At 46.6% G+C, this 230,686-nt stretch carries 210 protein-coding genes, 1 tRNA gene and 7 pseudogenes (2 of these 218 only partly in view); 127 read left to right on the top strand and 91 right to left on the bottom strand.

Annotated elements, in window-relative coordinates; translation table 11 throughout:
- The 4 genes from ACOMG9_RS15690 to ACOMG9_RS15675 all read left to right on the top strand — a co-directional run.
- On the top strand, window positions 1–301 hold the final stretch of the coding sequence (locus ACOMG9_RS15690; protein ID WP_448217572.1) for an F-box/WD repeat-containing protein. The gene continues 1,511 nt to the left of window position 1, outside the view; only the last 301 of its 1,812 coding nucleotides appear in the window; its start codon lies off the left edge, out of view; its stop codon occupies window positions 299–301.
- Between the two features lie 161 nt (window positions 302–462).
- Window positions 463–1,416 carry an F-box/WD repeat-containing protein gene (locus ACOMG9_RS15685; protein WP_448217571.1) on the top strand — a complete coding sequence of 318 codons (954 nt, stop codon included), beginning with the start codon at window positions 463–465 and terminating at the stop codon, window positions 1,414–1,416.
- A complete protein-coding gene (locus ACOMG9_RS15680; RefSeq protein WP_448217570.1) occupies window positions 1,406–3,247 on the top strand; it encodes an F-box-like domain-containing protein in 1,842 nt (613 codons plus the stop codon). The genes ACOMG9_RS15685 and ACOMG9_RS15680 overlap by 11 nt, the downstream gene beginning before the upstream one ends.
- 151 nt (window positions 3,248–3,398) lie before the next feature.
- Window positions 3,399–5,285, top strand: coding sequence for an F-box/WD repeat-containing protein (locus ACOMG9_RS15675; RefSeq protein ID WP_448217569.1), 1,887 nt, complete (start codon window positions 3,399–3,401; stop codon window positions 5,283–5,285).
- On the opposite strand, the gene ACOMG9_RS15670 is transcribed toward ACOMG9_RS15675, so the two are convergent.
- The 6 genes from ACOMG9_RS15670 to ACOMG9_RS15645 are packed head-to-tail and all read right to left on the bottom strand — an operon-like array spanning window position 5,263 to window position 12,525.
- Complete coding sequence (locus tag ACOMG9_RS15670) at window positions 5,263–6,990, bottom strand: BatD family protein (protein ID WP_448217568.1); 1,728 nt, start codon at window positions 6,988–6,990, stop codon at window positions 5,263–5,265. The two genes, ACOMG9_RS15675 and ACOMG9_RS15670, sit on opposite strands and share 23 nt — an antisense overlap.
- Window positions 6,984–9,065, bottom strand: coding sequence for a VWA domain-containing protein (locus tag ACOMG9_RS15665; RefSeq protein ID WP_494529080.1), 2,082 nt, complete (start codon window positions 9,063–9,065; stop codon window positions 6,984–6,986). Before ACOMG9_RS15665 ends, ACOMG9_RS15670 begins: the two co-directional genes overlap by 7 nt.
- On the bottom strand, window positions 9,062–10,096 hold the full coding sequence (locus tag ACOMG9_RS15660) for a vWA domain-containing protein (protein WP_448217566.1): 1,035 nt from the start codon (window positions 10,094–10,096) through the stop codon (window positions 9,062–9,064). Before ACOMG9_RS15660 ends, ACOMG9_RS15665 begins: the two co-directional genes overlap by 4 nt.
- Window positions 10,089–10,616, bottom strand: coding sequence for a DUF4381 domain-containing protein (locus tag ACOMG9_RS15655; RefSeq protein WP_448217565.1), 528 nt, complete (start codon window positions 10,614–10,616; stop codon window positions 10,089–10,091). Before ACOMG9_RS15655 ends, ACOMG9_RS15660 begins: the two co-directional genes overlap by 8 nt.
- Window positions 10,613–11,548 carry a DUF58 domain-containing protein gene (locus tag ACOMG9_RS15650; RefSeq protein WP_448217564.1) on the bottom strand — a complete coding sequence of 312 codons (936 nt, stop codon included), beginning with the start codon at window positions 11,546–11,548 and terminating at the stop codon, window positions 10,613–10,615. Before ACOMG9_RS15650 ends, ACOMG9_RS15655 begins: the two co-directional genes overlap by 4 nt.
- A gap of 14 nt (window positions 11,549–11,562) precedes the next feature.
- Window positions 11,563–12,525, bottom strand: a complete 963-nt coding sequence (locus ACOMG9_RS15645) for an AAA family ATPase (protein ID WP_494529079.1) — start codon at window positions 12,523–12,525, stop codon at window positions 11,563–11,565.
- 626 nt (window positions 12,526–13,151) lie between these two features.
- On the opposite strand from ACOMG9_RS15645, the gene ACOMG9_RS15640 reads away from it, so the two are divergent.
- The 3 genes from ACOMG9_RS15640 (at window position 13,152) to ACOMG9_RS15630 (ending at window position 23,652) form a co-directional block, all read left to right on the top strand.
- The gene (locus tag ACOMG9_RS15640) at window positions 13,152–17,981 is read left to right on the top strand and encodes an NAD-glutamate dehydrogenase (protein WP_448217562.1); all 4,830 of its coding nucleotides are present in this window, start codon (window positions 13,152–13,154) and stop codon (window positions 17,979–17,981) included.
- A gap of 80 nt (window positions 17,982–18,061) precedes the next feature.
- Window positions 18,062–20,815, top strand: coding sequence for a DUF445 domain-containing protein (locus ACOMG9_RS15635; protein WP_494529078.1), 2,754 nt, complete (start codon window positions 18,062–18,064; stop codon window positions 20,813–20,815).
- Between the two features lie 92 nt (window positions 20,816–20,907).
- Window positions 20,908–23,652, top strand: coding sequence for a hypothetical protein (locus ACOMG9_RS15630; protein WP_448217560.1), 2,745 nt, complete (start codon window positions 20,908–20,910; stop codon window positions 23,650–23,652).
- Here ACOMG9_RS15630 and ACOMG9_RS15625 read toward each other — a convergent pair.
- Window positions 23,645–27,628, bottom strand: a complete 3,984-nt coding sequence (locus tag ACOMG9_RS15625; protein WP_494529077.1) for a hypothetical protein — start codon at window positions 27,626–27,628, stop codon at window positions 23,645–23,647. The two genes, ACOMG9_RS15630 and ACOMG9_RS15625, sit on opposite strands and share 8 nt — an antisense overlap.
- A 154-nt stretch (window positions 27,629–27,782) precedes the next feature.
- Between ACOMG9_RS15625 and ACOMG9_RS15620 the strand changes: the two genes are divergently transcribed.
- On the top strand, window positions 27,783–28,859 hold the full coding sequence (locus tag ACOMG9_RS15620; protein ID WP_422134368.1) for a quinone-dependent dihydroorotate dehydrogenase: 1,077 nt from the start codon (window positions 27,783–27,785) through the stop codon (window positions 28,857–28,859).
- A gap of 115 nt (window positions 28,860–28,974) precedes the next feature.
- Here the strand turns inward: ACOMG9_RS15620 and rmf are convergent, their stop codons facing one another.
- Window positions 28,975–29,190, bottom strand: a complete 216-nt coding sequence (gene rmf, locus ACOMG9_RS15615; protein WP_448217558.1) for a ribosome modulation factor — start codon at window positions 29,188–29,190, stop codon at window positions 28,975–28,977.
- A 269-nt stretch (window positions 29,191–29,459) separates the two neighbouring features.
- Here rmf and rlmKL point away from each other — a divergent pair, with 269 nt between their 5' ends.
- From rlmKL to ACOMG9_RS15595, 4 genes are all read left to right on the top strand, one after another.
- Window positions 29,460–31,646: a bifunctional 23S rRNA (guanine(2069)-N(7))-methyltransferase RlmK/23S rRNA (guanine(2445)-N(2))-methyltransferase RlmL gene (rlmKL, locus tag ACOMG9_RS15610; protein WP_494529076.1), complete on the top strand. Its 2,187-nt coding sequence runs from the start codon at window positions 29,460–29,462 to the stop codon at window positions 31,644–31,646.
- Between the two features lie 273 nt (window positions 31,647–31,919).
- Window positions 31,920–32,429, top strand: a complete 510-nt coding sequence (locus ACOMG9_RS15605) for a hypothetical protein (RefSeq protein ID WP_448217556.1) — start codon at window positions 31,920–31,922, stop codon at window positions 32,427–32,429.
- Between the two features lie 1,073 nt (window positions 32,430–33,502).
- Entirely contained in the window at window positions 33,503–33,664 is a 162-nt protein-coding gene (locus tag ACOMG9_RS15600; protein WP_494529075.1) for a hypothetical protein, read from the top strand.
- Window positions 33,639–33,956: a DUF29 family protein gene (locus tag ACOMG9_RS15595; protein WP_448217555.1), complete on the top strand. Its 318-nt coding sequence runs from the start codon at window positions 33,639–33,641 to the stop codon at window positions 33,954–33,956. The genes ACOMG9_RS15600 and ACOMG9_RS15595 overlap by 26 nt, the downstream gene beginning before the upstream one ends.
- A 210-nt stretch (window positions 33,957–34,166) precedes the next feature.
- Here ACOMG9_RS15595 and ACOMG9_RS15590 read toward each other — a convergent pair whose 3' ends face one another.
- Window positions 34,167–34,538, bottom strand: a complete 372-nt coding sequence (locus tag ACOMG9_RS15590) for a hypothetical protein (RefSeq protein ID WP_494529074.1) — start codon at window positions 34,536–34,538, stop codon at window positions 34,167–34,169.
- Window positions 34,539–34,719: 181 nt separating this feature from the next.
- On the opposite strand from ACOMG9_RS15590, the gene ACOMG9_RS15585 reads away from it, so the two are divergent.
- The 3 genes from ACOMG9_RS15585 to ACOMG9_RS15575 all read left to right on the top strand — a co-directional run bounded on the left by ACOMG9_RS15585 (window position 34,720) and on the right by ACOMG9_RS15575 (window position 38,212).
- Window positions 34,720–35,964 (top strand): lipoprotein-releasing ABC transporter permease subunit, encoded by a 1,245-nt coding sequence (locus tag ACOMG9_RS15585; RefSeq protein WP_494529073.1) that lies wholly within the window; start codon window positions 34,720–34,722, stop codon window positions 35,962–35,964.
- Window positions 35,957–36,652, top strand: a complete 696-nt coding sequence (locus ACOMG9_RS15580) for an ABC transporter ATP-binding protein (RefSeq protein WP_448217552.1) — start codon at window positions 35,957–35,959, stop codon at window positions 36,650–36,652. The genes ACOMG9_RS15585 and ACOMG9_RS15580 overlap by 8 nt, the downstream gene beginning before the upstream one ends.
- 195 nt (window positions 36,653–36,847) lie before the next feature.
- Window positions 36,848–38,212, top strand: a complete 1,365-nt coding sequence (locus ACOMG9_RS15575) for a leucyl aminopeptidase family protein (protein ID WP_448217551.1) — start codon at window positions 36,848–36,850, stop codon at window positions 38,210–38,212.
- A gap of 72 nt (window positions 38,213–38,284) precedes the next feature.
- On the opposite strand, the gene ACOMG9_RS15570 is transcribed toward ACOMG9_RS15575, so the two are convergent.
- Together ACOMG9_RS15570 and ACOMG9_RS15565 are read right to left on the bottom strand one after the other, a co-directional pair.
- A complete protein-coding gene (locus ACOMG9_RS15570) occupies window positions 38,285–39,493 on the bottom strand; it encodes an MFS transporter (protein WP_448217550.1) in 1,209 nt (402 codons plus the stop codon).
- A 34-nt stretch (window positions 39,494–39,527) separates the two neighbouring features.
- Window positions 39,528–40,154 (bottom strand): hypothetical protein, encoded by a 627-nt coding sequence (locus ACOMG9_RS15565; RefSeq protein WP_448217549.1) that lies wholly within the window; start codon window positions 40,152–40,154, stop codon window positions 39,528–39,530.
- A 453-nt stretch (window positions 40,155–40,607) separates the two neighbouring features.
- Here ACOMG9_RS15565 and ACOMG9_RS15560 point away from each other — a divergent pair, with 453 nt between their 5' ends.
- Window positions 40,608–41,150: a hypothetical protein gene (locus ACOMG9_RS15560; protein WP_448217548.1), complete on the top strand. Its 543-nt coding sequence runs from the start codon at window positions 40,608–40,610 to the stop codon at window positions 41,148–41,150.
- 9 nt (window positions 41,151–41,159) lie between these two features.
- On the top strand, window positions 41,160–41,456 hold the full coding sequence (locus tag ACOMG9_RS15555; protein WP_448217547.1) for a DUF6482 family protein: 297 nt from the start codon (window positions 41,160–41,162) through the stop codon (window positions 41,454–41,456).
- Here the strand turns inward: ACOMG9_RS15555 and ACOMG9_RS15550 are convergent.
- The 3 genes from ACOMG9_RS15550 to ACOMG9_RS15540 form a co-directional block, all read right to left on the bottom strand.
- Complete coding sequence (locus ACOMG9_RS15550) at window positions 41,422–41,715, bottom strand: hypothetical protein (protein ID WP_422441882.1); 294 nt, start codon at window positions 41,713–41,715, stop codon at window positions 41,422–41,424. The two genes, ACOMG9_RS15555 and ACOMG9_RS15550, sit on opposite strands and share 35 nt — an antisense overlap.
- Before the next feature lie 220 nt (window positions 41,716–41,935).
- On the bottom strand, window positions 41,936–43,267 hold the full coding sequence (locus tag ACOMG9_RS15545; RefSeq protein WP_448217546.1) for an acetyl-CoA hydrolase/transferase family protein: 1,332 nt from the start codon (window positions 43,265–43,267) through the stop codon (window positions 41,936–41,938).
- A 196-nt stretch (window positions 43,268–43,463) separates the two neighbouring features.
- Window positions 43,464–44,510: an AraC family transcriptional regulator gene (locus tag ACOMG9_RS15540; RefSeq protein WP_494529072.1), complete on the bottom strand. Its 1,047-nt coding sequence runs from the start codon at window positions 44,508–44,510 to the stop codon at window positions 43,464–43,466.
- A gap of 1,012 nt (window positions 44,511–45,522) precedes the next feature.
- Here ACOMG9_RS15540 and sstT point away from each other — a divergent pair.
- On the top strand, window positions 45,523–46,773 hold the full coding sequence (sstT, locus tag ACOMG9_RS15535) for a serine/threonine transporter SstT (RefSeq protein WP_422134353.1): 1,251 nt from the start codon (window positions 45,523–45,525) through the stop codon (window positions 46,771–46,773).
- A 72-nt stretch (window positions 46,774–46,845) separates the two neighbouring features.
- Here sstT and katG read toward each other — a convergent pair whose 3' ends face one another.
- The 3 genes from katG to ACOMG9_RS15520 all read right to left on the bottom strand — a co-directional run bounded on the left by katG (window position 46,846) and on the right by ACOMG9_RS15520 (window position 51,090).
- The gene (gene katG, locus ACOMG9_RS15530; protein ID WP_448217545.1) at window positions 46,846–49,026 is read right to left on the bottom strand and encodes a catalase/peroxidase HPI; all 2,181 of its coding nucleotides are present in this window, start codon (window positions 49,024–49,026) and stop codon (window positions 46,846–46,848) included.
- Window positions 49,027–49,366: 340 nt separating this feature from the next.
- Window positions 49,367–50,017, bottom strand: coding sequence for a DJ-1/PfpI family protein (locus ACOMG9_RS15525; protein WP_448217544.1), 651 nt, complete (start codon window positions 50,015–50,017; stop codon window positions 49,367–49,369).
- Window positions 50,018–50,151: 134 nt separating this feature from the next.
- A complete protein-coding gene (locus ACOMG9_RS15520) occupies window positions 50,152–51,090 on the bottom strand; it encodes a hypothetical protein (RefSeq protein WP_448217543.1) in 939 nt (312 codons plus the stop codon).
- A gap of 292 nt (window positions 51,091–51,382) precedes the next feature.
- Between ACOMG9_RS15520 and zigA the strand changes: the two genes are divergently transcribed.
- The 3 genes from zigA to ACOMG9_RS15505 all read left to right on the top strand — a co-directional run bounded on the left by zigA (window position 51,383) and on the right by ACOMG9_RS15505 (window position 53,528).
- A complete protein-coding gene (zigA, locus tag ACOMG9_RS15515; RefSeq protein ID WP_448217542.1) occupies window positions 51,383–52,582 on the top strand; it encodes a zinc metallochaperone GTPase ZigA in 1,200 nt (399 codons plus the stop codon).
- Window positions 52,579–53,010, top strand: a complete 432-nt coding sequence (locus ACOMG9_RS15510) for a TraR/DksA family transcriptional regulator (RefSeq protein ID WP_448217541.1) — start codon at window positions 52,579–52,581, stop codon at window positions 53,008–53,010. The genes zigA and ACOMG9_RS15510 overlap by 4 nt, the downstream gene beginning before the upstream one ends.
- Before the next feature lie 149 nt (window positions 53,011–53,159).
- Entirely contained in the window at window positions 53,160–53,528 is a 369-nt protein-coding gene (locus ACOMG9_RS15505; RefSeq protein WP_448217540.1) for a SpoIIAA family protein, read from the top strand.
- Window positions 53,529–53,592: 64 nt separating this feature from the next.
- Here ACOMG9_RS15505 and ACOMG9_RS15500 read toward each other — a convergent pair whose 3' ends face one another.
- Entirely contained in the window at window positions 53,593–53,976 is a 384-nt protein-coding gene (locus tag ACOMG9_RS15500; protein ID WP_448217539.1) for an antibiotic biosynthesis monooxygenase family protein, read from the bottom strand.
- Between the two features lie 172 nt (window positions 53,977–54,148).
- Complete coding sequence (locus ACOMG9_RS15495) at window positions 54,149–56,323, bottom strand: carboxy terminal-processing peptidase (protein ID WP_448217538.1); 2,175 nt, start codon at window positions 56,321–56,323, stop codon at window positions 54,149–54,151.
- A gap of 464 nt (window positions 56,324–56,787) precedes the next feature.
- Between ACOMG9_RS15495 and ACOMG9_RS15490 the strand changes: the two genes are divergently transcribed.
- The gene (locus ACOMG9_RS15490; RefSeq protein WP_448217537.1) at window positions 56,788–57,765 is read left to right on the top strand and encodes an NAD(P)H-quinone oxidoreductase; all 978 of its coding nucleotides are present in this window, start codon (window positions 56,788–56,790) and stop codon (window positions 57,763–57,765) included.
- A gap of 81 nt (window positions 57,766–57,846) precedes the next feature.
- Here the strand turns inward: ACOMG9_RS15490 and ACOMG9_RS15485 are convergent, their stop codons facing one another.
- The 4 genes from ACOMG9_RS15485 to minC form a co-directional block, all read right to left on the bottom strand.
- On the bottom strand, window positions 57,847–58,023 hold the full coding sequence (locus tag ACOMG9_RS15485) for a hypothetical protein (RefSeq protein WP_422134341.1): 177 nt from the start codon (window positions 58,021–58,023) through the stop codon (window positions 57,847–57,849).
- Window positions 58,024–58,449: 426 nt separating this feature from the next.
- Window positions 58,450–58,707, bottom strand: coding sequence for a cell division topological specificity factor MinE (gene minE / locus ACOMG9_RS15480; protein ID WP_422134340.1), 258 nt, complete (start codon window positions 58,705–58,707; stop codon window positions 58,450–58,452).
- A complete protein-coding gene (minD, locus tag ACOMG9_RS15475; RefSeq protein WP_317142193.1) occupies window positions 58,704–59,519 on the bottom strand; it encodes a septum site-determining protein MinD in 816 nt (271 codons plus the stop codon). The genes minE and minD overlap by 4 nt, the downstream gene beginning before the upstream one ends.
- Window positions 59,520–59,566: 47 nt before the next feature.
- Window positions 59,567–60,349, bottom strand: a complete 783-nt coding sequence (minC, locus tag ACOMG9_RS15470) for a septum site-determining protein MinC (protein ID WP_448217536.1) — start codon at window positions 60,347–60,349, stop codon at window positions 59,567–59,569.
- Window positions 60,350–60,624: 275 nt separating this feature from the next.
- Here minC and lpxL point away from each other — a divergent pair, with 275 nt between their 5' ends.
- From lpxL to ACOMG9_RS15455, 3 genes are all read left to right on the top strand, one after another.
- Window positions 60,625–61,572: an LpxL/LpxP family Kdo(2)-lipid IV(A) lauroyl/palmitoleoyl acyltransferase gene (gene lpxL, locus ACOMG9_RS15465; protein ID WP_422134338.1), complete on the top strand. Its 948-nt coding sequence runs from the start codon at window positions 60,625–60,627 to the stop codon at window positions 61,570–61,572.
- A gap of 84 nt (window positions 61,573–61,656) precedes the next feature.
- Window positions 61,657–61,926, top strand: coding sequence for a CopG family ribbon-helix-helix protein (locus ACOMG9_RS15460; RefSeq protein WP_422138372.1), 270 nt, complete (start codon window positions 61,657–61,659; stop codon window positions 61,924–61,926).
- Window positions 61,926–62,201 (top strand): type II toxin-antitoxin system RelE/ParE family toxin, encoded by a 276-nt coding sequence (locus tag ACOMG9_RS15455; protein WP_422138371.1) that lies wholly within the window; start codon window positions 61,926–61,928, stop codon window positions 62,199–62,201. Before ACOMG9_RS15460 ends, ACOMG9_RS15455 begins: the two co-directional genes overlap by 1 nt.
- Before the next feature lie 98 nt (window positions 62,202–62,299).
- Here the strand turns inward: ACOMG9_RS15455 and rapA are convergent, their stop codons facing one another.
- From rapA to ACOMG9_RS15420, 7 genes are all read right to left on the bottom strand, one after another.
- Window positions 62,300–65,170, bottom strand: a complete 2,871-nt coding sequence (gene rapA / locus ACOMG9_RS15450) for an RNA polymerase-associated protein RapA (RefSeq protein WP_448217534.1) — start codon at window positions 65,168–65,170, stop codon at window positions 62,300–62,302.
- A gap of 370 nt (window positions 65,171–65,540) precedes the next feature.
- Window positions 65,541–65,828: a YebG family protein gene (locus ACOMG9_RS15445; RefSeq protein WP_422134334.1), complete on the bottom strand. Its 288-nt coding sequence runs from the start codon at window positions 65,826–65,828 to the stop codon at window positions 65,541–65,543.
- 154 nt (window positions 65,829–65,982) lie between these two features.
- On the bottom strand, window positions 65,983–66,894 hold the full coding sequence (rluB, locus tag ACOMG9_RS15440) for a 23S rRNA pseudouridine(2605) synthase RluB (protein ID WP_422138369.1): 912 nt from the start codon (window positions 66,892–66,894) through the stop codon (window positions 65,983–65,985).
- A gap of 124 nt (window positions 66,895–67,018) precedes the next feature.
- Entirely contained in the window at window positions 67,019–67,942 is a 924-nt protein-coding gene (scpB, locus tag ACOMG9_RS15435; protein WP_494529071.1) for an SMC-Scp complex subunit ScpB, read from the bottom strand.
- Entirely contained in the window at window positions 67,942–68,805 is an 864-nt protein-coding gene (locus ACOMG9_RS15430) for a segregation and condensation protein A (RefSeq protein WP_422134331.1), read from the bottom strand. Before ACOMG9_RS15430 ends, scpB begins: the two co-directional genes overlap by 1 nt.
- Window positions 68,806–68,947: 142 nt before the next feature.
- Entirely contained in the window at window positions 68,948–70,162 is a 1,215-nt protein-coding gene (locus tag ACOMG9_RS15425) for a tryptophan--tRNA ligase (protein WP_448217532.1), read from the bottom strand.
- Window positions 70,163–70,530: 368 nt separating this feature from the next.
- Window positions 70,531–71,154 carry an L-threonylcarbamoyladenylate synthase gene (locus tag ACOMG9_RS15420; RefSeq protein WP_422137123.1) on the bottom strand — a complete coding sequence of 208 codons (624 nt, stop codon included), beginning with the start codon at window positions 71,152–71,154 and terminating at the stop codon, window positions 70,531–70,533.
- Between the two features lie 768 nt (window positions 71,155–71,922).
- On the opposite strand from ACOMG9_RS15420, the gene ACOMG9_RS15415 reads away from it, so the two are divergent.
- The 5 genes from ACOMG9_RS15415 (at window position 71,923) to ACOMG9_RS15395 (ending at window position 75,936) form a co-directional block, all read left to right on the top strand.
- Window positions 71,923–72,159, top strand: a complete 237-nt coding sequence (locus ACOMG9_RS15415) for a type II toxin-antitoxin system RelE/ParE family toxin (protein WP_494529070.1) — start codon at window positions 71,923–71,925, stop codon at window positions 72,157–72,159.
- On the top strand, window positions 72,143–72,472 hold the full coding sequence (locus tag ACOMG9_RS15410) for a helix-turn-helix domain-containing protein (RefSeq protein WP_494529069.1): 330 nt from the start codon (window positions 72,143–72,145) through the stop codon (window positions 72,470–72,472). Before ACOMG9_RS15415 ends, ACOMG9_RS15410 begins: the two co-directional genes overlap by 17 nt.
- 179 nt (window positions 72,473–72,651) lie before the next feature.
- A complete protein-coding gene (locus ACOMG9_RS15405) occupies window positions 72,652–72,855 on the top strand; it encodes a hypothetical protein (RefSeq protein ID WP_494529068.1) in 204 nt (67 codons plus the stop codon).
- 529 nt (window positions 72,856–73,384) lie between these two features.
- On the top strand, window positions 73,385–74,056 hold the full coding sequence (locus ACOMG9_RS15400; RefSeq protein WP_494529067.1) for a hypothetical protein: 672 nt from the start codon (window positions 73,385–73,387) through the stop codon (window positions 74,054–74,056).
- A gap of 315 nt (window positions 74,057–74,371) precedes the next feature.
- Window positions 74,372–75,936 (top strand): IS3 family transposase gene (locus ACOMG9_RS15395; RefSeq protein WP_448215008.1). Its coding sequence is split into 2 segments (ribosomal slippage): window positions 74,372–74,825 and window positions 74,825–75,936, totalling 1,566 coding nucleotides; the frame shifts between segments, so codons are not numbered across the junction.
- A gap of 378 nt (window positions 75,937–76,314) precedes the next feature.
- On the opposite strand, the gene ACOMG9_RS15390 is transcribed toward ACOMG9_RS15395, so the two are convergent.
- Both ACOMG9_RS15390 and ACOMG9_RS15385 read right to left on the bottom strand, forming a co-directional pair.
- Window positions 76,315–76,944, bottom strand: a complete 630-nt coding sequence (locus tag ACOMG9_RS15390) for a GNAT family N-acetyltransferase (RefSeq protein WP_494529066.1) — start codon at window positions 76,942–76,944, stop codon at window positions 76,315–76,317.
- 105 nt (window positions 76,945–77,049) lie between these two features.
- Complete coding sequence (locus ACOMG9_RS15385) at window positions 77,050–77,253, bottom strand: hypothetical protein (protein WP_494529065.1); 204 nt, start codon at window positions 77,251–77,253, stop codon at window positions 77,050–77,052.
- A gap of 546 nt (window positions 77,254–77,799) precedes the next feature.
- Here ACOMG9_RS15385 and ACOMG9_RS15380 point away from each other — a divergent pair.
- Window positions 77,800–78,162, top strand: a complete 363-nt coding sequence (locus tag ACOMG9_RS15380) for a WD40 repeat domain-containing protein (protein ID WP_494529064.1) — start codon at window positions 77,800–77,802, stop codon at window positions 78,160–78,162.
- Window positions 78,163–78,319: 157 nt separating this feature from the next.
- Window positions 78,320–79,156 (top strand): WD40 repeat domain-containing protein, encoded by an 837-nt coding sequence (locus ACOMG9_RS15375; protein ID WP_448217524.1) that lies wholly within the window; start codon window positions 78,320–78,322, stop codon window positions 79,154–79,156.
- A 57-nt stretch (window positions 79,157–79,213) separates the two neighbouring features.
- Here the strand turns inward: ACOMG9_RS15375 and ACOMG9_RS15370 are convergent, their stop codons facing one another.
- Entirely contained in the window at window positions 79,214–80,134 is a 921-nt protein-coding gene (locus ACOMG9_RS15370; protein ID WP_494529063.1) for a PHP domain-containing protein, read from the bottom strand.
- Window positions 80,135–80,314: 180 nt separating this feature from the next.
- Between ACOMG9_RS15370 and ispZ the strand changes: the two genes are divergently transcribed.
- From ispZ to ACOMG9_RS15355, 3 genes are all read left to right on the top strand, one after another.
- Window positions 80,315–80,890: a septation protein IspZ gene (gene ispZ / locus ACOMG9_RS15365; RefSeq protein ID WP_494529062.1), complete on the top strand. Its 576-nt coding sequence runs from the start codon at window positions 80,315–80,317 to the stop codon at window positions 80,888–80,890.
- A complete protein-coding gene (locus ACOMG9_RS15360; RefSeq protein ID WP_494529061.1) occupies window positions 80,891–81,190 on the top strand; it encodes a YciI family protein in 300 nt (99 codons plus the stop codon). It abuts the gene before it with no gap.
- A 101-nt stretch (window positions 81,191–81,291) separates the two neighbouring features.
- Complete coding sequence (locus ACOMG9_RS15355; protein WP_494529060.1) at window positions 81,292–81,990, top strand: TIGR04211 family SH3 domain-containing protein; 699 nt, start codon at window positions 81,292–81,294, stop codon at window positions 81,988–81,990.
- Between the two features lie 68 nt (window positions 81,991–82,058).
- Here ACOMG9_RS15355 and ACOMG9_RS15350 read toward each other — a convergent pair whose 3' ends face one another.
- The gene (locus ACOMG9_RS15350; RefSeq protein ID WP_494529059.1) at window positions 82,059–82,337 is read right to left on the bottom strand and encodes an Rdx family protein; all 279 of its coding nucleotides are present in this window, start codon (window positions 82,335–82,337) and stop codon (window positions 82,059–82,061) included.
- Between the two features lie 207 nt (window positions 82,338–82,544).
- On the opposite strand from ACOMG9_RS15350, the gene ACOMG9_RS15345 reads away from it, so the two are divergent.
- A complete protein-coding gene (locus tag ACOMG9_RS15345; protein ID WP_448217522.1) occupies window positions 82,545–83,180 on the top strand; it encodes an O-methyltransferase in 636 nt (211 codons plus the stop codon).
- Between the two features lie 174 nt (window positions 83,181–83,354).
- Complete coding sequence (locus ACOMG9_RS15340) at window positions 83,355–83,975, top strand: phosphoadenosine phosphosulfate reductase domain-containing protein (protein WP_448217521.1); 621 nt, start codon at window positions 83,355–83,357, stop codon at window positions 83,973–83,975.
- 64 nt (window positions 83,976–84,039) lie between these two features.
- On the opposite strand, the gene ACOMG9_RS15335 is transcribed toward ACOMG9_RS15340, so the two are convergent.
- The 9 genes from ACOMG9_RS15335 to ACOMG9_RS15295 form a co-directional block, all read right to left on the bottom strand.
- Window positions 84,040–84,726, bottom strand: a complete 687-nt coding sequence (locus ACOMG9_RS15335) for a DUF3313 domain-containing protein (RefSeq protein WP_422134319.1) — start codon at window positions 84,724–84,726, stop codon at window positions 84,040–84,042.
- A 179-nt stretch (window positions 84,727–84,905) separates the two neighbouring features.
- Window positions 84,906–85,397: a hypothetical protein gene (locus ACOMG9_RS15330; RefSeq protein ID WP_448217520.1), complete on the bottom strand. Its 492-nt coding sequence runs from the start codon at window positions 85,395–85,397 to the stop codon at window positions 84,906–84,908.
- Window positions 85,398–85,454: 57 nt separating this feature from the next.
- On the bottom strand, window positions 85,455–85,769 hold the full coding sequence (locus ACOMG9_RS15325; RefSeq protein WP_422134317.1) for a BolA family protein: 315 nt from the start codon (window positions 85,767–85,769) through the stop codon (window positions 85,455–85,457).
- A gap of 94 nt (window positions 85,770–85,863) precedes the next feature.
- Window positions 85,864–86,796, bottom strand: a complete 933-nt coding sequence (locus ACOMG9_RS15320) for a 2Fe-2S iron-sulfur cluster-binding protein (RefSeq protein ID WP_494529058.1) — start codon at window positions 86,794–86,796, stop codon at window positions 85,864–85,866.
- A gap of 394 nt (window positions 86,797–87,190) precedes the next feature.
- The gene (locus tag ACOMG9_RS15315; protein WP_448217518.1) at window positions 87,191–88,036 is read right to left on the bottom strand and encodes a CPBP family glutamic-type intramembrane protease; all 846 of its coding nucleotides are present in this window, start codon (window positions 88,034–88,036) and stop codon (window positions 87,191–87,193) included.
- 785 nt (window positions 88,037–88,821) lie between these two features.
- Window positions 88,822–89,322 carry an RING finger protein gene (locus tag ACOMG9_RS15310; RefSeq protein WP_448217517.1) on the bottom strand — a complete coding sequence of 167 codons (501 nt, stop codon included), beginning with the start codon at window positions 89,320–89,322 and terminating at the stop codon, window positions 88,822–88,824.
- Window positions 89,323–89,428: 106 nt separating this feature from the next.
- A protein-coding gene (locus ACOMG9_RS15305) for an IS3 family transposase (protein WP_448215008.1) occupies window positions 89,429–90,993 on the bottom strand; the annotation gives its coding sequence in 2 pieces (ribosomal slippage) (window positions 89,429–90,540 and window positions 90,540–90,993; 1,566 coding nt in all).
- Window positions 90,994–91,030: 37 nt separating this feature from the next.
- Window positions 91,031–91,603: a hypothetical protein gene (locus ACOMG9_RS15300; protein ID WP_448217514.1), complete on the bottom strand. Its 573-nt coding sequence runs from the start codon at window positions 91,601–91,603 to the stop codon at window positions 91,031–91,033.
- Between the two features lie 150 nt (window positions 91,604–91,753).
- On the bottom strand, window positions 91,754–92,431 hold the full coding sequence (locus ACOMG9_RS15295) for a hypothetical protein (RefSeq protein WP_422138360.1): 678 nt from the start codon (window positions 92,429–92,431) through the stop codon (window positions 91,754–91,756).
- A 222-nt stretch (window positions 92,432–92,653) separates the two neighbouring features.
- On the opposite strand from ACOMG9_RS15295, the gene ACOMG9_RS15290 reads away from it, so the two are divergent.
- The gene (locus ACOMG9_RS15290; protein WP_448217513.1) at window positions 92,654–93,877 is read left to right on the top strand and encodes a hypothetical protein; all 1,224 of its coding nucleotides are present in this window, start codon (window positions 92,654–92,656) and stop codon (window positions 93,875–93,877) included.
- Between the two features lie 107 nt (window positions 93,878–93,984).
- Here the strand turns inward: ACOMG9_RS15290 and ACOMG9_RS15285 are convergent, their stop codons facing one another.
- Entirely contained in the window at window positions 93,985–94,734 is a 750-nt protein-coding gene (locus tag ACOMG9_RS15285) for a hypothetical protein (protein WP_448217512.1), read from the bottom strand.
- 942 nt (window positions 94,735–95,676) lie between these two features.
- Between ACOMG9_RS15285 and ACOMG9_RS15280 the strand changes: the two genes are divergently transcribed.
- Together ACOMG9_RS15280 and ACOMG9_RS15275 are read left to right on the top strand one after the other, a co-directional pair.
- Window positions 95,677–97,194 carry a fumarate hydratase gene (locus tag ACOMG9_RS15280; RefSeq protein WP_448217511.1) on the top strand — a complete coding sequence of 506 codons (1,518 nt, stop codon included), beginning with the start codon at window positions 95,677–95,679 and terminating at the stop codon, window positions 97,192–97,194.
- Window positions 97,195–97,426: 232 nt separating this feature from the next.
- A complete protein-coding gene (locus tag ACOMG9_RS15275) occupies window positions 97,427–97,786 on the top strand; it encodes a hypothetical protein (protein ID WP_448217510.1) in 360 nt (119 codons plus the stop codon).
- Window positions 97,787–98,089: 303 nt separating this feature from the next.
- Here ACOMG9_RS15275 and ACOMG9_RS15270 read toward each other — a convergent pair whose 3' ends face one another.
- The 5 genes from ACOMG9_RS15270 to ACOMG9_RS15250 form a co-directional block, all read right to left on the bottom strand.
- Window positions 98,090–100,945, bottom strand: a complete 2,856-nt coding sequence (locus ACOMG9_RS15270; RefSeq protein WP_448217509.1) for a valine--tRNA ligase — start codon at window positions 100,943–100,945, stop codon at window positions 98,090–98,092.
- 103 nt (window positions 100,946–101,048) lie between these two features.
- The gene (locus ACOMG9_RS15265; RefSeq protein ID WP_448217508.1) at window positions 101,049–101,444 is read right to left on the bottom strand and encodes a hypothetical protein; all 396 of its coding nucleotides are present in this window, start codon (window positions 101,442–101,444) and stop codon (window positions 101,049–101,051) included.
- Window positions 101,445–101,500: 56 nt separating this feature from the next.
- A complete protein-coding gene (locus tag ACOMG9_RS15260) occupies window positions 101,501–101,932 on the bottom strand; it encodes a DNA polymerase III subunit chi (RefSeq protein ID WP_422134306.1) in 432 nt (143 codons plus the stop codon).
- Between the two features lie 136 nt (window positions 101,933–102,068).
- Entirely contained in the window at window positions 102,069–102,641 is a 573-nt protein-coding gene (locus ACOMG9_RS15255; protein ID WP_494529057.1) for a hypothetical protein, read from the bottom strand.
- A 140-nt stretch (window positions 102,642–102,781) separates the two neighbouring features.
- On the bottom strand, window positions 102,782–104,263 hold the full coding sequence (locus tag ACOMG9_RS15250; protein WP_448217505.1) for a leucyl aminopeptidase: 1,482 nt from the start codon (window positions 104,261–104,263) through the stop codon (window positions 102,782–102,784).
- A 507-nt stretch (window positions 104,264–104,770) separates the two neighbouring features.
- On the opposite strand from ACOMG9_RS15250, the gene lptF reads away from it, so the two are divergent.
- Window positions 104,771–105,880, top strand: coding sequence for an LPS export ABC transporter permease LptF (gene lptF / locus ACOMG9_RS15245; protein ID WP_422134303.1), 1,110 nt, complete (start codon window positions 104,771–104,773; stop codon window positions 105,878–105,880).
- Window positions 105,873–106,931, top strand: a complete 1,059-nt coding sequence (lptG, locus tag ACOMG9_RS15240) for an LPS export ABC transporter permease LptG (protein WP_448217504.1) — start codon at window positions 105,873–105,875, stop codon at window positions 106,929–106,931. The genes lptF and lptG overlap by 8 nt, the downstream gene beginning before the upstream one ends.
- A gap of 124 nt (window positions 106,932–107,055) precedes the next feature.
- Here lptG and ACOMG9_RS15235 read toward each other — a convergent pair whose 3' ends face one another.
- Window positions 107,056–107,538 carry an RDD family protein gene (locus ACOMG9_RS15235; protein WP_422134301.1) on the bottom strand — a complete coding sequence of 161 codons (483 nt, stop codon included), beginning with the start codon at window positions 107,536–107,538 and terminating at the stop codon, window positions 107,056–107,058.
- A 153-nt stretch (window positions 107,539–107,691) separates the two neighbouring features.
- Window positions 107,692–108,225, bottom strand: a complete 534-nt coding sequence (locus ACOMG9_RS15230) for a methylated-DNA--[protein]-cysteine S-methyltransferase (protein ID WP_448217503.1) — start codon at window positions 108,223–108,225, stop codon at window positions 107,692–107,694.
- 380 nt (window positions 108,226–108,605) lie between these two features.
- Between ACOMG9_RS15230 and ACOMG9_RS15225 the strand changes: the two genes are divergently transcribed.
- A complete protein-coding gene (locus ACOMG9_RS15225) occupies window positions 108,606–108,827 on the top strand; it encodes a DUF433 domain-containing protein (protein WP_448217502.1) in 222 nt (73 codons plus the stop codon).
- Window positions 108,827–109,156, top strand: a complete 330-nt coding sequence (locus tag ACOMG9_RS15220) for a DUF5615 family PIN-like protein (protein WP_494529056.1) — start codon at window positions 108,827–108,829, stop codon at window positions 109,154–109,156. The genes ACOMG9_RS15225 and ACOMG9_RS15220 overlap by 1 nt, the downstream gene beginning before the upstream one ends.
- A gap of 301 nt (window positions 109,157–109,457) precedes the next feature.
- On the opposite strand, the gene yghU is transcribed toward ACOMG9_RS15220, so the two are convergent.
- Complete coding sequence (gene yghU / locus ACOMG9_RS15215; RefSeq protein WP_448217500.1) at window positions 109,458–110,297, bottom strand: glutathione-dependent disulfide-bond oxidoreductase; 840 nt, start codon at window positions 110,295–110,297, stop codon at window positions 109,458–109,460.
- 196 nt (window positions 110,298–110,493) lie between these two features.
- Here yghU and ACOMG9_RS15210 point away from each other — a divergent pair, with 196 nt between their 5' ends.
- Window positions 110,494–113,850: a hypothetical protein gene (locus ACOMG9_RS15210; protein WP_448217499.1), complete on the top strand. Its 3,357-nt coding sequence runs from the start codon at window positions 110,494–110,496 to the stop codon at window positions 113,848–113,850.
- Between the two features lie 129 nt (window positions 113,851–113,979).
- Complete coding sequence (locus ACOMG9_RS15205) at window positions 113,980–117,330, top strand: hypothetical protein (protein ID WP_448217498.1); 3,351 nt, start codon at window positions 113,980–113,982, stop codon at window positions 117,328–117,330.
- A 149-nt stretch (window positions 117,331–117,479) separates the two neighbouring features.
- On the opposite strand, the gene ACOMG9_RS15200 is transcribed toward ACOMG9_RS15205, so the two are convergent.
- The 4 genes from ACOMG9_RS15200 to ACOMG9_RS15185 all read right to left on the bottom strand — a co-directional run bounded on the left by ACOMG9_RS15200 (window position 117,480) and on the right by ACOMG9_RS15185 (window position 120,514).
- On the bottom strand, window positions 117,480–118,022 hold the full coding sequence (locus ACOMG9_RS15200) for a DUF3833 domain-containing protein (protein WP_448217497.1): 543 nt from the start codon (window positions 118,020–118,022) through the stop codon (window positions 117,480–117,482).
- Window positions 118,009–118,758 carry a hypothetical protein gene (locus tag ACOMG9_RS15195; protein WP_494529055.1) on the bottom strand — a complete coding sequence of 250 codons (750 nt, stop codon included), beginning with the start codon at window positions 118,756–118,758 and terminating at the stop codon, window positions 118,009–118,011. The genes ACOMG9_RS15200 and ACOMG9_RS15195 overlap by 14 nt, the downstream gene beginning before the upstream one ends.
- Window positions 118,752–119,270 (bottom strand): DUF2878 domain-containing protein, encoded by a 519-nt coding sequence (locus ACOMG9_RS15190; RefSeq protein ID WP_448217495.1) that lies wholly within the window; start codon window positions 119,268–119,270, stop codon window positions 118,752–118,754. The genes ACOMG9_RS15195 and ACOMG9_RS15190 overlap by 7 nt, the downstream gene beginning before the upstream one ends.
- A gap of 299 nt (window positions 119,271–119,569) precedes the next feature.
- On the bottom strand, window positions 119,570–120,514 hold the full coding sequence (locus ACOMG9_RS15185; RefSeq protein ID WP_494529054.1) for an integron integrase: 945 nt from the start codon (window positions 120,512–120,514) through the stop codon (window positions 119,570–119,572).
- Window positions 120,515–120,791: 277 nt separating this feature from the next.
- Here ACOMG9_RS15185 and ACOMG9_RS15180 point away from each other — a divergent pair, with 277 nt between their 5' ends.
- The 3 genes from ACOMG9_RS15180 to ACOMG9_RS15170 all read left to right on the top strand — a co-directional run bounded on the left by ACOMG9_RS15180 (window position 120,792) and on the right by ACOMG9_RS15170 (window position 122,859).
- A complete protein-coding gene (locus ACOMG9_RS15180) occupies window positions 120,792–121,361 on the top strand; it encodes a ComF family protein (RefSeq protein ID WP_257294222.1) in 570 nt (189 codons plus the stop codon).
- Window positions 121,358–122,110: a hypothetical protein gene (locus ACOMG9_RS15175; RefSeq protein ID WP_257294221.1), complete on the top strand. Its 753-nt coding sequence runs from the start codon at window positions 121,358–121,360 to the stop codon at window positions 122,108–122,110. Before ACOMG9_RS15180 ends, ACOMG9_RS15175 begins: the two co-directional genes overlap by 4 nt.
- 260 nt (window positions 122,111–122,370) lie before the next feature.
- A complete protein-coding gene (locus tag ACOMG9_RS15170) occupies window positions 122,371–122,859 on the top strand; it encodes a hypothetical protein (RefSeq protein WP_494529053.1) in 489 nt (162 codons plus the stop codon).
- 51 nt (window positions 122,860–122,910) lie between these two features.
- Here the strand turns inward: ACOMG9_RS15170 and ACOMG9_RS15165 are convergent, their stop codons facing one another.
- The 4 genes from ACOMG9_RS15165 to istA (ACOMG9_RS15150) all read right to left on the bottom strand — a co-directional run bounded on the left by ACOMG9_RS15165 (window position 122,911) and on the right by istA (ACOMG9_RS15150) (window position 125,878).
- A complete protein-coding gene (locus tag ACOMG9_RS15165; RefSeq protein WP_422138330.1) occupies window positions 122,911–123,153 on the bottom strand; it encodes a hypothetical protein in 243 nt (80 codons plus the stop codon).
- Between the two features lie 196 nt (window positions 123,154–123,349).
- Window positions 123,350–123,457 carry a hypothetical protein gene (locus ACOMG9_RS15160; protein ID WP_494529052.1) on the bottom strand — a complete coding sequence of 36 codons (108 nt, stop codon included), beginning with the start codon at window positions 123,455–123,457 and terminating at the stop codon, window positions 123,350–123,352.
- Between the two features lie 98 nt (window positions 123,458–123,555).
- Window positions 123,556–124,314 (bottom strand): IS21-like element helper ATPase IstB, encoded by a 759-nt coding sequence (istB, locus tag ACOMG9_RS15155; RefSeq protein WP_317146525.1) that lies wholly within the window; start codon window positions 124,312–124,314, stop codon window positions 123,556–123,558.
- 10 nt (window positions 124,315–124,324) lie between these two features.
- Window positions 124,325–125,878 (bottom strand): IS21 family transposase, encoded by a 1,554-nt coding sequence (istA, locus tag ACOMG9_RS15150; RefSeq protein WP_494529041.1) that lies wholly within the window; start codon window positions 125,876–125,878, stop codon window positions 124,325–124,327.
- Window positions 125,879–126,329: 451 nt separating this feature from the next.
- On the opposite strand from istA (ACOMG9_RS15150), the gene ACOMG9_RS15145 reads away from it, so the two are divergent.
- Together ACOMG9_RS15145 and ACOMG9_RS15140 are read left to right on the top strand one after the other, a co-directional pair.
- Window positions 126,330–126,638 carry a DUF1272 domain-containing protein gene (locus ACOMG9_RS15145; RefSeq protein WP_494529051.1) on the top strand — a complete coding sequence of 103 codons (309 nt, stop codon included), beginning with the start codon at window positions 126,330–126,332 and terminating at the stop codon, window positions 126,636–126,638.
- 588 nt (window positions 126,639–127,226) lie between these two features.
- Entirely contained in the window at window positions 127,227–127,931 is a 705-nt protein-coding gene (locus ACOMG9_RS15140) for a hypothetical protein (protein ID WP_448217487.1), read from the top strand.
- 81 nt (window positions 127,932–128,012) lie between these two features.
- Here the strand turns inward: ACOMG9_RS15140 and ltrA are convergent.
- Window positions 128,013–129,215, bottom strand: a pseudogene (gene ltrA, locus ACOMG9_RS15135) (group II intron reverse transcriptase/maturase); the annotation flags it as partial.
- A gap of 1,313 nt (window positions 129,216–130,528) precedes the next feature.
- Between ltrA and ACOMG9_RS15130 the strand changes: the two are divergent.
- The 4 genes from ACOMG9_RS15130 (at window position 130,529) to ACOMG9_RS15115 (ending at window position 134,356) form a co-directional block, all read left to right on the top strand.
- Complete coding sequence (locus tag ACOMG9_RS15130) at window positions 130,529–131,227, top strand: hypothetical protein (protein ID WP_494529050.1); 699 nt, start codon at window positions 130,529–130,531, stop codon at window positions 131,225–131,227.
- A gap of 77 nt (window positions 131,228–131,304) precedes the next feature.
- Window positions 131,305–131,832, top strand: coding sequence for a restriction endonuclease (locus tag ACOMG9_RS15125; RefSeq protein WP_494529049.1), 528 nt, complete (start codon window positions 131,305–131,307; stop codon window positions 131,830–131,832).
- A 57-nt stretch (window positions 131,833–131,889) separates the two neighbouring features.
- Window positions 131,890–133,454, top strand: a protein-coding gene (locus ACOMG9_RS15120; RefSeq protein WP_448215008.1) for an IS3 family transposase whose coding sequence is annotated in 2 segments (ribosomal slippage) — window positions 131,890–132,343 and window positions 132,343–133,454 — 1,566 coding nt in all. Because the reading frame shifts where the segments join, the coding sequence is not laid out codon by codon here.
- A 203-nt stretch (window positions 133,455–133,657) separates the two neighbouring features.
- The gene (locus ACOMG9_RS15115; RefSeq protein WP_494529048.1) at window positions 133,658–134,356 is read left to right on the top strand and encodes a hypothetical protein; all 699 of its coding nucleotides are present in this window, start codon (window positions 133,658–133,660) and stop codon (window positions 134,354–134,356) included.
- Between the two features lie 97 nt (window positions 134,357–134,453).
- On the opposite strand, the gene ACOMG9_RS15110 is transcribed toward ACOMG9_RS15115, so the two are convergent.
- A complete protein-coding gene (locus tag ACOMG9_RS15110) occupies window positions 134,454–134,882 on the bottom strand; it encodes a hypothetical protein (RefSeq protein WP_494529047.1) in 429 nt (142 codons plus the stop codon).
- A 97-nt stretch (window positions 134,883–134,979) separates the two neighbouring features.
- Between ACOMG9_RS15110 and ACOMG9_RS15105 the strand changes: the two genes are divergently transcribed.
- The 5 genes from ACOMG9_RS15105 to ACOMG9_RS15085 all read left to right on the top strand — a co-directional run bounded on the left by ACOMG9_RS15105 (window position 134,980) and on the right by ACOMG9_RS15085 (window position 140,264).
- Window positions 134,980–135,444, top strand: coding sequence for a GIY-YIG nuclease family protein (locus ACOMG9_RS15105; protein WP_494529046.1), 465 nt, complete (start codon window positions 134,980–134,982; stop codon window positions 135,442–135,444).
- A gap of 744 nt (window positions 135,445–136,188) precedes the next feature.
- On the top strand, window positions 136,189–136,824 hold the full coding sequence (locus tag ACOMG9_RS15100) for a reverse transcriptase domain-containing protein (protein ID WP_494529045.1): 636 nt from the start codon (window positions 136,189–136,191) through the stop codon (window positions 136,822–136,824).
- 77 nt (window positions 136,825–136,901) lie between these two features.
- On the top strand, window positions 136,902–137,987 hold the full coding sequence (locus tag ACOMG9_RS15095) for an IS630 family transposase (protein ID WP_448218589.1): 1,086 nt from the start codon (window positions 136,902–136,904) through the stop codon (window positions 137,985–137,987).
- Window positions 137,960–138,619 carry a reverse transcriptase domain-containing protein gene (locus ACOMG9_RS15090; RefSeq protein ID WP_494529044.1) on the top strand — a complete coding sequence of 220 codons (660 nt, stop codon included), beginning with the start codon at window positions 137,960–137,962 and terminating at the stop codon, window positions 138,617–138,619. The genes ACOMG9_RS15095 and ACOMG9_RS15090 overlap by 28 nt, the downstream gene beginning before the upstream one ends.
- Window positions 138,620–139,802: 1,183 nt before the next feature.
- On the top strand, window positions 139,803–140,264 hold the full coding sequence (locus ACOMG9_RS15085; protein ID WP_494529043.1) for a hypothetical protein: 462 nt from the start codon (window positions 139,803–139,805) through the stop codon (window positions 140,262–140,264).
- Window positions 140,265–140,290: 26 nt separating this feature from the next.
- On the opposite strand, the gene ACOMG9_RS15080 is transcribed toward ACOMG9_RS15085, so the two are convergent.
- From ACOMG9_RS15080 to ACOMG9_RS15065, 4 genes are all read right to left on the bottom strand, one after another.
- Complete coding sequence (locus ACOMG9_RS15080) at window positions 140,291–141,112, bottom strand: transposase (protein ID WP_494529042.1); 822 nt, start codon at window positions 141,110–141,112, stop codon at window positions 140,291–140,293.
- A gap of 75 nt (window positions 141,113–141,187) precedes the next feature.
- Entirely contained in the window at window positions 141,188–141,946 is a 759-nt protein-coding gene (gene istB, locus ACOMG9_RS15075) for an IS21-like element helper ATPase IstB (RefSeq protein ID WP_317146525.1), read from the bottom strand.
- A gap of 10 nt (window positions 141,947–141,956) precedes the next feature.
- Window positions 141,957–143,510, bottom strand: coding sequence for an IS21 family transposase (gene istA, locus ACOMG9_RS15070; RefSeq protein WP_494529041.1), 1,554 nt, complete (start codon window positions 143,508–143,510; stop codon window positions 141,957–141,959).
- Between the two features lie 219 nt (window positions 143,511–143,729).
- Window positions 143,730–144,191, bottom strand: coding sequence for a transposase (locus ACOMG9_RS15065; protein WP_494529040.1), 462 nt, complete (start codon window positions 144,189–144,191; stop codon window positions 143,730–143,732).
- 814 nt (window positions 144,192–145,005) lie between these two features.
- Here ACOMG9_RS15065 and ACOMG9_RS15060 point away from each other — a divergent pair.
- From ACOMG9_RS15060 to ACOMG9_RS15020, 9 genes and pseudogenes are all read left to right on the top strand, one after another.
- Window positions 145,006–145,536, top strand: coding sequence for a hypothetical protein (locus ACOMG9_RS15060; protein WP_494529039.1), 531 nt, complete (start codon window positions 145,006–145,008; stop codon window positions 145,534–145,536).
- 262 nt (window positions 145,537–145,798) lie between these two features.
- Window positions 145,799–146,224 (top strand): hypothetical protein, encoded by a 426-nt coding sequence (locus ACOMG9_RS15055; RefSeq protein WP_494529038.1) that lies wholly within the window; start codon window positions 145,799–145,801, stop codon window positions 146,222–146,224.
- 210 nt (window positions 146,225–146,434) lie between these two features.
- On the top strand, window positions 146,435–146,797 hold the full coding sequence (locus tag ACOMG9_RS15050) for a HEPN domain-containing protein (RefSeq protein WP_494529037.1): 363 nt from the start codon (window positions 146,435–146,437) through the stop codon (window positions 146,795–146,797).
- Window positions 146,776–147,189 carry a hypothetical protein gene (locus ACOMG9_RS15045; protein ID WP_448217483.1) on the top strand — a complete coding sequence of 138 codons (414 nt, stop codon included), beginning with the start codon at window positions 146,776–146,778 and terminating at the stop codon, window positions 147,187–147,189. Before ACOMG9_RS15050 ends, ACOMG9_RS15045 begins: the two co-directional genes overlap by 22 nt.
- Before the next feature lie 103 nt (window positions 147,190–147,292).
- Window positions 147,293–147,922 carry a hypothetical protein gene (locus ACOMG9_RS15040; RefSeq protein ID WP_494529036.1) on the top strand — a complete coding sequence of 210 codons (630 nt, stop codon included), beginning with the start codon at window positions 147,293–147,295 and terminating at the stop codon, window positions 147,920–147,922.
- Between the two features lie 166 nt (window positions 147,923–148,088).
- Entirely contained in the window at window positions 148,089–148,406 is a 318-nt protein-coding gene (locus tag ACOMG9_RS15035) for an antibiotic biosynthesis monooxygenase family protein (RefSeq protein WP_448217481.1), read from the top strand.
- 235 nt (window positions 148,407–148,641) lie between these two features.
- Window positions 148,642–149,109, top strand: a complete 468-nt coding sequence (locus tag ACOMG9_RS15030; protein WP_448217480.1) for a hypothetical protein — start codon at window positions 148,642–148,644, stop codon at window positions 149,107–149,109.
- Between the two features lie 104 nt (window positions 149,110–149,213).
- Window positions 149,214–149,666 carry an IS200/IS605 family transposase gene (gene tnpA / locus ACOMG9_RS15025; RefSeq protein ID WP_448217479.1) on the top strand — a complete coding sequence of 151 codons (453 nt, stop codon included), beginning with the start codon at window positions 149,214–149,216 and terminating at the stop codon, window positions 149,664–149,666.
- A gap of 57 nt (window positions 149,667–149,723) precedes the next feature.
- Window positions 149,724–149,897: pseudogene (locus ACOMG9_RS15020) on the top strand (DUF4019 domain-containing protein); the annotation flags it as partial.
- 111 nt (window positions 149,898–150,008) lie between these two features.
- On the opposite strand, the gene ACOMG9_RS15015 reads toward ACOMG9_RS15020, so the two are convergent.
- Both ACOMG9_RS15015 and ACOMG9_RS15010 read right to left on the bottom strand, forming a co-directional pair.
- Window positions 150,009–150,536 carry a hypothetical protein gene (locus ACOMG9_RS15015; protein ID WP_448217478.1) on the bottom strand — a complete coding sequence of 176 codons (528 nt, stop codon included), beginning with the start codon at window positions 150,534–150,536 and terminating at the stop codon, window positions 150,009–150,011.
- 8 nt (window positions 150,537–150,544) lie between these two features.
- A complete protein-coding gene (locus ACOMG9_RS15010; RefSeq protein ID WP_448217477.1) occupies window positions 150,545–150,877 on the bottom strand; it encodes a phage integrase N-terminal SAM-like domain-containing protein in 333 nt (110 codons plus the stop codon).
- Between the two features lie 240 nt (window positions 150,878–151,117).
- Between ACOMG9_RS15010 and ACOMG9_RS15005 the strand changes: the two genes are divergently transcribed.
- The gene (locus tag ACOMG9_RS15005; RefSeq protein WP_448217476.1) at window positions 151,118–151,405 is read left to right on the top strand and encodes a DUF4160 domain-containing protein; all 288 of its coding nucleotides are present in this window, start codon (window positions 151,118–151,120) and stop codon (window positions 151,403–151,405) included.
- Entirely contained in the window at window positions 151,386–151,631 is a 246-nt protein-coding gene (locus ACOMG9_RS15000) for a DUF2442 domain-containing protein (protein ID WP_448217475.1), read from the top strand. Before ACOMG9_RS15005 ends, ACOMG9_RS15000 begins: the two co-directional genes overlap by 20 nt.
- 305 nt (window positions 151,632–151,936) lie before the next feature.
- Here ACOMG9_RS15000 and ACOMG9_RS14995 read toward each other — a convergent pair.
- The 5 genes and pseudogenes from ACOMG9_RS14995 to ACOMG9_RS14975 form a co-directional block, all read right to left on the bottom strand.
- Window positions 151,937–152,155: pseudogene (locus ACOMG9_RS14995) on the bottom strand (IS91 family transposase); the annotation flags it as partial.
- Window positions 152,156–152,212: 57 nt separating this feature from the next.
- Window positions 152,213–152,407: pseudogene (locus tag ACOMG9_RS14990) on the bottom strand (phage integrase N-terminal SAM-like domain-containing protein); the annotation flags it as partial.
- Between the two features lie 103 nt (window positions 152,408–152,510).
- Window positions 152,511–153,284, bottom strand: coding sequence for a hypothetical protein (locus tag ACOMG9_RS14985; RefSeq protein WP_494529035.1), 774 nt, complete (start codon window positions 153,282–153,284; stop codon window positions 152,511–152,513).
- A 1,105-nt stretch (window positions 153,285–154,389) separates the two neighbouring features.
- Window positions 154,390–154,668: a hypothetical protein gene (locus tag ACOMG9_RS14980; protein ID WP_494529034.1), complete on the bottom strand. Its 279-nt coding sequence runs from the start codon at window positions 154,666–154,668 to the stop codon at window positions 154,390–154,392.
- Window positions 154,628–154,858, bottom strand: coding sequence for a phage integrase N-terminal SAM-like domain-containing protein (locus tag ACOMG9_RS14975; RefSeq protein ID WP_494529033.1), 231 nt, complete (start codon window positions 154,856–154,858; stop codon window positions 154,628–154,630). Before ACOMG9_RS14975 ends, ACOMG9_RS14980 begins: the two co-directional genes overlap by 41 nt.
- A gap of 167 nt (window positions 154,859–155,025) precedes the next feature.
- Between ACOMG9_RS14975 and dhiT the strand changes: the two are divergent.
- Together dhiT and ACOMG9_RS14965 are read left to right on the top strand one after the other, a co-directional pair.
- A pseudogene (gene dhiT, locus ACOMG9_RS14970) lies at window positions 155,026–155,295 on the top strand (type II toxin-antitoxin system toxin DhiT).
- Between the two features lie 8 nt (window positions 155,296–155,303).
- Window positions 155,304–155,561, top strand: coding sequence for a DUF2442 domain-containing protein (locus tag ACOMG9_RS14965; protein WP_494529032.1), 258 nt, complete (start codon window positions 155,304–155,306; stop codon window positions 155,559–155,561).
- A 157-nt stretch (window positions 155,562–155,718) separates the two neighbouring features.
- Here ACOMG9_RS14965 and ACOMG9_RS14960 read toward each other — a convergent pair whose 3' ends face one another.
- Window positions 155,719–155,994, bottom strand: a complete 276-nt coding sequence (locus ACOMG9_RS14960; protein WP_494529031.1) for a hypothetical protein — start codon at window positions 155,992–155,994, stop codon at window positions 155,719–155,721.
- 1,173 nt (window positions 155,995–157,167) lie between these two features.
- Here ACOMG9_RS14960 and ACOMG9_RS14955 point away from each other — a divergent pair.
- Window positions 157,168–158,181, top strand: a complete 1,014-nt coding sequence (locus tag ACOMG9_RS14955; RefSeq protein WP_448217469.1) for a hypothetical protein — start codon at window positions 157,168–157,170, stop codon at window positions 158,179–158,181.
- 393 nt (window positions 158,182–158,574) lie between these two features.
- Here ACOMG9_RS14955 and ACOMG9_RS14950 read toward each other — a convergent pair whose 3' ends face one another.
- A complete protein-coding gene (locus ACOMG9_RS14950; RefSeq protein ID WP_494529030.1) occupies window positions 158,575–159,564 on the bottom strand; it encodes a hypothetical protein in 990 nt (329 codons plus the stop codon).
- Between the two features lie 1,177 nt (window positions 159,565–160,741).
- Here ACOMG9_RS14950 and ACOMG9_RS14945 point away from each other — a divergent pair.
- Window positions 160,742–161,167 (top strand): hypothetical protein, encoded by a 426-nt coding sequence (locus ACOMG9_RS14945; RefSeq protein WP_494529029.1) that lies wholly within the window; start codon window positions 160,742–160,744, stop codon window positions 161,165–161,167.
- Between the two features lie 68 nt (window positions 161,168–161,235).
- Here ACOMG9_RS14945 and ACOMG9_RS14940 read toward each other — a convergent pair whose 3' ends face one another.
- Entirely contained in the window at window positions 161,236–161,766 is a 531-nt protein-coding gene (locus ACOMG9_RS14940) for a hypothetical protein (protein WP_448217466.1), read from the bottom strand.
- Between the two features lie 713 nt (window positions 161,767–162,479).
- Between ACOMG9_RS14940 and ACOMG9_RS14935 the strand changes: the two genes are divergently transcribed.
- A complete protein-coding gene (locus ACOMG9_RS14935) occupies window positions 162,480–163,241 on the top strand; it encodes a DUF6309 family protein (protein WP_448217465.1) in 762 nt (253 codons plus the stop codon).
- 71 nt (window positions 163,242–163,312) lie between these two features.
- On the opposite strand, the gene ACOMG9_RS14930 is transcribed toward ACOMG9_RS14935, so the two are convergent.
- Together ACOMG9_RS14930 and ACOMG9_RS14925 are read right to left on the bottom strand one after the other, a co-directional pair.
- A complete protein-coding gene (locus ACOMG9_RS14930) occupies window positions 163,313–163,516 on the bottom strand; it encodes a hypothetical protein (protein WP_448217464.1) in 204 nt (67 codons plus the stop codon).
- Window positions 163,504–163,863: a hypothetical protein gene (locus ACOMG9_RS14925; protein ID WP_448217463.1), complete on the bottom strand. Its 360-nt coding sequence runs from the start codon at window positions 163,861–163,863 to the stop codon at window positions 163,504–163,506. Before ACOMG9_RS14925 ends, ACOMG9_RS14930 begins: the two co-directional genes overlap by 13 nt.
- 343 nt (window positions 163,864–164,206) lie before the next feature.
- On the opposite strand from ACOMG9_RS14925, the gene ACOMG9_RS14920 reads away from it, so the two are divergent.
- A complete protein-coding gene (locus ACOMG9_RS14920) occupies window positions 164,207–165,109 on the top strand; it encodes a hypothetical protein (RefSeq protein WP_448217462.1) in 903 nt (300 codons plus the stop codon).
- A 174-nt stretch (window positions 165,110–165,283) separates the two neighbouring features.
- On the opposite strand, the gene ACOMG9_RS14915 is transcribed toward ACOMG9_RS14920, so the two are convergent.
- The 8 genes from ACOMG9_RS14915 to ACOMG9_RS14880 all read right to left on the bottom strand — a co-directional run bounded on the left by ACOMG9_RS14915 (window position 165,284) and on the right by ACOMG9_RS14880 (window position 175,508).
- On the bottom strand, window positions 165,284–166,153 hold the full coding sequence (locus tag ACOMG9_RS14915) for a hypothetical protein (RefSeq protein WP_448217461.1): 870 nt from the start codon (window positions 166,151–166,153) through the stop codon (window positions 165,284–165,286).
- 714 nt (window positions 166,154–166,867) lie between these two features.
- Entirely contained in the window at window positions 166,868–168,043 is a 1,176-nt protein-coding gene (locus ACOMG9_RS14910) for a Wadjet anti-phage system protein JetD domain-containing protein (protein WP_448217460.1), read from the bottom strand.
- On the bottom strand, window positions 168,027–171,443 hold the full coding sequence (locus tag ACOMG9_RS14905) for an ATP-binding protein (protein WP_494529028.1): 3,417 nt from the start codon (window positions 171,441–171,443) through the stop codon (window positions 168,027–168,029). The genes ACOMG9_RS14910 and ACOMG9_RS14905 overlap by 17 nt, the downstream gene beginning before the upstream one ends.
- A 3-nt stretch (window positions 171,444–171,446) precedes the next feature.
- A complete protein-coding gene (locus tag ACOMG9_RS14900) occupies window positions 171,447–172,193 on the bottom strand; it encodes a DUF4194 domain-containing protein (RefSeq protein WP_448217458.1) in 747 nt (248 codons plus the stop codon).
- A 4-nt stretch (window positions 172,194–172,197) separates the two neighbouring features.
- Window positions 172,198–173,694: a DUF3375 domain-containing protein gene (locus tag ACOMG9_RS14895; protein ID WP_494529027.1), complete on the bottom strand. Its 1,497-nt coding sequence runs from the start codon at window positions 173,692–173,694 to the stop codon at window positions 172,198–172,200.
- Between the two features lie 260 nt (window positions 173,695–173,954).
- The gene (locus tag ACOMG9_RS14890; protein ID WP_448217456.1) at window positions 173,955–174,188 is read right to left on the bottom strand and encodes a hypothetical protein; all 234 of its coding nucleotides are present in this window, start codon (window positions 174,186–174,188) and stop codon (window positions 173,955–173,957) included.
- Window positions 174,189–174,732: 544 nt separating this feature from the next.
- Window positions 174,733–175,017 (bottom strand): hypothetical protein, encoded by a 285-nt coding sequence (locus ACOMG9_RS14885; protein ID WP_448217455.1) that lies wholly within the window; start codon window positions 175,015–175,017, stop codon window positions 174,733–174,735.
- Window positions 175,014–175,508, bottom strand: coding sequence for a hypothetical protein (locus tag ACOMG9_RS14880; RefSeq protein ID WP_494529026.1), 495 nt, complete (start codon window positions 175,506–175,508; stop codon window positions 175,014–175,016). The genes ACOMG9_RS14885 and ACOMG9_RS14880 overlap by 4 nt, the downstream gene beginning before the upstream one ends.
- A gap of 673 nt (window positions 175,509–176,181) precedes the next feature.
- Between ACOMG9_RS14880 and ACOMG9_RS14875 the strand changes: the two genes are divergently transcribed.
- Both ACOMG9_RS14875 and ACOMG9_RS14870 read left to right on the top strand, forming a co-directional pair.
- Complete coding sequence (locus ACOMG9_RS14875; RefSeq protein WP_448217453.1) at window positions 176,182–176,472, top strand: hypothetical protein; 291 nt, start codon at window positions 176,182–176,184, stop codon at window positions 176,470–176,472.
- Window positions 176,473–176,580: 108 nt separating this feature from the next.
- Complete coding sequence (locus ACOMG9_RS14870) at window positions 176,581–177,093, top strand: hypothetical protein (RefSeq protein ID WP_448217452.1); 513 nt, start codon at window positions 176,581–176,583, stop codon at window positions 177,091–177,093.
- A gap of 13 nt (window positions 177,094–177,106) precedes the next feature.
- Here ACOMG9_RS14870 and ACOMG9_RS14865 read toward each other — a convergent pair.
- Window positions 177,107–177,193, bottom strand: a tRNA-Leu gene (locus ACOMG9_RS14865).
- Window positions 177,194–177,487: 294 nt separating this feature from the next.
- Between ACOMG9_RS14865 and queA the strand changes: the two genes are divergently transcribed.
- The 6 genes from queA (at window position 177,488) to ACOMG9_RS14835 (ending at window position 183,955) form a co-directional block, all read left to right on the top strand.
- A complete protein-coding gene (queA, locus tag ACOMG9_RS14860; RefSeq protein ID WP_448217451.1) occupies window positions 177,488–178,513 on the top strand; it encodes a tRNA preQ1(34) S-adenosylmethionine ribosyltransferase-isomerase QueA in 1,026 nt (341 codons plus the stop codon).
- A 140-nt stretch (window positions 178,514–178,653) separates the two neighbouring features.
- Complete coding sequence (tgt, locus tag ACOMG9_RS14855; RefSeq protein WP_422137121.1) at window positions 178,654–179,766, top strand: tRNA guanosine(34) transglycosylase Tgt; 1,113 nt, start codon at window positions 178,654–178,656, stop codon at window positions 179,764–179,766.
- Between the two features lie 67 nt (window positions 179,767–179,833).
- A complete protein-coding gene (gene yajC, locus ACOMG9_RS14850; RefSeq protein WP_448217450.1) occupies window positions 179,834–180,172 on the top strand; it encodes a preprotein translocase subunit YajC in 339 nt (112 codons plus the stop codon).
- A gap of 219 nt (window positions 180,173–180,391) precedes the next feature.
- Entirely contained in the window at window positions 180,392–182,254 is a 1,863-nt protein-coding gene (secD, locus tag ACOMG9_RS14845; RefSeq protein ID WP_448217449.1) for a protein translocase subunit SecD, read from the top strand.
- A gap of 10 nt (window positions 182,255–182,264) precedes the next feature.
- Complete coding sequence (gene secF, locus ACOMG9_RS14840; protein ID WP_448217448.1) at window positions 182,265–183,215, top strand: protein translocase subunit SecF; 951 nt, start codon at window positions 182,265–182,267, stop codon at window positions 183,213–183,215.
- Between the two features lie 200 nt (window positions 183,216–183,415).
- Window positions 183,416–183,955 carry a hydrolase gene (locus ACOMG9_RS14835; protein WP_448217447.1) on the top strand — a complete coding sequence of 180 codons (540 nt, stop codon included), beginning with the start codon at window positions 183,416–183,418 and terminating at the stop codon, window positions 183,953–183,955.
- Between the two features lie 49 nt (window positions 183,956–184,004).
- Here ACOMG9_RS14835 and ACOMG9_RS14830 read toward each other — a convergent pair whose 3' ends face one another.
- Entirely contained in the window at window positions 184,005–184,820 is an 816-nt protein-coding gene (locus ACOMG9_RS14830) for an inositol monophosphatase family protein (RefSeq protein ID WP_448217446.1), read from the bottom strand.
- 411 nt (window positions 184,821–185,231) lie between these two features.
- On the opposite strand from ACOMG9_RS14830, the gene trmJ reads away from it, so the two are divergent.
- From trmJ to iscX, 10 genes are all read left to right on the top strand, one after another.
- A complete protein-coding gene (trmJ, locus tag ACOMG9_RS14825; protein WP_494529025.1) occupies window positions 185,232–186,032 on the top strand; it encodes a tRNA (cytosine(32)/uridine(32)-2'-O)-methyltransferase TrmJ in 801 nt (266 codons plus the stop codon).
- Window positions 186,033–186,087: 55 nt separating this feature from the next.
- A complete protein-coding gene (cysE, locus tag ACOMG9_RS14820) occupies window positions 186,088–186,894 on the top strand; it encodes a serine O-acetyltransferase (RefSeq protein ID WP_422475667.1) in 807 nt (268 codons plus the stop codon).
- 402 nt (window positions 186,895–187,296) lie between these two features.
- Window positions 187,297–187,773, top strand: a complete 477-nt coding sequence (gene iscR / locus ACOMG9_RS14815; RefSeq protein WP_422134239.1) for a Fe-S cluster assembly transcriptional regulator IscR — start codon at window positions 187,297–187,299, stop codon at window positions 187,771–187,773.
- Window positions 187,774–187,857: 84 nt separating this feature from the next.
- A complete protein-coding gene (locus ACOMG9_RS14810; protein ID WP_422134238.1) occupies window positions 187,858–189,072 on the top strand; it encodes an IscS subfamily cysteine desulfurase in 1,215 nt (404 codons plus the stop codon).
- 27 nt (window positions 189,073–189,099) lie between these two features.
- Window positions 189,100–189,486, top strand: a complete 387-nt coding sequence (gene iscU, locus ACOMG9_RS14805; RefSeq protein WP_422134237.1) for a Fe-S cluster assembly scaffold IscU — start codon at window positions 189,100–189,102, stop codon at window positions 189,484–189,486.
- Between the two features lie 66 nt (window positions 189,487–189,552).
- Window positions 189,553–189,864, top strand: coding sequence for an iron-sulfur cluster assembly protein IscA (iscA, locus tag ACOMG9_RS14800; protein WP_494529024.1), 312 nt, complete (start codon window positions 189,553–189,555; stop codon window positions 189,862–189,864).
- Window positions 189,865–190,070: 206 nt separating this feature from the next.
- Window positions 190,071–190,613 (top strand): Fe-S protein assembly co-chaperone HscB, encoded by a 543-nt coding sequence (gene hscB, locus ACOMG9_RS14795; protein WP_494529023.1) that lies wholly within the window; start codon window positions 190,071–190,073, stop codon window positions 190,611–190,613.
- 9 nt (window positions 190,614–190,622) lie between these two features.
- A complete protein-coding gene (hscA, locus tag ACOMG9_RS14790; RefSeq protein ID WP_448217444.1) occupies window positions 190,623–192,488 on the top strand; it encodes a Fe-S protein assembly chaperone HscA in 1,866 nt (621 codons plus the stop codon).
- A gap of 3 nt (window positions 192,489–192,491) precedes the next feature.
- Complete coding sequence (gene fdx / locus ACOMG9_RS14785) at window positions 192,492–192,830, top strand: ISC system 2Fe-2S type ferredoxin (RefSeq protein WP_422134234.1); 339 nt, start codon at window positions 192,492–192,494, stop codon at window positions 192,828–192,830.
- Between the two features lie 83 nt (window positions 192,831–192,913).
- On the top strand, window positions 192,914–193,108 hold the full coding sequence (gene iscX, locus ACOMG9_RS14780; RefSeq protein ID WP_422413458.1) for a Fe-S cluster assembly protein IscX: 195 nt from the start codon (window positions 192,914–192,916) through the stop codon (window positions 193,106–193,108).
- Between the two features lie 46 nt (window positions 193,109–193,154).
- Here iscX and ACOMG9_RS14775 read toward each other — a convergent pair whose 3' ends face one another.
- Complete coding sequence (locus ACOMG9_RS14775) at window positions 193,155–194,732, bottom strand: serpin family protein (RefSeq protein WP_494529022.1); 1,578 nt, start codon at window positions 194,730–194,732, stop codon at window positions 193,155–193,157.
- Between the two features lie 113 nt (window positions 194,733–194,845).
- Here ACOMG9_RS14775 and ndk point away from each other — a divergent pair, with 113 nt between their 5' ends.
- From ndk to ACOMG9_RS14715, 12 genes are all read left to right on the top strand, one after another.
- Window positions 194,846–195,277 carry a nucleoside-diphosphate kinase gene (gene ndk / locus ACOMG9_RS14770; RefSeq protein WP_422134231.1) on the top strand — a complete coding sequence of 144 codons (432 nt, stop codon included), beginning with the start codon at window positions 194,846–194,848 and terminating at the stop codon, window positions 195,275–195,277.
- 289 nt (window positions 195,278–195,566) lie between these two features.
- Window positions 195,567–196,715, top strand: coding sequence for a dual-specificity RNA methyltransferase RlmN (rlmN, locus tag ACOMG9_RS14765; RefSeq protein ID WP_422134230.1), 1,149 nt, complete (start codon window positions 195,567–195,569; stop codon window positions 196,713–196,715).
- Between the two features lie 143 nt (window positions 196,716–196,858).
- Complete coding sequence (pilW, locus tag ACOMG9_RS14760; RefSeq protein WP_422134229.1) at window positions 196,859–197,617, top strand: type IV pilus biogenesis/stability protein PilW; 759 nt, start codon at window positions 196,859–196,861, stop codon at window positions 197,615–197,617.
- On the top strand, window positions 197,607–198,560 hold the full coding sequence (locus ACOMG9_RS14755; RefSeq protein WP_494529021.1) for a RodZ domain-containing protein: 954 nt from the start codon (window positions 197,607–197,609) through the stop codon (window positions 198,558–198,560). Before pilW ends, ACOMG9_RS14755 begins: the two co-directional genes overlap by 11 nt.
- Before the next feature lie 192 nt (window positions 198,561–198,752).
- Window positions 198,753–200,033 (top strand): histidine--tRNA ligase, encoded by a 1,281-nt coding sequence (hisS, locus tag ACOMG9_RS14750; protein ID WP_448217440.1) that lies wholly within the window; start codon window positions 198,753–198,755, stop codon window positions 200,031–200,033.
- Between the two features lie 3 nt (window positions 200,034–200,036).
- Window positions 200,037–200,702, top strand: coding sequence for a YfgM family protein (locus ACOMG9_RS14745; protein ID WP_448217439.1), 666 nt, complete (start codon window positions 200,037–200,039; stop codon window positions 200,700–200,702).
- A 3-nt stretch (window positions 200,703–200,705) separates the two neighbouring features.
- Window positions 200,706–201,860: an outer membrane protein assembly factor BamB gene (gene bamB / locus ACOMG9_RS14740; RefSeq protein ID WP_494529020.1), complete on the top strand. Its 1,155-nt coding sequence runs from the start codon at window positions 200,706–200,708 to the stop codon at window positions 201,858–201,860.
- A 224-nt stretch (window positions 201,861–202,084) separates the two neighbouring features.
- Window positions 202,085–203,551: a ribosome biogenesis GTPase Der gene (der, locus tag ACOMG9_RS14735; protein WP_448217437.1), complete on the top strand. Its 1,467-nt coding sequence runs from the start codon at window positions 202,085–202,087 to the stop codon at window positions 203,549–203,551.
- Window positions 203,552–203,766: 215 nt separating this feature from the next.
- Complete coding sequence (locus tag ACOMG9_RS14730) at window positions 203,767–204,228, top strand: PaaI family thioesterase (protein ID WP_422134223.1); 462 nt, start codon at window positions 203,767–203,769, stop codon at window positions 204,226–204,228.
- On the top strand, window positions 204,225–204,674 hold the full coding sequence (locus ACOMG9_RS14725; RefSeq protein WP_448217436.1) for a PaaI family thioesterase: 450 nt from the start codon (window positions 204,225–204,227) through the stop codon (window positions 204,672–204,674). Before ACOMG9_RS14730 ends, ACOMG9_RS14725 begins: the two co-directional genes overlap by 4 nt.
- 478 nt (window positions 204,675–205,152) lie before the next feature.
- Window positions 205,153–206,160 carry an Asd/ArgC dimerization domain-containing protein gene (locus ACOMG9_RS14720; RefSeq protein WP_448217435.1) on the top strand — a complete coding sequence of 336 codons (1,008 nt, stop codon included), beginning with the start codon at window positions 205,153–205,155 and terminating at the stop codon, window positions 206,158–206,160.
- A 401-nt stretch (window positions 206,161–206,561) separates the two neighbouring features.
- Entirely contained in the window at window positions 206,562–208,970 is a 2,409-nt protein-coding gene (locus tag ACOMG9_RS14715) for a motility hub landmark protein FimV (protein ID WP_494529019.1), read from the top strand.
- A gap of 247 nt (window positions 208,971–209,217) precedes the next feature.
- Here ACOMG9_RS14715 and ACOMG9_RS14710 read toward each other — a convergent pair whose 3' ends face one another.
- Window positions 209,218–210,486: a hypothetical protein gene (locus ACOMG9_RS14710; protein WP_494529018.1), complete on the bottom strand. Its 1,269-nt coding sequence runs from the start codon at window positions 210,484–210,486 to the stop codon at window positions 209,218–209,220.
- Between the two features lie 383 nt (window positions 210,487–210,869).
- On the opposite strand from ACOMG9_RS14710, the gene truA reads away from it, so the two are divergent.
- From truA to accD, 7 genes are all read left to right on the top strand, one after another.
- Window positions 210,870–211,673: a tRNA pseudouridine(38-40) synthase TruA gene (gene truA / locus ACOMG9_RS14705; protein ID WP_494529017.1), complete on the top strand. Its 804-nt coding sequence runs from the start codon at window positions 210,870–210,872 to the stop codon at window positions 211,671–211,673.
- Window positions 211,674–211,786: 113 nt separating this feature from the next.
- Window positions 211,787–212,710 carry a hypothetical protein gene (locus ACOMG9_RS14700; protein ID WP_448217432.1) on the top strand — a complete coding sequence of 308 codons (924 nt, stop codon included), beginning with the start codon at window positions 211,787–211,789 and terminating at the stop codon, window positions 212,708–212,710.
- Between the two features lie 146 nt (window positions 212,711–212,856).
- On the top strand, window positions 212,857–213,798 hold the full coding sequence (locus tag ACOMG9_RS14695) for a KTSC domain-containing protein (protein WP_494529016.1): 942 nt from the start codon (window positions 212,857–212,859) through the stop codon (window positions 213,796–213,798).
- Between the two features lie 269 nt (window positions 213,799–214,067).
- Window positions 214,068–214,679 (top strand): phosphoribosylanthranilate isomerase, encoded by a 612-nt coding sequence (locus ACOMG9_RS14690; protein ID WP_494529015.1) that lies wholly within the window; start codon window positions 214,068–214,070, stop codon window positions 214,677–214,679.
- Complete coding sequence (gene trpB / locus ACOMG9_RS14685) at window positions 214,676–215,890, top strand: tryptophan synthase subunit beta (protein WP_448217429.1); 1,215 nt, start codon at window positions 214,676–214,678, stop codon at window positions 215,888–215,890. The genes ACOMG9_RS14690 and trpB overlap by 4 nt, the downstream gene beginning before the upstream one ends.
- Before the next feature lie 17 nt (window positions 215,891–215,907).
- On the top strand, window positions 215,908–216,711 hold the full coding sequence (gene trpA / locus ACOMG9_RS14680; protein ID WP_448218648.1) for a tryptophan synthase subunit alpha: 804 nt from the start codon (window positions 215,908–215,910) through the stop codon (window positions 216,709–216,711).
- 88 nt (window positions 216,712–216,799) lie between these two features.
- Window positions 216,800–217,729, top strand: coding sequence for an acetyl-CoA carboxylase, carboxyltransferase subunit beta (gene accD / locus ACOMG9_RS14675; RefSeq protein WP_494529014.1), 930 nt, complete (start codon window positions 216,800–216,802; stop codon window positions 217,727–217,729).
- Between the two features lie 75 nt (window positions 217,730–217,804).
- On the opposite strand, the gene ACOMG9_RS14670 is transcribed toward accD, so the two are convergent.
- A complete protein-coding gene (locus ACOMG9_RS14670; RefSeq protein ID WP_448217427.1) occupies window positions 217,805–218,239 on the bottom strand; it encodes a DUF29 domain-containing protein in 435 nt (144 codons plus the stop codon).
- Between the two features lie 101 nt (window positions 218,240–218,340).
- Here ACOMG9_RS14670 and folC point away from each other — a divergent pair, with 101 nt between their 5' ends.
- The 13 genes and pseudogenes from folC to ACOMG9_RS14605 all read left to right on the top strand — a co-directional run.
- Window positions 218,341–219,639 (top strand): bifunctional tetrahydrofolate synthase/dihydrofolate synthase, encoded by a 1,299-nt coding sequence (folC, locus tag ACOMG9_RS14665; protein ID WP_494529013.1) that lies wholly within the window; start codon window positions 218,341–218,343, stop codon window positions 219,637–219,639.
- A gap of 593 nt (window positions 219,640–220,232) precedes the next feature.
- Entirely contained in the window at window positions 220,233–220,553 is a 321-nt protein-coding gene (locus ACOMG9_RS14660) for a nucleotidyltransferase domain-containing protein (RefSeq protein WP_494529012.1), read from the top strand.
- A 3-nt stretch (window positions 220,554–220,556) separates the two neighbouring features.
- Window positions 220,557–221,063, top strand: coding sequence for a hypothetical protein (locus ACOMG9_RS14655; protein ID WP_494529011.1), 507 nt, complete (start codon window positions 220,557–220,559; stop codon window positions 221,061–221,063).
- A gap of 11 nt (window positions 221,064–221,074) precedes the next feature.
- Entirely contained in the window at window positions 221,075–221,356 is a 282-nt protein-coding gene (locus ACOMG9_RS14650; RefSeq protein ID WP_494529010.1) for a nucleotidyltransferase domain-containing protein, read from the top strand.
- Entirely contained in the window at window positions 221,353–221,844 is a 492-nt protein-coding gene (locus ACOMG9_RS14645; protein ID WP_494529009.1) for a hypothetical protein, read from the top strand. Before ACOMG9_RS14650 ends, ACOMG9_RS14645 begins: the two co-directional genes overlap by 4 nt.
- Window positions 221,845–222,120: 276 nt before the next feature.
- Window positions 222,121–223,235: pseudogene (locus ACOMG9_RS14640) on the top strand (ISAs1 family transposase).
- A gap of 18 nt (window positions 223,236–223,253) precedes the next feature.
- A pseudogene (locus ACOMG9_RS14635) lies at window positions 223,254–223,649 on the top strand (hypothetical protein); the annotation flags it as partial.
- Window positions 223,650–223,680: 31 nt separating this feature from the next.
- Window positions 223,681–225,255 (top strand): IS1182 family transposase, encoded by a 1,575-nt coding sequence (locus tag ACOMG9_RS14630; protein WP_494529008.1) that lies wholly within the window; start codon window positions 223,681–223,683, stop codon window positions 225,253–225,255.
- A gap of 279 nt (window positions 225,256–225,534) precedes the next feature.
- The gene (gene gmd / locus ACOMG9_RS14625; protein WP_494529007.1) at window positions 225,535–226,623 is read left to right on the top strand and encodes a GDP-mannose 4,6-dehydratase; all 1,089 of its coding nucleotides are present in this window, start codon (window positions 225,535–225,537) and stop codon (window positions 226,621–226,623) included.
- Between the two features lie 14 nt (window positions 226,624–226,637).
- The gene (locus ACOMG9_RS14620) at window positions 226,638–227,720 is read left to right on the top strand and encodes a DegT/DnrJ/EryC1/StrS family aminotransferase (protein WP_494529006.1); all 1,083 of its coding nucleotides are present in this window, start codon (window positions 226,638–226,640) and stop codon (window positions 227,718–227,720) included.
- Between the two features lie 193 nt (window positions 227,721–227,913).
- Window positions 227,914–228,693, top strand: a complete 780-nt coding sequence (locus ACOMG9_RS14615; protein WP_494530393.1) for an ABC transporter permease — start codon at window positions 227,914–227,916, stop codon at window positions 228,691–228,693.
- Window positions 228,690–229,442: an ABC transporter ATP-binding protein gene (locus tag ACOMG9_RS14610; protein ID WP_494529005.1), complete on the top strand. Its 753-nt coding sequence runs from the start codon at window positions 228,690–228,692 to the stop codon at window positions 229,440–229,442. The genes ACOMG9_RS14615 and ACOMG9_RS14610 overlap by 4 nt, the downstream gene beginning before the upstream one ends.
- Window positions 229,443–230,686, top strand: the 5' portion of a protein-coding gene (locus ACOMG9_RS14605; RefSeq protein ID WP_494529004.1) for a glycosyltransferase family protein. 1,048 nt of this gene lie beyond the right edge of the window; only the first 1,244 of its 2,292 coding nucleotides appear in the window; its start codon is at window positions 229,443–229,445; the stop codon falls past the right edge of the window.

Below are 230,686 nucleotides of genomic sequence, written 5' to 3'. Positions count from 1 at the left end.
AATCTCTGGCAGGAAGGCTGACGGATCATGGGTTGAGAAAGCCATTATTTTCCACAAAGGTTCGGTCACCTCGGTCACCTTCAGCGCTGACGGCCGCCATGTGTTGACCACCAGTGCAGATGGAACGGCAAAAATCTACGGTCAGGAGACTGATGTGTCCTGGGTAGAAAAAGCCATCATTTCCCATAATCATTCGATTGGATCGGCCACCTTTAGCGATGATGGCCACCACGTGATGACCCTCTGTAGTGATAACAAGGTACGAATTGATAGACTTCGGGGGAATGATTGTTTGCTGTGAAAATAAAAGGGATGCCATTCTGCATGCGCTGAAAGGCAGAAATTTCTTTGCTGGCATTCAATAACACATTATGAACTTTTATTTCAAATCCGAGTCTAACCGACTTCATCAATTTTGAACTTCCTTGTTAATCGGGGTTAAAAACTTAAGAGAAACCAGATATGTTTTCTGACGTTAATCATTCCGTCATAGCCGGTTCGCCTTCGCTACCAACCGTGAGCACTTCATTGGGAGAAGAATCCTCAGGTGTCAGTGCAGGCATGTCCGTCACTGTACCTGACAAAGAAATAAAGAAAACAACTTCACTGCACGATTTGCCCGAAGAAATAATCGTCAAAATTGCGTGTTTGTTGGAGTTTCGGGATATCGTCAGTTTACAACAGGTATCTACTCACACTTACACTGCCATTAAAAACGATCCTGCACTGGAAAAGGCATGGTATTGCCGGTTTTCTTCACTGCACCAATATCAACTAAAGAAAATTCTTCCTATAGAGGATAAAGAACAGCTCCGTAGTTGGCTGCGACCGTTTACGAAGGATGAGGCGTTAGTTGAATCAATCATAGAATGCCGAAAGAGTGATTACTTTCCTGCTCTATTCTATTTCTCCAAAGCCCGGCTGATGTCTCAATACAAAAAGTATATTGCAGATACAGAGGCCGTCATTACCCATGTTGACCGGGTGAACTCAGTCAGCTTCAGCATCGATGGTTGCCGGGTGGTGACGGCCAGTGACGATAACACGGCGATCATCTATGGCCAGAATGCCAATGGGTCATGGGAAGAAAAAGCGACCATTTTCCATAATGGTTCGGTCACATCAGCCAGCTTCAGCGCCGATGCCCGTCATGTGTTGACCACCAGTCAGGATGGAACGGCAAAAATCTATGGTCAGGAGACCAATGGGTCCTGGCTCGAAAAAGTCATCATTTCCCATGATGATTCGATCAGGTCAGCTACCTTTAGCGCCGACGGCCACCACGTGCTGACGAGTTTTAGCCAACACGTGATTATTAATAAGCTACGGATGGATCATTGTTCATTTGCTGCAGCAAATAAAAAGGGACGCCATTTTGCAGGCAGTAACTCAGGAGAAAGCAGGCATGCATTCTAAGCTTAATAACTTCGCCAAAGGTGATTCACCCTCGCTACCACCTATGAGCACTCCATTGGAGAGAGAACCATCGGGTGCCAGTGTCGGCAGGTCCATCACCATACCTGACAAAGAAGCCGGGAAGACAGCTTTATTGCAGGATTTGCCCGAGGAAATAACCATCAAAATTATTCGCTTGTTGGCGTTTCGGGATATTGTCCGTTTACAACAGGTATCTACTCATTTACACGGGGTTATCAAAAGCGATCATGCTCTGGCGAAGGCCTGGTATCAACGCTTTTCTTTATCACATCAAAATCAACTAGAGAAAATTCTTCCTGCTGAAGATAAAGAACAACTTCGTCATTGGCTGCGACCGTTTACGAAGGATAAAGCGTTAGTCGAAGCAATCATAGAACGCCGGGATAGGCATTACTTTGCTGCTCTATTCTATTTCACCAAAGCTCGACTGATGTCTGAATGCAAAATATTTAACGTAGATACAGAACTCGTTATTGATCATGATTACTTTGTCAGTTCAGCCAGATTCAGCACCGATGGACGCTATATGGTGACCAGCAGTTCTGATCACACGGCAAAAATCTTTGGCCAGGAGGATGATGGAACATGGGACCGAAAAGCCATCATTGAACATGAAGGTTCAGTCGAGTCAGCGAGATTCAGCCCTGAGGGTAGCCATGTAGTGACCGCCAGCAATGATGGCACAGCGAAAATCTATGTCCAGAAGGACAATGGATTATGGGAAGAAACGATCACCATAACCCATGATGATCAGGTTAACTCAGCCACTTTTAGTCCCGATGGACGCCATGTGTTAACACTCAGTGACGATGACAAAGTAAAAATCTGCAGTCAGGGTTTCGGTGGTTCATGGGAAGAAAAACTTATCATTTCTCATGAAGCTAAAATCAACACAGTCAGATTCAGTGGCGATAGCCGTCGTGTGGTGACAGCCAGTGACGACTATGATGCGAAAATCTTCGCTCAGCAGGATGATAAATCATGGGAACTACAAGCCACCATTTCTCATGATAACGATGTCAACTTTGCCAGGTTTATTGACGATGGCCGCCTTGTGCTGACCGTCACTGAAGATGATGAGGTGAAAATCCATGCCCAGGTGGCTGATGGGTTATGGGTAGAAAAAGTCACCATTTTCCACAGTGGTGCAGTCAACGCAGTGAGCACCGGTGACGGCCTTGTGGTGACGGCCAGTAGCGATAACACGGCGAAAATCTTCGGCCAGAAGAGCGATGGATCATGGGAACAAAAAGCGATCATTTCCCATGGTTGTCAAGTCAGGTCAGCCGATTTCAGTCCCGATGCCCGCCATGTGGTAACCGCCAGTTTTGACAACACGGCGAAAATCTATGGCCAGAAGGCCGATGGATCATGGGAAGAAAAAGTGACCATTCCCCATGATGACTGGGTTACAGAAGCCTCTTTCAGCCCCGATGGCCGTCATGTGGTGACGGCCAGTGTAGAGGGTGTATGCACACTCTTTGATAAGAATAAAGGCGGCACGGCGAAAATCTATGGTATCAGGGCTGATGGATCCTGGGTCGAAAAAGCCATTATTTTCCATAAGCTTTCGGTCAACTCAGCTACCTTCAGCGACGATGGCTGCCTTGTGCTGACCACCAGTAACGATGGAACGGCAAAAATCTATGGTCAGCAGACCGATGAATTATGGGTCGAAAAAGCGATCATTTCCCATGAAGATCCAATCAAATCAGCCACCTTCAGCACCGATGGACACCATGTACTGACTACCAGTAGTGGTAATAAAGTGCGAATTAATAAATTGCAGATGAATGATTGTTTGCTGTGACAAATAAAGGGGATGCACTTGTAAATGTGCTGAAAGTCAGAACTTTGTTATTTGCACTTAACAACATGTTATGAACTTTTATTTTAAAAACACTTCTAAGTTACATATCAATTTTAAATGTCCTGAAATGGTCATTTAGGAGAAACCACAAGTGCATTCTTCAACTAATAAATCCGACATGGTTGGTTCATCCATACCCCCAACCAAGGACGCACGATTGGAGGAAGAACCATCGGGTGCCAGTTTGGGTAGATCCATCGCTATACCTGATACCGAGATAAAGAAAACAGTCTTATTGCAGGATTTACCCGAGGAGTTAACCCTCAAAATTATTCGCTTGCTGGAGTTTCGGGATATTACCTGTTTACAGCAGGTATCTACTTACTTACACAAGGTTGTTAAAAGCAATCATGCTCTGGCAGAGGCCTGGTATCACCGCTTTACTCCAGAGCACCGATATCAACTAAAGAAAGCCCTTCCTGCAGAGGATGAAGAACAACTCCATAACAGGCTACGACCGTTCACGAAGGATGAAGCATTAGTCAAATCACTTATAGAACTCCGGGAGAGTACTCATTTTCCTGCACTATTCTATTTCACCAGAGCACGACTGATGTCTCAGTGTGAAACGTTTAATTTGGAGCCAAAAGCCACCATTGTTCATCGTCATTATGTTGTCTCAGCCAAATTCAGTGCCAATGCCCGCTATCTGCTGACGGCCAGTCTTGATGGAACGGCAAAAGTCTACGGTCAGAAGGCTAATGGAACATGGGAAGAAAAACTCACCATTTCTCATGAGGATGAGGTTCATTCAGCTACGTTCAGCCCCGATAGTCGTCATCTTGTGACCGCCAGTAGAGATAATACGGCGAAAATTTATAGTCAGAAGGCTGATGGATCATGGGACAAAAAAGCCGTCATTTCCCATAAAAGTACAGTCATCTCAGCCACCTTCAGCCCAGATAGTCGCTATGTGGTGACTGCCAGTAAAGGTGGCAAAGCGAAAATCTATGGTCAGAAGAACGATGGCTCATGGGAAGAAGAAGCCATCATTTCCCATGATCACTATGTCAACACCGCCACCTTCAGCTCTGATAGCCGTTATGTGATGACCTCCAGTAGTGATAAAACGGCGAAAATCTATGGCCAGAAGGACGATGGATCATGGGAAGAAAAAGTCACCATTTGCCATGAAGGCTGGGTGGCGTCGGCCATCTTTAGCCCCGATAACCGTTATCTGTTGACCATCGGTCTCGATAACAGGGTGAAAATCGTCTATGGATCATGGGAGTCAGAAGTCACCATTGACCATGATGACATTGTCAACACAGCCACCTTTAGTGCTGATAGCCGCCGTGTGTTGACAGCCAGTGACGATAACACGGTGCAGATCTACGGTCGGAAGGACGATGGATCATGGGGAAAAGAAGACGAAGACAGTATTTCCCATGGTGACCATGTCAACACAGCGGCCTTCAGCCCCAATGGCCGCTACCTGGTGACGGCCAGTGATGATGACATTGCGCTAATCTGTGGTCAGAAAGACGACGGATCATGGGAAGTAGAGCGTACTATTAATCATGATGACGCTGTCATCTCAGCCATTTTCAGCCCCGATGGTCGCCATGTGGTGACGGGATGTGTGGATGGCTCGGTGAAAATCTATGGTCAGAAGGCTGACGGATCATGGGTCGAAAAAGCCAACTTTTCCCATAAAGGTCCGGTCATCTCAGCCACCTTCAGCCCCGATGGTTACCATTTGGTAACCGCCTGTGAAGACAGCAACACGGTGAGAATCTTTGGCCAGAAGGCTGATGGATCATGGGTCGAAAAAGCCACCATTGTTCATGATTATCGGATCATTTTCGCCACCTTCAGTGGCGATGGCAGCCATGTGGTAACCGCCTGTTGTGGTAACAAGGTCCAAATTAATAAACTTTGCATGAATGATTCATTGCTTTCACTCACGCGGCCAGAATCACCTGGCCAACAAGAGTTTTCAGAGCTCAGAACTACTAGCCCGGATAAAGACTGTTAAGGCCATTGTTTGTTTCGCTGCTCTTTTGCTCTTTACGCAGTTGCGTGCACACCATAATCAGCTCCCTTGCATCAAGCTTTTGTTCCTGACCTGAATAAAGGCTGGCTTCAAGCTGGTTGAACGAAGCCACTAATGGATCACTGTTGAGTTTTTTCAAACATCTGTCCATGGTCGATAATCCTGAGTTGCCAGACAGAGCTTGAACCCATTCAATAAAACATCGGCGGATCTGAATCAGGTCATCGGCATTGCAGGCATTTTCAAATTTTTGCCAGGCTTCTTTCTCATTGAATCCCTGAGGCTCTGTGATGGCGGAAGACTCAATCGCTGGTTTTCGGGAAGACCGGCATCGCCATAATGCCAATAAAGTGATCAGCCAGAGTACTCCAAACAGGGCAGATAAAGAAGGCCAAAGCCAGCCTGGCCCCTGGGTGGTGAGATTAGCAACCACAGGTGGACAAACTGTTTCTGCATTCTTTTCGGTAGTCTGGGTTGGAATCTCTGGAGTCATTGTTAATACTTCGCCGTTTTCCGATGGCAGCACGGTAATGGTTTTGGCAGGAATGGTAGCGACTTTCTCGGTCCGGGTTTTGGTATCAAACCATTGATAATGCACCGGAGGGAGTTCAATCTTTCCGGGGCGGGTTGGAATCAGGGCGATGGCTTCTATTCGGCTGCCAATAACCCCCGAGTCTGTTGCCTTGTCATCGGTCGCAGACTTGTCCGGGTAAGCGTTGATGCCGTCGAGTCTGGGCATGGTAATGGCAGGCAACTGAACACCGGTCAGTCCTTCAGCTTCTACAACAATGGTTCGAGTGATGGCGTCGCCCACTTTGACCTTGTCCAGTGGTGCACTCCAGCCATCGGTCAGGGTCAGTTTTCGGGCAGGCAGCCAGACCGGACCTTTAAAGCTGTCTGGTTGTGGCCGGACATTGAGGGTGATTTCAGCAGATCGGGCTGCAACGGGCTTGCCACTCATTGAAAAAATACTGCCAAAAGTATCCCGGCGGTCTGGCATGGTGGCTGAAAAAGTCAGGCCCGGAATGTCCATCGGACCTGGTTTTTGCGGGTGAATCGAGAAGTTCAGTTCAAAGACACCGTATCGGGTACCGTCCATAACCGTATCATAGTTCCGGGTTTCCCCCAGTTGTTGCACAATAGCACCGTCGATATTTACGGGTGAAAGTCGACGGTCGTCGTAAAGCTGGACCCGATAGTAAATCTTCAGGGTCAGGATCACTTCTTCCTGAACATAAGGTGTTTCATTACTGATTTCAGTTCGGATGAAAACCGGGCCGATCCCACCTGATCCGGCTTTTTGTTCAGTGGGCGTGTTGGATACTTCCAATCGTATAGCTTTTGAAGTCATACCTTCTAATTGCAGGCTGGGTATCAGCAAACGACCGGACTTTTTAGGTGAAAGCGTGATAATCCAGTCACGCCAGGATTCATTTTTACCATTAATAATTCGAACCTGACGACTTTGGCGGGTCCCCAGTATGTCAAAGTCATTTTCCAAGGGTGACAAATCGGGGGCAGCACTGGTATCACTGTCTGTTCTGAGGGTGAGTTCCAGAGTCTCGTATTCTGCCAGATGAGTCCGGTCAACAGAGGCAGTCAGTGCAGCCATCCCCTGTGCAGTGAGAAACAACCCTGTCAGCAGGATCAGTACTTTACTGAGTTTGAAAAAAATTGACTTCACCATGACTGCTCCTGTTGTCTTTTTTGCTCTCTCTGTTGTTGAAGGAATTTGCGCCTGAGTAGGCCACCGGGGTCGTCCGGTATGGTTTTTAACCAATTTTCAATGGCTTGCTGGTCCGGGCTGGTGGTTTGCTGTTCTTCAGGATATCGCAGTGCTTGCTGCGCCTGATCACCCTGTTCCTGAGGCTCTCCGGCACTGGCTTGTTGTTGCTTGCTCTCAGCTGGATTCTGTTGTTCAGACTCCTGATCCTGCTGACCAGAGTATGAGCGCTCTTTCTGATCTTCCTGTTGCTGCTGTGCTGACCGGGATTGAGAAGATTGTTCTTGCTCCTTATTCTGCTGACCAGAATTTTGCGGGTTCTGCTGTTGCTGATTTTCCTGACCCTTGTCGGAACTTTGTTGTTGATTATCAGAGTCTTGTTGCGGATTCTGTTGACTCTGACCCTGCTGGCTCTGATCTTTTTGTTGATTCTGCTGATTCTGCTGATTCTGCTGATTCTGCTGATTCTGTTGATTCTGCTGATTTTGCTGATTTTGCTGATTCTGTTGATTCTGTTGATTCTGTTGATTCTGTTGATTCTGTTGATTCTGTTGATTCTGTTGATTCTGTTGATTCTGTTGATTCTGTTGATTCTGTTGATTCTGTTGATTCTGTTGATTCTGTTGATTCTGCTGCCGGTTGTTGTTCTGAGCCTCTTGCTGTTGCTGCTGCTGTTGCTGCTTTATCAGTTCTTCAATCAGCTTTTTATTGGCGGCGGCATCTTCCATGGCAGGGTTTAGCTCAAGGGCTCTGTCGTAGGCTGCTACCGCTTCATCGAGTTTACCGGCTCGGGAAAGAGCATTGCCCTGATTGTAAAAGCCGTCAGCGGTATCGGAACGGGCAAACTCAGTGGCTGCTTCTTCGTACATACCTGCCTGATAGAGAGCTTCAGCTTTCCAGTCCGGTTGGGTGAATTTTTCAGCGGCCTGTTCGGGGTTTTTGTTGTTGAGTGCTTCCATAGCCTGTTGGTTACTGTTTTGCCAGAGACTGTTCCATTCCACAGCTTCTGCCGGGGGAGAAGGGAGTAACGCAGCCACCAGAAAGACGGTTAACCAGCCTTTTCTGAAACCGGCCATTGCCAGAGGCAAAATCAGCAGCACCAACCAGAAGCCGACATCCTGCCATTGGTCAAACTGACTCTCAACTCTGACTGAGTCGTCATTCAGTCCCGCTTTTGGCAGAACGGTTTGCAAATCACTATCATCCAGAGTCATGTCGGCGTAAACGCCACCTGTCGATTGTGCAAGCTGACGCAGTTGCTGACGTTCCTTCTTCGGAATAATAATGGTGCCTTGTCTGTCTTTAAGGAAGCCGCCTTCGGGCAGGCTGATGGGAGCGCCTTCCTCGCTGCCAATGCCCAGAATTGAGAGAGTGCTGCCACTATCCTTCAGCAGTGAGCGTATCTCGCTGACCTGTGTATCTGGAACCTGGTCGGTGATCAGGAGGATATCGCCTGTTTCCCCCGCCCCTTGCTTGAGTAATTCAACGGCCTGCTCAAGGCCCTTCAGGGCGTTATCTCCTTGTTCCGGCATAATCTGGGGGCTCAGCGCCGGAACCAGATTGGCTAAAGTACGATTGTCGTCTGTTAAGGGAGCCGCAGTGTGGGCTGAGCCTGCGTAGGCCACCAGAGCTGAAAGCCCGTCCTTACGCATTTTAAACAGGTCCAGCAGTTTGTAACGAACTCTGGAAAGTCGATTGGGTGTAACGTCTTTAGCAAACATTTTGTGGGACATATCCACTACGACTACCATGGGCTGAAGGCTCTTGTTGACAGGAGTGGGGATTTTTTGCCAGGTTGGGCCTGCCAGTGCCAGAACAGCCAGTGTCCAGCCTGCCAGAAGCAGGTAGACTGGGAGTCGGTTCTGTTTCTTATTGCGACCCTGCAAAAGGTGTTGCAACAATTCAGGGGCGATAACCCGTTTCCAGTCTCCGGACTGCAGCTGTTGACGCCAGAGAGCGATCAGCAGAATCAGACACGGGATGAAGGCCAGCAACCACAGTGGGCGTAGAAAATGGAATTGACTGATAAACGCATTCACTGGCGATTCCTCCCTGTCTGGCTAATAGATGCTTCAGGAAAGACTCTCAGTGTTGCCATAATCAGGCTGAGAATCAGGGCCAGTGCCAGAGGCCAGAAAAACAGCGCTATGCTGGGCCTGAAGCGTTCTTTGTTCTGCTTTACAGGCTCCAGGTTGTCGAGTTCGTCGTATATTTTTTCAAGCCCTTCGGTATTTTTTGCCCGGAAATACTGTCCACCCGTGAGCTCTGCAATTTCTTTCAGGGTTTTTTCGTCCAGGTCTTCAGAGGGGTTGATCCGACGTGCGCCAATGGATGAACCAAAGAGGCCGGGCTGAATCATTTCATCCGCTCCCAGGCCAATGGTATAAATGCGAATGTTTTCTGAAGCGGCCAGCTTTGCAGCCTGGACAGGCGTAATCTCTCCAGCGGTGTTGGCACCATCGGTCATTAGTATCAGAATCCTGCTGTCCTGGGGGCGTTTACGAAGATGCTTTACTGCCAGACCCAGGGCATCACCAATGGCGGTTTTGTTGCCTGCCATGCCAATCGTAGATTCATCCATGAGAGTGCCAATGGTTTTCAGGTCAAAGGTAAGAGGTGCCTGCAGGTAGGCCTGGGTTCCAAATAGAATCAGTCCAAGTCGGTCGCCCTTGCGTTGGTCAATAAAGTCGTTGAGGACGTGTTTGGTCACCACCAGACGATTCACTGCCTGGCCATTCAGTTCCATGTCGGCGATTTCCATACTGCCGGAGAGGTCGACGGCGATCATCAAATCTCTTCCTGATCTCTCTATTTGAACCGTTTCTCCCAGCCAGGCCGGTCTTGAAGCGGCGAGCACCAGCAGCATCCAGATCAGCCAGGGGATCAGGCTCTGCCAACGCTTAAGTGTTTCCCGGTGCTCAGAATGTTCACCGGCAATATCGGCCAGATCTCGATAAAAAGGGACTCTTAAAGCCGCGCCAGCGGCACGGGGGGCAGGGCTTACAAAACGATAAACCAGCCAGGGCAGGGGGGCGGCCAGTAACATCCAGGGCCATTGCAACTCAAGCATGGTGTTTCCTGATCCAGCGGACTGTGAGTTTATGGAGCTGGTTCACATCAACCTCTGATTTGTCTTTCGCGGTGGACGTTTCTTTTTCTGTGGACATTTCGTTTGCCACAGGCATTTTTTGAAAACGGGCGTCGCCCAGAGACTGTCCGGGTTTCCCGCTGAATGCAAGGATGCCACTCTTTCGGGAGAGAAACTCCAGCCAGGGGGTCCCGTGAAGAGAAGCAACCTTTTCGGCCGGGTAGGCATGCAGTGCTGTCTGTTTTAGTAAACGGTTACAGTCGTTGGCAAACTGTAGCGAATTCTGGTGATTCTGATAGGCGCTGAAAATAATATGGGCCTGTTTGCGTGCCTGCCTGCGGTAACGATTTCGACGAATGTAGCGAACCACAAATAAGGTCGTCAGGGTGACAACCACTATTATCAAAACGGCGGATAGCCACCAGCCGGGAGCCAGCGGCCAGAAACTGACCGGGTCAGGCAGATGATTGGGTTGGAGTTGATCCAGAGGATTGGGTGTCATACCGACCTCCGGGGGGTTATACGGGAGCCAAACCAGGCTTGAAGTTGAGAGCCGGTATCCTGGTCAGCCCCAAGCTCCAGAAGCGGCACCTTGAGACTGGCAAGCTGGCTTTTCAGGGAGTTCTGAAAGTGATGATGCCGGGATCGGTATTGCTGGCGAAGGTTTCTGGAGCGGGTGTTGATGGTTTGCTGATGCATCCCATTGGTGATGTCATAGCGTCCGGGTCTGGGCAACTCAGATTCCAGCGGGTCTGTCACTTGTATGGCCATTAACTCACAATGTCCTGAAAGCCGGGAAAGGTGGCGAAAGCCTTCTTCGTCAAGCTGCTGAAAATCACTGATTACGAAAATATGAGTACCCGGATGAGCCACCCTGCGAGCGTGTCGCAATGCTCTGCCCAGATAGTTGTCCTGTGGTTGGTGAGGGATGGTTTCAGCCTTGAGACTTCTATTATGATGTTCAAGCTTGTTGAGCAGGTGCATCAGGGTTTTTTTGGAACGCTTGGGACGAATCTCACTGAGTCCCTGCTCATCAAAAATTAAACCTCCGATACGGTCACTGTGCTGGAGCGCGGCCCAGGCCAGCAAAGCACCGGCTTCGACAGCAGTGACAGACTTGAAGTTCAACTGACTGCCAAAAAACATCGAATGACTCTGGTCAACCAGAACCAGAACCGGGCGTTCTCGTTCTTCCCTGAAGAGTTTGGTATGGGGTTTCATCCTGCGGGCTGTGACGCGCCAGTCAATAGACCGGATGTCGTCACCAGGTTGATAAGCCCGCACTTCCTCGAAGTCGATCCCTCTGCCTTTGAAAGGGGAATAACCTGTGCCTGCCAGCAAACTGCGGGCACGGTTTTGACGGAAAATGGCCAGTTCCCTGGCCTGAAAACGCAGGCCGACCAGCTCTTTCAGTTGCGAGTATGCTCCACTCATTCTTTGCTCCCGGCTCAGGCAACAGGAACCAGATTCAGTAACTGATCAATGATGTGATCAGCGTCTTTTCCTTCGGCCTCTGCCTCAAAACTCAGCAGAAGTCGGTGCCGAAGGACATCGTGGGCAACCGCCTGTACGTCATCCGGGCTGACAAAATCCCTGTCGTTAAGCCAGGCTCTGGCGCGGGCACAGCGGTCCAGGGCAATCGTACCACGGGGACTGGCACCGTAATCGAGGTATTCACCCAGACGATCATTGTAGAGGGCCGGGTGGCGGGTGGCATTGATCAGCTGAACGATGTATTCCTCAACCACGGGTTCCATGTGAACGGCCAGGGTTTCCTGTCTCGCGGCCAGAACGTCAGCCTGGCTCACGGGCGTAACCGGTTTTACCGGAGACTGTTTCATGGCTTCACCGCAGGCGAGCTTGAGAATCAGTCGCTCGGACTCTACATCGGGGTAACTGACCCGGACGTGCATCAGGAAGCGGTCCAGCTGAGCTTCCGGGAGAGGGTAAGTACCTTCTTGCTCAATCGGGTTCTGGGTGGCCATGACCATGAATACTTTAGGGAGTGGATAGGTTTTTCGACCCACGCTGACCTGGCGCTCAGCCATGGCTTCCAGCAAAGCGGATTGGACTTTGGCCGGAGAGCGATTGATCTCATCGGCCAACACCAGATTCTGAAAGATAGGACCAGGCTGGAAGTGGAAGCTGCCGTCTTCAGGGGTATAAATATCGGTACCGGTAACGTCTGCCGGCAGCAGGTCCGGTGTGAACTGGATACGGTGAAATCCAGCCTCCAGACCATCGGCCAGAGCCTTGACGGCCCGGGTTTTTGCCAGGCCCGGGGCGCCTTCGACCAGCAAGTGTCCATCGGCCAGCAGGGTAATCAATAAACGATCTACCAGATGCTCCTGTCCGATAATACTGTTACACAGGTACTGCCTGAGTTCATTCAATACTGAATTGTTAGACATAGAATCTTGAATCCCGGATAGCTTCTGGCGGCTGAGCGGTGGACATGCCTGACAGCTGCCTGTGATTATATGGGTTTGTTACCGTACCCTAACAGCGACAACAGATACCTTATTCATATTGCGTTATAAGATGCCTCTATATGGCTTCGATGGTGTTAGCCGGTTCGGTTCACCCTGTTCTACCTGTTGCATTCGGCTTCATCGCTGGGTCCATCCATCATTGTCCATGTTGAGAGTCCGGTTGGGCAAAGCCCACAGCCTTTACCTATAGTCAGGTAGAGAATCTGTAATATAGGTTCAGTAGCCGCTCAGGTCTAGTCGTCCGAGGGAAGCTGTCCGTTATCTGACAACTTCTTTTCGAATTCTGGACAGAGAGACTCCTGACTCTTTTATAAGAGTGCAAAGGCCGATAAGTTAGTAACAGCTTGGGTGAATTTGTTTTAGACAGCGTCTTTCCCTGAAAAGTTTCCTTTCAGGCTATAAACCTGTTTGTTGTGCCCATCCCTGCCAAAAGATTTCTTAAACGGAACCGTTAATATTCAAAAGCTGTTGACGTAGTCATTTTCAGGCTGACAAGGACGTCAACGGCCCTTGGCAATACATTTTTCTTAACCGGAGATGCCAGCATGGGTCATCACGAGACTTTGGAACGAAAGGAGTATTTGGACAAAATTATTGAGGAGTTAAGCGCCCAGATACCCGAACAGCAGAAAGAAGCTCTTCGTGAGTTTGTATACCAGTACTATTTCATGGATATCCGACGGGAGTTGAACAAATGCCGACGCCGGGACCTTCTGGGCTCAACCCTTTCGTTCTGGAAGTTTATCCAGCACCATGATCCTGACCGTCCGGAAATAGAGGTATTGAATCCGGATTATCCCCATCACGGCTGGCACTCAACCCATACCATACTCAGACTGATTCATCGGGATATGCCTTTCCTGGTGGACTCCCTGAGAATGAAATTGAATGAGCGCGGCCTGACCATACATAACCTGCGCAATACCGTCATTCATAACCGCAGGGACAGCCAGTTTAATCTGGTGTTCGATACGAACACCGAGGCCACGGTTCACAGGGAAGCGATTATCTTCGTAGAGATTGATCGCCAGGATAATGAAGAGGAACTGGAGGCTATTGCCGAGCAGGTGGCTGCGGTAATGGCTGATGTGGCCAGGGTGGTTGAAGACTACCGGTCCATGTCGAGTCGTGTCGAGCAGTTGGCAAGCTCTATGGTCGGGGGGCAGGCAGAGCAGGTTAAGGAGTTTCTGAACTGGCTGTTAAACAACAACTTCACGTTTCTCGGTTACGAAGAGCTCAAAGTGTCAGAAAGTGAAGGTCAGCGCCAGATTATTCGTCCTTCCGATTCATTGCTGGGACTTTTGAGAACCACCCACAAGGGGGAAATCGGTCAGCACGAACTGGAGCCTTTTATAGAAAAGGACTTCTTTGAGCAGAAAGACTGGCTTTCCTTCTCCAAGGCGGCTGTCCGATCCAGTGTTCATCGTCCCGCTTATCCCGATTTCATCACGGTAAGACAATTTGCAGAGGATGGCTCGGTGGTAGGTGAGACCAGAATTGTGGGTCTGTATACCTCTCCGGTTTATCGTCAGAGCCCTTTCTCGATACCTTACATTAATCACAAGGCCCGGGAAGTGATTGAGCGTTCCGAGCTGGATCCCAAAAGTCATCATGGTAAGGATCTGGAACAGGTTCTGGAAGTTTTCCCCCGTGATGAACTGTTTCAGACACCCAGAGAGCAACTGTTCACCACGGCAATGTCCATCCTCAGGATTCAGGAGCGCAAGAAGATCCGGATCTATATCCGTCAGGATCCTTATGGCACTTTTTGTTCCGCACTGGTGTTTGTCCCCCGAGATGTCTATAGCACCAGCCTGCGGCTCAAGATGGAAGAGATTCTCTGCCGGCGGCTGTGTGCGGTTGACTCGGAGTTCACCACGTATTTTTCCGAGTCTGTTCTGGCCCGGGTGCATTTTATATTCAAGCTGCGTGGGCGCATTGAGTATGATCTGGAGGCGATCAATGATGAGCTGACCCTGGCCACCCGCTCCTGGATTGATGAGTTTCGTTCAGCACTGCTGGAATCCAATGGCGAAGCCAAGGGCAATCAACTGGTTGCCAGATATGCCTCAGGATTTTCTGCCGGTTACAAAGAGGCATTTTCGCCAGAGTCAGCGGTTGTTGATGTTGAACACTTTGAGCGCATCAATGAAAAATCATCACTGTCTATGGGATTCTACCGCTCTCTGGACGATGAGCCTGGCCGCATTCATTTCAAGCTGTATCACTATATCGAACCACTGCCACTGGCTGACCAGATCCCGATTATTGAGAACCTGGGGCTGAGGGTGCTGGCTGAGTATCCCTACCTGATTCGCAAGAGCGATGGTCAGCTCATCTGGATTCATGACTTTCTGTTGTGTTATGACCCACAAAAGTCGATGGATATTCAGAAAGTTGACAAGACCTTCAAGGAGGCATTTGAAAAGGTCTGGTTCGGGGAAGCTGAGAATGACCGGTTTAATCTGCTGGTGCTGGCCTGTGGTATGAGCTGGCGTCAGGTAGCCATGCTGCGATCCTATTCCCGCTACATCAAACAGATTCGGATGGGGTTCAGTCAAACTTATATTGCTGAAACCTTATGCAACAATATAGAAATTACGCGCATGCTGGTGGCCTTGTTCGAAACACGCTTTAACCCTGAGTTGTCTCTGTCCAACTCCCAACGGCTCGGACGACAGCAGCAGATTCAGCAAGGGATTCTTGAGGCTCTGGATCAGGTGACGGTGCTCACTGAAGACCAGATTGTTCGCCGTTTTCAGAGTGTGATCATGGCCACCCTGAGAACCAATTTCTACCAGCTTGATTCTGATGGTAATACAAAGTCGTATATTTCCTATAAATTGTCACCACGGGAAATTCCCGATATTCCAAAGCCGGTGCCACTTTACGAAATTTTTGTTTACTCGCCCAGGGTAGAAGGTATCCATCTCCGGGGTGGTAAAGTCGCGCGGGGAGGGCTGCGCTGGTCTGACCGGGTGGAAGATTACCGGACTGAGGTTCTGGGTCTGGTCAAGGCTCAGCAGGTCAAAAATGCCCTGATTGTTCCGGTGGGTGCCAAAGGCGGTTTTGTTGCCAAACAGCTGCCGGTAGATGGTCATCGGGAAGCCATCGTGGAAGAAGGGGTGGCCTGTTATCAGACGTTTATTCGTGCTTTGTTGGATATCACTGATAATCTTTCTGAATCCGATGTTATCCATCCGAAGTCTGTCGTATTTTATGACGATGATGATACTTACCTGGTGGTGGCAGCTGATAAGGGAACCGCCACTTTCTCAGACGTTGCCAATGAGATTGCTCACGAATACGACTTCTGGCTGGGCGATGCTTTTGCCTCCGGAGGCAGTGTCGGTTATGACCATAAGAAAATGGGTATTACCGCCAAAGGGGCCTGGGTTTCGGTACAGCGTCATTTCCGTGAGCGGGGAGTGAATGTTCAGGAAGATCCCATCTCGGTCATTGGCGTCGGGGATATGTCCGGGGATGTTTTTGGTAACGGTATGCTCTCTTCTGAAACGTTGGAAATGGTCGCTGCCTTCAACCATCAACACATATTTGTGGATCCAAACCCTGATGTAAATCGCAGTTATCTTGAACGGCTGAGGTTATTTAATCTTCCCCGTTCCAGCTGGCAGGATTATGACAAGTCTCTGATTTCCAAGGGCGGTGGGATCTTCTCCCGCAACGCCAAGTCCGTGACGATTTCAAACGAAATGAAGGAGCGCTTTGATATCAAAGCAGGCCGAATGACGCCCAATGAATTGATACGTTCGCTGTTAAGGGCTCCCGTCGATTTGATCTGGAATGGTGGTATTGGCACCTATGTGAAAGCCATTAATGAAAGTCATGCCGATGTCGGTGACAAGGCTAATGACCCACTGCGTATCAACGGCTGTGAGCTCAGGGCCAAAGTGGTAGGTGAAGGTGGTAATCTGGGTCTCAGCCAGTTGGGAAGGGTTGAGTATTCCCTGCAGGGTGGCGCACTGAATACAGACTTTATTGATAATTCTGGCGGGGTTGACTGCTCTGACCACGAAGTAAATATCAAGATTCTTCTCAACGATATTGTCGCCAGTGGTGACATGACCGTGAAACAGCGCAATGCATTATTGGAACGCATGACCGACGATGTTTCCAGACTGGTTCTTTCCAATAACTATCGCCAGACTCAGGCGCTTTCCCTGGCAGAACTGGAAGTCCGTAATCGCATGGATGAATACCGGCGCTTCATGGAGTACCTGGAAGGGGAAGGCAAACTTGACCGGTCTATTGAGTTCCTGCCTGATAATGAAGCCCTTGCAGAACGGTTGTCAGCGGGTCAGGGGTTAACCCGTCCGGAATTGTCGTTGCTGATCTCATACAGTAAAGCGGACCTCAAGGAAGCACTGATCAGTTCGGATGTGATTGATGAGCCCTACATGACCCGTGAGTTGCATACCTCTTTCCCTGATACTCTGGTAGAAAAGTTTTCAGAACAGATTGATCAACACCGTCTGAGAAGGGAAATTGTAGCAACCCAGACAGCCAATCATATGATTGACATGATGGGGATCACTCACGTGCTCAGGGTTCATCAGACCACCGGTGCCAGTGCGGCGGAGATTGCCCGGGCCTTTATGGTCAGTCGGGAGGTTTTCGGTATCTCTGATTACTGGCAGGCCATCGAAAATATGGATAACCAGATTCCCAGCAGTGTGCAGCAGCAAATGATGGTGTCGCTGATCAAACTGACCCGTCGTGCCAGCCGCTGGTTTATCCGGCTCAAACGTCAGGATCTGGTAGCAGCAGAGTGTATTGAACATTTTGGTCCACTGATCAGTAGCTTTATCGAGTCGTTTACTGAATACCTCAGTGAGTCCGAGAGAGAAGAGCTGGATAGCAAAATGGCTGAGATGGTCAGTCATCAGGTGCCAAAAAATCTGGCCAAAGTCGTTTGTAGCCTGAGACACCTGTTGAGTGCCCTGTCAATTATTCAGGCCGCCGATCAGACCGGGCAACCTATAGAAAAGGTCGCCCGGACTTACTTTGCAGTGGGTGAGCGGCTGGAGCTGAACTGGTACAGCGTACAGTTGGGCAATATAGAGGTGACCAATCACTGGCAGTCATTAGCCCGTAACAGTATTCGTGACGAGTTGACCTGGCAGCAGATCGCTTTGACGGTTGCATTACTCAATACCGGCAGTGAAGAGGAAGATCTTACTCTGAAGCTGGATGAATGGGTGGTGCAGCACCAGGGGCTGGTGGCTCGCTGGCAGGCTATGTTATCCGAAATTCGTAATGCCAGTGTGCACGAAATGGTGATGTTTACTGTGGCTAATCGGGAACTGATGGGACTGGCTCAGGCGAGCAGCCTACCGGTACAAACTATTAAGTGAATGATTAAGTGAGACCTATACCAGAAATATTATTTTATCGTCGTGTATGATCTATCACTCAGACATGGAGGCCAGGAGCAATGAATATAGAAGGCACGGGTGCACCAGGATCGGGTTCTCAGTTCGCTGATTTAATGAAAAATGTCTCAGAGCTTGAGGCGATTCATAAAAAAGGAGGAGTGGGCCGGATTGAAGTGACTGAATGTCCTGAGAGAACAGAGCAGGGCTCTTTGACGACTTTCAGAGGGAGAAAGGTTGTCAAGGTCAAACCCCGTAAGAACCTGTTCAAAAGGCTGCTTGACTTTTTTACTCTCAGAAAGTCAGTAAGAGAGATCAGAGCCATACAAAAAAGAGATGCCGAGGCTGTGTTGCACGACCAGGTCTTGATGGCGCTTCGTGACAAACATCTGGATACACAGGATAGAAGCCGTCTTATCAATGCTGTTGCCACTGGTGTTATCCCCGGGTTCAGCCAAGAGGAGAGGCAAGGGATGAGAGAAAAAACTCTCAGCCACCTCGAAAGCCTCAACGTGTTTCAGGGGCCTGAATCCATAGGAATGATGCTCAATGAGGCAGAAGACGGAGTAAAAGCCTTTCCAAAACTGATTGACACCATTTCGTCCGTCTCTCTTTATGATGCCCGCGAGGCTATTAAAGGTTATTACACGACTTTGCTCCTTGCCCCTGAGCGAATACCGGATAACAGCAGACTGCATCAGGATATTGCGAGGCTGGAAGAGCATTTTAAAGTTACCCGCCAGTTAGATGGTTTTCGGGATTTGGTCAATGAGGTCATTGAGGAGGTTATACACTCTTTGCCTGAACGCCTGTCAGACGATGAATATACGCAGTTATTGGCTAACTGGAGTCACTTTCCTGATACAAACCGTGACAGGGCCCTGGCTAGAGTTATCGATAAAACGTTCATTAATGTCACCCGCAAAGAACCTTCTATTCACGGCCACCCACGAGAGTTGGTGCAGGAGAAAACTGCTCGCTTTATTGACGCAATGCGCCGTGATTCTGAACTCGAATCGCGATTCGGTCTTGACAGGATTCAGCAGTTGATCATGCAGTTAGCTCAGGATAAAGCTCAGGTGACAGAGGAGCTGGAGCGTTTGAGTGATGAAGTAACCCGGTTAAATGTAGAAGCCATCAGAGAACGCTTGAAAGCTGGTGAGGCGTTGACCAGAGAAGAAAGAGAGCTGATAGCGGAATCAAGACGTGTACTGCTGAATATTCAGTTGACGGCGGGCAGGCGGTGGGACATGGCAATGCTCCTGCAGCCTGACATCTGGATAGCTCAGGAGGAGGAACACGAAAAACTATTGAAGATTCAGGAAATCGGTACTCTGAGGGGAGAAGAGGTTGATCTGGCGCAGCTCGACTGGCTGATCAGGCAGCATGATGAGGCCAGAACTCATCCTCGGGTAGCTATTGAAGGAGCCGGCCCCACAGGGCTGACGTTGGCCTTGTCACAGTTCGAAGCCGGTGCCAATGTTGCCATCTTTGAGAAGAGAAGTACTGAATACGACAGAGTTCAGGTGGTCAGGCTGGACCCCAAATGGTTGGATATGCTGAAGTTTTATCTGGGTGAGCATTATTACGAGCTTTTTGGTGCAGGTGAAGAAAGCAAGGGCATCATTCGTCCCGATGGCTTTGGCGAGATAACCATTCATCGGTTGGAGGAAGCATTACACGACCGACTGACTGAGCTGATGGGCAGGAATTATGATAAGACCAGTGAGACTGACCAGCCTCTCAGTCTGGAAAGAATGGCTGCCTATGAGCTTGAAGAGGTAGAGTCGGGGGAGGAGGGTTTCAAAGTCAGGGCTCGTTATAATCCCGAATATGATGTGGCGCAACAGGGCAGGGCAAAAGATCACACTCCGGAGGAAGCGGTCAAGTATCGGCCTGTAGATATGCTGATCTGTGCTGGAGGTAAAAACACCCAGCTGCGAGGCAAGTTCATGGAGGACAAAGTGCTTGTCCGTGCCGAGCCTTACGGTGTCTGTAGCTGGGAAGGTAAAAAAGGTGCAGAGTTACCCAGCCAGAAGCTGGACAGGTTTCAGGATTTCAGGGAGATGGTGGTTTTTGACAAGGAATTTCATGAGCACTTCAGGGAGAGCCTTTCCAAAGAGATGCTTCTTTTATCAGAACCTGCTGACTCAAAAAAGAGTGTCGTCGACCCTAAGGATCTGCTGGAGCTTGAGTTCAAGACTATGAATCGGGTTATGCAGACTCGCTGTTTTGAGAACAAGAATCTGGTTTACATTGGCATGGAGTTGCCAAAGCCCTTTGGTCAGTATTGTAAAAAACTGGAGGGGAAAATTAAGCGGAATCTGTCGGTCAGTGTGACTCCGGGATCGGGTATTGTTAATCCGGAAGAGGCTAATAAACAGGCTGAGAAAAAAGCCAGAGAGGCTGTCAAGGCCGTTCAAAAAGCCTGGTTCCAGGCGGTTGCCCATTATTACGGAATCGACGACTCCAGATCACTGGGCGCCACATCGGACAAAATCAATCACAAGTTTGCTTCGGCCTTTTCGGTGCAGCAACACAGGGTTGAGAAAAGTGTTGTAACCAGGCAGGCAGACGGACATGAATTGACAGTAACAGTAGCCGGTGATGCCGCAGTCAGCCCTCATTTTATGAGTTACAGCGGGCTGACCGGAGCCAGAGAACATGTTTTGCAATTGCAGGAATTTACCCAAAAAACGGCCAATGATGTCAATCCTTCTGATAGGCGTTTGCACCGGGAAGAGCTTGAGCAGAGGCAGCAGAGAACCGCTGACTTTGTGATTCAGCGAGGCAAAGCGTTCCTGGGTCGCAACTGAAGACCTGATTTTGACGGTTGCATTGATCAATAACGGAATTATCTGGTTATTGATGTATTTATTTAATCACTCAGGCAGGGAGGCCTATAACTATGAGCGTTGGAGGTGCAGGTGGACGAACACAAGCGAGTTCTCAATACGCTGATTTAATGGACAATGTTGGGAAGCTTGAGACGTTTTGCAGACAACGAAAAACAGCCCGGCTTGAAGTGACTAGCGAGTCGGGGGCACCAGGGCAGGACACTTTGGCTAGTTTCAGGGGGAGAAAGGTCATCAGTGTCAAACCCCGTGGAAACCTCTTCAAAAGGCTGATTGCCTTTTTTTCTCCCACTCGCAGCGCAAAAGCGCAAAGGGCCATGGAGCGTGAAGCAAAGGTTTTGTTGCATGATCAGGTGATGAAGGCTATTGAGGGCGGGGAGCTTAGTAAACAGGACAGAAAACGTCTGGTAGATGATGTGTCTGATGGGGTTATTCCGGGTTTCAGCCGTTTGGAAAGAGAAAACATACGGGGTAGAATTCTCCACGCTGTTTTGAGGTCTGAGAACATAAACACGATGCTCAGTGAGGCAGAAGAGGGAATAAAATCCTTGCCAGCACTGATTGACAAGATTCCAGCGGTATCTCTACAGGATGCTCGTGAGGCCGTTAAAGGCATCTACAAGGCTTCACTCCTCAAACCAGGTCGAATATCGAATGACAGCAGATTGCAGCAGGATCTTGGCAGGTTGGAGCGGCATTTTGCTGGTAGTGCTCAATCAGGGGATTTTCGGTGTCTGGTCGAAGAGGTGATTCGGGAAACGCTTCATTCGTTGCCCGAACGGCTGTCACAGGATGAGTATGACGATCTATTGTCTATCTGGGGTGAGGAATCAAATAGTTTTAGAATTCCAGACCATGAGTTGCCCCTGCGCACAGCGGTAAAACAAATATTTTTGAGTGCCGCAAGCGCAGAGTCTTCCGTTCACAGCTACCCAAGAAATTTAGTACTGGAAAAAGACTACCGTCTTGTTCAAGACCTGAAGCGTTATCCGAAACTGAAAATTCTAGTCAATCGTCGCAGCGAATTTTCTTATCTGAAGCGACAGTTATCTGAGGATAAAGCCAAGGTGAGAAAAGCATTGAATCAACTGAGTGCTGAAGTCACCAAGTTAGATGTAGATAACATCAGAGAACGCCTGAAAACCGGTGAAAACCTGACCAAAGAAGAGGGGCAGCTGATAGCAGAATCACGACGAGCACTGTTGGATATCCAGTTGACAGCGGGCAGACGATGGGAACTGAGCATACTCTCGCAGCCTGAACAATGGCCAGGTCAGCAGGACACTCTCACCAGGCTGTTAAAGATTCAGGAAATCGGCACTTTGAGGGGGCAGGAAATTGATCTGGCACAGCTCGACTGGTTGATTAAGCAGCATGATGATGCCAGAACTCACCCCCGGGTAGCGATTGAAGGGACGGGACCCACCGGGTTGGCTCTGGCCTTGTCACAATTTGAAGCCGGTGCCGATGTTTCCGTCTTTGATAACAGAAGTACTGAATACGACAAGGGTCAGGTGGTCAGGCTGGACTTCAAATGGATGGATATGCTGAAGTTTTATCTGGGTGAGCACTACTATGAGCTCTTTGGTGAAGGTGAGGAAAGCAAGGGCATTGTTCGTTCCGATGGTCATGGTGAGATAGCGATTCAGCATCTGGAAGAAGGCTTGCACGATCGACTGAACGAGTTGAGGCAAAGGAATAATCAAATCCATGAGGGTGGCGGGCCTTCCAGTCTGGAAAGAATGGCTGCTTTTGAGCTGGAAGGCGTTGAGTCGGGAGTGGAGGGCTACAAAGTCAAAGCACGTTATAACCCTGCTTATGATATGGCGCAACAGGGCAGGGCAAAGCATGACACCCTTGAGGAAGCGGTTGTGCACCGACCTGTGGATATGATCATTTGTGCCAGCGGGAAAAATAGCAGGCTCGGAAACAAGTTCCTGAGGGATGGCAAGGGCAACTATGGCAGGTCATACGCTGCTTGCAGCTGGGAAGGTAAACAAGGTGAGGAATTAGCCAACCAGGAGCTGAATACCTTTCAGGATTTCAGGAAGACGGTGGTCTTCAACAAAGATTTTCATCAGCACTTCAAGGAACAGCTTTACCAGGAGTTGCAGATGTTAAAAGAGTCTGATGACCCTATAAGGAACGTCGTCTTCCGAAAAGACCTGGTAGAATTGGAGCGCCGGACACTGGATCAGGTTATGCAGACCCGCTGTTTAGAAAACAAGAATCTGGTTTACATTGGTATGGAGTTGCCAGATCCCTTAAATCAGTATTGTCACAAACTGAAGCGAGACATCAGGGATCAGCTACTGAATAGCTCGACTTCAGGATCGGATCCCGGCAATTCAGAAGAGGCTTTTCAACGGGCTACAAAAAAAGCCCTGGAGAGTGTCAAAAAGGTGGTTCACAAAGCCTGGTTGCAGGCGGTTGCCCACTATCATGGAATTGATCAGTCCGGATCAATAGGGGCTACATCGGACAAAATCAATCACCAGTTTACTTCAGTCTTGTGTACGCGGCGTCAACGGCTCGAGAAAAATTTTGCCATCAGGGAAGCCCATGGGCATCAGTTGGCGGTGACGGCAGCTGGTGAAACTGCAGTCGGTGATCATTTCATGCTTGACAGTGGACTGAGCGGTGCCAGAGAAAATGTTCTGAGTCTGCAGGACTTTACCCATAAAACAGCCAAACATACCGATCCCTTTGATCCAGACTTGCATCGGGCAGAGCTTGAAACCAGACACAGCAGAATCACTGACGATGTCAGTGAGCACGCCAGGGTATTTCTCAGGTGAAGGCCGGGGTTGATTCTCCGGGCATGGCAATAACAGCCTGATCAATAATCAGAGCCTGCTCTTCTTCGGTCATATTCTGAAAATCAGGGTTCTCTTTCAGTTGCTGTCGGAAACGGGCAACCCTGAGCCTTTCAACGTCTTGCATGGTCCGACCCTGATCTTCCAGCCGGTTGGCCAGTGCTGTACTCATCTGTTTAAGGTTGACTTTTCGACCCTTGCCAAAGTCGTCCTCAACGCTTTTTGCGGCCGTGTGAACCGCCAGCTGCAGTCGCTCCAGCGCCGCCGATGAAATGTCCTTCTCCAGACGATTATAGAGCTGACTCATGACATGGTTTTTGATGGTCAGCAGGTCATCACGACTGAGAGATCGGTGCGAAACACTACCATCTTCGTCTAAAACCCTTTTGACCGGTCTGCCAAGAGCAGCCATTTTCAGCAAATAGTGACCCCTTATCGTTTGCCTCAAAGTGTCTTCCAGAGTCTTCTCAATGGCTGGCAAGGTGGTGCCGGGGGTGGGGGTACCACAATGGCGGTTGATGGCCAGAGGAATCTCCAGTAATTGATCCTGAATGTAATAACCAATGCCACGGCTGATCTCTGGAGGATGAAGCCCCAATTCCCTGAGTTTTCTTCTGAAGGTGTTAAAGGCTTTGAGATCTTTGGTCAGGGTATCGATCCTGTCTTTATAGCTTTGGAGGATCATCAGGGCTTTGTGGTTTTTCAGAATGCTTCCTGCCAGTTCTTTCCTGGAGTCAGCTAATTCGCTGACTTCCATTTCCACCCCGGCGTTAACGCTATCAACCAGATGTTTGTCCTCTTCGGTTTGACACCATGGCTGCCAGTAAGTATTAGCTACTTCGGCGGTGATTGTTTCCCGCAGGTATTGCTTGAACGAGCTCTGGGCGGTCATTTTAGCCATCATCCGTTTTGATGATTCCATGCAATGAGCTTCAATACGGGCTCTTTCATCGGAGCCTTCCGGCAACAGCATCTGGTAATAGTGAAGGCCGTCTTTGTACGTATAAACCAGGGCTTCGACATGATCCAGAGAGTTAGATAGTCGACTGATGACGCTGCCGACAGTCAATGTCGTGACAATCAGTTCGAAGCTGGAGGCGACTATGGGCCATAATGCCGCACTCAGAAGGCTCCCGTAGAAAGCGCCTCCGGCTATCAGGGCTCCGGTTGTGACTGAGCCACCCAGAACGACCAGGCATTTGGCACCTTCAGCGGCGAGCCGACTAAAGGCTCCGGCTTCCTTTTTGTTGTAGGCATGGATCGCTTCTGTCAGTCGGTTGTAACGGACTCGAAAGGGGTTGAAGTAGATGTTACAGAAGCTTTTGGCCAGACCGCCCTCTTTAGAAACGCCTCTGGCAATCTGTGCCAGCTGATCCGTGGGGCTGGATGTGTTGGCAAAGGCTGGTCCATAGTTGATCAAACGATTCAGGACTCGAACCTGACGACCATCCAGTTGATTGACGCCTTCACGGATCGCAACGGCTCCCGTTGCATGAGTTGTTGCGGTAGCAACCGCTCCAGCCAGTCCGCCAACGGTCCAGCCCATTACGCCACCTGCGGGTCCGGCAAGCAGGGCGCCTGCTGTCAGTCCGAGAAGGTTACCCAGTCTGGAACCTGCCGTATGATTGGCAAGGTCGGCAAAGAAGTTCAGGGCGATAGAGCCTTTCAGAGCCAGGTCTGATACCTGCAGCAGAAATTGGAACCGTTTTAACAATGCCGCCTGTTCAGGGTGGTTGGCATAGCTGTCTGTAGGGTCGAATGTTTCATTAACGGCTTTATCTCCTGCAAAGCAGGAGGCTGCTGATTCAGCCGACATTCTTGCCTGAAGTTGTGAAACCAGTCCTGAATTGCCGGCGCCCACCAGTATTTTTAACTGCTCAATAGTCTGGACAGAGTCTCCGACCAGACGACGGAACATTCGTGGATGACTCTGGGCGATTGCCACTACGCCCGAAAGTGTCTCACAGGCCTGCTTTTCCAACTCTGTGTAACTGCCTTGTACTCCAGTCAGTACACTCCAGGCACTGCCTTTACCGCTGTACCAGTCCTGAATCGTGGTCGCGGTGGGCTGCACAATATTGGACACTCGGTTAATAATACCAGTGGTAGAACCGGGAATGGCCTCGCAGGTTTTCAGAAGCTCTTCACTGAACGAGTAGCCAACGGCTTTCAGATCTTTAAGGTGCTGAAGTTCGGCCAGTTTGTCATCAAAGGATTTTCTATGAGGCCAGATGATCTGATACCCCACCGCCATCATCGCTTCTTCGCCCGAATTGACGGGCCTGACCGGGGCAGTTTCCTGCAGTGCCTGATCCATCACTTTCAGTAGTTGCAGGTTTTCCTGATAATCACCGGAACTCATAACGGGAGGCATTTGAGGGTGTTCTATCAAGGCTCTGGTCTCTGCCATCAACTGCTCTTCCTGAGCCAGCCTGAGGTCATGATGTTTCTGCTGATAAGCGACTATGGATGAGTAGCTTGGGTTTTTATGATAAGCCTGCAGGTGATCACTGTATTGCTGGATGGCGTGATACAGCTTTATTTCTGCATCGTCCTTATGCCTGCAGTTATTCAGCTTGTACATGAGATGCCGGGTGGCAGGGGGCTTGAGCATAAAGATCCGTTCTGAAACTGGAATTTCCAGCTCCAGTTTCATAAAACGAACCAGTTGAATGGCGTGATGGAAATGCTCTAACTGTGTCAGCATGTCAGCAGGTATTTCCTCATGCTTTTCCATCGCCAGCATATGGCCAACCTGCTGCTCTGTTTCATTCAGCTCGTCGATGGAGAGTTCCGATAACTCTATCGACATTAAGTGTTGGTAGCGCTGTTCGAAGTAGAGCTTTCGGCATTCCATTTCCAGAAAGTCCTGAACCTCTTTATGATCGGGGTTTTCAATGAAGTCCGTCAGTTTTTCGGGCGTGCAGGGCATCTCGGCAAGGCACTTGAGACGGTTTGATAATAACTGCAGTTGCTGACGACTTTGCCACTGCCCACGGCACATCTTTTTTCGAGCTTCAATGATGTCAGTGCTGCAGCGATCCAGCAGCAGTTCGTGAATAACTTGTGGTATTTTCCAAATCATTGTCCCGGTTAACTGTGAGTGGTTATTCCAGTCACCCGGTGGTGGAAAATAGAGCCCCTTCAGCGCTTTTTGAGCGTTCATTTTTTTCAAGGACCCGGCAGCTGGGTTGATGCCGACATTCTCTGGTTTGAAGGGGTCGGTCTTTAGGTTCTGCACGAAGCACTCTTGAAGCCCGAGGTAAAAAGGCGTCTTGCCATGCTGTGTTTCAAATTCAAGTAACTTTTCAAACAGAGCATCGAAATCACGAGCTGCCAACAGGTCGAATAAAGCCTCCAGCTGCTTTCTGGCTTCCGGTCTGCTGGAAGTGATGCCCCACCAGTTTTTTTCTATGTCCTCAGCCAGTGCCAGCAATCTCTGTTGTAACAGGGCAAAACCGCTTTGCGGGCACTCATCCAGAATCCGTTCGAGAATGCCATAGGGATGCAACATAGAGATGACTTCAGCAGCCATACCTTCTTGTCTGAACCTGTCCAGCAAGTCGGGATACTCACGAATCAGGGTTTCCCGGTCGTGAGCCGAGAATTGCCAGTGATCCTTTTGGGGGATGGGAGGGGGATTTGCAGTTTCCGCCATTCTGGTATCGTAATCTTTCATCCAGTCCGGGTTGTCGTCGGCATCCTCAAAGAGTTCATTCTCGTCATCAATATCAGGCGCAGAAATGGACGTTTTTCCGATGAATGCGGTGGGGTTAGATTGAGTGACCTGGTGTTCAGAGAGAGGTCTGGAGAAAGGTGTAGCATTGCTTCCGGCCTCCTGGCGGGGAATATAGGTTCCTGCATCCGCCAGAGGGTTCTGCGCAAGGCTCAGGCAAGAGTGAGGCTTGCCTGGGCAACCTGTGTTTTTTGGAACACTTCCCATCAATACTTCTAACATATCTGGCCTCCTGCCAATATCAGTTAAATGGGTCCCTTATTAAGTAAGACCCTCGGAATGGCAGAAAATTTCCATTTTGGTCAGAATAACTGTCCGTCTTGTTAGTGCCAGTCAATTCGGAATTATAAAAAACCCTGCGACACTGGTTTTCAAAATGAAGCTGCGTATAATTTCGCAGGTTTATCTACATTATCCGGGGCTTTTCATGTACCAACTGGGCCGAAAGTTGTTATTTTGTCTCTCTGCTGAAAATGCACACGATGTGGCACTAGAGATGATAGGTGCGGGCCAGCGGCTTGGCCTGACCGGTGCTTTTGTGCCATCTGTGCCTTCCCGTCCCAGGGAAGTTATGGGGCTGACCTTTGAAAACCCTGTCGGCCTGGCAGCAGGTCTTGATAAAAATGCAGATTGCATTGATGGTCTGGGCAGTCTGGGTTTTGGTCATATTGAGCTGGGCACCGTGACACCCCGCCCTCAACCCGGCAATCCAAAGCCCCGGTGCTTCCGGATTCCAGAGCGTCAGGCGCTGATCAATCGTATGGGGTTCAACAACAAAGGGGTTGATCACCTGGTTGAAAATGTCCGCAGGTGTCATTACCAGGGCATCATTGGCATTAACATCGGTAAAAACTTTGATACTCCAGTAGAAAACGCTGAAAGTGATTATCTGACTTGCCTGCGAAAAGTGTATCCCCATGCCAGCTACATCACGGTTAATCTCTCATCCCCTAACACTCCGGGGCTGCGTAAATTGCAGTTTGGTGATGCCCTGAAAAGTCTGCTGGATGCCCTGAAAAAAGAGCAGGCTTTATTGACCGACAAATACGGTCGCAGGGTTCCGGTAGCGATCAAAATTGCACCGGACATGAATGAAGATGAAATTGCTGACATCGCCCGTGAACTGGTTTCCTATGAGATGGACGGGGTTATAGCGACCAATACCACCTTGTCGAGGGATGCTGTTGAGGGTTTGGCCAACGCCGATGAACAGGGTGGGCTCAGTGGTGCGCCGTTAAGCGATCGCTCGACAGAAGTGATTAAACTCTTGTCTTGCGAACTGTCCGGAAAACTGCCTGTTATTGGTGTGGGCGGTGTCATGGATGCCAGAACCGCAGCGGACAAGATCAAAGCAGGGGCCAGCCTGGTTCAGCTCTATTCAGGTTTCATTTACAGAGGTCCTTCCCTGATTCGTGAAGCGGCAGAGGCCGTTTATTCTTGTGATCATGGTTGAAACACTTTTAAGCAGGCTCTGACTCAGGGATATGCTTCTGCGTTCATGGTTGTTGCACGAGATGAAAGAAGCCCCGGAGATCCGGGGCTTATATGGGCTTTAACAATAGGGTAACTTATAGAAAGGAGGCATTACTGGCCCGTTGCAGGCCGGAAATGCCAATCAAGCCATCCCAGTTGTCTACGCGACCCTCCCGCCAGCCCGTTAGCCAGGCCTGGCGAAGTTGGGGGTCCGTATGTGGGCAGATATCCTTCGAACGTCCAGACGCACCTGTCCGATATCCTTTGGTAAAGGCTCTGTCTGTCATATCCCTTTTTTGTCTTTTCATCATGTGGTACTGCCTCTTGCTGATTCGTTTATCAATGCCTCCCTGGCACCCTGTTACAGCACTTGGAATATTCCCCGATCCGGTCTGTTGTGATAACTCCGGAAGCCCACCAGGTCATATGCAAGTTGCATGTAACGAGGGAACTGGGAAAAAACCAGAGAGCAAACGTACAGGGAAAGTCTACGGTCTAATTTCTAACGAAGTTTGAACAGGCTGTCGAGAAATCAATCCTAATAAGTATTGAGTTTTTAAATTTTTTTGGAATATAAGTTATGAATACGCCTCTTACAGAGCGTTCTCTGGAACTCTTCGCCAGCTGCCCCAAGGGGCTGGAAATCCTGCTGGCCAGAGAGTTGACGGATCTGGGTGCTGAATCTGTCCAGGAAACTGTCGCTGGCGTGAGTTTCAGGGGCAGTCTTGAGGTTGCTTATCGCAGTTGTCTCTGGTCCAGACTGGCAAGCAGGATTTTATTGCGGCTGGGTGAGATCCGATCTGAGAATAAAGACAGCCTGTATCAGGGTGTCAGAACGTTTGAGTGGGATGATCATCTCGACAGGCAGAGCAGCTTTCGGGTCGACTTCACCGGCTCCACGCCAGATATCAATCACACCCGATTCGGTGCCCAGGTCGTTAAAGACGCCATCGTTGACCAGTTAAGAGATGACTATGGCTGGCGACCCTCTGTGAATGCCACTAACCCCGATTTAAGAATCAATGTTCATGCCAGGGGAAAAACAGCGTTTGTGTCTATTGACCTGTCAGGCCAGAGTTTGCATCAACGGGGCTATCGTCAGGAATCAGGTGAAGCGCCTCTGAAGGAGAATCTGGCTGCGGCGATTCTGATAAGGGCTGGCTGGCCTGAAATGGCGGCACAGGGCAAACCGTTAATGGACCCCATGTGCGGCGCCGGTACTCTGCTAATAGAAGGAGCCATGATGGCGGCTGATATTGCCCCCGGTCTGCTCCGGACCCGTTTCGGTTTTGACCGTTGGATGGGGCATGTGCCAAAGGTGTGGATGAAAGTGCTGGAGGAAGCCAGGGAGCGTCGGCAACAGGGGCTGGCTACCCTGAGTTCGGATATTACTGGCTTTGAAGGTCTGGGTTCTGTTGCTCATCGTGCCAAATCCAACCTGGAAAGGGTAGGGCTGTCGAAAAGGGTCAGGATACGACAGCAGGAGCTCAAGGATTTGGCGATGGATTCAGACATAGGTGCCGGATTGGTGGTTTGTAATCCTCCCTACGGTGAACGTATGGGCGATGAAGCCAGTCTGGTCTACCTCTACAAACATCTGGGTGAAAAGCTGAAGGAGCATTGCCCGGGTTGGCAAGCAGGCATATTTACCGGCACGCCCAGTCTGGTGAAAAATCTCGGAATGGGGCCAAAAAAGAGTTATTCACTCTTTAACGGTGCACTGCCCTGTAAGCTCTTTCTTTATGATATTCGCAGCCGTGAAGCGAGAGAGCCCGTTGCAGAAAAACAGGAACGGAATCAACCAGAGGCCAGAACAGTTACCTATATTTCTGAAGGGGCTAACATGTTTGCCAATCGGTTGAAGAAAAATTTCAGGCAGATGAGCAAATGGGCCAGAAACAACAACATTGACTGCTATCGTCTCTATGATGCCGACATGCCGGAATACGCTGTAGCGGTAGATGTGTATCGTGACTGGGTGCATGTTCAGGAGTATGCAGCGCCTAAATCCATTAACGAGGAAAAAGCTCAGGAGCGGTTAATCGAAGCCCTGGCAGTGACGCCTGAGGTGCTGAATATACCGGATGAAAATATTGTCCTCAAACGACGTGAGCGGCAATCAGGTTCCAGTCAGTACGGACGACAAGACGAACAGAAGCAGATGATGGAAGTTGAAGAGGGCGGATGTCGTTTATTGGTTAATCTGCATGATTATCTGGATACGGGTCTGTTTCTGGATCACCGACTGATGAGAATGAGACTGCAGAAAGAAGCGGCGGGCAAACGTTTCCTCAACCTGTTCTGTTATACCGCCACAGCAACCGTTCATGCCGCTATGGGGGGAGCCGTGTCTTCTACCAGTGTGGATCTTTCCAATACCTATCTCGACTGGGGTAAAAAGAATCTGGCCCTGAACGGTCTGAGCGAGCGGCGTCACCGAATGGAGCGGGAAGATTGCCTGAAATGGCTGGAAAAAGATATCAGCGAGTATGATCTGATTTTTATGGACCCTCCCACCTTCTCCAACTCCAGAAAGCTAAAAGATGTTTTTGATGTTCAGAGAGACCATTTCAGGTTAATTGAACTGGCAGTAAAGAGGCTGAGCAAGGGCGGTGTTCTCTATTTCTCAAACAATTTTAGAAAATTCAAACTGGATGAGCGTGTTGGGTCAGAATTTGTTGTCGAAGAGATCACCCATCAAACCATTGATCGTGATTTTCAACGCCGAAAAGGTATTCATCGAAGCTGGAAGATTATGAAAAAGTAAATGGCACTGATCTTTGGCAAAAACGCCGTGATTCCACAGATTGCCTGAGATGGTTGGTAAAGGATATCGGAGAGTATGAGCTGATTTTTATGGATCTCCCCATTTTTTCCAACTCCAGGAAACTTAAAGGTGTTTTTGATATTCAGGAAGATCATTTCAGGTTAATCAGGTGGTAGTAAATCAGAGCTATAATTTCCGGTACGATGCAGGCGACAAAAGGGTATGAGGCCTCATACCCTGTCTGCTTGGTTAACTCATCAGTAGGTGAGAAGTATGAAGCTGATTTTCAGACTGGCAGGGTCAACGATTCTTGCGCTCGCGTTCGGAAGTGTGCACGCACTGGACCGGGTTATTTATTTTATAAGAAACTATGATTCCGACCATAGCGTGTCCTACTCTTTCAGGGCTGGGTCAGACAGTTCTTGCATGTACGGGGTTTATACTCCGGGTACTGACTCAATGCCTCCCGGTTACTTAAACATCAGCAAGCTTGGCCTCCATTACAGGGATGTCATATTTACAGACTGTGGCGATGGCGATAAACCGCGATATCAGGATATCGTCATATCCCGGGACACCCCGCCCAAGGCAACCGCTGTCGTTAGATGGCATATGCCAGTATGTGACACATGTGGACCCTATGCCAAGACGAAATCTGATCCTGCCAACCTATTGAAGTGTCCCTTTGACCATTACGGATATAGCACTGATGTAATGCTCGTTGTGGGTCAGGATGTGCCCGGTTCAGGTGGCAGTTGCAGGCACGACAATTTTCGGGATTGATAGCGGAAGAGATCACTCGTCAACTCATCAGTAGGAGAGAAGTATGAAGCTGATTTCCAGACTAGCAGGGTCAACGATTCTTGCGCTCGCGTTCGGAAGTGTTCACGCACTGGATGGAGTTATTTATTTTGTAAGAAATTATGATTCCGATCATAGCGCGTCTTACTCTTTCAGGGCTGGATCAGACAGTTCTTGCATGCACGGGGTACATAATCCGGAGACTGACTCAATGCCACCCGATTACTTAAATATCAGTAAACTTGGCCTCCATTATAAGGATGTCATGCTTACAGAATGTTCTACTGGCGATAAACCGCGATATCAGGATATCTTCATATCCCGAGATACCCCGCCCGATGCAACCGCTGTCGTTAGATGGCATATGCCAATATGTGACTTCTGTGGACCCCATGCTGAGACGATATCTGATCCTGCCAACCTATTAAAGTGTCCCTTTGACCATTACGGACATAGCACTGATGTGATGCTCGTTGTGGGGGAGGATGTGGCCGGTTCAGGTGGCAGTTGCAGACACAACAATTTCCGGGAATGACAGCGAAACAGTTTATGGTTGACTTATAACTGAAGGCTCTCTGAAGGTGGTGTTCTCTGTTCTTCAAACCATTGATTTTGATTTTCAACACCAAAGATGTGTTCGTCGAAGCGGGAAGGTTATGTAAAAGTAAGCAGCTCTGATATCCCCTTGTCGGGCTATGCGAACTACAGGTGTTGCAACGGTTCTTAACAGGACTTAGTAAAAAGGGTAAGGGCATTCTTACCGTGACTTGATTCTTGTCCACAATTTAGCCACTAACGTCAGGGAAACGAACTGTGAAGGGTTTGGTTATTTGAAGCTGAAGATTAAGTACTCAGCCATGCGGAATCGAATATTTCTGGCTTATTGGGCAGGTGCTCTGCAAGGCGCAACGACGGGAACATAGCAAGCTATGTGACCAGAGTTGCAACGCATCACGACTGCATGGATGCAGGAGCTAGAGCAACGCAGGAGCAGTTGCCGCGAGTGCCTGAACAATAAGTCAGAAAATATGATTTCGTATGGTTGAGTACTTAAGTTGCTGGAGGTCTGGGACAACTTTCTTACCGGCATTATTAATCTACCCTGTGAGGAAGTGCCCGACGTTGAGCCCAGAGATGAAGAGCTTGGCAGGGCCGAAATCGACGAGCTTGAACAGGATTTTCAGGAGGGAAATGATGAAAAGTTTGTACGAAATTGATTACTACAAGTGGTTGGAGCAGCAGGTATTTTTACTCAAAAATCGGGATTTTGAGCAGCTTGACCTGGACAATTCGCTTGAGGAGTTGGAGTCGAGCTTAATGAGTTGTAAGCGTGAATTGCGGTCTTACTTGAACGTATTGTTTTTGGATTTGCTCAAATATCATTACCAGAAAACCGTTTTGAATGACCCATGGGTGGAGGACAGGGTGGCCCATCTTTGGCTTGTTAGACAAACCTATTTTTCAATGAAAAGAAGAATAAAAAAGAAGCTTTGTTCTACAGTGCCATGATAAGACTGGTGATAAGTGTTCGATAACTGCTGAAGATAGTCAAAAAATCGTGTAAAACGATAGTGCATGATTATTGCTATCCACATGAAAAGATTGATAAACCCACAAGATAAAAGCCGGACGAAATTATAGCCTGATTATGCAGGCCTATTGGTGATATAAAAAGACGACTGTTTAAACACGGTCGCCAATTTTAGTGGTTTTCTCTGCTCAGGGCTGTCTGACAGCCGAATCAGTGGCGACAGCGGTTGGCTCGGCTTGTTGGAAGTTGGGGTGAACAACCGCTCGCAGAACGGTTTTACCTTCAAAATAAACGGTCATGTCCTGGTACTTCCACTTGGTAATTGCGGGCTTGCCAACCGTTTCAGATATTTCAGGTGGTCCCAGACGATCCTTGACGGAATCCATGCTTTGACCTCTTTCTGGCAACAGAACTGTGCTGCGAAGTTCAGCCGACTGACTGCCAACGGGCACCGCAATGGTGTCGGCGGGTTCTGCTGCAAAAGCATGCTGGTTGAAACTGACAAGACCCAACAAGGTCATGGATAGGGCTAATGACGATATTGTTAATAGATGTTTCATAACAAGCATACTTTTCTCGCTACTTTCTTATTCTCATGGGTTGGCTGCAACAGCTCTGCAGCCGCGGTTATCGTTATGGGAGACTGTCGCTTTTGCAAGGAAATGCAAACAGCCTTATTGTACCGGGCCATTGGGGTTATAATAGCGAACTTTGTAACTATTGACGCCTCATAAAATTTAAATGTTCAGACCATTACCGTTTTTTGTCGGCCTCAGGTATACCCGGGCCAAACGAAGGAATCACTTTATTTCCTTTATTTCACTCATGTCGATGGTTGGGCTGACCCTGGGGGTCTGCGTACTGATTATTGTCATGTCTGTCATGAACGGTTTTGACCGGGAACTGAAACAGCGCATTCTGGGTATGGTTCCCCATGCCACCATTACGTCAGCATCGGGCGGTATGCAAGACTGGCAGAATATTCTGGAACAGGTCTCCGGACAGGATGGGATTGTTGCTGCAGCTCCTTTTGTGGATGGTCAGGGGATGCTGACCAGTGGCAGCCAGGTTCGTGGGGCCATGGTTTACGGGATTGATCCGGCCTACGAAGAGCAGGTTTCAATTGTTAATCAGCATATGGAGCAGGGATCTCTCGACAACCTGAAACCCGGAAGGTTTGGCATAGTGCTGGGTGAAATCATGGCCCAGTCTCTGGGGGTCACAACCGGTGACAAGGTGACCATGGTTCTACCCGAGGCGAATGTGAACCTTGCCGGTGTTTTCCCCAGACTCAAGCGTTTCACTGTGGTCGGTATCTTTTCGGTAGGTGCTGAAGTGGACGGCAGTCTGGCTTATATCAACATTCAGGATGCTGCACGATTCATGAGAGTCCCTGAAGGTGTTGAAGGCATTCGGCTGAAAATGGAAAACCTGTTTGCTGCACCCAAACTGGCCTGGGATGTTGCCATTCAGCTGCCAGGTCGTTACTACGTGCAGGACTGGACTCGAACCCAGGGGCAACTGTTTCAGGCGATCCAGATGGAAAAAACCATGGTGGGCCTGCTGTTGACATTGATTGTTGCGGTAGCAGCATTCAATATCGTCTCTACTCTGGTGATGGTGGTGACTGACAAGCAATCAGATATCGCTATTCTGAGAACACTGGGCGCCAGTCCGAAGACTATCATGGGTATCTTTATGGTACAGGGCTCTCTCATTGGCGTTGTGGGAACATTATTGGGGGTCGTGCTCGGTATTATTGCTGCCTTGAATGTTTCTGAAATGATCTCAGCTCTGGAGTCCTTTCTGGGTATCCAGTTCCTCAGTCCGGACGTTTATTTTATCAGTTATCTGCCTTCTGAATTGCAGTGGCGCGATGTTGCTGCCATCAGTATTGCAGGTCTTTCCATGAGTTTCCTGGCCACTCTGTATCCCGCCTGGAGAGCCTCTAAAACCCAGCCAGCAGAGGCACTTCGCTATGACTGAGTCAGTAAGAGCAATATTGGAGTGCAGGGCGCTTGCCAAAAGTTTTGATGAAGGCCCTGAAAAACTGGAAGTCTTGAAAGACTTGAACCTGGTCGTCGGTCCATCTGAAAGGTTAGCGGTGGTGGGCAGCTCCGGTTCAGGGAAGACGACATTACTGCAACTGCTGGCCGGACTGGATTGTCCTTCTTCCGGTGAAATCAAAGTCTGCGGCCATGACCTGTCGACGATGAAAGAGGCCCGGCAAAATGAGCTGAGAAATCGCCACCTCGGTTTTGTGTACCAGTTTCATCATCTGTTACCCGAGTTCACCGCCCTGGAAAATGTCTCTATGCCGCTGCTGCTGAGAAAGAAAATGCCCATCAGGCAGATTAAGGAGAGCGCCGAACGGCTGTTGGAAGCAGTGGGGTTGCTGGCAAGGGCCAAACATAAGCCCGCAGAATTATCCGGAGGTGAGCGTCAGCGTGTAGCCATTGCCAGAGCCCTGGTCGGCGAACCTGATCTGGTGTTTATGGATGAACCAACGGGTAACCTTGATCCTAACACTGCTGAAAAAGTGCACGGTTTAATGGCGACTCTCAGCAGAGAGTTCAAGACCAGTTTTATTGTGGTAACCCATGACATGAATCTTGCCAGGCAGATGGATCGAGTTTTTCGACTGGAGTCTGGCAGGTTGATTATGGATTCTTAAGCCTGCCGCAGCTCCAAAAACGCTATGCCCACTGGCATGGTTAATGTGGCTCTGATAGCATGGGGCAAACGGCAATATTGCGGTTTGCCCCATGCATCTGCTACCGCACAGGGTGTGCAGGCTGCCTCGATACTGAGTACCTTCTTTCGATATTGTTGTCTTTTAATTCCTTTTATTCCCAAATGGTAGAGACCTATGCTTTCCTATTTGCTGGCTGGTGACCACGGTATTCCTCTGACTCTGATTGAAACTTCAGATTATGATCGTTGGTTTGATGAGCAGTCAGAGCCTCTTCAGAACTGGCTGACCTGCACAGACTACAAAGGAAAAGGCATCAGTCTGATCCCCGGTGAAGAAGGTGTCATGGGGCAGGTCATTGTGGGGGTTGAAGATCTCTCCAGTCACTTTATCTGCGGTGATCTGGTCAATCAGCTGCCAGCCGGAGACTACAAACTTCAGGGGGATGAAAACCTGCTCAAACTGGCTGCATTCAGCTGGGGACTGGGTGCCTATCAGTTTAACCGCTACAAAAAAACTGATCAGAAAGAGTGTCCAAGGTTGATTCTGCCGAGCCAGGCTCAGGTTGAAGAAGCTGAAAAGTATGTTAAAGCGGTGGCTAGCGTTCGTGATCTGGTGAACACCCCGGCAGGTGATATGATGCCTGAGCATTTGGGCGAGGCAGTGGCAAAGCTGGCTGAAGAGTTCGGTGGCAAAGTCAGTCAGATTGTAGGTGATGAGCTGTTGGCCCAAAATTACCCCACCATTCATGCGGTAGGCCGTGCCAGTAGCCATGCGCCACGACTTATCGATATGACCTGGGGTGACGAGAAGCATCCATTGATTACTCTGGTGGGTAAGGGCGTCTGCTTCGACAGTGGTGGTCTGGACATGAAAGGCTCAGCGGGTATGCGCTTGATGAAAAAAGATATGGGCGGTGCCGCTCACGTCATTGGACTGGCGCGTTTGATTATGGACTTCAATCTGCCTGTTCGTCTGAGAATGCTGATTCCAGCCGTAGAAAATGCGGTTGCCGGCAATGCCCTGCGTCCCGGCGATGTTGTGAAAACCCGCCAGGGTCTGACAGTAGAAATTCACAACACCGATGCAGAAGGTCGTCTGGTTTTGTGTGAGGCTCTGACCGAGGCCAGTGCCGAAAATCCTGAAATGATTGTCGATTTCGCCACGCTGACTGGCGCCTGCCGTATAGCCCTGGGTACTGAAGTGGGTGGCTTTTATACCGACGATACGGCTTTGGCGTGTGAACTGATGCAGGCAGGTGATAAAACGGAGGACCCGGTCTGGCGCCTGCCGTTGCACAAGGGCTACAAATACATGCTTAAAAGCGAAATCGCTGACATGACCAACTGTGCCAGGGAGCCTTATGGGGGTTCTATTACTGCGGCACTCTACCTGCAGGAGTTTGTCGGCAAGGACATTCCCTGGGTTCACTTTGATATCATGGCCTGGAATATTCGTAATCAGCCAGGTCGTCCTGTAGGTGGAGAAGCTTTCGGGGTTCGTGCCATGTTTGAAGTACTGCTGGATCGCTACGGCCATTAATCTGACTGTTTGTCCCGTCCTGCAATCAATTGATTCAGGACGGGATAGCGGACGAGGCAATCTTTATTTTATTCAAGGCGAGGCTATCGTCGGTGTTTGACGCCTGGAGTCGTATTTTTTTAGTCTGAAACAGATCCAGTACATTAATCCGTAGAGCGTCATTGAACCCATTAATACTCCTTGCCAGGCGGCCTTCTGCCAGCAAGCGATCAGTAGAAATCCTCCCAGACTGCCTCCCAGATAATAAGCAACAAGATACAGTGCGCTAGCCGTAGCTTTGGCACGGGTTGCATGATGACTGACCCAGCCATAAGCCAGAGAGTGAACAAAGAATGCACCGGAACTGATCAGCAGCAATCCGATAATTACCGCCGTTAATTCCTGCAGGCTGGCGACCCATACGCCACTCATGCTCATAAATGTTCCGATCAACAGGCCCTGAGTAGTGGTGTGTTGCTTACGCCAGTGCCCACTGAGTCGGGAAGAGAGGGTGCCGCTCAGGTAGCAGAGAAAAATCAATGCAGTCCAGCCTGCGGGAAGAGAGTAGGGGGGAGCAATCAGTCTGAGACCTGTTACGGTGTATAGATTGACGAACAGGGCAAAGTTCAGTCCACCCATTAATACAGCCAGTGACAATTTCGGGTTTTGCAGGTGCCCGGCAATATTGTCGATGGCTTCCTTAACACTGAACCCGGGTTCTTGTTGAAAATGAACCGCCCTGGGCAATAACGCATAGACAATCAGCGCACACAGCAGGCTGAACAGCGCCATGGTCGCAACGGCTGTTTCCCAGTTCCACTGTTCGCAGACCAATCCCCCAAAGATACGACCACAGATTCCACCCAGGGAGTTAGCGCTGATATAAGTGCCGACAGCCATCGTAAGAGCGCTTTGGGTGAATTCTTCTGCCATATAGGCCACTGCTACGGCCGCAAAACCGGCCAGGGCGATGCCCAGAACTGCCCGGGTAACAATCATAACAGTCAGGCTGTTTGAAAGGAGGATACCCAGTCCTGTCAGAGGGATCAGCGCCAGGCTGATCATCATCACGGGGTAACGGCCCAGCTTTTCTGAAAGAATGGCCCAGGGCAACAGGGTCAGCGCCAGACCCGTAGTGCTTGCCGCCAGAAGGCTATTGGCCTTAAGTACAGAAACCGAGAATTGATCGGCCATGACCGGAATCAGTGGCTGAAACAGATACAGGTTGCAGAATATCAGGAACGATCCCAGTGCCAGGGCAAAGCAGGCTTTTCGATAAGCAGGTGTGGCAAGATCGATCATGTTATTACTTCTGTCAGGTGCTCAATCGTTCATTCTACAAGTCAATTTCTTCTGAGCTTATAGATTTCTGGAATGCTAATTTATCTGTATTTAACCAAGCTGTTGATTCACAATTCCATCCCGGAATACAAAAATCTTCTGTGCAATGCACAGCATCAAACTCGGTAGCTACTCGTTCCCAGTCGATATAATCATCATTTTCTGCATGGGGGAAGTTTTTCACTAAATTTTCATATTTTTCAAAGGAATCAATCTTTAATATTTTTGCCGTTTCTGAAACTTTAAACTGAGCAGCATCGTTTCCTAACCAGAATCTCAAACTATTTTCTCTACACCACTCTATCCAGGCAGTTGTACTTTTATTGTTTGTGGCGTCTTTTTTTAGAGTGGAGGTCCAAAAAGCATTATCAGGTTTATCTGATGGTATTCTCAGCCACAATGGGAATGCGTTATCTTTAGTGGTAGAAGAACTAAGTATGTGTCCGTTTTTTACTTTTGCCACTTTTCTGGTGGTGATTAATCTTTGCAAATCAAAGTATTCATTACCTCTGGGTATAAACACCTGAGATGAATGATAATCTTCAGACGTCGTAACTTGACTGGTTGCAGCACAGGCTTGAAAGTTTGTTGACCCAAAGGGCTGGATAGGGGCTGAATTCACAGTATATTCCTTTCATGTTTTCTCTCTAGAGTGCTCATTCATCATAAAGTTCATAACAATCTTGTTAGCGCATCTAACGTATGCTTCCAGTTCGTTCCGGTGCTTCGCCTTCATCACCCGACGCCCCTCTGGCTCAGGTTTGAATTGAGCGTTGAATTTGAAACCAGTGTAAGAATGAAGACGATCGTGCTATAACCCCAATGTCTGAGCCCATCACGCAAAGTAAATACCAAATTTTTGTGACTTTCACTAAGTCGGTAAAACTGGAAATTGTCATGGTCTGGCGAAAAAAAGTGACCTCTCTGGCCGACCGAACCTTCAGGGAGTTTGTCAAGGAAAGGTGCGCCAAAAAGCCCTGATGCTTTCTAAGTGATCTAAATTCGCCAATCATCCGTAATAGCTCTAATATTGAGTTTTGAGACCTTACTTAATCACCGCAAGAAGGTGTTTTGTATGTTAAGAGTACTCTATCGTCTGCCTGACCTCGCCTTCGCCCAAAAGCTGAACGACCTTGCCGAAGCTGAAGGGGTCTCTCACAATCGAATCCACATCGCTCACAAAGATCATCTGGCGACGCAGAAAAAGCATTTGAATGATCTGTCCTTTATCGAAGAATACGACACGGTTCGTTCAGGTGAGAGAGGTTTTCTCATTGGTATCCTGCTGACAGTACTGACCGGCCTTGCGGTCCATGAATTAATGGCTGCGCATCCGGTTGCCCCGGTGGTCACTTTTTTCGCATGCATGGTGGTACTGGGTTACTCGACTTGGCTGGGGGGGTTGATCGGCGCTTCCAGTGACAACTTCAGGCTCCAGCCTTTCCATGATCACCTTGAACAGGGTGGCTCTGTAGTCATGCTGGATGTTGAATCCAATTCTGTTTCTAAACTGATGCGCGTCATCGCAATTCACATTCCTGAGGCGGAACCGGCTGGCAGAAGCCAAAGGCTGGACAACCCCTTCATGGGATCCTGGTTACTCAGAAAACATTCGTGAGGCAAGGTTATGAATCTGAAAACACTGACTGCCGTTGTTCGCCAAAAGCAGACACATCTGGAGCTGATTTCGGCTGAAGGTGACATCTATTTGTGCCGGATTAACGACAGGGAATGGCTTACCGAGCATGCAGAAAATAAGCCCAAAGTCTTTCACAGCATTTTCGAGGCCAAATACACTTTAGGCAAGGATCTGTCGGATCAACTGGATATGGTGATGTCTTCAGCCTATGACGAAATGATCAGCTCAGGCGATTCCGGTGAAGGTAAAACTATCCGTCATGGGCTTTTAAAAATTGATCGATAGCCCGACACCATTGATCGCTTGATCGATCAGGCAACAGGTTCTGATCTCGTAAGTTGAGTCTGAATTCCACAACGGAGCGCCATTCCGTGGAGCCGGGATCAGGGCCGTGTCCCATGCCATCGCCTGTGGGTACTCTCGACTCTGCATACTCATACCAGCTTTCGGTACACATCGACTTTTCTTCTGGTCGACCATGATAAGAACACCCCGTCAGAAACAAGCCGATGACTAGCCCTGCCAGAAGATTGTGAGACTGCATCGCCTGCCCTCCTCCGTTTATTGAATCCCCGCTAAAAACCCCGTAATCATCACCGAGGACGTGAAGGCGGGGATCTGAGCCAGGCTTGCAAAGCAAGCCTCTGGAGCTATTCTACAATGGTCGTCTCTTCAGAGACGATAGCATTCTCCAATTTAAAAGCCTAAGCATCGATCGACCTTTGCAGAATTAATCAAGGTTCGCAGAAGAGAAAATGTCCGTTTTAGTCGATCAGACCTGCTTCACGTGCCTGGGCAGTGAGGGGCTCGCGGAAATCCGGATGAGAGATGGCAATCAGGGCTGCAGTACGGTCTTTGAGGGGTTTGTTGTGCACGTCGGCAACACCGTACTCTGTGACAATGAACATAGCGTCACTGCGTGGTGTGGTCACCGGTGTTCCGGCGGGCAGGGTCAGTTGAATGCGGGATTCCAGGCCGTTTTTGCCTTTGAAGACAGACGACAGGGCGATAAAGGACTTACCACCTTTGGACATGCCAGCGCCGCGAACAAAATCAAGCTGACCACCTGTGCATGAAATCTGGTTCAGACCAACACCTTCAGCCGCAATCTGGCCGGTCAGGTCGCACATCAGAGCTCCGTTGATGGAAATGAAATTATCCTGTTTAGCTATTTCTTCCGGCCTGTTCAGCGTTGACAGGGGCATGACATGGGTGTCGTCGTTGTTATCCAGAAAATCCAGAAGGTCCCGACTTCCTACAGCCAGTCCGTAAACCAGTTTGTTTTTGTCAATGGTTTTATTGCTGTTATCAATAGCGCCAATTTTAATCAGGTGCAGCAGGGAGTCTGTCATCATTTCCGAATGCACGCCCAGATTCTTTTTGTTTTCCAAACCATAGGCAACCGCATCTGAGAGTCCGCCAAAACCGATCTGAATGGTGTCTCCATCATTAATGTAAGGCAGAATGTGGCTCGCAATACTCTGTTCCAGTTCGCTTGGCTGGGCCTGTGGCGCGAAGGGCAGTTCGTGATTGCATTCAACCAGTTTGTCAATCTGGTCTACATGAACAAAGTTACTTTCACCTTTAAGATAGGGTACCTGGTCGTTAACAACCACGATCACCTTTTCGGCATTTTCGACCACGCTGTCGCCTAACAGGGCACCGATATGACCCAGACTCATAAAGCCATTTTCATCAGGTCGGGAAACTTCCATCAACAGAACATTCGGCTTCATGATGTTTTTCATAAAGCTCTGCGTCTGGGAAAAATGCACAGAATTAATCTTTATATTGCCATGAGGTCCCAGAAATTTTCTCTCCAGTGGCCCGGTAAATAAACAGTTGTAATTGATGTGGCCTTTAAATTGTGCCTTGAGAAAATCAAAAGGAAACATTAATAGTGCGCCGAACAATTCAACGTCTTTCAATTCATCTTTACGATGACAAAGCTGTTTAAGAACCGGGATAGCAACACCATTGGCACCACCAATCCAAACCCTGTCCCCGGACTGGATTTCATTTGCCGCACTTTCCAGGGGTGACCATTTACGATCGTAGGTTGATTGCCAGTTTTTGATATCAAATTGAGCAGTCATAGTGACTCCTTTTTTATTTGCACAGAGTGACCCGCCCCGAAAATATCTGTAACTCAGGGTCTTGTCTGGTAACGTTGAGGTCTTCACTTTACATCAATGTTCCATCAAAAACTTGGCAGAGTGCGCCATGTACTTGTTTGTTACCGACTGTCAATAAAGGGTTTGATTTGAGCCATATTTCGTACCGTTTTTATTTTTAAACGTTGAAGGATTGGACATTGTGGTACTGCCTTGGCGACAAACCTGTCCAGCTTTTAAACGCTCTGGAAAAACTGCTCAAATCGCCAAACCCTAACTCATAGGCGACAGTGGAAAGGGGCGTATCGCCGGACTCAATCAGGGCAATCGCTTTTTCATGGCGTATTTTGTTAACCAGTTCCCGGTAACTCAGCCCCAGCTCTGTCAGTTTTCTCTGGAATGTACGACTGCTCATATTCATCAGGCTTGCCATTTCACCAGTCGTTGGCGGTATAAGCGGGCTCAACTCCAGGAGTGAGCGACTGACTTTTAAAACAAGGTTGCTTTTTTCGATCATTAACAGCTTTTTCTGAACCAGTGATTCATTTGCCTGAAGCAGCTCTGGGTCAGAGGTGCGCAGAGGCTGATCCAGTGCATCAACACTGAATTCTATGCGAAACTGAGACATGGAGAATTTCAGAGTACTTTCCAATTTCCCCTCAAGTCTTTTGTGGTATGTCGGTTGTTCAAATGGCAGGTGTATCGTGATTTTGGCTTCATTGTCCCAGCGTATTACCGTGGTAACAGCTGAAACCAGGGCCATCATGCCATGTGTGGTCAGGTTGACCTGTTTATCGAGAGCATCACTGTCAATTAATAATAATGTGGCTGTCCCGGCTTTTTCATTGAAGATGATTCGGGTAGTTGTCGTGACCAATGATTGATACATCTCCAGTTTTTCAATTCGTTGCCTGAGTGATGCAGCACTCCATAAGACGATACCCAGCGACTTGATATCAAGCGGTTGGAGTGAAAGCCCCAGATCGACCGGTAACAGCGGGTTATCAGTTTGCTCCACGGCCCAGTAGAGCAGCCTGCGAGCGCCATCAACCGGGACTGGCCTGTCGCAGTATGACCAGCTTTCAAGAGGAATATTGAAATGCTCGGGAGGTAATGGATCCACCCCATGTTTCTGTAATTGCAGATTAATCAGGTCAAACCAGCGTCCACTGACCGTTCCGCGGTATTTATTAATCACTTCCGATGATGAATCGTTAAAAGACATTTTACGGTACATAAATTTCCGGTTCGTTGAAGAGGTGTGCTGGTAAACGTGCAAACTTGATGGATTAAACTTTCAACCTGGTCTGGGGGGCGACTGGCAGTCCAGCGACGAAAGGCGCATGAAGTTCCGGCGTGTTTGCCATTGTGGTAATGTTTGCATCACTGTCGTTCGGCACTTTTAATGCCTGTTTCAGATTATACCGCTCAAAAAGAGACTTGAAACGGATACTTTCGTGATTCAAACAACGAGCTAATTTCCTTTGGCTGTGATTGCTTTTTCGGCAGAAGACAGTGTCAGAGAGCGAATATACCTATTGTTCATGTGATTTACTGATTAATGTCTCGAGGGAAACCCTTCCCATTACCGTTCAATCCACAATGACGTGTCATCCCGGACTCTCTATCCTCACTGCTGAGTTCAATAAATGAACAGGAAAAAAGCTTTAAAGGCCAATAAACGATGGGTAAAGCTGATTTTTATCCCACGCATAAAGATCAACAGGGTCAGGGGCAAAGTGACTCAATGCCTCCACTGAAATGACCACTGAGCCAGCTGGCGGAAAAGTAATAGTGAACTTACTCTGTAGAATAACGGTCTAAATATATAACTTATATCAATAATGCAGAGGACCTGATCCATTAGTTTTGGGCACTTGATTTGTGTGAACTGCTTATAAAATGATCGCCCGATAGGTGATTTCCGTTATATCTAGGAGCCTGACCGAGAATAGCGCCCGTAGCGAGGACGGCAGAAAATTGAGGATGAAAATTCGGTTTTGTGAGGAGAATAGCGAGCTATTTGACGAACAAAAGCGGATTTTCAGACCAATTTGCTGCCGCCGCAGTAGGGCAGTCTATTCTCGGTCAGGCTCCTAGGGGCCTTTCAGACGAGGGGAATGGTACGGAAAGATTGATGAGCAAACAGCCAAAAGCCGGGAGCTCAGCCTTTCCCCGATCGTCAACTGATTGTCTGAAAGGGCGTCAATTTCATTATAAATAAAGTGGGGTATGGTATGGGTGAAACTCAATCTCTATTCGAACGCATGGCCAGCACGAGCCTGGTTCTGAGGATAATCGCAGGTATTGTAATGGGGGCAGGCCTTGGGGTCGTCGCTCCTGATACCGCTATCTCTTTCTCTTTGCTGGGTTCTCTGTTCGTTGGTTCCCTCAAAGCAATAGCACCTGTTCTGGTCTTTGTGCTAGTGGTGGCTTCTATTGCCAACCAGAAGAAAGGTCAGCACACCAACATGAGGCCCATCATCAGCCTCTACCTGATCGGCACCCTGGCGGCCTCTCTGACGGCCGTTGCCATGAGCTTTGCTTTTCCGGTTACTCTCACTCTGGTCACTAATGAAGCCAGTGCCAACCCGCCCCAGGGCATTGGTGAAGTTCTGAACACCCTGTTGTTCAACATTGTCCAGAATCCCGTTGAAGCTCTGATGACCGGTAATTTTATCGGTATTCTGACATGGGCTATCGCACTGGGGCTTGCTCTGCATCGTGCTTCTGATAGCACCAAGCGTTTTATTCATGACCTTTCCGATGCGGTATCCAACGTCGTTCGGTTTGTTATCCAGCTGGCACCTTTTGGTATCTTCGGTCTGGTCGCCAACACCATAGCCCAGACTGGTTTCTCTGCTCTGGCTGAGTACGGGCAGCTGTTGATGGTTCTGATCGGTTGTATGCTGATTATTGCGCTGGTCGTGAACCCGCTGATCGTGTTCGCCAAACTCAGGCGCAACCCATACCCACTGATTTTCCAATGCCTGCGTGAAAGTGGTGTAACCGCATTTTTCACCCGTAGCTCCGCCGCTAACATTCCAGTGAACATGGAGCTTTGCAAAAAGTTGAACCTGCATGAGGATACATACTCTGTATCCATTCCTCTGGGAGCGACCATCAACATGGCGGGCGCTGCCATCACCATCACTGTAATGACTCTTGCTGCTGTCAATACTCTGGGTATCCAGGTGGACATGCCAACGGCTCTGATTCTGAGTCTGATTGCTGCTGTGTCTGCCTGCGGCGCCTCAGGTGTGGCAGGTGGCTCTTTGCTGCTGATTCCTCTGGCTTGCAGCCTGTTCGGCATCTCTGCTGATGTGGCTATGCAGGTTGTTGCCGTTGGTTTTATTATCGGTGTTATCCAGGATTCTGCTGAAACGGCATTGAACAGTTCAACCGACGTTTTGTTCACTGCTGCAGCCTGTATCTCTGCTGAAGAGAATGGTCAGGCTGTCGATGTCATCCGGCAAGCTAATGCCTGAGACTGAAGTATTTTTCAGTACTTAAAAAAAACCGCCAGCTGATTCTGGCGGTTTTTGTATTGGTTGAAGCAATCAGGAATCCCTGAGGTCGAACCGGTCAAGATCCATCACTTTCAGCCAGGCGGCAGCGAAGTCGTGAACAAACTTCTCACCGGCGTCGTCCGAACCATAGACTTCGGCTACTGCACGGAGTTCGGAGTTTGAGCCAAAAATCAGATCTACCCGGGTTGCGCTCCACTGACTGGCTCCGGTAGCACGATCATGGCCTTCGAAAATATTTTCATCCACCGATGTAGCTTTCCACTCAATGTCCATATTCAGCAGATTGATAAAGAAATCATTGCTCAGGGCATCTGATTTTGAGGTGAAAACCCCATGCTGACTCTGGTCGCTGTTAGTATTCAGAACACGCATGCCACCAACAAGTACCGTCATTTCAGGGATAGTCAGGGTCAACAGCTGCGCCTTGTCGATTAAAAGTGCCTCTGCAGAAACATCCGTGGTATTTTTCTGATAGTTTCTGAAGCCGTCTGCTGTCGGCTCCAGTAGCCGGAAGCTCTGAACATCCGTTTGTTGCTGCGACGCGTCCATACGACCAGGGTTGAATTTCAGGTCAATAGCGTAGCCTGCATTTTTAGCAGACTGTTCAACAGCGGCACAACCACCCAGGACAATCAGGTCGGCCAGGGAAATCTTTTTGTTACCTGATTGAGAACCATTGAACGCTTGCTGGATATCTTCAAGCTGCTGCAGAACGCGAGTAAGTTGTTCTGGCCTGTTGACCTCCCAACTTTTCTGGGGCTCCAGCCGGATTCTGGCGCCATTGGCGCCACCACGCATATCCGAACCTCTGAAGGTTGAGGCAGAAGCCCAGGCGGTTGATACCAGTTCACTGATTGAGAGAGTAGAACCCAGAATCTGTTGCTTGAGCGCAGCCTGATCCTCCCTATTGATCAGTTCATGATCAACAGAAGGAATGGGGTCTTGCCAGATCATTACTTCGCTGGGCACTTCCGGACCCAGGTAGCGTGAAATGGGTCCCATGTCCCGATGAGTCAGCTTAAACCAGGCTCGGGCAAAGGCATCGGCAAACTGATCCGGATGTTCATAAAAGTTTCTGGATATCTTTTCATAAGCTGCGTCAAAACGAAGTGACAGATCGGTAGTCAGCATGGTGGGCTGATGACGTTTTGTTGGATCATGGGCATCAGGAATAGTGTCTTCACTGTCTTTGGCCACCCATTGATAGGCTCCGGCCGGACTTTTGGTCAGTTCCCATTCGTGTTGGAACAGATTTTCAAAATACAGGTTGCTCCACTGGGTTGGCTGGCTGGTCCAGGTCACTTCCGGACCACCCGTAATGGTATCGCCGGCTTTTCCAGATCCATGGCTGCTGCTCCATCCCAGTCCCTGCTCGGTTATGTCTGCTGCTTCGGGTTCAGGACCGACCAGAGATGGGTCACCCGCCCCGTGACACTTGCCAAAAGTATGGCCACCTGCAATCAGGGCAACGGTCTCCTCATCGTCCATCGCCATGCGTGCAAAAGTACTCCGGATTTCCATAGCAGCAGCTTTTGGGTCAGGATTGCCATTAGGACCTTCGGGGTTAACATAGATCAGGCCCATCTCGACGGCGGCCAGTGGCTTTTCCAGATTACGTTCACCGATGTGGCGCTCGTCTCCCAGCCAGGTTTTCTCGTTGCCCCAGTAAATATCTTTTTCTGATTCCCAGATATCTACTCGCCCGCCGGCAAAGCCAAAGGTTTTAAAGCCCATTGTTTCCAGAGCCACATTACCTGCCAGAATCAGCAGGTCAGCCCAGGACAGTTTTCGGCCGTATTTCTGTTTAACAGGCCAGAGCAAACGACGGGCCTTGTCGAGATTGGCATTATCTGGCCAACTGTTAAGGGGGGCAAAACGCTGGCTACCCGTTCCTGCACCACCACGGCCATCAAGATTGCGATAGGTTCCGGCACTGTGCCAGGCCATCCGGACAAAGAGAGGACCATAATGACCAAAGTCGGCGGGCCACCAGGACTGGGAGTCGGTCATCAGTGATGTGAGGTCGGTCTTGACCGCCCCGAAATCCAGGCTGTTGAACTCAGCCGCATAATCGAAATGCGCACCCATCGGGTTTGAAGCACTACCGTGTTGACGCAGGATTTCCAGATTTAATCGATTGGGCCACCAATCCTGGTTGGAAGTACCACTGCCAGCGGCATGATGCATAATAGGACATTGATTAACAGACATACAAAGCCTCCGATTCGTTCCTGTAGAAACGCAGAACAAACTTCTTAAGGTCAAGGTAGCCGTTTAGAAAGTGTCAGAGAGGTCGCCTGACTAGGACGAGGCCACCCAGATGCAGTCGGACTTAAGTCAAAAGGATCGGATGGTTGTGAAGTTTAAGAGCCATTGGCTGTGTAAGCAAATGAAACAGTGACTTCATTTGAGTAAGGTTTTAGTCTCAGTCAATCACTGCTTCAATAAGTTCCGGATCAATGATCAAAGTCCCTGAGCAAGCTGAACTGACCGAGGCATGAAACTTTGCGATCAAACGACCAGATGGTTTTGCATCGAAACCCGTAAGTACTCAACCATAGGAAATCATATTTTCTGACTCATTGCTCAGGCGCTCGCGGCAACTGCTCCTGCGTTGCTCTGGCTCCTGCATCCATACAAAGTCCATCTGTCTTGCAGTTTTCTCGGCAAGTTCCTGACTGTGCAGCAAACTCACCAGGGAAAGACTCATATCGATTCCGGCTGTAATACCGGCTGATGTCATGATAGAGCCGTCTTTTACCCAGCGCTGGTCAGAGACCACAAGCAGTTGTGGATAATGTTGCCTCAGGTCAGGAATATCTTCCCAGTGAGTAGTGACTTTCTGATCGGTTAGAATGCCCGCTTCGGCCAGGATAAAAGCGCCAGTGCAAACGGATGTTGTCATGTGTGCACTGGCTGAAAAAGTTCGAAGCCAGTCCAGTACCTGAGGCTTTTTCAATTCAGCATGATGGACACCGCCAACCACCATCAGTAAGTCAACAGGGGGGTGATTGTAGAACCCATAGTCAGGGTTCACGCTGTATCCGGCTCGGGCAGTAACGGTTTCACCAGTCTCTCCTATCAGAAAGACATTAAAAGGCTCGCCGTCTGCACAGACCCGGCTGGCTGTTGAAAACACTTCATAAGGACCGGAAAAATCCAGTACTTCTGCATTGTCGTATATATAGATGGCAATGTTCATGGATTCTTATTCTTGATTTGAGTGCTATTCAGTTTCTCGAATATAAAGAGGCCCGGCCAGCGAGACAAGCGATAAAATAAAAAAATATGTCTTGGAGAATTTCGAACCCCTCGCAGCACTCAAAGTCACTGACTTCAAAGCCCATCTTTTGTCACCAGATTTTTGTCTGAATTTCGGCTCAAAAAGGACATCAGTTGTTCTAAATTCGGATTTGCGAACAGGGTAAACAGGACGCGTTCACAGGATTCCCCTGCAACCAGACTCATCTTGTTCACTTTGTGTTCCGACCAGAGGTTCTCGAAAAAAAAGCAGCCACTTTCTGGATAGGAATACGTTTTGACCGTTTCAGGAATGTAGCTTGGCGTATAAAAAAACTTAGAATAAAGTCTGGAAAAAAACGTTTCTTGTGCGCGTTCAGCAAAAGACAGCTCTCCGCCGGAGTATGTACCGTTTTCCTGCTCGCATGGCGAAACGACTGTTAACATTGATAAACTGGTCCAGTCATAATGCCAACCCAGATGCGATATTTCCGGGAAGTCTGAATTAAGCGTATATTTTAGTATGCTGGCGTGAAATGGCACTCTCTGATCGGACCAATTGCCTAGTTGAGCCATTTTTTCCAGGCTGGAACAGGTGAGATCAGCCACTGATTCAGTGACATTTTTTTTCTCAAGATAGGCTCTCACCTGATCTTCGTCAGCTAATTTACAAGACCTGTCAAATGCGATAACGGGTGCCAGCATTTCACCTGAACAAAATGCCCCGAGCACTGGCACATTATAGCGATCCTTGTGGGGACTGCTGTCCAGGAAATTTGGGTAGTATTTCATTTCTTTTTCATGGGCCAGATCCTCTAATCTGTTATCGACAAAGGCATCAAAGCTTCTGGCTTCTTTTGCGTCCTTGCATACCTTAAGCATTAAGTTTTTATCTAAAAAGTTATCGTATCTGGCAATAAACCGGCCACTAAATGTTGGTTGAGTGGTATCCCCTGTCTCTTGACCGATTTTAGCGCGCCATTGGTCGAGCAGTCTGTTATTGTTTCCTGGCTGAATCCTTGCTTGTATCATCATCAAGTCCTCCTTGAAAAATTAAATGGTCAACCTCTCTAACTTGGTACAAATGTTCTGATCAGTCTTAAAATTAGACATTGGCAGTTATGAAAAAGTTCCATGCTGATTTCAACGGCGTTTTGCATCTCTTCCATATCTTTTGGAGATAGGTTGTCATTTCCCGATCATCATGACCGGGCTCAGGTTAAAACAAGCATTCAGTGGTAGTTGACTAAATTTAAATAGTTATAATATAACATAACAATTCAGGGCGTACTCAACCGCATATTCACTTGGACCGGAACTATCCGTCATGACTCAACTACCCGTCACTGTGCTGTCAGGCTTTCTTGGCGCAGGAAAAACCACTGTACTGAGCCACATTCTTAACAACCGTCAAGGTAAAAAAGTGGCCGTTATCGTTAACGATATGAGTGAAATCAATATCGATGCAGCACAGGTAAAAAACGAAGTCTCACTGAGTCACCAGGAGGAGAAGCTGGTGGAGATGAGTAATGGCTGTATTTGTTGTACCTTGCGCGAAGATCTGTTGCTGGAGATCAACAAACTGGCACAGGAGGAACGTTTTGATTACCTGGTGATTGAGTCCACCGGCATTTCCGAGCCTTTACCCGTCGCTGAAACCTTTACCTTTGCTGATGAAAAGGGTGAATCACTGTCTGATGTCGCCACGCTGGATACAATGATCACTGTGGTAGATGCGGTGAACTTCCTCAAGGATTATGACGAGGCGAAATACCTTCAGGAAACCGGGGAGTCTTTAGGTGAAGAGGATGAACGCAGTGTCGCTGATTTATTGGTAGATCAGGTTGAGTTCGCCGATATACTACTAATCAGCAAAACCGATTTGATAGAACAACCCGAACTGGAACGTTTGACCGCGATTCTGAAAACGCTTAATACCAATGCCCGAATCATTCCCATTGCTCATGGTCAGGTAAATGTTGACGAAGTATTAAACACTGGGCTGTTTGACTTTGAGCGCGCACAATCAGCGCCAGGCTGGCTTAAGGAAATGCGCGGGGAACATGTGCCGGAAACCGAAGAATACGGCATTGGAAGTTTTAGTTACACCGCCCGCCGACCCTTTCATCCAGAAAAGTTTTACCAGTTTCTCCACTCGGCGAGAGACTATGGAAAACTGATTCGATCCAAAGGCTACTTTTGGTTGGCCTCCCGTCCGGAATTTGCAGGCCAATGGAGTCAGGCTGGCGGTATTGCACGTTATGGTTTCGCAGGGATGTTTTGGAAAGCTGTCCCGAAAGAGAACTGGCCTACCGATGAAGATTACCTCGCCTCCATCAAGAGTAACTGGGTAGAACCTTTCGGCGATATGCGTCAGGAGCTTGTTTTCATTGGTCAGGGTTTGGATCAACAGGCCATCACTAAAGCCCTCGACTATTGCCTGTTAACAGAAGACGAGGTTCTCAAAGGTAAAGAGTACTGGGCAAGTTTGAGTGATCCTTTTCCTGGTTGGGGAGAAAGTCAATGAAGACAACATCACTGGGACAAGGCACGTTGACTGAAGATCAGATCAAACAGGCTGCAGAGTCTGACTACATGAATACTGAGCAACTGGATTTCTTCAAGCACCAACTATTGCTGCTTCACAACTCGACAGAAGCTCGAATTCAAGAGGCCAAAAGTCAAATGGCCAGCCCACCGGAATTGAACGATGACAGTGATAGAGCATCCTGGGAAGAAGAGTGCAGTACTTCGTTGCGGATTTTAGATCGAGAACAAAAATTGCTCTCCAAGATCAGACAGTCACTGGAGCGTATACGATCAGGTACCTATGGTTACTGTCTTGAATCGGACGAGCCCATAGGCATCCCCCGCCTTCTGGCAAGACCCACAGCCGAATACTGCGCTGAAGTGAAAGCCCGGATGGAATACAGGGAGCAGTCATACCGGGACTGAAGGTGTCAGTCATTGAAATAAGCTGCCGTAAAGATTCCACAAGAACGTTGATTTCATGCCATCCGGACATGGATTGGAGAAGACGGTGATCCGACCTATAGTGATTGCAGTACAATTCTATTTCATTCATGCGGAGGCTGGGATCGAATATGCTTTCTATTGAAATGGGCAGGAAAGACGGCATTGCTCTTCTGGAACCTCATGGACCTCTTTCAAAAGAGGATTTTGTTTCTGCCGCTCGACAAATTGATCCTTTGATTGAAGAGAGAGGAGGGCTGGCCGGGTTGATTATCCATACCGATCATTTTCCCGGCTGGGAATCCTTTGGTGCACTGGTCAGCCACATCCGGTTTGTGAAAAATCATCACAAACATCTGAGAAAAATTGCCATTGTGACGGATGCAAAAGAGGTGGGGGCAAGGGAAAAAATGGCCAGCCACTTTATTGCCGCAAAAATCAGGCACTTCAAATACGAGCAGCTGGAGGCGGCAAAGCTCTGGATTCAGGAAGAGGATTGAGGCGCAATTGAGCAAATCGATTTGTGCGAACATTACACTTCAGAGGTGTCCGGGCATTTGATTTTTAGCCATGGTATTTGTGAAGGACTTCAACAATTTCCACCTGGTAATCATGGTACCAGAGTGCTTTGCCTTTTTTTTGGGCTGTCAGGTGTTCGGGGTTGTTCTTCCAGGCATGGATGCTGTTTTTGTCTGGCCAGTATGAGATAGCCAGCTCCTGATCGCCTTCAGTACTGGCTATAAACTCAATACAACCGTATTCATCCAGGGCCAGCTCACGCATGCGCTGGGCCAGTTCAAGGTACTCTTGATCCAGTTTTTTGACTGTTGCTCTGAAAATGACAGCGTACATGGTTGTTCCCTGATTGGAGTTTTTAAAAGTCTCCTGCAGAGACTGGGCGTTATTAACAGAGAGCACAGCAGAAGAGGCCAGGCATTCAGTATTCACTAGACATTGCAACAAATCCCGGAATAACTTCCTGTTTAGGGCGCTTCTATTTTATTAAGCGACATTGTACCAGTGTTTTTTATCGGAAGGTAGATATTAGTAGCTGTCCTGAGATTCAGGAGGCTGAACTCTTGAGGCTGGCAGGGCCTGACAATCAGGCCCTGAGAGGTTATTAACGGTTGGCTGTTTTTTGTTTTGTCTGAATTTGAACCAGATCCACCAGAACCATTCCGGCTTCCTTGATAAAGGCGTCTGTTTCTTTCTTTTTGTTTTTGGTTTCTGAAGAAGACTCTTCCTGCTCGGCTGCTTCCAGTTCATCCAGATTATTCAACAGGGGTTCCCCTTTGGCTTTTCTTAGCCTGTTCTCAATGGCCAGCCTCTGGCTACGCATGGTCTGGATTTCGTGCTTGCGCTTTGCTTCGTTCAGCGACACTTTTTCCTGATTTTCGTAGCGGGACAGGTACTCCTTCATTTCGTTCAGATAGACGAAATCCGGGTCCTCATCTGTTCGCTTGCGGTGCTTATCATCGAGAGGTTGCAGATAAGGTTTCATATCTGAATACTTTCTGTAAGGGATTGGCTTGATGGTGTCCCAGGGCAGGGCGTCAGGCAGTTTGCTTTCGCCGATATCACGTCCGTCATACAGTGACGGAAAGGCAATGTCGGGCAACACACCCTGGTTCTGGGTACTTTCACCGGAAATACGGTAGAACTTGGCGAGGGTCAGTTTCAGCTGTCCATGGTTAAGCGGCTGAATGCTTTGCACGGTACCCTTTCCGTAAGTCTGACCGCCAATCACCAGTGCCCGTCCATAGTCTTGCATGGCACCGGCAAAGATTTCCGAAGCAGAAGCACTCAGGCGGTCAACCACAACGGCCATGGGGCCATTGTAGACCTGAGTCGGGTCCGGGTCCTGCTGACGCTCGGTGCGACCTCTGCTGTCCCTTACCAGAACTGTCGGGCCCTGATCAATAAACAGGCCTGTTAGCTCATTGGCTTCCTGCAAAGAGCCACCACCATTGCCACGAAGGTCTATGATCAGGCCGTCCAGGTTTTCTTTCTTGAGCTTTTCAAGCAGCTTGCGCACGTCGCGCGTCGTGCTCTTGTAGTTGGGATCACCGGACTGAGCCGCTTTAAAGTCTATGTAAAAGGTAGGAATTTCGATAACCCCTATACGCTTGTTTTTATTATTCTGTTTAAATTCCAGAATGTGACTTTTCGCGTCTTGTTCTTCCAGCTTGACCTTGTCACGAACAATTTCGTAAATACGGGTGTTGCTGCTTTTGCTGGACCCCGGAATGACCTCCAGTCTGACCAGGGTTTTCTTTTTACCACGGATCAGTTTAACCACATCATCCAGACGCATTCCTACGACATCTTCCAGGGCGCCTTTCTGGCCCTGGCCTACGCTGATGATTTTATCGCCGGGCTTCAGCTTGCCTGCTTTATCGGCAGGACCACCGGGAACTATGCTGACCACTTTTGTGTATTCATCCTCGGCAGACAGTACTGCACCAATACCTTCCAGAGAAAGGCTCATATTAATGTCGAAGTTCTCGGCAGTCTGAGGCGAAAAATACTGGGTATGGGGATCGAAAATCCCGGTGAAAGAATTAATGTAGGTCTGGAAAACGTCTTCACTTTTACTCTGATGCAATCGGCGTAAGAGGTTGGTGTTACGTCGTTTCAGTTGATCTGCAATTTCTTCATCGGTTTTGTTGTTCAGCTTTAAGGTCAGTACGCTGTCCTTGAACTGCTTTTTCCAGAGGTCACGCTGGGCCTTTTTATTGGCCAGCCAGGGCTGCTCCTTGCGGTCAACAATCAGGTCTTCGTTCTTTTTCAGGTTCAATTTGTCGACTCCCTGCTTGACCTGAGCCAACATGTAGCGGGCACGTTCTTCTGCCCTGACTGTGTAGCGATTGAATATTTCAAAAGCAGGTTTCAGGTCGCCGCTCTTGAGTGAGCTGTCGAGCTTTTCTTTGTAGGGGGCAAACTGATCAATATCGCTTTGCAGGAAGAAGCTGCGGTTGGGGTCCAGACGATCGAGATAGCGCTGAAATACTTTTTCACCACTCTCTTTGTCCAGCTCAATTTTACGGTAATGGTTACGTGAAAGCAGTTGCACCACATTAACACTGGCAATGGCCTGCTGCAGGCTGGGCTTAAGTTCTTCAACCGGGCGCTCAAGATTCTGGTCAGCGGCAAAAACCGAGCTGGTGGTTAAACAGAGCGCGGTGAACAGGGCAAAAAAAACCGATGGTATTTTCCTGGCGTTTAGCAGGGTCGGTATCATGGATTGTGAAGCTCCGTGTCGTTTTTCGATATCGGGTGTGCCGCCTCGGCTCATGAAGGATTACGTCCTTATTACAGAGTGCCTAAGACGACGTTCATCGACTATAGGACACTCCATCCCACTGTGCCTGAAACACTTGTACCAAAATATTCAGAACGTTCGTTACAGCCTATTTTGCACCGGAAATAGTCCAGAGCCTGTCAAAGCTTTGTTACCGGGTGATACTGCGTTTGGCGCATTTGGCACTGCTGGCTCCCAGACAGTTGGTCCATAGACTCATCCCAAAGCATTGGTTGACCTCTATTTTTAAGTTACCAGTGCTTTGGGGGCTTTCTCAATCAGTTTTCTTTTGTGATTGTGAATATCCCCTGAGACATAATACAGTCTATAACTGAATGCAGCCAGTCAGTGGACTGTCAGAGTCGCTTCAGGTTGGTAAACCCTCATTCAATGAAGCTCGATAATGGAGGTATTTTCATGATACCTGTATCGGCTTGATCAACGAGGATTGAGTAAAGATGCAAGAGAGCAAAAACTTTCACGGACTTATGGCTATTGACAAGGCGTTGCAATGGCGATCTTTTCCCGATAAGCCTCCGGGTAAAGATCAGGTAAAAGTTCGCGTAGTGGCCGCAGGTCTTAACCGTGCCGACCTGTCGCAACAGGCCGGAACTTACAATCCACCAGAAGGTGTAACGCCCGTTATGGGACTGGAATGCTCCGGGATTATTGAGACGGTTGGAGCCAATGTCAGCCAGTGGTTGCCGGGTCAGCAGGTGTGTGCGTTGTTGCCGGGTGGAGGACTGGCGACCAGCGTAGTGTGTGATCAGCGGCTGTTGCTGCCGGTTCCCGGGTCACTGAGCCTCGTTCAGGCAGGTGGCATTGTTGAGGTTTACACAACCGCCTGGCTAAACCTGTTTCATCGTGGCAAGGTCAAAGCCGGAGACAAGGTTCTGCTGATGGCGGGTGCCAGCGGTGTGGGTACTGCAGTTCTTCAATTATGCGACCATTTGGGCATTGATGTAACGGTAGTGGTCGGCAGTGATGAGAAGCTGCAATTCTGCAGAGAGCTGGGAGCAAAAAATGGCCTGAACAGACATCGGCAGGATTGGCAAGTTCTTAATGCCTTTGGCCCCTTTGATATGGTGTTGGATTGCTGTGCCGGAGACTGGCTGGAAAGATACCTGCCTTTAATGAATAACGGCGGAAGAATTGTCACTATAGGTTTAATGGCAGGCCGAAAAGCACAATTGGATATGGGGCTGTTGTTAATGAAAAGAATTCAGGTGATGGGATCAACCCTGCGCTTTCTGCCAATTACCGAAAAAGAAAGGTTGTTAACCGAATTAGTGGAAAAGGTTTGGCCTTTATTTGCTCTGGGCCAATTAAAACCGATTATTGATACAGTTCTTCCCATAGAACAATATCAGAAAGCGTATGATTTAATGGCATCCAATAAAACAACAGGCAAGGTGATTCTTTCCTTGCCTGCGTAATGATTTTGAGTCGCTTTAAAACAGTCATAAAGGCCTATGATTATTCTGCTTTGGGCTTTGGAAGGCGCTCGGCAGAATGTATCAGTTATACCCGAGCTCAAAGCATTCGTTGCCTTCAGGCTTGCTGGCTGGCAGCTGGCTGCTGTTTTTCATCAAAGGCTTCAGGTTTTTTGGGTAGGCAGTTGCATTGTATGCGCGAACCTGTGGGCGAATAGTGGTTTTCCGACTTTTAAATGGCGCAGAGTAGTGATGTTTCATAGTCTTTCCTGACCGTGCTGGCTTTTGCATGGATACCATTTAAGAATAACAGCAACTCAATCATTCGGTTAGTCTGAATTTGTACTTAAGTGAGAGTTTCAATTGCAGTTTGCAACGCTGTGTTATTAAAACGTTGCAAACTGTTGGAGGCGTCAAATTCTGGTGAGTTATACCAATCGTGCTTTCTAACTCCTGTGATGAGCATGGAGATTTGAGCCTTAAGACAAGGAGGTGTGAGGAGTCATAGCCTTAGCTGTGGCGACGATCGCCAACGCAGGATTAAGGCTCAAATCTTCAGCGCAATGGGGAGTTAGAAAGTTTGATTGGTATTAAACAGCTGTTTGATTCAACGCTGGAAAGATACTGGCATAGAAGTAATCTATGCCAGTACTGTATGTGCGCAAAGATAGGTGGTGGCTCTGACTGTCAGGAGCTTTCAGGAAGCTGAACGTTGACTTCCAGGGTGGAGCAGTCACCATCTTTGTCCAGTCGGACGGAGATGGTGTTTTCAGCTACCTGAAAATACTTTTCTACGACTTTCAGTATGTCCTGTCTCATAGCCGGAAGAAAATCGTGGCCAGAACGGTTCAGTCTTTCGTGAGCAACCAGTATCTGAAGACGTTCTTTGGCCACTGATGCACTGCCTTCGGATTTGCTGGATTTAAAAAATTGCAGCAGACTCATGCACGACTCCCAAAAACTTTCTGGAGAAAGCCTTTTTTCGGAGGTTCAATAAACCGGTGGGGTAATTCAGCGCCCAGAAAACGAGCGACCATATCATTGTATGCCTGGCCGGCATCGGTGGTCTGCTGATGAATAACCGGAACACCGTGATTTGATGCCTTCAGTACATCTTTGGATTCAGGAACAACGGCCAGCAAAGGGATGGCAAGGATTTCCTGAACGTCTTCAACATTAAGCATATCGCCCATTTCTACCCTCGTCGGGTTATAACGGGTCAGCAACAGATGCTCTTTAACAGGATCAAGCTTTTTTTCAGCTCGCCGGGATTTGCTTTGCAAAATACCCAGAATCCGGTCTGAATCCCTGACGGAAGAAACCTCGGGGTTCGTCGTTATGATAGCTTCGTCTGCGAAGTACAAGGCCATGAGCGCACCATGCTCAATGCCGGCAGGTGAGTCGCAGATAATGTATTCAAAATCTTTTGCCAGCTCGTCAAAAATTGCTTCAAGGCCTTCGAGAGTCAGTGCTTCTTTATCCCGGGTCTGTGATGCCGGTAATACGCTCAGATTTTCAGTGTGCTTGTCTTTAATCAGCGCCTGATGAAGAGCTGCTTCGCCATTAATAACGTTCACAAGATCATAAACGACTCTGCGCTCACATCCCATGATAAGATCGAGATTTCGCAGCCCGACATCGAAATCAATCACGACGGTTCTGTGTCCTTTCATGGCCAGACCCGTGGCAAATGAAGCGCTGGTTGTGGTTTTACCAACACCGCCTTTTCCTGACGTTACAACAATTATGCGTGCCAAGTTCAAATCCTGTGAATAGTAAGTGGTGGTCAATGTTCAAGTATTTATTAAAGCCTGCTGATGTGCAAGTGATCCTTAGTAAGCCTTATTAAGACAGACTTACCCCAGTGGCGGCTCCAGGATGATTCTTCCGTCTGATCGGTGAGCTTGTACTGACCGCTGATGGAAATCAGTTCGGCTTCGAATCGATGGCAGAAAATTCTTGCCTCAGGATTGCCATTAACCCCGGCAAGCGCCTTGCCTCTTAAAAGTCCGTAGACGTGTATGTGCCCGCCAGCCAGTAATTCTGCACCCGGACTGACCTGTGATAGTACAACCAGGTCGCCCGGGGCATAGACTTGCTGACCAGAGCGAACAGGTTGATCGATAATTTTTGTTTCTGAGTCTGAGGTGGCTGAGGTTTCTTCTTTTTGCTCAAAGCGAGCTGGCTCATGACGTTCGACCGGCATCGGTTGACCGTTCTGTTGCATCATGACCACATTTTTCTCTGACTTTGTCTTCTGAAAGGGTAGCCAGGCTATGCCTGCACGCTCCGCCGTATATCTGAACTGCTCGCTGCCACGGACGGCTACCAGAATCATACCGGACTCCCTTAGTCGCCCGGCAATAGCCCTCAGATCAGAGGCATCAATGGTTGCTGGTAACTTCTCCAGGGCCAGTACCACCGGTGTCTCCTGAAAGAAGTGGGGGGCTTTTTCCGACATCGCCTGCAACTGCCTGCTAAAGCTGATCAGACAGCTGTTGTGCAATTCAAGCGTAGTCAGCGTATAAATGCCGCCTTTGAGCTGGAATGCGGCTTTTGATGGCTTTGAGGTCAGAGTTGAATTCATGGCGGCCATGTTATTTACGGAAGTTAGGTCAGCAATGTTCTTGCTGTATCTGACGGATAATAGGAAAAAGTTACAATGCCTTTCATTTTCTGGCCTATCGCTCCGCATTGCTTGTCAGGCTACGATCAAAAGCAATATTTCTCAAGTCATTTTACAAGCTAGCCCCTGAGAAACATGACCTCGGTCCCGGCAGCTGAGATAATAGTGCCGGACAAGGGCAGGCTGATGCTTCGCTGATTATGCAAGTTTATTGAAACAGGGTTTCTGGTGAATAGATGAAGTCGGATGAATTAAGTAATACTACGGAAGCCGATCGCTTTCAGTGGTCCTACCTGAAACCAAAGTTCTGGCCAGTATGGCTGGGACTGGGGTTCACCGCTCTGGTGGCATTGCTTCCTTATTCTGTCATGGTGCTCCTCGGGCGTCTGGTAGGTCGTCTTTTATTGCGTTTTGGTGGTAGCAGGGTGCGTATTACCCGGGTCAATCTGGAAAAGTGTTTTCCCCACATAAGTGAGGCGGAAAGGGACGCCCTGTTGCAGAAAAACTTTGAGTCGGTTGGCATCGGTCTGATGGAAGTCATCATGGCCTGGTGGTGGCCAAGAAAGCGACTTGAACGACTGGTGACCTATAAAGGTCTTGAAAATCTCAATTCAGAGACTGGCCAGGGTAACCTTTTGTTGATTCTGCATTTTACAACCATAGAAATATCGGGCGCTCTGATTACGCTAAGGCACAGTGTCGACGCGACCTATCGTGAACACAAGAATCCTGTTTTTGAATACATGCAGAGAAGGCAACGTCTGCGTTATGACCGGGGGAGTCGTCTGTTAGGCCGAAGGGATGTAAGGGGTATGCTGAGATCCCTGAGACAGGGAAAAACCGTCTGGTACTCTCCCGATCAGGATTATGGTCCCAAGCAAAGTGTTTTTGCTCCTTTCTTTGGTGTTCAGACCGCATCGGTGACTGGCACTTCCAGAATGACCAAAATGGGTAAGGCCAGAGTGGTGCCCATGGTGGTCACCCGAAAACCGGGTTCCGAGGGGTATGTTCTTGAGGTGTTTGAGGCCTGGAAAGACTTCCCCCGGGGCGATGATCTTCAGGATGCGATCCGGGTCAATCAATTTGTAGAAGAGCAGGTAAAGAAAAACCCGGATCAGTATATGTGGTTGCATCGCCGATTCAAGACCCGGCCTGAGGGTGAGGTGGGTTTTTATAAAAAGTAATTGCTATGATCTGATGGCTTCTGGGTCTGAAACCATTTTTGACTTAATCATAATTAATAATATTTAATTAAAAGTGAGGTTGTCATGGCTCAAACAGACACGAAGGTACTAACTGCCCATGTGCCAATACCTTTGGCTGAAAAAGTGGAACTGCTCGCACAGAGACTTGAGCGATCACGTGGGTGGATCATCAAGCAAGCTCTTTCCGCCTGGATTGACCAGCAAGAAGAGCGTGACAGGCTAACCCGGGAAGCGCTGTCAGACGTAGACGCAAATGCTGTTATTGATCATCAGGCTGTGCAAGAGTGGGCAGAAAGTCTTGGGACTGATAACCCCTTGCCGGTTCCACCCTAGTGGAAATTAAGTGGACGAGCAAAGCCCTTTCTGATTTGTCGTGGCTGTATGATTTTTTAGCTCTGGTAAATAATCAGGCTGCGGCTAAAACGGTTCAGTCTTTGACATCCTGTCCAGACAGTCTGCTGGAAACCCCAAGGCTTGGTGAACGGCTTGAAACTTTTGGGCCTAGAAAAGTCAGAAAGATACTTATAGGGCAATATGAAATACGCTATGAAATCCAGAACTCAACCATTTATATTTTGAGGCTCTGGCATACTCGTGAAGATCGATAGAAGCAGTAACCTGTTGTTACCTTATAAACAGGACAAAAAAGACACAACAACCAATGGCACTGAACACGAAAAAAATCGCGCCAGTGCCCTATGCGTTGTTAACCGGCGATCATCAATCGCAAACCATCCAGCCTGAGCATCGCTTTCTGAAGACATTGATGACCCAGGGCGGCACGCAGTTTGAGGTGTTCAATCTCTTCATCACGTACGTTCGGGTTCACTGCTTTCAGGGCAGCCAGCCGCTTGATCTCTTCCGTAACATGGCTCAGCAGGTTTTTGCAGGCTTCGGTCACAATGGGGTTAACCTGTTCCTTCGCCGCTTGCTCTGCTCTGGCCAGCATGGTCAGAATTGGCTCCCGTTGCGCTTTCACCAGTTTCTTCGCCATACCTTTTTTGATGGGCTGAAGTTGGGCGTTCAGGGTGTCGAAGGCCACTTTTTCCGAGAGGTTGTTCATGCCGGGATCGATCAGGCAGCGAATCGGTGTCGCAGGCAGGTATCGATCCAGCTGCAGTTTTTTCTCTCCTGAAGCTCCGACGACATAGATTGCTTCCAGCAGCATGGTGCCCGGTTTCAGAGCTTTGTTTTTCAACAGAGCCACCGAGGTATTGCCCATCTCACTGGTGAGAAGCATGTCCATGCTTTCACGAACCATGGGGTGCTCCCAGGTGAGGAAGTGCATGTCTTCCCGGGAAAGGGCCATATCCCGATCAAAGGTGACGGTAATACCGTCAGCCGGAAGGCCCGGGAAGGAGGTCACCATATGGCTGCCCGGACGCACAACAAGACAATGTTTGGAATGATCTTCTGACTCGACGCCAAATCCTTCAAACAGCTTTTCCATATAGCGCTTGAGCTGCCTGGGTTCTTCCTGTGCTTCGATGTCGTTAATCAGATCTTCACTGGAGAGGGTGCCACGGGAGTTGATTTCCAGCAGGCGATCCCGACCATTGTGAAGGTGTTTATTCATTTTTGCATTGAGATCTGCGGTTTCTTCGATCAATGGTTGAATGTCTGCCAGTGTCGTTTTCTTTTCAGGCGCCAGTGCTTCAGTGAATGCTTCACCCAACTTTTCAAAGACCATGCTGCCAGACGGGCAAGTATCGGCGAAGGCATTGAGGCCCTGATCATACCAGTGAAACATTAATTCCTGTCCGGTGCCCTCTATAAAGGGAACATGGATTTTGATGGTCTCAGTCTGGCCAATGCGATCGAGCCGTCCAATACGCTGTTCCAGCAGATCCGGGTGAGCAGGCAGATCAAAGAGCACCAGGTGGTGGGCAAACTGGAAATTGCGACCTTCACTGCCAATTTCGGAGCAGACCAGAACCTGGGCACCGTATTCCTCATCAGCAAACCATGCAGCCGCTCGATCCCGCTCTACGATAGTCATGTTCTCGTGGAACACTGCCGTGGGTATACCAGACACAATTCTGAGAGCGTCCTCGAGATCCAGAGCGGTATTGGCATTGGCACAGATCACCAGCACTTTCTGTTTTTTAAGCAGCTTCAGCAGGTTAATCAGCCAGTCGATGCGTGGGTCTACCTTCCACCAGGGGTCCATATCATCAACACAGATATGGGATTGGTAAGCCAGTTCGGGGTAGAGCGAACCACGGGCTTCGGTTTCTTCTTCCTGGGCAATCTGATAAAGCTCGGGCAGCTTCTGGGCGTACCCCTGAACAACACGGCCGGGGAATCCTCCCACCGCTGCACGGGTATTTCTGAACAGAACCCGGCCAGTACCATGGCGGTCCAGGAGGGTTTTTAGTAGCTGTTCGCGGGCCGTTTCTTTTTGTTCAGAAGAGCCATTATTGATCAGGTCGATCAGAGGCTGACAATCGTGACCCAGGAAACCGGTCAGGTGCTGACAGGCGACTTCCGGCAGGTGGTTATTTTCCAGCAGCTCTTGAACCGCTTCGGCCACAGGCTCATAGTTTTTTTCCTCTTCCTGATAGGTCACCAGATCGTGGAAACGATCAGGGTCCAGCAGACGGAGCCGGGCAAAGTGACTTTCGGGTCCCATCTGTTCAGGTGTTGCTGTCAACAGCAGCAGGCCGGGAATTTGTGACGACAATGTTTCCACAACCTGATATTCACGGCTGGGGTTTTCTTCTGACCAGACCAGATGGTGAGCTTCGTCGACGATCAATAGATCCCAGTCGACCTCAAGAGCTTGCTGAAAACGATGTTCGGACTGGCTCAGGAAGTCCAGGCTGCAGAGAATCAGTTGCCCCGTGTTGAACGGGTTTTCATCTTCAGTCGCACGGCAACGCTCTTCATCAAACAGTCCGAAGTGCAGATTGAAACGACGCAGCATTTCAACCAGCCACTGATGCTGAAGTGTTTCCGGTACCAGAATCAATACCCGACTGGCTCGTTCAGTGATCAGTTGCTGATGCAGGATGAGACCGGCTTCAATGGTTTTACCCATGCCGACTTCGTCAGCCAGCATCACTCTGGGAGCATGACGTCCAGACACTTCACGCGCTATATGCAGCTGATGAGGTATCAGGCTGGTACGGGCACCGAGCAGCCCTCTCACAGGAGAGCTTAGTAGTCGACAATTGTTCAACAGAGTTTTGTATCGCAGGGAAAAGTTGCTGTTTTGGTCTATTTGACCCGCCAGCATTCTGTCCTGCGGTTTGTTGAAATGAATAAAGTTGCCCAGTTCCGATTCGGGAAGCTCTTTGGGCTTTCCGTCGGGAAGAACGCCTCTATACAGTAGCAGACCATTCTCTTCGATGACTTCTGTCACCGTCATGGTCCAGCCCTCGTGACTTTCTATCTTGTCACCAGGATTAAATTGTACCCTTGATAGCGGGCAGTTATTAATGGAGTAGAGCCGGGTTTCACCGGTGGTGGGGAACAATAGGGTTACCATGCGACTATCGAAAGTCAGAACGGTACCCAGCCCTTGTTCAGTTTCGGTGTCACTGATCCAGCGCTGTCCAGGAACGAAGCTCGTCATGTCGTGACTACATACCTTGCCAGACAAAAAGGCCGATATATTAGCGGAATTCGCTGTATTAGCAACCAGTACAAGTGCTACTTGGCGGGTTGCTTCACTAGTGTCTTGGTCTGATTATGGGAAAAATGACCTTTAGAACCGCTGTTTTTGGTAAAAAAAAGGGTTTCTCTATCAGGAATGAAAGAAAGACTTTTTTTCACAAAGAGCTATTTTAAAGCTGAACCTGAAGTGAGTCAGAGGGAAATGGATGATTGTTTTTACCCATGCTCTTTATTCCTGATTCGTTCTAAATGGGAGGGGATAAAAAAGGGTTTGTGGCAGAGCGGATCAGGGCTTTCCGCTCTTGGTTATCGGATATTGGCAGGCCAGCTCAGGCCGAAGTCTGATCCTCATTTGGGTCATTGTCTTGCTCAGCAGTCTGGCCTATCTCGAGCACCAGGTCCGGTTTGCCTTTAAAGGCTTTGGCGAAGGCTTCCTTGTTTTTGGCGAACATCAGGCCGATCTCTTCTGCCAGTTGCTCATCAATTTCAAAGTGATCTTCCAGCAGGCTGGTGATATTCCCGGCCAGTTCCAACATGCGATCGTATTCTTCAGCGGCTTTTTTATCTGTAAACATGCTTCCGTCCCGGTCAACTCGCCACATGGGGGTAATAGACATGGGCCTCTCCTGTCAGGTGTGGTTTAGATTAACTGTATATAAGTACAGTTAATCTGTCCAGTGAGAACCCGGTCAGGGCCAGCATGGAAACTCATTAAAGCATATTCAGGGTATCACCAAGAGCTCCAACTCGATGGCTGGAGCTCAGATAACATCAGCGATGCCTGTTCTTTTTGAAAGCACCAGGCTTTTTGTGAGGCGAGGGCCGCTTCTTGTTGATAGCAGGTTTACCACGGGTGCCTCTGGTTTTCAGGCCGGTTTTGGTGTGTCTCGGATCGACTCTGCGAGTTGGTGTGTTGGGTGCGGGTGATAGCTGAACGGCTGCCGCCAGTTCGTCGATGTCAGTTTTTTCTACTTCTTCCCATTGACCCATGCGCAGGTGGTCAGGAATGATGACATTGGCAAAACGAACTCGTTTCAAGCGGCTTACTGTCAAATCCTGTGATTCCCAGAGTCTGCGCACTTCACGGTTACGGCCTTCCAGAAGGCAGACATGAAACCAGCGGTTGATACCCGAACCGCCTGAGTCAACAATATCGGTGAAACGGGCAGGGCCATCTTCCAGCTCGACGCCATCGAAGAGGTTTTTAACTTTCTGCTCTGTTGTATTACCCATCACTCGAACAGCGTATTCACGTTCAACCTGGTAAGAAGGGTGCATCAAGCGACTGGCCAACTCACCATCGGTGGTGAACAGCATCAGTCCGGAAGTATTGATATCCAGACGGCCAATGGCAATCCAGCGTTCGCCCTGTAGTCTGGGCAGTTTGTCAAAAACGGTCGGGCGGCCTTCCGGGTCGTGGCGGCTGCAAATCTCGCCTTCCGGCTTGTTGTAGGCGATGACACGACGGATTCCGGAAGCATAGGTTTCCAGTTTGACCGGGCGGCCGTCGACAGCAATCTTGTCTTCAGCTGAGGCTCGGTCGCCGAGGCTGGCCTGTTCTCCGTTGACGGAGATTCGACCTTCGCTGATCCAGCGTTCCATCTCACGGCGCGAGCCCAGGCCGGCGCCCGCCAGGATTTTTTGCAATTTCTCACCCTGGGGAGGAGTGGTTTCAGTTGTCATGGTATTTACGGCTATGCCGCTCTGTTTCTCAATCAAAGGGGCCAAAGTATAGCGATTCAGGATAGGTTAAGACAGCGTGGATTTCCGTGGCTGTTCCATCGGGTCATCAGGCATTGCTCAGGGGTTAGTTATTTTCGTTTGATATTTCCACGGGTGTTTCTACTTCGGAAGCAGGCTCTTCTTCAAAGGATGGATTTGTCGCCTGGTGTGCGACTTGATCCTCTTCAGCGAAAAGTCCTACCGACGAATCCGATATATGGGTGTCCTGTTCAGCCTCCTGTTCAGCCTCCTGCTCAACCAACGGTTGTTCAGGTTCTGGTTCATCAATGTTCTTTTTACGGATCAGATCGTCAAAGTTATCTGGCAGATCAGCTTCCAGTTCATCCAGTTCGGCAAATAGCTCATCAGAGGATTGCTCTTCCACCTCAGTGTCCTCCTGAACTTCAGCGTCCTCTGCCACTGGTCTGCTCTGATCGTTAGCTTCTGCCAGTTCCCGGGCTGCTTCTTCCAGATTACGAATCTCGGACAGGGGGGGCAGTTCATTGAGATTTTCCAGATTAAAATAATCCAGAAATTGGCGGGTAGTGGCAAACATGGCCGGACGCCCCGGGACATCCCGGTGACCTACCACCCGAACCCATTCGCGGTCCTGAAGGGTTCGTATAATGTTGCTGCTGACGGCCACCCCGCGAATGTCTTCGATTTCCCCCCGGGTGATGGGCTGCCGGTAGGCGATCAGGGCCAGGGTTTCCAGCAGTGCCCGTGTGTAGCGCTGTGGTTTTTCTTCCCAGAGTCTGCCAACCCAGGGTGACAATTCCTGTCTGACCTGGAAGCGGTATCCCGATGCCACTTTTTTGAGTTCAAAGCCCCGTCCTTCACAGGCTTCAGAGATAGCTACCAGAGCCCCACGAATCTGGTTGTCATCCGGGCGCTCTTCCTCAGAGTAAAGGTCTTCGGGGAACAGTGCGGCCAGCTTTTCTTCAGTCAGGGGTTTCTGGCTGGCCAGCAGAGCTCCTTCCAGGATACGTTGCAGTTGTTCTGCTTCCATCAGTCAATCCGTGCCTTTACGTGAATGGGGCCAAAAGGTTCATTCTGAATGAGTTCGATCAGGGATTCCTTGATCAGTTCCATCACCGCCATAAAAGTAACGACAACGCCGAGTTTGCCTTCCTCAAGCCGGAACAGGGCAACAAAGGGAGTGAAACGCTCAGAGGTCAGCATGGAGAGAACTTCACTCATCCGTTCACGGGTGGACAGGGCTTCCTGTTCAACCTGGTGACTGACGTACATTTCTGAGCGGCGGAGTATTTCTCCCATGGCCAGCATGATCTCTTTGAGATCCACTGTCGGATGGGGGCGTTCCTTTTCCAGGTCGGGTGGGGCCGCACTGGCTTCGTGCAGATCCCGGGTCATTCTTGGCATTTGATCAATATCTTCTGCGGCTTTCTTGAAGCGCTCATATTCCTGCAGTCGACGAATCAGCTCGGCACGAGGATCTTCTTCCTCGTCTTCGTCCTCAGAGACCCGGGGCAGCAGCATTCGTGATTTGATTTCGGCCAGTGTCGCGGCCATGACAAGGTATTCAGCTGCCAGCTCAAATTGTCCTGATTCCATCAATTCTACATACTGCATGTATTGCTCTGTAATGACTGCCACCTGAATGTTCAGGATGTCCATGTTGTTACGCTTGATCAGGTAGAGCAGCAGGTCAAGAGGCCCCTCAAAGGCTTCCAGAAAAACTTGCAGGGCATCCGGTGGGATGTAAAGGTCGTCAGGCAACTTGGCCATGGGCTGACCCATAACCCGTATCTGGTGTTCAATGAGTTCAGGCTCAGAGTCCGATTGAGCTGGCGTTGTCAGCTCTTCAGGGGGTTGTTCTCCGGGCTCAGCCACGGTTTCCGTGGAGGTCATTGATGCTTCACCCTGTTTCGAATCCTCTAACTGAAAAAAAGCAGTTTGACCGACAAACGGTAAAACTGCTTTTTATGACGATCAGACTCGAAGAACCTGACCTGTAGTTTGTAATAGCTGATACTTCACTGAAACACAGTGTTCAACGATAGTCCAGTCCTATGGCTTCCCGAACCTCCCTGAGGGTGTCCTGGGCTTCGTCCCGGGTCTTTTCGGTCCCTTCGGCGATGATACTTTTTACGACATCGGGATTGTTTTCCAGTTCCCTGGCTTCTGAACGAATAGGCTCCAGTTCAGCCTGTACCGCTTCGATCAGGGGCTTTTTGCAGTCAAGGCAGCCGATACCTGCTGAGCGACAGCCTTCCTGAACCCAGTCTCTGCGTTGTTGATCTGAATAGACCTGATGCAGTTGCCAGACCGGACACTTTTCCGGCTCGCCCGGATCATTCCTGCGAATGCGAGCCGGGTCTGTGGGCATCTTTTTCAGTTTTGACGCTACGCTGTCCTGGTCTTCCCTGAGGCCGATGGTATTGCCGCAGGACTTGGACATTTTCTGACCATCCAGACCCGGCATGCGGGGCTGTTCAGTCAGCAAAGCCTGAGGTTCCGGCAAGATAACCTTACCTGTCCCTTCCAGATAGCCAAACAGTCTTTCCTGGTCGCCCAGGGTGATATTGCTCTGTTCTTTGAGCAGCGCCTTGGCCGTGGCAAGAGCTTCGTCATCCCCGTGTTCAAGGTAGGCGCGACGGAGCTTGCGGTAGAGGTTGGCAGTTTTTCTGCCCATTTTGCCGATAGCGGCCTCGGCATTATCCTCAAAGCCGGGCTCCCGACCATAAAGGTGGTTAAAGCGTCTGGCGATTTCCCGGGTAATCTCCACGTGGGCTTCCTGGTCAGCACCGACAGGAACCAGACCTGCACGGTAGGCAAGGATATCGGCGCTTTGCAGGAGTGGATAGCCAAGAAAGCCGAAGGTAGAGAGATCCCTTTCCTTCAGTTTTTCCTGCTGATCCTTGTAGCTGGGCACTCTTTCCAGCCAAGAGAGCGGGGTAATCATGGAGAGCAGCAGATTCAGTTCTGCATGCTCCGGAACTCTGGATTGTATGAACAGGGTGGCCGAACCGGGATTGATGCCAGTCGCCAGCCAGTCAATGACCATGTCCCAGACTGAATCTTCGAGTTTTTCCGGCTCTTCATAGTGAGTGGTCAGCGCGTGCCAGTCAGCTACGAAGAAAAAACATTCATACTCATGTTGCAGCCGAAGCCAGTTTTTTAATACCCCATGATAATGGCCAAGATGTAATCGGCCAGTAGGTCGCATGCCAGATAGAACACGCGACTGTGAGTCTACAGCGCTCAAGAGGCTCTCCCGTTAGAATCCTGAGTGAACAGGGTACGACAGTTTGCACGACGGTAAAAGCGTGTTTTTGCCAGCAGTGAATAAATCAGCCATGGTGACTGAAACAAATTTTTGTCGCCCCCGAAGATGAAAAATGTTTCACAGTAAAAAAAATCTGTCATGAAGTCGGATTTCTCTAGCAGCCTGTCGGACTTAAGCGTCCGTAGCGAGGATTGCAAGAAATTGAGGATAAAAATCTCTGTTTCTGAGGAGAATAGCGAGCTATTTGACGAAGAAACAGGGGTTTTTAGACCAATTTATTGCAACCGCAGTAGGACAGTCTTAAGTCCGACAGGCTGCTAGCAACAGATTAGTGCATTGGATCGGATTCAGTTGAGAAACGGTTCCGGATTGCCTTTACCTTTCCGTAGGACTTCAGGCGTTTCTGCCAGCAAACTGATCACGGTGGTTGGTTCCATACCTCGATAACCTCCATCAATGACCAGGTCCAGCTGGTTTTCAAGTGTTTCACGAATGTCGTATGGGTCCAGCATGGGTTCATTGTCACCTGGCAACTGCAGAGTACTGCTCATTAAGGGCGCGTCCAGTTCATTGAGCAGGGCGCTTACAATACTGCACTCTGGTACTCGTAAACCCAGGGTTTTTCTCTTGGGATGCATCAGGCGGCGAGGCACTTCACGGGTGCCTTTGAGAATGAAAGTGTAAGGGCCGGGTGTATGATGTTTCAGTAGACGGTATTGAACATTGTCGACCTGAGCGTAGGTGGCCAGTTCAGAGAGATCTCTGCACACCAGTGTGAAGTTATGCTTTTCGTCCAATCGACGAATCTGGCGAATGCGCTCAACCGCTTTCTTGTCACCGATCAGGCAGCCCAGGGCATAGGCTGAGTCAGTAGGGTAGGCAATCACCCCTCCAGCCCTCAGAATTTCTGCGGCCTGGCGAATCAGACGAAGCTGTGGCGTCTCGGGGTGGATCTGGAAAAACTGACTCATGGCTGTTGTATACATGGAACCTGCACCTATTGAACCGTCTTTTGGACACTGTGTTCAAAGGGATGTCGACAGGTTGCCATTCTCTTGCAGTAAAATTGGAGTGCGCATCATACCACCGAAGCAAGCCGGTGCAACGTTTGCGTTCAATTCGGGACGATACCAAGGGCTTTGGTTTAGTGATAAGGTTTCACGATCCTCAGTAAGCTGCGCAAGGGTTATGAGGAAGAAAAGTATAGATTTATGGGTATAAAATGATTTTTGTTTTCAGAAGAGTAGTAATAAGTACTTTCAGTATTAATGAGCTTTTTATCAAAATCGGTGTTTTTAAAAGAGTATGCAGAATCTTTTCTGCGGTCAGTGATGCGAAACTGGTGACGCCCTTTGTTTAATAGTTGCAACTCGTAAATAACGCCTTCCTTGCTATCAAATATTAAATCGGTATGTCTTTTTTTATTGCCCGGAAAAGTTTGTTTAACAGGAATGCTTTTTTCAGCAAGATATTTTTCAGCAAAATCAAAAAATTGCCAGTGTCTCTCATCCGTTCAACAATGCTACCAACAATAAATGTCTGTCTATCTTTAACGGGTGCGTACTGGGTTATTTTCGCAAGCATGAAGTCAAAAGAGGGCTTGCACATATCGTTTTGCAAAAAATGAGTCATTATGGCCGTTTGCGTTTTTTGATCCCAGAAGACTTCAGTATGACAATCATTATACGTTTTACAGCAAGAAGGTAGGGGAAGAGACCCTGAGCTTCCCCGAGGGAATCTTGGCTAACTTCATCCATCTAGCTGAAATGATTGAAGAATTTGGCCCTGCTTTGGGCAAGCCATATACAGCTCCAATGTGCGATGGTCTCTTCGAGATCAGAGCAAAAGGCAAAGAAGGCATAGGTCGTTCTCTGTTTTGTCAGGTCAAGGGGCAAGAGGTCGTCATCCTCAACTCCTTCATCAAGAAAACACAGAAAATGCCTAAAAAAGAGCTGGATCTTGCCAAAAGCGGATGAAGGAGGTCAAAAAATGACAAGACCAACATTTTCTGATTTCAAGAAAAAAGCTCTTAAAAATCCAAAAGTGAGGGCAGAGTACGAAGAGCTTGAGCTTGCTTATGAATTACGTAAGCAGCTTATTGCCCTTCGTAAAGAAGCAGGCTTAACCCAGGAAGAACTGGCTGAAATTCTGCATACGCAAAAAAGTAATATTTCACGTTTGGAGAATGTAAATTCTAAAACATCTCCAAAGTTGTCAACTATCGAAGATTATGCAAAGGCGATTGGGTATAAAGTAAAAATCAGTTTTGTGCCACAAGCTGCAACATAACAATGGTTCCAGTTCTCTCCGAGGCTGCGCCCCTCAACCAGACGTCGCCGTCGGCGATGAGAATGAACCAGACATTATGTTAACAGTCGACGAGGATGTCCCGTAGGCACTATGTTAGGTGTCTTTGTGCCAGTCTCTGCTATGCTGTTCTTCTTTGACATTTTATCAAGGAGTAACCCATGAGTGCGAAACCCAAACCCGAACCTCAGTCGACAGAGATTAATCATATCCGTAACACCCTGACTGACTTAGTTGACGGCCTTGGTCAAACCCGTGGTGAAATGCATCAAAGGTTCGATCAGCAGGACAAGGAAATTGCTGCATTAAGAGCAGACAATGTAGAAATAAAGGAAATGCTCAAAGCCTTAATCTCACGTCAATAACCATGCCACCTACCAATAAAATCCAGTGGATTGCCTGTCGGCAACCACTGATTTAAAGGGTTATGCGGCTATACTCAGCTCGGCAAGTCAATCCTGTTTATTTTTCATTGCTTGTTTGTAGTTGGTCAGGGCATTTATTATGAAAACTCCTTGTCTCTGTGTTTTATTACGAATTGTAATTATTAGTTCATAGGCAGTTACCTCATTGCTTGCTGATGAGTCTTACCAATCTGTTAATACTACCAAAGATGGAGTTATAAAATGTCCATCTAACATTTTATTTAGTTTTCAAGACACTGCTAATGTTTTTTTGATTGTAAAGATCTAACGTGGTATCCCATTAATAATGTTTGTCAAGATGCTACATGTTTTGTTCCACGCACACAGACAATATGTGACATAAGTGTTTATGAATCTGAAATAGATACGAATTGCCCGTCTGATTGTGAAGATGATTGTAAATGTAAAATTGATCATCCTCCTGGATCTGACTATTTTCTGCCTACGGATCCATGCATTCCTTACGTCAATGACAAAAATTGCCCTGTATCTTTTACACATTAGACATGAAAAATTGACTTGGACGTCTTGTCATGAGGGTAATGCGGTTGGCACTTTTACTAACCCAAAGAATAAAGAAGTTTGTGTTGTTGCTGTTGGCTCTTGGGGAATCAGAGGTTCGTTTTTGTGCCCATCTTGGGGTGTAGGCAGCGATTATTGTTTTTATGGTAGGGACGATGATGGGTTTCTTGAAATCTGTGTAACAAGCAATTCTCGGCCATTGTTACCTAATGACGGATCATGTGCCATTCCGCACTTTAAATACAAAGGGTTATTGTGGGACTTTTGTACAAAAGGCGATGGTGCTGGACAATGCACAAATATTTTTCTAGATATACCAGAAAAATGCACTGTCAAAATAAGCTCTGTTTGCGAAACTGCTGCTGAAAGTTGCGGGATAATTAACTGTGGAGAGAATAATGATTGTGTCGCCAGCTGGAATATGCCTAATAAACCGCAGTTTTACGACTTTCCGGAAGGGTGTATGGGCAAATCTATTAATTTTCCCTCTGATAATAATAAAATCATTATTCCTGCTGTAGTTGGAAGTGTCGCTTTTGTTGGAACGGCGTCAGTCATCGGAGCAGCCTGCTATTTTTATCACCGATATAAGCGACAAGGTTATCAGTCTGTTCATTGATCAGAACAAACAGGGGCAATGCCGCATCACAAATACTCCCGGTTCTTTCGTTTCGCTCACCAAACTCCGTTCACCCTGAGCGCCCTTCGACTCCGCTCAGGATGCACGGTCGAAGGAGAGTGGGGGCATTCTATTGCTTTCTGAATATTTGAAGGACAGTAAACAGTGAAGATTGATTTTTTTTAATTTCTCTATCAGATGTGATTTTAAATTCAGTGGATAAATGGTCTTCATCAGTTGCCCGCTGTGTCAGGATAGTTGTCCCGCTCACTGATTAACCAATAAAAGCTAGACAGTGGGCGATGGACGTTGAATATGCCTCGTTTTTCAGAGGAACGTAAATCAGCTGTTTTGAAAAAACTGTTACCACCACACAATCGCTCTGTGCCGGATGTTGCCAGAGAGGAAGGTATCAGCGAACAAACCCTGTATAATTGGCGTAAAAAACTACGGGACAAAGGATTACCTGTGCCAGGGAACGAACAAAAATCAGAACAATGGTCTGCTGAAAGCAAGTTTGCCGTGGTCGTCGAAACCGCTGCTTTGTCAGAAACAGAGTTAAGTGAATACTGCCGTAAAAAAGGGCTTTATCCTCAACAAGTCAAGGAGTGGAAGCACGCTTGTATTTCAGGTGCTGTTCAGGCTTCTCAGCGTGCAGACCAGGAAAGCAAGCAATTAAAACAAGAGCGTAAGCGCAATCAGAGCCTTGAAAAAGAGCTTCGCCGTAAAGACAAGGCGTTGGCAGAAGCTGCAGCCCTGCTGGTGCTATCAAAAAAGCTCGATGCCTTCTACGGGATAGACAGCGAGGACAACTGACACCTGTCGATAAGCGCCGCCAACTGCTGACATGGTTTGATGAGGCTATAGCAAACGGCGCTTCTCGCTGGAAGGCTGCTGAACAATTGGAAATATCCCTGAAAACACTGAATCGCTGGCGCGATGACAATGGTGCAGTGTTAACGGACAAACGCCCGGATGCCTTGCGCCCGGTACCCTCTAACAAACTGACTGAGGAAGAGGAGCAACGTATTCTGACTATCAGTAATGAAGATGAGTATGCGAGCCTGCCACCATCGCAGATCGTGCCAGCCCTTGCAGACAAGGGAGTATACGTTGCTTCTGAATCTAGCTTTTACCGTGTGTTGAAAAAGTATGGTCAGTTGCACCACCGCGGTCGTTCAAGAAAGCGATCGAAAAGCAACAAGCCGACAACCTATGTTGCTACTGGCCCTAACCAGGTCTGGTGTTGGGACATCAGTTACATACCTTCCAGGGTACGCGGCCAGTTCTGGTACCTCTACCTGATACTGGACGTTTACAGTCGTAAGATTGTTGGTTGGGAGATTCATAGCCGTGAGTCTGGTGAGTTAGCCAGTGAACTGATTAACCGGACAATGGTGGCTGAAAAATGCACTAAAACACCGCTTGTACTGCACTCAGACAATGGGGCTCCAATGACGTCGAGTACCTTTAAGGCCAAGCTTGAGGAATTGGGCATTATTCCCTCTCATAGTCGCCCAAGGGTGAGTAATGATAACGCATTTGCAGAATCGATCTTTAAAACGGTGAAGTACTGTCCTCAGTGGCCATCTCAAGGTTTTCTGACGTTAGAACACAGTCGACAGTGGATGCTGAAGTTTGAGCGCTTTTATAACAATGAACACCGCCATAGCTCAATCCGCTTTGTGACACCTGCGCAACGGCATGAGAAAAGAGATCAGGAAATCCTGAATCACCGGAAACAGGTGTATACCAAAGCGCGAGAAGCTAATCCAACGCGCTGGTCAGGAGTTATCAGAAACTGGGAGCCTGTAGGTGCGGTTGCACTGAATCCTGAGCGGTTGTCTGAAGCAAGAATTAACGAGAAAAAGGCAGCCTAAAATTCAGTTTTCGGGACAACTATCTTGAAAAACTCCGGTTGAGGGTTCAATCAGTAGCTAGCTATGGCGGAGTTGATATTAAATATTGCAATCTTCTAAAACATTAATAACTCTTGGGTTGAAACAAGTGGGCGTCTCTACCTCCTTTGTCTCTACCTCTTTTGGTTTTAACTGCACAGAAGTCAGCTTTGAGATTTCTTTAATTTTCTGAGGGATATGGCCTGGTTGATAAAGTATTAGTAAAATATTGAGCATCCATGCTAGGTAACCTCTTCCTGAACTAATTATTATGGCAGACAATATTAGAAATAGTTCATAACACATATGTTACTCTTTCTTACTTTTTCATAAGTACCGACTTATGTGGCTTTTGTGGGATTAAAAAGAAGAAACATGAAAATAGCCTTTTTCCTCGGTTTGTATAAGCTTGAATTTTGAGAGTACTGGGCTGAAGTGTGTTTTGATATCGTTATATCTTGGATGAGAATACTCTAATTCAGAATTATTATTTTCAATCATTCCAATTTTTTTGATATAAAACTGTCTCGCACTGCCCTCAGGGTTAAGTTTAACAGTTGTAATATTTCTTTTAATTGCAACATCAATGGCGCAGCGCATAAGAAATTGACCAGCTCCACGACCTTTATATTCATCCTGAGTAGCCAGCATTTTCACAAACAAAGATTTTTTGTTATCTTGCATAGATATAAAAGCTATAAGATTAGATGTTTGAGAATCTAATAACTCAATAATGACCAAATTGCATGCCCTATCAGAAAGCCTTGTGTTAGAAAGTTTTTCAAATTCTTCTTTCATCTCTTCTATTGGGTCAATGGGAGTAATTTCTTTTAGAGAAGAAAAATACATTGGTAAATATGGGAGGTCTGAGCAATTACATATCACTTTAACCTTGAAGTCCATAAAAGCTGAAGCTTCTTTTAAAGTAGGAGAAATACTAATCTTAGGCTTATTCTGAACGCTTGCTGAATCTATCATTCCATGAATCATAGGAAGACTCCTTTTTAAATACAGAAATTGGACATTCCTAAACCTTGATAGTTCAATTTTGCTGTAGTGTGTTTCCGAGAGTGCCACATAACCCAGGGATAGAACTCACACGGACATACAGGTTCCGGTAATTCTTGACCAGCGCCATGAAATTGAGTTGCGCGTTGGGGTATTCTGAACAGATGGCCTGGACGTGTCTTCATTGAGTGCCGAAACAATCTGTATCACGGCCAGGAAAAAAGCAACAAAAATACCCAGCCCATAATAATAGTTGGCCGTTTTTTTAAGGGGCGTTGACGGTGTGCTCATGGTTAACCTATTGCATTATAACCAGGCGCTAGCTTACCGAAAAACACCGAACCGTTCATCCGCACAACCACCCGCCCTCCAGCGGTTGCAAAAGATAGTCTTCGGTCGTGTACCCGCCACTGTCCAGGGGATGGCTGACCTTGTTCAGTATCGATACGGGTTCGACGAGCTCCGGCCACTAATGAAGCGTTGCCCGGCAGGCCAATAAAGATTATTCAGCCCTTAGTCACTCAAATATATGGATTTTCCCCGAAAATGGAGCACTCGGCTACCAGGGCCAAGTTCTGATGGCAGACTGACTTTTCCGATGTTTTACTTTTGCAGTAGCCTGTGGAATGTGTGAATGAGTTAAAAAAATGTTAATTGCAGTTAAGAAAATTTGAACTTTTATTACTATGCAGGTTCTAAGTCACATGGTGAAATGTTGATTCTTTTGACAATCGATAGTAGTTGGTGACTTTGGAGAAATTTCATTATATCCAGCTTTGCAGGTATAACAGCCAGGAAACAAGTGTATCAGAGGCTGTCAATGTTTTAGGAAAAACAATGCTTCCGGTGACAGTATCCAGTGTTGCTCACAAATCCTGGATCAACTCAGCCAGCCTTGGCCCTGATGGCCGCCATATGATCACCGCCAGTGACGATGGAACGGCGAAAATCCACGGTGTGAAGGCCGACCAATCATGGGCGCAAGAAGCCATCATTGTTCATGATGATGTTGTCAACTCAGCCAGCTTCAGCCCTGATGGCAGCTATGTATTAACTGCCAGCATGGATCATACGGCGAAAATCTATGGCCAGAAGGATGATGAATTATGGGTAGAAGAATTCGTCATTACCCATGGTGATGGTGTCAACTCGGCCAGCTTCAGCCCCAATGGCTGCCATCTAGCAGCCTGTCGGACTTAAGACTGTCCTACTGCGGTTGCGATAAATTGGTCTAAAAATTCCTGCTCCCTCGTCAAATAGCTCGCTATTCTCCTCGGAATCAGAAATTTTTATCCTCAATTTCTCGCAATCCTCGCTACGGACGCTCAAGTCCGACAGGCTGCTAGTCACCGCCAGTATGGATCATACTGCGAGAATCTATGGCCAGAAGGATGACAAATCATGGGTAGAAGAAGCCATCATTGCTCATGACGATGTTGTCAACTCAGCCACCTTCAGTCCCGACAGTTGCCATGTACTGACCGTTGGTGAGGATCCTACGGCAAAAATCTATGGGCGAGCGGACGATGGATCATGGGAGCCAAAAATGTTCATTAACCATAATGATTCGATCAGTTCAGCCACCTTTAGTACTGATGGACGCCATGTGGTCAGTGTCGGTAACGATAATACGGTGAAAATCCATGGTCTGCAGGCGGATAAATCATGGAAAACAGAAATCGTCATTGTCCATGATAACTCTGTCAACTCTGCCAGCTTAAGCCCGGATGGCCGCTATCTGGTGACAGCTGGTGATGATCATGAGGCAAGAATCTATGGCCGGGAAGACGATGGAACATGGAAAATAAAAGCGATCATTTCCCACGAAAAAAGTGTTATCTCAGCCGTCTTTAGCCCAGATAGTAGCCGTGTGGCGACCGTTGGTAGAGATGACAAGGTGCAAATCACTGGTAAGAGGACCGATGGATCATGGTGGAAAGAAACGACCATTCATCATAATAATTCGATCAGATCAGCCACCTTCAATGCCGATGGCGATCATTTGCTGACTGCCAGTTTTGATCGCAGAGCTCAAATCATTGGTCGGAAGGCTGACGGATCATGGCAACGAAAAGCCACCGTTTCCCATTCTGAAAAGATCTTATCGGCCAGCTTTAGCAACGATAGTCGCCATGTGGTGACCAGAAGTTCCGGTCACTTAGCAAAAGTTACCGAACTATGGAGGGATGGTTAATTGAGCAAGGGAGCGTGAGAATCAGTGTTTTCTGGCACTCAGGCATTAGAAAATCATCTACCAGTTTTCCCAGACAGGCAGAGTACCCTTGGGAAGTTCTGGCGCTCTGCCCAGTTCTACCCAAGGTTTGGTGGGGGTATGAAAGTCACTGGCCCTTGAGGCTCTGAGTTCAAAGTCCTGGCAAAGGCTTGCCAGTGCTTCCCGCTGTCCGGGAGGCTGTTGGCAGCCACTGACTTCCAGGGCATGGCCGCCAGCCAGTTTGAAGTCTTTGACCAGAGCTCTGAGCTTGGTGCGGGTCATTTTGTATTTTCCGGGGTGAGCTAACACAGCCGTACCATTCAGGGCTCTGATCCAGGCTACGGCCTGACCCATGGGAGGCCAGAAGGCCTTCAAGTTGCCTATTTTCTGGTGCGACAGATGCTTGTCAAAAGCTGCTTGCATCTCTTTGACGTAGCCTTTTTCAATCAGCCATTGGGCGAAATGAGGTCGGCCTGTCTGGATGTTTTCTCTGGATAAAACAAAGCCGTCAGGCGATTGTTTCTGCCGGTTCAATGCCAGATCAATGACTTCATTCATCAAAGTGTCAGCGCTGATCTTCAGTTTCAGTTGTTTCATCAGACGGCTGGCGATCATCAGAGATCGCTGCTTTCTGGCAGAACACTGGTGATGGATGATTCGTTCAAGATCCGGGTTAGACAGGGAAAAGTTAAGACCGACAATATGGATTTCCATGGCAGACCAGGTGGTTGATAATTCCGTCCCGGTGATCAGCCTGGGGCCAGAGAGTGTTTTATTGGAGAGAAACTGGTGTGCAGCCACCGAATCATGGTCCGTAATAGCCAGTATATCGACACCTTTATCACGTGCTCGTTCATAAACTTCCAGTGGTCCCATGGAACCATCGGATGCGGTGGTGTGACAATGGAGGTCGACATTCAGGGTCATTGCGATACAAATAAGTAGTAACTGTCTGTACACTCTACCACCAATGGAACTGTAAAGGCTTTTAAAAAGTTGGCAGGGTGGAGTCGACCAGACATGGCAATGCAGCCGTTCCATAGTAAACTACAGGATGATTTAACGAGCTCTGAACTTGGTTAGTGAGAAACCCTGAGCGAAATATCGAAGTAAATCACAAGGTAACCCGACTGGTTTAATATGAAGCAACTGATTGATTTTATTCCACTTATTATCTTTTTTACGGTCTACAAGATGGACCCCAGAATGGTGGATGTAGCCGGATATTCCCTTGAGGTCGGAGGTGCTATCAGTGGCACTTTCTTCCTGATCATTGCCTCTGTCATTGTTTATGGTGGCAGCTTCATCAAGAACAAAACCCTTGAAAAGAGCCAGGTGATTACGCTTATGGCCGTGGTTTTATTCGGTGGCATGACCCTGGCCTTTCAGGACGAAAACTTCCTGAAATGGAAAGCGCCGATTGTAAACTGGATCTTTGCTGCCGCCTTCCTGGGCAGTCAGTTTGTTGGCCAGAAAAGCCTGGTTCAGAGAATGATGGAGCATGCCATCAGCCTGCCGGATGAGATCTGGATTCGTATGAATCTGAGCTGGGTTGTATTCTTTGCACTACTGGGTGCCGCTAACCTTTATGTGGCTTTCACCTTCCACGAGTTCTGGGTTGACTTTAAGGTGTTCGGTAGCCTGATTCTTACTTTTGTCTTTGTTGTCTTGCAGTTTCTGGTCATCTCAAGACATATACAGACTGAGGAAAAATAAATGCTTTACGCAGTCATCAGTGAAGATGTTGACAATAGTCTGTCTCTGCGCAAGACAGCCAGATCTGCTCACCTGGAAAGGCTTGAGGTATTGAAGTCTCAGGGTCGTCTGATCCTGGCAGGCCCCTGTCCTGCTATCGACAGTAACGATCCGGGCGAAGCCGGATTCAGCGGCAGTATTGTTATTGCTGAATTTGACAGCCTCGAAGCCGCACAATCCTGGGCTGATGATGATCCCTACGTGGCCGCCGGTGTTTATCATTCTGTAAGTGTGAAGCCATTCAAGCGAGTACTGCCCTGATTTTCCTTCCGGAAGTCTGTCATTTTTATAATTAAGTTTTGCAGGATGCGGCCCTGTTCGAATAATTCTGATAACAGGGCAGCCTGGTTAAGAGAGAAAACGTGAAACAAACCTTACCCAAACTGTTTTTATCACTCACTGGTTTAGTACTGCTGGGTTCAATGGTTCAGGCTGAACCAGTACAGGCTGAAACACGTTATGTTACGGATGTCGTTTATGTGCCAATGCGGTCAGGGCCTGGTAATCAATACCGGATTTTGCACCGGGGCCTGAAAACAGGGCTGAAAATGACTGTTCTCGAAGCTGATGCCGGAGAAGGGTTCAGCAAGGTCAGAATGGCCGATGGATCAGAGGGTTATATCCCCCGTCAGTACCTGGTGGCCGAGCAGCCTGCCAGAGAGCGTCTGCCAAAAGTGCTGGCAAACGTTTCGCGGCTGAGCAAAGAAAATACGGCTCTGAAGTCTGAGCTATCTGCCACTGAGAATGAGCTGAAAAGTGTAAAAGGTTCTCTTCAGGAAACTGCCGAATTGCTGGATGACAAAACCTCTCAGTTTATTGCCCTGAGAGAAGCCACCGCCGACCCTCAGGCACTGGATCGTCGGAACAAACAATTGATGGAAGAAAATTTGCAGCTGAAAAACCGGATTGAGGTGGTTGAGGCTGAAAATAACCAGCTGATTCGCAGCAGCACTATGCGTTGGTACCTCTATGGGGGGGGTACGATAATCATAGGGATTCTGCTGGGGCTGTTCCTGCCAATGATCCGATTCCGCAAAAAGCCGGCGTCAGACTGGGTTTAAATGTCGTAAATATTTGAAAAAGGCTCTGGTTGATCGTCAGAGCCTCACTTTGATCGGAGTAACATAAATCAACGGTCGTTGTGACCGAGATCCCGTTCCGGATCTATCAGGTCACGGACTTTCTGTTTGATCTGCTTGGGCTGAGGAAAGCCGCCGTCCTGTTTTCTCTCCCAGATCTGTTCACCATTCAGGGTGATGATAAAGATACCACCTGTTCCGGGCTTCAGTCTCACCTCTCCCAGGTCAGTACTGAACGTACTGAGCAGTTCCTGAGCTAGCCAGGCAGAGCGAAGCAGCCACTGACACTGGCTACAATATTCTATTTCTATAATGGGTTTTTCTGTCACAGTCTACTGCCTTGGAGGAGTTGGGTGAGTGATGGATTTTTTTTATTTTTTTGATTGAGCCCCTTGTTCCTGTCTGACTTGTTCAGAGGGTTCGCGAAGCTACTTCAAATCCTACCATGAGTTTATCAACCGGGCATGGTTAAAAGGCATTTTTTACTGAGCAGGCTGCTGATAGAATCTGCCCGTTAATGCAGTGAAGGAAGGGCCATGACGGTCATTGTAAATCCCGATATTGAACAATATTGCCATGACATTACCGGCGGTGAATCGTCACTTCTGAAAGAGCTGGCCCAGGCGACGGAGGACCGGACCCGCTACCCGGGGAACATGTCAGGAAGAATGGTGGGACAAACCCTGAAACTGCTGGTGGCCCTGAGCAATAGCAGAAGAGTGTTGGAAATCGGCATGTTCACCGGCTACGCGGCTTTATCCATGGCAGAAGCACTGCCAGAGGATGGGGAAATTTACTGTTGTGAAACCAACCCGCGAGCCATTGCTATTGCAGAGGAATTCTTTGATCGATCACTTCATTCTCATAAGTTGAAAGTACTGTTTGGCAAAGCGTTGGAAACCATCCCTACCATCGAGGGTGAGCTCGACTTTGTTTTTATTGATGCCGACAAGAAAAAGTACTTTGAATACCTGGAGCTTATACTCCCCATGCTCAAGCAGGGGGGGCTTATTGTCATTGACGATGCCCTCTGGAAAGGTGGTGTTTTGAATCCTCAGGATGAGCGGGACGAGGTGATTGCAGAGCTTAATCGTTATCTGTCTTCCAGAGAGGATCTGGATAATGTTCTCTTACCTGTCAGGCATGGTCTTCATGTGGTACGGAAGATCTGATTTTTATCATTCTTTTGCAATTGTCTTAATTCTGACCTGGGGCATTAGTCCAACTCACTATTTGCAAAGAAAGATATGTTCTAGACGATGCATTGCTTCCCGGGAACTTCATCACCTATAGTTCGAATGAATCAAGACATAAGTGTTAAAGAAGAAACATTTCGGGGGAAGTCAATGGATCTGGAGACCATAAACCGTGAGCTTGCCGAGCGCTCGCCACAAGAGATAATCCGCTGGGCTCTGCAAAAGGCCGTCAAGCCGCTGGTTACCACCAACTTTGGTCCCCATGAGGCTGCCATTCTGCATATGGCTACCCGGGTTCAACCTGATTTGCCGGTTATCTGGATTGATTCAGGCTACGGGACGCATGCTACGTACCGCTTCGCCCGGGGTTTAATCCAGAAGCTGGAGTTGAACATTCAGATTTATCATCCAGAGTACAGTCGTGCTTACCGCGATGCCATTATGGGCGGTGTGCCGGAGGTGGATACGCCTGCTCATGACGAATTTACCCGTCAGGTCAAACTTGAGCCTTTTGGACGGGCCATGCAGAGTTTCTCTCCGGACTATTGGTTGACGGCCATCAGGAAAGACCAGACCGCTTTTCGTCAGGGGCTAGAGGTCGTCAGTGAAACCAAAGATGGTTATTACCGGGTGGCCCCTCTGTTGAACTGGTCAGAGCTGGATGTTGAAGAGTATCTGGTCATGAACGACCTTCCTATTGAAGAAGATTATTACGACCCTACCAAAGTGATTGGTAATCGGGAGTGTGGGCTGCACACCTCGGTGTCCTGAGTCGTTAAGGGGAATAAAGGGCTGGCTGCCTGATGTTTCTGACAGGCAGCCGTGTTGGTGGGTTTTACTGCTCTTTGTTGGTTAGCTTGTCCAGACCACGGTTGTAGAATTCCAACCAGTCATCCAGAACCGCTTTGACATCTTCCTTTGTGACTTCATCATTATCCGATTGCTTATTGATTCCTTTACGCAGCACTTCACCCTCAAGCTTGCCCGTTTCGCCGTCTCTCAGTTGTACTTCCAAATAGAGGGCTACTATGTAATCCAGTCGGTCGGTGGCTGTTTTGATCAGTGTTCTGGCAACTGCGACGGGGAGAACGAATTGTCTGGGTCTGAGGTCCTGCATTTCTGACACAATGCCGGTAATGGCAGGCTGAATGACCAGGACGCCCGGTCCCGGCTTTTCTGCCAGCATCCCACGCTGCTTCAGACCTTCTCTGAAACCATTGTTCAGGTAGTCAGCGACTTTAGTAGCTACTTCCCGCTGGGCATCATTGGTTGCATTGTAATTCGGGAACAGATTAACGGGTTCAACATAGACCTTTTTATACTTTTTCAGATCACCACTGACCCAGCGCATGGCAGTATCGTCATCAAAAGCAGTCAGTCTTTCATAGTTTTCCAGATAGCCGCTGAAGGGTTGTTCTTCAGTATCAATTTTTTGCTGCGTTGAACAGGCTGTTAGAAACAGGGCGCTGACCAACATAAAGGGCAGGGCAAAAAGTCGGCGAGTTTTTTTATAAGCTGTCATGGTTCGTGTCGTCGTTTGATTAAGGTATTTGCTTTAACTGAGGTAGAGTGTCTATCAAAGTTTGTCTGCTGAAAAGTATGATTTACCGAGATAATCATTGCACTAAAGTGTATAACGCAGTGATGAGCTGAACTGATGCCAATAATCGAGACAAGAAAGGAGGGTGGTGCGGGCTGCTGCTAAAAAAGTCCCCCTGATGCGGTTCTGAGGGGTTCCGGTGCATCCATTACTCTGGGCCAACGGTGACTCTTGTGGCAACTTTGTTCGTTCTCTTCTGTTACGACATAAAGCCGGGTAAAAGGGCCATCAGTAGCGATCAGCCCTTGTATAAACTGTTGGTTTTCCAAGAGAAACCAATGACTCTCGCCTGCTTCATCTTTTTCCATAAAGGCATCGACACTTATTTTGACAGGTTTGGGGCTAAACCGATTCCAAATACCCTTTTTAATGGATTCCAGTCTTGCCCAACCTCCTTGTGGTGTGTGACCAGGCTGACCCTCACGGCGTCCCCAGGGAACCAGAATCTGCTGGCCCTGCAGGCTCAATACCGGCAAACGGGCTTTGGGATTTGGGAAAAAGGTTTTGATGGTCAGGCCATCCAACTCGAACTGAACACCGCCGCACACGTCCTGGGGTTCTCCATTACCAATTGTGAAATGCCTTTCATCCATGAAGGTGGCAAAACTTACTTTTAGCGGCCTGCTCTGGTTGTGGCCGTTTGAGAGAGTTCAGTGCTTGCTGCCGCCTTTGCAGTCCGGACTGACAGGTGCCAGGCCCTTACGCTCGTACCATTCACCGGGGGTATAAGTATGAAGGGCCAGAGCATGAATGCCCCCTTGCATCTCATCAGACAGAATTTTGTAAATCAGCTGATGGCGTTTAACCGGCATCTGCTCCTCAAACGACTGGCTAACCAAAACCACTTTAAAATGAGATTCAGAACCCGGCGGCACATTGTGCATATGGCTTTCATTGAATATTTCAAAGTGTTCAAGCTCCAGGGCAGTGGTCAGTTTGTCACTGACACGATCTTGCATAGTCATACTTCCATTTCCACCTTTTAAATCATGCTTGGACGATCAGATATATGATTTTAGATTAACAGGAAGACGCGAGGGTTGCGAAGAGAAAAGTGGATCAGGAAAATTCACTGTTCAAGGCCGTGTAGTTAATACCTGGGCGCTGTGAGCAAGATTCCTCAATAGGTTTACAGAATGATGCCTCGCCGGCACAAATAACTCTAATCGATGAAGCTTCTGGTAAAGCCGAGTCCAGCCATTGCCCATAATCCTGTCTTCCGGTTGTCAGGGCATAACTGAATTGATCCATTTGTGAAAGTGCTTCCAATCGTTCTATACCGAAGTGATCGTTGCTGTTGGATGCCTCGTGGATCAGATGAATTCTAAGTTGTGATGAGGACCCGGTATTGTGCAAAGCTTCACGGACATAAGCCAGTATGGGGGCCAGTGCCACTTCCTGAGCGATCAGTATCTGGTCAGGGATATCCAGCAGGCTTCCACATAGATTGATTCCGCGGGGGCTGCTGATGCTGATTTTTTGTCCTGTTTCGGCAGAATCGTGCGCCCAGGTGCTGAAAGGATCTGCCACCTTGCGCTGGACCTGGATGACCATCGTCTGATCCAGTGATGGCACTGAGGCCAGATAGCACTCTTTATTAACTTGTAGCCCTATATCGATAAAGACATGCTGGCCGGGAAAATAGTTCATCGGATGCCTGGGGGCGAGAGTCAGAGCCACAACGGTAGGGCATAAGAACTGTTTTTCGGTAATGATGGCCTGGGTGTGGCTCCTGCCGGGCAGGGAGACAGTCATATCATTTTCAGGCAGACACTGGCAGGCAAGAAAATACCCCTCACGAACTTTTTCACTGCTCAGCCCAGCCTGGCTCCGCTCGCTGAGATGACCTGTGTCAGCTTTCATCATGCAGGCATGACAGATACCTGAACGACAGGAGAAAGGTATTTTTTCACCCTTTGCCAGTAAGGAGTCCAGCAGGCTCTGGTTTTTATCGACCGGGTAGGCCCGGTTAGACAGTGTGATAACAGGCATGGTGGTATCTTACCTTAATGCTTTTTACTACGGAAACACCCATGTTTTTTCGTGGGTGCTGTTGTATTTAAGCAATAACGAACTTGTTGTGTCCCCGTGTCCTATCAAATTATAACAAGATCTTCAAATATAGATCGCCTGACGGCAGTGTGGGAAAAATACTGTTTTATAGAGGAAAATAAAGTGCATCTGTAACGATGCAGTTTGCTCAACCTAAAAGTATGCAAACCAAAAAATAGGAAAAATAGCTAATAGCCTATTGGTTATTAATGGCTTTATGACAAACTGAAAGGTTTGGGTATACTCAAATGAGTTTATTCTCCCTTGCTTAGGGGGGAGACGCGTCTGAGTCATAACTAATGTCGCTCGTTTGACTGCTAATAACTGTTAGTCGCTAAAAGTGCTCTCGTCTGCTATAGATGTAGACTAAATAACCCATAGAGTTTAAAGAAACATGAGCTACAATCGCACTTAGTAAACCATAATGTTTAGTAAATTGTCCTCTTGCGAATGAGTTGGTCATTGATATCAGGACTTGTGCCATTAATGGGTTCTTGTTGGCAAGGTGTAAAAGTCCAAATGCTGTGGATTTGATGATGTTACTCATAATAAATATTTTTTTATCATGATGGTTGTAACTTAAAATAAATATTTCTTCATCAAACTTGGTGCTACTGTTAGTTGCCAATTCTATAGAGTAATTGATTAAAGGGAGCAACAAACCATTAAATATAGCCTCTTCAACGATAGCTCCTGAAACAGCCTCTAAAAATGTTAATTTTCCATCGTATGGGTCATGTACTAATGACAGAGGGCGTAAAATGCAAAAATACAAAATTCGATACTCTGTAAAATGTATTGCACCTAATAATAATCCATAATAAATTTGCTTATCAATATTATATCTCTTTATAAAACCGACTGTTTTGTAAGGCTCTTTATCTTCAGTATTCACTGAATCTGAATCTGAATCTGAATCTGAATCTGTGAGGCTCATATTTGTTACTGCGTGTAAAGTGCTCAATTCATCCTCTGTTTTTAGCAGAGGTGTATCTGACTTTGTAAGAACGACCGTTATATTAGATTCTTTATCTTCAATAGTTGCTGAATCTGTGAGGGTCATATTAATTAATGCGTGCAAAGTGCTCAATTCATCCTCATTTTTTGGGAGAGGGGCTGACTTTGCATATTGAGTTACTAGTGAGCAACATATTGCGATTATTAAAGTATATTTTTTCATTGTACTTACTCCCTAAAAAAACAAGCATAGATGCTAACAAATGATTCCAGTTTCTTCCGAGACTTCGTCCATCCACATGTCTCGCCTTCGGGAAGTGGCTGAAGCAGGCTTTATAAACTTCGATCAAGATGCTCATCTGACTTAAAATTATCTGTATTTAAAGTAAACTTTTTCCATATCATTGCACTCAGGGATTTGTATAGCGCTGCTTGAGCTATCCCTACTATTTTTATTTTGTTCTCTTTAAGAGAATCGATTTGATCGTTAATAATTAGTTTGACTGTTCTGTTGTCAAAGAGTTCAATGAATAGTAACAACTGTGTTAGGAATACTTATTGTTCGCGACCAGTAAAAATAAAAATACCAGCAGGGTGATAGAAGTGCCTACCGCTTCTCTGTTGGGATAACTGTTTACTTATCGCATAAAATGTCAGGCAAATGGCTTGGCACAAAGCTGTATTCATTACTGCTCCAAAGACTCAAAGAATCTGGGGTTCGTATGGCGATCAGTGGGATTACCCTTCCAAATGCTTCCAGCGTCAAGCTCCATGAGAAGCTTCGAACGGTAAAAGTAGCACACTTTGAAAAAGTTGGTTTTAAATTTAACCAATGGCTTGATGTTGGCTACTGGCAGATAGATCTGAACGCATACTAAAGGTTCCAAAAGACTGAGAAGTTGGGATAGCTCCAAGTGAATTTATTATTCCTGATTCAGAGGGTATAAACTGCATGAGTGTAATATCCAATATCAATTACTGGGGTTCTGATAGCTGTTAGGCTTGGCACTACCTATTGCAATATGGACACCTTCCAGAGCCATGTTGTGCCCATTGACGCAGGCATAAGGTACAAAAATAATGCCTATGACAGCCAGCCATCGAAACTTTTCCTACGATCATGTTTTTATGGCAAATAGCGCACTCTCCTAGAAAAAAATCTTCAAACAACGCATCAATTGTCATGATAAGAAAAATATGTTCAAGCTGTTTAAAAGCTAATTTTATGGTATATGCAAGCCATCCTTCAGGCTGAAAAGATAATTTTTCTTTAAATTCGAAAACTAAAGTTTCATTAGAGAAGTTCAGTTGGTTGCTTTTTATTTGCAAAGTATCAGTTTGAGTATTACATATAGAATAAGAAAAGATGTCGGACTCTATCCGTTGTATTTTTGCTACAACAAACTCTTCACTAATTGAAAAGTCAATCCCTTTGGCTCTGTTAAAATTGCTGCTTGAAGCCAGAAAATCATAGTTGCCATCTAAAAAAATGACTAACTCACCGACCACTTCTTCTGACAGTACACTTAATGGAGTTGAAGAAAAAATATTACAATCAATATATTTGTTGCAACAAAGCGGAGTTTTTCAAGATAGTTGTCCCGAAAACTGAATTTTAGGCTGCCTTTTTCTCGTTAATTCTTGCTTCAGACAACCGCTCAGGATTCAGTGCAACCGCACCTACAGGCTCCCAGTTTCTGATAACTCCTGACCAGCGCGTTGGATTAGCTTCTCGCGCTTTGGTATACACCTGTTTCCGGTGATTCAGGATTTCCTGATCTCTTTTCTCATGCCGTTGCGCAGGTGTCACAAAGCGGATTGAGCTATGGCGGTGTTCATTGTTATAAAAGCGCTCAAACTTCAGCATCCACTGTCGACTGTGTTCTAACGTCAGAAAACCTTGAGATGGCCACTGAGGACAGTACTTCACCGTTTTAAAGATCGATTCTGCAAATGCGTTATCATTACTCACCCTTGGGCGACTATGAGAGGGAATAATGCCCAATTCCTCAAGCTTGGCCTTAAAGGTACTCGACGTCATTGGAGCCCCATTGTCTGAGTGCAGTACAAGCGGTGTTTTAGTGCATTTTTCAGCCACCATTGTCCGGTTAATCAGTTCACTGGCTAACTCACCAGACTCACGGCTATGAATCTCCCAACCAACAATCTTACGACTGTAAACGTCCAGTATCAGGTAGAGGTACCAGAACTGGCCGCGTACCCTGGAAGGTATGTAACTGATGTCCCAACACCAGACCTGGTTAGGGCCAGTAGCAACATAGGTTGTCGGCTTGTTGCTTTTCGATCGCTTTCTTGAACGACCGCGGTGGTGCAACTGACCATACTTTTTCAACACACGGTAAAAGCTAGATTCAGAAGCAACGTATACTCCCTTGTCTGCAAGGGCTGGCACGATCTGCGATGGTGGCAGGCTCGCATACTCATCTTCATTACTGATAGTCAGAATACGTTGCTCCTCTTCCTCAGTCAGTTTGTTAGAGGGTACCGGGCGCAAGGCATCCGGGCGTTTGTCCGTTAACACTGCACCATTGTCATCGCGCCAGCGATTCAGTGTTTTCAGGGATATTTCCAATTGTTCAGCAGCCTTCCAGCGAGAAGCGCCGTTTGCTATAGCCTCATCAAACCATGTCAGCAGTTGGCGGCGCTTATCGACAGGTGTCAGTTGTCCTCGCTGTCTATCCCGTAGAAGGCATCGAGCTTTTTTGATAGCACCAGCAGGGCTGCAGCTTCTGCCAACGCCTTGTCTTTACGGCGAAGCTCTTTTTCAAGGCTCTGATTGCGCTTACGCTCTTGTTTTAATTGCTTGCTTTCCTGGTCTGCACGCTGAGAAGCCTGAACAGCACCTGAAATACAAGCGTGCTTCCACTCCTTGACTTGTTGAGGATAAAGCCCTTTTTTACGGCAGTATTCACTTAACTCTGTTTCTGACAAAGCAGCGGTTTCGACGACCACGGCAAACTTGCTTTCAGCAGACCATTGTTCTGATTTTTGTTCGTTCCCTGGCACAGGTAATCCTTTGTCCCGTAGTTTTTTACGCCAATTATACAGGGTTTGTTCGCTGATACCTTCCTCTCTGGCAACATCCGGCACAGAGCGATTGTGTGGTGGTAACAGTTTTTTCAAAACAGCTGATTTACGTTCCTCTGAAAAACGAGGCATATTCAACGTCCATCGCCCACTGTCTAGCTTTTATTGGTTAATCAGTGAGCGGGACAACTATCCTGACACAGCGGGAAAGTTCAAGCCAATAATAGCTGTCAGAATTTAATTTGGGGAAAAAAATATCAAAGAATATTTTATCGTTTTTGCTAATTTGTGTTAACTCTCCTAAAAGATGTATTTCGTCGTCTATTATGGAGGAGGTGAATATAATGCTGTTAACACCACGACTTAGTAATGGTTTTGATATATTCTGTAGAGCACTGTTTTTTGATAAGCTCGAAAGCTCTATTTTAAAAGCAGGGGAACCATTAATTTTACGTGTTTTTATTTTAGGAATATCACTATCACCTGAGGCTGTTCTATCTTCTAAAATATCATAAATAAAATTCGCAGGTATAATTGCAAGCGAAAATCTTAAAAGCCAACGAGTTATTCTATCATCAGCTCTTCGATGTAAATAAAATTTATAATAGTTTCTGTATCCCATTGCTAATATTGATGACAAACGAAAGATACCTCTTGGACTTATGTAATAATCCACTGGTATATAGATGTAGTAATACAATGACTCTTGAAAAGTGTGATACCAAAAATTTTGATCTTCCATAGTTACTTCACTCTCATCATGTCCTTCATAATTCGAGAAGCAAGCTGATGAGAGACATAAGATTGTGATGGATAGTAAAATTAGCCTCGTCCAAGATTCAAATTTATTCTTCAATTAAGGACCTTCATTTAATCGGACAGAATTAGAATGCTACGAATGTACCGAAGTAGATTCAAGAATGGTGTATTCGTATGTGCCAAGATTTCTTATTTCTAAAGTCCCCTGACCAGATAAAGTCAGATAGGGGATCAGAAAGGTTGCTTGATATCTATTGGTTATTTTCTTGCCTCTGCGAAAGCCGGATTCCTTGAAATTTTGATACGAGGATGAGGGCAGTGACCACAAATGAGACTCTGTTGAGCCCTGAGCCAACATACCGACTCCTGTAGCATGTTTGGAGATAAGTGACATTAACCTATTTCCTGCTTCGGCTTGATCGAAGCTACTCGCAACCTGGCCTGGTGCGGACAAAAAATCAAAACTAAGGAGAGCTGTTCCATCATTCAAAATGACAATAAAACCAATGTTTTCAATCTGGTCAACAAGGCCATCGGGATCAGCTGAAAACTGAATAACGTAAACTTTACTTATAATTCTCTCTTTGAGATTTTTATCAACTCTCAGGGTGGTTTCAGACATGGAAGTAGCCAGTTGTAAATATTGATCAACATTCTCAGGCCTGGTGTGGCCAAGAATTTGTCGAGTTTTTGTACTACCTGTACTATCTGTATAGGTGAAAGTGTTTGGCCCAATGACTTCTACGGTCGCCCAAGTCAAGGAACAGAAAGAAAATATAAAAAATAGTAAAAGATACAGTGTATTAAACATGATCTTACTCCTGTAAAAATATTTTTAGTATTTTGTGGCTGCAAAGTACAACAGGTAAACCATTCCAATATAGTCATAATCCCGCAAACTAACAAATGTTTCCAAAGGAATGCGCTGATGCGCAGCACTTGAACCAGAGGTTATGTGCTATTATAAGTGGCCAATTGGTCATCATGGATCAGCCAGAATGTTTCTGTCTGGTAGTAAATCAGGTATCAAACGATGCTTTTCTCTAGTCTTTTTGCAAGAACATTCTTTACACTTACGCTTGGGTTTACAGTAATCAATGCTTGTGCAGATGATGATTTTGTTGATAGCACCACCGAATATAGCATTGTTATTAATGAAATATATGACGAAATTGTCGTCGCACATCGGCAAGGGGATAATTGCCACCTTATTATTTCACATACTCTTGGTCCCTCACTTAATCAACAGCCACCACAACCAAGTGCTGCAATTATCTTTCCTGAGTCTTTTTACAGTCAAAGTCCACATTTTGTTGCAGAGCTCTGGCCGCCTTCTTACTCCTCAACTCCGGATCGCTTGTTCTCTCCTTCTTTAGAGGAAGGGGTAATGGCTCTTGATGCTCTTCAGATGCTTACGCACGAGAATTTAATTCAAATGGCCACTGGGGCTGGCCAACAATCTGGTTTCGCAATCGCTCTCCCGATAGGGCCTATTGAAATTGAAATTGAAAACCGGAATCAGTTGTATGTGATTGATCCAATACTTCATGATCCAATAGTCACTACTTGCGGAAGCACTGCTTCATCCAGCACTGAAAATAAACCAGCACCAGAAGAACAACCAGCTTCCGACAGAAGCGCCAACAAGGAGACCTCGCGATCAAAGCGGAAAAGAAAAGCGCCTTCTGCCAACACATTGGCTGAGACCACCCCACGGCCGCCACCTGCAGAAGAAGGACCCTCCAATGCAGCTGCTGCCTCTGAAAGCCCCGCTACGAATGAGCAGGATCACTACCAATTTCGTATCACAGGGCATATTAATCTGGGCATCGAAGTCCCACGTACATCAAGAGCAAAGAACAACAGGAAGAGAAAAGATACGGTTGATGTTCCAGTAACAATGCTTGTCAGCACCAACACTACAGAAGGCAAAGTCGAGATAGACTCTCTTTCATCCAGAAACTCAAAATATGCAATTAATATATCTCGCAAACCGTCTCAAGCCAGCTCGTCAAACAAGGCATTACCAGATAAAAGCCTCCGGGAAGTTTGGGAGATAATACAAAGGCGGGCAATACAAAGAATCATAGGTGAGCTTGAGGGCCCACAAATTTATGGTGTAAGGCAGATAATAAATTCCTCACCACCATCAGACGCCAAAACACTACCGTGGATTCCAAAAATAAATTTACAGGTAATCGATCAAGCTGATTCCAAGGTCCCATCAGTAGATATGTACATAGAATCCAGCCCCTGACTTCACTAGTGCGATGTTGCGGTGTTGAATCAGCTATTTGATCGCTTCGATATAAGGCCAGAATCCAATAGCTCTCTCGGGTGTTGCCAGATCAGATCCTTATTTATTCAGTGAAATCCATAAATACGCATTTTTTCAAGATTGTCGGGATTTATTTTCTGTTTCAAGTTCTTCCAACAATATAAAAGTAAGCTGTATGCTTCTGCATTTTCAGAGTTACAAGTTATAGCTATCACTGCTGAATTTACTGCAGAATTTACAGTCGATTGATTTATTCCCCTATCTTCTCTGTTTGTAAAAAATAAATAATAATAATGAATTGCATCGTTATGGTTGCCCATCAAAGAGTGAACAAATGAAAGTTCATAGTAAATTTGCAAATTTCTGAGATTTGTTGGGTGGGAAAACTTTGTTTTTACCAGGCATGTATTTAAAGTGCTCAACGCTTGTCCTAGTTTTCCCATATTTCTTAAAGCTACTGCGTGGGCATACAAAAAGAATAAATCATCCTTATGTTCTGAAAATTTACAGAGGTAATCAATATCACGCCATAAGGCTGAAAACCTTCCTTCTTTCCTTGCTCGTTCAAGCAATCTTCTCAAATGATAATGTAGAGATGTGTTGTGTTTATTATTTGTACTGATTCCAGAACTGATATTTTTTCCAATTGCCATTCTGGCGACAGAGTCTTCTCCCCTTAGGCGACCAGTTGGTAAAAGTTGTAATGAAATTTGAAAACCACAATTAGGGCAAAAGTTGCTTGCTGCATTAATTTCAAATTTACAATTATTGCATCCTACTGACCAAGCTTGACCTGTAATGATGACTGGTATCAAAGTTATAAATAAATATCGCATAACGAAATACTAACGTGAAAACTTCGATAATTTGGCAAACTTTTTTGATCTGCACATTTAAGGTAGCCAAATGATAGCTGTCAGGTGAAAAGGTGCAAGTATCATTTTCCATTTGTGAGTTCAGAGTTTCTGGTTATTGGTTTGAGAACGATCAATCAGAACTGATAATGAATACTATCTCTGTCGTTTAGATCAAGGTCTCAGAAGGCCGGACAGGTGTCTTTCAGTAAGAAGAACTTAATGACTTTTTATGTTCTCAGCAGTGGTAACAATCTCTGCTTCTGTGCAGAAATAAATCATGCTCTGGTCTCGACGTGGTCCAAGTTTTTCAGATTTGTACCCTGTCAGGCTTGAAACAGTGCAGCTGACAACTAACAGCCGACTGGGTATTATGACTACCGATGGAAGATAAGGTAGACCTCTGAGTCGGTAACCGATTCAATTCCAAAATATCAGCCTATTGCACTTGTCGTTTTTTTCCAGTCTGCTCTGTTCTGAAGAGAAATCTGCTTTGCAATGCTGTTGTGTTTTTTACTTTTTTGCGTATTAACCGAGAGCATTATTCAGTTGTGGCTCGTGTTATCAGGTATTGTCTGTCGTTTTGTTTCGGTAATCCGTGACAAAAAGTGATAGATCCTGTTTTCAATCCATGTTTTCTGATGCAAAGCATTGATATACTGGCAGGACAAATGAGGAGGGGAAGCTCATGGGAAACCGATAAAACTGTCGTGTTTCGAAGGGTTCTTCATTGATGTTCTGATCTATATGACAGAGGTTTCTGTTCAGATCAGAACCAAACAACAGAGCCGGGGAACCGGCCAGGGTCCTGAAGGCTGTTCTTCAGAGATCGCAATAGATTGAAGCTTGCAAATCCGGGGTCTGTTGGAGCTGTGCTTTGAGTCCGACAGGTTTCTGGACCGAACATGGGAGTTGGGGAGCGCAATGTCACTAATTCGTGAAGAGGATCTGATTGAGAGCGTAGCTGACGCTCTGCAATTTATCTCCTGTTATCATCCACTGGACTTTATTCACGCTGTTCATGATGCCTGGAAAAAAGAGCCCTCCAAGGCTGCCAAAGACGCCATGGCCCAGATTCTGATTAATTCCAGAATGTGTGCAATGGGCAAGCGACCCATTTGTCAGGATACCGGTATTGTTACGGTCTTCCTGAAGATCGGTATGAATGTCCGCTTCGAAAGTGACCGAAGTGTCGAGGATATGGTGAATGAAGGTGTTCGCCGTGCCTATACGCATCCGGAAAATGTTCTGCGTGCCTCTGTTCTGGAAGATCCGGCAGGTGCCCGCAAAAACACTAAAGACAACACACCTGCTGTCATTCACATGACTCTCGTGCCCGGAGATACTGTTGATGTCCAGGTGGCAGCCAAAGGTGGTGGTTCCGAGAACAAGTCCAAGCTCGCCATGCTTAACCCCTCTGATGATATTGTTGAGTGGGTCAGGAAAACCGTACCGACGATGGGTGCGGGCTGGTGTCCTCCGGGCATGTTGGGTATTGGTATTGGTGGAACAGCTGAAAAAGCCATGGTGCTTGCCAAGGAATCTCTGATGGACCCCATTGATATCCATGAACTCAGAGAGCGTGGACCCAGTAACCGGGTTGAAGAGCTGCGTTTGGGGATCATGGATGCTGTCAACAGTCTGGGTATTGGTGCACAGGGTCTGGGTGGTCTCACCACGGTGCTTGATATCAAGATCAAGGACTATCCTACTCATGCCGCCTCTCTGCCCGTGGCGATGATTCCAAACTGTGCTGCCACACGACATGCGCACTTTGTACTGGACGGCAATGGCCCTGTTATTCAGGAAGCTCCGAGCCTGGATGATTACCCTGAAGTCGCTCTGGATATGAGTGAAGGGGTGCGCAAGGTTAATGTTGACGATATCTCCAAAGAAGAGACCAAGAGCTGGAAGCCGGGCGACACAGTATTGCTGTCAGGAAAAATTCTGACCGGTCGTGATGCTGCCCATAAGCGCATGGTTGACATGATGTCCCGTGGCGAAGAGTTGCCTGTTGATCTGAAAGGTCGTTTTATCTACTACGTAGGACCTGTTGATCCGGTTCGTGACGAAGTGGTGGGTCCGGCAGGTCCAACCACTTCTACTCGTATGGACAAATTTACCCGTACTATGCTGGAGCAGACCGGTCTGGCTGGAATGATTGGCAAGGCTGAACGGGGTGACGCTGCGATTGAGGCGATCAAGGATAACGAATCTGTCTATCTGATTGCTGTAGGTGGAGCCGCTTACCTGGTTTCCCAGGCTGTCAAGAAAGCAGAAGTCGTTGCTTTCCCTGAACTGGGTATGGAAGCTATCTACGAGTTTGAGGTTAAGGATATGCCTGTGACCGTAGCAGTCGATCACACTGGTAATTCTGTCCACAAAACCGGACCACAAATCTGGAAACAAAAGATAGAAGAGCAGGTTCTGGATATTAAATAAGTTTCCAAGAGCCTGTATCGGGTCAGCCTCTCGGGGCTGGTCCGGCTTTATTCGCTAGTTTATTCAACTGTTACCTCTTTTTTGATGGCCTTTTTTCTCCTTTAGTGGGTTCTTGTAACGCTCCTTCCTGCCTGATTAAATGGACATAAACACTGCCAAAATCTGGATATTCGGCGAGATATAATCAGGCTTCTATAATCAGTTTATTAGAACAGGCAGTAAGGACGCACCAATGGTTGACGATTCTGATCAGGGTCAGGAGCCCGCCTCCGGCCGGAACAATCCTGAAAATACTGAGTTTCTTTTTTTCTGGCAAAACCTTTTTGCAAGGATTAGACGCTTTGTCTCAGACAGGCAAGATGTTATCAGGATGGATTCTGATGCCAGAATCGTCCGGTCTAATCTGTTGAACCTCCAGATTGAAGGTCGATTCGAGCATTTCTGGATTGCAGAGCATCCGGAGGAGGTTGTAGAAGACAATCAATGTGAGTCGATCGTTGATGATGAGCTGTTTTCAGAGTTACTGGCTATTGAAGAAGAGTGGATACGCTTGCAGCAGTTCAGGGATCAATTTCGGAGAAACACTGATTAGATGCCCCCACAGGAATATTGTTAGTCAGACTGACGCTCTGGTTAGTTCTTATTCAGTTTTATCGAATAAGCATAAAGCCCCGTACTTTGAGGACGGGGATGTAAGCTCGGCTTGCAAAGCAAGCCCCTTGTGCTAGTTTCCTATCCGTCAGGTGTTTTTAGCGATTACGCTACCTGACAGGAAAAGTAATAAAGGCATATCAACAGCCCCTTAGAGACCCGTAAAAAGGCCTGGCTGCTATTCGCACCCAGGCTTTTTATGTTTTCAGAACTCAATAAAATATAAACTCAACAGCTACCGGATTCACAGAGCCCGAATCGCTTTGAGCTGTTCATCGAGCCGTTCTCTGGCAGCCAGCGCTTCTGTCAACTTTTCGCGTTCCTTAGCAACTACTTCAGGTTTGGCGTTGTTGATGAACTTCTCGTTGGCCAGTTTGCCTTCAAAGCGCTGAACTTCTTTATTCAGTCGTTCAACTTCTCTGCTCAGACGAGCTAGTTCCTTGTCTTTGTCGATCAGGCCCGCCATAGGCACCAGAACTTCCATCTTGCCGACCAGTTGAGTCGTCGACATAGGTGCTTCCTCGTCAGAGCCCAGAAGACGAATGTCTGACAATTTCGCCAGAGACTTCAGAAAAGCGCTGTTTTCATCAAGGCGACGTTGGTCGTCAGAAGAGAGGTTGCGCAGCAGAACATTTAGTTCACGGCTGGGGCCAATATTCAGTTCAGCACGAATATTACGGATACCGGTAATGAAGCCTTTCAGCCATTCGATGTCTTGCTCGGCAGTTTCGTCCAGCTTGCTTTCGTCCAGAGTCGGGTAACTCTGCAGCATCAGGGTTTCACCTTCAACGCCAGCTTCTTGCTTGATGTTCTGCCAGATCTCTTCAGTAATAAACGGCATGAATGGGTGAGCCAGACGCATAATGGTTTCCAGAACCCGGACCAGTGTTCGACGGGTACCCCGCTTCAGGGCTTCGGAAGCATTTTCACTCCATAGAACAGGCTTGGACAGTTCCAGGTACCAGGCACAGTATTCATTCCAGATGAAGTCGTACAGATTCTGGGAAGCGTGATCCAGACGGAAGTCTGCCAGATTCTTTTCAAGCTGGGCTTCAAGACGTTGCAGCCGGGAAATAATCCACTTGTCCGCCAGAGTCAGCTCAACGTCGGTATTGCTCTGACCACAGTCTTCACCCCTGGTGTTCATCTGAACATAGTTGGCTGCATTCCAGATCTTGTTACAGAAGTTTCGGTAACCTTCCAGGCGCTTCATATCCCAGTTGATGTCACGGCCGGTGGAAGCCAGTGAATATAGGGTGTAACGCAGGGCATCCGTACCGTGCGCCGCGATACCTTCAGAGAAGGTTTTACGGGTTCGTTTTTCAATTTTTGCCGCCAGCTGTGGCTGCATCATATTGCCGGTGCGTTTTGCAACCAGATCTTCCAGGCCGATGCCGTCGATCATATCCAGCGGGTCCAGTACGTTACCTTTGGACTTGGACATCTTGTCACCATTCTCATCTCGAATCAGACCGGTCATGTAGATATACTTGAACGGTACCTGGGGGTTGCCGTCTTCATCTTTGATGAAATGCATGGTCATCATGATCATCCTGGCAACCCAGAAGAAAATGATGTCAAAACCGGACACCAGAACATCTGTCGGGTGGAAGGTTTTCAGGCGCCCGGTGTTTTCAGGCCAGCCCAGGGTGGCAAAAGTCCAGAGGGCAGAAGAGAACCAGGTATCCAGTACGTCGTCTTCCTGTTTAAGGCTGACTTCGGCCGGGATGTTGTTTTCCTGTCGTACGTCTTCTTCACTGCGGCCTACATAAACATTGCCCTCTTCATCGTACCAGGCAGGAATGCGGTGGCCCCACCAGAGCTGGCGGGAAATACACCAGTCCTGAATGTCCTGCATCCAGGAGAAATACATGTTTTCGTATTGTTTGGGGACAAACTGAATGCGGCCATCTTTGACGGCTTCAATGGCGGGTTTTGCCATAGGCCCTGCACGGACAAACCACTGGTCCGTCAGCAGAGGTTCAATAACAACGTCAGAACGGTCGCCGTAAGGCACCATCAGTTCGTGATCTTTAACTTCTTCCAGCAGCCCGGCCGCTTCAAAGTCGGCGATAATGGCCTTACGAGCAGCAAAACGCTCCATGCCACGGTATTTCTCGGGGATGGGGGCTTCCATGTCGTGATTGCTGGAACCATCAATGTTGAAAACTTCACCCTGTTCACTGATATGACCTTCCAGAGTCATGACATTAATCATGGGCAGACCGCAGCGCTTGCCGACCTCGTTATCGTTGAAGTCGTGAGCCGGAGTGATTTTTACACAACCTGTGCCTTTTTCCATGTCAGCATGTTCATCGGCAACGATAGGAATACGACGGTTGACCAGTGGCAGGATAATGTCTTTTCCGATCAGGGCCTTGTAGCGCTCGTCTGCGGCATTAACGGCAACACCTGTGTCACCCAGCATGGTTTCGGGACGGGTTGTGGCTACGACAATGTAGTTTTTGCCTTCAGCGGTTTTTTCGCCGTCAGCCAGAGGATAACGCAGGTGCCACATGTGCCCTTTGATTTCCTTGTTCAGCACTTCCAGGTCAGAGATGGCGGTATGAAGTTTGGGGTCCCAGTTGACCAGGCGCTTGCCACGATAGATCAGATCGTCTTCATAAAGGCGAACGAAGACTTCCTGAACGGCTTTGTAGAAGCCTTTATCCATGGTGAAACGTTCATTGTTCCAGTCAACAGAGGCTCCAAGACGACGCAGCTGACGGGTGATGTGACCGCCGGACTCTTCTTTCCATTCCCAGATCTTGTCGGTAAAAGCTTCACGGCCATAATCGTGACGTGTCTTGCCTTCTTCCGCCTGGACTTTACGCTCTACCACCATCTGTGTGGCAATACCGGCATGGTCAGTACCCACCTGCCAAAGAGTATTGCTGCCTTTCATGCGCTGGTAACGAATCAGGGCGTCCATAATGGAGTCCTGAAAAGCGTGACCCATGTGCAGACTGCCGGTGACATTGGGCGGTGGAATCATGATGGAGTAGGGAGAACCTTCGCCGGAGGGGGCAAAGTAGCCTTTTTCTTCCCAAGTCTGATACCAGCTGCGCTCAATCGCGTGAGGGTTAAACGTTTTTTCCATAACTACAGAGTTCTGACAGGTTCTGATCTAAACGACGCAGTATACACGGAACCGACAGGGCAGTGTTAATAGGAGAAGCCACCTGTCTGAATGATATCGGACGTTAATCCGATAGACCGTCGGGCATCTGATCGAGAAGGTGATCCAGATAGTTGTTAAGCTCACGGTTCAGCTGAGCCTCGACCCTGACCAGCTCTTCATCGATGATCTCCTGAATCAGCAGTCGGGCCTGTTTGCGTAGCCGGGTTTTCAGTTCAGACTCCGTGACACCGGGGTTAAGCAGGGGGCTTAGAATAGGCGGTTCTTGCGGGTTATTCTGTTGATAATCACCGGTGACATTCAGAACTGTGATGGTCTGTCTGGCCCCTTCATGCTCAGCAAGGTCGGTAAGAACAGGAATGTGTTGGTTGAGATGATCATTGCGGTCTATCTCTTCCTTCAGTAGGCTTTTTAATCTTTCCTGTTCATTCAGCAGACCTTTCGTCTTTTTCTGACTCATATTTTCTACCTGCTCATTTTTTTTGCCAGCGGATGGCTTTTTGCCAGCTAATGGCTTCAATCCCGGATTTGATGGGTTTCCGGCTGGATGCCATCCGCAACATAAGTCCTGAATTTTTCACGGAGAACCTCAACCGGGCCCGGACTCTGGTCAACAATTTCACAAGTTCGGACAAAATTTTTGTAAAAGTTCGGAATTTGGCTGGACAGATTGATCAGCAGGGTGTTGTCGTGCAACGATTCCGGTGGTTTATATCCCAGCGTGATTGGCGCTATTACTGCTTCGCTGTTGATGATCTGGTGTGGCAGAAAACTGTCCTCACGCCACTCCCAGAGCAGTCGGTCCAGAGTTTCGCACTGGATGTCATTATCCGTATGAATATGTACAGGCATACCACTACGCCATGCCTTGTCGGTCAGTCGACAGGCGAACTTTTTAACGGCTTGGGCAGACTGCTGTTGCAGTAAATAGAAAGTAACTCGAGACATGACGTTGAGTGTAATGGGAAATGATGCTGGTTTAAAGGTCGTTAACTGTCAACGCTTGGGTTAGCTGCGCGCCGAAGGCGCGTCGGGTGGAGCCCTTAAGGACGGAGCCTACGCCACCACTTGTCAGGCAGCCTGGTTATTGGCGGGAAAGGAAGGTCTGGAGCATTTCTTTGATTTCACTGATTTCAGAGCCTTGCCGGTCAACTTTCTGTTCGAGGCCGTCAAAACGGACTTTAACCTCATGAACCTCATGTTCGAGGCCGCCAAGACGCGCTTTAACCTCATGAACCTCATGTTCGAGGCCGCCAAGACGCGCTTTAACCTCATGAACCTCATGTTCGAGGCCGCCAAGACGCGCTTTAACCTCATGAACCTCATGTTCGAGGCCGCCAAGACGCGCTTTAACCTCATGAACCTCATGTTCGAGGCCGCCAAGACTCGCTTTAACCTCATGAACCTCATGTTCGAGGCCGCCAAGACGCGCTTTAACCTCATGAACCTCATGTTCGAGGCCGCCAAACCGCTCATTAAACTCGGCAAACTGCTGATTAACTTCATGTCTGAATTGATTATGTTCTTTTTCTTGCTGGTCAAACCTTTGGTGCATTTCACCACGGGTCTGACCCAAACCATCAACTACGTCAGTCAAGGTGTTGCGAATATGATTAATCTCTGTCGGCTGAGGCTTTGCTCTTGTATTCACTGGCATAACTCCAATCAATATGAGTGAATGACACATATTAGTAGAGATTTACGGCAAGACACCTGACAGCGGCTTCACGAATGTTGCGTTGATGATTTTCGGAAACAGGGGTTGTGAGCCTCCAAAGATCCACAACCCTGAGAATATTACAGCTGGTTCAGCAGATATTGAATCAGCATGGGTACAGGGCGACCGGTAGCGCCTTTGGCTTTACCGGAGTTCCATGCCGTTCCGGCGATGTCCAGATGAGCCCACGGGTAGCTTTCTGTAAAGCGCGCCAGGAAGCAGGCCGCAGTGATGGTACCAGCCGCACGGCCACCGATGTTGGCCATATCAGCAAAGTTGGAATCCAGCTGGGCCTGATACTCTTCACCCATTGGCAGCTGCCAGGCCAGATCGGAAGCGTCTCTGGAAGCTTTCAGCAGTGCTTCGGTCAGCTCATCATTGTTGCTCAGAAGACCGGTGGTGTGGTGACCCAGGGCAATGACACAGGCACCTGTGAGAGTGGCAACATCGATCACTGCTTTTGGCTTGTAACGCTCGGCGTAAGTCAGAGCATCGCAGAGTACCAGTCGGCCTTCGGCGTCAGTATTAAGGATTTCAATGGTCTGGCCCGACATTGAAGTGACGATGTCTCCCGGACGGGTAGCGTTGCCACTGGGCATATTCTCGGCGGCGGCAACCATGCCTACAACGTTGATGGGCAGGTTCAATGCCAGAATGGTCTGCATGGCGCCAAAAATGCTGGCTGCACCACACATGTCGAATTTCATCTCGTCCATGGCTGCACCGGGCTTCAGGGAAATACCACCGGTATCGAAGGTAATGCCTTTACCCAGAAGTACAACGGGCTTCTCACCGCGCTTGCCACCTTTGTAGTCCATCAGGATCAATTTGGATTCCTGGTCTGAACCCTGGCCTACGGAAAGTAGGGAGTTCATACCCAGATCGGACATCTGTTTTTCACCCAAAATCTTGGCAGTCATCCTGGCATGGGTTTTTGCCAGAGCTTTAGCCTGATCTGCCAGATAAGTCGGGTGGCAGATATTGCCCGGCAGGTTGCCCAGAGTACGAGCCAGGTTACGACCTTCACCAATGGCCTGACTTTCAGCAATAGCTTGATTCAGAGATTTTGCCTGCTTGCGATCAGCCAGAAAGGTGACCTTCTTCAGTACCAGTGCATCGGCGCTTTTACTCTTGAATTCGTCGAACTGGTAGAACGCATATACAATGGCTTCTACCAGCTGACGTACTTTCCAGCTATGGTCCTTGCCGTGCACATTGATATCTTCCAGGGATACCAGGGCGTCTTTGACAGAGGTAGCTTTCAGTTCACCAGCAACGGCTCTGGCCAGTTTGATGAATTCACTTTCCTTGAGGGCGGTTTTTCCTTCGCCGGTCGCACAGAGCAGAATCCGCTCAGAGGGCATTTCCGGAACATGCTGGAGCAACAGGGTCTGACCTGCCTTGTACTTGAGGTCGCCTCGTTTGAGGATGCTGTTGATGGCACCCTTGCTGGCTTCGTTTACGGCTGCGGCTGCGGCGGTAAGCTCTTTCTTCTGCACACCCAATACCAGGCAGGCAGTTTTCTGCTTCTCTACCGCTCCGCTTTTTACGATAAATTGCATGGTTGCTCCCATAGGACACTTGTCCGGTTCTAACTCTCGGGGATGACCCGATTTCCTGTTAATCTTTCTGACAAATTCCTGATAAATACTCTTAATCGGGCTTGTGGCTCTGGTAACCAGGAGTCGGGATTTCGAGGGAACCGACGGACACCTGAGTCAGCACTGAATGCCCCTGGGGGACACACCCTTTTTTAGCAAAAGGCACGTAAATGATGAGACTTCTTTCATCCGGGCTATAAACTCGAAGAGGTTTGTTGGATAATTGTCAGATCGGGTATTTGAACAGAGCTTGCACGAGAAGTGAATTCCCGCAAGGCTTTCAGAGATAGATTTTAGTCCGTTTATTGTATCAATGTGTCGACAACTGATTTTTCGGGCAGAAAAATCATGTTTTGATGGTCGACAAATGGTCAGGATTACTGTCTGTCTTGAAGCGTCATACTTACCGGACCTCTCGGGTAAGTGAGTTTTACTTTTATGAACTATCGGAAACAGTAACTCAAGATCATGCCTTCGATCCTTTTTCGATACCTGGCCAAAGAAATGCTCAAGGTCACATTTGCTGTGACCGGCGTTGTGCTCCTGATTATCATGAGTGGCCGTTTTGTGAACTATCTTGCGCAGGCTGCCAATGGCACGCTGAACGCCGATATCCTTTTTGCCATTATGGGCTATAGAATGCCCGAATTCCTGGTAATGATTATTCCCCTGGGGCTGTTTCTGGGCATTATCATGGCATATGGCAGGCTCTATGTAGAAAATGAAATGACGGTTATGGGGGCCTGTGGTGTCAGTCAGGGCCATCTGCTGCGCATGACCATGATTCCGGCGCTGGGCGTTATGCTAGTGGTGGCTCTTCTAAGTATTCTGGTCGCCCCCTGGGGGATAAAGAAGGTAGAAACCATTCTTCATCAGCAGGATTCCATGACTGAGTTCGACACCCTGGTACCGGGTCGTTTTCAAAAGTTTGAGGGGGCAAATCGGGTTACTTACACCGAATCGCTGACGGATGACAATCAACAGATGGAGAAGGTGTTTATTGCTCACCAGTCATCCGGGCGGGGCAGTTCAGAGATGTCTCTGGTGCTGGCAGAGCGTGGTCGTATATCTACCACAGAGGAAGCCGGTCAGCGCTATCTTATCCTGAGTGATGGTTATCGCTACGATCTGACACCCGGTGGCAAAAAAGTCAGGGTGACTCAGTATGGAACCTATGGCGTTCGAATGGAAGAGAATGCAGTCGCAGATGAAATCAGCAAAGAGCAGGCGCTGCCGACTTCTACATTGTTAGGCTCTGATAATCCCACCTATATAGCTGAGTTGCAGTGGCGTATCTCACTGCCATTATTGATTCCAATTATTGTGTTGCTGGCTGTACCGCTCTCAAAAGTGAGCCCCAGACAAGGACGCTTCGTCAAACTCTTGCCCGGTGTATTGCTCTATCTGCTGTATCTGGCGTTACTGATTTCAACCCGTGGAATGGTTGATGATGGTCGCCTTTCTCCAAAGGTCGGTGTCTGGTGGGTGCATGGGGTTTATCTGCTGCTTGGATTGGTCGTTTATTTTCAGGAGCCTTTGCGGGTCATGATTGCCAAAAGGAAAGTTGCTCATGCGTAAGCTGGACCGTTACATCGCATGGAACGTATTGGCTTCCATGGTCGTGGTGCTTTTGATTCTGGTGGCGCTGGAATCCATGTTCGCGTTTTTGGGCGAGCTGGATAATATTCGTGGCAATTATCAGATGGCGGATGCGGTCGTCTATATTTTGCTTCTCATCCCCAAGAAGATTTATGAGTTCATCCCGGTGTCAGCCTTGATTGGATGTCTTGCTGGCCTCGGCAGTATGGCCTCAAACAGCGAGCTGGTGGTCATGAGAGCCGCAGGTGTTTCGCTGTGGCGGATGGTCTGGTCTGTGATGAAGCCGGCCCTGGTGCTGATTTTCATAGGCATCGTATTGGGTGAATATGTGGCGCCCGCCACAGAGCAGATTGCTGAAAGCCGGAAGAATATCGCCCGATCCCACAATGGCGAGTATTCCGGAGAAGGGGTCTGGCATCGTGAAGGCAATGAATTTATGTATTTTAATGCCGTTGAGCCAAATGGTGTGCTCTACGGTGTGAGTCGATATGTTTTTGATGATGATATGAGACTCAAGGAGAGTTCGTTTGCCAGAAGGGCGATCTATCAACAGGACCACTGGCTGCTTGAGGATGTCACCCTTAGTCGTATGGAAGGCGATAAAGTCGTTTCAGAAACAGTGAATACAGAGCCCTGGGATACCAACCTGACAACAACGCTTTTGAAAGTGGTGGTGGTTAAGCCCGATGGCTTGTCTATATCAGGCCTGAATACTTATACCCTTTATCTGGAAGAGCAGGGACTGGATACGGGTGAATATGCGCTGGCGTTCTGGACAAAAGCACTGCAACCCTTGTCTATTTTCTCCCTGGTGCTGGTGGGAATCTCTTTTGTCTTTGGTCCTCTGCGCTCGGTCAGTATGGGGCTGAGAATCTTTTCGGGCGTGATTACCGGGGTTGTATTTATGATTGTGCAGAACCTGCTGGGGCCTTCCAGCCTGGTGTTTGGTTTTCCGCCAGTCTTCTCTGTTCTGCTGCCGGTTCTGATCTGTATTGGTATAGGGTCATTGTTGCTACACCGGGCTGCCTGATGACAGAGTGCTGTCTTATTTCGGAAGATGGCTGGCTGTATTGAGAGAGTAAGAATGGTGTTAAATCCAGGTGCCTGAGGCAGTCATTGAGCTAACATAGGCTGACTGCCTGTGATTTATTCGGTCAGGACTTTTGTTTAGGAATATACAGCGTTCTGGATCGGGACAAGCGATCTTGCCAGCTGAGATGTTCCCGATCCCAGAGACACCAGAAGACTCCCAGTCCGCAGAGTAACAGGGCAGGGATAGCGGTCAGTGTGCGAATCAGACATTGGCCGATAGAGATATAACCTCCTTCCCGATCCACAATCTGAATATTCCAGGCCTGCATGCCCAGTGTCTGGCCTCGACGAGTCCAGAAAAAGGCAAAGAAGCTGAAAATACTCAGAAAAAGCGCAGCATAAAAGAAGGGCCCGCCAATGGATTGCCCATTCTCTGTCATGGCCTTGAGTTCTTCAGCTCCATATACCTTCATTTGAATGCCCAGGTTGATAAAACCCACCAGAAACATAATGGCCAAAACCAGAAAACTGTCGTAGATCATGGCAGCCAGTCGCCGCCAAACGGGTGCGGGTTGAGCCTGCTTCTTTTGAGATGTGCCTGACATAAAAACTCCTGTAACAGGCTGCGGAGTTTATCAGTTTCTATCTTGTTGGGCAGCTATGGCATAACAGGATTCAACCAGTGCCAATTAAGTTCCAGGTATGTTATTGATCATAAGGGCTTTATATTGAGTTGGAGGTTTTGTGCATCCTGCCTGTTAATCAAACAGCGAACCCTGTTGATCAGGTAAGCCACCTTCGAGATCAAGTAGCTTTTGTTTAGCCGGTTTACCGCCGGCATAACCTTGAAGCTCACCGTTGCTGGCAATAACCCGGTGGCAGGGAATCAGTATTGAAATGCCGTTTGCACCATTGGCATTGGCTACGGCTCTCAGGGCGTTCCTGTCTCCCATGGATTCTGCCAGTCCGGCATAGGTGGTGGTCTCTCCATAGGGAATATCCATAAGAGCTTGCCAAACCTGCTTTTGAAAGGCAGTGCCAACCAGAAGCAGAGGCACTGAAAAGCTATTCCGCTCTTTACGAAAATACGCTTCCAACTGCTGCCGGGTGAGTGCCATCACTTCGTTGTCCTGCTCGACGTACTCAGCTTTGAGCCCATTTCTGACACGCGCGTCAACTTGCAATCTTTTCTTTCGATAGCGCCAGTCACACAGGCAGAGCTGCTGGTCATAGGTGCCCAGCATCAGCTCGCCAACGGGTGATTTGTAGTATTGGATGTTGATGTTGTTCATAGTGAAGGTTTATAACATATTTTGGGCTGAGGTTGTTTGGTTGAGGTGGAAAATATGTCACTGGCTTGCTCCTATGCTTCGCACTGGAGTATATACATCCCGATAAGCGGACCCCGAAACTCAAGACAAAGTGCTGGTTTCCAGGTCTGGAACCAAAGGGCCTGAAGGCGAGGAAACCAGGATTATTTGGCAGCCTCCATACTATGGGAACAAGCTAAAAAACTGGGTGCATAATATTCGCCAAGAAAATTAATTCCCTGGAAGTTACTGCTAGAATGATGAAGCTGTGTAGATGTGTAGAAGTGTGTTTTAAATATATAGAGGAAATACACGCTACTGGCCCGTTGTAGAATGTTTACGGGCTTATTCGGGAGAGAATTATGAATAAAGAAGACTATTTGAAGCATATTGAAGTTGATCAGGCAAAACGTTTTGGAAAACCTTGTATAAAAGGGACCCGAATAACGGTTACGGACATACTGGAAATGCTGGCAAGTGGTATGACGCAAGCAGAAATACTTGATGAACACCCTAATCTTCTGGCTGAACATATTAAGGCTGCATTGCTCTATGCAGCCAATCAGCTATCTGGTGCCGCCTGATGCTATTGTTGGATGAAAACCTTTCACCAAAACCTGTTGCCAGAATCAATGATACATACCCCGGAAGCTTGCATGTTTTGCATTCAAAGCTGGATAACTCACCTGATATTGAAATCTGGTGTTATGCAAAAAAACAACAGTTAACCATTGTCACCAAAGACAAAGATTTTCTTCGCTATGCAATTCAGTACGGCCATCCACCAAAATTGGTTTATCTGACAACAGGAAATGCAAAACTGGCTGTTGTAGAAGCCATTCTTTTAGAAAATGAAGCGATCATAAAATCATTTGCCACATTGGACAAAGAAGGTGTCTTGAAAATGGGCTAGTGATACAAAAGTTTAGCCACCACCTTACAGGTAAATTATCATGCTACATAGATTCTGCTTCAGCTCCCACTTCAGAGCGACGCATTGTAGGTCTGTTGTGCGCAGGACTGACTTTGTCATGCCACAGGTCATATCCACCTGAAGCAGAATCTTTGACTGCACTTTTTACCCCCCCCCATATCTTCTCTATCTTTTGGCCCGTATCCAAGCTCCTGTGTGAGAGTGCATTTGGGACTAAGAGAGTGAAAATTATAAGACCGGCCTCAACTTGCTGAATTTATTAATGACAAACAGCTCTCAATTATTCGAAGTCAGTCTTATCATGTCGTTCAGGCAATTGTTCCTCGGGTTCTCCCCAGGTTCTGTTGACCATCTTGCCGCGTTTAACTGCGGGTCGTGAAGCCATCTGTTCTGCCCAGCGTTTAACGTTTTTATAAGAGTTCACACTCAAAAACTCTGCCGCGTTGTACAGCTGACCCAAGACCAAAGCACCGTACCAGGGCCAGATAGCGATATCGGCGATGGAGTATTCATTGCCTGCGATATGATTGTTTTTCGCCAGTTGCTTATCCAGTACATCCAGCTGGCGTTTTACTTCCATGGTGTAACGATTAATCGGGTATTCAAATTTCTCGGGTGCATAGGTATAAAAATGGCCAAAGCCTCCACCTAAAAAGGGTGCACTGCCCATCTGCCAGAATAACCAGGACATGATTTCTGCACGACCCTCTTTTTGCGGCAAAAATTCGCCAAACTTTTCTGCCAGGTGAACCAGAATGGCACCGGATTCAAAAATACGAACCGGCTTCTCGCCACTGTTATCGATCAATGCCGGAATCTTCGAATTGGGGTTGATATCGACAAACCCGCTACCGAATTGCTCTCCTTCCATGATCTTGATTGGATAAGCATCATATTCGGCTTTATCAATGCCTTTCTCTAACAACTCTTCGAACATGATGGTGACTTTTACTCCGTTGGGAGTGGCTAGTGAGTAAAGCTGGAAAGGATGCTCTCCCCTGGGCAGTTCTTTATCGTGTGTTTTACCAGATACCGGACGATTGATATTGGCAAATTGACCGCCGGATTCATCGTCCCAGGTCCAGACCGCCGGAGGGGCGTATTTGTCTTGTTCGCTCATGTTCTAAATCCTCAGATTAGTGGACCCATACTAGCTTTGAATGCTTTTCTTGAACAGACAGTGCAGCGGATAAGGCTATTTCACAGAGTGAGCAGGGGTTATACCGCAATTTGTCGGTTGCTGCCCGGGAATTGGAATTTTTTTTCGTTCTCATTGTCAAAAGGTAAAAAGGACATTTTGATAAGGGTGCGCATATATGGATGTAAAAGGCAAAAATACCAATACCATGACCGGATCTGGCCTAATTTCCAAAGCCAGTGATAGTGAAGGAATAGGGAATTATAAATCGCTCTCAGTAAGATCCACTGAAGGCAACGAGAGACTCTTCAATCCTGGCAATGTTGTATCTGGCAACACCGGAGTATCTGGAACCGGATTTCAACGCATTGACAGCTCGTTTAATCTTACCGACGGTAATGTCAGTCATTCCAAGCCTTGCAGCCCGAAAACCTTCGGTATAGAAGGTGGGGCAGAAGACAACCACAAAGTAGCAACCAGTTTTGGCCATAGTCAGGTAGAGCAAAAAAAGTTGTTGGAATTACTTACTTCAGAAAATGATAACGAACAATGTGTAAAAGAAGAATTAGAGAAACTTGTCCAACAATTTGATAAATTACATGTCGGTATCAGTTTAATGGCTGAAGTTAATGAGCTGAAAAAAGAGATTAAGGAATACATTGATACGGGTACTTACAGCTACATAGGGAAAGAATTTGAAACTATAAATGATGCTCAATCAAGAAAAAAAATAGCGGATAAAATTAAAAAAATAGTACGGGATATCGCTATTTGGTCGGGGGTCGAAAAAGACAATCTGAAAGTGCTCACCTATATTATTGAACAAGGGGTTCCTATCGAAAGAAAAGCTGGCTGTATTGATCTTGATCCTGAGTCTACTGTATACCTCCCTTTTGACACGATGAGAAAGCTGGTAGATAACTGCAAGCCAGACTTTCCAGATCTGTTATTTGTCAAGGGTATTTTTGCTGGTACTGATCCTCGCTTTGACGTTCTTTCCGAGGAGATTTTAACTTCCAGATACATTAAAGATGAATTATTTCAGCAGGCAATCGCACAATCAATACCAACGGTTTCATTTAGAAGGTTAATGATTTTTTTTAACTACCTTCGTCGTGAATGTAATGCCAGAGACATGATTAAAGACCTTAATAGGCATAGTTTCGAAAATCACCGCATTACCAATTGTCACAGGATGGAAAGATACAGTAAAAGCATAATAATGGTATTTGTTCTTGAAGCCATGGCTCAACAATCACAAAAAGAAGCAAAGGAAGAAGTCTGTAATCTTATTGGATCATTTTATCAGGATGAGCAGCAGATGATTGCAATGATTGCACTTTTGGGAGGACTGCACCAATGCTCCGAACTATTGACTGAAATGGGTATTACCGTCTCCAGGCAGGCGTTTAAAAAAGCCTCGGTTAATCTTGAAAATTCTCCTTTTCTTATGGCTAAAGAGGCGGGTCTGACGAATGAACGACTGTTTGCCAATACAGTGAATCGAATAGCTCCGTTTTTATGGTCCTTGCCCAATAAATTCGGGCTATATCTGCACCAGGAACACTGGCTTTTAGATAAAAAATCGCTGTCGTTTATTCATCTTGTCATGGATCAATTGTCGATTTGTCAGGAGGGGAGTTATGAATCGAAAAATGGTTTAGCGCCGAAGCATGGAGCAGCATTGGTTCCGGGAGATGTAAGCCTGTGGGCAGCAAAAATTTTTAAGGGAATGAGTGATGCTACTTTGACAAACAGTGCAGGTCTTTTACAGGAAGATGCCCGCTATAGTGAGACATGGAACATCCTGATCAGCCAGGTTAAATGCTGCAATGGGCTGGCCCGTTCCGATGATTTCAAGAAATTCATGGATTGGCTTTTGATGGATGGTCTGTCATGGGTACGAGGGGAATCGAAATACCGTGAGAAAGAGGCAGCTTTTACAACCAGACTGAAAAGTTACCGACCGGACTTGTGGCCGGACCCGGGTAATGAGGATTCGACAACATCACCGGCATTATGTGATCAACTTGAAACTTATAGCAATCGTGTCACTAACTTACATTTTAACTTCATTGAATCATTTCTACGGCTTGCCCCTACAGGCCATCGAATTTATGTGCTAGATAACTGGTTAAACAATCCTGATTGCGCAAAGCAGCGTGAAACCCTGTTTTGCAGATCTGTTCATCCCCTCAATACTATGGGAAGTCCTAACATTTGGCAGGTGTTGTTATCACTGGATAAAGATTATCAGCCACAGGGAAATCAGTTTGAACATGATTGGCAAAAACTGGACAATCCACAGCAATGGACAGCGCCCCCTCCGATAACATCGTTAATAGGCAAGTCTATCGAGGTGTATGGGCGTACGCTCGTCATTCAGCGAACAGACGGTGGCTGGGATTATCTGAAATTTCTCAGTGATACGGAAAAGCCTGAAGAACTGGCAAAAGAGGGTAATAAAATCAGCCTGATGGCAACCATAGCCAGCCAGCATGGCTTGAAAAGTTCAATTCCCGATGTGGTCGGCAGATATCGCTGGGAAAATGTGCAGACTGGTCTGACGACATTAATACCTCCCACCTTAAAGACCAAACTGGAGGAAAAGTGTCGCTACATTGATGACAAGACAGGTTATTGTCTACATCTGAAATCAACCAAAGATGCGCCTTATCATTTATACCCTTATGTTCTTGATCCAGTAACAAAGGCGGATCAGATTTTCGAGGGACTCTATAAGTATGCCCATGATTGCGGTGTTTTATTCAGTTGCGGATTATATGCTCCAGAGGTAATGGCGGCTGACCATGATTCAGTGACGAACCGAAAGCACCATGTGCTTTCGTCTTATGTGGGTGCCTCCAGCGAGGGGAGGATGCTCCAGTGGAAAAAAGCCTCAAAACATCCCAACGTGGGTCCCGTAGGCATGCGGGATTCCGGTGATACGAAAAGTATGCATGAGCTGGGTGAAGATTATTTTTTTTCCGGCAGATGTCAGAAATTTCTTGATTTTGAAAAGTCAGAGGATCGGGCCAAGGTGGCCTTTTCTGAACTGGCAAAAAATGCCCATGGGTTGGTATTGCAATATGCTCTCTGTTTTCAAAAACAGTTCGACTCTGGCAATAGAGAGTCCACAGTCAATCATGAGCATAAAATAAAGGCAATTCTGGCTACTCTGTTTCACAAGGCGTTTCCCCGATTCACAGAAGAGTGCGCAGCTCAGGCCATGGATGAAGATGGGCTGCTGTCACAGGCTGTTAGAGAAATCGTCTACTGGTGTAGTCATGACGCCAGATTCGTTAACGATATAAAACATAACGCTATACCGAAATCGACCTACCCAGATTGTCCAGAAACGACCAATATCTTTGATTATTGCACATTGGAACCTCGTGAGCTGGTCCCCGGCGTTGGTTTTGTTACACGGGATAACCAGCCAAACCTTGGCGTTTCTTTTGGTGTCAATCCATTGGTTACGTTGAATGCAGTGCTTGTAAAGCTACTGGCCAGGGGCGCTCTGACCTCTCTGTGAGTTCAATCTTTTCAGGATAAACTCATCACTGGATTTACCGCAATTGTCGGTTGTGGCCCGGGAATTGGAATTTTTTTTCGTTCTCATTGTCAAAAGGTACAAAGGACATTTTGATAAGGGTGCGCATATATGGATGTAACAGGCAAAAATACCAATACCATGACTGGATCTGGCCTAATTTCCGAAGCCAGTGATAGTGAAGGAATAGGGAATTATAAATCGCTGACAGTAAGATCCACTGAAGGCAAAGAGATATACTTCAATCCTGCCAATGTTGTATCTGGCAACACCGGAGTATCTGGGCCCCGATTTCAACGCATTGACAACTCACCTGATCTTACCGACTACAGTGTCAGTCATTCCACAGTTTACAGTCCGAAAAACATCGATATAGAAGTTGGGGCCGAAGGCAACCAGAAAGTAGCCCCCAGCTCTGGTCATCGTCAGCTAGAACAAGCAAAGTTGCTGGAATTACTGACTTCAGAACATGATAAAGAAGAATGTTTAAAAGACGAATTTGAGAAACTTTTCCAACAATTTGATAAATTACATGTCAATATCAGTCTAATGGATAAAGTTAATGAGCTGAAAAGAGAGATTAAAGAATACTTTGATAATGATACTTACATCGTTGGCAGGTATAAATTTGAAATTACAAGCGGTATTGAATCAAGGAAAAAAATAGCGGTTGATGTTCAAACAATAGCACGGGATATTGCTACATGGGCCGGGGTCGAAAAAAACAATCTGAAAGTACTTACCTATATTATTGAGCAAGGGTTCCCCATCAATCCTCTATCCAGCTGTCTTGATTTTGACCTTGAAACTACCGTATACCTCCCTTTTGATACGATGAGAAAGCTGGTCGATAACTGCGAAGATCATTGCCCGGACCTGTTATTTGTCAAGGGTGCTTTTGCTGATCCGGACTCTCGCTTTGACCTTCTTTCAGAGGAGATTCTAAATTCTCGATCCATTGATGGTATGTTATTTCAGGAAGTAATTGCACAATCAATACCAAAGGTTTCATTGGCCAGATTAATGATTTTCTTTAATTACCTCCGTCGTGGATGCAATAGCAGAAACATAATCAGAGACTTGAATGAACATCAATTTCGATACCACCGATTTACTAATAGAAGAGAGATTCACAGATACAAAAAAAACATAATAATGGTGTTTGTTATTGAAGCTATTGCACAACAATCACAAAAAGAAGCCCGCAAACTTATTGTTTCATTTTCTCAGGAAGAACAGAAGCTGATTGCAATGATTGCTGTTTTAGGAGGACTTTACCAATGCTCCGAGTTATTGACTGAAATGGGTGTTACCGTCTCCAGGCAGGCGTTTAAAGACGTATCGGTTAATCTTAATAAATCTCCTTTTCTTATGGCCAAAGAGGCTGGTTTGACCAATGAGCGCTTGTTTGTCAATACAGTCAATCGAATAGCTCCGTTTTTATGGACCTTGCCCGACCAATTCGGAATGCAGATGCACGAGGAACACCTGTATTCAGAGAAGGATGAGCTGCCATTTATCCATCTTGTCATGGAACAAATGTCCATTTGCCATAAGGGGAGTTATGGATCGGAAAATGGGTTATGGGCGTATCATGGGAAATCTTTGGATCTGAGAGATGTAAGCTTGTGGGCAGCAAAAATTTTTAAGGGAATTAATGATACTATTTTGGCAAACAGTGCAGGTCTTTTACAGGAAGATGTCCAGTATAGTCAGACATGGAACACCCTTATCAGCCAGGTCAAATGCTGCAATGGCCTCACCCATCCTGATGATTTCAGGAAATTCATGGACTGGCTTTTGCTGGATGGCCTGTCATGGGTTCGATCGGAATCGCGCTACCGTGAGGCTGAGGCAAAGTTCACAACCAGGCTGAAAAGTTACCGTCCGGACCTGTGGCCGGACCCGGGCAATGAGGCTTCGGCAACACCACCAAGATCATATGCATATACTCAACTTGTAACCTACACCACTGGCGTCACTAACTTACATTTTGACATCATTGAATCATTTCTGCGGCTTGCTCCTCCAGGCCATCGAATCCATGTGCTAAATAACTGGTTAAACAATCCTGATTGTGCAAAACAGCGGGAAGCCTTGTTTTGCAGAACTGCTTACCCCCTCAATGTTGTGGGAAGTCCTAACATTTGGCAGTTACTGTTATCACTGGATAAAGATTATCAGCCACAGGAAAATCAGTATGATAATGATTGGCAAAAACTGGACAATCCGCGGCAGTGGTCAGACCCTCCCCCGACAGCATCATTGATAGGTCAATCTATCGAGGTGTGCGGGCGAACGCTGGTCATTCAGCGAACGGATGGTGGCTGGGATTATCTGAAATTTCTCAGCGATACAGAAAAACCGGAAGAACTGGCAAAAGAGGGTAATAAAATCAGCCTGATGGCAACCATAGCCAGCCAGCATGGCTTGAAAAGCTCAATTCCTGAAGTGGTCGGCAGATATCGCTGGGAAAATGTGCAGACTGATCTGGCGACATTAATTTCTCCCACCATAAAGGCAAAACTGGAGGAAAAGTGTCGCTACATTGATGACAAGACAGGTTATTGTCTGCACCTGAAATCAACCAAAGATGCGCCTTATCATTTATACCCTTATGTGCTTGATCCAGTAACAAAGGCGGATCAGATTTTCGAGGGACTCTATAAGTATGCCCATGATTGCGGTGTGTTATTCAGTTGCGGATTATATGCCCCAGAGGTAATGGCGGCTGACCATGATTCAGTGACGAACCGAAAGCACTATGTTCTTTCCTCTTATGTCGACGCCTCTAGCGAGGGTAGGATGCTTCAGTGGAAAAAAGCGTCAGAACATCCCAATGTGGGTCCAGTGGGTATGCGGGATTCCGGTGATACGAAAAGTATGCATGAGCTGGGTGAAGATTATTTTTTCTTCAGCAGGTGTCAGAAATTTCTTGATTTTGAAAAGTCAGAGGATCGGGCCAAGGTGGCCTTTTCTGAACTGGCAAAAAATGCCCAGGGGCTGGTATTGCAATATGCTCTCTGTTTTCAAAAACAGTTCGACTCTGGCAATAGGGAGTCCACACTTAATCATGAGCATAAAATAAAGGCGATTCTTGTTACTCTGTTTCACAAGGCGTTTCCCCGATTCACAGAAGAGTGTGCGGCTCAGGCAATGGATGAAGATGGGCTGCTGTCACAGGCTGTCAGAGAGGTTATCTACTGGTGCGGTTATGACGGCAGATTTGTTAACGACATTAAACATAATGTTATACCGAAGTTGACCTACCCAGACTGTCCTGAAACGACCAATATCTTTGATTTCTTCATATTTGAACCTCGTGAGCTGGTCCCCGGTGTTGGTTTTGTTACGCGGGATAACCAGCCAAACCTTGGCATTTCTTTTGGTGTCAATCCATTGGTTACGCTGAATGCAGTGATTGTAAAGCTACTGGTCAAAGGAGCCCTGAGTTCTCTGTGAGTTCAATCTTTCAGGATAAACTCATTAGTGCATTACTGAGTGCTCCTATCAGTACAGAAGCCCCACACCAGCTTTGAATATCTTTCGCGAATAGATATTAAAGCAGATGAAACTACTGCATGGATCGAATGCCCAAGCGGAAACTATCTTCAGCTGCCGGTATCATTCCCGTCTTTGATGATCGTCAGAGTAATATAGCCCAAGTCGATACCGAACTTGGTCATGATGGATTCATTGATGATGACTTTATCGCTGACCAGGTACATTTTGTCGTCTATCGACACTTCGAGAGGTTCACCCTTGTAGAGGATGTTCAGTACATACGCCATAAATAAGGCATTGCCAGATGTTTTCACAGGAACGGCTTCTTTAACGTCTCCTGCACTGGCCAGGTAGCTGCCCTTGCCATCCGGTGTGAATGTCCAGATACGTTTTTGTTTTTCACCGTCGTCAAAAATAAAATCCTCATCCAGAGTGCCAATCCCCTCTTCGTCCCAGCTCCCTGTCATGGTGGCGTTAAAGTAGCGTATTACCTCGCCGCTTCGATTCTTCAGAATCCCGTGGGCTGTCAGAGGACCATTGAAAAACTCCGGTAATGAGAGAGTGGGTTGGTTATCTTGATATTGACTGATATCGACGGAGTTGCAGCCAAATAAAAACAGAACCATCAGCAGAGTGCTAATTCGCAACATAACTAATCTCTTGGTTTTTAATAGGTGTATGGAATTGATAGCGAATAGTGACGTCCTGATAATCACCGTTCTTATCGCTGATATTAGAGCGGCCAGAGAAAATCATCAGCTTTTGACTTTGCTTGTCATAGCTGAGTGTAAGTGACGACGAGAGCATGCGGTATAACCAGCTGTCTGCGGCAATATTGAAGCAAATATGAGTCTTTTTCAGGTATTTTTTGCATTCAACAGTTTTTATGCGGAGATCGATTTTTCGTTGGTGGCTTGGTATCAGGTATTGAATCACTGTTTCTTTTTCTGCTATGAGGGCGTCCCAGTTTAAACGAATGTAGTGATCGAAGCCGGCATCGATCACCAGGTCAGGGGAAAAGGCAATGTCTGATTGTTGAGTGTCTGCACCGAAGCTTGTTCTGTAAGAAACTTTGATTGCATCGTCCACGAACTCGGTTTTGATCAGTTCACCATTACGCTGATTTGTCTGGATGATATCCGGCGCAATATAGCTATCGCTGTAGTCAATGGTTTTGCTGGCGAAAATACTTCCGTCAGTCTCTTTATAAACAACATGATGAGACAGGGAGTCCGGGAATGTGTGCTCTTCTGTGTAGGCAAGCTCTTTTGTTCCCTTATGATAAGCATAACCGGTGAGTGACGGATGATCTGCTTGAGCGAACGGAGAGAGTAATAGAACCGGGTTGAATATAATGATCGATTTTGGGTTTAAAGACGCTAGCATAAGGATTGTTCCTGTTTTCTTGTTGTATGGCCAATCAGAGTCAATAAAACAGCCCAGACCAGGCCTTCCAGCAGCAGTAGCCTTTCCATGGGGATCAAAAGCTGAGCCCCTGATAATTTAATGCCTGCCCAATAACTGAATGGCACAACCAGCAAGCCCACCAATGGAGGTAACCAGAAGGTCTTAAATACCCAACTCATCGAATGTTTAAGAGTAGTCGCGAACGCAACCCACAAAACGCATAGCCAGATAGGAATAAGAAAATGATCAGTACTCTGATACTCAATCCATCCTGCATTCATAATTAAAGTGTCAGCAACGATACCAACGACTGGTACGGCAAAGATCAGTCGTAACTCCTGTGCGTCCGGTTTCATTAGCGTGAAGTGCATAACAAGCAAGAAGAGTAATGCCAATAGCGCATACAGATTGTCACCTTGCACAGCAATAAACCAAACCAGCTGAAACAACACAGCGTTAAAGACTAATAAACGCTTGCTTACTTTAGCCATAATATATTGACCCTGCCTGCATCAATCGCCGCTCCGGTAACCCATATAACTTCACTCCTTGTCGTGCCTGCCAGCCAACCTATTGTTATGCCTTTTTCTACGTATAGGCGTGGTGAATGGATCACGAAAAATATAAGACTGCAATAAATATAATCACTACTACCTACCTTTCTATAGAGAATATTGGCACAATGTCGCTCAATAGATTCTATTCATTCAGACAGGCAGGAAGCCATTGAGCCGCAGGGATACGTGCTCTTCAGCTGTTTCGGGGAACTCCCCGGGCGGTAGCGTGCCTGTTATATTTTGCACAAAGGGCTCTTTACTGCATGGCCACCACGGTTTAACACGTGAGTGTAGATCTGGGTTGTCTTCAGGTCTCTGTGTCCAAAAAGCTCCTGAACCGTTCGTATATCGTAGCCATCATCAAGCAAATGCGTGGCAAAAGAATGTCTGAAAGTATGGCAGCTCCCTTTCTTTTCTATACCGGATAACTCAATGGCTCGTTTTACTGCTCGTTGCAAAGTACTGTCATCAATATGATGGCGTCGCTCACGTCCATCTCTTGGATCGATTGAACGCTTGTGAGAACAAAATAGATACTGCCAATGAAGGCTTTTTGCCTCAGATGGGTATTTTTTTGCCAGAGAATCCGGCATCCATACTTCACCAAAACCGGCCTCTTTATCCATGATATGGAGAAGGCGAACCTCGCTTATGCGAGCTTTTAGCTCAGGAATAAGCCGGTCTGGCAAGATGGTTACCCGGTCCTTATTGCCTTTACCACTGCGAACAATAATGGCCATACGGTTGAAATCAATGTCCTTAATACGCAGGCGAAGGCACTCCATTAGCCGCAACCCGGAACCATACATCAGTTGAACCGGTAACTTATGTGCAGTGCTGATCACTGCGAAAATTGCATTCACTTCATGCCGTTCAAACACCACAGGAATCTTTGTGGCCTTTTTGGCTTTGACCAGATTGCTGACATCCCCCAAAGGTCTACCTAAAACTTGTTTGTATAAAAAGTTCAGAGCATTCAATGCCTGATTTTGCGTTGAAGTCGCAACCCGACGCTGAACAGCAAGATAAGTCAAAAATTGTCTGACATGATCAGGCCCTAAATACTGAGGATGCTTCATGTGTTGATAACGAATGAAGTACTTGATCCAATAACAATAGGACTGTTCAGTTTTATAGCTATAGCGCTTCACTCTGAGGGTGTTGCGTACTTCAGTCATAAAAGGAGATGGCATGGTAAACTCAACAACTGTTATTTTGTACAGTATTATTGAAGAGAAAACCAAAAATGCAAATAACTCACTTGCGTCCTATTCGGGGCGGTATGTAAAATGGCCCATAGTCTGTTGATAATTAATGACTTTTTGACAGGTTGAAAAGTCGGGATATATCTCAAGTGAGTTGATATTTCTTGATTTAGGGGGATATGCCGCGTGTGAGTGTAATATCTAATATCACTTGCTTGAGATCTAATAGCTGTTAGGTGAATAGAAGCATATGTCCTACGAAATACATGGAAATTGGAAGGCTGGCTGGGCAATTGATTTACATACAGTTAGTAGCATTCCCCTCCCTGATGGAGGGTTTGATACTACGTACACGGACACTGGAAAGGCATTGAATCAGTTAAAATATCACTCTGACTATTCTCAAATTGAGCCGCTAGCCAAAACTGCTGTGGAGTTTCTTCGCACAAGAGTGGTGACTCCATACTTAAATGCAATCATCTCTGTCCCACCATCATTTAGTAGGGAGCTTCAACCTGTTCAGGAGATAGCAAAGAAGATTAGTGAAGCCTTAGGTATACCGCATGACCTCGATTATCTAATTAAGACCCGACCAACGGATCAGTTGAAAGGAGTAACCGATCAGGCTGAAAGGGAAAAAATCATTGCCGGTGCATTTAAGGTGGATGATCTGAGGTATAAAAATGGTAAAATTCTTTTATTTGATGATTTGTTCCGATCGGGAACAACATTAAATGAAATTACAAAAGTTCTTTATAACGAAGGCCAGGTTCAAAACGTCTATGTCGTCACGCTAACAAAGACGAGAGTAAACAGATGAGTGAAAGAGTTTTTATATCAGGTTCAATCACTATTAAAAAGCTGCCAAATTGTGTGAAGTCTAGTATCGATGCCATTTGTAAGGGCGGCATCGAAATACTAGTGGGTGACGCGAACGGCATTGATACAATGGTGCAGGATTATTGCAAAAAGGTTGGCTATAACTCTGTTGTAGTTTATTCGATCTATCAATCTCCACGCTATAAAGCGTCAGGATTTAAGTCGAAATTTGTTAATGTTCAAAGCGATTCAAAAAAAGAACGTGAGAGACAAAAAGAAAAAGATGCTGCCATGACACTTGAAAGTGATTACAGTCTTGTAGTGTGGGATGGCGTTAGCAAAGGCAGCTATGCAAATATTAATCGAGCATTGGAAAATGATAAAAAAGTGAAAGTATATTTAAAGGAAGTCGATTCATATCTTCCTCCATCAAAGATAGCAAAAACCGAAATTGATTTTATATTCAGAAAAAATAACGGATATACCGCCGCTGAAGTTGTTGAATATCTACAAAGTGAAGGAGAGGAGTTTTTCAGCAATACAAGGGCTTTAAATAAATGTCTTCTGGAAAACAAAATTATCAAAAAGGAAGATGGCATTTATTTGCCATCAGATGATTTCAAAAACCTATTTATGATTGATAAATATCACGGTGTGGTAAAGGGTATTAAGTTCACTGACGATTTTATATCTTGGATTGAAGATTGGATTAAGAAAAATCGCCCACCTGAAGAATTAAGCCTGCTATGAATTCACCTAACAAGGCGCTGCTGTCGGACAAATTTTACGCTGCGCTCCAAATTTGCCGCAGAGCGCGGCGTTAGGTGCATGAATTCCGAATAGACTACAAAGTAGGTAGATTGTTATTGTTAATGTTTTTAATATTAAAAACAGGAGGATGAAATTGTCAGCTTAAATAGATAAATTTATTTTACGGCTTACATTAAAGGCCGAATATTAGGTTGGTAAGGTAGAGCCTGTAATTCTAAATAATATTGAGAATAATATGGATGGAACCGTGGCAAAGAGTTAACCAGTTAGAAGAACAACTGGAGCAACTAGCAGAAAAAGTAGTCGCACTGCAAAAGGCAAATTTAGGAAAAAAAGCTGATAAGCAAGATCTAATGATGATCAGGTGGTATAAGCAGGACATGCTTGATTTATTTTGGGAGTGGCAAGAGGAAAAACTGGAGGCAACATATTTACAGATTCTTGAAGCAAGAGTAGATCTTCCTGTGTCTGTCGAAAAAATGTTTTGGTGTGCCGGAGGGGAGTGGCTAACGAAAGAGGAGTCAGAAGAAAGGGATAGGGAGGCTGAGTACTGGGAAGAGTACTACGAAAACGAGAATTATAATTGGGAAGAAGAACAGCTCGAAAGAGAAGCTGCGAAAGCCCGGGCTGCATGGAGGGAAGAACAAGAAGCTGAGGCCAGAGCAATTCCAGAAAGCAGTATCCACGACAAAAGTCAGATGGGTGACTGGAGTTACAAAGGCACCTAACAAGAATTACCAGGGGACTGCGCCTGCGGCGCAGCCCCTGAAATGTAAGCGTTAGGCTTCATCAAGTCTTGGAAGTGTTTTTAAGTGTTCTGCTACTTCTTGCAGATGGTAGTCTCTGTATCCCTCCCATCGTTTTTGACTATCTTGCATCGAGAATGTAGGGGAATTACCAATACTTAATCCAGCTTTAAACGCTCTCTCGACAGCAACGCCCAAAATCAGTTCTGTCTCAGTTTTAGCTTTCGTTATCTGACTGAGTTCAAGAAATAATTTGTCGATTGTTTCTGTTTCCATTTTTTTACCTGTGGGTTTCCAGTTTTAGCCTAACAACACGCTCAACAAGGACGCACATACTGTGCGCCCGTCAGCTTTGCGGTTATGTGGCTTAATCAACCACATTGCAATACAATATATTTGAGGTAGGTAGAGCATGACTCGTAAACCCACGCTGCTTGGGCGGATCAAGTGACCTCAACATATTTCACTATCCTTACAACCTCTTTAATCCCAGTAACCGCAATATTTGTCCGCTAGGCTCTTTGTGTCCATTCATTACACTAGATAGGTAAGCTCCATTGACCCCTAGTGCTTTAGCCATTTCTATTTGACGACCATTTGCATATTCTGGTCAGCTTGAACACCTATTCTGGTTCATTTGAACACCCTGGATCTCCTACGCATCACCCAGTCTGATTTTTAGTCCAAGTGTTCAAGTGTTTCCAGTTTTCCCAGCTTCTTGCGCATGGATTCCCCTTTCAGCGTAATCCTGTGGGCGTTGTGCATCAGGCGATCCAGAATGGCGTCTGCCAGAGTCTCATCACCGATGCTGCCATGCCATTGCCGGGTCGGTAGCTGGCTGGTAACCAACGTTGAACTTTGTTCGTGACGGTCATCCATCACTTCCAGTAAATCGTTGCGTTGCTGCTGGGTCAGAGGTTCCAGCCCCCAGTCATCCAGTATCAACAAATCCACCTTCGCCAGTTGCTTGAGTTGCCTGCTGTAGCTGCCATCACCATGGGCAAGGCTCAGCTCTTCCAGTAAGCGCGAGAGTCGGTAATAGCGGACACTGTAACCCTGTATGCAGGCCCGGTGTCCCAGTGCACAAGCCAGGTAACTTTTACCACTGCCACAAGGTCCGGTAATCAGCAGGTTCCTGTGCCTGTTTAACCAATCCTCGCTGGACAATGTGGCTATTTGGACTTTCTTCAACCCCCGGGGATGTTCGTAGTCAATGTCGTCTACCCGTGCAGCCAGCTTAAATCTGGCCGCCCTCAGTAACCGGGCAAGACGTTTGTTATTGCGCTCGGTCTCTTCCTGTTCTGTCAGGAGGGCCAGCCGCTCCACAAAGCTCAGGCTGTCGTAGGTGCCGGGCTGCTCCAGTTGCTGAGCCAGGGCATCGGCCATGCCTGTCAGGCGCAGTGACCGCAGACGGGTCAGAGTTTGATTCATCATGATACGTCTCCGGTTACTGATAGCTGGCTGCACCACGAACATTTTCGTGGCTGTCATGAAGAGGTAGTGTCGTTTGTTTCACCTCAGGTTGAAGAGCCTGTTTGTCTTTACCTGATTGCAGGATCGCCCGGATATTCTTGAGTCGGTAACCTTTGATTTTCCGGGCATGGGCGCAAGCATTGTTTAACCGGTCAGCTCCGTAATCCCGTTTGAGGTTCAATAACCCCAGGCAAGACCGATAAGCCTGCTCCGGATGCTCACGACTGTTCAACAGATACTGAGTTATCCAGTGAACATCGGGGCCCAGCTGTTTTGCCCACTCCAGCAGTCGTTCCGGTGTCCACTCCTGGTGCTTGCTATGTCGTTCAGGCATATGGGCTGATTGAGTGGTAAAACCGGTTGTGAACTTACGGGGGTGACAGGCCACAACTTCACCTTTGCAGAAGACAGTGACCGTATGTTCTGTTGCCTGAACTTCCACCTCTTTCTTGACCAGCTGATGAGGCACTGAGTAGTAATGGCCTTTACAGTGAATGTGATAGTCAATGTTCACCCTGGCTTTGCTGAACTCAGCGTACTCAAAGGCCTGTTTGGGCAAAGGTCGCAAAGTGGGTTCATCCAGTTGCTCAAAGGTACTTCGTCGTGTACCTGGCAGTTTTTGAAAGGGCTTAAGGTTGAGTTCAGTCAATAGCTCCCGTATACGACTGTTCAGTTCTGCCAGGGTAAAGAAGGTCTCATGACGAAGTCTGGCCAGTATCCAGCGTTCAACCAACTGTACACCCACTTCGGCTTTCGCCTTGTCCTTGGGCTTGTAGGGCCGAGCTGGAATGACCGCCACCTGGTAGTGGTTGGCCAGGTGTTGGTAAGCCGGGTTCAGGTCCGGTTCATAACGGCAAGCCTTACTGACACCGCTCCTGAGGTTGTCTGGTACCACGACAGCGGGAATACCTCCAAAGAACTCAAAGGCCCGAACATGAGACCCCAGCCAGTCTTCGGACTTCTGGGACAGGGTGGCTTCTGCGTAGGTGTAGTTAGAGGCTCCCATCACCGCTACGAAAATCTGGGCGTTATGAGCGATCTCACCGGTCTTTGGATTAACGACAGTGACCGTAAGACCGGCGTAGTCTACAAACAATTTTTCACCCGCCTTGTGATGCTGTCGCATGGAACGTTTCTGGCAGCCCAGCCACTGGTTGTAGCGGTGACAAAACTGCGAGTAGCTGTAGGCATTGAGAGTGCTCTCCTGGCAGTACTCCTCCCAGAGTATTTGCTTGGTCACCTCCTTGCGCTTGAGTGACTGGTGAATAACGCCCCAGACCGGGTCGACCAGACCTTGGCGGCTCGACAGTGGGGCCTCAGGGAACAATGTTTGCACCAGAGTAGCCTCAGAGCAATCTGAGGACAGAGGCCAGCTCAGTGGCGACCGCTCAAAGGCCTGAACGTAGTTGGACACAGTGCCAACACTAACCCGCGTGCTGCGAGCTATTTGCCGGATGCTGAGGCGGTACTCAAAGCGCATCCGGAGTATTTCTTGAAGTTTTCGCATGGAAATCCTGTTATCTGGCATGGCTGCTGTCCTTTCTGTTTAGAAAGGTCAGCGGCTAAAGTTCAAGGAAATCAATGCGTAAGAGATAATCTACCGAAAGAAGAGGTTTCAGATTCTGGAGGCTTGAACACGGATTCTGGGCAGTTGAACAGCGATTCTGGAAATCGCCAAAAAGTGTTCAAGAGTTAACAGAATGGGTGTTCAAGCGCCGCCAGAATAGGTGTTCAAGAGTTACCAGAATCAGTGTTCAAGCGATGCCAGAATATGCACCATTGTAGTGTCGATCAATGTATGCCTGTAATTCACTAATCAGTTGCTCCTGAGTCATTTATCTTGCTCTCCGTGCCAATCGCCACATAACAACACGCTCAACAGGGACGCACATACTGTGCGCCCGTCAGCTTTGCGGTTATGTGCCATCGTACTCAGACAACGCGCATTTTAACTTGGTGAGAAATAAGGAAGTTTAAATATGTTAGAGCTACGTCCAAACTGTGAACTTTGCGATAAGGACTTACCGCCCGAATCCACTGGTGCTTGCATCTGTACTTATGAGTGCACGTTTTGCTCTACGTGCGTGGAAAATGTGCTGCACAATGTGTGTCCAAACTGCGGTGGTGGTTTTACTCAAAGGCCAATTCGTCCAAAAACAGCACGAAGAAACAATGTAAGTCTATCGGATCAACCAGCATCCGATCAAAGAGTCCTGACTAAGTTTAGCAGGCAAGAAATCGAAGAGTTTTGTAGTAAAGTCAAAAGCATAGAACCAGAGATTCGTTAAAGTGGAGCCAGCACATAACAAGGCGCAGCAACGGACTGTCAAACCTGTCACTTTTTGTGCCTGTGGCACAAAAAGTGACAGGTTTGCCAGCCGCTGTGCGCGGCGTTAGCAGGCAGCAATAATAGAGAGTTTCTGGTTGTGAAAAGACCAGTTTTCAAAAAGAGCTTTTGGGTTCACTGTCTATGGTGGGTTTCGAGTTAGAACCTCCCAGCAAAAAGACACTGTTACACTAACTTTTCAGTAGTTCTCAGCAGTTCATGTCTGCTGGTGTGAAGTCTGTCGCTGAAAAATCTGCGGTGTATCGTTGGGCATGTCAGCGTTGGTTTTCAGTTTATCGGTACTTTTTGCTCAGTTGCCCTATGCCAGTTCAAAGTTGCATCAGCTTCTTTATCGCCTGGAAGCTTTTAAATATCAGAGATTGTGCGCTTCAATCAGTTCAGCAAGAAGGCTGCTAATCCTCTGCATCATTCACCATTTGCCCTTGCGGGTGGGCTGCCATGCTAACAAGTTGCTGGTGTCGCCCCTAAAGGGGCTGGGACGCCGCTGTGCGGCGCCCCACAGCATGGCGTTATACGGATATACAAAACAATGACATATAAACTTAAATATCCAATTTTCGAAATAAAAGACGACAGTCATATAAAAATAAAGTCAAATGGAAGCTTATTGCAAGCAATAGTTCTTTCTATTCTTTATACATTAATGATATTAGTTTTTGGATATGCCTTTTATGTCAATGCAGGAATGTTTTTATCCGTTTTGATAATTTTGTTCATTGCCTTTGGCTGGGTGATAACTTTCAAATATTTCTTACATTCGAAGTATTTTTTAATTGATGTTGTGAACTCTGTTCTTGTGAGAGAACCAATTTTAGGAAAGCAAATAGAAGACGTATTTGATATAAGTTTACTAAGAATAAGAAAATCAAAAATCAGATCAAACTTTAATTCCATATCATTAGTTTATGGAAAAACCTATAAAGAAAAATCACTACATTATCAGAGTCATTGGGTCAAAGATAAATATAAGGAAGCAGCTTTAGAAACAACATATGAATTTATTCTCTCTATTGTTTCAGACGCTTTAAAGTACAAAAATGCAAAAAAAGCTAATGATATTGCTTTATCTAAAATAAATGAATATGCGAAAGCATTTCCTGAACTAAAACCAGAGCCTTTAAGAAGACGAATCACTAAGTTTTTGATTAGCATTTTTCTATGTTTGATTGGGATTCCAATCATATTATTTGTATTGCTCATGGTTAAAGTATTAGCTCAATCAGTAATATTCTAGAATCCGTATAAATCGGGTAGCCGGAGGTCTCTAACCTCCAGCCCCCACACCACCACGGCGTGCGGGTCCGCACCGGGCGGTTCACCGAGGATAGTGAAACCTGATCCATAACTCTTTCAGGGAAACAAGCCCAATATTTGCAAGATAACTGTCGTTGAGTGCCTGCTGAGTTGCAAAGGTTTTGCTCAACCGATAATACCCTTTGCTGCTGGCTGCAATCGAAGCGGCCTTGATATGATCAACGCCTAACTTGACTAAATTTCGATAACGGGTTTTCGGCTTGCGCCACTGCTTAATAAAACAGCAACGGATGCGCCGACGTATCCATTGATCCAGCAGCGGTATAGGACGGTAATATTCGGTTATTCTGAAATAACCCATCCAGCCCCGGATATATTCGGCAAGCTTTCGCAGGCGGTAGCCCATCGAGACTCCCCAGCTACGGCTGGTGAGTTTGATGATTTTCCGTTTGAAGCGAAGCAGGCTTTTCTGTGACCAGCGGATTCTCTTCCCTGTGAAGGTAAAACTCAGGAACTCGACCTCAGTGGATTTCACCACCTTGCTTTTGGTCGGGTTGATTGTCAGTTTCAGTCGACGCTCAAGGTACCGGGTGATGCTTTCCATCACCCTTTCCCCTGCCCGTTGGCTGTGAACCAATATCACGAAGTCATCGCAATATCTTGCGAAACAGTGACCCCGATATTCCAGTTCCTTGTCCAGGTCATCAAGAAGTACATTCGACAGCAGCGGTGAAAGTGGACCGCCTTGTGGCATACCCACCCGTGTCGGGTAGCATTGCCCATCAATCATGACGCCAGCACGGAGGTAGCGACCAATCAGTTTTAGCAGGCGCTTGTCGTTAATCTTACGAGCGACTCTCGACATGAGTACATCATGGCTGACGGTATCAAAGAACTGACTCAGATCAACGTCAACCGCCTGATGCAGCCCCTGTTTGATATAGCGTTTAACCTGTTGCACAGCATCATGTGCAGATCTTCCCGGTCTGTAACCAAAGCTGCTGTTTGAAAATCCGGGATCAAAGATGGGGGTTAACACCTGCACTATGGCCTGTTGTATAACCCTATCCTGAACGGTAGGAATTCCAAGCAACCTTTCTCCTCCATCGGGTTTCTCAATGATAGCCCGAAGCACCGGAGACGGCTTATATGTTCCATCCAGTAAGGCTTGGCGCACTGAGGACCAATGCTGTTTAGCAAAGTCAGGGTAAGCCTCAATGGTGACTCCATCAATGCCGGGAGCACCCTTGTTGCTTCTGACCTGTTTCTCGGCTCTGGCTCCTGCTTCGCCCTACCTCCTGCATCCTTGCAGTCGCATGCCTTCAGTAAGTTGGCAGGCTCCAGTGCACAACTTAGTAGATCGTGGTTCAAAGCTGGTTAAAGATTCTGTCGCCAGACACAGTGTTTCGCCGGACGACTGCACTGTGCTGAGGGAATCAGTCTCCTCTTTGTCATCGGTGTTCAGTCCTTCGCTGACGACTCCTGTCGAACAACTACTATGACGTCTGCTGACTTCTGTTCAATCACCACACAGGATTACTCCTTTGGGCGCTATTGGTTGTCATCGGGTTTGCTCGAACAGGGTGATGAATCTTGCTCGCCGAGCCTGTTGTAACCAGTGGCTGAGAACTGGGAATAACCAATCGCATGTTGAACAGACCTCCCCGGATAAGAACATGAACTGTCAGTGCACAACCGCCGCATTTACCGTGTCTCTCAAACCAGAGGGCTTTGTGATCATTGGCTCACTCGCCCACGAGACTCGGCCTTGTATGCGATTTATGGGGGACGCCCAGTCTCCGTCGGCTCGCACCTTTGCAGTCAGACTGCCTCCGCACAACCCCTCGCGGGATTGCACTTGCCTTAAGCTAGTGGTTATCATCGGTTGGCTTATTAGGCTCAAGATCCGATGCTGGTTTACCCACAGGGGACTTTCACCCCATAAGTTCATGCCCATGCCGGGCGTACCAACATCATCCAGTGGACTCTCACTGCGTTCGAGCCACTGATAATGAGGGTTAGGTTTCCTCAACCGGCGTCTGTGATTTAGCTCAAATACTAAGCTCGTCAAGCCATGCAATCTTATCGGCAGATAAAAAGTTTGGGAGTTCCCAGTCAAGGATAACCGGCTGCGGGAACAGTCGGCCCCGGCTGAAAAACTCCCCGGAGCGTGGGCACACACTCCGTTAGGTGGCCAATGTTGAGAAGCAATACCCCAGCGTTCCCGCACTGGACAAGTACGTCTATCACAGTAACCACCAAAGCACGGCCACGTTTAACGTAGTCGCGCAGCGCTGTTGCGACTGCATTGAAATGGTATCAGCCATGAAAATGCTTATCGCAATCAGAGTAAACGTCAGTGTAGATAGAATCATTATGTCGGTATCCGCCTGCACAATGGTTCTTCACGAAATCGGTTTACTCTAATTCCAAGTCCTCGGTGGGCAACCACCGGGGCATTCAAACAATCGAAAACCTAACAAAAGCGTGGTGTCGGCAGCAAGCTGCCTGGGATGCCGCTTGTGGCGGCACCCCACACGCAGGCGTTAGCTGCTCCTACTTCATCGAGAATAACTATTGAACGAATATATCAATTATTTTAAGTGCGCTATTAAGGCGACATATTTTAAAGTTATTAAGCGTATATATGGTGTGATTCCTTTTGACAAAAAGATTATATTACTGTGTCAACTCGCTATTTTGGCGATGGGCACATTCCTATTCATATTTTCTAAATCAAGTGTTTCAGAGTACTTTTTTGGTTTGGCTCTTGCCATTTGCGGCGGTTTCCTTTTCTGTAAAGAATTTGATAAACACAAAGAAGCTGCATTTAAAGAATATTTCCCAATCTTCGAGGAAGAAATAATTTTTTTCAGTAGAAAATATGAATTCTTACAATTTTTATTATTTTTAGAGTATGCAAGCGAAGTAGGTATGATAAATCAAAAGAAGTTCAGCTCTGCTTATCATTTCAGTATCAATGAAAATAATAGAAATATTTCCGCAAATATTGCTAGCAACCCATTCTTTGTTACATTTGCATCTTTCATATCAGCTACTGCAGTAGTGTTATTTTGGCAAACAGATGAGAGCTTTATGGGCTTAGGCTTTGCTTTGAGCATAGTATTAACATTGTTTCTCTTACAATGGATCACTAATAAATTAATCGATCACAAAAATGAAAACAGGATGAGAAAGTTCTGCTTATGGGCATCTGTAATGCGAACGGATAAATTTCAACAACTAGCTGCTATGCCGAAAAAATCGAAAGTGTAGTGTTTTCAAAAAAGTGATAAATCAAAATTTTATTGACTTTATAGATATTTAATATTTCCTTGTTTTGTGGAATAAGTATGACTATTGATTTCAAAAGAATCAGCGATGATGGCGAAGACTTTGAACTCTTAATTAGAGATGTTCTAGAAAGTCATGGAGTCAAAATTCTATCTTCACCATCAAGAGGTGCCGACCAGAAGAAAGACTTAATTGTTGAAGTTGAGAATAAAGATCAAATCGGTACAACAACCTCAATAAAGTATTTAGTTCAATGTAAACATAAAGCCCACAGCAACAAATCTGTATATGAAAATGAGCTTGGGGACTGGAGAAGTGCTTGTAAAAAATTTCAAGTAGATGGTTATTTTCTAATTACTTCTACTATTGCTAGCACAACTGTTCAAAGTAATTTCGATGCAGAAAACTCTGATAGAAGTGGCTTTAAAATGAAAATCTGGGATAGACAGCAGCTCCAATCTATGATTGAATGCAGTCCCAAATCAGTATCAATAATAAAACAATATAATTTAAAAAATAGCATTGACTTACTCTTTGAACAAACAGAAAGAATTTTGTGTGGAGAATACCCCGCTGTGTCAGGATAGTTGTCCCGCTCACTGATTAACCAATAAAAGCTAGACAGTGGGCGATGGACGTTGAATATGCCTCGTTTTTCAGAGGAACGTAAATCAGCTGTTTTGAAAAAACTGTTACCACCACACAATCGCTCTGTGCCGGATGTTGCCAGAGAGGAAGGTATCAGCGAACAAACCCTGTATAATTGGCGTAAAAAACTACGGGACAAAGGATTACCTGTGCCAGGGAACGAACAAAAATCAGAACAATGGTCTGCTGAAAGCAAGTTTGCCGTGGTCGTCGAAACCGCTGCTTTGTCAGAAACAGAGTTAAGTGAATACTGCCGTAAAAAAGGGCTTTATCCTCAACAAGTCAAGGAGTGGAAGCACGCTTGTATTTCAGGTGCTGTTCAGGCTTCTCAGCGTGCAGACCAGGAAAGCAAGCAATTAAAACAAGAGCGTAAGCGCAATCAGAGCCTTGAAAAAGAGCTTCGCCGTAAAGACAAGGCGTTGGCAGAAGCTGCAGCCCTGCTGGTGCTATCAAAAAAGCTCGATGCCTTCTACGGGATAGACAGCGAGGACAACTGACACCTGTCGATAAGCGCCGCCAACTGCTGACATGGTTTGATGAGGCTATAGCAAACGGCGCTTCTCGCTGGAAGGCTGCTGAACAATTGGAAATATCCCTGAAAACACTGAATCGCTGGCGCGATGACAATGGTGCAGTGTTAACGGACAAACGCCCGGATGCCTTGCGCCCGGTACCCTCTAACAAACTGACTGAGGAAGAGGAGCAACGTATTCTGACTATCAGTAATGAAGATGAGTATGCGAGCCTGCCACCATCGCAGATCGTGCCAGCCCTTGCAGACAAGGGAGTATACGTTGCTTCTGAATCTAGCTTTTACCGTGTGTTGAAAAAGTATGGTCAGTTGCACCACCGCGGTCGTTCAAGAAAGCGATCGAAAAGCAACAAGCCGACAACCTATGTTGCTACTGGCCCTAACCAGGTCTGGTGTTGGGACATCAGTTACATACCTTCCAGGGTACGCGGCCAGTTCTGGTACCTCTACCTGATACTGGACGTTTACAGTCGTAAGATTGTTGGTTGGGAGATTCATAGCCGTGAGTCTGGTGAGTTAGCCAGTGAACTGATTAACCGGACAATGGTGGCTGAAAAATGCACTAAAACACCGCTTGTACTGCACTCAGACAATGGGGCTCCAATGACGTCGAGTACCTTTAAGGCCAAGCTTGAGGAATTGGGCATTATTCCCTCTCATAGTCGCCCAAGGGTGAGTAATGATAACGCATTTGCAGAATCGATCTTTAAAACGGTGAAGTACTGTCCTCAGTGGCCATCTCAAGGTTTTCTGACGTTAGAACACAGTCGACAGTGGATGCTGAAGTTTGAGCGCTTTTATAACAATGAACACCGCCATAGCTCAATCCGCTTTGTGACACCTGCGCAACGGCATGAGAAAAGAGATCAGGAAATCCTGAATCACCGGAAACAGGTGTATACCAAAGCGCGAGAAGCTAATCCAACGCGCTGGTCAGGAGTTATCAGAAACTGGGAGCCTGTAGGTGCGGTTGCACTGAATCCTGAGCGGTTGTCTGAAGCAAGAATTAACGAGAAAAAGGCAGCCTAAAATTCAGTTTTCGGGACAACTATCTTGAAAAACTCCGATACCATCTTCCTTTCAAACATATTGAAACTGTCAATGAAAATCATTATAAAGGATTAATATTTTCTAAAGTTGAACTAAATAATGAGTTCAAAACTGAAGAAAAAAGAATAGGTTACTTTTGTTTTACAGATAACCAAATCCAAGAGGTTGTTACTACATTTAGCTTGAGTGAAATAAACATTATTGATGATGAAAAGAAGCTCCCTAGTTCTATTTCCTTAAATGATCTTTATAGGACTTTGCAGGGTTTTAGGGACACCTATTATCAAAATGCTATATGGACAGCTTTGTCTTGCTGTTACCAGAATCCAACAGCTATAAGAGTTTTGGAGACATCATTAAGAAATTTACCTTATCAGCCACAAGAGACGACAATAAGAAATTTGAATTTAACTATTTCTTCTGATTTGTCGTCAATGGACTGCATATATATTTCAGAAGCTGTTAAGGTCGCTGTTAATTTAGAGATTCAGGATTCAAAAAGTAGTATCTTGTCTCAGCTTAGAAAGGCTGATGACTGGAATCTTAATACTGTTGAAACATCATTTTTATCTCAAAATCTTGTTACAGGTTTAATTGAGCTGGATAGGGATATACAAGAACTAAAAGATGAAGTGTTTGAGGTTTTTTCTTATATCAAGGATGTTCAAGTCAAAGCTGAATTGATCGAATACTTTATAGCCTTAAAAATAGAAGATAAAAATAATGTGATAATGGCTTTTTTTGATGCTCATATAGGACAAAGGATACCACCTAGAAATCATGGCGTCAGTTATTCACCTAGCAGAGTTGTTATTTTAGAACAATCCTATTTTTCAGATTTTGATAGCTTGAAGAAAAGTTACATAGAAGCAGTGCAATAATACATAAATACTTTATAAGGTTATTATTGCTTTATTCGTTTTATAGTAACAACGCAGCTAACAAGTGCGTGGTGCGGACAAGCCGCACACGCAAGCGTTAGACGGTATTCGCTATCGAGTGCAAACGCACCATTTTTAATCTGTATTTTGCTGCTTCTTCCAAAGCACTATCACTATATTTATTAAAGTGAAACTTTTTCTTTTTCTGAATACGGAAGGGTGGCTTACCTTGTTGCCAGCAGGCTACCCACCTAACATGCTCGCCTCGAATAACATAACGCACTACGCCTAAAATACCGGACTCCCCTCTGGCTTCAAACTTATCGTGATCGTAATCTCCTCGAAAGCTACTGACAGGCAAGCGATCACGAAAAGCTCTTGCAGCATTTAGAGCAGCTTCTTTGTTACCGTATTCACTAATGCTGAAATAGTGCTGCTTGTGTTTTGTTTTTACTCGAACAGACTGACCTAGCCAACTAATGTTGTGATCGTGTTTTTTGTAATACTCTCTTTCGTACTCTTGCATACCATTTACCCATACCGTCTAACAACTCGCTCAATGGGGACAGCTTCGCTGCCCGTCAGCTTTGCGGTTATATTTTTCACAACCATCAGGAGTAACGATGGAACTCAATATACAATGGAATAAACCACTACCTTTAATTGATGGTAGCGATGAAGACTTAATTTTGAATATCGAAGATATTGATGAACTTCATGATGGCCCTGGTGTTTATATGTTCTGCAGAAGATACGACACAAGCATAAAGCCCTTATATATTGGAAAATCTACAAATATACAGAAAAGAATCAAACAACACTTGAATTCCGTCAAAATGATGAAAGGAATTCAGAATGCACAAAAAGGCGATAAAGTTTTAGTCATCGGCGAATTTATAGCAAGATCTGGACAACAGCCAGCTAAAGCTATAGGAATTATTGAAATTGCTCTTATAGAACACGCATTATTAGAGGGGCACGATCTTCTCAATGATTCAGGTACCAAACGACCAACTCATCAAATAAATTTCAAAGGCTTCATGGCGGCAAAACAGTTTTCTGGAGCCAAACAAATTGTTAAAGCATAGCACCGTGCAAGAAAAATATAACAAGTGCATGGAGTACGTTTCGCCCTAATGCATATTCTGGTCAGCTTGAACACCTATTCTGGTTGCGACAGGCTAAGCCTGAGAATGTGGGAGGTTTGCTATGAACTGAAATCATTCGTTGAAATCCAGCAGGTTCGACTCCTGCCCGGCAAAGACTAACCATCAGCCGGAAGCGAGTGTTGCATAGTCAGCGGTAACGCTGGTTGTGAAGCGTACACAGCAGGTACTGAAGCCGTGGGATTGAGTTCCGATATGATGCAACCGTTGGGGGCTTCATTTTCCAGAAGATGGGGTCAGCATTGGTTTGCCGCTATGGTGAGGCAACACCAGCCCAACCGGAATCTGAGACCGGGGCAAAGGTACAGGATGGATTTCTCAGGAACCTGCGAGGTCCAGTGCTGACCTGTGTGTAGTCGCCATTGGTTCTATGGCTGAACAGAACCCGGTCGTCAGGTGGCGCTTCAAACCTGATGAAGCAAATCAGAAGTAACACGCAGGAACTCGGAAGCGAATCCATAAGTGACCGGGCAGTAGGTACTGGAAGTCTTAGTGTCCCATAGTACTGATGACAACGGGGAACTCTGCTCAGGAGGACCCGGACGAGGAAAGGGGACATCATAGTTATTGACCCGTTTGTGGGAAACACAAGAGGTGCATTGGAACCTTATGTTTGTGTCAACGAAACAGAGACGGATAGCCACACTGGCCAGGAACAACCCAGATATGGCTTTCACTTCTCTCAATCACCACATGGATTACCAGTGGCTTTATCAGGCTTACCAACTGACCCGCAAAGATGGCGCTACAGGAGTAGATGGTCAGACGGCTGAGATGTACGAACGGCAGTTGGAGTCTAATCTCCTTAATCTGCTGGATCACATCAAGTCCGGTTGTTACCGCGCGCCCGCTGTGAAGCGGAGTTACATCGATAAAGGAAAAGGGCAGAAAAGGCCTTTAGGCATTCCTACCTTTGAGGACAAAATTGTCCAAAGAGCGGTCGTTATGCTGTTGGAGCCAATCTATGAGCAGAATTTCTACCACTGCTCATTCGGGTTCCGTAAACAAAGGTCGGCGCATGAAGCCTTACGAAGCCTGCGTGAAAATATCATGAGAGACAGAGCCTACTGGGTGCTGGACGTGGATATACAAAAGTATTTCGATACGATTGACCACGGCCAGCTGAGACAGTTTCTTGACAGACGAGTAGTTGATGGCGTAGTGAGAAAACTGATCGATAAATGGTTGAAGGCAGGTATTCTTGAGTCCGGGGAGCTTGTCTACCCGACGCAGGGAACACCTCAGGGCGGAGTAATTTCACCCCTGCTAGCCAACATATACCTTCATTACGTGCTAGTGTAGTGCGACCTAATTAACAGTACATAAAGACTCCTAACGGTCTACTATGGATGTTATTCCAACCACTGCCTGTTTTTACTATGCGAGTTGCCACAGAGATAATACTTGATGCTTCTGAAGAAATACGACTCAGAAAGATTACTTCATCAAATACTTGCCCTCTTCGCTTGGCCCGCCGTGCCCAGATTGTTCTTCTCTCTGCAGAAGGAAAAAGCAATCTTGAGATTGCGCAAATACTGAAGATCGGTCGTCATCAGGTCAGCCGCTGGCGTGACCGATATGCTCAGGAAGGCTTCTCCGGGATTGAACAGGATCGAGCTCGCAGTGGCCGTAAAAAGAAGATTGATGCTGCTGAGATTGTGAGTCTGACCACAAACACCCTTCCGGAAAATGCCACTCACTGGAGCACCCGAACTATGGCTGCTGTTAGCGGTATCAGTGAGAGAAGTGTTCGCCGGATATGGCATGCATATGGCCTCAAGCCTCACCTGGAAAAGACATTCAAGGTGTCCCGAGACCCGAAATTTGTGGAGAAGCTTGAAGATATTGTCGGACTCTATCTGTCTCCTCCTGAACATGCGTTGGTGCTGTGCTGTGATGAAAAAAGTCAGGTTCAGGCACTCGATCGAACACAGCCTGGCTTACCGTTGAAGAAAGGGCGTGCCGCAACAATGACTCATGATTATAAACGACATGGTACAACCACTCTCTTTGCAGCACTGAATGTACTTGATGGTGCTGTCATCGGTCAGTGCCAGCAGCGTCATACCCATGTGGAATGGTTGAAGTTTCTTAAACAGATAAATAGGGAAACGGCAAAAGACAAAGAGCTGCACCTGATTTGCGACAACTATGCGACTCACAAACACCCGAAGGTGCGAGAATGGCTGGAAAAACATCCTCGTTTTCATATGCACTTTACGCCAACGTCAGCATCATGGTTAAACATGGTTGAGAGATTTTTTCGGGATCTCACGAGTCAGCGTTTACGCCGTGGTGTGTTTGTCAGTGTGCCACAGCTAGTCAGTGCGATTGATGAATATATTGAAAAGCATAATCAAAATCCAAAGCCGTTTATCTGGACTGCTAAGGCAAATGATATCTTAGAAAAAGTCGTTCGGGCTAATCGCCGGTTAAGTTGCAAAAAGAACGACGCACTACACTAGATGACTGGTTTACACAGACAGTCCAACCAAGACTGCGAGGAAAGTGTAGCCTGACGCGTTTTGCCGATGATAGTGTGATGGTCTTTGATAATCGCGAAGACTGTCGTCGGGTAGAAGAAGTGCTATCCAAGCGCTTCGAACGTTATGGGCTAAAACTGCATCCGGAGAAAACGAGGCGTGTAGACTTCCGGCCATATTGTCGGAAAGAGAATAAGCGCAACGGAATACCGGTCAGCTTTGACTTCCTTGGGTTCACGCATTTCTGGGGTACTTCCCGGAAGGGCAATACTGTTGTTTACCAGAAAACGGCAAAAGGGCGGATCGCCAGAACACTGAAGGCATTCAACGACTATTGCCGGAAATTCCGACATAAACCGGTGAATGAACAATATGCAGCCTTGAACCGGAAGCTCCGGGGGCATTATGCATACTTTGGTATCACGGGCAACGCCAAATCCTTAGATACGATTCAGGACAAGGTGAAGGTAATCTGGCATAAATGGCTCTGTCGGCGTTCGCAGAAAAGCTATATAACATGGGAGAAATTCAATCTGTTCCTGAACCGTTTCCCCCTGGCACCGCCGAAGATCCATCATCGGTACTCTTACAGCCGTCGGCTAGTGAACCAGTAACTGTGAGGAACCGGATGCCTTAATTGGGCTCGTCCGGCTCTGTGAGGGATGAGGGCGGTAGCGTCCTCATCTACTCGGAAAATCGCCAAAAAGTGTTCAAGAGTTAACAGAATGGGTGTTCAAGCGCCGCCAGAATAGGTGTTCAAGAGTTAACAGAATCAGTGTTCAAGCGATGCCAGAATATGCAGCACCGGAGACGGCTTATATGTTCCATCCAGTAAGGCTTGGCGCACTGAGGACCAATGCTGTTTAGCAAAGTCAGGGTAAGCCTCAATGGTGACTCCATCAATGCCGGGAGCACCCTTGTTGCTTCTGACCTGTTTCTCGGCTCTGGCTCCTGCTTCGCCCTACCTCCTGCATCCTTGCAGTCGCATGCCTTCAGTAAGTTGGCAGGCTCCAGTGCACAACTTAGTAGATCGTGGTTCAAAGCTGGTTAAAGATTCTGTCGCCAGACACAGTGTTTCGCCGGACGGCTGCACTGTGCTGAGGGAATCAGTCTCCTCTTTGTCATCGGTGTTCAGTCCTTCGCTGACGACTCCTGTCGAACAACTACTATGACGTCTGCTGACTTCTGTTCAATCACCACACAGGATTACTCCTTTGGGCGCTATTGGTTGTCATCGGGTTTGCTCGAACAGGGTGATGAATCTTGCTCGCCGAGCCTGTTGTAACCAGTGGCTGAGAACTGGGAATAACCAATCGCATGTTGAACAGACCTCCCCGGATAAGAACATGAACTGTCAGTGCACAACCGCCGCATTTACCGTGTCTCTCAAACCAGAGGGCTTTGTGATCATTGGCTCACTCGCCCACGAGACTCGGCCTTGTATGCGATTTATGGGGGACGCCCAGTCTCCGTCGGCTCGCACCTTTGCAGTCAGACTGCCTCCGCACAACCCCTCGCGGGATTGCACTTGCCTTAAGCTAGTGGTTATCATCGGTTGGCTTATTAGGCTCAAGATCCGATGCTGGTTTACCCACAGGGGACTTTCACCCCATAAGTTCATGCCCATGCCGGGCGTACCAAGTAAATCCAGGTGACGCCTACGGCGCACCTGATTTAAGCGTTAGCTCACTGCACCGTCAAATAAAGGAATCCAAACAAACAGAGAAAAAATATGATATTTAAAATTTGATTGAATAATCTTGTTATTTTATGAATGCAAAACAAAAACTATAAAATATGACAAAAGACAAAAAAACAAATTACTGGGTAGGTGTTATTGGTAAAGCCTTTTTTCTATATGATGAAACGATACAGAATAATGATGAAGAAAGCATAATATTATTCTCAGTGTCATTTGATCAAGCAGTAAAATTAAATAAGAAAATAGTAAGGGACAGAATTAAAACTGTTCCTGTGCATGACCCAGAAATGGCTTCCATACAAAGACAATATCGAGTATGGAATAAGTTCTATAGTTCTGAATTAAAGAAAGTAAAAGAAGGTCAACAGCTTGATACAAATAAATTAATATCTAAAGCCCAGTCGATAAACATTTTGTCCAAAACAGGCAGGATTACACACTGTTATAGCTGTGGAACATCGCTAATTGGAAAAAGGGGAAATTTATGCAGTAAATGCTTATGGATTACCTGCAAGTGTGGTTCATGTGGCTGTCAGTGGGATACCAGAAACACGTGAGCTAACAAGTGCACTTAAGGTAGACATTAAGCCCCACCCACAGCACAAAGACCTAATCTTGTACGCCCTGAACAACCATCTCGTGCAGGGTGTTCACGTTTCGCATTATCTGCCCAGAAGTTGAGCAGCTTCCTTGTATGTGAGAGCAGAGACTTTCCTGCATTCATAAGGGATAAAATGACATTACCAAACAGTCGGGTTCCACTTTTCATCGCCTTATGCGTCGAGATTTCTTCAATGGCTCCACTTTCATAGAGGTTCGCCTGTGCAGCATGGGCAAGATACCTTTTCAACGTCACAACCACGAAGGACATCAGAATCAGGCTAAACACCAGTGTCGCTGATTTAGTGTTAAAACGATGCCACCCTGAATAGGACTTGATCTCTTTGAAGATAAGCTCTATTTGCCATCGTAGACGATAGGCCTGAAGTACTTCATTCAGGGTGAACTCAACCCGGTTAAGGTTGCTTACAACGAATACCCATTTCAGTTTCCTGTCATTCCAGCGGACAACCAAACGATATGGCCAGGCTTTGAATCCTGGCCATTCTACATCCAGGTCGAGGCATTGATCTTTAGGGAAGCCAGACAACACTTCCTTAAGTTTTTTCCCTTTGTAGCGATTCAGATTTTTGCCATCCTCCCGTACTGCGCTGAGTATCGTCGGGTTGATACTCTGAGGTGCCTTGCAGATAAAAGAACCTTCCCGATCATCAATGGCAGCAAAGCGTTCCAACTCAAAATAACCGGCATCGATCAGCATCAGGATATTAGCCATGGAGGTTGGCAGTGGTGGCAGACAGTCTCTTTCTGAACGGGTATCTTCAGTGAGCTGCACGCGCTGCATATTCTGGTCAGCTTGAACACCTATTCTGGTTCATTTGAACACCCTGGATCTCCTACGCATCACCCAGTCTGATTTTTAGTCCAAGTGTTCAAGTGTTTCCAGTTTTCCCAGCTTCTTGCGCATGGATTCCCCTTTCAGCGTAATCCTGTGGGCGTTGTGCATCAGGCGATCCAGAATGGCGTCTGCCAGAGTCTCATCACCGATGCTGCCATGCCATTGCCGGGTCGGTAGCTGGCTGGTAACCAACGTTGAACTTTGTTCGTGACGGTCATCCATCACTTCCAGTAAATCGTTGCGTTGCTGCTGGGTCAGAGGTTCCAGCCCCCAGTCATCCAGTATCAACAAATCCACCTTCGCCAGTTGCTTGAGTTGCCTGCTGTAGCTGCCATCACCATGGGCAAGGCTCAGCTCTTCCAGTAAGCGCGAGAGTCGGTAATAGCGGACACTGTAACCCTGTATGCAGGCCCGGTGTCCCAGTGCACAAGCCAGGTAACTTTTACCACTGCCACAAGGTCCGGTAATCAGCAGGTTCCTGTGCCTGTTTAACCAATCCTCGCTGGACAATGTGGCTATTTGGACTTTCTTCAACCCCCGGGGATGTTCGTAGTCAATGTCGTCTACCCGTGCAGCCAGCTTAAATCTGGCCGCCCTCAGTAACCGGGCAAGACGTTTGTTATTGCGCTCGGTCTCTTCCTGTTCTGTCAGGAGGGCCAGCCGCTCCACAAAGCTCAGGCTGTCGTAGGTGCCGGGCTGCTCCAGTTGCTGAGCCAGGGCATCGGCCATGCCTGTCAGGCGCAGTGACCGCAGACGGGTCAGAGTTTGATTCATCATGATACGTCTCCGGTTACTGATAGCTGGCTGCACCACGAACATTTTCGTGGCTGTCATGAAGAGGTAGTGTCGTTTGTTTCACCTCAGGTTGAAGAGCCTGTTTGTCTTTACCTGATTGCAGGATCGCCCGGATATTCTTGAGTCGGTAACCTTTGATTTTCCGGGCATGGGCGCAAGCATTGTTTAACCGGTCAGCTCCGTAATCCCGTTTGAGGTTCAATAACCCCAGGCAAGACCGATAAGCCTGCTCCGGATGCTCACGACTGTTCAACAGATACTGAGTTATCCAGTGAACATCGGGGCCCAGCTGTTTTGCCCACTCCAGCAGTCGTTCCGGTGTCCACTCCTGGTGCTTGCTATGTCGTTCAGGCATATGGGCTGATTGAGTGGTAAAACCGGTTGTGAACTTACGGGGGTGACAGGCCACAACTTCACCTTTGCAGAAGACAGTGACCGTATGTTCTGTTGCCTGAACTTCCACCTCTTTCTTGACCAGCTGATGAGGCACTGAGTAGTAATGGCCTTTACAGTGAATGTGATAGTCAATGTTCACCCTGGCTTTGCTGAACTCAGCGTACTCAAAGGCCTGTTTGGGCAAAGGTCGCAAAGTGGGTTCATCCAGTTGCTCAAAGGTACTTCGTCGTGTACCTGGCAGTTTTTGAAAGGGCTTAAGGTTGAGTTCAGTCAATAGCTCCCGTATACGACTGTTCAGTTCTGCCAGGGTAAAGAAGGTCTCATGACGAAGTCTGGCCAGTATCCAGCGTTCAACCAACTGTACACCCACTTCGGCTTTCGCCTTGTCCTTGGGCTTGTAGGGCCGAGCTGGAATGACCGCCACCTGGTAGTGGTTGGCCAGGTGTTGGTAAGCCGGGTTCAGGTCCGGTTCATAACGGCAAGCCTTACTGACACCGCTCCTGAGGTTGTCTGGTACCACGACAGCGGGAATACCTCCAAAGAACTCAAAGGCCCGAACATGAGACCCCAGCCAGTCTTCGGACTTCTGGGACAGGGTGGCTTCTGCGTAGGTGTAGTTAGAGGCTCCCATCACCGCTACGAAAATCTGGGCGTTATGAGCGATCTCACCGGTCTTTGGATTAACGACAGTGACCGTAAGACCGGCGTAGTCTACAAACAATTTTTCACCCGCCTTGTGATGCTGTCGCATGGAACGTTTCTGGCAGCCCAGCCACTGGTTGTAGCGGTGACAAAACTGCGAGTAGCTGTAGGCATTGAGAGTGCTCTCCTGGCAGTACTCCTCCCAGAGTATTTGCTTGGTCACCTCCTTGCGCTTGAGTGACTGGTGAATAACGCCCCAGACCGGGTCGACCAGACCTTGGCGGCTCGACAGTGGGGCCTCAGGGAACAATGTTTGCACCAGAGTAGCCTCAGAGCAATCTGAGGACAGAGGCCAGCTCAGTGGCGACCGCTCAAAGGCCTGAACGTAGTTGGACACAGTGCCAACACTAACCCGCGTGCTGCGAGCTATTTGCCGGATGCTGAGGCGGTACTCAAAGCGCATCCGGAGTATTTCTTGAAGTTTTCGCATGGAAATCCTGTTATCTGGCATGGCTGCTGTCCTTTCTGTTTAGAAAGGTCAGCGGCTAAAGTTCAAGGAAATCAATGCGTAAGAGATAATCTACCGAAAGAAGAGGTTTCAGATTCTGGAGGCTTGAACACGGATTCTGGGCAGTTGAACAGCAACTCTGGAAATCTCCAAAAAGTGTTCAAGAGTTAACAGAATGGGTGTTCAAGCGCCGCCAGAATAGGTGTTCAAGAGTTACCAGAATCAGTGTTCAAGCGATGCCAGAATATGCACGCGCACCAGATTGTTGGTAAGAAGATCCATTGTCGTATGAAGTTCTACAGCAGCAGGACTGACCGTTGAGAACCTGCCGGGAAATGTTTCCTTTAGGGCATTGTAGACAGCCTGCGATGAGCCGTCATGAATCAGAATGTGCTCGAACTCTGAAAATGGACTGTCCTCATCAAACGCCATGACTTTGCGGGTAAAGACTTCCAGACACTGCACCCATAGCCAGAGGACAAGAGCAGGCATCGCGTCTTTTTTAGCTTGATTTGCCCAGGAACGATAGGAGACATTCAGCCCCGTCAACTCATTAAATTTACGGTGGAGATCGGCTTGAGTATCGCAGTTTCCATCACCAGCAAGGGCATCAATCAGTGAAAGGATAAAGTCCAAGGGGCGGATATCTCGCTGTCGTATAGTAAAACCAAGCTGTTCCGCCATACTGAGAAGTTCAGACCGGTCGAAACACGTCAGCAGTTTTTTTGAACTAGTCTACTATTTGCGATACTCATCTTGTTCAGCCTTGATACTTTTCGCGAAGCTTTATTTTGGCTGTTCAAGGTGAGTTCTGCCGCTGGAAATGAAGCTTTTTTGAGCTTAATGTCTACCCTAAGAGGGATGAATAAAGTTGCTCATTTTAAGAAAGTTGGTTTTAAGTTCAATCAGTGGCAGGATGTCGGCTACTGGCAAATAATCATGCAGACCTAACAAGTGCGTGGTGTCGGCAGCAAGCTGCCTGGTACGTCGCCTGCGGCGGCGCCCCACACGCAGGCGTTAGCAGGCAGCAATAATAGAGAGTTTCTGGTTGTGAAAAGACCAGTTTTTAAAAAGAGTTTTTGGGTTCACTGTCTATGGTGGGTTTCGAGTTAGAACCTCCCAGCAAAAAGACACTGTTACACTAACTTTTCAGTAGTTCTCAGCAGTTCATGTCTGCTGGTGTGAAGTCTGTCGCTGAAAAATCTGCGGTGTATCGTTGGGCATGTCAGCGTTGGTTTTCAGTTTATCGGTACTTTTGCTCAGTGGCCCTATGCCAGTTCAAAGTTGCATCAGCTTCTTTATCGCCTGGAAGCTTTTAAATATCAGAGATTGTGCGCTTCAATCAGTTCAGCAAGAAAGCTGCTAATCCTCTGCATCATTCACCATTTGCCCTTGCGGGTGGGTTGCCATGCTAACAAGTTGCTGGTGTCGCCCCTAAAGGGGCTGGGACGCCGCTGTGCGGCGCCCCACAGCATGGCGTTAGCTTTCAAGGAGAGTTATGGATTCAAACACACTTCAGTTATGGAATGTCATAGGTACTTGGGTAGCTGGAATTGGCACTGTTTCAGCAGTTATTACTTCATTATGGCTTTCATTCAATCAAAACCGTGTAAAGTTAAAAGTTATGACAGGTCATCGTCAGCTTGTGACTCAAGGATCAAGTCATATTCCTGATTACTGTGTGATCCGCGTGGTAAACATTGGCTCTAGACCAGCGAAAATAATCAGCATAGGTTGGACTATTGGGCGTTTCAGAAACAAAAAACATTTAATTCAAACGTTCGGTTTTCCTGAGTCAGACAGCATTCCAAAAATGTTGAATGAAGGAGAGGAGGCTACGTTTATGGTTCCATTTAATTCTCCTGATAATCAAGGATGGCTTAAAAAATTTGCGAATGAGTTTGGCAAAGATAACCCCAAGTCACTAAGTACCTTGAAGTCAATAGTATATACATCTGTTGATTCAACCTTCAAAGTAAAAGCCGAGAAAGGTTTGATCCAAAAACTACATGGTGCAATAGAAAGCTAACAAAAAAATCCAGCGGATTCGCTACGCTCACCGCTGATTTTGGCGTTAGGCGCTAATTAGTAAATAGTAAATTGATCCAATTTATTAAAAAATAACAAAGAGAATAGTTTTATAACGAAGTTGACTGGATAATATAACTGATGGTTTGAGTATTTTTACTTATAAATGTTCGTTGATTTCATATTTCGGAATTCTTTAATACAAAGATTAAGCTTAGTATTATTTATTTTTATTCTCAGCTACTAAGGTTGATATTTTTCTCGTGAGTAAAATTAACAATATCAAGTTCACTCTTGATACAGATGAAGATGGTGATATTTACGATTTAACATTTATTGATGGTCAATATATAGAAGAGTACTGTATTGACTATGAGGAAATTTCAAAAAGCCTACTATCACCAGGTGAATATGAAATTTTCACATGCGAGTGTGGTGTGGCAGGGTGTGCTGGAATATATAAAGGTGTTACTGTTAGACATGAAAGTGATTTAGTTGTATGGGAATTTACGCAACCATATGAAGCCCATTATATTTTTGAAAAGGAACAGATTTATAATGATTTATACAAGTTTATAGAAAAGGTTGAAAATGAATCTTTAGAAGTTGGTTCAACTTTATTTTCTATGTCTGGATCTTTTAGAACACTAAATAATCTTAAACAATTACAACGAGCAAGCCGCGCCTAACAAAAAATTTCAGCGGACAGCGCTAGACGCGCTGCCGCTGAATTTGGCGTTATGTGCTCCTACCAAGCAGTAAGTAAAAGTTAAAAAACAGATCAAAGCATGACATAAACCGCTATCTTTACCATTTCATACGATTTTGAGAGCAATCTTAGCTATATGAATAAGGCTGAGTTAGAGAGCTTATCCTCGATAAGGATAAGAGAAGCAATAATGCTGCTTGAAAATGATGAGTTCAATGGAGCTTACTATCTTGCAGGGTATTCTGTTGAGTGTGCTTTAAAAGCTTGTATTTGTAAGCAAGTCAAAGAGTTTGACTTTCCAAACAAGAAGTTGGCTCAAGATAGCCATACCCACAACCTAACTGATTTGGTTGGTGTCGCAGGGCTGAAGCAAAGGCTCAAAAAAGAAGAACAGGATAGTGAAACTTTTAAATTGAACTGGGCAGTTGTTAAAGACTGGAAAGAAACCTCCCGATATGAAACAAATATCGAAAAAACTAGAGCTATTGACTTAATTGAAGCAATTATCGATAAACAATCAGGAATTTTACAATGGCTAAAGAAATTTTGGTAAGCGAAAGCCTAACGAATGAAATGATTAGTGTCGGTGAAACTCTTCTCAAAAAACTTGATAAGAGCGATGCTAAAGTTTCTGCAACATTTTGGTTATATTATCCAGAAGAAAAAACATGGAAGCTTTACTTTACTTCAGAATTAGTTAAATCTGAAGGGCCAAAAAAGTACTACAAAAAAGTAGTAGATGCCTTAAACGATTTTTCGGATAAAGATTCAACCTTATCCCTTAATAATATTGGTGTTACCGATAATTCAAACAAGATATTGCAATTATTGGCCAGTGTTTTCAATAGTAAGAAAAACATATTAAAAGAAAGGCTCTCAAGAGAAACTATAAATGGTCAATTCATAGAGGATGCTTTCGTTTATAGAATCAACCTACGCACATAACAAATGCTTCCAGTTCGTTCCGGGGCTTCGCCCCTCCACCCGACGCGCCTTCGGCGTGCGGCTGAAGCAGGCGTTATGTGGCTCATCAAACTTGGAATGAACAATGAAAAAAATGTGGACAATTGATATTAAAAATAAAAAATTCCTGCCATGTACTGAAAAGGTTGAATCAATCAAGTGGCATAAATCAGTTTTCAAAGGATATGGTGAAGGAATAGTTGATTGTGGTGGTGCTCAAGAACTTGCTGATTTATCCGGCTGGAATGAAGTAAATGATATACATGAATTTATAAAAGCAGATCCAAACTTATTTTTTGATACTCCATCAGCTATTTGGTGTTACACAGGAAAAGTTGGCGAGGCAGCTGATTTTGTTGGTTTCAAAAATGAGTCGGTATTAATAGGTGAAATTAAGTGGCAAGAGGGTTGGTCAAAAAGGCTTAGAAAACAAATACCCTGCTATATCAGCCCTCAACTATGGTCAGGTGATATAGGTGATAAGAAGCTGGAAATTTATATATCATCCCCGCAAACCGCATCAAAAAGCTTAATCACTGAACTTTCTAGATTGACTCCAACGCCATGGAAAAATGTGGAGGTATATTTTGGGTTTATGCAGCTAGGCTGGCTTGAAAATGATAATAGATCATACTTTTTTAGGGTAGTTTGGGTTCCCGGAAGTAGCTGGACTGGAGAAAAATTTGATTGCCAGTCAGAAGTTGGTATCCATTAACAGTCAAAGTATACGCAACATAACAAGTGCGTGGTGTCGCCAGCAAGCTGGCTGGGACGCCGCCTGCGGCGGTGCCCCACACGCAGGCGTTAAATGCCTTGATCAGCATTATTCTAAATACACCAGCATTACTCTGTTTCAATGTGCAATAAGAAGAGAATTAGAGATGAGTTCGATTTCAGAAACTCCAAGCCCACCTTATTATGCAGTGATATTCACTTCAGTCAGAAATGAATGTGACAACGGGTATAGTGAAATGGCAGCAAGGATGGTAGAGCTTGCAGCGGTTCAGCCGGGTTTTCTGGGTCTTGAGTCTGCACGAGAAAATATTGGTATTACTGTTTCTTATTGGGAAAATCTGGAGTCCATAAAAAAATGGAAAGCAAATTCGGAGCATTCATTGGCTCAGAAGTTTGGCCATGAAAAGTGGTACTCTGCCTTCAAAGTTCGAATCTCAAAAGTAGAGCATCAGCACGGCATTTAACAAGTGCGTGGTGTCGGCAGCAAGCTGCCTGGGACGCCGCCTGTGGCGGTGCCCCACACGCAGGCGTTAGCCAGCAGCAGTATGAAAGTTTTTTCTATTTTTCCAGTGGATGAGCCAGGAATCAAAATCTACGCCAGCAACCAGTATGGTCAAATCCAGTTCTGAGTAGTTCTCAATAATGCATGTCTGTAGATTCTGTGTCAGTCGATGAAAAATCTGCGGTGTCTTGTTGGGCATGTCAGCGTGGTTTCACGGTGTTTATGATTATTTGGTCCGGCGCACTAAACGAGTTAAAAGTTGTAACAGCATTGGCGTTGCCTGCAAGTTTTCCAGCGGTAATTTTTATGCACTTCAATCGGTGCAGCAGGTGCAGGTTTTACTGAAGCTCCTCTGCAATAATCAACATTGTCCCAGGCGGCAGGGCTGCCGGGCTAACAAATACAGGCAAAGGGATGGCTCACTGTGTTTGCCACCCTTGCTGCAAGCGTTATACGCTCAACATCGCAATCCACCTGATACATCTGAGGTTGACCGTCTTTTAGTATGGATGAGAGATCAGGATTCACACACTCAGGCATTTTGCTTTGATGTTATGATGTCTGCTGCATACATCGATGCAACCTCGGGTCTTGAAAGGCATCTTGAATTCTGTGAAAACATTTCTGCTACTGGCTACAATGCGCATTTGGGATTTATTAATTAATCATTAGGTAAACCCCCGGCTATGCCGGGGAGACTCGCATAGGTTATAGCGAGGCTTCGGTAGCTAACCTCAAGGGTTCCGCCAAGAACCAAGAGGTTTAACTTATGCCAGACTACAAAAGTCTGACTCATACTCGATGGGATTGTAAGTATCACATTGTCTTTATTCCCAAAAAGAGACAAAAGGTTATTTATGGGAGCTTGAGAAAATTTCTGGGAGCCATTTTCCATGATCTTGCCAGTCGCAAAGGGTGTGAAATTGTGGAAGGGCATTTGATGCGAGATCACGTTCATATTTGCATTAGCATCCCGCCGAAACACTCTGTTCCAAATGTTGTTGGCTATTTGAAGGGTAAATACGCAATAGCTATTGCGAGACACTTCAAAGGTAAGCAGAGGAATTTTTCTGGTGAGCATTTCTGGGCAAGAGGGTATTTCGTCAGCACAGTAGGTCTTGATGAAGATCTGGTTAAGGCATATATCCGAAATCAGGAGATAAATGATGAAACACGAGATCAGCTGAAACTTGGTTTTGACACGCGCCCTTGGGTGCAATAAAAGCCCTTTGAGGGCGTCACCTAATAAGCCTCCGGCTCTGTTGGAGGTCATTTAACTTCCAGAAAATTTATAGCTTCTCAAACTGTTTCAAATTTGCCAAATGCTCCAGAAGGCAAATATGAAGTCATGACATACCATTCAAGATTCACAAATAAAAGTGAAGCCACTGAAACAGTAACGTTTATGCAAGTTGACAACGAATGGAAAGCGGCAGGTTACTACATCAAATAACACAACCTGTAAGTTCAAGCACATAACAAAGCAATCAAGTTCGTCCCGGCCTTCGGCCTCCACCTGACCTCGCCTGCGGCTCAGCGGCTTATTGCGGCGTTATGCCTCAAATCACAAAAACAAATAAGCATGTCGAGACGTGAGGATGTAGATCAGCTGATCTAGCTCGCTAAGCAAAATCGTAGCTATTGCTAACCCCAGAGCCGAAGCAGAAAGAGTTAGATTTAAAAGCATTTTTAGATCTTTTTCTATCATTAAAAGTACATCTGAAATTTCGATTGAAAGCGAATTCATTTTTACAATGTAATTAATATTTTCTCCTATAAGAATTGTTGCTTTTCTAATTAACTCAGGTGAATTTGCTACTGTAACACCTGCTAAATATCCAATAGATCCACCGAGGGCGGCTAATAAAGCATTTGCTGTTGTAATTGTGTTGTAATAACTATCACTTCGATTTATTAAAGTGGGCAAAAATAAACAGGCGAAACCAAGACCTACGTACTGCTTATAATCAGTTAGTTTTGATGTGAAGTTCTCAATCACTCCAATATCGTAAAATTCATTGTTAGCAGAGACGTTAATAGAATTTATAGTTATCAGAATACTGAATAAATAAATTTTTAGCTGTGTCTTCATACCAACTTTCAACCTTCAAAAATATATCGAAGTATAGGCATAACAAAAATTTCCAGGGGACTGCGCCTGCGGCGCATGCCCAGAACATGTTTCCAGAAAAACTGCAGGCCATTACGATCGGTTTTGACCGTGCTCCAGGAATGGTTTTCCACCAGGGCGGCAAAACAGGTTTTTAAATCCTCAGGGCTGAGTCTGTCAGGACAACGATCAAAGAAGGTTTCCAGCCGCCCAATTGGCCTGCTGTATAGATCAATGGTTGATTTTCTTTTGCCCTGAAGTTTCAGGGTGGTGATGTGTTTTTGATACAGTATGTCAAACCGGATTTGCTCAGAACGTTCCATGTTGCTTCCTTATATAAGCCGCGCCGGAATGGTACGGATATCAGGAAGTATTGGCAATGTTGGGGTGGCTGGGATGAACGGTATTTTTTTTTGCCACGTTAGCGGATTGGTTCAACAAGTGCGTGGTGCCTGGGACGCCGCTTGCAACGACGCCCCACACGCAGGCGTTATGCGCGAAAACAAACATCGTCAAAATTGAACCAATCAGCTATCTTATGACTCATAGTTGTATGATCTCATATGAATATCAATAACTTATTTTTAAATGATTTATCTATGGGAGTGCTCAGATTGCCAACTATTTTAAGAATCGGGCCATACAGGTTTTTCTTCTACTCCAATGAAAATGGAGAACCTGCCCATATTCATATTCAGCGTGACAAAGCTCTCGCAAAATTCTGGTTAAAACCTGTCATGCTTGCAAGCTCAACAAGATTCTCTGCCAAAGAGATAAGGGAGCTTCAAAAGCATGTAGATAAAAATCAAGATAAATTCTTGGAGGCATGGAATGAATACTTTAAAGGTTGAGGCACATCCATTAGCTCAAGATGTTAAATTTTCTGAATCTGAGCTAATTGTTAGTTTGGTTGATGGCAGAGTTATTTTGGTACCAATCTCTTGGTTTCCATCTCTTTTAAATGGAACCAAACAACAACTCAACAATTGGGAGTTGCTTGGGGAGGGGGATGGTATCCATTGGCCTGATCTTGATGAAGATTTGAGTGTTAAAGGCCTCTTGCTCGGTGTCCACTAAAAATCCCGCTAAGTGGAAATCGCACATAACGAATAAGGATAGATTGCGCTCAGCCGCAATCTTATCTTGTTGTTGCACAAGCCCTGGTTTAATTCTGGTAAGGAAGGTCTATCGGAGTTTACTTTTCTGGCGGACCTTGAATCAAAACGTTTTTGCTGAACGCTATTTATTCAGGATGAGTGTCTCCAGACCACTGCATTACGGTAGTCTTGGATATGTCGGATCTGCCTGGCTGAGTTTACATTTCCTCCTTGCTTGTGAATGGTGGTGTTTGTTGATGTGACAATAACTCAGGTCGGTTTCACTCAGGTCGGTTTCAGGAAACTGAACGCAATGTGTTTCATAGTCTCAGCGCAACGCCTGCATGTGAATTTCAGGAGAATGACGGGTTCGACTGCTTTCACCATCACATTTAAAACCAGTTGCAACAGTGATAATTGTTTTTTTGCGTTGCTGTGTAAAAATCCATAATCCCGTGATCGTCGAAGTCGCCTGGGTAATACATGTTTCAGTACCAGCCACAGTTTCCAGAAAAACTGCAGGCCACTACGATCGGTTTTGACCGTGCTCCAGGAATGGCTTTCCACCAGGGCGGCAAAACAGGTTTTTAAATCCTCAGGGCTGCGTCTGTCAGGAGAACGATCAAAGAAGGTTGCCAGCCGCCGAATTGGCCTGCTGTATAGATCAATGGTTGATTTTCTTTTGCCCTGAAGTTTCAGGGTGGTGATGTGTTTTTGATACAGTTTGTCAAACCGGATTTGCAAAGAACGTTCCATGTTGCTTCCTTATATAAGCCGCGCCGGAGTGGTACGGATATCAGGAAGTATTGGCAATGTTGGGGTGGCTGGGATGAACGGTATTTTGTTGCCGCGTTAGCGGCTATTGGTAATGTTTTAAGCTGCCCTCAAAAAATCGTTTCATTGTATACCCTTCTGGAGGAGACACTTGATTCTTGCCTTGTGGGTATATATTAATAATCAAGTCTGTTTCATTAGCAGATTCTGTAAATACCAAATCATCTGTTAAATAGTTCTCAGTATTAGCAGTTAATTGTAATAAAGGAATTTGTATTGCCTGGCTGCCTGCGAGCCCTGTCAAAATATTCTGATCAAGATAATTCAAAAAATCACTCGAGAAAAATAATATAAGTGGATGAACTCCTGGGATTTGACAGCCAGATTGATAAAGCAGATTGTCTTGATTTAGATGAGAAAAAACCACTTGCCAATCCATCATGTCAATAGCTGGCGTTCTTAACAATAAACTAGGTGCGTTAGCGAATGATAAAGTAAAATTCTTAGAATATTCGCGTTCAGCAGTCATACTCATAATTCCTGTCCTGTACAAAGAACGCGAAAAATTCTCTAGAGCTGTAAAGAAGGAATGTGTCCCCAGCCTGCCCCTTACTGTATCTGATAGTAATGATCTGACAATAATTTTATCGGGGACTATATTTCTAGTCCTAGATGCTTGATGATTATATTTGGATGTGATTTCAAGTACTGGTATTTTGTCAGATTTAATGATTATTCTTTCAAATGCTGCTTCAGGTTTTAGTACAATAAAAAGCAGTAAGGTTAATGTGCAAAGCCTAAAATATTTCATTTCGTTTTGAAAACGCCATAACACGAAGTAGGTTTTAATATAGTTCATACTTAAATAGCTGCCATATTAGTTATAAAGTGATTCTCGTTCAGAATAACCGTCGCATAACGAATAAGGACAGATTGCGCCCATATTCGCTACTCCTGAAAGAATGTTGAAGTGGTTGTAGTATTCCACAGCTCTAACACTTTACACGCCTTGAGACGTGTAAATGTTAATTTTTACTAACTGTGCAGGCTCAGGCAGACAGTGAACTGAATATTCCTTTAAGTATTATATTAAACGAATTTCAAAGGCGAAGTTTGCGAACAGCATCGATCATGTTTATATCTTGAACAAGTAAACGACAGTGTAAGTCAGTGGTGCCAAAGGATTTAGTTCTGCTTTTTTTATACTCTCGCAAACATTTTTAGCTATGAATTTATGTAATCAGTTATATACCTTTACAAGCTCTGGTACTAAAGGGGAATATTTTTTCCATGCCAACTTACACGACCCTAGATCGTATATGTAGCGGGATCTGCTGGTAGTATTCACGTACTCAGAGTGTAAGTATTGGCATGAAATGATAGCTTCGTTTATCTTATGCCTAAACTCAGAGTTCAATTCGTAGTAGATAAGCTTATGAAAACCGCTCGGGTATTTGCTTTACTTGCCAGCTTATCGACTGCTACAGACAGTTTCGCTGTACAGTTTCAAGATGAGGAGCAGACAATAAGTTGGGCGAAAACCCTATCAATTTGGGGACTCTATACTGGCATATTTTGTCACTGCTATCTTGCTACAGACGGGCTCGATGAACAAGATAGAGGAATAAATATTGGTTTTCTCTACACTCCTGTAACTCTTGGAACAATTGGCTACAACATCGGGTGTCTAATAGACTACCTTGCTGAATAGAGAGTAATAAAAAAACGGTAATCTTCACAAAGAACAATGAACGACAAGCAAGCATGTTGGAAAAGAAGCGATTCTAAAGCAAAGTACTTCCTAACTGGTTAACGCAGATAACGAATAAGGATAGATTGCGCCCAGCCGCAATCTTATCCTGTTGTTGCACAAGCCCGGGTTGAATTCTTGGTAAGGAAGGTCTACTGAAGTTTACTTTTCTGGCGGACCTTGAATCAAAACGTTTTTTCTGAACGCTATTTATTCAGGATGAGTGTCTCCAGACCACTGCATTACGGTAGTCTTGGATATGTCGGATCTGGGAAGTCTTCTCCTGTGTCAACAGAATGGTGTAATCGGGCAGTTTCCGTGCAGTGTTGAGCAGTCGTTCTACCTCTGCAGGCGTCAGGATAACAGGCAGTCGCTTGACGGTCGGTGGTTTGATGATTTCAACAAAGTCCCGGTGTTTGCCCAGAACATGTTTCCAGAAAAACTGCAGGCCATTACGATCGGTTTTGACCGTGCTCCAGGAATGGCTTTCCACCAGGGGCGGCAAAACAGGTTTTTAAATCCTCAGGGCTGAGTCTGTCAGGACAACGATCAAAGAAGGTTGCCAGCCGCCGAATTGGCCTACTGTATAGATCAATGGTTGATTTTCTTTTGCCCTGAAGTTTCAGGGTGGTGATGTGTTTTTGATACAGTTTGTCAAACCGGATTTGCTCAGAACGTTCCATGCTGCTTCCTTATATAAGCCGCGCCGGAGTGATACGGATATCAGGAAGTATTGGCAATGTTGGGGTGGCTGGGATGAACGGTATTATTTTGCCGCGTTAGCGGCTTGGTTCAACAAAATATTTCAGTGGGTTATAATCAGTTGAGCTATTGAACTCAGGATTAATAAATGCCTACTATATCAATGTTTTATGGTCTGATTGTTCGAATGTATTACTTCGATAATCAGAAACACAATATGCCTCACATTCATGTTTTTTATTAGAATTTTGAGGCAATTATCGAAATTCCTACAGGCAAAATACTTGAAGGAAATCTTCCTAAGAACAAGCAAAAACTTGTTGATGCCTGGATAGAAATCCATAAAGAAAGTCTCATGGCTAACTGGGATTTAGCAATAAATGGAGACTCAGTATTCAAAATTGATCCTTTAAAATAGGTGTAAATATGAATCCTGCGGTGAAATCAGTACAAGCTTTAGAGAATTACAAACTCCATATTGAGTTTGAGAATGATGAAGTCAAAGAGTTTGACGTTTCTCCATACTTGGAAAAAGGTATTTTTGTAGAATTTAAAGATATTAATTACTTTAAGCAGGTAAGAGTTTCATTTGGTTCTATAGAATGGCCCAATGAGCAAGACTTCAGCAAAGATACTCTGTATCTTCTTAGCGTAACAATTCAGCCTTCCTCTCAAAGGCATTAATCGACCACGCACATAACAAATAAGGATAGATTGCGCCCAGCCGCAATCTTATCCTGTTGTTGCACAAGCCAGGGTTGAATTCTGGTAAGGAAGGTCTACTGAAGTTTACTTTTCTGGCGGACCTTGAATCAAAACGTTTTTTCTGAACGCTATTTATTCAGGATGAGTATCTCCAGACCATTGCATTACGGTAGTCTTGGATATGTCGGATCTGGGAAGTCTTCTCCTGTGTCAACAGAATGGTGTAATAGCGCAGTTTCCGTGCAGTATTGAGCAGTCGTTCTACCTCTGCAGGCGTCAGGATAACAGGCAGTCGCTTGACGGTCGGTGGTTTGATGATTTCAACAAAGTCCCAGTGTTTGCCCAGAACATGTTTCCAGAAAAACTGCAGGCCATTACGATCGGTTTTGACCGTGCTCCAATGGCTTTCCACCAGGGCGGCAAATCAGGTTTTTAAATCCTCAGGGCTGAGTCTGTCAGGACAACGATCAAAAAGAGAACTATATTCAAGACACCCACGGGTATTGTCAGCTTCGCCAGTAAAACCCGTGGTGAAATACACCAAAGGTTCGATCTGCAAGAGAAACGTTTTGACTGTCAAGAAAGAGAGATTGCTGCACTGAAAGCAGACAGTGTAAGTACTCAGCCATACGGAATCGAATATTTCTGGCTTATTGGGCAGGTGCTCTGTAAGGCGCGACGACGGGAACATAGCAAGCTATGTGACCAGAGTTGCAACGCAGTCTGAGTGCCTGAACAATAAGTCAGAAAATATGATTTCGTATGGTTGAGTACTTAGTGTTGAAAGCTGACAATGCGGAAATCAAAGAAGCCTTAAAGATCATTCTGTCCAGGGTACCTGGGTAACCGCCGTATAACAGGCAAGTGAACGGGATAAGCTCGTTAAGCAAGAAGTTATGTGCCATAAGAAAAGAGAGCAATCAATATGAACCGCTACTTCAGGTTAGTATTCAAAATCATGTTGGGTGTCTTGGTACTGGCTTTGATCCTGGGTGTTTTGATTTCAATAGTTGCACCATACTTTTTCTCGGAGGACGAAGTATATGATTGTCTGGATACAGGTGGTAGCTTTAATTACGATACATGTGTCTGTGATTATGAAAATAACCACCAGTTCAAGGCAGAGCATCAATGCAAGTAACCATACAAAGATGGTTATCCGGGGCAATTTACTTCCTGTTAATCTCAGGGGCACTAAGAGTTAATGGATTTGCGAGTTAGAACGACGTAGGAACTAAAGTCGAGTCATTGATCGGTTAACCGTTAACTCAAGAAGATTTAGCTGTCTAGGAGCCTGACCGAGAATAGACTGCCCTACTGCGGCGGCAGCAAATTGGTCTGAAAATCCGCTTTTGTTCGTCAAATAGCTCGCTATTCTCCTCACAAAACCGAATTTTCATCCTCAATTTTCTGCCGTCCTCGCTACGGGCGCTATTCTCGGTCAGGCTCCTAGTGGTGAATAACTGGACAGAAAGATGAAAAATGATACTGTTAAGATATAAATGATTCGAATTTTAATAGATGGTGGTGTTTCAGGTTTTTGTGAAAGGAAAATACCTGAGGTCGCTCTCAATAAAGTATCAGTATGAACCTGGAAGGGGATATTTTCTTTGCAATTACCTTCTTTACAGGATACTCAGGCGCAGTCAAATTAATACACAAGGTAAACATGGATATTTCAGCAAAAAAGCGATCTTCAATTAATACAATAGATGAATCTCTATCTGATAAAAAACTGAAAAACGGGTGTGATGAGAAGCCCAAGGAAAAAGTAATTCCTCATAGAAAGGCTGAACCAGATTATGGATTAGAACTAAAAGACAGGAAGATTAACGAAATATGTTCACTTGCTAGAGAAAAAAATAAAACTCTTTGTATTACACCAGAAAATCTATCTGAAAGAGGAGTAGTTATAGGCAATAAAGATGATCAGGAGTTAATTTTGAAAGTTGCAAATCTGATTTTCATGGCAATGAATAATACAGATAATCCTTTGTATACATATTCATCAGGAGGGAGTACAGTAACAGCCAGAGATGAAGCTCATAGGATAAAGTCTCAGAACTCACTAGAATCTTATGATGAATTAGATCTTTTTATTATGCTTCATTCTGATGAAAAAAAACTAGATACAATGACATTAGTTTGCGATGAAGAACTTAATAGCATCTTTGAAAAGTATGGTGTTGTAATTCTAAATGGACTGAATCCAGATAAACATTCTACTTTAATGCTTGGCTGTGGTCATAAGAATGATCATTATAATCATTACGGTGTAGATACTTTGGATATAAGGGCACGTATTAAACCAGATGTTTTGTTACAATGGGGAGATAAAAGAGCAACTGAATATCTTAGTAGTCTCAATAAATATAAAGAAATTGTTGATGAAGGGCCTTTGTTTTTATTTATGAAATACTCTGATGATTATTTTTCAGCAGTAAGGTCATGTTTGGTTGCAAATGGTAAATTACGACTGCCAAGCTCTAACCTCGATGAAAGTAAAATTCCATTAGACTTTATAAAAGAAGATGTTTCGAAGAGAAATGATTTTGGTTCACGTCATTTTTGTACTACCTATATTTACTCCCCTCGTTGATAACGTCTAGCAAGTGATTAGGCTGCCAGCAGCTGATTATTTGCTGCTTGGGGGAAACAGTGAACCTCGACTCTGACCATTTAATATGAGTTCGTTGTTTAATATTTTGTTATGAAGTTTAACATTCTTGAGATTAATGCTAATGTCATCGGGAGGAGCGGATAACAGAGCCTTCCAGCTGACCCTACCCCTCCGTTTTGATTCATATACCTGGAATAACAGAGCCTTGATATCTGACAGCAGTCCAATATGAAGTTGTTAAAGAAAATGACTCCTCTGCTTATAAAATACAAAGATCGTTATTCATCCGATGAATTTTCAAGGCTCTCAATCTACAGGTACTCATGTGAAGAGAAAGCTGCCCCATAATTTGATTTTATACTTTTTTCCATATTAGTTTTCGGTAATTTGTAATTTATCCATGTTAGGTTCACGCGAACGGTTCACTATTTTAAAGATTAAAATGGAAACGTGACGGAGTTCTTGGTTACCGGCATGAAGTAGGTAAAATAGGAACTGCCTTAGAGAATCAAGAGACAAGTTCGTGTCAAAGCCTCTTTCCTGGTCAATTCCATGAATTTGTACGACTGGCAAGGCAGCGAATGTATTCTGCAAAATGTTTATGTGCAACATAATAAATGGGTTTTCCTCTGTATAAAATGCAATAAATACTTGATTGTTTTGTAAGACTGCATTCATCAAAGTATCTAAAGAGTTATCAAAAACGGGTTGTTCTGATGTAATATCCGGAGGCCAAATACCACAAAAACCGAGCTCTTCACAGAGTTTGGCCAATCTCTGATTATTAGTAAGTTGCCTGTTTCTGGAAAGATTGGCCCAAGTCACAGCAAAACGCCTTAATAAAAAATAACTGGAATCACTGATGAAATTTAGCTCAGTATGTTTTCTCTGGTTCACTCCAAAATCTTTTAACAGTACTTCAAGTGTATTTCTTAGTTTAACGATTGGCGTTTGCAAATGGTCTGTTGTCATAAGCTGACCGGACCCACTGTATCGGGTAGTCTCATCAGGGGGTGGATTTGAAGTAGTAGAGGCTAAAGCCATTTGTTGAGTTTGCGGGGCTTCCTGAACTTGCGGGGTTGGTGGGGCTTGTTGGATTGGAAGGATTTGCGGGATTGTTGGCGTTTGCGGGATTGCTGGCATTTGCGGGATTGCTGGCATTTGCGGGATTGATGGCATTTGCTGGATTGATGGCATTTGCGGGATAGGCGTGATTTGGGGGATTGTTGGCATCTGCGTTTGAACAGATGTTTGGTGGGCCAGAAATGGAATGACTCGCAAAGAATTCAGAGCAGGTAAGCCTGCCCCTTTACAAGAAAAACTAAAATCGCGTGTTTCAATATTGAGTTCTAGATTTCCCATAGGAGAAGCCATTCTATTCTGAACGAACAGGGGGCAGAATGGGTATGTGCATCCATATCGTCCCATTGTAAAACTCATTGGGTAGCAACAATGAGGGCAGTCTAAAGCGAGAACTTTAAAAGAATAAAGAAGCATGAAAAAAACAACACATTCAATGTACTTTAGCTTTACAATAGTATCCATAAAAATGAGGCTCTGTGATTAGTATTTGCATATATTAGCACTTGAATTTTCACATAAGGGTTATTTTAAGTTTTGTTACTTCAATAGTTGTGAATAACAAAAAAAAACCAGAGTTTTTGCTCTCGCAGTGCCCCTGGGTTTGGCGTTTGCTTACGATGTAAGCGAGTTTTTTCTCTTTTGCCAGTGGTGAGTGACCGCTAATACCTATGTCAGCATTCTGTCCGATCAAAACCATTTCTGAGTAGCTCTTAACAGATTACGTCCGTAAGTTACGAGCTGCTCAAATAACAGTCGTAGGTGTAGCGATGGGCGTTTGTATCCGATTGCTGTGGGTATTTGATCTGGTACTTTATTCCAGTTTAAAAGCTGCATCAGTATTGTCACCAAGGCTTCAACAGGCAAAGTTCAGGATTAATAAAAAGTACAGAAGCAATGATTGCAGGTTATGTGTTTCAATCAACATTAACCCTGACATTGGGGTTCCCACCACTTGATAAGTATCTGTCCTTATGTGTATTGTCGCTGAGACGGACAACAAAACTGATGATTATCAGCAGGAAGATTGTATGTACTCAGCCATATGGAATCGAATATTACCGGCTTATTGGGCAGGTGCTCTGCAAGGCGCAACGACGGGAACATAGCAAGCTATGTGACCAGAGTTGCAACGCATCACGACTGCATGGATGCAGGAGCTAGAGCAACGCAGGAGCAGTTGCCGCGAGTGCCTGAACAATAAGTCAGAAAATATGATTTCGTATGGTTGAATACTTATGCTGATCACTCAATTGAAATCTGATTAGGCTCTAAAAATGGTCTATATTCCTAACTATTTTGTTAGAAAAGGAACGAATCTGGAATACAGCCATCTAACTATTCATTAAACCGGAGTTAACTAGATAAATTCTATGTTGAAAGTCGAATAAAGTCAGGCTATTTGTCTAACAAAACTCCGAATCTGAAAGTCATTGTTTTTTAAGTCTTGGAGTACATCATGGATAAACCGATTTGTAGTTCTTCTTCCTCTCCCTGCTATGGAGCTCAAGAGCCTTATATCGTTGATCGTACTGATGAGTCTAAATGTTTTGGAATGAAAGTGGATATAGAAACGGCAAAAGTTAAGAAAAGAAAACTAACAGATCAAGAGAGACAAGAATATATTAATGAAAGAAAAATAAAAAATAGATTATCAGCCGCATTATCAAGAGGAAAAAAGAAAAAATACTTGGAAGACTTGGAAAAAGAAGTTAAGGTATTAACCAAAGAACTTAAAGAAAAGAATCAAAAAATAAAATTACTATCTTTTGAATTGGAGGAGAAAGATAAAAAAATTAATAGCCTTGAAGGAGAGTTAAAAAAGACTAGAGAAGAAAAGGAATATTTCAAAAATAACTTTTTTTCATCTGCAAAAAATAAATAAAAAAAGTAAAATCAAAACCTTCTAACTGGTTTTCCTTTTGAACGCGGCTCATAAGCTGGCTTTATGTTCTAATCAAATTCTGTGTTTCTATTTTGAGCCCAAGGCTGGGTGAATCGCGATATTGCCTCATCTAAGCCATATCGCTGGATCATATTAGAAAAAATAAAACCTATGGAAAAAGCACCAAACGCTGCTCCAAAAGTTGCCCCCAGAGTCCAACCAATTGATATTCCACTATCCAAAGTGCTGAGGGCAGCTGACATCTCAGATGATGTAGCAACAATAGATATTCCATAATCAGTGGCATGAATACCAAAACTATCTGAGGGCAATGAATTAAGAACATTAGCATCTTGAAGGAAACAGGCTCCTAAACCACCAAAAAAGCTACCCAATACTGCACCAGATAGTGTTACCGGTAAATTGTATGCTATTGCGGCCATCATCACTCGTGGAGTCAGTACATGACTAATGGGCACATCCCTCAGCACTAATAAGCGCCCTTCCTTTTTAAACACTTCTATGGCTGAACTTTTGGGAGTATATAGGGTATTTACCATGGTTATTATTGCTAAAATGCATTTTAAATAAGTTTTCATATGAACATCGATTATATTCTTTACCTACAACAAGTCTCAGTTTTAGCATAAAAAGTGCTTTCAGGTGGGGTTTCTGTTGGCAGCCATCGCAAACTTGAAACAGTTGATATGCTTTGAAAATCATTCCTATGTATTTGAACTATTGTTATTCTTAATTCTTGGTTGTAATAGAGAATTTTCATGTGCAGTCGGTCATTACGCAATTTTATTCTGTTCTCAACTTTGTCGATGCTTTGCATTTTAGGCAAGGCTGATATTCATGATATTTATATGAAGCATGGTTATAAAAATGTTCATTTATTTCATATCGTTCAATTTCCCTTCGTAAATGGTCTCATTGAATATTTAAATGTAATCTCCCACGACCTTTTGGTTCCAATGCTTGACTTTGTGGTTTCAAGTCAAACTGACCTCCAAGATCTGGATGACTTAATCTATCTAGAACAAGAACTTGCAACCAATTCCAGTGTTCACTCTGAAATACTTAGATGGCTTAATAAATGGTTGTTTTCTTATTAGTTATTCCAGTCAGACATAATAAGCCGTCCATGAGGCTACAGCTGCAGGGCAGCCCCTGAAGGTGGCTTTATATTTTAAAAAAACAGGTAGATTATCACCGTTAATTTCAGTAACAATCTTGTCAGTTGTTTATGGAACAAATGAGAATATTTTGCATCTAAGTTATTAATCATAAAATGAAAAGGAGATTGATTATGGATGCAATAAATTTATCTCGAATGAGTACGAATTGCCATTGCAATTCGAGTTTTTTGAAGCAGAAAGATAGCACCGAAAAACAAATGCCCAGCACTACTCGTTTGACCGAAAATAAACCGATCAGTGAATATTCAGTAGCCAATAATTTAAAAGATTCCTTATTTGAGGGGGCAAAAATTGTCAGCTTTCGGGAAGTACTGGATAATTTCGAAAAAGAGCATGGACAATATGGTGATACTAACTTGATTGCCAAAGGCTATATCAAAATAGCACATACGGAAATTGTTTTACCAAATCATGGAGGTTGGTTATTCGCAGAACTTCCATTTGAAACAGCAATGAAAGTATTATTGCCAGGGCACACGCATGATGGTGAGCGAAAAACCCTTCTTCCAGAGTGTGGCTTAACAGCTAAAGATGCAGCAAATAGTTATAAAGTTTGGACTGAACAAGATAAGCGTAATAATCCGTTATGTTCAGGGTCTCTAAATTATCATTTAGGAAAAGACCCTGCTGAAAAGCCAATCTTTTTAACAGTAGAGCCCATCAATATTCGTTACGACTATGGAAAAATCATAGACGATCCTAAACTTGCTGAGGGAAGATTAGTTCATCTGGATGGTTTGCATCGTTTGGTGTCATTAGCAATAAAAGATGACCCGAAAAGCACTATTCCTGCTTTTATTGCATGCAAGGAAGCACCAAAGAAAATTGATGGTCTAGGGGCAGTTAGCCGAAGTGGTATCGAGAACAACTAATACCATTTAATCTGACAAAGAGCCTCGGAGGACTGCGCTTTCGGAGCAGTCCCTGAGTTCGGCATTATATTCTAAAACTCATCTTTAAAGGGATCATCTTTTTTCATTACAGTGCAGCTTTTATAACTCCCCTTTTTATACTCAATCATACCAATAGAATAAGTTTCATTAATCATCGGCTGAATCTTTAAATTGTAAGCTGCTGTCAAAACTTTTGTAGGTAAGTCTTTATTATCAAATTCTTTAGTGTCATCCAAATCGGTTAATAGCAGCATTTTTTAGTACTGATTTTATCTTTTCGATCAATGGCATCTATGTAAAACCATAATTTATAATGCTTGTAATCAATTAGTTTATCGTTAGCTTTATCAACAATCATCAAAGAATATTGCCCGTATTCACCCGAGCGAAATTTTTCAACAATAATACCCTCCAATAAAGGTACGTAAAAAAAATGATCTTGTGAATATTCAAGTTTGGATTGATGTGTAAATAATATATTGCAAAAAAAGTCAGTGTTTTCTTGATGACCTTCCCATTCTCCCATGAAAGATGGTTCAGAGGAAAATGCAGAGCAGCCAAAAAACAAAAGCGATAGTGCAGATACTTTTGTAGAGAACATAATACACAAGCTCGTGTCAGTGAATTGTGAGTCTATATTCTAGAAAAACGAATATAGACATTGAGAGAATATATACGATATTGTGAGATTAGTCTGTTATACTTAGAATTTTCTATACGACAATGGATTATTTTGAAAGAAAGTCTGACCAACCAAAACGACAATGTGTCCCTAAAAGCCTTACCAAAATAATAATGGACGCACATTACGACAAGCTACTAATGCTTTCATTAGCCGCTTCGTTTCCCATCTCGATAAGCACAAACATAGATTCGATAGTGTTATTGACTTTTTTGATTTTGGTTATATAAATTGCCTTTATCAAGAAAAAAGGCCTGATAGCATGAAGCAATTTATCCTGTTAGTGACAATTTTTGGTACAATGGTACTTCCCCGAATGGGGTATTGTGGAGATAACAGGTTTACAGCTTTACTGCCTTTAACAGCACTCCAGCTCTCTCAAAAGCTCCGAGTCTTTATAGAAGGACAATTACCGAGATACCTTTTGAATCTAAAAGAGGTTAGCGTATGGTCGTTTAACAGGGATCACTACACATCCGATGGAGAAGTTGATGAACAGACTGTTGATGGAGTTATAGTTGTGACTGCCAGCTTTCATACCCCTCTTTTAGATGTTGATGTTGGTCTACAACCCCAATCTTTAAAATCCTATGCTGTGAGTGCCATCATTAACACCTCTTTTTTATCTATTTTGCCATTATTGACTGAGTATTTTAGAGCTCATTTCAACTCTGATAAAAATTACCATCTGGGCCGGGCCAATATTGAACGCAGCCAAGGGTCAGCAGCGGACAATAGCCCTGACGATTCTGGTGATGAGTTTGATGAGAATCCTGGTTTCAGGGATGATGAAGGCGAAGCTGCAGCTGCAGAAATAGATAATGGGGCCAGAGCAATGCGCCGAAAATGCGGATGTTTTGAATGTTCAAATACTAATTGTGATCCTGTATTCGAATCTCCACAATACTGGAAGGCCCATCTGCTCAGTGACAGGGAACAAGGCACTATCACTTATGAAGCCACACTGTATTACTCAGGGTTCCTTAACCCTGTCTCTATTGCCTCGTGTGGAGAGCCAAGCCCCGAACAAAAGGATGGAGACGATTGGCAAAGTGAGGAAGAAGACGAAGCACTGATTACACAGACACGCCAATGTATTGATCTATATGATGAAGGTCTTGATAAAGGGTTGAGTAAGCATCTGTTTTCTGATTCTGACCCCTGATGTCAGGATAAATGTTGCCTCTTTTTGATTGATGACTTCAAATAACAGAGAAAAGATTAGTGTTATTACGGTACCTGACAACTAACTTAGTTCATCATGAATCTTTTCAGAACTTGCTTCGATCGGTTAAAGCCTGTTCATCACCATTGATCCAGCTACTTCAGGACTTTAATGTTAGTTTATATAGGATGGTAGCTTTTTTGAATCTAGTTCCTGTTCTTCAAATCTGATCTGCGCTTCGTATGATTCGTACTCATCTTTAAACATTAGAGTTTGCAGAAAATAACTAAATACTTCTGTGCAATCTGATGATTTTGCTGTTCTTGAGTGGGTTAAAATATCTTTAGAAAAATCATCTAAATTCAACGATGAAATAAAATTTTCGATTTCAGACTCACTCATGTTTTGTATTAAATAATTCCAGCTTGGCGCCAACCTTACTAAACCAGCTCCCCATGCAGTAAAGCCGGTATAACAACATTCTGAATTAAAATAGAAGGCCGAACCATCAATCAATTCACCAAATACATGCCATATGTTGTCAGCTCGTGGGCCTATCCAAACATAAGAAATTACGAATTTTATGTTTTCTGTTGCGACACTCACCAGAGGTTTATACTCAATCATTCCTGGCATTGGTACGCCCCTGATATGATTATTGATTTCCTGATAGTAAAATTCATCATCAAAGTCATCTTCATACTCACTAAACCAATATGTAAAAGCTCTGTAGTCATGCCAGCCTTGCTCCTGGTCTTCGCACTCACGCCATAAAGCAGGAGGAATATAGTCAATATTTAAAGCATTAACTTTATCGCACAAATCGTTTTTTATATGCATACTAACGCTTTGATATACCCCAATATTAAGCGCTTCCATTAGAGATAAAAGATCTTTAGCAGAAAGATAACATAGGATTAATACCCTGATTTCATACAGGTTTAATATTCGAAAATCACCTGCATGAACCTTTGTTGTCGCATTTAAAGCTAAAGCTGTTGTAAGAATTACAAGTATAAAATATGACCGTATATTAATAAGCATTATCATTATCCTTATTGAATTGAGCTTTCGAGTATAGCCTCTTAATTAAGTGACTGGAGTAAATTCCATTCTGAAAGTCTTCATCCGACGCACCTGAGGGGCTCGGCTTGCCCTTTCGTTATGCTCTGGCATTGAAACTTCAGCTGAATAATACACTCTGATGATTTGGAATGGGTTGATCTATAATTGTTTCGTCAAACTTTAGGTTTAGTACCTCATTAGATGCGTGGGTCTGTTTTATGAAAAAGCTAATTTCATGTCTATTCATTTCCGCCTTTCTTCTTACCGGTTGCAGTTCGAACAGCCCGGAAGAACAAGATTTCCAACCTTTGGTTGGATCTGATCGGGATGAGCACGGGTGCATTGGTTCTGCCGGCTATCTTTGGTGTAAGCGTACAAACAGCTGTGAGAGACCCTGGGAACTCGCAAAAAAAGCTGGATTTGAAAACTCGGAAAAGGGCTTTTCAAGCTATTGCAAACAGCCGCAAAATCAATAAATCTGAACTTGTCCGGAAATACCCGCGTTTTTCAAGATTAAGAGATACGCCACGAACAATAGTAACGTCCAGACACTCCGGCAGGTAGACCAATCTGCTGATGATCCACCGACTTCGCCAATGAAGAGCAGAGTCAGACACTGACCAGGCAATCGAAGCTTGGCAGCAGGCCTGTCTGGGACAAATATCCTAACACAGTCGGCACCCATGGTTAGTATTATTGACTTGAGGAGGATGCAAACCTTTCCTGGCTCGACAAGTGCCATTGACACAATGTCCTATGAACAATCTCCATAGGTAAAAACTCCTGCTCAAGTCTCCCTTTTTCGTGGAGCCTGAGAGCTGTCAGGAATTGCTGTTCTTCATCCTTCAGTGCTGTAGAGTCTTCATTTACCGATGGGTTTGGCTCTGCAACTGCTTTACTTTCCTGGTACTGATTGAACAGCGCCTGATTCATTAAAAGTGCCGAAAGCTCTGGATGATATTTGCGTGCTCTGGCCAGCATGGTCAGTCCCCAGGTGTCCATATCACCCCAGTAAGCCAGGACTTTTGAGGACAGCCAGGCAGCTTGCATCCATGACAGGTTCAGGCCTGCGCCCAGGATGGCTATGGTATTGGACAGTGCAGGTAACAGGTGCAGGCATTGTTCATTTTCCACAATCAGGATCTTGTCGGCCGGTAAAGGGGTGGTGACGAGTTCCTGATCTCTGACCCTTAGCTGTTTGAAAGGCAACAGTGCCCCATCCAGGTCTGCGATTAATAACCAGTGGTGACTGTCGTCCGTAGCGTCAAGAAATTCCTCAAGCCCCAGTCTGCTTGCCAGCCCATCAAACCGGATATCAAGCAATTGCCGGATCAGCAGGTGATTGCGCTCGAAAAATTTGGTGTCGGTATTGGCCACCCCGAGAGAGCGCAGTGGCACGCCCCGGGCACAACCAGGGGTTAGGATCATGGCCAGCCTGGCGGCTTTGATCACTTCGTCTGCCGGTTTGGCCAGCCAGCGTCTTTGGCGTACGAAGTATGGATGAAAAATCGGGTCTACCTGACTGATGATTGTCAGTAGTTGTTGATATTCATGTTTGCTGTTTTTACAACCGCTTGCTTCAATCCATTCACTGGGTTTTGACAGCACCCAGTAGACAGGAACCTCAATAGCGGTGGCAGCTCCCCGATAGTTAACCGGAGTCCACTGTACCTCACCGATGTTTATTTGCCGCCATTGCTGGAAGTGCTGTCTGATTTTGTCCGGCTGCTGGCTGATGACCTGCGATGTTGGCCTGCCAATTCTGATTTTCAGGGGCCAGCTGTCCGCCATCAGCAGGCGTGTTTCCCTGATGTTGGCGTTATTCCACTGTCTGGTCAGCTCCCGAGCTATGTCATCTGGTGATTTCATGATTGGCTGGCTCATCCGTAGCAACAGGTGATTGGGTTGCGATCAGGCTCTTTTTGTTGGCGTGTTGTGCAAGGGTTTCCCAACGCATGGGCGTCAGCGTGGCTTTCATCCCTTTACGGTGAACCAGAATGGCTGATTGGGTATGTGCCCGTAGCAGGCGGATCTCTTTATTGGGTGTGACAAACAGTGGGTGAAGACCAAACTCATTGAGGGCAGAGATTATTCTGCCTGCCACCGCCTGGGAGCTTTTGGAGAAGGCTTCATCAAGGACAATTGTTCCAAATAATGGGCGGGCTGCACCTGCAGGACAGAGTGCATAGCTCAGGGAAGCGGTCAGAATGTAGCTGGCCAGGATTTCTTTTTCACCGCCACTGCCACTCTGGGACCCCTTAAGCCGTTCAATAATGGTGTGATCCGAACGGTCGCAAACTTCTACCGTGAACTGCAGTCGATAGCGGGGATCAAGCAGTGCCCGAGCCCCCAGATTTCTGCGATTGTCACTGGCCTCCCGCAGTAAACTCACCATATTCACCAGGGCCTGGTAATGGCTTTCACCATCGTCGTCTTTCAGGGAGGCTGCCCGCAGATGGCGACGGGCCGACTCCAGAGTGCGCAGACTTTCATGGACGACGCGCTGGGGTTTTAACTGAAGATATTGCCCGGGCTTGAAATCCACCCGTTGCAGGGTACGGTTCAAGTCTTCAATGCGCTCTTCCACCTGACTGACTTCGTTATCAATAGTATTCAGCAGCTGTGTGACACCCTGATCAGAGGATTGGTTAAGGTAGTTTTTAAAACGCTTCTGTTTTTCTGGTAAGGCTTCTTCGGTCAGAACTTTCAGTCGTTCGAGGTATTGAGGCATATCCATTAGCTCGGTGCCCGCTTCACTGAGGGCGCCGGTATCCTGTTTCTGGGCCTCGTTCATTTGCCGGATCAGTTTTCCTTCGGTGGTTTTTATTGCCTCCTGCAGTTCCTTAATACGGGTCGTTGACTTGTTCTGGGCGTCTTTTTCCTGGTCGGGCAGGTCGTCAGGGTTAACTGCAGAGAGATCAGGCAGTCGTCCTGTGGCCAGTTCCATTTGCTCATTGGTCAGGCCAGGGCCAATGGCGGCAAATGCTTTGTTCTTTTTCTGCTCAGCAGCGTTCAGTTGGCTGTCCAGCGCACCCAGTTGTTGCCCTTTCGCATTTATTTGTGCCCGTACTTCCTTCATTGCAGCTCTGACCTGATCCAGCTCCACCTTGGCTTTGGCGGCATCGGAATCGGGTGCTAACAGGGTGGCCAGCTGTTGCTTAAGATGGCTCAGTTGCTGTTCGTACTCCGGCAGGTTAATCTCTTCAAAGCTAATCTCTGATAGCCTGCTTAATAAGTCCAGCTTTTGTTGTATTGCCTGTTTCTGCTCCTCGGCTTTTGTATATTTCTGATTGAAGAGCTTTTCTTCCTGCCGCAGTGTCTGAATTTCTGTCTCCAGACTGGCGAGACGGTCGCGGTTGTCAAAGCCGGTCATCCAGTTCTCATGCAGGGAGCGTTGATCCTGCTTTTCATAGCGACCGCCGGAGCCGGACATCAAGCCCTGTTGGGTCATGGCGTGGGGGGTTATTTTTAACTGGTCCGGTGAGTCGACACAATGGCGATCAATACTGGCCAGAAGCATTTTCAGTGCTTCCCGGTGAGAATGGTCTTTAAAGTTGAGTTTGCGGGTAAAACCATCGTCATAAAACCGGGGCTGTGTATCCGGTTTCCTGGCATCCTGCAGTCGAACATGGACCCGGTTATGACGACTGTTGATCCAGCGAAGTGCCGCTTTCATATGCTCTGAAGGGACCAGGATCCGTTCCCGATGGCTGCCAATGGCACGTTCAATCGCTCCGCGCCACGCTTTTTCTTCAGCCTTGACTTCTACCAGCTCTGCTACGAACGGCAGGGATTCCTCTTGTAGCTGCAGTGCTTCAGCCAGATCGCTACGGAAACTCTGTAGCGATCCCTTGATATTGGAGCCGGGTCTGGCTTTAACGCTGTCGTATTCCTTACTGGCTTCTGTCAGCTGCTTTTCTCTGGATACCAGCTCAAATCCCAGTTCTTTTACTTCGTTTTCCCGTTGTTCTGCCTGTACCTGTAACGCTTGCTGCTGCTGGTCTATCTGCTGTTGGTTGGCGGTGAGTGCTTTTGCCGACAGGGTGTCATCAAGGTTGAGATTGCGGGCCAGTGTCTGGTAATTTTTGGCTCGTTGACGACAATCGGCGGTTAGTCTTTCCTGCTGTTCAATTTCACGGCCTAAAGACTCGATACTGGCCCCTCCCGCCTTCAGATAGACTTCATTTAACCGGTCTGCCTGATCCTGAAGCTGGGTTTGTTGCTTCTGACCCATTTCAATGGCGCTACGGACATCGGCTATTGATGTGTTCAATGCCTCAATCCTGGCTGTCCAGAGTTGGTGGCCTGCTATAGCAAACCAGATGGGAATAATGCCCGACAGTTCCTGCTGCTCGGATAGCTTAAGTGTCTGCTTCTGATAGTCTTTATTGAGACTCAACAAGGGCTGGAGTGAGCTCTGCTGACGGCGGGCAGTGTTCAGCTCTTCATGGATGATGGCAAGATCATCAAATTCCGTAGCCACTTCACCGGCCCGCACAAACATTGAACGGTCTTCAAGTACCAGCTCCCGGAATATCTCGTCAACGCTGTTCAGTTGTTTCAGACCTGCTGCCCGGTTCAGCAGGGGAAAGGCATTTTTGCCCACTTCAAAAAAGCGCTGAATCTTATCCAGGTAAGCTCTTTTACTGTCAAACAGTTTTAGATCGGGCGTATTGCGCTCAAACTGCCTCAGTGCGCGTTTACCGCCTTCTTGCAGTCGGGTCAGCCACTCCTCCAGAGTTTGATCGTTGCGTTGGGTAAATAGCCAGAGTCTTTTCAGGTCTGTGGAAGCATTGCCTGGCACATCAATCCAGAACAGACCGCCAATATGCACCACCTGATCGCGGTGTTCAAAGCGGGCTGCCAACCCGGTGATGGTCCTACCGGTGCGGGCGATATGGTTATCATCGCCAGAGTTGTTACCGGCACCTGTCACCCCGCGAACGTAGGAGATCAGATCCCGGTCGCTTTCATGCCCGCCAGTGGAGGCCAGATTGTATTTGGGTTGAGCAACGATCAAGGTCATCAGGGCATCAACCAGTGTGGTTTTACCACTGCCTGTTGGGCCAATAATAGCGGTACCATTCAGGTCAAACGTAGCCTGGTTGTTTCCCTGGAACGGTCCCCAGTTATAGAGGCTCAGCTCTTTCAGAACAAAAGCGGTGTCCGGTTGATCAGTTGCTTGAAAAAGATCAATGCTTTTTGTCGGGCTATTCTTGTTTTTCGGTGGTAGAGCGTCGTCGTGTTGTGAATTGTTGTGGTCGCTCATGGCTTACTGCTCTGCCTCATCACGGACAATGGTTGTGGAAACGTCATCAGACGGACTGTGTGATTGCTTGAAGTGGTTCAACAAGGTTTGCAGGCTCTCAGGATTCGCCAGATGTGTGATGATGGGTCGGATGGCTACTGTTTGCTGTTTGTCGTCTACTGAAACCAGTCCGTGGATGGAGAGCTTGTCCAGCAGATTATCCAGCCGCTTGCGTTCACGGGAGTCGCTCCCCATATCACCCAGGTAGACCTGAAGCTGGGAAAGCAGTTCTTCAATATCAACCCGTGCATCACTGGCACCAATCCCGGCTTCTTGTTCATGGGCGATATACTGTTGTCGAAGTATGGCGATCAGGAGTGATTGTTCCATAGTAATCCGTTGTCGCCTGACCAGTGGATGTGTCCATTCATCACTGTCTGCCCCGTCTTCTTCCTGGTTTTGCCACAGGTCGCTAACCACCAGAAATGCAAGGCCACGGATATCATCAATGGTGAGTTTCAGATCCAGAGGTTCCAGAATTTGATTGATCTGCTCCCGGGAGACAACGGACTGTTGATAGAGATTGGGTCGACGGCTGGCTTCAAGATAACCGAATTTCATCAGCTCCTGTACAGCCTTCTTTATGTTTTTAGCCGTTATTGTGGTTGAGCTTTCATGCTGCTGGCTGGAGGACTGGTCTTCTGGAGCATCTGCCGGGGGCTGCTGTTTCTGCGTCCCGGAAGCAATCAGTTGGTCAAAAAAATCGCTCATAGCTTTACAGCTCCCAATTAATGGCGGACAGGGTTTCCTCTTCCAAATTAGCTTTTGGCAGATAGAATCGGAGCCAATGTCCATCGCGGTCCTGAATATCCAGTTGCTCCTCATCCTGATCAATAATCAGTTCCGCTTCCCTGGCCATGCTTAACCAGAGTGCCAGGGTTTCCAGGTCGTGGGTCGGGGGCAGGTGTTCTGCCAGCTCGGCGATGGTCATGGGGGTGCCCCGGCGCTTTAACAGGGCAATGGTCTGTTCCAGAAGGGCTTCTCTGTCCAGACCATCAAAGGCGTCCCAGAAATCATCGTCCAGCTCATTCAGATCGACGGCACCTTGAGTGAGCAATAGCTCCCGGGATTCCAGCCGCTCAAGGGACTTGAACGTCAGTCGTTCAATCAGAGGCAGTCCGGATAAGGGGATAGCCAGCGGCTTGAATGGCGCGGGGGCGCGTCGTAATTTCTGGTTCTGCCAATCCAGATTCAATGCGCTTTCCATAATGTCATTCAGCAGTTGGCCCACACGATGGTGCTCGGCTGCCAGTCCGGATTTCAGAAAACCTTTCACATCGCGTTCGCTGCGGGCTCTGGCACGAATTACATATTCGGACTCCCGGACCAGACTGGAGGTGAGCCAGCGCAGTTCGGCGGACTGTTGTTGTGTCAGGGCCTTGCGGCAGGGGGCACTGCCAAGAATACTCCGTAATTGATGCTTCATATTCTCCAGCTCAACCGAGTGGCTTAGCTGCTGATAAAAGCCCTGGAAAACCTGGCCTTCGGGTGTGTTCAGGAGATGGTCGTGGTTATCGAGCAGGCGGTCGACGATCTCTCCCCGGTGGTGCTGTTCACTGATAATGGATTGGCGGAGGTGACGATCTGTCTCCCGATAGGAATCTTCAACTCTGCGAAAGTCCGACTTCAGTGTCATGGCCAGGTTATAAACTTCCCGTATATTTTCTACTGCAGATGGCCCGTCAAGCACTTTAAATTCACCACGATTAACCCGTTCCAGCTCCTGTTGCAGTGCATCGATCTGTCGTTTCAGTGCATTTGCCCGACTTTTCTGATCGGGGTTGAGCTTGGCTTCAAGATTATCGATCTCCCGTTGAACGGTGGCCAGACGGGAAGCAGTAGACGTCATAATGCGGTTATCCATGCCGTCAATAAACTCCATGGCCTGTTGCAGGGCATCCGTAGCAAACAGCTGACCTTCCCGTTCTACGATCAGCTTGCGTCGACGCCACTCTCTCATTTCCTTTTTGGCTAACAACAGAAAGTCTTCGGTATCGATATCGAACTCATCGTGATTGACAAACTGACTGAGAATTTCGGCCAGAAGGTGGAGGGCTTCTTCTTCTGATACTGCCTCCCGTTCCTGCTCGAACAGAGTCTTAAGGCAACTGATCATCAAGGGGCCACGTCGGGATGCCAGCAGCTGCCAGGCTGGATTCTGGTTGCGGGCCAGCACTAGGTCGTTGCTGAGTTTACTATCGGGGGAGGGCATTTTTGTAGTCCCGTCAGGTGCTGGAATAGGGGCTGATTTTATAATAGTTGGCGATATTATCGGACTACAGAACTTTTTAAAAAGCTCATCGTCTTGATATGTCCTTTCCCTTTCCTTGACGATGGTTGCTAACAAAAGCCCTGAATTTTGATGCGGAGTTTTTCAACAAGGTTTGCAGGTTCTCGGGATTCGCTCCCCATATCCTTTAAATCAGTGGTTGCCGACAGGCAATCCACTGGGTTTTGTTGTTAAGTGGCGTGTTACTTGCTGGCCAGGTGGTTCACGATCTGGATCAGAAGTTCTTCGCTCTTGTCGAAACGACGATCAACCGCTTTGAACTTCTCATCAACCGCTTTGAACTTCTCCCGTTGTTCATTGAGGATCAGAGAGACCACCCCGTGAGTAGTTTCAAGAATTTTGTTGTTTTCTCGAAAGGCATACTCAAGGTGTTCAACCTTTTGCTCAAGCCTGGTAACTCTTGCCTCTAGCGACATAGGTACTACCCATTTTTATTGAATGAGCCACCAGAATAGCAGACTTTGAGAGATGGTACAGAGACACCTGACACCCAGACAGACATGAAACTGGGAAAGCAGTTTTTCAATATCAATCTGTGCATCACTGGCACTAATTCCGGTTTCTTGGCCCGTATAAAACTGTCAAGTAGGCTAATTTTGATCGCATGTATACCTATTCATCAAACAAAGCTTTCTTACGTCATCAGTCAGCTGGTGATATGACTTATCAATCCTTTGAAAATGACCAGATCATTGATACCAAACGGGGCACATAATTGTTCCGTCATAATTCAGGGTGTCTTGAACGGTAGCCAGAACACTACATGAGGTTCATGGATTCATACTTCCCAATCAGTTCATTAATATTATTATGTTTCCAATAGTCATTACCAACATGGAGCTTTATTGAATTAGATCCAAGATCACCTGTAAACGTAATGATCGTTTCTCCATTTTCCGATTCCATTTTAACCCTGCCATGCTTTGAACTGGCCAAGGGAATAAAATTAACTCCAACACCTTATGAGGTTGGGATAATATTGATGTGGCATTTCAACAAATCTTTAAAAACCAGACATTCGACAATTTTCTTTTTTACATCGCTGGCATCCAATTTCAGGTGCACAGAAGGGTGATGTATTTTTTCCAAACGAGCTATCTTTGCACCTTTGAAGTTGAAAGAGCAAGGCGATTTTCTATGTTTGTTAACTGTAAAGCCCCGGAGATCGGAATGCCCTTCATGGCGAATGGATTTCAAGGTTGATGGCTGGGTGTCCTGATTTTGCACTTCATAAATATCATTCATTCGTCCTCCAGTTCCCACCCTGTATCATATCTATCCAGCGTATCAAGGTATTGTCTCAGCTCGGAGATTTTTTGTTCAATGGCTTCTCTTTCACTAGGGAATTTTTCTTTGTACCCAGGAAGATGTGCCAATGTACAGTATGTCACAGCTTGAATTGTGACTTTATCGCCTTTTGACCAGTTATTGTTGAGGGGATGGGTGAGTATGTCATTAGCGACTTGCAGCACTTCATCGAGGCTCAGTGATAGACAACCAGGAGCCTGCTTCATCATCTGATTAACATGATCCCCGTAATACAAACTAACGGTTCTTTCCTGAAAAGACCGAAGACAATACCCCCTGTTTTCTGGCCAGCATTGAGAAAGTTTATTACTAATATCACTGGTTTTAACCCCCATGCTACCAGCAAAAGCATGTCCGGCTTCTTCAGCAGTTGACTGGGGTGCATCCACTTCTTGAGGTGGAGTATTGGTTCGAAATAAGCTAATCATTCCTGTTCTCCTCTTTGTAAGCGTATAAATTTGAGATTTTCTAACACATATATATTTTGACCAACAAATCAGAAAATAGTTCAAGTGACCCACCTGAATGCTCAAGAAATTACTGAACATCTAAAGAATCTAGCAGCCTGTCGGACTTAAGCGTCCGTAGCGAGGATTGCAAGAAATTGAGGATAAAAATCTCTGTTTCTGAGGAGAATAGCGAGCTATTTGACGAAGAAACAGAGATTTTTAGACCAATTTATTGCAACCGCAGTAGGACAGTCTTAAGTCCGACAGGCTGCTAGAGCCAGAATAACCAGGCCGGCTTCTATTATCAGCAGCTGAGCCATTCGATTGAGCTGGAGAATATGAACCATCAATTACGGAGTATTCTTGGCAATTCCGCCTCCCGCAAGACTCCTGACACAACAGCAGTCCGCCGAACTGTGCTGGCTCATCTCCAGCCTGGTCCGGGAGTCCGCGTCAAAATCAGGACATCCAGCCTTCAATACAGAAACCCATTGGGCATGAAGAGCATTCTAATCGAGAGGGCTATTCCGATGTCGGAGGCTTTAGTATTTTCAAGCATGAAGCACCACCTCTCTATTTTGGCCACGACATAGTCAGAGCGGCAAGGATAGCTCGTCTGGAAAAATTACATCACCCTTCTGTACATCTGAAAGTGGATAGCTATCTTAAAAAGACAGTTGTCGGATGTCTGGATTTTAAAGAATTGTTGAAAGGCCGCATCGAAATTCTCCCAACCATATCAGGTTCTGGATTTAATGCTCATCCTTTGGGCGGTTCAAAGGATCGCAAGGTTGAAATGCAGTGGGGAAATGGTGAAACGATTATTAAGTTTACAGGTGACCATGGAATTGAGCCAACAAAGCTCCATATTGGTAATGACTATTGGAAGTATAATAACATTAAATTACTGATTGAAACGTATAAATCCAAGAACCTCATGTAGTTTTCTGGTCCATCCAGTAGGTCATTTGAACTATTTTCTGATTTATTGGTCGAAACAACAGAGTTTAGAAAATCTCTAATTTATACAATCAAAAACAGGAAAAAAGGAATGAACAACATACCTCGAACCAGTGCTACAACTTCAGCATTAAGCAGTCTGCCGCCAACAGATGATGAAGAAGTCGTCCGTGCTTTTGATGATAACAAGGAGGTTAAACCCAGTGATATTGGCAATGAACTTTCTCAACGTTGGCCAGAAAATGCAGGGTGTCTTCTTCAGGAAAGAAGCGTTGCTTTGTTTTGTGGGGATCGGGTCAAACAGATGCGTAGAGAAATCGAAGCTTTCTTGAGGTCTCTCGACTCTAATCATCATGGTTACTTTACAACCAAGTTCCATGATTTGCTAAAAGTTGTTGATGAAACACTCTCTCACCCCCTCAACCAGGACTGGTCAAAGATTGATGCAGATATGATGAGAGGCCTGGCACATATGATAATTGGCCATCTTATTCATTATGGCAACGAACTCCCTAGTGAAAGAGTAATCATTGAACATAAAATAGAAGAGCTGAGACAATACATTGATACGATAAAACGTAACACTGTTGAAACCAGTGTATGAATGCGGTCACTTCTGGTACCGGTGGGCGGACTCGAACCGCCACGCCCGCAAAGGCGGGGGATTTTGAATCCCCTATGTCTACCAATTCCATCACACCGGCACTGTTTTCAGGACTGGGCTGTCCCGAGAAGATGTGGCGTAGTATACATAAGCCCGAATCGTTTTCAACAGCCGTTTTGCCCTGAGAGCTGGTATTCGGTATTTCTGATTATTTTTTCTTCCTTACGTAGTAACTGAAACCAAAGTGCATAGAATGTCGCCTGACAGAGTTGGAGTTTTACAGTATATTATCCTGCTTTTTTGAGAAATGGCCCTGTTTGCCCGTACTCGTGATTCGAATCGGTTGAGCTGTCTAAGGCTGTTTAGTTTTCAAGTACCAGGTCACACACCCACTATGCGCGTCAGTGATTTTGATTTTGAGCTGCCCGACGAACAGATTGCCCGGTTTCCTGCCAGGGAACGAACCGGTAGTCGTCTGTTGCGGCTTGATGGTCCGACAGAAACCATTACCCATGGGCAGTTTGCCGATGTAGAAAGTCTTCTGGAGCCCGGCGATCTACTGGTTATGAACAACACCCGGGTGATTCCTGCGAGGCTGTTTGGCCAAAAGGAGACCGGTGGTAAACTGGAAGTTTTGATAGAACGTGTTTTGGAAGAACGAAAAGTTTTAGCGCACATACGTTCCAGTAAAGCGCCTAAGCCCGGCAGCCGTATCTTTCTGGCTGATGGTTGTGTGCAAGCAGAAGTGACAGGTCGGCAGGGGGCTCTGTTTCTCATTGACTTTGATATGCCCGTGCTGCCTCAGTTACAAGAGCATGGTCATATGCCGCTTCCTCCCTACATCGACCGTGAAGATGGTAGTGCGGATCGTCTGAGGTACCAGACGGTGTTTGCTCAAAAAGACGGTGCTGTGGCAGCGCCAACGGCCGGCCTGCATTTTGACGAAGCCATGTTACAACGCCTGAAAGATAAAGGTGTTGAGCAGGCTTTTGTTACTTTACACGTAGGCTCTGGCACTTTTCAGCCAGTGCGGGTTGAGCATATCGCCGACCATGAAATGCATTCTGAGTACATAGAGGTGCCGGAAGAAGTCTGCGAAGCAGTCAATGCCGCTCGTGCCCGGGGTGGCAAAGTTGTGGCTGTAGGGACTACATCGGTACGTTCCCTGGAGTCAGCGTCCAGAGATGGGGAAATCAAACCCTTCTTCGGTGATACCGATATCTTTATTTTCCCGGGTTATGAATTCCGTTCTGTAGATGCAATGATCACGAACTTCCACCTTCCACAGTCAACATTGCTGATGCTGGTCAGTGCCTTTTCAGGCAAAGACGCCATACTTCGGGCTTATAACGAGGCGGTGAAAGAAGGCTATCGATTCTTCAGTTATGGCGATGCCATGTGGCTGACCCGCAAAGCCTGAATATGAAAGCCGGTCGTCGGGCTTGAAAAAAACGGATCCGTTCCCACCTTAAACTTGATTTTATTTTAGATATGACTCGGATGAATGCAGTCTGCTGTGTCGTCTGAATTGAGAGGCTCATGAGTAGAGAAGAGTGCTTCATGCAGTTCCAGGAGCTCGCCACTGATGGTGAAGCTCGACGTGGACGGCTGACCTTTCCCCGTGGCACGGTTGAAACGCCCTGTTTTATGCCCGTTGGTACCTATGGCACCGTTAAAGGCATGATGCCCAGGGATATTGCCGACACCGGCGCGGAGATTATTCTCGGGAATACTTTCCATCTGATGTTGCGTCCCGGCACTGAAATTATCCGTGAGCATGGGGATCTGCACGATTTTAATCAATGGCAGGGGCCGATTCTGACCGACTCGGGTGGTTTTCAGGTTTTCAGTCTGGGCAAATTGCGCAAGATCACTGAAGAAGGTGTTTCTTTCAAGTCGCCTGTGGATGGTTCTCCTGTATTCCTGAGCCCGGAAGTCTCTATGCAGGTTCAGCGTGAGCTGGGTTCAGATATTGTGATGATCTTTGACGAGTGTACCGATGGCGAGGCTTCTGAAAAGGAAGCAGAAGCGTCCATGGAGTTGTCCCTTCGTTGGGCCAAGCGCTCCAAACAGGCTCATGGCGACAGTCCTTCGGCTCTGTTTGGAATTATCCAGGGCGGCATGTTTGAGCATCTGCGCGATCGTTCTCTGGAAGGGTTGACCGAGATTGGCTTCGATGGTTATGCCATTGGCGGTCTATCTGTGGGTGAGACCAAGGCGGATATGATGCGTATTCTGTCGCATATTACCAACAAGGTGCCCGAAGGTTATCCACGTTACCTGATGGGCGTAGGCAAGCCGGAAGATATTGTTGAAGCCGTACGCCGTGGTGTGGATATGTTTGACTGTGTGATGCCGACCCGAAATGCCCGCAACGGCCATCTTTTTGTAGACGAAGGTGTCATTAAAATTCGTAATGCCGTTCATAAGCGGGATAACCGGTCATTGGAAGAGGGTTGCGACTGCTATACTTGCCAGAATTTCAGTCGCTCCTATCTGCATCATCTGGACAAATGTGGCGAGATCCTGGGCTGTATGCTCAATACAATCCACAATCTTCGCTACTACCAGAGGGTCATGGCAGGTTTGCGAGACGCCATTGAACAAGGTAAATTGGACGACTTTGTCGAAGAGTTCTACCGAAAGCGTGGTCAGGCAGTGCCGGTACTTTAATTGGTCGGTAGGATCCTGTTTTTGATCTAACGGAATTTAACTGTGTATTGTTTTAAGGAGCATTTGAATGATCCCATTCATCAGTCCGGCATTTGCTGAAGCAGCTGGAGCAGTCCCAGCGGGTCCTGGCATGTACGGTCAGCTGATCATGCTGGGTGGTTTTGTCCTGATTTTCTGGCTGCTGATCTGGCGCCCACAGTCCAAGCGGGCCAAGGAGCACAAAAACCTGCTCAGCAATCTGTCAAAGGGGGATGAGGTCGTGACCACTGGTGGTATCGTTGGTAAGGTCGTAAACACTACCGATGAGTTTATTACCTTGAAGGTTGCTGAGAACATCGAACTGAATTTCCAAAAATCTTCAGTAGCTGCTTCTCTGCCCAAGGGCACTATTAAAGCTATTCAGTGATAGCTATGAGCTAATGAACAGCCATGAGCTGTGGAAATTGTTTTTCTGAATCGTTGATGATGAAAAATTTTTTCAAGATAAAAAGCGTGACCGGGAATCGAGGATGGTTTCCGGTTATTTCTGGAGAAACGGACTTTGCCTGAGCATCAGGGAGAGTTTTGTTCCTTGAACAGGCTTCTGATCCAGGCATTTAAAATTTAGAACAGGAACCGGTGGGCCATGCTCAATCGATATCCGCTGTGGAAGTACCTGCTGATTGCAATCGTCGTTGCCCTTGGCTTTGTGTACGCTCTGCCCAACTTGTACCCCGATGACCCTGCTATTCAGATATCGGGCGCCAGTTCATCTGAAACCATCAATGCTGGTGTGCAGGATAAGGCACAAAAAGCGCTTGCTGAGGCCAATATTGAGGTTAAGGCCAGTGATAATAATAACGATGCCTTGTTGATTCGACTGAAGCATGCTGATCAGCAGCAGTTGGCTAAATCGGTGATTAAGGATGCCCTGGGCGATGACTACATCGTAGCGCTCAATCTGGCTCCGACGACACCAGAATGGCTGACATCCATGGGCGCCTACCCCATGAAGCTGGGTCTCGATTTGTCTGGCGGTGTGCATTTCCAGCTGGAGGTGGATACGGATCGGGCTGTTAAGACCAAGCTGGATATTTCCAATACTGAAATTCGTACACTGCTTCGAAAGGAAAGGTTGCGCTATCGCACTATGCCTGATCGTGTTGACGGTGCCCGTCAGCTGGCATTCCTGGATGAAGCAACCCGTGACAAGGCAGAGCGTCTGATCAAGCGCGAGTTTCCTGATTTGCTGGTAGAGGCTGAAGACCTGGGGGAGCGTTATGCTGTTTCCTATCGCTACTCCGAACAGTATATTCGTGAACTGGAGGATTATGCGGTCAAGCAAAACCTGACGACTGTTCGTAACCGTGTTAACGAGTTGGGTGTTTCTGAACCTCTGGTGCAGCGTCAGGGGCGTAATAGCATTGTTGTTGAGCTTCCGGGTGTTCAGGACACCGCAGAAGCCAAGCGTATTCTCGGTAAAACCGCTAACCTCGAGTTTCGTCTTGAGGCGCTGCCAAATGCTTCCCGCAGTAATTCGGAGGCTTTTAATTACCAGGGGCGTACTGTTAACCTGGAGCGCGACATAATTATCACCGGTGAGCGAGTTTCCAGTGCTCAGTCGAACTTTGATACCGAAAGTGGTCAGCCTCAGGTAAATATTAGTCTGGACAGTACCGGTGGCAAGAAGATGAATAACGCCACGCGGAATAATGTCGGGCGCAGCATGGCGGTCATCTTTATTGAGCAGAAGCCTGTCACTCGAACCGAATCCCGTGAAATTGACGGAAACCTGGTCAAAGTTAAAGTGCCCGGTTTCCGTGAAGAAAAACGAGTGATCAGTCTGGCTACTATTCAGTCGGCACTGGGTAACCAGTTCCGTATTACTGGTCTGGATTCTTCGGGTGAAGCCTCTGAGCTGGCCCTGTTGCTGAGAGCTGGCTCCCTGGCGGCGCCAATGTATTTTGTTGAAGAGCGAACAGTCGGCCCAAGCCTGGGTGCCGAGAATATCAAAATGGGGTTGGACTCCACTCTGATGGGATTGGGTCTTGTCGTCATGTTTATGGTGGTGGTCTACCGGGTTTTTGGTTTGCTGGCAAATATTGCCCTGGCAATCAACCTGATGCTGTTGATTGCTGTCATGAGTATCTTTGGTGCTACCCTGACAATGCCCGGTATTGCCGGTATCGTTCTGACACTGGGTATGGCGGTGGATGCCAACGTGCTGGTGTTCTCGCGTATTCGAGAGGAGATTAAGCTGGGGCGTCCGGTACAGCGTGCGATTCATGATGGTTATGACCGTGCTTTTGTATCGATTTTTGATGGTAATATTACTACGCTTTTGGTCGGTCTGATTCTCTTTGCCGTGGGAACCGGTCCAATCAAGGGCTTCGCTGTGACTCTGTCTATCGGTATCGTCACATCCATGTTCACCGCGATTATGGTGACCCGCTCACTGGTGAATCTGGTGTACGGCGGACGTCGTGATCTGAAGAAACTGAGCATCTGAGGTGGTCACAATGGCAGACAAGAAAGCAGCCTTGAGCGAAAAAGCAGCCTTGAGCGATAAAACCATTAATTTTATGAAGTTGCGTACCTACGCAACTATTCTTTCCGTTGTGATGATCCTGGGCTCCCTGGCTTCCCTGGCCACTAAAGGAATTAACTGGGGTCTGGATTTTACCGGCGGTACCTTGATCGAGCTGGTTTATGATCAGCCTGCTAACACGGAAGAGATTCGTAACCAGCTGGGTGAGGCTGGTTATAATGACGCCGTCGTGCAGGAGTTCGGTTCTGTACGTGACATTCTGGTTCGTATTCCTGGTGATGATCCGGCTCTGGGCCATAATATTGCCAAGCTGCTGGATCAGAATCACGATGGTAGCGTTGTCGTCAAGCGAGTAGAGTTTGTTGGTCCTCAGGTAGGTGAGCGACTGAGGGAGCAGGGTGGCCTGGGGATGCTGATGGCTCTGGGTCTGGTTATGCTTTATATCGCTTTTCGGTTTCAGTTCAAATTTTCTGTCGGTGCCGTTCTGGCGTTGACCCATGACACCATTATCGTTCTGGGATTGTTCTCCTTTATGCAATTGCAGTTCGACCTCACCGTTTTGGCGGCGATACTGGCGGTTATTGGTTACTCGTTGAACGATACCATTATTGTGTACGACAGAATTCGTGAAAACTTCAGGAAACTGAGGAAGGGTGATGCGGATGAAATCATCAATGTTTCCCTGACTCAGACATTGGGCCGGACATTAGCAACCTCGGGTACTACCTTGATGGTGCTCCTCTCGCTGTACCTGTTTGGTGGTGAGATGATCAATGGTTTTGCCACAGCGTTGATTGTAGGTATTGGTGTGGGTACATATTCCTCCATCTATATTGCCTCCAATCTGCTGATCTACATGAAGATCAGTCGTGAAGACCTGATTGTTCCTGTTAAGGAAGATGACGCTGATCACAGACCCTGATGGTTGTCGTTAACAGGTTTCTTTATTGATACACCTGTCAGTCTGATGAAGAACCGGCCGTATAAAGGCCGGTTTTTTTTTGCGCTCTGACTCAATATTTTAAATTTTGTCACGCTGCATAAAAAGCAATCTGTGCAATGGCTTTGGTTCAGGTCCCAAATATTATTAAACTGTTTGTACTACCGCGTTGAGGTGTCAGTATGCTGAGTCAGAATAATACTGCTCTGGTTGTTGTTGATGTTCAGGGTAAGCTTGCCACATTGATGTATAAGCAGGAGAAAATGCATGACGCTCTGGTGAAAATGATCAAAGGGGTTCGAATGCTGAATTTGCCTGTTTTATGGCTGGAGCAGTTGCCCGAAAAATTGGGACGAACGACTCCAGAAATTGCAGATGAGTTGGAGGGTGTGGCCCCCATAGCCAAGACAACATTCAGTGGTTGTGGGCAGCAAAAGTTTATGGATTCACTGATGGCAACTGGAAAAACATGCATTTTACTGGCAGGTATTGAGACTCATATTTGTGTCTATCAGACGGCTCTGGATTTAATGGCTTCAGGCTACGAAGTCGAAATAGTGGCTGATGCGACTTCATCCAGATCTAAGCACAGCAAGCGACTGGCGTTAGATAAATTGGCACGCAAGGGTGTTGAGATGACCAATGTTGAAATGGCACTGTTTGAACTGATGAAAACCGCCGGGAGTGATGTTTTTCGAGACGTGGCGAAACTGTTGAAATGACTTTGCCTAAAAAGCGAGCCTTAGCCCGCAAGGGTAAGGCTCTAGGAGGTCAGCGTCCCATGTTTTCGTGGGCAAATGGGCGAATACGTTGCAGTACTTCCTTGAAGCATTTGGGGTTGGCGGCAACGACCTGTCCCTTGTCCAGGAAGTCGTGTCTGCCATTGAAATCGCTGCACAGACCACCGGCTTCCTGGATTAATAGTATACCAGCTGCCATGTCATATTTCTGCAGACCGAATTCCCAGAATGCGTCCAGACGGCCGCAGGCAACGTAGGCCAGATCCAGTGCAGCAGCCCCTGCGCGACGAATGCCGGCGGTATCGCCCAGTAAGGTGCGCATCATGTTCAGGTAGCCATCCAGATAGTTCAGGTTGTTGCCGGAGAAAGGGATGCCTGTCCCGATTAATGCGCCTTCAAGGCTTTTGCGACTGCTTACGCGAATGCGTTTGCTGTTCATTGTGGCGCCTTGTCCACGACTCGCGCAAAATGCTTCGTCACGAATGGGGTCAAGCACAACAGCGTGTTCAATGCGGCCGCGATATTGACAGGCGATGGAAATAGCAAAAGTGGGGATGCCACGGATGAAGTTGGTGGTGCCATCCAGTGGGTCAATGATCCAGAGGTAGTCCTTACCTTCACCTTTTCCTTCAGTAGTACCGGACTCTTCACCAAAGAATCCGTGGTCGGGGTACGCCTTCTTTAATGCGCCGATAATGGTTTTCTCGGAAGCTCTGTCGACTTCAGTGACAAAGTCGTTCCGGTCTTTTGCCTGCACCTTGAGACTCTCGAGGTCTTGATGGGCGTGAAGGATGATTTCGGCGGCCGAGCGAGCTGCTCGCAAGGCCATGTTCACCATGGGTTGCATAGGCTGGACTACGTCTGACTGTGAAAGATCGAAATGCTGACCGAGGGGGTCGGCAGCCTGGTACAGACTGGTTTCCTACACGGAAAATAAAGTTCCGGGTATTGGGCCAGTGACTGGGAAAACAAGCGCTGGAGTATAACAGTGTTATTTAAGGCTGGAAACCTTTCATTGTGCTTGTGTGCAGTCTCTGATTTAACGCTGATGATCAGGATGGAGGTATTGGTTGTTAACTATATCGGTTTTAAGGCCAATCGAAGCTTCCCTTACGTGGCTGTCAGTCATTGTTTGGGTTAAACTCGTCGGCCTGATCGTATATATCATAAAAATCATCCGTTACAGATTTTGGATGAGTTTTATGGCATTTAATGAGCTTCTGGCTCCTTGTTTTTGGTGCAAACGAGATATCCCCCAGTGAGTGACGCAGTCGCAATTGAGCCTTTGGTGCTCGACAATATTTCCATTGTTCTGATTAATACCACTCATCCCGGTAATATCGGGGCGGCAGCAAGGGCTATGAAGACCATGGGGCTTAGTAAGCTGGTGTTGGTGGAGCCGCAGGAGTTTCCTTCAGACAAGGCTAGTGCGCTGGCTTCCGGAGCGGATGATCTGCTGGCTCATGCCAGCGTGGTGGGTACTTTGGAAGAGGCAGTAGCTGACTGTCACTTTGTGGTCGGTACCAGCGCCAGAGTCAGAGGGGTGTCACTCCCTCTCGTTGATCCACGCGCCTGCGCTAACCAGATTCTTTCTGAAGCGAGTTCAGGAAATATTGCTATGGTTTTTGGCAGGGAGGATCGCGGGATGACTAATGAAGAATTACAGATGTGTCATCTTCAGGTGCATGTTCCGACCAATCCGGATTTCAGCTCGCTGAACCTCGGAGCTGCTGTCCAGGTTATGACCTATGAGTTGAGAATGGCATGGCTGGCTATAACCCGGGGTGAAGTTCCGCTACCTTCACCGCGAACCCATGAGCTGGCATCCCAGGATGATGTAGAGCGTTTTTATGAGCATTTATATAAGACGCTGATTCAAATCGGCTTTCTTGAGCACAGTAGTCATGAGAAGATTATGGCCAAGCTCAGGCGAATGTACGGTCGCATTCGTCCAGATCGCGTCGAGCTGAGTATCCTTAGAGGCATTTTGTCAGAGACCGGGAAGTTTGCAGGTTGTTCCGGCAGAACTGAAGAGGCTGAGGAGACTCAAAAGAAGTAAAAATGTACATTCAATAATAACAACAGCACCCAGAAAACAAGTGACGAATTGACCCATGTTTGAACGTTTAAAAGAAGACATAAGAACGGTCATGGTGCGTGATCCGGCTGCCCGGAGCACCTTTGAAGTTCTTACCAACTATCCGGGGCTTCATGCTTTGTTGTTGCATCGTGCAGCGCATAAAATCTGGAAGTCCGGTTTCTGCTGGTTGGGCCGATCGCTGTCTACATTCAGTCGCTGGTTAACTGGTATAGAAATACATCCTGGTGCCAGCATTGGTCGACGTTTTTTTATAGATCATGGAATGGGTGTGGTGATCGGTGAAACGGCCATCATTCATGACGATGTGACTCTCTATCACGGTGTGACGCTGGGAGGGACTTCGCCGAATAGAGGTAAAAATCACCCTTCGAATCAGGGTAAGCGTCATCCGACGCTTATGGAGGGAGTTGTGGTTGGTGCAGGTGCCAAGGTGTTGGGTCCCTTTATTGTTGGCGCAAATGCCAAAATTGGTTCCAACTCGGTGGTGGTTCGTGAAGTGCCTGAAGGTGCTACGGTGGTTGGCATACCGGGGCGTATCGTCAAAAAGCGTGAAGAAGTGGATTCTCGGCGCCAGAAAATGGCGGAAAAGATAGGTTTTGATGCCTATGCAGTGACAGAAGATATGCCGGATCCTACCGCAAACGCTATATCTGCGATGCTGGATCATATGCAGGCAGTGGATAGTCGTATAGAAGAGCTCTGTATGACGCTCAGGGAGCGTGGGCTTGATTGTGGTGACAAGCAGCTGCCTGAATTAAGAAAAGAAGATTTTGCCAGCGTAAAATCAGGCACGGAGGGTGAAGTGCTTACGCATCCATAATTTGCTTGGATGCGGGGTGCTGCTTGTATACAATAGCGTCGGCCTGCAGGTCGCTGAGTTTTTTAATGGTGCTTTCGTTAGTAACGTTTCCAGATGGTTGAGCAACAGGTCCTTAATTCAGATGATCTTTTTCGGTTGGCTTGATCTCGACTTCGCCTGATCCCTCTCTGAATCCCTCTCCTCGCAATGGCTGGCTTAAGGTCAAAGCAGGGCTCTCGGACTATTATTTATAATACTTGACTAAATTACTAGGGTATTTCATAATTCGCACGAATACTGATCCTGTGATGGTTTTATTACGTATGCAGGATAGAGCTGCTGTCTGGACAAGCAGCAAAAACAGTAGATTGGATTCTTTTGATAACACCGGCTCTGGTCGGCTAGTTCGGAGATATTGCCAGCATGCGATTAACAACGAAAGGGCGTTATGCCGTGACCGCTATGTTGGATCTGGCTCTTCATGCTGGAGAAGGGCCTATAGCACTGGCTGATATTTCCGATCGTCAGGGTATCTCTCTATCCTACCTGGAGCAGCTGTTTTCTCGTCTCCGTAAGGGAGACCTGGTATTCAGTGTTCGGGGGCCCGGAGGTGGTTACCGCCTGAGTCGTGATATTGATGAAATCTATGTGGCAGAAGTGATTGATGCGGTTAATGAGTCGGTTGATGCCACACGATGTCATGGCAGTGGTTCCTGCCAGAAAGGGGCTAAATGCCTTACCCATGACCTCTGGCATGATCTTAGCCAGCAGATCCACGAATTCCTCAGTGGTATCAGTCTTGCTGAACTCGTAGCCAGACGTGAAGTTCAGAGTGTTGCGATCCGTCAGGATGAGCAGCAGGGACTGAAAAACAAGAGCGCGATCAATAGCCTTCTTTGATGAGGGAGGGCAGTTGATCGCAGGGACAAACAGCCTTGAGTGACTCGAACAACACCAATGTCCGAGCGCCTGGAGATGTACGGGATGAAACTACCTATATACCTGGATTATTCAGCAACAACACCCTGTGATCCGCGTGTTGCTGAGAAGATGAGTCAATGCCTGTTGTCTGAAGGCAATTTCGGTAATCCTGCATCCCGTTCACATGTATTTGGCTGGAAGGCAGAAGAAGCCGTTGAAAATGCTCGTAGACAGGTTGCGGATCTGTTGAATGCTGACCCCCGTGAAATTGTCTGGACTTCAGGTGCCACAGAGTCTGACAATCTCGCCATTAAAGGCGTAGCGCACTTTTACAGCAAGAAGGGTAAGCACGTCATTACTTCCAGGATTGAACACAAGGCGGTTCTGGATGCCTGTCGTCAGTTAGAGCGTGAAGGCTATGAGGTGACTTACCTCGAGCCAGATTCTCAGGGGATGATTACACCCGAGCAGGTAAGTAGTGCATTGCGTGAAGACACTGTTCTGGTCAGTCTCATGCACGTCAATAATGAAATTGGTGTGGTCACAGATATCGCAGCCATTGGCGAAATTACCCGAGCCAACAAGGTTTTGTTCCACGTTGATGCTTCGCAGAGTGCGGGTAAGCTGCCTATTGACCTGGCCAGTCTCAAAGTGGATCTGATGTCTTTATCGGCTCACAAAATGTATGGCCCTAAAGGTGTGGGCGTGCTGTACGTGCGTCGTAAGCCGCGCGTTCGTATCGAGGCTCAAATTCATGGTGGCGGTCATGAGCGTGGAATGCGTTCAGGTACTCTTGCTACACACCAGCTCGTCGGCATGGGTGAAGCTTGTCGTATCGCCAAAGAAGAGATGGCTGTTGATAACGAGCACAGCCTGAAGCTGCGTCAGCGCTTTATGAACAGTATTGCAGATATGGAAGAAGTCCATGTCAATGGCAGTCTTGAACACCGTGTTGCCGGTAATCTCAATATCAGCTTTGCCTTCGTAGAAGGTGAGTCCCTGATTATGTCTCTGAAAGATATTGCTGTCTCTTCCGGGTCGGCCTGTACTTCAGCCAGTCTGGAACCGTCTTATGTGCTGCGTGCGCTGGGCGTCAGCGATGAGCTGGCACACAGTTCCCTGCGTTTCAGCTTTGGTCGTTTCACAACCGCTGAAGAGGTAGATCATGCCGTTGCCCAGGTCAGAGAGGCCGTAGGAAAACTGCGTGAACTTTCACCTCTTTGGGATATGTACAAGGATGGCGTAGATCTGAGCACTGTTCAGTGGGTAGCACACTAATATTGAACCGGGTGGGAGGAAAATATCATGGCATACAGTGAAAAAGTAATCGATCACTACGAGAATCCCCGTAATGTCGGCAAACTAGACGACAAATCTGACAAGGTAGGTACGGGTATGGTCGGTGCGCCCGCCTGTGGTGATGTAATGCGTCTTCAGATTCAGGTTAGCGATGAGGGTGTGATTGAAGATGCTCGCTTCAAAACCTATGGATGTGGTTCTGCTATTGCCTCCAGCTCTCTGGCAACAGAGTGGATGAAAGGCAAGACGCTGGATCAGGCAGCAGAAATTAGAAACACAGATATTGCTGAAGAGTTGGCGCTTCCCCCTGTGAAGATCCACTGTTCAGTGTTGGCTGAAGATGCAATCAAGGCTGCAATCGACGATTATCGTACCAAACACGGCGGGTCATAAGGTTGGTGATATTCCATTGACCTGCTGGATTTATGTATTGAGTTGGAGTATTTCATGGCGATCACCATGACGAAAGCCGCAGCCCGGCATGTAAGGGATCAGCTGAAGAAGCGCGGCAGGGGTCTCGGTATTCGTGTAGCGGTGCGAACTTCTGGCTGTTCGGGCATGGCTTATGTGCTGGAGTTCGTGGATGAAACTGCCAAAGACGAGCTGTCTTTTAAAAGTCAGGGTGTCTACATATACTCGGATCAGAAGAGTCTGGTCTACCTTGATGGCACTGAGCTTGATTTTGTCAGGGAAGGTTTGAACGAGGGTTTTCAATTCAACAACCCCAATGCAGCCAGCGAGTGTGGTTGTGGTGAGAGCTTTAACGTTTGAACTTTGACGTACAGTGATACCCATGCAGCCGACCCTCGTTCCTTTTACAATGCATTAAAAAGTCTTTTATCACGTGAGTGGTGAAAGACTTTTTGACATTGAGAGAGAGTTGTAATAAAGGCTGCGTAATGAATAAGTTTCGGGATTTCTGGTATTTTATTTGTTGATGGAATTCCGGCCTTCACCTATTTGGAATGTTCGGTATCGTGGTCGATTTAACCAAGAATTTTTTCGAGTTGTTTCAGTTGCCTGTCGAATTTCAGGTCGATCAGGCGTTGTTATCCGAGCGATATCGCGAATTGCAAAAGTCGGTTCATCCTGACCGGTTTGCCGGGGAAGATGAGCGTCAGCAAAGGTTGGCGGTTCAGTATGCGGCCTATGTTAATGAAGGGCTCGAAACACTGAAGTTGCCCCTCAATCGCTCACTTTACCTACTGGATCTGGCTGGCCATTCTGTTGATCTTGAAAATAATACGATTATGGACACGGCCTTCCTGATGGAGCAGATGGAGCTGAGAGAAGCTGTCAGCGAAATTCGTGAACATCAGGATCCTGAGTCTGAACTGGATCGGCTGATGGCTCAGGTGGACCAATCTGTAGCGGATTATCAAAACGAATTTGCCTCTCTCTGGCAAAAGGGCGATGAGGCTTCTCTGGAGCAGGCTGCGGCTGTCGTTCAAAAAATGCAATTCATGGTTAAGCTGTCTATCGAACTGGAACAGCTGGAAGCCGAGCTCCTGGATGATTGAGAATCGAATATGGCACTTCTTCAGATATCTGAACCCGGGCAGGCTCCGGAACCTCATCAGCAAAAACGTGCAGTAGGCATCGATCTGGGAACGACCAACTCCCTGGTAGCGACCATTCGATCCGGCTCTGTGGAAACATTACCGGATCACGAAGGCCATCATATTCTGCCCTCAATAGTCCGATACGCAGACCAGGGTATCGAGGTGGGGCTGGCTGCGAAACCTTACGTCGTAGAGGATTCCCTGAATACCATTGTCTCAGTTAAGCGACTGATGGGGCGCGGTCTGGAAGATGTCAGCACACTGGGTGAGGTGATGCCTTATCACTTCACACAATCAGAAAGCAGTATGCCTTTGATAGAAACCCGTCGGGGTGCTGTCAGTCCGGTTGAAGTGTCTGCTGAAATTCTTCGTTCATTATCAGAGCGTGCCAGGGAAAGCCTGGGTGGTGAGCTGGATGGTGCGGTCATTACCGTGCCTGCTTATTTTGATGATGCACAACGACAGGCAACTAAATATGCAGCCAGGCTGGCAGGTTTACATGTATACCGTCTTTTGAATGAGCCCACTGCAGCTGCTGTTGCCTACGGACTGGATGACGGGGCTGAAGGGGTTATTGCTGTCTTTGACCTGGGTGGTGGTACCTTCGATATTTCTGTGCTCAGGTTAAAGAAAGGCGTGTTTGAAGTCATGGCTACGGGTGGAGATACCGCCCTGGGTGGTGATGATTTTGACAAAGCCGTTGCCCATTGGATTCTGGAGTCTGCTTCTGTTTCTGAAGCGGAACTTGACAGCGGGCTTTTCAGGGCCGTAATGACAGAAGCCTGCAGGGCTAAAGAAGCCCTGACTGACCTGGATAGCGTCTCCGTCGCCTTTGCTGGCTGGCAGGGTGAGCTGAGCCGTGTTCAGTTTAATGGGCTGGTTAAGCCACTGGTTTCCAGAACCATCAGAGCATTCAAACGAACCCTGCGTGATGCAGGCGTTAAGGCGGCTGACATTCGTGAAGTGGTTATGGTGGGTGGTTCTACCCGTGTACCCTTTGTTCGAGAGTCTGTGGCTGAATTTGTCGGCAAGCAACCCCTGACGTCTATTGATCCGGATCGGGTTGTAGCAATGGGCGCTGCGCAACAGGCCAATGTTCTGGCAGGGAACAAGTCTGCTGAAGAAATGTTGCTGCTGGATGTTATTCCTCTTTCGCTCGGTTTGGAGACCATGGGCGGATTGATGGAAAAAGTCATTCACAGAAATACCACTATTCCGGTCAGTAGGGCCCAGGAGTTTACAACCTATAAAGAAGGCCAGACCGCAATGGCCATACAGGTTCTGCAAGGTGAGCGGGAACTGGTGAGTGACAACCGTTCGCTGGCTCGCTTTGAGTTGCGCGGTATTCCACCACTGCCTGCCGGTGCTGCCAAGATTCGTGTGACTTTCCAGGTTGACGCGGACGGCCTGCTGGATGTTTCAGCGGAAGAAATGGCTACGGGTATTAAAAGCAGTGTACAGGTCAAGCCCTCATTTGGTCTGACCGATGATGAAATCGCCCGTATGCTGAAAGAGTCCATGAGTAGTGCTGTTGAAGACAGGGATGCCAGAAAACTGAGGGAGCAGGAAGTAGAGGCTGATCGTTTGACAGAAGCTCTGACAACGGCGCTTAAAGCCGACGGGCGTGAACTGCTGAGTGAAGATGAATTTAACCGCCTGGTGGCTGATCTGGAACAACTCGGAACTGTAAGGCGTCTGGGGGATGCCGATGCCATCAAGCTTGAAATAGAACGTATCAGTAAGGCCACTGATGAGTTTGCTGCCCGTCGAATGAATTCGGGTATACGAAAAGCACTCTCGGGTCATAAGATTGACGAATTCAAGGAGTCCTGAACAATGCCGCAAATCGTATTTCTGCCCCATGATGAAATCTGTCCGGAAGGGGCTGTGATTGAAGCTGAGGCGGGGGTGACCGTATGTGATGCGGCTCTGGCTAATGGTATTGAGATTGAGCATGCCTGCGAAAAGTCCTGTGCCTGTACCACCTGTCATGTTGTTGTTCGTGAAGGTTTTGACAGTATGGAAGAAGCTGATGAGCTGGAAGAAGATCTGCTCGACAAGGCCTGGGGTCTGGAGCCTGAATCTCGTTTGAGCTGTCAGGCGGTGGTTGCTGAAGAGGATCTGGTGGTAGAAATACCCAGGTACACGCTCAACCAGGTGTCAGAGAAACACTGATCCTGGTGTGTTTTCGCTACAGAGGCTCCAATGAGTCTCTTTCTTTCCATAGAGTGGATCATCGAATAGGAGGAAGAAAGGCAATGAGATGGACAGATGTTTTCGACATTGCTGCTGAGCTGGTCGATGCCCATCCGGATGTTGATCCAAAATTTGTCAATTTTGTTGATCTGAGAGGCTGGGTGATGGCTCTGGAAGATTTTGATGATGATCCAGAGCGTTGTGGGGAAAAGATTCTGGAAGCAATTCAGGCGGCCTGGATAGAAGAGCATGAGTGATCAGCCCGATGAGAGCTTTTAGCAATGATTGATTCTATTCTTCCAGTTAACGATAGTTAAGGTCTTCAGGGTGAAGTATCTGCCCGATAAAGAGTATTCTCTCTGTTTTCTTATGTCGTAATATATAAAGAAATGGCCTGTTAAAATTAATTTTGATATTTTTTCTGATACCATCGACAAACATAGTTTGAGTGACTGCTGAAGCTTCAGTCCCTAATTCGTTGACTTTTATGGCGCAATTTTGTTGAACACCGCTTAAAAAGATCTCTTTCGAAGAACCCACTAGCATGCCACCTAAATTGACTCTGCCTTGCTCAAACAAGCATCCCAGACCGGTGTTTTGTAAGGCGGAATCCAAGTCACTTTTGGAACGGGTCTCAAAAGCGGGTAAAGTAAGATCCACTTCTGGTACAGTTTGTATTGACGCAAGTAAATTGGCCATTAATCCAGTGGATATTCCTGAAACTGCTGTTCCTTCCGGGGGTAAAACCAGAACCATTTCATAGTTACCCCGGTAGGGAACCGTTACTGCTTGCCACTCATTGTGGGTAGCGTACCCTGTGTGTTGTATTTCCTGATGTAAAACTCTTCTGAGATGCACTCTTCCGTTTGCTAAAGTAAACATTCCTCCTTCCTGTTTACGATAAAAAGGTTGTTTCCACAGCCCTCTGAAGTAAACAGAATTGATGAGAATAAGTGCAGTCTCTGTGTTCCAATCATCAGCATTGCAAAAAGATCGAATCATGCCATGGGTTAAATAGCAGAACTCTTCGTTAAGATACCTTGCGAGTGCTTTCACGGATGGTCTGTTAGTAAAGTCTATATTCTCATGAACAATCGTATTCATCTTTTCAGCTTCCCTTCGATAGGAATCTTGAAGCTGATGTCGGGAGGCCAGTAATAAAGCGTTGCCCACAGAGTAGACCTCGCTTTGTCCTGAACCGGCACCTGGTTCTTCTGTTGTGGGGAAAGCACTGCTTTCCAGAAAATTTGCGAGCAACTCCCGGGTGGTGCCAGAGGCTCCCGCGAGTAGGGCCGACAGGGCGTGAAAAAGGCTGTCAGGGGAAAAAACAAAATTTGAATTTGAATGGGTCTGGGCTGCCAACATAAAAAGTCTCATCACCACATCCAGATGTTGGGAGTGTGGTGTTGCAGGTTGAGTTACTGGATTTTCAGGTGGCGTGCAGCTGGCGACAGGCTGATTGGCAGTTGGCAAGGACTGAGCTGGATCGTCAGGTGCCGGGTGGCAGACTGGGCAGACAAGAAAGACACCATCATTGAAAGCAGACATACACTCCTGGCATGTTTGGGGGGCAGCCCGAAGCGGAGGTGATGTTAACAGGAAACAGAATATCAATAGTGAAAGCTGCATTGAAGCGTATTGAGAGGAGCGGCTGCTCAACTTATTTTTTAAAGTCAATTTTATGCCTGCCTTAGTGAGTGAGTTATTAAGCTTGAATAAATAGAAATGTTCTGGCACTTGCGGGAGTGCGTAAGAATTGTAGACACACATTAGCTGCACTGCTGATCTCTCAAATGAGACAAGCGTGGTATTGGCGTTTTGAAATGCAATGATATGAGTTTGTTTTTTCTCTTGTATGATTTTTACGGATATGACTGACACAGGGATAGTGATCGTTTACAATGCCGACCAAGCTTCCCCAATGACTGGAGGTGGCGCATTGAATTATAAACTTGACCCTTAATGGGCCAATAAAAGAACATTTGGAGAGTGTAATGGCCGTAGAGCGCACTTTATCAATTATCAAGCCTGATGCCGTTGCTAAAAATGTCATCGGCGAGATATTTAGCCGCTTTGAAAAAGCCGGCCTGAAAGTTGTCGGAACCTGCATGGTTCACCTGAGCAAAGAGAAGGCAGAAGGTTTTTATGCAGAGCATAAAGAGCGTCCTTTCTTTAAGGATCTGGTCGCTTTCATGACGTCGGGTCCGGTCGTTGTGTCGGTTCTGGAAGGTGAGAATGCGGTCGCTCATCACCGTGAGCTGATGGGCGCTACCAACCCGGCCGAAGCCGCTGCGGGAACTATTCGTGCCGATTTTGCCCAGACTATTGATGAAAATGCAGTGCATGGTTCGGATTCTCCGGCTTCTGCTGCCAGAGAAGTGTCCTACTTCTTTGAAGATGCAGACGTTTGTCCTCGCACCCGATAATGACATAACGGGGCATTCTTTCTGCAACCTGAAATCAGGGGTAGGCGTATGCCCTGTATTTTTATCTATAAAAATGCCGTGGCTATTGTGGTTTAATAGCGCTCATGTTTTTATCGTGAATCATTTTTCATTGGCTCAGTGTCGACGACTTTTCTCTATAGTCAATCATGGCAGTTAGTGAGAATGCAGCCATTTCAGGTTTGCATTAAATTCCGGCGAGGGATAATGCGAGTCCACCCCATGGCTGTTGGGCGGCTTATAGCGCTCATGGCTTTTTGAGGTATTAAGAATGTCAGAATTAATCACCGTAAGCGCTGAGGCCGGTGAGGTTCAAAACACACCTGTTAACCTGTTGGATCTGTCCCGCAGCAAGATGGTGGATTTTTTTCTCAGCATAGGTGAAAAGAAGTTTCGTGCTGAGCAGATGCTCAAGTGGATTCACCACTTCGGCGTCGATAATTTTGATGAAATGACCAATATCAGCAAAACTCTCAGGCAAAAGCTGAAAGAGGTGGCTGAAATTCGTGGTCCCCAAGTCGTCAGTAGCCAGTTTTCTGAAGATGGTACCTGCAAGTGGGTGGTCAGAGTCGCTTCGGGCAGTTGTGTCGAGACAGTCTATATACCGGAAGGAAAGCGCGGCACCCTCTGTGTATCCTCCCAGGCAGGGTGTTCACTGGACTGCAGTTTCTGCTCCACCGGTAAACAGGGTTTTAACTCCGATCTCACTGTGGCGGAAATTATCGGTCAGGTCTGGATTGCCGCGCGTCACTTTAATAATGTTCCCGCAAAGAAAGATCGTTCTATCACCAACGTCGTAATGATGGGGATGGGTGAGCCTCTGATGAACTTTGACAATGTCGTTGATGCCATGAACCTGATGATGGATGACCTGGGTTATGGCCTGTCCAAGCGCAGGGTAACACTGAGTACTTCGGGGGTTGTTCCCGCCCTGCGTAAACTGGGTGAGGTGACCGATGTGTCGCTGGCAGTGTCGCTTCATGCAGCTAACGATGAATTGAGAAATGTGCTGGTTCCGATTAACCGTAAGTATCCGTTGTCAGACTTGCTGGATGCGATCGAACAATATATGAGTGGGCTTCCAGACAAACGTGTCGTAACCATTGAATATACGCTGCTGGCGGGAGTGAATGATCAGCCTGAGCATTCCATTGAGCTGATTCAGTTGTTGAAGAATGTCCCCTGTAAAATCAACCTGATCCCCTTTAATCCGTTCCCGCATTCCGGTTATGAACGCCCCAGCAACAATGCTGTACGTCGCTTCCAGGAACAACTTCAGGAAGCCGGCTTTAATGTCACCGTGCGCAAGACTCGTGGTGACGATATTGATGCTGCCTGTGGCCAGCTGGTGGGGCAGGTTGCAGACAAAACACGAAGAAGTGAACGCTATATCGCTGCTCGTCAGGTAAATGTTGGCTGATCAGAGTATCCGGTTTCCAATTCATTGATTCTGGTAAAAGCCTGTTTGAGCTGAAAATTATGACCGCAGGGGCCAGATTTCTGTGGCCTCGACTATCCCGGTTCACTTACTATGTTCAAAATAATTAAAAAACGGGGAGAAGTATGATCGCAAAACTGGGAATCAGTGCAGTTTTGTTCAGTATCATCCTGAGTGGTTGTGTGACAACCGGCGGGCCTGAACCCGTCAATGAAGGTGAAGCTGTCCGTAGCTACCTTGAACTGGCCAGGGGGTATGTGCAACAGGGTCTAACCGAAAAGGCAGTCAAGCCGATTAATCGGGCGTTGGAGATCCAGCCCCGATCAGCCGATGCCTTCGGCATGCTTGGGTTGGTTTATCAGCTTCAGGGAGAAGCCAGCCTGGCAGAGACATCTTTCAGGAAAGCCCTGTCTTTTAATCCTGACTCTTCTGAAATCCACAATAACTTTGGTGTATTTCTCTTCAGTCAGAACCGCCTGAGTGAGGCTTACCGTGAATTTGAGCAAGCCGCCGGTGACGTTCGTTACAGTAGCCGCAGCCGAGCTTATGAAAACCTGGGGCTGGTGGCATTAAAACAAGGCCGACGATCTCTGGCTGCAGAGCATTTTGACAAAGCTCTGAAACTGAACAGTAATTTACCTCGTGCAAGTCTGGAATTAGCGGCGATACTTGAAGAGCAAGGCCAGTTTCGTGAAGCCTGGAAGTACTATCAGGTCTTTACCCGTCTTTCCCGTCAGAATGAGCGATCCCTGAGGCTGGGGGTTCGCTTGGCCAGAGTTAATGGCGATCAGGATGCTGCAGCCAGTTATTCTTTGCAATTAGGGCGTTTATTCCCTTCTTCCACTGGAGAGGGAGTGCGGAGTAGAAGCGGTTATGAGTACTGATGAGCAAAACAGCCAGGAAGACCAGGAGGAGGCTTCTGCTGTCGCTCCTGGTCAGTTACTGAGTGCTGGAAGGCAAAAAGCAGGTCTTTCAATAGGTGAGGCTGCAGACCTTTTGAAGTTGCCAGAGTCTTATATTCTGGCGTTGGAAAGTAATGAGTTTGAGACACTGCCAGGTCTGGTTTTTGCCCGGGGGTACGTCAGACGCTATGCCCGGGCTCTCGGATTGGATGGTGATGAACTGGTGGATCACTTTGATCGTTTCACCGGGCACAGTGGCGCCGAAACCCCTCATTTGAAAGCAGGTGCTCCATTGACAACCTGGCGTCCAATGTCTTCTTTTTTTGCCTGGGGAGCAAGCCTTCTCACGGTTATTCTGGTGGGGGCGGGCAGTTATTATGGATGGAATCTGGACAAACGTTCTGCTTCGCAATCGGAAGTGATTTTTCGGCAGCAGCCCTCCGTTGTTATCGAGTCGTCAGAAGATGTTTCTGAAGCAGAAAAAGTGATGCCCGTGCAGGTTGACTTTGATGATTCTGAAATGGAAGTGACAGAGCCTGAGAACGAATCAGAAAATGATGATATACCTGCGGTCGGTCAGGACAGTGAAGAACCTCTTGGTCAAACTGAACGGGTTCTTCCCGAAGTGGGCAGTTCTCTTTCCGATGTTGACGGCTCTCTCTCCGACAATGGCTCCCCTGTCAGGCTGGCTATTGACTTTGTTGAGGACTGCTGGATTGAAGTCAAGGATATGAGTGGTCGTGCTCTCTATACCGATGTTCAGAGGGCAGGCTCAAACCTGGAGCTTGAAGTACCCTCATCCGTTCAGGTCCGCTTTGGGAATGTGAAAGGTGTGGCGGATCTAAAATTTGATGGCAAAAAAGTCGCGGTCAAGACGTCTGGCTCGGGTCGCAGGGTAGCAAGCCTGTTACTGAAAGCTGGCTGATTGAGAATCCGGTTCTGCGACAAGCCAGTCTGCCTATACTCAGGGCCCCGGAAAAGTTATAGTTGGCGCTTTTGTCGTTGGAATAAGCCTTTTTGAGCAATTTTTGCCGGTTGATAGTAATGCTTCAGGCATTATCTGCCATTATTACCTGCTCACCAACGTTCATTTAGAGGATTGAGAGGGCGTCAGAACTTGGCAAAGCAACTTCAAGCCATTCGCGGGATGAATGACATCCTGCCAGATCAGAGTCCTGCCTGGCAGTACCTGGAGTCCAGACTCCGTAACCTGATGGCGACTTACAGTTATCGCGAAATCAGGATGCCTGTGGTTGAGCCCGGTCCACTATTTAGCCGGGGCATCGGTGCAGGTACAGATATTGTAGAAAAGGAAATGTACACCTTCGAGGACCGCAACGGCGAGAGTCTCTCTCTGCGTCCCGAAGGGACAGCCGGTTGTGTTCGAGCCGGTATCCAGCACGGTTTGCTCTATAACCAGACACAAAGACTCTGGACTATGGGGCCTATGTTCCGTTATGAGCGTCCACAGAAAGGCCGTTATCGTCAGTTTCATCAGTTTAGTGTTGAAACCTTCGGCATGGCTGGCCCCGACATTGACTCGGAACTTATATTGTTGACTGCCAGACTCTGGAAAGAGTTGGGTATTGATCAGCATGTGCGTCTGGAACTCAATACTCTGGGTACGTTGGAAGCTCGGCAGAATTATCGTGAGGCTCTGGTCGAGTATTTATCCCGCTTCGAACAGGAATTGGATGAAGACAGTCGGAATCGTCTGGGTATCAATCCTCTGAGAATTCTTGACAGTAAAGATAAAAGCACCCGGGAAATTGTTGCGGATGCACCAGTATTGCACGATTATCTGGACGCTGAATCGGCCGAACATTTTGAAACCCTGAAAAGTATTCTTGATGCGGCAGGGATTTCTTATGTCGTTAATCCACGTCTGGTGCGCGGGCTGGATTACTATAGCCGGACCGTGTTTGAATGGATAACAGACAGTCTTGGCGCACAGGGAACCGTTTGCGGTGGTGGCCGTTACGATGCTCTGGTTGAACTGCTGGGTGGCAAGCCAACCCCGGCAGTAGGATTTGCCATGGGGCTGGAACGCCTGGTACTGATGCTGGAAACGTTGAATCTTATTCCCGAGTCGGTTCAAAAGACAGTTGATGTCGCTGTGGTCACCCGTGGAGAGGGTGTCAGTGCTAAAGCTCTGCCCCTGATTGAGCAAATAAGAACAGCGGTTCCGGATGTGCGCATTCTGGTCAATTGCGGTGGAGGCTTTAAAGGACAGATGAAAAGGGCCTTTAACAGCGGAGCTGACTTCGCCTTCATCATTGGAGAAGATGAGTTGGCCAGTCAGTCGGTAACCGTTAAGTCTCTGTCAATAGATGGTGAGCAGGAAAGCATGGATATTCCTGCTGTGGTTGAATTTTTGAAAAAGCGAATTCAGGAGTAAAGAGTGAGCCGTACAGATGAAGAAGAAGTAGAACTGCTTAAGAACCTCTGGCAGGAATACGGCAAGCCGGTTGTTGTTGGCGTTGCTATCACTGTCGTAGCTATTTTCGGCTACAAGGCTTACCAGAAGAATCAGCTGGAAACGGCAGCTGCTTCATCACAGCTTTATCAGAGCCTTCTGGAAGTCACAACTCAGGGGCAGTCGCTGTCAGAGCAACAGAAATCCACCGTTAAACACGTGGTGGAAACTCTGCAGTCTGATTACGAGAGCTCTGATTATGCGGCTTTTGCAACACTGATTCAGGCCCGTGAACAGGTTCTGGATAATGATCTTGATGGTGCCCGTTCTTCCCTTGAATGGGTGCTGGCTCAAAAGCCCGATCTGGAAATTGAGCTGGTGACTCGTGCCCGACTGGCGCGAGTGATGCTGAGCCAGTCTGATGATAACGCACAAGCGGCGCTGGATGTTTTGGCCAAAGCCGATTCGGAAGCCGGTTTTGTCACGACTATCGAGTCCGTTCGAGGCGATGCACATCTGGCAATGGGTCAGAGAGACAAAGCACGAGAATCCTATGAAAAGGCACTGGAAGCTGCCCGTACTAACGGAGAGTCCCGGCCTCTGCTGCAGTTCAAACTGGATGATCTGGCAGCTAACGTAAAAGAGGGCTAATGGATGGAGAGGATAATCAGATCACTGCTGATCGTTTCCCTGACGCTGGGGCTGGCTTCCTGTAGCCTGTTTTCCGATGACGAGGACATAGTCCGCAAACCAAAGACCCTCACCGGGTTTGAGCCGGATATTGAATTACAAGAGGTCTGGTCCAGAAGTATCGGTAAAGGTGTCGAAGACAGCTATGAGCGACTGGTGCCTTCTGTTTCAGGCGATGTGATTTATGCTGCAGGCGCTCAGGGGGATGTCATTGCCCTGAACCTTGAGACTGGTAAGGAGATTTGGAAGAAAAGTCTGGAATTAGCTGTCGGTGGTGGCATTACTGCTGACTTCGGGATGCTGCTTCTGGGAACCCTGGATGGGCATGTTATTGCTCTGAAAGAGGAAGATGGCAGTGAGCTCTGGAAAGCCAGAGTAAGCAGTGAAGTGATTTCTTCTCCCCAAACCAACGGCCGTGTCGTAATGGTTCAGAGTATTGACGATACGATTACGGCTCTCGATGCTGAAACCGGCAAGGAGCTTTGGCATCAGGAAAACCTGCAACCTGCACTGACTTTGAGAGGCTCCAGTACGCCGCTTATTGAAGGTGAAGCGGTGTTTGTTGGGCTCTCCAATGGTGAGGCGAAGGCATTCAGGGTGAATGATGGTGGTCCTCTCTGGAACAGTCGGGTTTCTATTCCGAAAGGCTCTTCCGAGCTGGAAAGAATGGTCGACATTAATGCGGAGCCACTGATCGTAGGTGACAACCTGTTTATGGTCAGCTTTCAGGGTAATGTAGCTGCTATGGATATGTACAGTGGACGTGTACGCTGGAGTCGGGAATTATCCAGCTACAGGTCGATTGCAGAAGGTTTCGGCTCTCTGTATCTGACGGATGACAGCAGTTATGTCAGTTCTCTGGATCAGCGCAGTGGTGCGGTCAGCTGGAGGCAGGATAAGCTGGAATATCGTTTGCTGACAGCGCCAACGACATACAGCAGCTATGTAGCTGTGGCTGATCTGGAAGGCTATGTTCATCTATTATCTCAGGTTGATGGTGTTATGGCAGGTCGGTTCAAGGCCAGTTCATCAGCGATCAAAGCCCCTCCTGTGGTATCGGGTGATTTCCTCTTTGTGCTCAGTGCCGAAGGTACTTTGACTGCGCTCAACCAAAAATAATTTGCTGAATCAAACAGTGACTTTGGCAAAGGATTAAAGCCGGGCTGAATCTTGGAAGGTTCAGCCCTTTTTCTGTTATTTGAATGCTGGGAATCTGTTGCAATTGGCCCGTCAAGGTCTGTCAGGACAGATTTCATGACAGACTGCTCCCACTTAAACGGCAGTTTGTCTGTAACTGGTTTAAAGCTTTGGGGGTGTTCAATAGCCCCAGTGGAATGAAGTGTATGGTTCCTGTAATTGCCCTGGTGGGGCGTCCCAATGTTGGCAAGTCTACGCTGTTTAACCGTCTGACTCGCTCTCGTGATGCTCTGGTTGCCAATGTAGCCGGTCTTACCCGTGATCGTAAGTACGGGGAAGGCAGAATGGGCTCCAGACCTTATATTGTTGTTGATACCGGTGGAATCAGCGGTGATGAGGAAGGCATTGATTCAGCTATGGCTGAACAGTCCCTGGCGGCCATCCGGGAAGCTGATATTGTTCTGTTCCTGGTCGATGCCAGGGCCGGATTGACTGCCGCTGATGAAATGATTGCTGGTCATCTGCGTAAGCAGAACAAGCAGTACCATCTGGTGCTTAACAAGACGGATACCGTTGATGCTGATCAGGCAGAAGCCGACTTTGCCATTCTTGGCTTTGGTGAAGCCTTCCATATTGCTGCTGTTCATGGCCGTGGTGTCAAAGGCATGATTGAAGGCGTTCTCGAAGAAGTGATGGGGCCAGAGTCCGGTGAGTTTGAAGAAGATGAAGACGACCCGGAAACGGTCAAGGCCAGAGGTATCAGGATTGGCATTGTAGGACGACCCAATGTGGGTAAGTCGACACTGGTCAATCGTTTGCTGGGGGAAGAACGTGTTGTCGTTTATGATCAGGCTGGAACTACCCGCGACAGTGTTTACATACCTTATGAACGCTGGGGTCAGGATTACACTTTGATCGATACGGCAGGTGTTCGCCGCCGTGGTAAAGTCCATGAAGTGGCTGAAAAGTTCTCAGTAATTAAAACCCTTCAGGCTATTGAAGATGCCAATGTCGTGGTACTGGTTGTGGATGCCAGAGAAGGGATTGTGGAACAGGATCTGCATCTGCTGGGCTTTGTGCTGGAAGCTGGTCGTGCCGTTGTGATTGCCGTAAACAAGTGGGACGGCATGAAAGAAGAAGAGCGAAAAAAGGTGAAAGAAGAACTGTCCAGAAGGCTGGAGTTTATCAATTTTGCCCGTATTCACATGATCTCTGCCAAGCACGGAACTAATGTCGGTCATCTCTATGACTCTATCGACGAAGCCTATGAGTGTGCGACTCGCAAACTGTCTACCAACCAGCTGACTCGAATTTTGGAAGATGCTACCAAGATTCATCAGCCACCTATGGTTCGAAATCGTCGTATCAAATTAAGGTACTGTCATGCGGGTGCCATGAATCCACCGACTATCATTATTCATGGTAATCAGACGGAAGAAGTTCCTGCTTCCTATAAGCGCTATCTGGAAAATACCTTCAGAAAGGTGCTAAAGATCATGGGAACACCCATTCGGATTGAATTCCGTTCCTCAGAAAACCCTTATGCAGAACGCAAAGCGGTTCACAAGAAGAGCTCTGGGGGTGAGCGGAAGGTAACTCACAAGCGTCGTGTTATTGAACTGAAAGGCAAGAGGAAGGATGATAAAAAGAAAAAACAAAAATCTCGCCGCTAGATAGACTACGTGGGCTGATAAAAAACTGGGTGCAAGCGTTGCACTCAGGCCCATTCTCTTCAGTATTAAATGGATTTGCATCTGTAACATTCCGATTAACGACGATTTTCTCTCCTTTAGGGGGGCAAATCTTATAGCTGCCAGTAAATTAAACAGTTGTTTGAAAATGGTTATGCTGTACATTGGTACTTACTATGATTTGAGATTGCATTGACATGAATAGCGATGAGCAGATAGTAAGCATTGTTCAGCAGTTTTTCCAAGCAGTTCCCCATTGTCGTGTATTGGAGATGAAGCCGGAGCATGCCTCTTCTGAAGGTGTTGTCATTAACATGCCGTTTAGTGACGAACTGGAAGCCAACCCGGGAAGTGGAATCATTCATTCAGGTGCGATAACAACCCTGATGGATAGCGCTTTCGGTATAGCCGCCTGTATAAGTCTGCCAGGCTTTGAGACTTGTCCTACCATTGACCTGCGAATTGATCATCTGGGTTTTCCGGCTCCTTTCAAGCCGGTTCGCTGCTTTGCTGAAGCCTATCGGGTTACTAAAACCGTTGTCTTTACCAGAGGGGTAGTCTATCAGGGCAATCGTGACGAGCCTTTTGCGCACGGCGTGGGAACCTTTATGAGATCCGGGCGAACGTTGAGTCAAATGGCTAAGGGGTTAGCAAAATGAAGATTCAGAACGACTTTCGTGAGGTTCTGCTTCAGGCCAGAGCGACCAGTGATTACAGTTATTTGACGGAGCTCTTGCCCTACGCCAGGAAAATTGGCATGAGTTGCCAGTCTCTGGGTGATGATGCCCTTTTTGTTCTGCCTGAAAACAGAGATAACACGGGTAATCCGGTGTTACCAGCACTCCATGGTGGTGTGTTGGGTGGTTTTATGGAAATGTCGGCAGCCATTCACTTGATGTTGTTTATGGATGAGCCAAAAATTGCCAAGATTGTGGATTTTTCTATTGATTATTTAAGAAGCGCAAAAATTCAGGATGTTTATGCAGAATGCGATGTGGTGAGACAGGGTAGCCGGATCGCCAATGTTGCGATCACCGCCTGGCAGAGTCGCAGGGAAACACCGGTGGCAACAGCAAGAGCACACTTTCGGCTTGATAGCTTATAAGTACTCAACCATACGAAATCATATTTTCTGACTTATTGTTCAGGCACTCGCGGCAACTGCTCCTGCGTTGCTCTAGCTCCTGCATCCATGCAGTCGTGATGCGTTGCAACTCTGGTCACATAGCTTGCTATGTTCCCGTCGTTGCGCCTTGCAGAGCACCTGCCCAATAAGCCAGAAATATTCGATTCCGTATGGCCGAGTACTTATACCAATCGAACTTTCTAACTCCCTATTGCGCTGAAGATTTGAGCCTTAATCCTGCGTTGGCGATCGTCGCCATAGCTAAGGCTATGACTCCTCACGCCGCCTTGTCTTAAGGCTCAAATCTCCATGCTCATTGCGGGAGTTAGAAAATACGATTGGTATTAGAACCTGATCTCATGAGCTCGGGCATGACTGCAATTCATGCCTGAGTGATGCTTTCCTGAATACTTCCTGATACATTTCCCGACAATTTTGTACAGATGCAGAGAAGCTCATGAGCGGAACCTTTGATTTAGCGATTTACGATGCACAGAGTCTTGCCGGGGAAGCAGTGTTGGCTATTCTGGAAGAGAGTCATTTAACCCCCGGCGTTGTCTATCCGCTGACAGGGCCTGAAGAGTTCAATAAGTCCAGAGATGAGACGACAGTGGCTTTCAAAGGCGCTGAAATCGATGTGATTAGTGCCTTGACGTTTAATTATGCAGACGCCGATCTTCTGATTATACCCGCTGGCTCACAAATTAATCCTGAGATTCTGAATCTGGCCAGTGACAGTGGCTGTCGTGTAGTTAATGGTGCTATTGGTGCCGAGGCCGAGATGTACCTGCCGGGTCTGTCTGATGCTGCGGAACTGTCAGGCTTGCAGGAGATCGCAATTCCTGCCAGTCCTGCTGCCCTGATGCTTCAGGTCATGAAGTCGCTTCAAGATGCAGTCGGCATTGATTCTATCAATGTCATGGCCAGCCTTTCACTGGCTGAAACTGGTCAGAGAGGGATTGAAGAATTGCGTGGGCAAACAATTGATTTGCTCAGTGGCAAGCCGGTGAAGAAAAAGCTTTTTGAGCAGCGAATTGCTTTCAATGTCCTGCCGCAGGTGGGTGTCGTCACTGAGGCAGGTTTTACATTACCGGAGCGAATGATTGCTAAAGAACTCATGAAAGGGCTGGATCAGGATGATCTCAGGGTTAGTGCTACCTGTGTGCGTGTGCCTGTATTCTTTGGTGACAGCCTCGCAGTTCACCTGGATCTGGACCGTCCAGTTGATGAGCAGACTGTCAGGGATCTCCTTGCAGGGGTTGCTGGTATTGAGTTGGCGGCCGATGATGAAATGCCTTCTGTTGAAACTGTGGCAGGAAAAGATGCCATTGTCGTTGGTCGGATTCGTCAAAATCCGGATCATGCCGATCAAATATGTCTCTGGATTGTTGCTGATCGGGTGCGATGTGGCGCATTTCAGGCATTGGCAGTGGCAGAGATATTGCTAAAAGACTTTTTAAAATGATAACTTAGCTTAGAATAGTGACAGTTCCTTATTGAAATTGTCAGAATAATAAAAATTTTATCCTGAAGCCTTGCTTTGACTAGAGCAGCGAAGGGCTTCAGGTAATCAGGAACTGTTAGCCGTACCGGTTTTATGGCTATGAGTGATCATAGCTTTTGGTGTATTCCATGTTGGAGTACAGATTGGGCACCTGTCTTCTGTTTGAGGGTGCAGCACACATCTGGAAAGCTGTTTGTTATAAAAAGTGTCGTCAAAGAAAACCTCACGCCCCGAAAGGCGGGGGTTGAGAACAGTTGACGACCTGAATTGTTCAGTTTTTAACTCGGTTCTGCTTCTGGCTGTCGATGTAAGGTGTGTTTACGGGCGGGTTTTCTGATTCGTGCAGATAACAAGGACTCATAATGAAACTGCAAAAGCTTGTAGCAGCTATGGTCATATCAGGAGCAATGGGTTCCGGTCTGGCGAATGCACTGGGGTTGGGTGAAGTGCGCTTGAATTCTGCGCTCAATCAACCGCTGGATGCCGAGATTGAATTGCTGCAAGTCAGAGAGTTGACCCGGAACGAGATTCTGCCCAATCTTGCCAGTCGTGCAGATTTTCAACGGGCGGGGCTCGACAGGCCTTTCAGTCTGACTGGCCTGAATTTTAAAACCATTCTGAGAGAGGACGGTACGGGCTATATTCATGTCACCAGCAGTCAGGCGGTTCGTGAGCCCTTCCTTAATTTTCTGCTGGAAGTGCACTGGCCCAGTGGTCGCTTGCTCCGGGAATACACCATGCTGCTGGATCCGCCTGCCTTTAGCCAGGAGGCAGCGGCTCCGGTGAATCCTGCTTCTACCCAGACATACAACAGTGGTTTTCCTGAGCCTTCACGTGGTCAGAGTGTGAATCCGTTCGATCAGAGAGGGTACTCTGAAAGTCAATCTTCATCCTATCAGCCAGAAGAATCATCCAGGCCGATCCAGGTCAATCCGGTCAGGGAAGAGCCTGTTCGCACCGGTGTCCGTAGCTATTCTGGACCAGGCCAGAGAGATACTTATGAAGTGCAGCCTAATGATAGTCTCTGGAATATTGCCAGAAGTGTCAGGCCTGCTAGTGATCTGAGTATTCAGCAGACGATGCTGGCTCTGCAGAAAAAGAATTCACAAGCCTTTGTTCAAAATAATATCAACCGTCTCAAAAAAGGACAGGTGTTGCGCTTGCCTGACAGAGATGAAATTACACAAGTGAGCTTTCAGGATGCTGTTAGTGAGGTGGCTCGACAGAATCGTGAGTGGCAGGCTCGTCTGGAGCAACTGGATGCAACACGACGCAGCTCAGCCGAGTCGGGTGGAGAAGGTGCTGGAAACAATGGGCGTTTGTCGATTGTTGCCACAGATAATAGCTCCGGTGCGGGCAGTGATCTGGGAAGAGGGTCTGCAGACACGGCAACCACGGCGCTTCAGAATGAGTTGGCAATGACTCGTGAGAAGATGGATAACCTGACTCGCGAGAATGAAGAGCTTAAAAGCCGTTTAAAAGATCTCGACGATCAGATCAGTACCCTGAAACGACTGATAGATCTGAAAGATGATCAGATGGCCGCACTGACACAGCAGCCTGTCGGGACACCGGCGCAAATAGCGCCGGAAACCAGGCCGGTTCCTGTGGCTGAGCAACCAGTACCAGAATCTGAGCCTGGCTTCCTGAGCTTCCTGTTTGGTCACCCTCTTTATCTGGCTTTGTCAGCTCTGCTGCCATTAGGTCTGATTGCGGCCCTGTTAGTTTACCGACGTCGCAAGCAGGAAGAAGAGGACGAGATCGAAGTTGAGGAAGAGTCCAGCCTGGAGCCGATGTCGCTGATTCCTGATGAACCTCAGCAGGATGATCAGGAAGAGTTTGAGCTGGATGAGACACTCGAAATCGATGAAGACAGTCTGCTTGAAGATGAAGAGCCAGAAGAGACGACTCAGCAGACCGAGGATGCAATCAGTGAAGCCGATATCTATATTGCCTACGGCAGATTTCCGCAAGCTGTTGAGCTTCTGGAAAAAGCCATTGCAAATGAGCCGGATCGTTCGGATCTGAGACTCAAACTGCTGGAAGTTCATGCTGAAAATAATGATCTGGATAACTTTAAGGCAGCTCTGGCAGGTGTTGAGTCGCTGGATGATCAGGATGCCTTGCGTCAGGCTGATGCCTATAAAGCCCGGTTCCCGGCTGAAGCTTTCTTTGGAGATGTTACTCAACAAGCGGCTACTGAAGAGGCAGATGACGATTTTGAGCAATTCGACCTGAATGAAGCACTCAACGATGAAAGCGATGTTGATTCTGATGGCGAGCTGGGTGATTTGGAGTTTGATCTGGATGACCTGGAGTTCAATGATGAGCCTGCTGAGTCGGCTGATGATCTGGACTTCCAGCTGGATGATCTTGATCTGGAGCCAGAACAGGGCGAAGACGATACTTCTGAGGCACTTGAAGAACTGGAGCTGCCTTCAGAATCGGACGTAGCTGCTCAGGAAGCGGTTCCTGCTCCAGGCGATAATCTTGATGATCTGGAGCTTGGACTGGATGAACGCTATGCCGATGATGACGAACAGTCGCTGAGCTTCGATGATGGCCTGCCTGACCTGGAGTCGGTTCTGGAAGGCGATGATCTGGAGTTCCTTTCTGATGACGATGAAGCAGCAACCAAGTTGGATTTGGCAAGGGCCTACATTGACATGGGTGATATAGAAGGTGCCAGGGACATTCTGCAGGAGGTGCTTGAGTCTGGCTCTGATGAGCAGAAGCAGGAAGCTCAGGCACTGATGGAGCAAGCGGTTTAACATTCCCCAGCCTCAATTCAATAACCAACTGGTTAGGTACTTAAAGCCCGGAATGGTTCACATCGGGCTTTTTTTAGCCATCGGAATCAGGGTTAAAGAAACAGGCGACGAGTGTCTGTCAGAAGTTTAACCAGCATTGCAGCAAAGGCAAAAAAACAGCCACTTTTTGCCCTGTTAAAAAATCCAGATAATATTTGAGCTGCCTATTCATTCTGGAAGTGTCTTTTAATAGAGGCTGAAAGCTGGATCACTCTTTGCTTTCTTCTGAAGGGCTTAAGTCATTTTCATTCTGCTTTGTATCAGGAAGCTGCTTGCCTTTTCGATGCGCTTCTGTCTGATAGGGCAGCTGTTCACAGTTCTCGAAGGTTGTTCCGCATGACTGTTGTTGATCATCCTCTCCGAGCGCTGGCTCATCATAAGTTTGTGACCCGGTGTGGAATCTTTTTTTGTGACGCTTGAGGGCTGAAGCGCTGACTGAGACCCGATCGCATCGGTGCTCCTTGCCATCCGCCCCGACCACTGTCTCGTTACAATGGTGTTGCTCGAAGAGACTGGAACTTCTTCTATTCAGACTGCTGACGGTGCTATGTAAGCGCTTGGGTTGCTTCTTGTAGGGTCTTTTTTGCTCCTGCGGTTCATTTTCCGGCTTGATAAACGATGCTGTAAGGGCGTATGGCTGAAGATCGTGCAGGGCTTGAATGAGATCATCCATTCGTGCGTATTGCTTGCCTTGTTCCGGTGTCCCTGCAGTTTGGTTTGTTGGAGTTTCTGCGGCATTCAGCGACCTCTCTTCTGATGACTCGCCGCTATCAGATGATTGTCGTAGTTTACAAAGGCCATTACAGGAGTCGACGTGACAATTTAAACCCAAAGTGTGCTGTTGTTGTTCGGGGCCTTTGTTACCGTCACCAGAGCCCGAACGGTAGGTGAGAGTGGCTTTAAGCAGCGTGGTTGAATGAGAGGCTTGCTGACCGGGTGATGCTGATGGCTGGTTTGGTTCCTGGCTTTTTTGTTGACTTTGTTGTTGACCACGTCCGGGGAGCATCATCGTGGTGATCACAAACGGATCATCCTGACTTGCCTGCAGTTGCCCTATTGGATTGAACAGCGGTGAATCGGTGTTCCAATAGCTTTGCAAAAGTGAGCCGACAGCGACAAGCGCTTCTGCAGGTACCCCTGAATAAGGTTTGGCGCTCAGCATAGCATCACTGGTGGTTATAATCAGTTCGTAAGCAACCAGGAAATGAGTGGCGTAAATCAATTTCCACGAGATCGACTCAAATAAGGAGGTTTTTACCTCGCAGCCAAGTCTGTCTGCTTTCTCTTCTGGCGGCAAAATTGCTTCTGCATAGTCGTTTATATCAGTAAGGTATGACGGGGTGCTCAGTAAGGTGTGCGGGTCTTGCAGTATAGAAAAGCTGCCTGTTGGAGAGCTTTCATCCTGCTGCAACTCGACAACAAAGCCTCTTTTAAATGATTCGGCCTGGCAAATAGCGGGCAATGAGAGTAACAGCAATATGAGACCTGCGGAGAGTGGTTTTCTGAAAACTCTGTCATTGCATCTATTGGAGAGTAGGTTTTTCAAAAATCTATCCTTACATCTATTTGTGTTTTTGTAGGGAGTAAAGATAGACCAGGAAAGTGACGGATCTGGAAAATAAACGTGTTTTTCATTCGAGTACCAAAAATTGCGTCTCAGTGTATAAAAACCAGGCGGACCCTATGTTTATTCGGCTTGCTGCCCTACCAATTGTTTCTGCCTCCTGATAAATTTCCCTCCTTTTAGTGGCTGTTGTAAAACTCTGGCACCTATGCTCAAAGGCTCTCCTGGTCCCAGCGTGGAAATGAGTTATTGGAGTTTTGCAGCAGCCTCTTTAATGGATGGAGTGAGTATTTTTCATGCCGCGATTAGCTGCCAGTGTTCAATACGATGGTTCCCGTTACCATGGTTGGCAGAGTCTGAAGTCAGGGCTTCCCTCGGTTCAGGCTACTGTAGAAAAGGCGTTGTCGAACGTAGCCAATCATCCTGTCTCTGTCGTTTGTGCAGGAAGGACGGATGCCGGGGTGCATGGTTGCAACCAGATTATTCATTTTGATACTGAGTCCGTTCGTAGTGGTTATGGTTGGACGTTTGGAGGGAATACCAACCTGCCGGATGACATCTCCTTCAACTGGGTTCAGCCTGTCAGTGAAGACTTTCATGCCCGCTATTCTGCTCTGTGGCGCAGATATCGCTATGTGATTCTTAATCGACCGGTGAGACCCGCTCACCTGCCTAAAGGTGTCACCTTTTACTACCGGCCACTGGATGTAGAGTTGATGAATATTGCCGGGCAGCAGCTTATTGGTGAGCATGATTTTGATGCTTATCGGGCGGTACAGTGTCAGGCGAAACATGCGGTTCGTGAAATTCAGCATCTGAATGTCTACAGACATGGCGATATGGTGGTGATTGATGTCAGGGCGAATGCTTTTCTTCATCATATGGTAAGAAACATCACGGGTGTTCTTCTGGAAATTGGTGCGGGCAGAAAACCACCAGTCTGGGCAAAAGAAGTGCTGGAGGCCCGAAAACGTTCTGAAGGGGGTACTACAGCCAAGCCCCATGGTCTTTATTTTGTTGATGTGGGTTATCCGGCAGATTTCGAACTGCCAAAAAGTGAACCGAATCCTTTCTTCGTAGCCTCGACGCTGCCCTGGTGACCTGAAAGTCACTTGACAATCGGGCTGGCAAGAGGTCTTTTTATTGTATTAAGCATTTGTCTTTATCGATTGATATTTTTATAGCCAAGGGAATAGGCAACCAGGGATGGATTATGAGAAAACGACATCGGTCTGCAGCAGGCTTTTTCGTCTACGTTTTAGTTTCATTGGTCTTGAGTGGGATAGCTCGGGCCGGATCACTGGAATCGGCTGGTCAGGAGGACGGAGTCTGTCTTCAGGAGGGTTCGAAGGAGCGAGACCAATGGAGTCAAAATATTAGAAAGAAGTTTAACTGGCTACCTCACTTTAGCAGTGGAAGGATGGTCTATTCCCGTTCTTGTGATCAGAGCAGACTGCAGGACTGGGAGGTAGATGAAGAGGAGGTGGTTTCTCTAGAAGGCAGAAGGCTGAATGTTTTCAGATGGCGCAAAGAATTCTATCCGGTAGCGTCTGAGCGCAGATTCGGAGTACTTTATCCTGTTCAGTATCTGCAGCAACGTTTGAGTTTTCAGTTCCGAGGTAGTCGCTACTGTCTGATATTGAACAATAACAAGCGCTTTGAAAGTCTTTCCTGGGAGCAATGTCTGCAATCTGTCGAAACCCGCTGGTTATTTGATCTGCCACCCGATCCTGGTGAGGATGGCTTGATAGGTTTAGCAGGAATTGACAGTAATCAAGATGGTGTTCGTGATGATATTGAGCGGTTTATTGAGAGAACTCTGCCTGATTCTGAACAAGAAAAGAAAGCAGCCAGGCAGTTGGCGGAAGTGAGTCAGAAGAAGCTGGAGAATGCCTATGACAGAGAAAGAATTATTGAGTTGGACGATGAGTCGGGTGCGGCAGTTATTTGTCTATTGCATGTAATGGGCCGGGATGCCACCGCATTTCGCCATAAGATGAAGGCGAAAATGTATAACACGTCAGAGCGTATAGAAGCATGGAATAAAATGAATGGCCATCTAAGTGGGGTGCCTTATACGTTACCGGAAGATTTTGCGAGTCAATGTAATTTTGCAGTGAATGGTTCAACCGAATAGTTCTGGATGAGTCACTGTCTCAACTTCTTTCAGGGATGATTATGAAGAAAGTATTACTCATGTTTTTTGTGTGCTTAAGCTTGAATTTATGGGCTGCAGAGTGTCCTGTTTCAAGACCTGATTTAACAATGGCTTATGGTAATGGGATGTTTAACGATCGGGAGGATGCCGTTGAGTCTCAGGGCAGGCTGAAGCTGATGATGGCAAGCCAGCTTCCCGGTTACCGGGTCAGCTACAGTCTTTCTTATAACTACAACGAAAGTCCTGTTGATCAAGTGCTCGAAGTGGCGCGACAAAAACTGTTGCAGGATTACAGTAATATTTTACTGTGGCTTTCAGGAGTGGAGTCGGCACCTGACTGGTTCCGGGAAGGATTGGAGCTGATAGTACTCAGCTATGATGCATTCAGTTATGTGTTCGATAGTGACCTTCGCAAGCATATTAGTCAATACACGCAAGACATCAGCCAATGTCGAAAGGTTTTGCTGGTGGCTCATTCTCAGGGGAACTTTTATGGTAATGAGTCCTGGCGTTCGGTTTATCAGACTTTCACTGCTGGCATCGCCTGGGATGAGTTGAAGTTAATGGGGATGGTGTCAGTGGCCACTCCTGCAAGTCAGGTAGGATACCCCTTGAGTTATCCCGTTGATCAACAGAGTGTGACCCGATACCTGACGCTTTCTGATGATCTGGTGATTAATTTATTGAGAAGTGCTGCCTTCGGACCTCTGCCCGCCAATGTAACAAACAATGCTGTGAGCGACGACTGGAAAAATCATAGTTTTGGATTGAGTTATGTTTTAGGCGATCCCAGCGGCCAGATGTTGAGGGAGCAGATCAGAAGTGTTGCTTATAGTCTTGAAACCTTACCCTTTGATCGGCAGCCAGTAGACTCAACTGCGCTGGCATCTGCGGGCTATGATCCAACAGCCCGGATACTGGAAATCCAGTTTGTGGGTAGTGACAGTCTCTATCGATATTACGGTGTGCCTGAGAGCGTCTATCAGGATTTGCTGTCTGCCGAATCTGTGGGTCGTTATTACAATCTGGTCATCAGAGGACAGTACCCTTCCAGGCGTTTGTATTGAAATGACTTTTACTCTTGATTTGGCTCTTGTCTCTCCATTATGAGACAAGGGTCGGCTGTTTCTGCTAACATCCACGTTCTGCTTTCTGATCCTGTTTTATTTCCTTCTCCTTGAGGAGGGGTATGGAAGCATCCTGTTCAATGACTCCCATCGCTCACTCATCAAAGAAGCCGTATTTAACCGGTTTGTCTGATGACCGGGAGAGTTCACTGTTATCGAATGCTTTAGGCGTTCTTTACTGGAAATAGGCACATACGGGAGAGGTATCGTTGAAGACTCGGATCAAGGTCTGTGGAGTCACCTCTGTAGAAGAAGCACTTGAAGCGGTTAATGCGGGTGCCGATGCACTGGGTTTGGTGTTTTATGCACCCAGCAAGCGGTTTGTGTCCGTTGGTAAGGCTCGAGAAATTGCCAGTGCGGTCCCACCCTTCATCACTCTGGTGGGTTTGTTTGTTGACGCTGAGGAAGCGGTTATCCGGAACGTTCTGGATCAGGTCCCCCTGGATCTGTTGCAGTTTCATGGCAATGAGACCGATCAGGAGTGTGAGCGATGGCGAAGAAGATATATCAAGGCACTCAGAGTACGTCCCGGGACGTCTGTTGAGGAAAGTGCTGCCGCTTATCCCGGTGCCTGTGGTCTGCTTTTGGATTCTTATCGTAAAGGTATACCCGGTGGAACCGGTGAGGCCTTCGACTGGCAGTTGATACCCGACAGTCTGGATAAGCCTGTTATTCTGGCGGGTGGCCTGAATCCTGAGAACGTTTCGCAAGCCATAGAACAGGTTGCGCCCTTTGCTGTCGATGTCAGCAGTGGTGTAGAGAATGACAGGGGTAAAGACCCCGAAAAGATGAAAGCCTTTGTCGAGGCGGTAAAACAATGACTGTAGATTATAAAAAGTTGCACGAACTGCCGGATGAATCCGGCCATTTTGGTCGTTTTGGTGGACGTTATGTGGCTGAAACGCTCATGTGTGTCCTTGAAGAGCTGGAATCGACCTACAAGAAGCTTTGGAATGATCCGGATTTTCAGGCTGATTTTGACCGTGATCTGGCTCATTACGTAGGCAGGCCTTCACCGCTCTATCATGCTGAGCGCTGGTCTGAAAGTCTGGGTGGTGCTCAAATCTACCTGAAGCGTGAAGATCTGAATCATACCGGTGCCCACAAGATCAATCATGCCATTGGTCAGGCTCTGCTGGCCAAACATATGGGGAAAAAGCGGATTATTGCTGAAACCGGTGCCGGTCAGCACGGTGTGGCTACCGCTACTGTTGCTGCCAGACTGGGTCTGGAGTGCATCGTTTACATGGGCGCTAAAGACGTAAAACGACAGGCGCTGAATGTTTACCGAATGAAGCTGCTTGGGGCCATTGTGGTACCGGTCGAGAGTGGCTCTCAAACACTGAAAGATGCCATCAACGAAGCTCTGCGTGACTGGGTAACCCGTCCTGAAGAAACCTTCTATATTCTGGGAACGGTTTGTGGTCCACATCCGTATCCGGAAATGGTGCGTAATTTTCAGAGTGTTATTGGTCGTGAGGCTCGCAGGCAATGTCTGGAAATGACTCAGCGTCTGCCTGATGCACTGGTGGCTTGTGTGGGGGGGGGCTCTAATGCGATGGGATTGTTCTATGAATTCCTGCAGGATGAAGACGTCAAAATCTACGGTGTTGAAGCCGGTGGTCACGGTGTCGAATCTGGAGAGCATGCCGCAAGAATGTCTGGTGAAAGACAGGGCGTTTTCCAGGGGCAGCGCAGTTTCCTGATGTGTGACGACGATGGTCAGATAACTGAAAGCTATTCTGTATCGGCTGGACTGGATTATCCGGGAGTAGGGCCAGAGCACAGCCATCTCAGAACTGTGGGTCGTGCAGAGTATCCTTGCGTGACAGATGATGAGGCTCTGGCGGCATTCAGAAGCCTGACACGTATGGAAGGTATTATGCCGGCGCTTGAGAGTTCTCATGCCCTGGCTTTTGTTGAGCAGCTGGCTCCCACCATGGCAAAGGATCAGATTATTCTTGTCAATCTGTCTGGTCGGGGTGACAAGGATATTCACACTGTGGCCGAGATAGATGGACTTACGTTCTAAGCATTCAAGGAGAAATCATTATGAGAATTAAAGCATGCTTTGAGCGATTGTCTTCAAAAGGTCACAAGGCTCTGATGCCCTACATAACAGCGGGTGATCCGGCAAGTAAGACCGTAGACGTTATGCACAAGCTGGTAGCCAGTGGTGCTAACCTGATTGAGCTTGGGTTTCCGTTCTCTGACCCCATGGCTGACGGGCCGGTGATTGCTGAGGCGCATGAGCGAGCATTATCACAAGGTGTTACATTGAATGACGTTTTTTCAATGGTAACTCGCTTCAGGGAAAACGATAATAATACACCGATTGTCCTGATGGGCTACCTGAACCCGGTTGAAATCATGGGTTATGAAGCGTTTGCTACCCGGGCAGCTGAAGCCGGTGTAGACGGTGTACTGATTGTTGATCTGCCCGCAGAATTTGCCGGTGATCTGGTTGAGCATTTAAAGCCCAGGCGGATTGATATGATCAACCTGATTACGCCGACTACCACCGATGAGCGCATTCAAAAGATCTGTTCTGTTGCTTCAGGATTCGTATATTACGTTTCTGTAAAGGGAGTCACAGGCTCGAACAAGCTGGATCTGGACAGCGTTCAGTCCAGAGTGGCCCACATCAAAGGGTATACCGATCTGCCTGTAGGAGTAGGGTTTGGTATTCGTGATGGTGAGTCTGCCGCCGCTATTGCTTCTGTTGCGGATGGTGTGGTAGTAGGGTCTCTGCTGGTATCTGAGCTGGCTAATTATGAAAGCCAGGGTGAAGGTGCTATCGACCGGGTTTCTGGCCATCTGGAAGCAATGCGTCAGGCAATGGATAAAGGTTAACCCAATGAATTAAGGCGATAGAAAATGGGGGATTGTCCTGAACATTCAGGTGCCCCCTTTCAGTCTTGCTAACAGACAGGAAGCGTGAATGAGTAACTGGCTAGTCGACAAACTGATACCTTCGCTGTCACGTTCTGCGAGTCAGCAGAAGAGCAGCAATGTGCCAGAAGGATTGTGGCGCAAGTGTGTTAAGTGTGAGTCGGTATTGTATCGTCCAGAGCTTGAGAGAAATCTGTACGTTTGTCCAAAATGTAATCATCACATGCGTATCGGTGCCCGAAAACGTCTGCAGTATTTTCTGGACAAAAACAGCACTGAAGAGCTGTTCTCCGAGATAGAGCCTGTCGATAAGCTCAAGTTCCGGGATTCAAAGAAATACAAGGATCGCCTGTCATCGGCCCAAAAGCAGACGGGGGAAAAAGATGCTCTGGTGGCTATGAAGGGCCAGCTTGATGGCTTGCCTTTGGTCGCTGTGGCATTTGAATTCAGCTTTATGGGTGGGTCAATGGGTTCTGTTGTTGGCGAGAAGTTTGCCCGTGCGGCAGAGCTGAGCCTGGAACTCAAGATTCCTTTTGTCTGTTTTTCTGCCAGTGGCGGTGCTCGTATGCAGGAAGCCTTGTTCTCCCTGATGCAGATGGCTAAAACCAGTGCGGCATTGGAGCGTATGAAACAACACGCGGTACCTTATTTCTCAGTGCTGACAGATCCCGTTTATGGGGGTGTGTCTGCCTCTCTGGCAATGTTGGGTGATGTGAATATTGCCGAGCCTGGTGCCTTGATCGGTTTTGCCGGTCCGCGGGTGATCGAACAGACCGTTCGTGAAAAATTGCCGGAAGGCTTCCAGCGCAGCGAGTTTCTGCTGGAGCATGGTGCCATCGATATGATTGTTGATCGAGGCGATATGCGTTCGACGGTTGCTCGACTTTGTAGAAAAATGCAGGGGATGGCCCCTGCGCCTGCTGAGCCGGATTCGGACTTTAGTGCAGTTGAGGAAGAGGTGATTTCAGCGGCTGGGTGAGGTGTGATTAGAATAAAGAAAATCATGCCTTCCTTGAGGGAGGGAGTTGAAAGTCTCTAGAAATGAATCGATAAGTTAGTCTGGCCAAAATTCATCATTGATCACCTGTTCAAAGCGCCACTCGCATTGTGTTGGGAATGTGGCTTCTTGCAGGCCCGTTTCCTTGAATGCTGTGATCTTCGCGACGTTGTAAGCCTCAGCAAAGATCTCAGGGAATTTGGGTTTGAGTCCGGGGTTTTCCTTGATGAGTTTTTTCAGACGGTACCGTTGTTCTTCGACTGAGCCTTGCCAATATGTGCTCCTGTTTACGGGTTGATATTTCCACTTCAAAAGATGCATGAGCAATAAGTCCAGTCGATGACTAAGCTGGCGATATTCACTTCTGCCCATGCTTTCGATTTCCTCAAGAATGTTATCCAAATCCAGTTCTCCCAGTCGACCCTGACGGATTAAGTTGGCTTGTTGCTGCGTCCAGCTATAAAAATCAGTGTCGTAAAGCTGCTGGGTCATCGAATTGCCTCATAAAGGATTCATCCAAAGCCAGATGTAGAATGATTTAAGCAAATATGCAACCATTCGTCCCTAACGATGTACTTCCAAGGAATCCCTGCATGACATACCAGCAAAACAGTCAGCCTCCCTTCGAGCAGCTGTCTGATTGGCTTGACTGGTTGGAAAACACCCGGCCTGAACACGAAATGGAACTTGGGTTGGACAGAATCAGGAAGGTGGCCAAAAGACTGGATCTTATCAAACCTGCTCCTCTCGTAATCACGGTAGGTGGTACCAATGGCAAGGGCTCGACGGTCGCTATTCTTGAGTCCATTCTCCTGGCGGCTGGTTATAAGGTCGGCGTTTACACCTCTCCGCATCTGCGCAGATTCAATGAGCGAATTAAAGTTAATCGTGTTGAAGCGAGCGATGCAAGCCTCTGTGACTCTTTTCAAAAAGTAAATGACGGACTTGGTGGTGACTGGCTATCCTATTTCGAGTTCGCAGTCCTGTTGGCTATAGATGTGTTCAGGAAAGAAAAAGTAGATATCGCTCTCATGGAAGTTGGACTTGGCGGTCGACTCGATGCCACCAACATGATTGAGCCCGATATTTCAATTATTACAACAGTAGGGTTGGATCATCAGGACTGGCTGGGTTACAGTATTGAAGCGATAGCAAAAGAAAAAGCAGGAATTTTTCGCTCTGAAAAACCAGCAATATTTGGTGGTGTGGAGACACCAAACAGTATCGTCGATCAAGCTGTCAGACTGGAGTCAGCTCTTTACAGAAGAGATAAAGAGTTCGAGTTAACAGAAGAAGACAGAACATGGAGTTGGAAAGGTTTGAACAAAACGGGTGATTGTATTGAGTATGTTGGCCTCCCTGTGCCTGCGTTGGTCATTGATAACGCTGCTACTGCTCTGCAAGCAATTCAGTTTTTACCTCAAGTTGTAAACCGTGATGCCATCGTAGAAGGTTTAAAAGCATCGCACCTCCCTGGTCGCTATGAAAAAGTCCTTGAGACTAATAAAAGCGGGGAGGAAGTTCAGATTGTTTTCGATGTTGCTCATAACCCCCAGGCAGCAGCAAAGCTGGCGGAGTGCCTGAGGTCAGACCCGGTATCAGGGAAGACTCGTGCACTGATAGCTATCTATAAAGACAAGGATTATCACGGAGTGATTGAGTCACTGTCTGAAGTGGTAGATGAGTGGGTTGTTGCTGATTTCGACTCACCCAGAGCACTTAATAAAGTCGATCTCAGTGAAGCAGTGGCCAGATATTCTGGTCTGCCTGTCATCGCTGAAAATGCAGAACAAGGTTTCCAGCAACTTAAAGAAGAGTCAACAGCCAGTGACAGAGTGCTTGTTGTTGGTTCGTTTTTGACGGTTGGTGCAATTTTGAGCATTGACAGTTAGGTGTTCCTTTTTAAATAAGAATTCTGGCATGAGTGTTACGTGCTCATGGGTATTTTTATAAAAAATATTTGTATTTAGACGTGTGTTTTGGGTGATAGGTACTTGTCAGTGTATGTATAACTGGTATTCTTGTCGTGATACCCCATGATATTTAGAGAAACTTCCTAACCAGCAGTTGCTTGGTTTTGGAGTTTTCATAAGTGGTCGTGTAGTCAAAAAATAGACGGTTTTTAAGCTGCTTTTCAGAGAGGGTGTTATCTGGAGGGCGGTAGCGTTTTCTAAAAACAATGCTTGAGAGATAATTCGGTCTTATTGACTGAATCAGAGTGGCAAGCCATTGTGGCTGTTATTCGGAAGATTGATACTAATCGTTTTGCCCGCTTTAATGACTTTATGTTATAAAAATATTCCGCCTGATTGTGACCATTGACCTTGATGATGTCTGCACCGTAAGAGACAGAATCAACCGTTGTAGGCTACGCTCCCCCCCCCTGCTGGATATTACTGAACGGGTACGAAAATACTGCCTGTGGTATGAACCTTGAAAATTCCGGGATGCTTTTTTAATAGAGAATAGCGAGAGGTCAATACCATTGAGAATCACAAGCGAACATGCGAGCCATATTTGCAATGTGCTTCAGCGTTACTTTGGTGCCAAAACTGATATCTGGCTCTTCGGCTCCAGAGTTGATGATAAACAGCGTGGCGGTGATATTGATATCTATATAGAAACCGACCTGCAAAGCCCGGAAGCGGTTTTTGATGCCAAACTCCACAGCCTGGTGGACATCAAACAGCACATTGGTGACCAGAAAATTGACCTGGTCATTTATCGACGAGGAAAACACCGCGAAGCGATTCACCATGAAGCCAGAAATAGCGGGATTCAACTGAATGGCAACAAAGCAGGGTAAAGAATGAGTAGCGGAAGACAAGTTGTAGACGTTATCGGGCGCACTCTCTGGATTTGTGACCGTCATGCATTGCGCCTCGAATGGGTGATGGACGAAGTGAAAAGATTGTATCCAATGAGTGTCAATGCATTTAACAATCTTGCCCCCGCTGAAGTGGCGTACATGGATCAATTTGCCACCCGGTTCAGTAAATTGCAGGATGCCATGGGGGCAAAACTCTTTCCTCAGGTGCTGGATTTGGTGGGAGAGCAGGGGGCGTTGAACACCTTTATCGATAAGCTCAACCGGCTGGAAAAAATAGGAGTGATTGATAACGCAGCCCAATGGCCTTTATTTCGTGAGATGCGCAATGCTTTTGCCCATGACTACCCGGAAGATAGCGAACTGAATGTCGAGACGTTGAACCGGGCCATGCCGCTGGCCAGCGAGTTGTTAACGGTCTACCGCAATATTCGGGATTTTGCCTTGCGCTATGGTGCTGTTTTACCTGGAGAATGCAGCGATGGTTGAGGGAGTGCCAAGTGCGGTTGAGTGAATCTGAACGAAAAGCCGTTGTGACAGCTATTCAGCAGTTTGACCTCGATGCTGAAATTTGGCTTTTCGGTTCAAGGGTTGATGACCAGGCCAGAGGTGGGGATATAGACTTACTTATCCTTTCGGATAAGTTGAAACCTGACGATAAAATAAGGATCAGATTGGCGCTCTACGAAAAGCTGGGTGAGCAGAAAATAGACTTGGTCATTGCCGCTGATGATTCCGACCCGTTTACTCGAATAGCATTGGCAGAAGGAGTTTCTCTGTGAATGATGGCACAGCCGCTAAGCAACAAGTAGCGATAAAAGAAGACCAGTTCTTGTTATTGCAGCAGCAGCTGGAAAGCATGAGGCAAATGGAGGAGTTACTCAAATGGTCTTTGGCTCGCTGTAAGACTGTAAATCTTGAAAAGGGAAGTATGCCAGACCCTGAAGCTCTGGAAAAATTTGAATCCCTCACCGCTCGCTTTGCTCGTTTTAACGACATCTTACTACAAAAAATATTCCGTCTGATCGACGTCATAGATGTGGAGCATGGAGGTACCATTCGCGACAGAATCAACCGCGCCGAGAAAAAAGGCCTGATTGATAACGCCATTGAATTTATAGAAATTCGTGAACTGAGAAACAGTATTGCCCATGAATACCAGCCGGAGGCATTAAGTCTGATTTTTCCCAGGGTTCTTGCATTTACGCCAGTGTTGCTTGGTGTGGCTGATAGGGTTAGGGGGTATTGTCGGCGGTATGGTGGTGGTTAGTGGTAAATGCCACTTCTCTGGCATTCAGGGGGAAATTATGAAAACCCCTGAAATTATTCACCTGTAGCTTATATTTGTTTTCTTTTTAATACGTCTATGGTTTTGTAACTGCGCATCAGGATAAGGCCTCAGCATGGATGTAGGGAAAAATCATGAAAGCCCCGGAAGCCACTGAGCTCAATGGCTATAAGGATATCCACCTATAGAGCAAAATACACATCCATTGTCTTATATAAAAAAGATTTGGATGTCCCGGAATTGAATGCATTTGATTTAATGAATAGGCTATCTGTCATTTATGACGCACGTCAGCAATGGAAAGTAGATCATAAACTTGCTGATATTCTGCTCTTAACCATCTGTGCTGTCATTGCAGGTTGCGAAGGTTGGGAAGAAATTGAAGACTTCGGCAATGAAAGACTGCAATGGTTAAAAAAGTATGGTGAATTTGAATACGGTATTCCTTCACATCATACAATTTCCAGAGTAGTTGCTGCTATTAACCCAAAGCAAATTCAGAAATGCTTTATTGAGTGGATGCAAGCCTGTCACCAGACAACCAATGGTGAGATCATTGCAATTGATGGAAAAACAGCAAGAGGCTCTTACGATAAAGGAAAGGACAAAGGTGCAATTCACATGGTGAGTGCATTTGCGACTGCAAACGAATTGGTTCTTGGCCAAATTAAAATTAATGATAAAAGTAACGAGATTACCGCCATACCTGAATTGCTTGATCTCCTGGAAATCCGTGGCTGCCTCATAACTATAGACGCCATGGGGTGTCAGAGGGATATTGCCAAGAAAATCGTGATAAAGGCGCTGATTATTTGTTAGCGGTAAAAGGCAACCAGGGTAAGCTTTATGAAGCATTTGAGAAACATTTCTCTGTTGAAAAAGTGAATCAATGGAATGGTAATACTTTCAGAATCGAAGAGAAAAGCCATGGTAGAATGGAAACACGCCTTCACATAGTAAGTGATACCTTTGATGAGTTCGTTAATTTTTCTTTTGATTGGAAAGGAGTGAAAACACTCGGGATTATTTTCTCTGCCAGAATGGAAGATAAAGTGTTCAATGCTGATGATATCAGTTTCCGTTATTATATCTCCTCTGCGAAGTTAACAGCAGAAGAATTTTCACATGCTGCAAGAGAGCATTGGGCGATCGAAAATAAACTCCATTGGAAAATGGATGTTGCAATGCGAGAAGATGATTGTCGAATCAGAAGGGGCAATGCCGCTGAAATGCTCACAGGTTTTCGGCATATGGCAGTGAATATGTTGAACAATACCAAAACCTTTAAAGCAGGCTTAAAGCGTAAACAGAAAAAGGCAGCCATGAACACACAATACCTGTCTGAAGTCCTTGCTGGGTGTGGGGTTTCATGATTTTTCCCTACCTTCCATCTTGATGTGGATGGCGGTATCGAGGTGACAGCAAGCCATAACCCAATCGACTACAACGGTATGAAGTTTGTTGGTCGTGGTGCACAGCCAAACAATGGTGACAGTGGCCTTCGTGAAGTTCAGCATCTTGCTGAATTTCAGACTTTCAGGCAAACCTCTTCCCGTGGTTCACTGAGCCAGCAAAGCATTCTGAATGATTATGTAAAACATTTGCTTGGTTATATTGACCCTGTAAATATCAAGCCTATAAAATTGGTGGTCAATACTGGAAATGGCGCGGTAGGCCATGTAATCGATGCTCTTGAAGCAAGCTTTAAAACGCAGGGCATAGCCATTGAATTTAATGAACGACCCCGCCCCTTGGAGGGTGTCGCAAAACCCCACAAAAGCCGGTAATCTGAGATAAAGCAGTTTTACCGGCCACCTCATGACATCAAGACGCCAAATTAAGATTAATAACGACCCTCAGCTGGATATTTTCTCAACAGCAACTCACAACTCTGATCAAAGCTCTTTCAAGGAGTCTGGCAATTCAGATGACCAAGCTCAAACAAGACGCTTTGTTGCTCCAGACGCAAACTCCATTACCCCTGGCAATGCAAGCTTAAAAGAGCATCTTGAGTTAACCGACCAAAAAGCACCATTCGCTGTCGCCAGTCTTCTTGATGAACAGGATTGGTCTGAATTTGAGACAAGATACGCTCCACAGGGACGTCCTCCTTATGCACCACGCAATATGATGGGGTTGATCCTTTATGGAATCATGCAAGGTGTAACTTCACTGAGAACTTTGGAACGACTGGCTCGTGTTGACCTTGGTTGCATGTGGGTCTCTGGCGGTATTTTTCCAGATCATGGCATCATTGGGCGTTTTATCAATATGCACAGTGAGTCTATGACTGGAGCATTTTTTGAAAGCCTGACACGCGCGGTACTAAAAAAAACGGATTCCGGCGGAAACTGCCTGGCTGGCGATGGCACGGTAATAGAAGCAGCTTGCTCAAGTTACAACATGATCAAGCAGGAAGCAGCGCAGCAAGCTCTTGAAGCGGCCAAGGAAAAGGCTGACAGCCAACCTGGTTGCACTAAGAGCCAGAAAGATCTGGAGAAGGCGACCAGTGTTCATCAGGCTGTCATTGAGCGCAACAAAAAGAAGAAAAATGGCAGGTCCGGTGAAGCTGTCGTCAGCCCGACAGAGCCAGAAGCGACTGTTCAAAAAATGAAACGGGGGCGAGGCTATGCAGCTAGCTATAAGCCTTCGGTACTCGCTAATAGTAAACGGGTCGTTCTGGGTCAGACGGTTGATCCCACCAGTGAAACCTCGGCAGTAAAACCAATGCTGGATCAGGCAGAGCAAATAACAGAGAGTCCTGTTGACGAAATGCTGCTGGATGCCGGCTACTTTAGCGATGACATCATCGCAACCAGTTTGGAAAGAGACATCAGCTTGCTTTGTCCAGAGGGTAAAGAGCCAGGAAAACCCAAGGCATCGGCCAAGTTCCAGAAGGGGCACTTTTACTATGATGAAGCCCGTGATGTTTATTGGTGCCCGGCAGGTAAAGAGCTTGTCCTGATTGGTCAAATCAAGGGAAGCACTCGAACAAAGGAGCAAAAACTCTACGGCAACGGACCTTGCGAAGGGTGTGCTCTCAAAGGTCAGTGTACGACTAATAAAAAAGGGCGACGCATAAAGCGCTACGCAATGGACGACGCTAAGGATGTATTAAGGCAGGTAATGCAGCAGCCGAAGGCGAAGAAAGTCTTTAGCAAGAGAAAGGCAATGGTTGAGCCTGTTTTTGCCTACTTGCGGGATATACAGGGGTTAAATCGCTTCCGTCGCAAGGGGCTTGAGAACGTTAAATTGGAGTTTGGCTTGCATCTGCTGGCTTACAACCTGAGCAGGGCTGTAAAAGCCATTATTTACGCTATTTTGTCGCTAAACAAGCTTCTCTGTTGGCTTTTTGAACAATATTGGTTACTTGATAGAAAATGGGTCAGTTAGGAAGGCAACGCAGTAAAACATCATACTTTGCAAAGGAGAGTGCTTCACTGGATTTGAATTTTGGCTTTTACGACACCCTCCTTGGGGCGCGGGGTCGTTCATTTTGCGGTCATCAAATATCGAACCTCTTTAAAGACTCAATGCTGAAGGGACTTCTTCTAAAGAACATGTTTAGATTCGAGTTAATGAAATTGAAAGCTTGATAGTTATTTAATCAATGCAACCAATCTTCACTCTCAAACACATTTATTTTTTATTGTGCAATTAAAGCGAACAATTATGAAAAAGAAGGCAATTATTACAGGGATAACAGGTCAAGATGGTGCATATTTGGCTGAGTTTCTTCTTTCAAAAAACTATGAGGTACATGGTATCCGCCGTCGGGCATCACTATTCAATACTGACCGAATTGATCATCTTTACCATGATCCTCATAATAAAGGTTACGACCTCACACTCCACCACGGGGACTTGACCGATTCATCAAGCCTGATTCGGATTGTACAGCAAGTTAAACCTGATGAAATATACAATTTGGCAGCCCAAAGTCATGTAGCAGTCTCGTTTGAAGAGCCTGAGTATACTGCTAACTCTGACGCTTTAGGTGCACTTCGTATTCTGGAAGCAATAAGAATTGCAGGGCTTGAAAAAAAGACTCGTTTTTACCAAGCCTCTACTTCTGAACTCTATGGATTGGTACAAGAAGTGCCACAAAAAGAGACAACACCATTTTATCCGCGCTCACCTTATGCTGTAGCTAAGTTATATTCTTATTGGATTACGGTCAACTACCGTGAAGCCTACGATATTTATGCTTGTAACGGTATTTTGTTCAACCATGAGTCACCTATACGCGGGGAAACTTTTGTCACTCGTAAAATTACACGTGCTTTGGCTCGAATAAAATTAGGCCTTCAGGATTGCCTCTATCTTGGCAATATGGATGCTTTGCGAGATTGGGGGCATGCCCGCGATTATGTAGAAATGCAATGGTTAATGTTACAACAAGACACAGCTGAAGATTTTGTTATTGCAACAGGTGAACAACACTCTGTCCGTGAGTTTGTAGAAGTTGCCGCAAAAGAAATAGATATTAACGTAGCTTGGGAAGGTCAAGGGGTCGAAGAAAAAGGTTACGATAGTTCTACCGGAAAATGTATTGTGGCAGTTGATCCAAGGTATTTCCGGCCAGCTGAAGTTGAAACTCTACTAGGTGATCCATCCAAAGCGAAAGAAAAACTCGGCTGGTCTCCGAAAACATCATTTAAAGAGCTGGTCGCTGAGATGATGCAGGAAGATATGAAACAAGCTCAACGTGATGAGCTTGTTAAACAGCATGGTTTTAAGTATCTTAATCACCACGAATGAGAGATTAATAAAAAATGATACCTGTATATCAACCACATTTTACCGGCCTTGAAAAGCGATACGTTAATGAGTGCCTTGATTCAAGCTGGATTTCCTCGAAAGGTGAGTTTATTGGCCGCTTTGAAAGTGTATTTGCTAAATTTATAGGGGCAAAACATGCAACTAGTGTTTCTAATGGAACAGTTGCAATCCATTTAGCCTTGGAAGCGCTGGGTATTAAAGCAGGCGATGAAGTGATTGTGCCTACATTGACGTATATCGCATCTGTAAATACGATAATACAGACTGGCGCCACCCCTGTTTTCGTTGATTCTCTTGAAGAAACCTGGCAGTTAGATCCAGCTGAAGTTCGAAAAAAAATCACACCAAGAACAAAAGCCATAATGGCTGTTCATCTGTACGGTCAGTCTTGCGACATGGATGAACTGGTTTCTATATGTAAAACACATAATCTGATGCTAATAGAAGATTGTGCAGAAGCGTTTGGCACTTTCTATGAAGGTCAACATGTAGGGACCTTCGGTGATGTAGCAACATTTAGTTTTTTTGGTAATAAAACAATCACTACCGGTGAGGGTGGGATGGTTGTAGCCAAGGATCAATCTATTATTGAAAAAGCTTTCCATCTGAAAAATCAAGGTGTATCTCAGACTAAAGAATATTGGCATGATTGTGTCGCATACAATTACCGTATGACGAATATTTGTGCGGCAATTGGTTTGGCACAAATTAAGACAGTAAAACCAGTCCTGGAAAGAAAAAGACAGATTGCAAATTTTTATTCTGAAGGGTTAGCTGATCTCCCTCTCATATGCCATAAAGAGCAACCTGATACGACTCATTCTTTTTGGATGTGTTCGATAGCGCTTAATGACGGGGCAGTGCGTTCTGATCTTAGATGCCATTTAAAATCGAAGGGTATTGAAACACGCCCTCTTTTTTACCCAGCGCACACAATGCCACATTGTAAGGTTAATGATGCTTTTCCTGTAGCGGAATCGCTCGGTGCGAGAGGGATAAATTTACCAAGTTATCCTGATCTCACAAAGTTGCAAATCGAAGAAATATGTCTCGAAATTAAAAAATTTTTTCATTGAAGTTAAAATTAACGAGTTTGTTAATAGAGTGAATAACTTTTTATTCACTCTAATTATTATTTTTTACAACTTACGATATAGCTGAATGGGCGACGAGAAAGCCTGCAGCTTTTAAATACATTATTTTCAATATTTGTTTAATTTTTTACTTATTAGATCGTAAGACATCAAGCTGCTTAGGTTTAAACTCGTGATGCATTATGTGCTTAACATTTGGAGAACCAGATTTTTTTGGACTCACTTATCATTTTCAGACTTACGATCACGCTGGCGCAGGTCATTCTTTGGTCTATTTTGGACCATTATCCAACCTTTGGGAATGACGGCATTACTATCGATTGTCTTCAGTCGTATTTTCAATACTGAAATTCGTGAGTATGCGCCTTACATTCTTTCAGGTATGATTATCTGGGAATTTGTGACTGCAACTATGCTTGGTGGTGCTTTAGCGTTTGTTCAAGCAGATGCATACATAAAGCAATGTCGGCACCCATTAGCAATTTATACACTTCGAACGGTCTTTACTAATATTATGGTACTTAGTTTGGCAAGTTTGAGTCTTATAACATGGGTGCTATTTGTAATGCCTGGAAACTTCGGTTGGTCATGGCTTGCATCTATTACTATTTTTCCAATTCTCATTCTTATCACATGGCCCATTGCTACTGTTTTAGCATACACTGCTACACGCTTCCGTGACTTACCACATGCACTCGGCCTTATATTACAGGCAATGTGGTTTGTATCACCTATTTACTTTGAAGCAAAAGTTTTTCGAGGTGGTGAACTTAGTTGGTTAGTTGATTATAACCCTGTTTATCATCTGCTAGAAATCGTACGTGCACCACTGCTACGAGGAAACTGGCCTACACTTGAAAACTTTGCTTTTTGCGGTTTGTCAATTCTTGTTGCAACAATATTAGCTGTATTGGTTGGTTTGCGCGCAGAGAAAAAAGTTATTTTTTATTTATGAATAAAAACCTGATTAAACTAGAAGATGTTAATCTTTACTATTCCTCCACTTCATTTAAAGAACGCTCATTAAAATCACTAATGAGTTCAGTTCTTACGTCAAGACGAACTGCCGGCACAGCAATTCAAGATGTACATGCACTAAAGAACATAAGTTTAGAAGTTCATCCGGGTGAACGTGTAGGCTTGCTTGGTCATAATGGTGCAGGCAAAAGCACTTTCCTTAAGATGTTGGCGGGTCTCTACCCTATTACAACAGGTAAGAGAGATGTCAGTGGGATGGTGCGTTCGTTATTTGACTTGAGCCTTGGTTTTGAACCGGATGCCTCAGGGCGGGAAAACATTCTATACCGCGGTTTATTACTAGGGCTCTCACCTAAATTTATGAGAAATATAGAGGATGAAGTAGTTGAGTTTGCAGGTTTAGGTGAATTTATAGATTATCCAATAAAAACCTATTCTGCGGGGATGCAGGTTCGCCTTGCTTTTGCGATATCAACAGCTGTTGGTGGTGATATTTTATTGTTAGACGAGGTTATTGGCGCTGGAGATGCCAACTTCATGGCAAAAGCAAAGCAACGCATACTTAAACTCATTGAACAATCTGAAATTCTGATTCTGGCATCTCATGATTTCAGTGCTTTAACTGAAATTTGTCAACGTGGTTTGCTCTTTCATCATGGTGAAATCATATTTGATGGTGAAATTCACGAAGGTATCAGCCAGTATAAAAAGATTAATGGCCTTTAAATGACTAAATATCGGGTACTTTGGTTATTAAACCACACAAATCTTAGAAAGTTCGAAATAGAGCAGCTTAAAACTCTCGGTATAGATGAAATATATACACCAAAGAAGTTCCCTTACGATGAAAGTAAGCTGACTGCAAGTGTAGACTTTGGTCTAGATTCGAGGTTGACAATACCTGAAGATAACTTGAGCGTTCTCAATGAACAGGACTGGTATAATTCACCAAGTCCTGAAGCTTGGGATATTGCTAATGAATATTTCGATATTGTATTTATTGGATTTCATCTAAAACAATTGCAATCTACCATCAGTAATTTTAAAGGCTCTATTATATTAAGAATATTTGAGCACTTACAAAATGATACTTGCTCAAAAATTATATATGAGTTAGCTGGTGAAAGTTTGGTGAGTAAAATCAAAGAACTAGGTCATCGATTTTGGCTTGGGACTGGTTATGAATATATGCAACATGCTGAATCAATCTTTCTCTCTAGAAGAAGCTGCTTTTTGCCTGTAGGTTTGAATCTAGAAGATAACTCAAATGAATGGGTAGGTGCAGTAAAGAAAATTCTATTAATAAACGCAAAAACACTAACCTTAACTTATTCTGAAAATCAAAATAATTACTTCCAGATGAATTTTGGAGATATACCACACACAATTTTAGATGTTGGTAAGATTGCTGATGATAAATTTTTTGCTCTAAGTAATTCTAATTCAAAAGTAAGCTATTCTCGTGTATTTCGTGAGCATCGTGCAATGCTCTATCTACCGTGTCAGTCAAATAAAATAGATTATCAGCTCTTTGATGCATTAACAGCCGGTATACCAATTATATATATGGATGGTGGTTTGCTTGATAAATTGGGTGGAATTGAACTACCTGGCAGATGCACTTCTATAAGCCAAGCAAAGAAAAAAGTTAGGAAGTTGTTGGCTGGTGATACCAAGCTAACTGAAGCTGTTCGAGAATCACAGAGAATGCTACTGCAATCAGTCAAAGCAGTAAATTCTAAGTATATTTGGCAGGAACACTTTAGTAAGAGTATATTAAATAGCCTAGAAGAACAGAAACAAATTCTTGATACTCGATTGCGTCGAAAGCCTAGAGTTGCTGTCATTTTGCCTATTGCATATCATGGTGGTAGCCTGCGAGGTGCTAAGTTGTTGGCTGAAGCGATACGGATTGGAAGCGAGCAAACTGGTGAACGGGCTGAAGTTGTGTTCCTTCATCTAGAGGATAA

The organism is Endozoicomonas sp. PH6C (assembly GCF_059322965.1).
The sequence above is the reverse complement of the archived record's forward strand: the minus strand, read 5'-3'. Positions and strand labels throughout refer to the sequence as shown.

Coding starts and splice junctions, on each gene's coding strand:
- ACOMG9_RS15685 (WP_448217571.1), top strand. CDS start 463: ATGTTTTCTGACGTTAATCATTCCGTCATAGCCGGTTCGCCTTCGCTA.
- ACOMG9_RS15680 (WP_448217570.1), top strand. CDS start 1,406: ATGCATTCTAAGCTTAATAACTTCGCCAAAGGTGATTCACCCTCGCTA.
- ACOMG9_RS15670 (WP_448217568.1), bottom strand. CDS start 6,990: ATGGTGAAGTCAATTTTTTTCAAACTCAGTAAAGTACTGATCCTGCTG.
- ACOMG9_RS15660 (WP_448217566.1), bottom strand. CDS start 10,096: ATGCTTGAGTTGCAATGGCCCTGGATGTTACTGGCCGCCCCCCTGCCC.
- ACOMG9_RS15655 (WP_448217565.1), bottom strand. CDS start 10,616: ATGACACCCAATCCTCTGGATCAACTCCAACCCAATCATCTGCCTGAC.
- ACOMG9_RS15650 (WP_448217564.1), bottom strand. CDS start 11,548: ATGAGTGGAGCATACTCGCAACTGAAAGAGCTGGTCGGCCTGCGTTTT.
- ACOMG9_RS15645 (WP_494529079.1), bottom strand. CDS start 12,525: ATGTCTAACAATTCAGTATTGAATGAACTCAGGCAGTACCTGTGTAAC.
- ACOMG9_RS15640 (WP_448217562.1), top strand. CDS start 13,152: ATGGGTCATCACGAGACTTTGGAACGAAAGGAGTATTTGGACAAAATT.
- ACOMG9_RS15635 (WP_494529078.1), top strand. CDS start 18,062: ATGAATATAGAAGGCACGGGTGCACCAGGATCGGGTTCTCAGTTCGCT.
- ACOMG9_RS15630 (WP_448217560.1), top strand. CDS start 20,908: ATGAGCGTTGGAGGTGCAGGTGGACGAACACAAGCGAGTTCTCAATAC.
- ACOMG9_RS15625 (WP_494529077.1), bottom strand. CDS start 27,628: ATGTTAGAAGTATTGATGGGAAGTGTTCCAAAAAACACAGGTTGCCCA.
- ACOMG9_RS15620 (WP_422134368.1), top strand. CDS start 27,783: ATGAAGCTGCGTATAATTTCGCAGGTTTATCTACATTATCCGGGGCTT.
- rmf (WP_448217558.1), bottom strand. CDS start 29,190: ATGATGAAAAGACAAAAAAGGGATATGACAGACAGAGCCTTTACCAAA.
- rlmKL (WP_494529076.1), top strand. CDS start 29,460: ATGAATACGCCTCTTACAGAGCGTTCTCTGGAACTCTTCGCCAGCTGC.
- ACOMG9_RS15605 (WP_448217556.1), top strand. CDS start 31,920: ATGAAGCTGATTTTCAGACTGGCAGGGTCAACGATTCTTGCGCTCGCG.
- ACOMG9_RS15595 (WP_448217555.1), top strand. CDS start 33,639: ATGATGAAAAGTTTGTACGAAATTGATTACTACAAGTGGTTGGAGCAG.
- ACOMG9_RS15590 (WP_494529074.1), bottom strand. CDS start 34,538: ATGAAACATCTATTAACAATATCGTCATTAGCCCTATCCATGACCTTG.
- ACOMG9_RS15585 (WP_494529073.1), top strand. CDS start 34,720: ATGTTCAGACCATTACCGTTTTTTGTCGGCCTCAGGTATACCCGGGCC.
- ACOMG9_RS15580 (WP_448217552.1), top strand. CDS start 35,957: ATGACTGAGTCAGTAAGAGCAATATTGGAGTGCAGGGCGCTTGCCAAA.
- ACOMG9_RS15575 (WP_448217551.1), top strand. CDS start 36,848: ATGCTTTCCTATTTGCTGGCTGGTGACCACGGTATTCCTCTGACTCTG.
- ACOMG9_RS15570 (WP_448217550.1), bottom strand. CDS start 39,493: ATGATCGATCTTGCCACACCTGCTTATCGAAAAGCCTGCTTTGCCCTG.
- ACOMG9_RS15560 (WP_448217548.1), top strand. CDS start 40,608: ATGTTAAGAGTACTCTATCGTCTGCCTGACCTCGCCTTCGCCCAAAAG.
- ACOMG9_RS15555 (WP_448217547.1), top strand. CDS start 41,160: ATGAATCTGAAAACACTGACTGCCGTTGTTCGCCAAAAGCAGACACAT.
- ACOMG9_RS15550 (WP_422441882.1), bottom strand. CDS start 41,715: ATGCAGTCTCACAATCTTCTGGCAGGGCTAGTCATCGGCTTGTTTCTG.
- ACOMG9_RS15545 (WP_448217546.1), bottom strand. CDS start 43,267: ATGACTGCTCAATTTGATATCAAAAACTGGCAATCAACCTACGATCGT.
- ACOMG9_RS15540 (WP_494529072.1), bottom strand. CDS start 44,510: ATGTCTTTTAACGATTCATCATCGGAAGTGATTAATAAATACCGCGGA.
- sstT (WP_422134353.1), top strand. CDS start 45,523: ATGGGTGAAACTCAATCTCTATTCGAACGCATGGCCAGCACGAGCCTG.
- katG (WP_448217545.1), bottom strand. CDS start 49,026: ATGTCTGTTAATCAATGTCCTATTATGCATCATGCCGCTGGCAGTGGT.
- ACOMG9_RS15525 (WP_448217544.1), bottom strand. CDS start 50,017: ATGAACATTGCCATCTATATATACGACAATGCAGAAGTACTGGATTTT.
- ACOMG9_RS15520 (WP_448217543.1), bottom strand. CDS start 51,090: ATGATGATACAAGCAAGGATTCAGCCAGGAAACAATAACAGACTGCTC.
- zigA (WP_448217542.1), top strand. CDS start 51,383: ATGACTCAACTACCCGTCACTGTGCTGTCAGGCTTTCTTGGCGCAGGA.
- ACOMG9_RS15510 (WP_448217541.1), top strand. CDS start 52,579: ATGAAGACAACATCACTGGGACAAGGCACGTTGACTGAAGATCAGATC.
- ACOMG9_RS15505 (WP_448217540.1), top strand. CDS start 53,160: ATGCTTTCTATTGAAATGGGCAGGAAAGACGGCATTGCTCTTCTGGAA.
- ACOMG9_RS15495 (WP_448217538.1), bottom strand. CDS start 56,323: ATGAGCCGAGGCGGCACACCCGATATCGAAAAACGACACGGAGCTTCA.
- ACOMG9_RS15490 (WP_448217537.1), top strand. CDS start 56,788: ATGCAAGAGAGCAAAAACTTTCACGGACTTATGGCTATTGACAAGGCG.
- ACOMG9_RS15485 (WP_422134341.1), bottom strand. CDS start 58,023: ATGAAACATCACTACTCTGCGCCATTTAAAAGTCGGAAAACCACTATT.
- minE (WP_422134340.1), bottom strand. CDS start 58,707: ATGAGTCTGCTGCAATTTTTTAAATCCAGCAAATCCGAAGGCAGTGCA.
- minC (WP_448217536.1), bottom strand. CDS start 60,349: ATGAATTCAACTCTGACCTCAAAGCCATCAAAAGCCGCATTCCAGCTC.
- lpxL (WP_422134338.1), top strand. CDS start 60,625: ATGAAGTCGGATGAATTAAGTAATACTACGGAAGCCGATCGCTTTCAG.
- ACOMG9_RS15460 (WP_422138372.1), top strand. CDS start 61,657: ATGGCTCAAACAGACACGAAGGTACTAACTGCCCATGTGCCAATACCT.
- rapA (WP_448217534.1), bottom strand. CDS start 65,170: ATGACGAGCTTCGTTCCTGGACAGCGCTGGATCAGTGACACCGAAACT.
- ACOMG9_RS15445 (WP_422134334.1), bottom strand. CDS start 65,828: ATGTCTATTACCCCCATGTGGCGAGTTGACCGGGACGGAAGCATGTTT.
- rluB (WP_422138369.1), bottom strand. CDS start 66,894: ATGACAACTGAAACCACTCCTCCCCAGGGTGAGAAATTGCAAAAAATC.
- scpB (WP_494529071.1), bottom strand. CDS start 67,942: ATGGAAGCAGAACAACTGCAACGTATCCTGGAAGGAGCTCTGCTGGCC.
- ACOMG9_RS15430 (WP_422134331.1), bottom strand. CDS start 68,805: ATGACCTCCACGGAAACCGTGGCTGAGCCCGGAGAACAACCCCCTGAA.
- ACOMG9_RS15420 (WP_422137123.1), bottom strand. CDS start 71,154: ATGAGTCAGTTTTTCCAGATCCACCCCGAGACGCCACAGCTTCGTCTG.
- ACOMG9_RS15405 (WP_494529068.1), top strand. CDS start 72,652: ATGAGTGCGAAACCCAAACCCGAACCTCAGTCGACAGAGATTAATCAT.
- ACOMG9_RS15400 (WP_494529067.1), top strand. CDS start 73,385: ATGACAAAAATTGCCCTGTATCTTTTACACATTAGACATGAAAAATTG.
- ACOMG9_RS15390 (WP_494529066.1), bottom strand. CDS start 76,944: ATGATTCATGGAATGATAGATTCAGCAAGCGTTCAGAATAAGCCTAAG.
- ACOMG9_RS15385 (WP_494529065.1), bottom strand. CDS start 77,253: ATGAGCACACCGTCAACGCCCCTTAAAAAAACGGCCAACTATTATTAT.
- ACOMG9_RS15380 (WP_494529064.1), top strand. CDS start 77,800: ATGCTTCCGGTGACAGTATCCAGTGTTGCTCACAAATCCTGGATCAAC.
- ACOMG9_RS15375 (WP_448217524.1), top strand. CDS start 78,320: ATGGATCATACTGCGAGAATCTATGGCCAGAAGGATGACAAATCATGG.
- ispZ (WP_494529062.1), top strand. CDS start 80,315: ATGAAGCAACTGATTGATTTTATTCCACTTATTATCTTTTTTACGGTC.
- ACOMG9_RS15360 (WP_494529061.1), top strand. CDS start 80,891: ATGCTTTACGCAGTCATCAGTGAAGATGTTGACAATAGTCTGTCTCTG.
- ACOMG9_RS15345 (WP_448217522.1), top strand. CDS start 82,545: ATGACGGTCATTGTAAATCCCGATATTGAACAATATTGCCATGACATT.
- ACOMG9_RS15340 (WP_448217521.1), top strand. CDS start 83,355: ATGGATCTGGAGACCATAAACCGTGAGCTTGCCGAGCGCTCGCCACAA.
- ACOMG9_RS15335 (WP_422134319.1), bottom strand. CDS start 84,726: ATGACAGCTTATAAAAAAACTCGCCGACTTTTTGCCCTGCCCTTTATG.
- ACOMG9_RS15330 (WP_448217520.1), bottom strand. CDS start 85,397: ATGGATGAAAGGCATTTCACAATTGGTAATGGAGAACCCCAGGACGTG.
- ACOMG9_RS15325 (WP_422134317.1), bottom strand. CDS start 85,769: ATGACTATGCAAGATCGTGTCAGTGACAAACTGACCACTGCCCTGGAG.
- ACOMG9_RS15320 (WP_494529058.1), bottom strand. CDS start 86,796: ATGCCTGTTATCACACTGTCTAACCGGGCCTACCCGGTCGATAAAAAC.
- ACOMG9_RS15315 (WP_448217518.1), bottom strand. CDS start 88,036: ATGAAAAAATATACTTTAATAATCGCAATATGTTGCTCACTAGTAACT.
- ACOMG9_RS15300 (WP_448217514.1), bottom strand. CDS start 91,603: ATGGAAGATCAAAATTTTTGGTATCACACTTTTCAAGAGTCATTGTAT.
- ACOMG9_RS15295 (WP_422138360.1), bottom strand. CDS start 92,431: ATGTTTAATACACTGTATCTTTTACTATTTTTTATATTTTCTTTCTGT.
- ACOMG9_RS15290 (WP_448217513.1), top strand. CDS start 92,654: ATGCTTTTCTCTAGTCTTTTTGCAAGAACATTCTTTACACTTACGCTT.
- ACOMG9_RS15285 (WP_448217512.1), bottom strand. CDS start 94,734: ATGCGATATTTATTTATAACTTTGATACCAGTCATCATTACAGGTCAA.
- ACOMG9_RS15280 (WP_448217511.1), top strand. CDS start 95,677: ATGTCACTAATTCGTGAAGAGGATCTGATTGAGAGCGTAGCTGACGCT.
- ACOMG9_RS15275 (WP_448217510.1), top strand. CDS start 97,427: ATGGTTGACGATTCTGATCAGGGTCAGGAGCCCGCCTCCGGCCGGAAC.
- ACOMG9_RS15270 (WP_448217509.1), bottom strand. CDS start 100,945: ATGGAAAAAACGTTTAACCCTCACGCGATTGAGCGCAGCTGGTATCAG.
- ACOMG9_RS15265 (WP_448217508.1), bottom strand. CDS start 101,444: ATGAGTCAGAAAAAGACGAAAGGTCTGCTGAATGAACAGGAAAGATTA.
- ACOMG9_RS15260 (WP_422134306.1), bottom strand. CDS start 101,932: ATGTCTCGAGTTACTTTCTATTTACTGCAACAGCAGTCTGCCCAAGCC.
- ACOMG9_RS15255 (WP_494529057.1), bottom strand. CDS start 102,641: ATGCCAGTGAATACAAGAGCAAAGCCTCAGCCGACAGAGATTAATCAT.
- ACOMG9_RS15250 (WP_448217505.1), bottom strand. CDS start 104,263: ATGCAATTTATCGTAAAAAGCGGAGCGGTAGAGAAGCAGAAAACTGCC.
- lptF (WP_422134303.1), top strand. CDS start 104,771: ATGCCTTCGATCCTTTTTCGATACCTGGCCAAAGAAATGCTCAAGGTC.
- lptG (WP_448217504.1), top strand. CDS start 105,873: ATGCGTAAGCTGGACCGTTACATCGCATGGAACGTATTGGCTTCCATG.
- ACOMG9_RS15235 (WP_422134301.1), bottom strand. CDS start 107,538: ATGTCAGGCACATCTCAAAAGAAGCAGGCTCAACCCGCACCCGTTTGG.
- ACOMG9_RS15230 (WP_448217503.1), bottom strand. CDS start 108,225: ATGAACAACATCAACATCCAATACTACAAATCACCCGTTGGCGAGCTG.
- ACOMG9_RS15225 (WP_448217502.1), top strand. CDS start 108,606: ATGAATAAAGAAGACTATTTGAAGCATATTGAAGTTGATCAGGCAAAA.
- ACOMG9_RS15220 (WP_494529056.1), top strand. CDS start 108,827: ATGCTATTGTTGGATGAAAACCTTTCACCAAAACCTGTTGCCAGAATC.
- yghU (WP_448217500.1), bottom strand. CDS start 110,297: ATGAGCGAACAAGACAAATACGCCCCTCCGGCGGTCTGGACCTGGGAC.
- ACOMG9_RS15210 (WP_448217499.1), top strand. CDS start 110,494: ATGGATGTAAAAGGCAAAAATACCAATACCATGACCGGATCTGGCCTA.
- ACOMG9_RS15205 (WP_448217498.1), top strand. CDS start 113,980: ATGGATGTAACAGGCAAAAATACCAATACCATGACTGGATCTGGCCTA.
- ACOMG9_RS15200 (WP_448217497.1), bottom strand. CDS start 118,022: ATGTTGCGAATTAGCACTCTGCTGATGGTTCTGTTTTTATTTGGCTGC.
- ACOMG9_RS15195 (WP_494529055.1), bottom strand. CDS start 118,758: ATGCTAGCGTCTTTAAACCCAAAATCGATCATTATATTCAACCCGGTT.
- ACOMG9_RS15190 (WP_448217495.1), bottom strand. CDS start 119,270: ATGGCTAAAGTAAGCAAGCGTTTATTAGTCTTTAACGCTGTGTTGTTT.
- ACOMG9_RS15185 (WP_494529054.1), bottom strand. CDS start 120,514: ATGACTGAAGTACGCAACACCCTCAGAGTGAAGCGCTATAGCTATAAA.
- ACOMG9_RS15180 (WP_257294222.1), top strand. CDS start 120,792: ATGTCCTACGAAATACATGGAAATTGGAAGGCTGGCTGGGCAATTGAT.
- ACOMG9_RS15175 (WP_257294221.1), top strand. CDS start 121,358: ATGAGTGAAAGAGTTTTTATATCAGGTTCAATCACTATTAAAAAGCTG.
- ACOMG9_RS15170 (WP_494529053.1), top strand. CDS start 122,371: ATGGAACCGTGGCAAAGAGTTAACCAGTTAGAAGAACAACTGGAGCAA.
- ACOMG9_RS15165 (WP_422138330.1), bottom strand. CDS start 123,153: ATGGAAACAGAAACAATCGACAAATTATTTCTTGAACTCAGTCAGATA.
- ACOMG9_RS15160 (WP_494529052.1), bottom strand. CDS start 123,457: ATGGCTAAAGCACTAGGGGTCAATGGAGCTTACCTATCTAGTGTAATG.
- istA (WP_494529041.1), bottom strand. CDS start 125,878: ATGCCAGATAACAGGATTTCCATGCGAAAACTTCAAGAAATACTCCGG.
- ACOMG9_RS15145 (WP_494529051.1), top strand. CDS start 126,330: ATGTTAGAGCTACGTCCAAACTGTGAACTTTGCGATAAGGACTTACCG.
- ACOMG9_RS15140 (WP_448217487.1), top strand. CDS start 127,227: ATGACATATAAACTTAAATATCCAATTTTCGAAATAAAAGACGACAGT.
- ACOMG9_RS15125 (WP_494529049.1), top strand. CDS start 131,305: ATGACTATTGATTTCAAAAGAATCAGCGATGATGGCGAAGACTTTGAA.
- ACOMG9_RS15110 (WP_494529047.1), bottom strand. CDS start 134,882: ATGCAAGAGTACGAAAGAGAGTATTACAAAAAACACGATCACAACATT.
- ACOMG9_RS15105 (WP_494529046.1), top strand. CDS start 134,980: ATGGAACTCAATATACAATGGAATAAACCACTACCTTTAATTGATGGT.
- ACOMG9_RS15100 (WP_494529045.1), top strand. CDS start 136,189: ATGGCTTTCACTTCTCTCAATCACCACATGGATTACCAGTGGCTTTAT.
- ACOMG9_RS15095 (WP_448218589.1), top strand. CDS start 136,902: ATGCGAGTTGCCACAGAGATAATACTTGATGCTTCTGAAGAAATACGA.
- ACOMG9_RS15085 (WP_494529043.1), top strand. CDS start 139,803: ATGACAAAAGACAAAAAAACAAATTACTGGGTAGGTGTTATTGGTAAA.
- ACOMG9_RS15080 (WP_494529042.1), bottom strand. CDS start 141,112: ATGCAGCGCGTGCAGCTCACTGAAGATACCCGTTCAGAAAGAGACTGT.
- istA (WP_494529041.1), bottom strand. CDS start 143,510: ATGCCAGATAACAGGATTTCCATGCGAAAACTTCAAGAAATACTCCGG.
- ACOMG9_RS15065 (WP_494529040.1), bottom strand. CDS start 144,191: ATGGCGGAACAGCTTGGTTTTACTATACGACAGCGAGATATCCGCCCC.
- ACOMG9_RS15060 (WP_494529039.1), top strand. CDS start 145,006: ATGGATTCAAACACACTTCAGTTATGGAATGTCATAGGTACTTGGGTA.
- ACOMG9_RS15050 (WP_494529037.1), top strand. CDS start 146,435: ATGCTGCTTGAAAATGATGAGTTCAATGGAGCTTACTATCTTGCAGGG.
- ACOMG9_RS15045 (WP_448217483.1), top strand. CDS start 146,776: ATGGCTAAAGAAATTTTGGTAAGCGAAAGCCTAACGAATGAAATGATT.
- ACOMG9_RS15040 (WP_494529036.1), top strand. CDS start 147,293: ATGAAAAAAATGTGGACAATTGATATTAAAAATAAAAAATTCCTGCCA.
- ACOMG9_RS15035 (WP_448217481.1), top strand. CDS start 148,089: ATGAGTTCGATTTCAGAAACTCCAAGCCCACCTTATTATGCAGTGATA.
- ACOMG9_RS15030 (WP_448217480.1), top strand. CDS start 148,642: ATGTCAGCGTGGTTTCACGGTGTTTATGATTATTTGGTCCGGCGCACT.
- tnpA (WP_448217479.1), top strand. CDS start 149,214: ATGCCAGACTACAAAAGTCTGACTCATACTCGATGGGATTGTAAGTAT.
- ACOMG9_RS15015 (WP_448217478.1), bottom strand. CDS start 150,536: ATGAAGACACAGCTAAAAATTTATTTATTCAGTATTCTGATAACTATA.
- ACOMG9_RS15010 (WP_448217477.1), bottom strand. CDS start 150,877: ATGGAACGTTCTGAGCAAATCCGGTTTGACATACTGTATCAAAAACAC.
- ACOMG9_RS15005 (WP_448217476.1), top strand. CDS start 151,118: ATGAATATCAATAACTTATTTTTAAATGATTTATCTATGGGAGTGCTC.
- ACOMG9_RS15000 (WP_448217475.1), top strand. CDS start 151,386: ATGAATACTTTAAAGGTTGAGGCACATCCATTAGCTCAAGATGTTAAA.
- ACOMG9_RS14985 (WP_494529035.1), bottom strand. CDS start 153,284: ATGAACTATATTAAAACCTACTTCGTGTTATGGCGTTTTCAAAACGAA.
- ACOMG9_RS14975 (WP_494529033.1), bottom strand. CDS start 154,858: ATGGAACGTTCTGAGCAAATCCGGTTTGACAAACTGTATCAAAAACAC.
- ACOMG9_RS14965 (WP_494529032.1), top strand. CDS start 155,304: ATGAATCCTGCGGTGAAATCAGTACAAGCTTTAGAGAATTACAAACTC.
- ACOMG9_RS14955 (WP_448217469.1), top strand. CDS start 157,168: ATGAACCTGGAAGGGGATATTTTCTTTGCAATTACCTTCTTTACAGGA.
- ACOMG9_RS14950 (WP_494529030.1), bottom strand. CDS start 159,564: ATGGGAAATCTAGAACTCAATATTGAAACACGCGATTTTAGTTTTTCT.
- ACOMG9_RS14945 (WP_494529029.1), top strand. CDS start 160,742: ATGGATAAACCGATTTGTAGTTCTTCTTCCTCTCCCTGCTATGGAGCT.
- ACOMG9_RS14940 (WP_448217466.1), bottom strand. CDS start 161,766: ATGAAAACTTATTTAAAATGCATTTTAGCAATAATAACCATGGTAAAT.
- ACOMG9_RS14935 (WP_448217465.1), top strand. CDS start 162,480: ATGGATGCAATAAATTTATCTCGAATGAGTACGAATTGCCATTGCAAT.
- ACOMG9_RS14930 (WP_448217464.1), bottom strand. CDS start 163,516: ATGCTGCTATTAACCGATTTGGATGACACTAAAGAATTTGATAATAAA.
- ACOMG9_RS14925 (WP_448217463.1), bottom strand. CDS start 163,863: ATGTTCTCTACAAAAGTATCTGCACTATCGCTTTTGTTTTTTGGCTGC.
- ACOMG9_RS14920 (WP_448217462.1), top strand. CDS start 164,207: ATGAAGCAATTTATCCTGTTAGTGACAATTTTTGGTACAATGGTACTT.
- ACOMG9_RS14915 (WP_448217461.1), bottom strand. CDS start 166,153: ATGCTTATTAATATACGGTCATATTTTATACTTGTAATTCTTACAACA.
- ACOMG9_RS14910 (WP_448217460.1), bottom strand. CDS start 168,043: ATGAAATCACCAGATGACATAGCTCGGGAGCTGACCAGACAGTGGAAT.
- ACOMG9_RS14905 (WP_494529028.1), bottom strand. CDS start 171,443: ATGAGCGACCACAACAATTCACAACACGACGACGCTCTACCACCGAAA.
- ACOMG9_RS14900 (WP_448217458.1), bottom strand. CDS start 172,193: ATGAGCGATTTTTTTGACCAACTGATTGCTTCCGGGACGCAGAAACAG.
- ACOMG9_RS14895 (WP_494529027.1), bottom strand. CDS start 173,694: ATGCCCTCCCCCGATAGTAAACTCAGCAACGACCTAGTGCTGGCCCGC.
- ACOMG9_RS14890 (WP_448217456.1), bottom strand. CDS start 174,188: ATGTCGCTAGAGGCAAGAGTTACCAGGCTTGAGCAAAAGGTTGAACAC.
- ACOMG9_RS14885 (WP_448217455.1), bottom strand. CDS start 175,017: ATGAATGATATTTATGAAGTGCAAAATCAGGACACCCAGCCATCAACC.
- ACOMG9_RS14880 (WP_494529026.1), bottom strand. CDS start 175,508: ATGATTAGCTTATTTCGAACCAATACTCCACCTCAAGAAGTGGATGCA.
- ACOMG9_RS14870 (WP_448217452.1), top strand. CDS start 176,581: ATGAACAACATACCTCGAACCAGTGCTACAACTTCAGCATTAAGCAGT.
- queA (WP_448217451.1), top strand. CDS start 177,488: ATGCGCGTCAGTGATTTTGATTTTGAGCTGCCCGACGAACAGATTGCC.
- tgt (WP_422137121.1), top strand. CDS start 178,654: ATGCAGTTCCAGGAGCTCGCCACTGATGGTGAAGCTCGACGTGGACGG.
- yajC (WP_448217450.1), top strand. CDS start 179,834: ATGATCCCATTCATCAGTCCGGCATTTGCTGAAGCAGCTGGAGCAGTC.
- secD (WP_448217449.1), top strand. CDS start 180,392: ATGCTCAATCGATATCCGCTGTGGAAGTACCTGCTGATTGCAATCGTC.
- secF (WP_448217448.1), top strand. CDS start 182,265: ATGGCAGACAAGAAAGCAGCCTTGAGCGAAAAAGCAGCCTTGAGCGAT.
- ACOMG9_RS14835 (WP_448217447.1), top strand. CDS start 183,416: ATGCTGAGTCAGAATAATACTGCTCTGGTTGTTGTTGATGTTCAGGGT.
- ACOMG9_RS14830 (WP_448217446.1), bottom strand. CDS start 184,820: ATGCAACCCATGGTGAACATGGCCTTGCGAGCAGCTCGCTCGGCCGCC.
- cysE (WP_422475667.1), top strand. CDS start 186,088: ATGTTTGAACGTTTAAAAGAAGACATAAGAACGGTCATGGTGCGTGAT.
- iscR (WP_422134239.1), top strand. CDS start 187,297: ATGCGATTAACAACGAAAGGGCGTTATGCCGTGACCGCTATGTTGGAT.
- ACOMG9_RS14810 (WP_422134238.1), top strand. CDS start 187,858: ATGAAACTACCTATATACCTGGATTATTCAGCAACAACACCCTGTGAT.
- iscU (WP_422134237.1), top strand. CDS start 189,100: ATGGCATACAGTGAAAAAGTAATCGATCACTACGAGAATCCCCGTAAT.
- iscA (WP_494529024.1), top strand. CDS start 189,553: ATGACGAAAGCCGCAGCCCGGCATGTAAGGGATCAGCTGAAGAAGCGC.
- hscA (WP_448217444.1), top strand. CDS start 190,623: ATGGCACTTCTTCAGATATCTGAACCCGGGCAGGCTCCGGAACCTCAT.
- fdx (WP_422134234.1), top strand. CDS start 192,492: ATGCCGCAAATCGTATTTCTGCCCCATGATGAAATCTGTCCGGAAGGG.
- iscX (WP_422413458.1), top strand. CDS start 192,914: ATGAGATGGACAGATGTTTTCGACATTGCTGCTGAGCTGGTCGATGCC.
- ndk (WP_422134231.1), top strand. CDS start 194,846: ATGGCCGTAGAGCGCACTTTATCAATTATCAAGCCTGATGCCGTTGCT.
- rlmN (WP_422134230.1), top strand. CDS start 195,567: ATGTCAGAATTAATCACCGTAAGCGCTGAGGCCGGTGAGGTTCAAAAC.
- pilW (WP_422134229.1), top strand. CDS start 196,859: ATGATCGCAAAACTGGGAATCAGTGCAGTTTTGTTCAGTATCATCCTG.
- ACOMG9_RS14755 (WP_494529021.1), top strand. CDS start 197,607: ATGAGTACTGATGAGCAAAACAGCCAGGAAGACCAGGAGGAGGCTTCT.
- bamB (WP_494529020.1), top strand. CDS start 200,706: ATGGAGAGGATAATCAGATCACTGCTGATCGTTTCCCTGACGCTGGGG.
- der (WP_448217437.1), top strand. CDS start 202,085: ATGGTTCCTGTAATTGCCCTGGTGGGGCGTCCCAATGTTGGCAAGTCT.
- ACOMG9_RS14730 (WP_422134223.1), top strand. CDS start 203,767: ATGAATAGCGATGAGCAGATAGTAAGCATTGTTCAGCAGTTTTTCCAA.
- ACOMG9_RS14725 (WP_448217436.1), top strand. CDS start 204,225: ATGAAGATTCAGAACGACTTTCGTGAGGTTCTGCTTCAGGCCAGAGCG.
- ACOMG9_RS14720 (WP_448217435.1), top strand. CDS start 205,153: ATGAGCGGAACCTTTGATTTAGCGATTTACGATGCACAGAGTCTTGCC.
- ACOMG9_RS14715 (WP_494529019.1), top strand. CDS start 206,562: ATGAAACTGCAAAAGCTTGTAGCAGCTATGGTCATATCAGGAGCAATG.
- truA (WP_494529017.1), top strand. CDS start 210,870: ATGCCGCGATTAGCTGCCAGTGTTCAATACGATGGTTCCCGTTACCAT.
- ACOMG9_RS14700 (WP_448217432.1), top strand. CDS start 211,787: ATGAGAAAACGACATCGGTCTGCAGCAGGCTTTTTCGTCTACGTTTTA.
- ACOMG9_RS14695 (WP_494529016.1), top strand. CDS start 212,857: ATGTTTAACGATCGGGAGGATGCCGTTGAGTCTCAGGGCAGGCTGAAG.
- trpB (WP_448217429.1), top strand. CDS start 214,676: ATGACTGTAGATTATAAAAAGTTGCACGAACTGCCGGATGAATCCGGC.
- accD (WP_494529014.1), top strand. CDS start 216,800: ATGAGTAACTGGCTAGTCGACAAACTGATACCTTCGCTGTCACGTTCT.
- ACOMG9_RS14670 (WP_448217427.1), bottom strand. CDS start 218,239: ATGACCCAGCAGCTTTACGACACTGATTTTTATAGCTGGACGCAGCAA.
- folC (WP_494529013.1), top strand. CDS start 218,341: ATGACATACCAGCAAAACAGTCAGCCTCCCTTCGAGCAGCTGTCTGAT.
- ACOMG9_RS14655 (WP_494529011.1), top strand. CDS start 220,557: ATGAGTAGCGGAAGACAAGTTGTAGACGTTATCGGGCGCACTCTCTGG.
- ACOMG9_RS14630 (WP_494529008.1), top strand. CDS start 223,681: ATGACATCAAGACGCCAAATTAAGATTAATAACGACCCTCAGCTGGAT.
- gmd (WP_494529007.1), top strand. CDS start 225,535: ATGAAAAAGAAGGCAATTATTACAGGGATAACAGGTCAAGATGGTGCA.
- ACOMG9_RS14620 (WP_494529006.1), top strand. CDS start 226,638: ATGATACCTGTATATCAACCACATTTTACCGGCCTTGAAAAGCGATAC.
- ACOMG9_RS14615 (WP_494530393.1), top strand. CDS start 227,914: ATGCATTATGTGCTTAACATTTGGAGAACCAGATTTTTTTGGACTCAC.
- ACOMG9_RS14610 (WP_494529005.1), top strand. CDS start 228,690: ATGAATAAAAACCTGATTAAACTAGAAGATGTTAATCTTTACTATTCC.